This window comes from Longimonas halophila (genome assembly GCF_002554705.1).
GTDB lineage: Bacteria > Bacteroidota > Rhodothermia > Rhodothermales > Salinibacteraceae > Longimonas > Longimonas halophila.
The window spans coordinates 114662-332882 of record NZ_PDEP01000003.1; the positions used below are offsets into that span (position 1 = coordinate 114662).

General features: G+C 60.3%; 172 protein-coding genes, 4 pseudogenes and 1 riboswitch (1 of these 177 only partly in view). Of the genes and pseudogenes, 65 read left to right on the forward strand and 111 right to left on the reverse strand.

All coding sequences use genetic code 11. From position 1 onward, the window contains the following. From CRI93_RS04420 to CRI93_RS04450, 7 genes are all read left to right on the forward strand, one after another. Window positions 1–2868 carry the 3' portion of an efflux RND transporter permease subunit gene (locus tag CRI93_RS04420; protein WP_098061404.1) on the forward strand. It extends 378 nt beyond the left edge of the window, so 2868 of the gene's 3246 nt are visible here — the last part of the coding sequence; its start codon lies beyond the left edge, outside the window; the stop codon is at window positions 2866–2868. A gap of 54 nt (window positions 2869–2922) precedes the next feature. Then, the gene (locus tag CRI93_RS04425) at window positions 2923–3261 is read left to right on the forward strand and encodes a P-II family nitrogen regulator (protein WP_098061405.1); all 339 of its coding nucleotides are present in this window, start codon (window positions 2923–2925) and stop codon (window positions 3259–3261) included. Window positions 3262–3323: 62 nt separating this feature from the next. Beyond that, on the forward strand, window positions 3324–3872 hold the full coding sequence (locus CRI93_RS04430) for a hypothetical protein (protein WP_176521684.1): 549 nt from the start codon (window positions 3324–3326) through the stop codon (window positions 3870–3872). 13 nt (window positions 3873–3885) lie between these two features. Beyond that, entirely contained in the window at window positions 3886–5265 is a 1380-nt protein-coding gene (locus CRI93_RS04435) for an AAA family ATPase (protein ID WP_098061406.1), read from the forward strand. An 81-nt stretch (window positions 5266–5346) separates the two neighbouring features. Beyond that, window positions 5347–5646 carry a hypothetical protein gene (locus tag CRI93_RS15080; protein WP_141491564.1) on the forward strand — a complete coding sequence of 100 codons (300 nt, stop codon included), beginning with the start codon at window positions 5347–5349 and terminating at the stop codon, window positions 5644–5646. Further along, complete coding sequence (locus CRI93_RS15665; protein ID WP_098061408.1) at window positions 5643–6008, forward strand: HEPN domain-containing protein; 366 nt, start codon at window positions 5643–5645, stop codon at window positions 6006–6008. The genes CRI93_RS15080 and CRI93_RS15665 overlap by 4 nt, the downstream gene beginning before the upstream one ends. A gap of 92 nt (window positions 6009–6100) precedes the next feature. Further along, window positions 6101–6706 carry a Uma2 family endonuclease gene (locus CRI93_RS04450; RefSeq protein WP_098061409.1) on the forward strand — a complete coding sequence of 202 codons (606 nt, stop codon included), beginning with the start codon at window positions 6101–6103 and terminating at the stop codon, window positions 6704–6706. Between the two features lie 15 nt (window positions 6707–6721). On the opposite strand, the gene CRI93_RS15430 is transcribed toward CRI93_RS04450, so the two are convergent. Further along, a complete protein-coding gene (locus CRI93_RS15430; protein WP_217992497.1) occupies window positions 6722–7795 on the reverse strand; it encodes an RDD family protein in 1074 nt (357 codons plus the stop codon). 171 nt (window positions 7796–7966) lie between these two features. On the opposite strand from CRI93_RS15430, the gene CRI93_RS04460 reads away from it, so the two are divergent. Then, the gene (locus CRI93_RS04460; protein WP_245850314.1) at window positions 7967–8590 is read left to right on the forward strand and encodes a Uma2 family endonuclease; all 624 of its coding nucleotides are present in this window, start codon (window positions 7967–7969) and stop codon (window positions 8588–8590) included. Between the two features lie 303 nt (window positions 8591–8893). Next, entirely contained in the window at window positions 8894–9043 is a 150-nt protein-coding gene (locus CRI93_RS04465; protein ID WP_098061410.1) for a DUF4385 family protein, read from the forward strand. Window positions 9044–9079: 36 nt separating this feature from the next. On the opposite strand, the gene CRI93_RS04470 is transcribed toward CRI93_RS04465, so the two are convergent. The 10 genes from CRI93_RS04470 to CRI93_RS04515 all read right to left on the reverse strand — a co-directional run bounded on the left by CRI93_RS04470 (window position 9080) and on the right by CRI93_RS04515 (window position 22358). Further along, window positions 9080–9331 (reverse strand): hypothetical protein, encoded by a 252-nt coding sequence (locus CRI93_RS04470; protein ID WP_141491565.1) that lies wholly within the window; start codon window positions 9329–9331, stop codon window positions 9080–9082. 49 nt (window positions 9332–9380) lie between these two features. Beyond that, the gene (locus CRI93_RS04475; protein ID WP_098061412.1) at window positions 9381–10181 is read right to left on the reverse strand and encodes a 6-bladed beta-propeller; all 801 of its coding nucleotides are present in this window, start codon (window positions 10179–10181) and stop codon (window positions 9381–9383) included. Between the two features lie 865 nt (window positions 10182–11046). Continuing rightward, the gene (gene holA, locus CRI93_RS04480; protein WP_098061413.1) at window positions 11047–12084 is read right to left on the reverse strand and encodes a DNA polymerase III subunit delta; all 1038 of its coding nucleotides are present in this window, start codon (window positions 12082–12084) and stop codon (window positions 11047–11049) included. 32 nt (window positions 12085–12116) lie between these two features. Further along, window positions 12117–12644 carry a hypothetical protein gene (locus CRI93_RS04485; RefSeq protein WP_098061414.1) on the reverse strand — a complete coding sequence of 176 codons (528 nt, stop codon included), beginning with the start codon at window positions 12642–12644 and terminating at the stop codon, window positions 12117–12119. Between the two features lie 273 nt (window positions 12645–12917). Next, a complete protein-coding gene (locus tag CRI93_RS04490) occupies window positions 12918–13637 on the reverse strand; it encodes a NuoI/complex I 23 kDa subunit family protein (RefSeq protein ID WP_098061415.1) in 720 nt (239 codons plus the stop codon). Between the two features lie 172 nt (window positions 13638–13809). Next, on the reverse strand, window positions 13810–14373 hold the full coding sequence (locus CRI93_RS04495) for a YqgE/AlgH family protein (protein WP_098061416.1): 564 nt from the start codon (window positions 14371–14373) through the stop codon (window positions 13810–13812). Window positions 14374–14669: 296 nt separating this feature from the next. Further along, window positions 14670–15767, reverse strand: coding sequence for a fasciclin domain-containing protein (locus CRI93_RS04500; protein ID WP_176521685.1), 1098 nt, complete (start codon window positions 15765–15767; stop codon window positions 14670–14672). A gap of 55 nt (window positions 15768–15822) precedes the next feature. Then, window positions 15823–17322, reverse strand: a complete 1500-nt coding sequence (locus tag CRI93_RS04505; RefSeq protein ID WP_098061418.1) for a SusD/RagB family nutrient-binding outer membrane lipoprotein — start codon at window positions 17320–17322, stop codon at window positions 15823–15825. 101 nt (window positions 17323–17423) lie between these two features. Then, window positions 17424–20627 carry a SusC/RagA family TonB-linked outer membrane protein gene (locus CRI93_RS04510; RefSeq protein ID WP_098061419.1) on the reverse strand — a complete coding sequence of 1068 codons (3204 nt, stop codon included), beginning with the start codon at window positions 20625–20627 and terminating at the stop codon, window positions 17424–17426. A gap of 852 nt (window positions 20628–21479) precedes the next feature. Next, the gene (locus tag CRI93_RS04515; protein WP_098061420.1) at window positions 21480–22358 is read right to left on the reverse strand and encodes a bacteriorhodopsin; all 879 of its coding nucleotides are present in this window, start codon (window positions 22356–22358) and stop codon (window positions 21480–21482) included. A 489-nt stretch (window positions 22359–22847) separates the two neighbouring features. On the opposite strand from CRI93_RS04515, the gene CRI93_RS04520 reads away from it, so the two are divergent. Then, the gene (locus CRI93_RS04520) at window positions 22848–24011 is read left to right on the forward strand and encodes a carboxypeptidase-like regulatory domain-containing protein (protein ID WP_176521686.1); all 1164 of its coding nucleotides are present in this window, start codon (window positions 22848–22850) and stop codon (window positions 24009–24011) included. A gap of 22 nt (window positions 24012–24033) precedes the next feature. Here the strand turns inward: CRI93_RS04520 and CRI93_RS04525 are convergent, their stop codons facing one another. From CRI93_RS04525 to CRI93_RS04635, 24 genes are all read right to left on the reverse strand, one after another. Further along, window positions 24034–25236, reverse strand: a complete 1203-nt coding sequence (locus tag CRI93_RS04525; protein ID WP_141491566.1) for a class II D-tagatose-bisphosphate aldolase non-catalytic subunit — start codon at window positions 25234–25236, stop codon at window positions 24034–24036. Between the two features lie 52 nt (window positions 25237–25288). Further along, the gene (locus tag CRI93_RS15320) at window positions 25289–25444 is read right to left on the reverse strand and encodes a hypothetical protein (protein ID WP_176521687.1); all 156 of its coding nucleotides are present in this window, start codon (window positions 25442–25444) and stop codon (window positions 25289–25291) included. A 115-nt stretch (window positions 25445–25559) separates the two neighbouring features. Next, window positions 25560–26966, reverse strand: a complete 1407-nt coding sequence (locus CRI93_RS04530; RefSeq protein ID WP_098061423.1) for a nucleotide sugar dehydrogenase — start codon at window positions 26964–26966, stop codon at window positions 25560–25562. A gap of 134 nt (window positions 26967–27100) precedes the next feature. After that, complete coding sequence (locus tag CRI93_RS04535; RefSeq protein WP_176521688.1) at window positions 27101–28999, reverse strand: hypothetical protein; 1899 nt, start codon at window positions 28997–28999, stop codon at window positions 27101–27103. Between the two features lie 152 nt (window positions 29000–29151). Next, window positions 29152–30192 (reverse strand): GDP-mannose 4,6-dehydratase, encoded by a 1041-nt coding sequence (locus tag CRI93_RS04540; RefSeq protein WP_098061425.1) that lies wholly within the window; start codon window positions 30190–30192, stop codon window positions 29152–29154. 141 nt (window positions 30193–30333) lie between these two features. After that, complete coding sequence (locus tag CRI93_RS04545) at window positions 30334–31806, reverse strand: capsule assembly Wzi family protein (RefSeq protein WP_425436961.1); 1473 nt, start codon at window positions 31804–31806, stop codon at window positions 30334–30336. An 84-nt stretch (window positions 31807–31890) separates the two neighbouring features. Next, window positions 31891–33504, reverse strand: a complete 1614-nt coding sequence (locus tag CRI93_RS15670; protein ID WP_098061427.1) for a glycosyl hydrolase family 28-related protein — start codon at window positions 33502–33504, stop codon at window positions 31891–31893. A gap of 141 nt (window positions 33505–33645) precedes the next feature. Continuing rightward, a complete protein-coding gene (wecB, locus tag CRI93_RS04555) occupies window positions 33646–34734 on the reverse strand; it encodes a non-hydrolyzing UDP-N-acetylglucosamine 2-epimerase (protein ID WP_098061428.1) in 1089 nt (362 codons plus the stop codon). Between the two features lie 111 nt (window positions 34735–34845). Further along, entirely contained in the window at window positions 34846–36090 is a 1245-nt protein-coding gene (locus tag CRI93_RS04560; protein ID WP_176521691.1) for a glycosyltransferase family 4 protein, read from the reverse strand. Window positions 36091–36141: 51 nt separating this feature from the next. Beyond that, entirely contained in the window at window positions 36142–37269 is a 1128-nt protein-coding gene (locus tag CRI93_RS04565; protein WP_098061430.1) for a glycosyltransferase, read from the reverse strand. Between the two features lie 284 nt (window positions 37270–37553). After that, the gene (locus CRI93_RS04570; protein WP_098061431.1) at window positions 37554–38786 is read right to left on the reverse strand and encodes an O-antigen ligase family protein; all 1233 of its coding nucleotides are present in this window, start codon (window positions 38784–38786) and stop codon (window positions 37554–37556) included. A gap of 48 nt (window positions 38787–38834) precedes the next feature. After that, window positions 38835–39548 (reverse strand): hypothetical protein, encoded by a 714-nt coding sequence (locus tag CRI93_RS04575; RefSeq protein WP_098061432.1) that lies wholly within the window; start codon window positions 39546–39548, stop codon window positions 38835–38837. Continuing rightward, window positions 39545–40321 carry a glycosyltransferase gene (locus tag CRI93_RS15325; RefSeq protein WP_176521692.1) on the reverse strand — a complete coding sequence of 259 codons (777 nt, stop codon included), beginning with the start codon at window positions 40319–40321 and terminating at the stop codon, window positions 39545–39547. The genes CRI93_RS04575 and CRI93_RS15325 overlap by 4 nt, the downstream gene beginning before the upstream one ends. A gap of 454 nt (window positions 40322–40775) precedes the next feature. Further along, window positions 40776–41741: a sulfotransferase family protein gene (locus CRI93_RS04585; RefSeq protein WP_098061434.1), complete on the reverse strand. Its 966-nt coding sequence runs from the start codon at window positions 41739–41741 to the stop codon at window positions 40776–40778. Between the two features lie 84 nt (window positions 41742–41825). Further along, window positions 41826–43193, reverse strand: coding sequence for an oligosaccharide flippase family protein (locus CRI93_RS04590; RefSeq protein ID WP_098061435.1), 1368 nt, complete (start codon window positions 43191–43193; stop codon window positions 41826–41828). A 52-nt stretch (window positions 43194–43245) separates the two neighbouring features. After that, complete coding sequence (gene gmd / locus CRI93_RS04595; protein ID WP_098061436.1) at window positions 43246–44370, reverse strand: GDP-mannose 4,6-dehydratase; 1125 nt, start codon at window positions 44368–44370, stop codon at window positions 43246–43248. A 203-nt stretch (window positions 44371–44573) separates the two neighbouring features. Further along, window positions 44574–46367 carry an ABC transporter ATP-binding protein gene (locus tag CRI93_RS04600; RefSeq protein WP_245850316.1) on the reverse strand — a complete coding sequence of 598 codons (1794 nt, stop codon included), beginning with the start codon at window positions 46365–46367 and terminating at the stop codon, window positions 44574–44576. Between the two features lie 237 nt (window positions 46368–46604). Next, window positions 46605–46964: a nucleotidyltransferase family protein gene (locus CRI93_RS04605; protein WP_098061437.1), complete on the reverse strand. Its 360-nt coding sequence runs from the start codon at window positions 46962–46964 to the stop codon at window positions 46605–46607. A 98-nt stretch (window positions 46965–47062) separates the two neighbouring features. Then, on the reverse strand, window positions 47063–47326 hold the full coding sequence (locus CRI93_RS04610) for a nucleotidyltransferase family protein (protein WP_098061438.1): 264 nt from the start codon (window positions 47324–47326) through the stop codon (window positions 47063–47065). Further along, window positions 47323–48591, reverse strand: coding sequence for a beta-ketoacyl-ACP synthase II (fabF, locus tag CRI93_RS04615; RefSeq protein ID WP_098061439.1), 1269 nt, complete (start codon window positions 48589–48591; stop codon window positions 47323–47325). The genes CRI93_RS04610 and fabF overlap by 4 nt, the downstream gene beginning before the upstream one ends. A 156-nt stretch (window positions 48592–48747) precedes the next feature. Beyond that, window positions 48748–49284 (reverse strand): DUF1648 domain-containing protein, encoded by a 537-nt coding sequence (locus CRI93_RS04620; RefSeq protein ID WP_098061440.1) that lies wholly within the window; start codon window positions 49282–49284, stop codon window positions 48748–48750. A gap of 57 nt (window positions 49285–49341) precedes the next feature. After that, window positions 49342–50271 carry an ATP-grasp domain-containing protein gene (locus CRI93_RS04625; RefSeq protein ID WP_098061441.1) on the reverse strand — a complete coding sequence of 310 codons (930 nt, stop codon included), beginning with the start codon at window positions 50269–50271 and terminating at the stop codon, window positions 49342–49344. 610 nt (window positions 50272–50881) lie between these two features. After that, the gene (locus tag CRI93_RS04630) at window positions 50882–52888 is read right to left on the reverse strand and encodes an alpha-ketoacid dehydrogenase subunit alpha/beta (protein ID WP_098061442.1); all 2007 of its coding nucleotides are present in this window, start codon (window positions 52886–52888) and stop codon (window positions 50882–50884) included. 27 nt (window positions 52889–52915) lie between these two features. Further along, window positions 52916–53668 carry an energy transducer TonB family protein gene (locus CRI93_RS04635; RefSeq protein WP_098061443.1) on the reverse strand — a complete coding sequence of 251 codons (753 nt, stop codon included), beginning with the start codon at window positions 53666–53668 and terminating at the stop codon, window positions 52916–52918. A gap of 160 nt (window positions 53669–53828) precedes the next feature. Between CRI93_RS04635 and serC the strand changes: the two genes are divergently transcribed. Both serC and CRI93_RS04645 read left to right on the forward strand, forming a co-directional pair. Continuing rightward, window positions 53829–54938 (forward strand): 3-phosphoserine/phosphohydroxythreonine transaminase, encoded by a 1110-nt coding sequence (serC, locus tag CRI93_RS04640; protein ID WP_098061444.1) that lies wholly within the window; start codon window positions 53829–53831, stop codon window positions 54936–54938. After that, window positions 54931–55563, forward strand: a complete 633-nt coding sequence (locus tag CRI93_RS04645) for a DJ-1/PfpI family protein (RefSeq protein ID WP_176521693.1) — start codon at window positions 54931–54933, stop codon at window positions 55561–55563. The genes serC and CRI93_RS04645 overlap by 8 nt, the downstream gene beginning before the upstream one ends. An 11-nt stretch (window positions 55564–55574) precedes the next feature. Here CRI93_RS04645 and CRI93_RS04650 read toward each other — a convergent pair whose 3' ends face one another. Beyond that, a complete protein-coding gene (locus tag CRI93_RS04650; protein ID WP_176521694.1) occupies window positions 55575–57086 on the reverse strand; it encodes a hypothetical protein in 1512 nt (503 codons plus the stop codon). Between the two features lie 501 nt (window positions 57087–57587). On the opposite strand from CRI93_RS04650, the gene CRI93_RS04655 reads away from it, so the two are divergent. From CRI93_RS04655 to CRI93_RS04675, 5 genes are all read left to right on the forward strand, one after another. Beyond that, entirely contained in the window at window positions 57588–58277 is a 690-nt protein-coding gene (locus tag CRI93_RS04655) for a TetR/AcrR family transcriptional regulator (RefSeq protein WP_098061447.1), read from the forward strand. Window positions 58278–58396: 119 nt separating this feature from the next. Further along, entirely contained in the window at window positions 58397–59959 is a 1563-nt protein-coding gene (locus CRI93_RS04660) for a TolC family protein (RefSeq protein WP_176521695.1), read from the forward strand. 93 nt (window positions 59960–60052) lie between these two features. After that, on the forward strand, window positions 60053–61219 hold the full coding sequence (locus CRI93_RS04665) for an efflux RND transporter periplasmic adaptor subunit (protein ID WP_098061449.1): 1167 nt from the start codon (window positions 60053–60055) through the stop codon (window positions 61217–61219). A gap of 91 nt (window positions 61220–61310) precedes the next feature. Beyond that, on the forward strand, window positions 61311–65093 hold the full coding sequence (locus CRI93_RS04670) for an efflux RND transporter permease subunit (RefSeq protein WP_098061450.1): 3783 nt from the start codon (window positions 61311–61313) through the stop codon (window positions 65091–65093). A 131-nt stretch (window positions 65094–65224) separates the two neighbouring features. Beyond that, window positions 65225–66592 (forward strand): YfcC family protein, encoded by a 1368-nt coding sequence (locus CRI93_RS04675; RefSeq protein WP_217992500.1) that lies wholly within the window; start codon window positions 65225–65227, stop codon window positions 66590–66592. A gap of 27 nt (window positions 66593–66619) precedes the next feature. On the opposite strand, the gene CRI93_RS04680 is transcribed toward CRI93_RS04675, so the two are convergent. The 10 genes from CRI93_RS04680 to CRI93_RS15330 all read right to left on the reverse strand — a co-directional run bounded on the left by CRI93_RS04680 (window position 66620) and on the right by CRI93_RS15330 (window position 78117). Then, window positions 66620–69382 (reverse strand): TonB-dependent receptor, encoded by a 2763-nt coding sequence (locus CRI93_RS04680; RefSeq protein ID WP_176521696.1) that lies wholly within the window; start codon window positions 69380–69382, stop codon window positions 66620–66622. A 110-nt stretch (window positions 69383–69492) separates the two neighbouring features. After that, entirely contained in the window at window positions 69493–70530 is a 1038-nt protein-coding gene (locus CRI93_RS04685) for a FecR family protein (protein ID WP_098061453.1), read from the reverse strand. Between the two features lie 85 nt (window positions 70531–70615). Beyond that, window positions 70616–71224 (reverse strand): RNA polymerase sigma factor, encoded by a 609-nt coding sequence (locus tag CRI93_RS04690; protein WP_098061454.1) that lies wholly within the window; start codon window positions 71222–71224, stop codon window positions 70616–70618. 177 nt (window positions 71225–71401) lie between these two features. Next, entirely contained in the window at window positions 71402–73207 is a 1806-nt protein-coding gene (locus CRI93_RS04695) for a fasciclin domain-containing protein (RefSeq protein WP_176521697.1), read from the reverse strand. Between the two features lie 146 nt (window positions 73208–73353). Further along, the gene (locus CRI93_RS04700) at window positions 73354–74058 is read right to left on the reverse strand and encodes a type 1 glutamine amidotransferase (RefSeq protein WP_176521698.1); all 705 of its coding nucleotides are present in this window, start codon (window positions 74056–74058) and stop codon (window positions 73354–73356) included. Window positions 74059–74221: 163 nt separating this feature from the next. After that, a complete protein-coding gene (gene thiD, locus CRI93_RS04705) occupies window positions 74222–75067 on the reverse strand; it encodes a bifunctional hydroxymethylpyrimidine kinase/phosphomethylpyrimidine kinase (protein WP_176521699.1) in 846 nt (281 codons plus the stop codon). A 29-nt stretch (window positions 75068–75096) separates the two neighbouring features. After that, window positions 75097–76551, reverse strand: coding sequence for a pyridoxal phosphate-dependent decarboxylase family protein (locus CRI93_RS04710; protein ID WP_098061458.1), 1455 nt, complete (start codon window positions 76549–76551; stop codon window positions 75097–75099). Window positions 76552–76690: 139 nt separating this feature from the next. Further along, window positions 76691–77227 (reverse strand): DinB family protein, encoded by a 537-nt coding sequence (locus CRI93_RS04715; protein ID WP_098061459.1) that lies wholly within the window; start codon window positions 77225–77227, stop codon window positions 76691–76693. Between the two features lie 77 nt (window positions 77228–77304). Next, window positions 77305–77868: an acyl-CoA thioesterase gene (locus CRI93_RS04720; protein ID WP_098061460.1), complete on the reverse strand. Its 564-nt coding sequence runs from the start codon at window positions 77866–77868 to the stop codon at window positions 77305–77307. A gap of 75 nt (window positions 77869–77943) precedes the next feature. Beyond that, window positions 77944–78117 carry a hypothetical protein gene (locus CRI93_RS15330; protein WP_176521700.1) on the reverse strand — a complete coding sequence of 58 codons (174 nt, stop codon included), beginning with the start codon at window positions 78115–78117 and terminating at the stop codon, window positions 77944–77946. A gap of 152 nt (window positions 78118–78269) precedes the next feature. Here CRI93_RS15330 and CRI93_RS04725 point away from each other — a divergent pair, with 152 nt between their 5' ends. After that, the gene (locus CRI93_RS04725) at window positions 78270–78893 is read left to right on the forward strand and encodes a TetR/AcrR family transcriptional regulator (RefSeq protein ID WP_176521701.1); all 624 of its coding nucleotides are present in this window, start codon (window positions 78270–78272) and stop codon (window positions 78891–78893) included. Window positions 78894–79028: 135 nt separating this feature from the next. Here CRI93_RS04725 and CRI93_RS04730 read toward each other — a convergent pair whose 3' ends face one another. Then, a complete protein-coding gene (locus CRI93_RS04730) occupies window positions 79029–79898 on the reverse strand; it encodes an SWIM zinc finger family protein (protein ID WP_098061462.1) in 870 nt (289 codons plus the stop codon). 65 nt (window positions 79899–79963) lie between these two features. Next, entirely contained in the window at window positions 79964–83098 is a 3135-nt protein-coding gene (locus CRI93_RS04735) for a DEAD/DEAH box helicase (RefSeq protein WP_217992501.1), read from the reverse strand. A 355-nt stretch (window positions 83099–83453) separates the two neighbouring features. Here CRI93_RS04735 and dut point away from each other — a divergent pair, with 355 nt between their 5' ends. Together dut and CRI93_RS04745 are read left to right on the forward strand one after the other, a co-directional pair. Further along, window positions 83454–83909 (forward strand): dUTP diphosphatase, encoded by a 456-nt coding sequence (dut, locus tag CRI93_RS04740; protein WP_098061463.1) that lies wholly within the window; start codon window positions 83454–83456, stop codon window positions 83907–83909. Between the two features lie 16 nt (window positions 83910–83925). Further along, window positions 83926–85362, forward strand: a complete 1437-nt coding sequence (locus tag CRI93_RS04745; RefSeq protein ID WP_098061464.1) for a carotenoid oxygenase family protein — start codon at window positions 83926–83928, stop codon at window positions 85360–85362. Between the two features lie 9 nt (window positions 85363–85371). Here CRI93_RS04745 and CRI93_RS04750 read toward each other — a convergent pair whose 3' ends face one another. From CRI93_RS04750 to CRI93_RS04765, 4 genes are all read right to left on the reverse strand, one after another. Then, on the reverse strand, window positions 85372–86472 hold the full coding sequence (locus tag CRI93_RS04750) for a glycosyltransferase family 4 protein (protein ID WP_098061465.1): 1101 nt from the start codon (window positions 86470–86472) through the stop codon (window positions 85372–85374). Between the two features lie 159 nt (window positions 86473–86631). After that, on the reverse strand, window positions 86632–87177 hold the full coding sequence (locus tag CRI93_RS04755) for a hypothetical protein (protein ID WP_098061466.1): 546 nt from the start codon (window positions 87175–87177) through the stop codon (window positions 86632–86634). Window positions 87178–87528: 351 nt separating this feature from the next. Next, window positions 87529–89994: a penicillin-binding protein 1A gene (locus CRI93_RS04760; protein ID WP_098061467.1), complete on the reverse strand. Its 2466-nt coding sequence runs from the start codon at window positions 89992–89994 to the stop codon at window positions 87529–87531. A gap of 109 nt (window positions 89995–90103) precedes the next feature. Continuing rightward, window positions 90104–90871 (reverse strand): UDP-2,3-diacylglucosamine diphosphatase, encoded by a 768-nt coding sequence (locus CRI93_RS04765; RefSeq protein ID WP_098061468.1) that lies wholly within the window; start codon window positions 90869–90871, stop codon window positions 90104–90106. A 147-nt stretch (window positions 90872–91018) separates the two neighbouring features. Between CRI93_RS04765 and CRI93_RS04770 the strand changes: the two genes are divergently transcribed. The 4 genes from CRI93_RS04770 (at window position 91019) to CRI93_RS04785 (ending at window position 95617) form a co-directional block, all read left to right on the forward strand. Next, on the forward strand, window positions 91019–91720 hold the full coding sequence (locus tag CRI93_RS04770; protein WP_098061469.1) for a rhomboid family intramembrane serine protease: 702 nt from the start codon (window positions 91019–91021) through the stop codon (window positions 91718–91720). Between the two features lie 115 nt (window positions 91721–91835). Then, window positions 91836–92855, forward strand: a complete 1020-nt coding sequence (locus CRI93_RS04775) for a rhomboid family intramembrane serine protease (RefSeq protein ID WP_245850318.1) — start codon at window positions 91836–91838, stop codon at window positions 92853–92855. A 417-nt stretch (window positions 92856–93272) separates the two neighbouring features. Further along, window positions 93273–94952, forward strand: coding sequence for a hypothetical protein (locus CRI93_RS04780; RefSeq protein WP_098061471.1), 1680 nt, complete (start codon window positions 93273–93275; stop codon window positions 94950–94952). A gap of 29 nt (window positions 94953–94981) precedes the next feature. Beyond that, window positions 94982–95617 (forward strand): hypothetical protein, encoded by a 636-nt coding sequence (locus CRI93_RS04785; RefSeq protein ID WP_098061472.1) that lies wholly within the window; start codon window positions 94982–94984, stop codon window positions 95615–95617. 163 nt (window positions 95618–95780) lie between these two features. Here the strand turns inward: CRI93_RS04785 and CRI93_RS04790 are convergent, their stop codons facing one another. From CRI93_RS04790 to CRI93_RS04840, 11 genes and pseudogenes are all read right to left on the reverse strand, one after another. Continuing rightward, window positions 95781–96725, reverse strand: a complete 945-nt coding sequence (locus tag CRI93_RS04790; RefSeq protein ID WP_098061473.1) for an L-lactate dehydrogenase — start codon at window positions 96723–96725, stop codon at window positions 95781–95783. A 93-nt stretch (window positions 96726–96818) separates the two neighbouring features. Further along, window positions 96819–97355, reverse strand: coding sequence for a hypothetical protein (locus CRI93_RS04795; protein ID WP_098061474.1), 537 nt, complete (start codon window positions 97353–97355; stop codon window positions 96819–96821). Between the two features lie 60 nt (window positions 97356–97415). Then, complete coding sequence (ccoS, locus tag CRI93_RS04800; protein WP_098061475.1) at window positions 97416–97616, reverse strand: cbb3-type cytochrome oxidase assembly protein CcoS; 201 nt, start codon at window positions 97614–97616, stop codon at window positions 97416–97418. 312 nt (window positions 97617–97928) lie between these two features. After that, complete coding sequence (locus CRI93_RS04805) at window positions 97929–100529, reverse strand: heavy metal translocating P-type ATPase (protein ID WP_098061476.1); 2601 nt, start codon at window positions 100527–100529, stop codon at window positions 97929–97931. A gap of 8 nt (window positions 100530–100537) precedes the next feature. Then, entirely contained in the window at window positions 100538–101008 is a 471-nt protein-coding gene (locus CRI93_RS04810; RefSeq protein ID WP_098061477.1) for a FixH family protein, read from the reverse strand. Between the two features lie 59 nt (window positions 101009–101067). Next, window positions 101068–102519, reverse strand: a complete 1452-nt coding sequence (ccoG, locus tag CRI93_RS04815) for a cytochrome c oxidase accessory protein CcoG (RefSeq protein WP_098061478.1) — start codon at window positions 102517–102519, stop codon at window positions 101068–101070. Window positions 102520–102588: 69 nt separating this feature from the next. Then, window positions 102589–103236, reverse strand: coding sequence for a cbb3-type cytochrome c oxidase N-terminal domain-containing protein (locus tag CRI93_RS04820; protein ID WP_098061479.1), 648 nt, complete (start codon window positions 103234–103236; stop codon window positions 102589–102591). Continuing rightward, window positions 103233–103418, reverse strand: coding sequence for a cbb3-type cytochrome c oxidase subunit 3 (locus CRI93_RS04825; protein ID WP_098061480.1), 186 nt, complete (start codon window positions 103416–103418; stop codon window positions 103233–103235). The genes CRI93_RS04820 and CRI93_RS04825 overlap by 4 nt, the downstream gene beginning before the upstream one ends. A gap of 41 nt (window positions 103419–103459) precedes the next feature. Next, window positions 103460–104200 carry a cytochrome-c oxidase, cbb3-type subunit II gene (gene ccoO / locus CRI93_RS04830; RefSeq protein WP_098061481.1) on the reverse strand — a complete coding sequence of 247 codons (741 nt, stop codon included), beginning with the start codon at window positions 104198–104200 and terminating at the stop codon, window positions 103460–103462. A gap of 228 nt (window positions 104201–104428) precedes the next feature. Then, window positions 104429–105901, reverse strand: a pseudogene (gene ccoN / locus CRI93_RS04835) (cytochrome-c oxidase, cbb3-type subunit I); the annotation flags it as partial. Between the two features lie 312 nt (window positions 105902–106213). Beyond that, the gene (locus CRI93_RS04840) at window positions 106214–107140 is read right to left on the reverse strand and encodes a universal stress protein (RefSeq protein WP_098061483.1); all 927 of its coding nucleotides are present in this window, start codon (window positions 107138–107140) and stop codon (window positions 106214–106216) included. Between the two features lie 411 nt (window positions 107141–107551). On the opposite strand from CRI93_RS04840, the gene CRI93_RS15485 reads away from it, so the two are divergent. The 4 genes from CRI93_RS15485 (at window position 107552) to mscL (ending at window position 111984) form a co-directional block, all read left to right on the forward strand. Further along, a complete protein-coding gene (locus CRI93_RS15485; RefSeq protein WP_098061484.1) occupies window positions 107552–109525 on the forward strand; it encodes a PAS domain S-box protein in 1974 nt (657 codons plus the stop codon). A gap of 45 nt (window positions 109526–109570) precedes the next feature. After that, entirely contained in the window at window positions 109571–110224 is a 654-nt protein-coding gene (locus CRI93_RS04850; RefSeq protein ID WP_098061485.1) for a response regulator transcription factor, read from the forward strand. Window positions 110225–110283: 59 nt separating this feature from the next. Further along, window positions 110284–111225, forward strand: a complete 942-nt coding sequence (locus CRI93_RS04855) for a universal stress protein (RefSeq protein ID WP_098061573.1) — start codon at window positions 110284–110286, stop codon at window positions 111223–111225. Between the two features lie 294 nt (window positions 111226–111519). Further along, window positions 111520–111984 carry a large-conductance mechanosensitive channel protein MscL gene (gene mscL, locus CRI93_RS04860; protein ID WP_098061486.1) on the forward strand — a complete coding sequence of 155 codons (465 nt, stop codon included), beginning with the start codon at window positions 111520–111522 and terminating at the stop codon, window positions 111982–111984. 152 nt (window positions 111985–112136) lie between these two features. Here mscL and CRI93_RS04865 read toward each other — a convergent pair whose 3' ends face one another. Further along, window positions 112137–115916 (reverse strand): multifunctional oxoglutarate decarboxylase/oxoglutarate dehydrogenase thiamine pyrophosphate-binding subunit/dihydrolipoyllysine-residue succinyltransferase subunit, encoded by a 3780-nt coding sequence (locus CRI93_RS04865; RefSeq protein WP_098061487.1) that lies wholly within the window; start codon window positions 115914–115916, stop codon window positions 112137–112139. Between the two features lie 459 nt (window positions 115917–116375). Beyond that, the gene (locus CRI93_RS04870; protein ID WP_098061488.1) at window positions 116376–117428 is read right to left on the reverse strand and encodes a DUF6588 family protein; all 1053 of its coding nucleotides are present in this window, start codon (window positions 117426–117428) and stop codon (window positions 116376–116378) included. A 693-nt stretch (window positions 117429–118121) separates the two neighbouring features. On the opposite strand from CRI93_RS04870, the pseudogene CRI93_RS15590 reads away from it, so the two are divergent. The 4 genes and pseudogenes from CRI93_RS15590 to CRI93_RS04885 all read left to right on the forward strand — a co-directional run. Then, window positions 118122–118220: pseudogene (locus CRI93_RS15590) on the forward strand (phage tail protein); the annotation flags it as partial. Window positions 118221–118280: 60 nt separating this feature from the next. Then, window positions 118281–118637, forward strand: a complete 357-nt coding sequence (locus CRI93_RS04875) for a phage tail protein (protein ID WP_245850320.1) — start codon at window positions 118281–118283, stop codon at window positions 118635–118637. Between the two features lie 37 nt (window positions 118638–118674). Beyond that, window positions 118675–119004, forward strand: coding sequence for a DUF6916 family protein (locus tag CRI93_RS04880; protein ID WP_098061490.1), 330 nt, complete (start codon window positions 118675–118677; stop codon window positions 119002–119004). A gap of 345 nt (window positions 119005–119349) precedes the next feature. After that, window positions 119350–123024, forward strand: coding sequence for a T9SS type A sorting domain-containing protein (locus CRI93_RS04885; protein ID WP_098061491.1), 3675 nt, complete (start codon window positions 119350–119352; stop codon window positions 123022–123024). Window positions 123025–123507: 483 nt separating this feature from the next. On the opposite strand, the gene hemN is transcribed toward CRI93_RS04885, so the two are convergent. The 3 genes and pseudogenes from hemN to CRI93_RS04900 all read right to left on the reverse strand — a co-directional run bounded on the left by hemN (window position 123508) and on the right by CRI93_RS04900 (window position 125763). Then, complete coding sequence (gene hemN / locus CRI93_RS04890; RefSeq protein WP_245850322.1) at window positions 123508–124890, reverse strand: oxygen-independent coproporphyrinogen III oxidase; 1383 nt, start codon at window positions 124888–124890, stop codon at window positions 123508–123510. A gap of 173 nt (window positions 124891–125063) precedes the next feature. Next, window positions 125064–125330, reverse strand: a pseudogene (locus CRI93_RS04895) (HEPN domain-containing protein); the annotation flags it as partial. Window positions 125331–125433: 103 nt separating this feature from the next. After that, complete coding sequence (locus CRI93_RS04900; protein ID WP_098061494.1) at window positions 125434–125763, reverse strand: nucleotidyltransferase domain-containing protein; 330 nt, start codon at window positions 125761–125763, stop codon at window positions 125434–125436. Window positions 125764–126618: 855 nt separating this feature from the next. Here CRI93_RS04900 and CRI93_RS04905 point away from each other — a divergent pair. The 3 genes from CRI93_RS04905 (at window position 126619) to CRI93_RS04915 (ending at window position 132804) form a co-directional block, all read left to right on the forward strand. Next, on the forward strand, window positions 126619–127692 hold the full coding sequence (locus CRI93_RS04905) for an IS110 family RNA-guided transposase (protein ID WP_098061495.1): 1074 nt from the start codon (window positions 126619–126621) through the stop codon (window positions 127690–127692). A 677-nt stretch (window positions 127693–128369) separates the two neighbouring features. Further along, window positions 128370–131381, forward strand: coding sequence for a SusC/RagA family TonB-linked outer membrane protein (locus CRI93_RS04910; protein ID WP_098061496.1), 3012 nt, complete (start codon window positions 128370–128372; stop codon window positions 131379–131381). 52 nt (window positions 131382–131433) lie between these two features. Further along, window positions 131434–132804: a RagB/SusD family nutrient uptake outer membrane protein gene (locus CRI93_RS04915; protein WP_217992502.1), complete on the forward strand. Its 1371-nt coding sequence runs from the start codon at window positions 131434–131436 to the stop codon at window positions 132802–132804. A 334-nt stretch (window positions 132805–133138) separates the two neighbouring features. On the opposite strand, the gene CRI93_RS04920 is transcribed toward CRI93_RS04915, so the two are convergent. The 12 genes from CRI93_RS04920 to CRI93_RS04975 form a co-directional block, all read right to left on the reverse strand. Further along, on the reverse strand, window positions 133139–133807 hold the full coding sequence (locus tag CRI93_RS04920) for a hypothetical protein (protein ID WP_141491568.1): 669 nt from the start codon (window positions 133805–133807) through the stop codon (window positions 133139–133141). Window positions 133808–133837: 30 nt separating this feature from the next. Then, entirely contained in the window at window positions 133838–134506 is a 669-nt protein-coding gene (locus CRI93_RS04925) for a tetratricopeptide repeat protein (RefSeq protein ID WP_141491569.1), read from the reverse strand. Continuing rightward, window positions 134503–135537, reverse strand: coding sequence for a VWA domain-containing protein (locus tag CRI93_RS04930; RefSeq protein ID WP_098061500.1), 1035 nt, complete (start codon window positions 135535–135537; stop codon window positions 134503–134505). The genes CRI93_RS04925 and CRI93_RS04930 overlap by 4 nt, the downstream gene beginning before the upstream one ends. A gap of 102 nt (window positions 135538–135639) precedes the next feature. Then, window positions 135640–135990 carry a hypothetical protein gene (locus CRI93_RS04935; RefSeq protein ID WP_098061501.1) on the reverse strand — a complete coding sequence of 117 codons (351 nt, stop codon included), beginning with the start codon at window positions 135988–135990 and terminating at the stop codon, window positions 135640–135642. Between the two features lie 198 nt (window positions 135991–136188). Beyond that, the gene (locus CRI93_RS04940) at window positions 136189–137034 is read right to left on the reverse strand and encodes a nitrilase-related carbon-nitrogen hydrolase (RefSeq protein ID WP_098061574.1); all 846 of its coding nucleotides are present in this window, start codon (window positions 137032–137034) and stop codon (window positions 136189–136191) included. 115 nt (window positions 137035–137149) lie between these two features. Beyond that, window positions 137150–137515 carry a SpoIIAA family protein gene (locus CRI93_RS04945; protein WP_098061502.1) on the reverse strand — a complete coding sequence of 122 codons (366 nt, stop codon included), beginning with the start codon at window positions 137513–137515 and terminating at the stop codon, window positions 137150–137152. Between the two features lie 110 nt (window positions 137516–137625). After that, window positions 137626–138120 carry a hypothetical protein gene (locus tag CRI93_RS04950; protein ID WP_098061503.1) on the reverse strand — a complete coding sequence of 165 codons (495 nt, stop codon included), beginning with the start codon at window positions 138118–138120 and terminating at the stop codon, window positions 137626–137628. Continuing rightward, window positions 138101–138541 (reverse strand): hypothetical protein, encoded by a 441-nt coding sequence (locus CRI93_RS04955; protein ID WP_098061504.1) that lies wholly within the window; start codon window positions 138539–138541, stop codon window positions 138101–138103. Before CRI93_RS04955 ends, CRI93_RS04950 begins: the two co-directional genes overlap by 20 nt. Window positions 138542–138660: 119 nt before the next feature. Further along, complete coding sequence (locus tag CRI93_RS04960; protein ID WP_098061505.1) at window positions 138661–139623, reverse strand: vWA domain-containing protein; 963 nt, start codon at window positions 139621–139623, stop codon at window positions 138661–138663. Beyond that, window positions 139620–140387 (reverse strand): SIR2 family NAD-dependent protein deacylase, encoded by a 768-nt coding sequence (locus CRI93_RS04965; RefSeq protein ID WP_098061506.1) that lies wholly within the window; start codon window positions 140385–140387, stop codon window positions 139620–139622. The genes CRI93_RS04960 and CRI93_RS04965 overlap by 4 nt, the downstream gene beginning before the upstream one ends. Before the next feature lie 213 nt (window positions 140388–140600). After that, a complete protein-coding gene (locus CRI93_RS04970; RefSeq protein WP_098061507.1) occupies window positions 140601–141626 on the reverse strand; it encodes a hypothetical protein in 1026 nt (341 codons plus the stop codon). 24 nt (window positions 141627–141650) lie between these two features. Then, on the reverse strand, window positions 141651–142535 hold the full coding sequence (locus tag CRI93_RS04975) for a DUF58 domain-containing protein (RefSeq protein WP_098061508.1): 885 nt from the start codon (window positions 142533–142535) through the stop codon (window positions 141651–141653). A 323-nt stretch (window positions 142536–142858) separates the two neighbouring features. Then, a riboswitch (adenosylcobalamin-variant (AdoCbl-variant) riboswitch) is annotated at window positions 142859–142937 on the forward strand. Window positions 142938–143255: 318 nt separating this feature from the next. Here CRI93_RS04975 and CRI93_RS04980 point away from each other — a divergent pair. The 3 genes from CRI93_RS04980 to CRI93_RS04990 all read left to right on the forward strand — a co-directional run bounded on the left by CRI93_RS04980 (window position 143256) and on the right by CRI93_RS04990 (window position 147748). After that, the gene (locus CRI93_RS04980; RefSeq protein WP_098061509.1) at window positions 143256–144230 is read left to right on the forward strand and encodes a ribonucleotide-diphosphate reductase subunit beta; all 975 of its coding nucleotides are present in this window, start codon (window positions 143256–143258) and stop codon (window positions 144228–144230) included. A 136-nt stretch (window positions 144231–144366) separates the two neighbouring features. After that, the gene (locus tag CRI93_RS04985; RefSeq protein WP_098061510.1) at window positions 144367–146043 is read left to right on the forward strand and encodes a ribonucleoside-diphosphate reductase subunit alpha; all 1677 of its coding nucleotides are present in this window, start codon (window positions 144367–144369) and stop codon (window positions 146041–146043) included. A gap of 187 nt (window positions 146044–146230) precedes the next feature. After that, window positions 146231–147748, forward strand: coding sequence for a calcineurin-like phosphoesterase C-terminal domain-containing protein (locus CRI93_RS04990; protein WP_098061511.1), 1518 nt, complete (start codon window positions 146231–146233; stop codon window positions 147746–147748). A 243-nt stretch (window positions 147749–147991) separates the two neighbouring features. On the opposite strand, the gene CRI93_RS04995 is transcribed toward CRI93_RS04990, so the two are convergent. From CRI93_RS04995 to CRI93_RS05030, 8 genes are all read right to left on the reverse strand, one after another. After that, a complete protein-coding gene (locus CRI93_RS04995; RefSeq protein ID WP_098061575.1) occupies window positions 147992–148258 on the reverse strand; it encodes a hypothetical protein in 267 nt (88 codons plus the stop codon). Between the two features lie 101 nt (window positions 148259–148359). Continuing rightward, window positions 148360–148764, reverse strand: coding sequence for a HEPN domain-containing protein (locus tag CRI93_RS05000; RefSeq protein ID WP_176521702.1), 405 nt, complete (start codon window positions 148762–148764; stop codon window positions 148360–148362). Window positions 148765–148774: 10 nt separating this feature from the next. Next, window positions 148775–150202 carry an alpha/beta hydrolase family protein gene (locus CRI93_RS05005; RefSeq protein WP_098061513.1) on the reverse strand — a complete coding sequence of 476 codons (1428 nt, stop codon included), beginning with the start codon at window positions 150200–150202 and terminating at the stop codon, window positions 148775–148777. Between the two features lie 66 nt (window positions 150203–150268). Continuing rightward, window positions 150269–151351: an ABC transporter ATP-binding protein gene (locus CRI93_RS05010; RefSeq protein ID WP_098061514.1), complete on the reverse strand. Its 1083-nt coding sequence runs from the start codon at window positions 151349–151351 to the stop codon at window positions 150269–150271. A 61-nt stretch (window positions 151352–151412) separates the two neighbouring features. Next, window positions 151413–153032, reverse strand: coding sequence for an ABC transporter permease (locus CRI93_RS05015; protein WP_245850326.1), 1620 nt, complete (start codon window positions 153030–153032; stop codon window positions 151413–151415). A gap of 36 nt (window positions 153033–153068) precedes the next feature. After that, entirely contained in the window at window positions 153069–154145 is a 1077-nt protein-coding gene (locus tag CRI93_RS05020; RefSeq protein ID WP_245850328.1) for an extracellular solute-binding protein, read from the reverse strand. A gap of 129 nt (window positions 154146–154274) precedes the next feature. Beyond that, the gene (locus CRI93_RS05025; protein WP_098061515.1) at window positions 154275–154709 is read right to left on the reverse strand and encodes a hypothetical protein; all 435 of its coding nucleotides are present in this window, start codon (window positions 154707–154709) and stop codon (window positions 154275–154277) included. Window positions 154710–154911: 202 nt separating this feature from the next. Further along, window positions 154912–157383 (reverse strand): zinc-dependent metalloprotease, encoded by a 2472-nt coding sequence (locus CRI93_RS05030; RefSeq protein ID WP_176521703.1) that lies wholly within the window; start codon window positions 157381–157383, stop codon window positions 154912–154914. Between the two features lie 204 nt (window positions 157384–157587). On the opposite strand from CRI93_RS05030, the gene CRI93_RS05035 reads away from it, so the two are divergent. From CRI93_RS05035 to CRI93_RS05045, 3 genes are all read left to right on the forward strand, one after another. Then, on the forward strand, window positions 157588–158715 hold the full coding sequence (locus tag CRI93_RS05035) for a PorV/PorQ family protein (protein WP_245850329.1): 1128 nt from the start codon (window positions 157588–157590) through the stop codon (window positions 158713–158715). 434 nt (window positions 158716–159149) lie between these two features. Continuing rightward, window positions 159150–161249: an ATP-dependent DNA helicase RecG gene (recG, locus tag CRI93_RS05040; protein WP_098061517.1), complete on the forward strand. Its 2100-nt coding sequence runs from the start codon at window positions 159150–159152 to the stop codon at window positions 161247–161249. 135 nt (window positions 161250–161384) lie between these two features. Then, window positions 161385–161672, forward strand: a complete 288-nt coding sequence (locus CRI93_RS05045) for an amphi-Trp domain-containing protein (RefSeq protein WP_098061518.1) — start codon at window positions 161385–161387, stop codon at window positions 161670–161672. A 956-nt stretch (window positions 161673–162628) separates the two neighbouring features. Here CRI93_RS05045 and ptsP read toward each other — a convergent pair. From ptsP to glpK, 7 genes and pseudogenes are all read right to left on the reverse strand, one after another. Next, the gene (ptsP, locus tag CRI93_RS05050; RefSeq protein ID WP_098061519.1) at window positions 162629–165193 is read right to left on the reverse strand and encodes a phosphoenolpyruvate--protein phosphotransferase; all 2565 of its coding nucleotides are present in this window, start codon (window positions 165191–165193) and stop codon (window positions 162629–162631) included. Between the two features lie 270 nt (window positions 165194–165463). After that, entirely contained in the window at window positions 165464–166096 is a 633-nt protein-coding gene (dhaL, locus tag CRI93_RS05055; protein WP_098061520.1) for a dihydroxyacetone kinase subunit DhaL, read from the reverse strand. A gap of 91 nt (window positions 166097–166187) precedes the next feature. Further along, window positions 166188–167189, reverse strand: a complete 1002-nt coding sequence (dhaK, locus tag CRI93_RS05060) for a dihydroxyacetone kinase subunit DhaK (protein WP_098061521.1) — start codon at window positions 167187–167189, stop codon at window positions 166188–166190. Between the two features lie 148 nt (window positions 167190–167337). Beyond that, window positions 167338–168345 carry a DUF7973 family transport facilitator gene (locus CRI93_RS05065; protein ID WP_176521704.1) on the reverse strand — a complete coding sequence of 336 codons (1008 nt, stop codon included), beginning with the start codon at window positions 168343–168345 and terminating at the stop codon, window positions 167338–167340. A 223-nt stretch (window positions 168346–168568) separates the two neighbouring features. Then, window positions 168569–169750 carry a porin gene (locus CRI93_RS05070; RefSeq protein WP_098061523.1) on the reverse strand — a complete coding sequence of 394 codons (1182 nt, stop codon included), beginning with the start codon at window positions 169748–169750 and terminating at the stop codon, window positions 168569–168571. 106 nt (window positions 169751–169856) lie between these two features. Continuing rightward, window positions 169857–171431: a glycerol-3-phosphate dehydrogenase/oxidase gene (locus CRI93_RS05075; RefSeq protein WP_098061524.1), complete on the reverse strand. Its 1575-nt coding sequence runs from the start codon at window positions 171429–171431 to the stop codon at window positions 169857–169859. Window positions 171432–171535: 104 nt separating this feature from the next. Continuing rightward, window positions 171536–173053 (reverse strand): annotated as a pseudogene (gene glpK / locus CRI93_RS05080) (glycerol kinase GlpK). A 238-nt stretch (window positions 173054–173291) separates the two neighbouring features. On the opposite strand from glpK, the gene CRI93_RS05085 reads away from it, so the two are divergent. Then, on the forward strand, window positions 173292–174068 hold the full coding sequence (locus CRI93_RS05085) for a DeoR/GlpR family DNA-binding transcription regulator (protein ID WP_098061525.1): 777 nt from the start codon (window positions 173292–173294) through the stop codon (window positions 174066–174068). A gap of 537 nt (window positions 174069–174605) precedes the next feature. Continuing rightward, window positions 174606–175469 (forward strand): site-specific integrase, encoded by an 864-nt coding sequence (locus CRI93_RS05090; RefSeq protein WP_098061526.1) that lies wholly within the window; start codon window positions 174606–174608, stop codon window positions 175467–175469. A gap of 90 nt (window positions 175470–175559) precedes the next feature. Here the strand turns inward: CRI93_RS05090 and CRI93_RS05095 are convergent, their stop codons facing one another. Continuing rightward, the gene (locus CRI93_RS05095) at window positions 175560–176285 is read right to left on the reverse strand and encodes an SDR family oxidoreductase (protein ID WP_098061527.1); all 726 of its coding nucleotides are present in this window, start codon (window positions 176283–176285) and stop codon (window positions 175560–175562) included. A 213-nt stretch (window positions 176286–176498) separates the two neighbouring features. Further along, entirely contained in the window at window positions 176499–177335 is an 837-nt protein-coding gene (locus CRI93_RS05100; protein WP_141491570.1) for a hypothetical protein, read from the reverse strand. Between the two features lie 307 nt (window positions 177336–177642). Between CRI93_RS05100 and CRI93_RS05105 the strand changes: the two genes are divergently transcribed. From CRI93_RS05105 to CRI93_RS05120, 4 genes are all read left to right on the forward strand, one after another. Further along, entirely contained in the window at window positions 177643–178440 is a 798-nt protein-coding gene (locus CRI93_RS05105) for a TrmH family RNA methyltransferase (protein WP_245850332.1), read from the forward strand. Window positions 178441–178554: 114 nt separating this feature from the next. After that, window positions 178555–179097 carry a Uma2 family endonuclease gene (locus tag CRI93_RS05110; RefSeq protein WP_098061530.1) on the forward strand — a complete coding sequence of 181 codons (543 nt, stop codon included), beginning with the start codon at window positions 178555–178557 and terminating at the stop codon, window positions 179095–179097. Between the two features lie 38 nt (window positions 179098–179135). Next, on the forward strand, window positions 179136–179753 hold the full coding sequence (locus CRI93_RS05115; protein ID WP_098061531.1) for an SAM-dependent methyltransferase: 618 nt from the start codon (window positions 179136–179138) through the stop codon (window positions 179751–179753). 85 nt (window positions 179754–179838) lie between these two features. Then, entirely contained in the window at window positions 179839–180720 is an 882-nt protein-coding gene (locus tag CRI93_RS05120; RefSeq protein ID WP_245850334.1) for a hypothetical protein, read from the forward strand. A 120-nt stretch (window positions 180721–180840) separates the two neighbouring features. On the opposite strand, the gene CRI93_RS05125 is transcribed toward CRI93_RS05120, so the two are convergent. Further along, complete coding sequence (locus CRI93_RS05125; RefSeq protein WP_176521705.1) at window positions 180841–183648, reverse strand: T9SS type A sorting domain-containing protein; 2808 nt, start codon at window positions 183646–183648, stop codon at window positions 180841–180843. 431 nt (window positions 183649–184079) lie between these two features. On the opposite strand from CRI93_RS05125, the gene CRI93_RS05130 reads away from it, so the two are divergent. Beyond that, window positions 184080–185117, forward strand: coding sequence for a DUF3179 domain-containing protein (locus tag CRI93_RS05130; protein WP_098061533.1), 1038 nt, complete (start codon window positions 184080–184082; stop codon window positions 185115–185117). Window positions 185118–185377: 260 nt separating this feature from the next. Continuing rightward, window positions 185378–185938, forward strand: coding sequence for a hypothetical protein (locus tag CRI93_RS05135; RefSeq protein ID WP_098061534.1), 561 nt, complete (start codon window positions 185378–185380; stop codon window positions 185936–185938). An 8-nt stretch (window positions 185939–185946) separates the two neighbouring features. On the opposite strand, the gene CRI93_RS05140 is transcribed toward CRI93_RS05135, so the two are convergent. Further along, window positions 185947–187275, reverse strand: a complete 1329-nt coding sequence (locus CRI93_RS05140; RefSeq protein ID WP_098061535.1) for a dihydroorotase — start codon at window positions 187273–187275, stop codon at window positions 185947–185949. Between the two features lie 258 nt (window positions 187276–187533). On the opposite strand from CRI93_RS05140, the gene CRI93_RS05145 reads away from it, so the two are divergent. Beyond that, window positions 187534–188046 (forward strand): carboxymuconolactone decarboxylase family protein, encoded by a 513-nt coding sequence (locus tag CRI93_RS05145; protein ID WP_098061536.1) that lies wholly within the window; start codon window positions 187534–187536, stop codon window positions 188044–188046. Between the two features lie 355 nt (window positions 188047–188401). Further along, window positions 188402–189058, forward strand: a complete 657-nt coding sequence (locus CRI93_RS05150; RefSeq protein WP_098061537.1) for a hypothetical protein — start codon at window positions 188402–188404, stop codon at window positions 189056–189058. 158 nt (window positions 189059–189216) lie between these two features. Here the strand turns inward: CRI93_RS05150 and CRI93_RS05155 are convergent, their stop codons facing one another. From CRI93_RS05155 to CRI93_RS05180, 6 genes are all read right to left on the reverse strand, one after another. Next, window positions 189217–189564, reverse strand: a complete 348-nt coding sequence (locus CRI93_RS05155) for a hypothetical protein (protein ID WP_098061538.1) — start codon at window positions 189562–189564, stop codon at window positions 189217–189219. A 312-nt stretch (window positions 189565–189876) separates the two neighbouring features. Next, entirely contained in the window at window positions 189877–190449 is a 573-nt protein-coding gene (locus CRI93_RS05160) for a hypothetical protein (RefSeq protein ID WP_098061539.1), read from the reverse strand. 34 nt (window positions 190450–190483) lie between these two features. Further along, the gene (locus CRI93_RS05165; protein ID WP_176521706.1) at window positions 190484–192751 is read right to left on the reverse strand and encodes a TonB-dependent receptor; all 2268 of its coding nucleotides are present in this window, start codon (window positions 192749–192751) and stop codon (window positions 190484–190486) included. Between the two features lie 228 nt (window positions 192752–192979). After that, a complete protein-coding gene (locus CRI93_RS05170) occupies window positions 192980–193297 on the reverse strand; it encodes a hypothetical protein (protein WP_098061541.1) in 318 nt (105 codons plus the stop codon). Between the two features lie 113 nt (window positions 193298–193410). Then, window positions 193411–195843, reverse strand: coding sequence for a TonB-dependent receptor (locus CRI93_RS05175; RefSeq protein WP_245850336.1), 2433 nt, complete (start codon window positions 195841–195843; stop codon window positions 193411–193413). Between the two features lie 160 nt (window positions 195844–196003). Then, entirely contained in the window at window positions 196004–196363 is a 360-nt protein-coding gene (locus CRI93_RS05180) for a hypothetical protein (protein WP_098061543.1), read from the reverse strand. A 125-nt stretch (window positions 196364–196488) separates the two neighbouring features. On the opposite strand from CRI93_RS05180, the gene CRI93_RS05185 reads away from it, so the two are divergent. After that, window positions 196489–197013 (forward strand): NUDIX hydrolase, encoded by a 525-nt coding sequence (locus CRI93_RS05185; RefSeq protein ID WP_098061544.1) that lies wholly within the window; start codon window positions 196489–196491, stop codon window positions 197011–197013. A 140-nt stretch (window positions 197014–197153) separates the two neighbouring features. On the opposite strand, the gene CRI93_RS05190 is transcribed toward CRI93_RS05185, so the two are convergent. Beyond that, window positions 197154–197516, reverse strand: coding sequence for a hypothetical protein (locus CRI93_RS05190; protein WP_098061545.1), 363 nt, complete (start codon window positions 197514–197516; stop codon window positions 197154–197156). Window positions 197517–198017: 501 nt separating this feature from the next. Between CRI93_RS05190 and CRI93_RS05195 the strand changes: the two genes are divergently transcribed. The 8 genes from CRI93_RS05195 to CRI93_RS05230 all read left to right on the forward strand — a co-directional run bounded on the left by CRI93_RS05195 (window position 198018) and on the right by CRI93_RS05230 (window position 204884). Continuing rightward, entirely contained in the window at window positions 198018–198683 is a 666-nt protein-coding gene (locus CRI93_RS05195; RefSeq protein WP_098061546.1) for a metal-dependent transcriptional regulator, read from the forward strand. A gap of 176 nt (window positions 198684–198859) precedes the next feature. Continuing rightward, window positions 198860–199849, forward strand: a complete 990-nt coding sequence (locus tag CRI93_RS05200; protein ID WP_245850338.1) for a metal ABC transporter solute-binding protein, Zn/Mn family — start codon at window positions 198860–198862, stop codon at window positions 199847–199849. A gap of 32 nt (window positions 199850–199881) precedes the next feature. Continuing rightward, a complete protein-coding gene (locus CRI93_RS05205) occupies window positions 199882–200619 on the forward strand; it encodes a metal ABC transporter ATP-binding protein (protein ID WP_098061547.1) in 738 nt (245 codons plus the stop codon). A gap of 219 nt (window positions 200620–200838) precedes the next feature. Beyond that, window positions 200839–201765, forward strand: coding sequence for a metal ABC transporter permease (locus CRI93_RS05210; protein WP_098061548.1), 927 nt, complete (start codon window positions 200839–200841; stop codon window positions 201763–201765). Continuing rightward, window positions 201762–202871, forward strand: coding sequence for a metal ABC transporter permease (locus CRI93_RS05215; RefSeq protein WP_098061549.1), 1110 nt, complete (start codon window positions 201762–201764; stop codon window positions 202869–202871). The genes CRI93_RS05210 and CRI93_RS05215 overlap by 4 nt, the downstream gene beginning before the upstream one ends. Window positions 202872–202983: 112 nt before the next feature. After that, entirely contained in the window at window positions 202984–203601 is a 618-nt protein-coding gene (locus CRI93_RS05220) for a protein tyrosine phosphatase family protein (protein WP_098061550.1), read from the forward strand. Between the two features lie 50 nt (window positions 203602–203651). Next, window positions 203652–204224: an LOG family protein gene (locus tag CRI93_RS05225; protein ID WP_098061551.1), complete on the forward strand. Its 573-nt coding sequence runs from the start codon at window positions 203652–203654 to the stop codon at window positions 204222–204224. Window positions 204225–204236: 12 nt separating this feature from the next. Then, window positions 204237–204884, forward strand: coding sequence for an alpha/beta hydrolase (locus CRI93_RS05230; RefSeq protein ID WP_098061552.1), 648 nt, complete (start codon window positions 204237–204239; stop codon window positions 204882–204884). 13 nt (window positions 204885–204897) lie between these two features. Here CRI93_RS05230 and CRI93_RS05235 read toward each other — a convergent pair whose 3' ends face one another. Together CRI93_RS05235 and CRI93_RS05240 are read right to left on the reverse strand one after the other, a co-directional pair. After that, window positions 204898–206004, reverse strand: coding sequence for a mechanosensitive ion channel family protein (locus CRI93_RS05235; RefSeq protein WP_245850339.1), 1107 nt, complete (start codon window positions 206002–206004; stop codon window positions 204898–204900). 105 nt (window positions 206005–206109) lie between these two features. Further along, window positions 206110–206997 (reverse strand): alpha/beta fold hydrolase, encoded by an 888-nt coding sequence (locus CRI93_RS05240; RefSeq protein ID WP_098061553.1) that lies wholly within the window; start codon window positions 206995–206997, stop codon window positions 206110–206112. Between the two features lie 193 nt (window positions 206998–207190). On the opposite strand from CRI93_RS05240, the gene CRI93_RS05245 reads away from it, so the two are divergent. The 3 genes from CRI93_RS05245 to CRI93_RS05255 all read left to right on the forward strand — a co-directional run bounded on the left by CRI93_RS05245 (window position 207191) and on the right by CRI93_RS05255 (window position 209709). Next, window positions 207191–207940: an anthranilate synthase component II gene (locus tag CRI93_RS05245; RefSeq protein ID WP_176521707.1), complete on the forward strand. Its 750-nt coding sequence runs from the start codon at window positions 207191–207193 to the stop codon at window positions 207938–207940. A 120-nt stretch (window positions 207941–208060) separates the two neighbouring features. Beyond that, on the forward strand, window positions 208061–208240 hold the full coding sequence (locus tag CRI93_RS05250) for a DUF2256 domain-containing protein (RefSeq protein WP_098061555.1): 180 nt from the start codon (window positions 208061–208063) through the stop codon (window positions 208238–208240). A 23-nt stretch (window positions 208241–208263) separates the two neighbouring features. Continuing rightward, window positions 208264–209709, forward strand: coding sequence for a DASH family cryptochrome (locus CRI93_RS05255; RefSeq protein ID WP_098061556.1), 1446 nt, complete (start codon window positions 208264–208266; stop codon window positions 209707–209709). Window positions 209710–209729: 20 nt separating this feature from the next. Here the strand turns inward: CRI93_RS05255 and CRI93_RS05260 are convergent, their stop codons facing one another. Next, window positions 209730–210686 carry a 6-bladed beta-propeller gene (locus CRI93_RS05260; protein WP_176521708.1) on the reverse strand — a complete coding sequence of 319 codons (957 nt, stop codon included), beginning with the start codon at window positions 210684–210686 and terminating at the stop codon, window positions 209730–209732. A 488-nt stretch (window positions 210687–211174) separates the two neighbouring features. On the opposite strand from CRI93_RS05260, the gene CRI93_RS05265 reads away from it, so the two are divergent. Together CRI93_RS05265 and CRI93_RS05270 are read left to right on the forward strand one after the other, a co-directional pair. Further along, the gene (locus CRI93_RS05265) at window positions 211175–212536 is read left to right on the forward strand and encodes an NAD(P)/FAD-dependent oxidoreductase (protein WP_245850341.1); all 1362 of its coding nucleotides are present in this window, start codon (window positions 211175–211177) and stop codon (window positions 212534–212536) included. Between the two features lie 92 nt (window positions 212537–212628). Continuing rightward, a complete protein-coding gene (locus tag CRI93_RS05270; protein WP_245850344.1) occupies window positions 212629–213447 on the forward strand; it encodes an EcsC family protein in 819 nt (272 codons plus the stop codon). Here the strand turns inward: CRI93_RS05270 and CRI93_RS05275 are convergent. Together CRI93_RS05275 and CRI93_RS05280 are read right to left on the reverse strand one after the other, a co-directional pair. Then, window positions 213441–215072 carry a GAF domain-containing sensor histidine kinase gene (locus CRI93_RS05275; protein ID WP_176521709.1) on the reverse strand — a complete coding sequence of 544 codons (1632 nt, stop codon included), beginning with the start codon at window positions 215070–215072 and terminating at the stop codon, window positions 213441–213443. The two genes, CRI93_RS05270 and CRI93_RS05275, sit on opposite strands and share 7 nt — an antisense overlap. A gap of 389 nt (window positions 215073–215461) precedes the next feature. Then, the gene (locus CRI93_RS05280; protein ID WP_098061560.1) at window positions 215462–217798 is read right to left on the reverse strand and encodes a PAS domain S-box protein; all 2337 of its coding nucleotides are present in this window, start codon (window positions 217796–217798) and stop codon (window positions 215462–215464) included. Between the last annotated feature and the right edge of the window lie 423 nt (window positions 217799–218221).

Consider the following 218221-nt stretch of genomic DNA (forward strand, 5'->3'; position numbering starts at 1 on the left):
CCCGCCATGGCCCCCGTGACCACCGCTCTGGGCGAGATCTACCAGTACGCCCTCCGCGATGCCCCGGGCGACGCGCACACGTACTCTCCTCGTGAGCTACGTACCATGCAGGACTGGATCCTGCGGCCCGAGCTGCGCACCGTTCCTGGCGTGGTAGAGGCCAACTCGCTGGGCGGGTTTGTGAAGCAGTATCACGTGCTGTTCGATCCGGAAGCACTTGTCAACCAGCGCATTACGCTCGACCAGGCCTACGAGGCCCTGCGCCAGAGCAACCGAAATGCCGGCGGCCAATACATCGAGCGGCGCGATCAGCAGTTTGTCGTGCGCGGCATCGGGCGGCTGGGGGCGGAGTCGGGCAACGTGATAACCGACATTCGCAACACGGTCATCACGAGCCGAAACGGCACCCCGATCCTCGTCAGCGATGTGGCCGATGTGGAGATCGGCTCGCCGATGCGAAGCGGTGGCGCTTCGATGAACGGCGAAGGCGAAGTCGTTACCGGCATCGTGCTGATGCAGCGCGGTGCCAATGCACAGGAGGTCGTGGACAACGTCGAATCCAAGATGGAGGAGCTGAAGCAGGCGCTCCCCCCCGGCGTGCAGGTCGACGTCTTCTACAACCGCAACACCCTCGTTCTGGAGGCCATCGGCACAATCACCGGCAGCCTGATGATTGGCGTTCTGCTCGTCGTTCTCGTGCTCCTGACGTTCCTGGGCGACTGGCGCTCGGCGCTCATTGTAAGCCTCATTCTGCCGCTGACGGCGCTCATCACGTTCATCCTGATGTACTACTTCGGCTTCAAGGCCAACCTGATGAGCCTTGGCGGACTGGCCATCGGGCTCGGCATGTTCGTGGATGGGGCGATCGTGATGGTGGAGAACATCTACCGGATGCGCGAGGAGAACCCGACCGAGTCCATTGGGCTCATTGTGGTGCGCGCCGGGCGCGAGGTGGCGCGGCCTATCGCTTTTGCTGTGGGAGTTGTCATCGCCGTGTTCTTGCCGCTTTTTACCCTGCAGCAGATGGAAGGCCGCATGTTCAGCCCGCTGGCCTTCACGGTTTCGTTTGCGCTGCTGGCCTCCCTCTTCTTGGCGCTCACCATGGCTCCCGCGCTTAGCTCGTACCTGCTAAAGAACGTAGGCTCAGGTACAACGGGCTTCTTTGGCTCAAATGGAAAGCAGAAGGCTGCAGCGGGTGATGCTGCAAGAGCCGACATTACAGAAGACGACGCTGCCGAGCGCAATCCGGTTGTGCGTTTCGCCAAACGGATCTACCTCCCACTGCTCGATGGCGCGCTCCAGCGGAAGGGGCTGACGCTTGCCCTGGCTGGAGCGACCCTCGCTGTGGGCATCGGCGTCTACACGATCACCGGCTCCGAGTTTGCCCCGCAAATGGAAGAAGGCGCCATCGCTATCCAGGCCGCCATGAAGCCCTCTGCGGCGCTAAGCACCACCCAGCGCGTGCAGTCGCAGGTGGAGGCGGCGCTGCTGGAGTTTCCCGAAGTAGCGGATGCGGTGAGTAAAACCGGACGCCCCGAGGTGGCCACCGACCCCATGGGCCAAGAACTCTCAGATATGATTGTGAACCTGACTCCGCGTGACACGTGGCGCTACGACTCGAAAGAGGCGCTCGTGAATGCGCTCCGCGAACGGCTCGACCAGATGCCGGGCGCCCGGTTCTCGTTTACCCAGCCCATCGCGCTGCGCCTCGACGAGATGGTCAGCGGCGTAAAGAGCCAGGTCGCTGTCAAGATCTATGGCGAGGACCTCGGCGAGTTGGAGCGGCTGGGCGACGAGGTCGCCGACGTGCTGCGCTCCGTTCCCGGCCATGCCGATGTGGCCCCCGAACAGGTGGCGGGCTTCGGCTATCTGGAAGTTGACATCCGCCGCGCCGATGCCGCCCGCTACGGACTCTCGGTGGATGCGGTGCAGCGCACCCTTGCACTGGCCGTCGGCGGTGAGCGGGTCACCGAAGTGCTGGAAGGCGACCGCCGCTTCGATCTCATTGGCCGGTTTGCCGACACCGACCGCAACTCGGCTGAAGCCGTCCGAGATGTGCCGCTGTTTACGCCAGACGGGACGCAGATCCGTTTGCAAGACGTAGCCACCGTGCGTCTCACGCAGGGGCCGGCGCAGGTAAGCCGCGAGCAGGGGAAGCGCAAGCTGACCGTCGAATCCAACGTTACTGGGCGTGACATTGGCAGCTTTGTGGAAGAGGCGCAGTCCGCCGTACAGGCACAAGTTAGCCTGCCCCCCGGCTACCTGATCGATTGGGGCGGGCAGTTTGAGAATCAGGAGCGCGCGAACGACCGCCTCTTGCTGATTATGCCGATTACGCTGGCTATTGTGTTCATGCTGCTGTACATGACGTTCAACTCCGCCAAGCAAGCGATGCTCGTGTTCCTCAACATCCCGGTCTCGGTGGTGGGCGGCATTGTGGTGCTCTGGGCGATGGGCCTGTACATGAGCGTACCGGCTTCGGTCGGATTCATCGCCCTGCTGGGCATCGCCGTGCAGAACGGCATCGTGATGATCTCTTTCATCGATGAGCTTCGGATGCAAGGCCGGTCGTTCTACGACGCGGTGCGCGAGGGCGCGATGCTACGCCTCCGCCCCATTCTGATGACAGGCATGACCACGCTATTGGGGCTACTGCCCCTGCTGTTTGCCACCGGCATCGGCTCCGACGTGCAACGTCCGCTTGCGGCGGTGGTGGTGGGCGGGCTCTTCACGCTGCTGGTCTCCACGCTGCTTCTGCTTCCTACGCTCTACGTGCTGTTCAACCCGTCGGCACAGCCTACCTCTGAGATCGACCAGGCCATTGAATCTGCCGAACCCGCCTCTGCTTCCAGCCAGACAAATGGTTGACCCCGCCGACTCCGCACCCCTCCCGTATGCTTCCCACCAACACCCGATACGCTTATGCAGATGATTGTTGCCTACATCCGCCCTCGCATGCGCGACGCCGTCGTCAACCAGCTTCGCAAGATGAAGGTGCCGGGGGCCAGCTTGAGCACCGTCGAGGGCTTTGGCCACGAGGCCGACCCGGAGGGGAAGCGCACGTATGACGAGGCGGTCACGCCCTACGTCAAAAAACTCAAGCTGGAGATCGTCTGCCACGACGACCGCATCGACGAAATTACAGCGGCCATTGCCGATCACGCACGTACAGGCCGCCGGGGCGATGGAAAGATTTTCGTGCTGCCCGTCCGCCACGCGCTCGACATTCGCACGCCTCGCACAGGCCCCGATGTCATTTGACTGACATCTTCCCGGCAGATGGTGCATTCCGTCTTCTCTTAGCCATTTAACGCACAATCGCCATGAACGCTGCTCACGCTCATCTCGTCCTAAATCACATTCCACTGTTGGGACTGCTCTTCGGTACAGTGCTGCTGGCCTACGGACAGTGGCGCACAAAAGAAGAGGTCCAAAAAGTCAGCCTTGCTCTCATTGCTTTTGCTGGTGTATCTACATTGGCGGTATACCTGACCGGCGAGCCTGCTGAGGAGATTGTTGAAGACCTTGCGCATGTCTCCTACGATGCACTGGAGGCCCACGAAGACATGGGCATCTATGCGCTCTGGGCCGGACTGCTCACGGGCGGCTCGTCAATTATTGCACTCGTGATTGGTGCCCTGCGCGGTCGACTGGCCCGCTGGTCGGTAGTATTCACGCTTGTGCTGGCTCTGGGTGCCGTCGGACTCATTGGCTACACGGCGAACCTGGGCGGCAAGATCAGCCACCCGGAGCTGCGGGAGGAGCAAACCTCTCATGTTGAGTATGGAGCGGTGTGGCAAGAGCATGCGTCGGCGCAACGCACAACCGCATCCTCTGCGCAGCGTACCTGCTTATCCGCACGCTGCTCATAACCCGCCCCGCTCCATGTCCGACCTCTTCGACGCGCAGGCCGATGCCGCCCGCGAAGCCAACGCCCCGCTCGCCGACCGCATGCGTCCGCGTACGCTGGATGAGTTCGTGGGCCAAGATCACATCCTGGGCGAAGGCAAGCTGCTGCACCGCGCTATTGAGGCCGATCGCGTGACGTCGGTGCTGTTTTATGGGCCGCCGGGCACAGGCAAAACGACGCTGGCGCGCATCATCGCGAACACGACCAAGGCGCACTTTACGTCGATGAATGCGGTCCTCTCGGGCGTGAAAGACATCCGCGAGGCGATCCAGAAGGCCGAAAACCGGCTGCGACACCATCAGCAGCGCACGATTCTGTTTATCGATGAGGTGCACCGCTTCAACAAATCGCAGCAGGATGCGCTGCTTCCGCATGTCGAAAACGGAACCGTCGTGTTCATTGGGGCCACAACCGAGAACCCGTACTTCGAGGTGAACAACGCGCTCGTGAGCCGCTCGCGGGTGTTTGAGCTGCATCCGCTGGATGAAGAAGCCCTCGCCCGCATCGCCGATATGGCCCTGTCGGATGCCGAACGGGGCTACGGCGACCGCGATGTGCATCTCACCCAAGAGGCCCGTGCACATCTCGTTGATACGGCGAACGGCGACGCCCGGTCGGTGCTCAACGCGCTGGAATTAGCAGTCGAGACCACCCCGCCCGATGACAACGGCGTGATTCGCATCACGCTGAACGTGGCCGAGGAGAGCATCCAGCAGCGCGCTGTGCTCTACGACAAGGAGGGCGATGCGCATTTTGACACGATCAGCGCGTTCATCAAGAGCCTGCGCGGCTCCGACCCCGACGCTGCGCTCTACTGGCTGGCGCGCATGGTGTACGCCGGCGAGGATCCGCGCTTCATCTTGCGGCGCATGCTCATCTTTGCCGCCGAAGACATCGGTCTGGCGGATCCCCAGGCACTCACGTTGGCCGAGAGTGCGTCGCGGGCGTTTGGCTACGTGGGCATGCCCGAGGGCCAGTTCCTCCTGGCCGAGTGCTGCCTCTACCTGGCCACCGCCCCCAAGAGCAACACCTCGTTTGCGTACTTCGATGCGCTCTCGTTTGTGCGCGACGAGCAGACTGGCGACGTACCTACGCATCTCAAGGACCCGAGCCGCGACAAGGAGGGACTCGGCCACGGCGAGGGCTACAAGTATCCGCACGCCTACCGCCAGCACTACACCCCGCAGCAGTACCTGCCCGACACCATGCAGGGCACCTACTTCTACGCGCCCAGCGAGCAGGGCTACGAGGAAACGGTGGCGCAGCGCCTGCAGGCGTTCCGCGAACGCGACTTCGACGAGGATGTGGTCAAGCGCGCCGAGCGCTATGCGGAGGCGGCGCGGGATGACTTGTAGGTCGAGACCACCCTGAACCCGATTCCGCCCCGGCTCGTTAGCCTCACACATCTTTCATGGTACTTACATCCCCCTTCTGGTATGGATATAACAACGCGTTCTGACGCGCTTGACACCTTAGTAAACCGTGTGCAGCAGATCCTTCCTGCCGAGGTTTACCTGCTCGATGCGCATCCGTACGAGAGTGACGATGGCAACTTGCATATCGCGGTCATCGCAGATGCAGATGATGACATGCTCAATGGGGCCCAGCCCGCAATTGCTTCGGCGGTTGAAGAAGCAAACATTGCTCTCGGGTTCAATCCGCTTCTGGTATATCATATCGGTCAGCGCCATAATCAACTTGCCTCGATAGCAGAGAAAGAAGGAATACGGTTGTGAGTCAAATCTCGACATATGAATGGCTTGATAGTGCCAGCCGACGTCTGGGAGATGCTCGTCTCCTCGTTGCGCATGACCGTCCGGAAACAGCACTCTCAAATGTGTACTTCGCTCTGTTTTATGCTTGCAAGGCTCTTCTTCTGCATAAGGACCACGATTACAAGACCCACAGTTCGGTTATAGGAAATATAGGGCGTTTTTCCAGCTACCGGACACGCCTTGATACTGGGCTTCCTGCACAACTGCAGACCGAGCGTGCACGCTGTGATTACGAACTGGTATCTTATCCACGGGCTTATGTCGAACGGAGGGTACGAGAAGCCCAATCTTTTATCGAAGCCTCTCAGGCGATTGTACAGTAGCATGCTTCGCCCCAGCGCTCCGACTGAACCCGAGTCCGCCACCGCTCGTTAGCCTCACATATCCTTCATGAGCACACGCCTACGCATCTGCTATGATTACTTCAGTCGATCCACCGCGCATCACGGTGCATCCGTATCGCTTCACCTACGAGAAGGTGCTTGCCATGGCTGAAGCAGGCATGCTGCCGGAGCACGAACATGTAGAACTCATCGACGGACAGCTTATCCCTATGACCCCCGTTAACCGTCCGCACTACAAATGCGTAAATCGCATGACGCGTCGCTTCGTCGTGGCCACAGAAGCAATAGATACAGCCGTCACGGTTAGCGTGCAAAACCCGCTGCACCTCGATGCGCACAACGTGCCGGAGCCAGACCTGACGCTTCTACGCGGACCCGATGCGGATGCGACCGCTGATGCGGCCCTGCTCGTCGTCGAAGTCTCGGACACGACCCTGGCCTACGACCGCGATACGAAGCTCCCGCTCTATGCCGAAGCCGAGCTCCCCGAGGTGTGGATCGTGAACCTGCAGGCGCGTCAGGTGGCGGTCTACCGCGAGCCGAAAGGCCCCGCATACGGGCTGCGGCGGCTGGTGGATGCAGAAGACATGCTCTCCATCAAGACCCTTCCGGATGCGGAGCCGATTGCTGTATCCGACATCTTGCCTCCTCCCGATGCCTCGGATGCGGATTCGTGAGCGCCTGCCGCTCTCTTATGTCGCGGCTTCATCCCGCGTGCGAATGACGACGGTATTTGCAATGCGATCGTGGATACCCTGGCGGTTGGGATCCCAGTAGACCTGCGCAAAGCCCAGTAGTCCGGTCGCCAGCCCCGCCGCGTATCCCGCAAACCGGTTAAACGAGTTCCACAGCGTCATCGGATCGCCATCAAGGCGCACCACGCGCAGCCCGAGGAGCCACTTGCCCGGCGTTTGGCCGCTCCACCACGTCAGGAAGATCGTGAAGTAGACGCCAATCCACCCAATCGAGAGTCCAAAGTCGCGGGCGGTCGCTTTGATGTAGCTCCATATGCTTGGGTTCTGAACCCGCTCACTCAGCGCTTCGTTGCGGTCTTCGAGGTCGTCGATGCGGTCGTCGGCATGGTCCAGTCGGCGTTCCAGCGCCTCAATCTGCGGTCCGGCGACGAACTCGGTCATGGCCGGGCGCAGGCTGTCGCGCACGGTGGTGTCGGATTCGGCGATGGCCTGCGCGTAGCGATTGACCAGCGCCGCCGCGTCGGCGCGGGCATCCGCCTGCATCGTGTCGGTGGGGGGTGGCATGGTGAGCAGTTCGCGCACCTCGGCAGGCATGAACGGGAGCTGCGCAAGCGCCTCTGGATCCACCCCGCTGGCTTGCAGTTCGGCGCGCATTTCGTTCATATGAGCCTGCTGCACCGAATCTGACACCGCAGAGGAGGGCTCCGGGATAGCTGCGCCTTCATTATCATCGTCGCCTTCGATAAGGGCGAGGACGGTGCCAAACAGAATCAGCGCGCCCACGAACGCGAGTGTCGCGCGCGCCCAGCGCTTCAACGGACGGTCGATGCGCTGCCGCGTGGCCAGCCGAAAAAACAGAAACGCTACCACAATGCCGACCAGGAGGCCCGCCGCGTTGGCAATGATCGCAGCCAACAGCAGATCAATAAGCAGCGCCACCAGCCGACGCGACGGTGTTGCGAGTTCTATGCCCAAGAGCGCCTCGTCCAACTCAAACGCATACGGGGTGATGCGGTCGCGCGGGTCGCGCGCCGGATCAGTGCCCTGCACATGGCGCGTAGCATCCGACATAGGCGGTTTACATTGGGGGTTGTACAGAATTGAGTGGATGCGCGTAACGTACAACACGCCGTGCGAGAACGCAAGCTCTGCACGCTGGCTCCGCCCCTTCACCTGAACCCAACGTTATCCCAGTTCGTTATCCTTGCACATCCTTTACGGACCCAACATCATGCATCCGCTATGACCACCCGAGTCGATTCGCCGCGTACCACCATGCGCCCGTATCGCTTTACGTACGAGGAGGTGCTTCGCATCGCTGAAGCCGATATGCTGCGCAAACACGAGAATGTAGAACTGATCGACGGGCAGCTTATCCCCATGAGTCCAGTTGGAGATCCACACGTCAGTTGTGTAAATCATCTCACGCGCCTGCTCGTCGAACGCACAACATCCAACGTGATGGTCAGCGTGCAGAATCCGCTCCGAATCGACGCTCACAACGCTCCCGAGCCCGATGTCGTCGTAACTACACAGCACGATGGGGCTCCAACACCTGCCACCACGCTTCTCGTCGTTGAAGTTTCAGACACCACGCTCACCTACGACCGCGATGTCAAACTCCCCCTCTATGCCGAGGCCGAGATTCCGGAGGTGTGGATCGTAAACCTGGAGGCGCGCCAGGTGGAGGTCTATCGCGACCCCTCGGGCCCGGATTATACCGTGCGCCTGCTGCGCGATGCCCCCGCGACGGTAGACGTTGCCGCGCTGCCCGACATCGCGCCGATGGCGGTCAGCAGTATGCTCCCACCTGAAGACGCCGCCAACGCCTCCCCCGAGCGCACTATCGACTCTGATTCTACATGAGCACGTACGACATCAACCGTGCCTTGTATCCCAGGGCCACGCCTGCGTCACAGGTCGATGTTTGAGTTAGCAGCGCCCCTTGTCAGACGCTATCCTCTTGAGCGCCATCCGACGAATATCGCTCCGACTCCTTTCGGAGGAAAGATCTCCTGCATGCCCAGCAGCGGCCTTCATTTGATAGGCTTCCGCCATCTGTGCAGGAGATGGTTCCGTCGAATGTCATTCGACGGCTAAGCCTCCTACGTCGCCGTCCGCTCACCATGACAGGCTTCGTTGAGGGATGATGCCAGAGCAACTATCAAAATGAGGATTGACAGAGCTTTACCGACTCCGGTCCCGCATGAGCACATCGACATTGACTTTTCGGCGCATCCCGAAGCATACCGCATCCAGCCGAATGAGAAGGGCGTGTTCAAGGTGGAGCCGTACAAAAGCGCGCTGCTCGAGCACTGAGGCTTAGCTGTAAACTGCAGAAGCTATATGAGACCATCAAAATAGATTAGTGACGTTGTAAATATCTACTTTTTGTGCGCCCGAGGAGTTGGTGCGTATGCCGTATGCTTTTCCGTCTTTGACAACTTGCAGGAAGACAATTCCTTCTAACGTAAACTCCGACAACTGCTGGCCACTTTCATCAAACACGCGATATGTGGTATTTCCTTCGTCGAACGCATCGGGATCATTCACGGCAATCCAGATTCGATTTTCTGTATCCACAACCATGTGCTCAAATGCAGGCATGGCATCAGGGGCCTCACGCCGCAGTTGCTCCACCTGGTCTGAAGATAACTCAGATCCCCATCCGCTGTATCTCGGTCTCCAACAACTCCTCTGTAACGGGTATAGAAGTGTGATTGTCTTCTACTACAGTCGCTGTATTTCCATTAACAGGACTGACGCTCTGAATCTCGATCCGTTCATTCATCCCATATAGGATGTCCCCGTCTTGACCAACTGTAACGACGGGACGTTTGCCAAATGGCATGAGACGTACGGAAAAGCCTCCGTTTTCGAACACAATAAACTCTCGATCAGGAAGCGTGGCTACGGGATTTTCTTCTCCAAGAAAATGAATATGGATGGCCCGATCTTCATTTCGATTGCTCGGACTAAAGCCGCGTCCTGATACAACCACTTTTTCCCCGTCAGGCAACACCCAGATTCCGTGTAGCCCGACCAACGGGCCTCCAATCATGCTGGAGCTGAGTCCGTCGTCGCGCGATGGAATGGACGTGGTGGTACTCCGACTCATGTTGTCCGTGGGAAATGCGACAATCCGGCGGGCCGCACGGTCGTGTACAAACAGCGAATCGTTCGGCCCCATGTCCATACCAGAGATCGACTGAAACTCTCCTGGTCCTTGCCCACGCCCTCCGAACGAGTCGTCGTATGATCCTTCTGAAGTGTATCTGTGCACCTGCATGTTGATGTAGTCGCCTACATAGACCCTGCTTTCTTCGTCTACAGCAATGCCTTGAATCAGGCCAATGCGCTCGTCCCCGATCTGAGCCTCGGGTTGATGCGGATCATCTGGAAGCCCCAGTCCAAATAAGCCCACAAGCAGAGCGATGACGGATATGGAGGTGCTCATAACTGAACTTGTCTCTGTAGTTAACATGGATTCCTACATGCAAGTATCGCTTCTGGGCACTCACATTCTTGTGGACCAGCACTGCAACCAGAGCATGTACAGCAAGCTCCTGACCCTGCGCAGCATTCAGGGGTATCGTCATTGATAAACGTACCCGCCAAAGTTCCACCGGTATCATTTGAGCCACACATATCTGCAACCTTCGCAGAAACAGCAGAGCGCGCAACCAGAAGGTCAGGTCCTTCTACAACTTCCACCTCTGGATTGTAACGAATCTCTTCGCCTTCAAAGGACGCGTTACTGTCCATGACAAAGCCAGAGAAGATGAGTGTTATAGCAACTATGAAGATGGGAACTACACTATGTCGAAGCCTATCTCTTTGGTGTTGGTGAACTTTTGATTATGACACACCACACCTTAATGGGGGGGCAGAAACTCAATGATTTAGACTCGTGAAATGTGAAATTACAGGCAGTGCAAAAGACGTATGCACCACACCGAGCATGTCTACGATGCGGACGTCAGTCCTATGGCGTAGCACATCCCAGTGCACTGTCACACGTGATTGTTTAGGTCGTTTGAGCGCACGGTCTCCCTCTCCAGGGGAGCGATTCGGAGCTTGCTTCTTTACCCTACACGTCAAGGTCATCCTGCCCCCCGACGACTGGCCGGGGGAAGGATCTCAATGCTCCCCTTGCACATGGGGCACCGGCTTCAGGAGCGGGCACGCTATAGCCCAGGAACTTGGCCTGAACACCGCCCGGGACGTGCGCTGCGCTTCCAGTCCCGGGCTACAGATCCCTAAACACGTACTCTTCTCCTGGGAGAAGAGACTCAATACGTGAGGCAATAGCCGGGGCCCTCCTACCGCGCCGCCTGACGGTTCGGCATCAACTGGCGCAAGAGCAGCGTCAGGATTAGCATCGGGCCGCGCTGGCTGCCGCCTTTGAGCTCGTAGTCCGCCGCCACCAGGGCCTGATACGCCTGGGCCAGGCGTCCGCGGGTGTAGCGCTTGGCGCTCTGCACGTACTCGGACACGAAGTAGGACGACACCCCGATTACGCCCGCCAGCTGACGGTTCGACTTGCGCTGCACGTCGGCAGGCTGTAGCTTCCAGAGCTTGTCGACGTAGGAATTCAGAATCGCCACAATCATGATGGCCTCACCCCGCGGATTGTTGGCCTGCTGCAAGAGGCGGTCGGCAATGCGCATCGCATCTGCGTGGCGGCCCTCGCCGATGGCGCTCTGCAGCTCAAACACGTTGAACTCGCGCGTCTGCCCGCTGGCGCGCAGCACATCATCGGTGGTAATCTCATCGCGCTCCCCAATGAACGTCTCCAGCTTGTCGATCTCGCTGACCGCCGTCTGCAGGTCCGTGCCCACGTACTCAGCCAGCATCTGCACCGCGCGCCCGTCAATGCGCAGCCCGCGGCCCTCCACATGGCTCTTGATCCAGCCCGGAATCTGGTTGTCGTAGAGCGCCTTGAAGTGTGACCACGTGGCATTCTGCTTCAGCGCCCGGTACGGATGCGCACTCAGATTCGGCTTCGTGGTGCACAAGAGCAGCACCACCGCCTGCGGATTCGGCTGCGTGGCGTAGCTCTTGAACATGCGGTTGTTCTCCAGCTGCTCAAACTCGCGCACCACCACCACGCGGCGCTCCGCCATCACCGGGTAGCCCTGGCAGATATTAACGACCTGCGAGGCCTCCGCCTCCGAGCCATAGATCAGATCGAAGTTGAAATCACGCTGCTCCGGCGGCAAGGCATGCTCGATCAAGAGCTCCTGCAGCTCATCCATCAAAAACCCCTCCTCCCCAAAGAAGAAGTAGAGCGGATCGAAGTTCTCGTGCCGAAACTGCGTCGCCAGTTCGTTAAACGACGGACCCGTGTTCTTCGCCATAAGACATGCAGCAACAGATGAAAGGCAGGTTCTTACTTCGGCAGATCCTCGTCCCGATCCGACAGGTGCGCATGATGCAGACGTTGCGCCACCGTGCGCAGGCGTTCTGTATCGTTTTGGAGGATGCGATGGGCCCAGTCAAAGACCGTCATTTCGGTGCGATCTACCTCCACATCGCGCCCCCATGCGTCGAGGTCGCACGCGTGCAGGCTCTCAACGAGTGCCTGGCGGGTCTGCGTCAGGCGATCGAGGGTCACGCCGAACCCGTTCTCGCTCCAGCTGTGCTCGTTGGCCACGTCCAGCGCCTCCCGCGAGCGGATGCGCGGTGTCGTGCTGTCCTTCACCATCTCGACCGCCGGACGCCGCACGCGCTCATCAAGATGGGCGATGAACGCATACACTTCGATGATGGCCAGCGTATCAGGCGTCGGGCGCTCAATGAGCAACTGCGTCGGAATCCGGTCCACAAACGTGCGCATCCCGTCGACTTCCTCCACCAGCATGCCCAACTGGTTCAAAAACGACTGGCGAAGCGATTGCGCTTGGTCGGTATCAGCCATGGAAAGTCAGGCAGGCCCAGAAAAACATGCGTTCGAAAAGACGACTGTTGTATCTTGGAGTGGCAACGTCCCCCTCTCAGATGCTGTCATCTTGAGCGGAGCGAAGCGGAGTCGAAAGATCTCCCCCAAAGTAGGCAGGCTCCTCTGTCCCGCCGTATCTGCCAAGCGCCGAGGAGATGGTTCGACTCTCGGCTCCTCCGTCGCCTTCCGCTCACCATGACAGGCTTCGTTCGGAGGGGTAGGACAACCATCAGAATGAGGGTTGACAGAGCACTACGCCGGAGCGTGCTCCGACGCGGGCGGTCCTTTGCGGTCGCGTGGCGACCAGTCTTTGTCGTCGTCGGTCACGCGGGCGTCTTCACGCAAGTGCGTGGTATCCAGGCCATCCATGCCCTCATCGGCCAGCCAGTCCAGGAAGTGCTGATCCTTCACGCTGTGCAGGTTATTGTCCGCCTGAAACGACCACTGCTGCCCAAACTGCGGATCTTTGTACTGATCCAGGTACTCCAGGCGGTCTTCCATCTGCTCCTTGGGCTTGAGCAGGCGCGTCAAGTCGAAGATGGCCTCGTCGCGGCTCTGAAACGTCATGTCGTATTCTTTCGACATGATAATGGCCTCTTCGGGGCACACCTCCTCGCAGAAGCCGCAGTAGATGCACCGGAGCATGTTGATCTCGAACCACTCGGGCTCGCGCTCCTTCACATTGTCCACCTCTTTCGACTGCATCGAGATGGCCATGGGCGGGCAGGCCCGTGCACACAGGTTGCACGACACGCAGCGCGGACGGCCATTTTCCTCCACAAGCACCGGGCGTCCACGGTAGCTATCCGGTGGATACCACTGCTCCTCAGGATACTCAATGGTGTAGGTATCCTCATTTACGATTTTGTTGAGCGAGAACCCGAGGCCCTTAAACAGTTCGGGCAGATACAAATTCTCCCAGAAGTTAAGGGTGCGCTCGTCGCGCGGCTCGTTCGAAGAGGGGCCAGGCATGGCAGCGAAGCAAGCTAATCGATGAAATAAACGGGGCGGCTACAGCACCGCCGTTGGGCATATGTATACGACGGCATGGCGGGAGGCGGGTTTCCGTATGCAGGGGACGGGTTGACGTGGTTTTCCCCAAAACGCAGGTGCTTTCCAGGCATCTGCCTCCCCGTTCCGGATTTCAGTTCATGCGCGGGTCGTCAGGAAAGGTAGAGAGCAGCGCATACTCCCCACCCATGGCTCGCATCACCCGCGGCCAGAGCATACTGGCTTTCGTCTCAAAGACCCACTCGGGCTCGGCCTCCGTCACGATCCAACCATCCTGGTTCACCTCTTGCTGCAATTGCCCCGGCGCCCAGCCGGTGTATCCCAAAAAGAACCGAATGGACTGCGGCGACGGCGCTTCGCTTTGCACAAGCGTTTCGATGGTATCGTACGTGCCGCCCCACCGTACCCCTGGCAGCACCGCAATGCTTTCGGGCACAGCTTCGGCATAGCGATGCAAGAAGTGAAGCGTTTCTTGCTGCACAGGCCCGCCGAAAGCAAGGGGCGGGTCGTTTACGAAGTAGGCGTCCATCACGTCGCCCAAATGCAAGTCGGTCGGACGATTCAGCACAAGCCCAAAACTGCCTTCCGACGTGTGATCGCAGAGTAGAATCACAGTCCGTCGAAAGTTCGGGTCTTCCATGATAGGAGCCGCTATCAAAAGCGATCCCGGGGCTAAATCGGATGCAGAGTGAGCCATACTGCAGTAGTAAGCACAAAGGCATAGAGGAATGCACGCGCATGTGCCGTACGCACAGCACCGATCACGTTTCCATCGGGAAGCGGCTGTTGTTAACGTCGGCCAACATTGTCTCAGGAGACGCAGAAACACCTTTGGTGTGGATGCAGGAGTTGGTTTTCTGAGGTAACTGTCCGTCTAATCGTATAGCGACCACAAAAAAAGCAGGCCCCTCGCGCTCGAAAGCACAAGGAGCCTGCGTTCAAATTGTGCACGTATTGACTCAGGACGGTACCGTCCTGTGCCGTGCAGCGGTGCTACTCAGCGGGCGTGAGCGTCGCATCGTCCGACACCGATTCGCCATCGCGCTCATAGGGCGCGTCTACGCTGGCGTCGAAGGCCTCGTCGCCATCGTCGCTGTACATGACAACCGATACGTCGGTGTCTTCCTCAATGGCAGCATCAAGCTCCACGGACACGCCGTTCACAATGCCGCTTGCGATGTAGTCGGATGCGCCAAGCACATTGCCGTCGGCATCTTCGATCGCCGCAAAGCCACCGTCGCCAGGCACGTACACGCCCGCAACGGTTGCGGTCGTCACGTCGTCTTCCACAACAACAGCCTGGTCGGTAATGTCAACCGAGGCGGTGGGGGGAAGCAGCACCGTGTCGATTTCGTGCAGGGCCACATCGCCCGATACCGGGACGTCAGCCGCCGTCACGGTGGCGCTGTTGGCCACACCGTTCACAGATACCGTGCCGCCACTTACACCCAGCGAGAGCGGGTAGTTATCGCCGTAGAGCGTAGCCACTTCGTCGCCGTCGCTGATGGCGCTTGCAGGGACTTCGGCCCCAGCTACGTGATACGTCAGGATGTCGGCAAGCACGCCCGGAGCGGGTAGTTCGTCATCAAGCGATTCGAGCACCGGTTCAAACGCACCTTCGTTTGGTGCAAAAACCGTAATGTCAGAGGCTTCTCCGAGCGTCTCCTCCAGCCCGGCTTCTCCAACGGCTGCCGCAAGGCTCGGGTAGAGACGCCCGGCCTGCGTGAGCACATCAACGAGCACCGCATTTACTTCGAGCGAACCGTCGTACTCTACGCCATCGTCAATGTTAATGGTGTAGGTTCCGGGCTCCTCGTAGGTTACGTCTACGAATTCGCCTTCGCGGCGCACTTCGTAGGCAGGCTCTACGGGTCCGTTCACGCTCCACGTGTAGTTCTTGTCGATGGTGAAGGCCTGCACGTAGTACTCGTACGTGCCGGGCACAGCCACCTCTTCAGCGGGACCAATAATTGCGAGCGAGTCGCCCGGCTCCCACCCGATGTTCTGGGAAGAGTCGTCGCACGCGCTAAGCGTGCCTGCTACGGCAAGCAGCAGGGCGAGTCGTAAAATGGTACGAAAGGTCATGTTCATGGGTAATCGTGCTAAAATGAGCAGAGGGGAAAAGGCAGGGTTGCACCAGAAACAGTTAGTTGACGTCCCACCACAGCTTCGTGGCTTGGGAGTCGCCTCCGCTTCCGGTAAGCAGGCCAATGCCCTCTTCAAGGTTGGCACCGTTGAGGTTGGCCTCATCGGTCGGATACGTCATCCGAACGGCTACGGCAGGATCCAGGTCAGCAACAGCATCCACAGCAGCTCCGCCTTCAGGAGCGCGTACGATGCCTTCAAAGTCAAGGCGGCGCCACTCGGCCCATCCCTGGATGCCCTGCATGTAGAGCGCAATCCATTTCTGTTCACCAATGGACTGGCGCCAGTTTCCACCGTCGTATGGCACTTCATCGATGTAGGCATCGATCGCAGCCTCATCCGACACCTCCCAGAACGCCATGGAGGAACGGATGCCGTCTTCGTAGAAGGTAGCTGCATTGCCACTTACAAAGCCACGCTCGGCTGCTTCGGCCAAGGCGAAGTACACTTCGTCTTGCAGAAGCAGGTAGGCGGGCGAGTCCGCCGCAGTCACATCATCCCCAGGACGCGAGAAACCGCCCTGCGAGTAGAGCGCCTGTGCAGGCCCTTCTTCCAGTCCGTACGGATAGCCCACAAATTCGCCATCAACCGACTCTGCGTATGCTGAACGACGCGGATCATCGTTGTCATTCATGTAGCCGAGCAGGTTCTCGGTTACGGCCCAGTCATCGCGCCCGTTGATCTCGTAGTTTTCATGGACGGGATTCTGATAGGGCGGTGAGCTATCAAAGGCAATGTAAGCCCCTTCGTACTCTTCCGGACCTCCCAACGCTTCCATCGCGCTGTAGGCTTCTGAGATGGCCGTTTCAGCCGTCCCACTATCGACATCGGACATGCGTGTGGCGACTCGCAGCTTCAGTGCATTCCCGAAGAGCGCCCACTGTGTCATATCGCCGCCGAACACAACATCGCCTCGCAGGGCATCGGCATCTGTATTGATACGCCCAAGCGCATCGTCGATAAGAGCAAGAATGCCATTGTATACTTCCTCTTGCGAGTCATACGCCGGAATCGGATTCTCATCGCCGCCGATGGCTTCATCAAAAGGGATTGGCCCCCAGATGTCGGTCATAACGTGGTAGGTCCACGCCTGCATGATCTTCGACATCGCAATTTGGTTGGCGGGCTCCCCGAAGAGGTTGGTATCCTCAGGGCTACTCTCGTTCAGGTCAACAACTTCTTGGAAGTCCTGAATCGCAAGGTAATAATCGCCCCACATGCCATTCAGCACGCCAGAACGCTCCTGTGGAAAGAGGTAGCGATCTTCAGCGGTGTACTGATTCTGTGTCCAGTACTGTGCGTAAATGTTACCAAAGCGCCCGAGGGTGAATTCCCCCCAGTAGGTTTCGGCAACATCTTTGGTGGCATTTGTGAAGATGTAATCAGGCCGAGCGTCAGAAGACGTATTCGGGGTGTCGTTAATCTCGGTCAGGTCACAGCCGGCGAAGAGCACAGCCACGCATAACAGCCCGAGAGCTACAGTTCGTTTGAGTGTGTACATTGCAGAGTGTAGATCTTTAGCAGTAGGAGAGCGGATAAAGCGCGCAGCTGGGGCTTCTACACCTGCATGGGCAGAAGCCCCCTGCTACGCTGCGCCGTGCGTTACAGCTGCATGTTCAGCGAGATGCCGTAGGTACGCTGTGGCGGAATCTGGCCGGCCTCAACCCCTTGCAGGTTGGTCGCGCTGAGCGCGGTTGCAGGGTCAAAGTGCGGCGTCTTCTTGTAGAGCGTAGCCAGGTTGGTTCCTTGCACCGCAACGGACAGCGTCCGGATTGGGGTGCGGTTAAACCACATCTCAGGGAGCGTGTAGCGCACGCTTACCGACTGCAGCTTAATGTGGGTGGCATCGAAGGTATTCGCTTCGTTGTTGCCGAAGAATCCGCTGATGGAGAACGCGTTCGGATCTACCCGACCGGTCCATTCGACAAGCTCACCAGCGTCGTTTTCGTAGACGCCATCGGGCACGAAGCCAACTTCGCGAACATCGCCCTCAACCGTTTCCTCAACGAGGCCACTGTACATACCGAACATGTTCGTGACGGAGTAGATGTTACCGCCTTTCTGGCCGTTCAGCGATGCGCTCACGTCGATCGACTTGTACGAGAACGACGTTTGCAGACCCGCTGTCCAGTCCGGCGTATAGCTACCCAGCGATTTCGGGGCACTTGTTTCCGGGATGCCGCTCGAGTTGAGGATGATATTACCTTCATCATCGTACTGATATCCCACTCCGAAGAGCGTGCCGTACGGCTCCCCAACACGGGCTACCACATCGGGTCCGAAGGGCGTGCCACCAATCGTGTAGCTTTCGAGGCCAAGGCTCTCATCAAGCTCAATCACCTCGTTGCTGTTGGTGGCCCAGTTCACGGTTACATCCCAGCGCATGTCATCGTTTACGATGGGCGATCCACTAAGCGCCAGCTCAACACCCTGGTTTTCGATTTCACCAGCGTTCACAAGCAGCGACTGGTAGCCACTGGCTCGTGAGACCTCTACACCCAGAATCTGGTCACGCGAGACATCGCGATACACAGCCAAGTCGAGCGCGAGGCGATCTTCGAACAGCCCCAGTTCCAGTCCGGCCTCAACCGAAGTCGTAATCTCGGGCTTCAGGTCGGGGTTGTTTAGCTGACCCGGAACAGACTGTACCGGATTGCCCCGGAACGGAACGTCAAGGTCATACGCCGGGCGCAGCTGGTAGGGATCCGTATCGTTACCGACCTGGGCCCATCCAAGACGCACTTTACCATTCGAGAGGAAGTTAACATTATCGAATGTGCTGAGGTCACTGAAGATAAAGCTTCCCTTCACTGACGGGTAGAGGTACGAGTTTTCGCCTTCAGGAAGCGTGGAGCTCCAGTCGTTCCGGAGCGAGCCATCAACGTACACCAGGTCGTTGTATCCGAATGTGACATTTCCGTAGGCGCCGATCAGCTTCCGCTCTTCAAAGAAATCGGTGATCGCTGGGCGACTAATGGAGTTTTCCAGCGTGTATACCCCTGGCAGGCTGAGTCCGCCCTGCGTGTTACCGATGCTCAGGTCATAACTGTTGTATCGGTAGTCTGACCCGGCATAGGCATCAAGGCTGAACTGATCCGTCAGTTGCGTGCTGTAGTCCGCCTGTACACGCGCGTTTATCTCGCGCACCTGGCGAATTTCTTCGCGGTACTGATCCTGAATGGTGGATCCCACGGCAACACGCTCTTGGCGACGGTCGGTGTAGAGGTCTGTCCGTGCGCTGGTAGACAGTTGCAGGTCGTCATTTACATCGTACGACAGTCCCACTCCTCCGAAGATGCGGTCGTTCTCATCTTCCTGGAAGTTGTTGAACTGCGTCCAGTACGGATTGTCGAAGTAGATCAGGTCACCCGCTCGGGCACCTTCTTCGCCTCCGGTCCAGTTCCATCCGCGCTGCGAGCCATCGGGGCGCTCGTAGTCGCGCATGTAGCTGTTCTCGCCCAGGTCGAGTTGACGCTGGCCAAAGTGGTTGAACTGCTGGAAGACGTTGCGTCCGTCGTATCCGGTACCCGGACGCCCTTGTCCTTGCGTGTTCGTGTAGGTCGCCTGCAAGTTTGTGGACAACTTCTCAGACAGATCGAGCGAGCCATTGAAGCTCACCGAGCTGCGGTCGAGCGAGCTGTTCGGGTAGACGCCTTCTTCCATCACGTTCTTGACCGACGCGCGATAATTGAAGTTTTCGCCGCCCTGCGAGAACGCCACCGACGTGTTAAACACGGTACCCGTGTTGAAGTAGTCCTCTACGTTATTCGGATTGGCTTCCCACGGCGTGGTTTCGCCGAGCAGGCCATTCACGTCATCGTAGCTGTACCACTGGCGCACCGGGCGCCCATCAAGGCGCGGGCCCCACGACTGGTCCGTACCAAAGTCGACAATGTACTGGCCCTGGTCGTTCATGCTGAACGGGCGCCATGAGCCCCCGCCGTACGTGTTCTGGTAATCGGGCAAGCCGTACACCTGCTTGGTACTGGCGCTGGTGCGGATGTCGACCCCAATGACGCCATCGGCAATGCTTTCACCACTCTTTGTGGTGATCTCAATGACACCGTTGGCGGCGCGTGACCCGTACAGCGCGGCGGCGTTCGGTCCTTTCAAGATCGAGACCGACTCCACGTTGTCTGGATTAATCATCTGGGCAGCATTTCCGTAGTCGTATCCACCGCCTCCACCAGCCTGACCGGCTGATGTAAAGCTGGAGTTGTCAAGCGGCGTACCATCGATTACGATCAACGGCTGGTTATTACCTGATACCGAGCGTGCGCCACGCAGCACAATGCGTGCTGAGCCTCCCATCGAGTTTGATGTAGAGATATCAGCGCCTGCAATGCGTCCCTGCAGGTTGCTTACGAAATTGGTTTCGGCGGTGCCTGCGAGCTCTTCGCCGCTGACTTCTTGCACGGCGTATCCCAAAGAACGCTCGTCACGCTCAATGCCAAGGGCCGTCACCACTACGTCGCCGAGTTCGACAGCGCCGGGGCTGATCATGATCTCAACTTCGGTCGTTTCGCCAGCTTCCACCGTGACAGGTGTAGACGTGGTTTCGTAGCCCAGATACGACACCGTGAGCGTGTAATCGCCCGGTGCAATACCGCTAAGCTCAAACGCGCCCTGTGCATCGGTCGCCGTTCCCTGCTGTAGCTCGTCAATGACTACGTTGGCGCCGGGTACCGTCTCCTCCGTTTCGGAGTCGAGCACTGTTCCGGTTATGTTGCCATCTTGTGCCCAGGCTGCGTTTCCGGCGCCCAATAAGGCGAAGATAAAGACAGTGAAAAAAGCGGTTCGTAACATGATAGCATAGGTACCAGTGAGTAAAGATGATCAGGAAGCACTGCAGAAGTGGATGCGGAAGGCTCCCGTCTGGCACGCTTACGACATTGCTAATGAAACAGCGCCGTAATACAGAGTGCCTGAACAGTTGCAGGCGCGGTAGTCGCGAACACATCGTTCGGACTGTGCTCATTCATAACCACGGTACGCTTTAAACCAAGATGCGCTTTTCTGCATCAGCATACAGCACATCTACGCGAAGCACTTCGTGCGGCATGTTCCTTTCAATCTGCAAGATACGACTATGAACGTAGACGGCATGTGAACACATAAGCAACGCGTAACACAGCATTAACGCTTATTTCATGTAGCGGCGTGCTGACTTTGTGACACATATTGTCTTGAGCAGCGCTCAACCCAGATGTGGAAAAAATATAGGAAAGGTAACGGTCAGACGCTACGTGATAAAGCTACGAGACATCGTACCCTTGTTTCGTTCGAGTCCCTTCTCTCTTTATTCCGCTTCGCTCCATCCGTCGTCCTGCGGACTTGGATAGGTTTCTCTCCTTTTTTCGAGGGGGAGATGTCCAGAGGATCACACCTTCGGCGAAGCTCGACAGACCAGGGAGGTTGGGCGTCCTACAATGGTGTAGACCACATGACAATCACTTACCATTGAACCGCTACCAGAAAAGCAAGGGGGATCCCAACAAAAAGCGCTTTCCTGGCATGGGACCCAGGAAAGCGCTTTGTAGTGTCCTCGAACTTGCTCCTTGCTCATCTTGAACTTGATTGCAAAACCAACTCAGTCACGAGTCAGCGAGCAAGTGGAGGGTTTTTCACGTTCGGATAGGAGTGGAGCATGCACACCCGTTATGCTGTTGCTCCTTCCTCCATCTGTTCCCAGTCATATCCTTCCGCCTTGCTGATTTCCTGAGCAACGAGCGTCAGATAGATACCGTAGATGACCTTCGACCCAACGTCGGCAACGGTGTAGGTCATATGGCGGCCAACGACAGCAACCTCACTGAGAGCAGGCTCGGTGAATCCACCAAAGAGGTACGGCATCAGGTAGGCACCAGGGTAGAGCATCCACGTGATGAGAAACAGCGTCCAGATGGTACCCAGGTACTGCTGAGCCTTCGCCGGAATACCTTCTTTTCCTTGGTCAATCACCTGCTTCATCAGGTACAGAATGTGGAAAAAGAAGACCGTCGAAATCGTACCCCAAACAAAGAACAGTGTCGGGTCCGTAACTTCGTAGTATTGCCCGACGTATCCGGTGAGGATCATGCCTGTGCCCGAGAACCAGAATTGGTTTCGCACCGACGTGAAGCTGCTCGTCGTGAGCGTTACCACAAACAGGATTTGGAACAGCAGCATTGGTACGTCAATGAGCCAGTTCAAGTACCGGTAGCCATTGTTGAACAGGTCTCCCGGGTTGGTTGAGCTCAGCATGTACATGCCCGCCTCCGTGTCGTACTGGAAGGCACTGATCCAATTTTGCTGTTGTACATACAGAAGCAGGAAGGCCGACACCATAACGACGACCGACAGCACGCTCGATATCCGAAACTTGCGCTTTACCGTTTTGATGGTGAGCACAAAGTACAGCAGCGCTGCCAGCATCACAGCGTAGCCCAGCGTCAGCACGTGGGCCGACAACTGGTAGGCCATCTCCGAATAGCCTGACTCTAATCCCACGTAATTCTCGAAGGTTGCATTCCCAAGTTGTGCTATGAGTTCTTCCATTATATTAGGCCTCTCGTTTGTTCGATGGGTGATGACGGGTGCAGCACCGGATTGCTACACCCTCATGATAGGTTTCCGCCCCCAGACTGATCAACTCCAGAAAGTAACTTTGTCGTTTTACTATACGTAATATGTATCGAGGTAGATACGTGACATCTCATTGTTAAAGGGATAGTCGAATCTATCACATCTCTGTTAACAGGTCTGTTACGATGTGCAAGGTAGATGCACCTGTTTTGTGCGCAGAACTCCGTGCTGTAACCTCCCTCTACGTACTGCGTCTTACAGAAAGGATCGTCGTTTTCTTTGGTAGTGGGTAGGCCTTACCTCCTGATGCAACCTGTTCCTGGGGCAACAGTCCTCCGTTCACTCACGCCAGCCCGCGCCAGAGACATGCGCACCGGGCGGCGCTCTCCGGCTCCGGCTCCTTGCATCTTTCCTCCATCACGTAGTATTGAACCGCTACTTTCTCTTTTTGCTGTAGATGCCATGCTCTTTCATCGCGCTCTTGTCTCGGGCTTACTCTTCGTTGGGCTCTTTGCCCTGTTTATTCTACCCACCTCCAGCGGCCAACTGCGCGGTACGGCTACGCTCGTCGGTATTGTAACAGATGCAGAGACCGGCGAGCCACTTGCGGGGGCCAACGTTATTATCGCCGGCTCGACGCGTGGGGCCGCCGCCGATGCAAACGGACGCTACGAAATCCGAAACGTACCGATCGGCGCGCAGCGGCTGTACGTCTCGGTCGTGGGCTACGAGGCGGGCACGCGCAACCTGAACCTGCGCGAACCCGGTATCGTCGTCACCGATTTTGCACTCACGCCGGCTCCTATCGAGATTGGCGAGGTCGTTGTGGAGGCCGAGCGCGATGAACAGTGGATGCGTCGCTTTGAACGCTTCAAAGAGGCCTTTATCGGCGAAACGCCCAACGCAGAACAGGTTGAGATCCTGAATCCAGAAGTGCTTAGCTTTTCGGGCCGCCTGTCGAACCTCACGGCCTACGCCGCTGAAACGCTTGAAATCGAAAACCAGGCGCTGGGCTATCGCCTCACCTACTTCCTGAAGGAGTTTCAGACCACCCGGTCGCGCACGCGGTGGGACGGCGAGCCCCTCTTTGAGGCGTTAGACGGCTCTATACAGGAGCAGGCTGCATGGGACCGCCAGCGCCGCCAAGCCTATCTGGGGTCGTTTCATCATCTTATGCTGGCTCTCCTTGCCGATCAACTTGAGGAACAGCAGTTCCGGCTCTACATGCGCCCCATGACGTCTACCCCTGCTGTCTCGGATGGCCCCTTTGCTCCTGCTCCGCAACTCAGCGGGCAGCGCTTTCCCCTCAACGACGTGTCGGAAATTCTGGAGCCCGGCGCCACCGACAATGAGCGCGTGCTCGACTTTGAGGGTGCTGTGGAGATCGTGTACACCGGCGCCACCGAGTCGGAAGCCTATCGTGCCTGGCTACAGTCACGCGGGCAGCAAGGCGGTGTACGTCTTGGCGAGCGGTTTCAAACGTCGCAGATATGGCTGGAGCGCGGTCCGGCCACAATTGACTACAAGGGCGACATTGTAGATCCGTACGGCGTGACGCGCTCAGGCTACTTTGCGTTTAAGCGCATCGCCGATCAGCTTCCCAAAGAATACCGGCCGTGGCGGTGATGTATGCCCACGTAGGCCCTTCCTATGCTATCGCGGCTTCCATATCAGCCCGACCTACCAGATTCAGCAGGTGTAACATCTGCTCGACCGCGCTACGCAGGCGCCATACGACGTACGCGTCGGCATCGCGGTAGCGCGCTACCTGGTCGTAGAGCTCCGTGCGTGCTGCTTCAACCTCGGGATCGGCCCACACGTACCGGCTTCCTGTTTCCAGCAATCTGTTCTGGGTCTCGTCGTCCAGCGCATCGAAGGCCCCGTCGTGATCGACCCACTTGCGCCAGCGCCCACTGCGTACAAGCGCGTTGCGCAGGGCGTTGTGCCAGGTCGGCGTGGCATCAATGGCTTTGGCCAGGGCCTCCAGTTCGCGCAGTGCCTGATATTCGACTGCCGAAAGCCCCGGTCCAATGTTTGCGCCGCCCATCCCACATCGCGGGTACGCATCCAGCGCATCCACAAAGTCGCTGTAGTGCGCCTTTACAAGAGCCCCATGCGCCCGCACCTGCTCAACCACCTGTTGCGCATGGGCGGCCTCGAACTGCCCGGTGCCAAATGACGTGCCCACGTCGCTCACAACAAAGGTGGGGGCCATGTCGGAGGGCAACGTTGCATCGAGTTGCGTAAGAAATGCCTCCAGCCGCTTGCTTGGATCTGTAACGTCGGGCGGCGCCACCTCTTCGATTCCAACCTCGTAGGTGATGTGTGGCATGCCGTTCTCACGGCGGTACGCCTCGGTCCACCGAAGCAACGCGTCCGTACGGTCGACCATATCGGATACCGGGGGCGGACCGTGGCGGTGCGGGTCTATTGTTGCATCAATGTGTACGTAGCGGTATCCGGCATCAAGTGCCGCGCGAAGGGTGGCCTGCGTTCCGGCTTTGGCCTCGTGCCACGACGCCCCTGCATTCCGCTCTGCATCTTTGCACCACGGCCCACCATGATCCACACAGGTTATGACTGGAGGCGCTTCCGAAAGCGATGCACAGATGATCTCCGTGCGATCCATAAGAGCCTGGGGCGTCCAGCCCGTGTATCCCCCATCGATGTCGACCTGATTGCGGGTGGCAGCAATGAGCAAGGGGGCCTGGGCCTGGCTGGCGGCCTGCAGTGCCGCACGTAGCACAGCGTCGGACGTCGGGCACACGGCCAGCAGCGTGTATGCCGCGGTGCCGTCTTGTAGCGGGGCCACCCAATTCGATAGCTGCGCCTGAGTCACGTCATTTCCCATTGCTGTGCCTCTCTTTTTCCACGAGTGCCACGAACCGCTGTGGATGCGCGGCTTAGTATGCGCCGTTCTGGGATCCGGCGTAGATGATGGCGACCAGTAACACGGCCGGCACCAAAATGCTGGCAATGGGCATCCACTCCAAGCCGAGTGGAATAGAGGTCGCGTTTTCGGGCTGTGCGGCGAGGGCTGAGAACAGTACAGTAGCCATAGCAAAGCAGAGGGAATGGGCCAAATACATACGGGCTGCTGTGTACCCCACAGAGCAGCCCGTTGTTGCAGGCACATGCTATACAGCAGCATGCCTGGCCATATGTATGGTTTGCCTATGCCGTTGAAGAGGGCACCGCCTCCACTTCAGCGAGGGTACCATTTTCATGGCCTCCGCCCAGCAAACAGATCTTACTGCGCCGTTCGTCGGTAATATCGCTTAGCGCATTGCGCGTATCCACAATGGCGTTGGCGTGCGTTGCAATCAGTTCGGTATCGAATGCCTCGTGATCGGTTACAAGCACTGCCACGTCGTACGCTTGCAGCGTTTCGGCCGTAAGCGACTGCTTCTGAACTGGACGCGTGTCGCTGTTGGCCGTATGAACAGCAAACGACTCGACATGCGGATCCGCAAAGGCGACCTTGTCAATTCCTTTCTCGCGCAGCAGGCGAATGATGGTCTCGGCTGGCGAGTGGCGCGTGTCGTCGACATTGCCCTTGAACGCAACGCCAAGCACGAGCACCTTCGCATCCTGAAGCCGAACGGGCTGACGTGCAATCTGCTCAACGACGGCTTCGGCCACGTAATACGGCATGCCTTCGTTCACGCGTGCCGCCAGCGTGATGAAGCTGGTCTCGAAGTCATAGCGGCGGGCCAGCCACGACAGATAATATGGATCAATAGGGATGCAGTGACCGCCCAGTCCCGGTCCAGGGTAGAACGGCATGAACCCAAACGGCTTCGTTTTCGCCGCGTCAATGACGTCCCACATCGACAGGTCATCGATGCGATCGCACAGCTTGGCGAGCTCATTTACGAGGGCGATGTTCACCGAGCGGAAGATGTTTTCGAGCAGCTTCTCCATCTCGGCCACCTTCGGCGAGGGGGCCACGTGCACCTGTGCAATAATGGCGCGCAGGGCAGCTTCGGCCACTTCGGTACAGGCATCTGTTACACCGCCAACGACCACGGGCGTATTGGCTGTGGTGAACTCTTTGTTGCCCGGGTCAATGCGCTCGGGACTAAACGCCAGGAAGTAGTCTTCGCCCAGCGCAAGTCCTTTTTCAGCGGCGGCTTCCTCCAGAATGGGCTGCACAACCCCTTCGGTCGTGTCGGGATAGGTTGTGCTCTTCAGGATGATGAGCTGTCCGGGACGCAGATGCTTGGCAATGGAGCGTGTAGCAGCCTCGATGTACTTGGTATCGGGCTCTTTGTGTTCGGTAACCGGGGTGGGCACGCACAGAAAAAATACGTCTACGTCTCCAGCAGCGCTATAGTCGGTTGACGCGCGCAGCCGTCCCTGCTCGACGAGTGAGGCCACGTGCGCATCGTCCAGATCATCAATGTAGTTGGTGCCCGCGTTAAGCTGGGCCGTGCGGGTTTCGTTCGGTTCAATACCAATGACCTCGAACCCCGCCGCCGCATATTCTACGGCCAGCGGCAGTCCTACGTATCCCAACCCAGCAACTCCAATGGTTGCACTGTGGTCGTTGAACGCTTTAACAAGCGAGGTAGCGGGCATACTAAGTTGGCCGTTTGTGTTCATGGAAGGCAAAGATCAGGAAGGGTCAGCGTAAATGGTTCAAGCTACAACGTGCATCTTCCAATGACGGGCACGCGCTCTACGATAAGGATGTACAGGACACACTTTCATGTCTACGGCGTGGGAGCAAGTACGTCACTCGAAGCCCGGGTTGTCTGCGGAGCGTCCATTAGTGTCATTTCGAACTCGTGACAGGGTACCTCCACGTTTTCAACAGCGCTGCGGGCAAGCGAGCGTTCATCGTCATCCATTGCCCGGCGCGCCAGCAGCACCACATCTACATGATACAGCCTACAAACAGCCGCCAACTGCTGCCCTGTTCCCAGCACAGGAAGTCCCTGCACACGCTGCGCTTTTTTAAGCGGATCGTCATCCACAAACCCAACTGGGTCGTATGGAAGCTCTGGGTTTTGCCGGATTTCGCGCAGAAGCAGCGCCCCCGAGTCGTTGGCTCCGTAGATCACAGCGCGCGGACCGGATGTAGTGCGCGCCAGGAAATACTGTCGCAGCCCACGAAAGCCGAAGCGCACACCGATCACGGCTAAGGTGACGACCATCCAGTCGATAATCCAAACGGAAACGGAGAAGGCATCCCATGCAAAGACAAGTCCAAGCCCCACAATGCTGGCGCCCGAGGCCAGGAATGAAGCTCCAATGGTACGCACAATTTCGGGGGTACCTGCATGCCGCCAGATTGCCCGGTACAGGCCCATCGCGGCAAATACCGTAATTTTGATAGAGATAAGCAACGGAAGCGCACCGAGCATCTGTTCTTCCTGGGATACAGTGAGCCCCTGCTCAAACCGCAGATAGTGAGCCACCACAAAGGCTGCAGCCAGCAACGCACTGTCGGCCAGCACGCCGAAGACCGCCTTCCATCGGTGACCAAAGAGGCGGAAGAGCAGATGGGCATCATTGGTCTCGGTTGGCGACCGATGCACCGGCGCGCCGTCGCCCCCAGCCGGGGACGGGTCGTCGGTCGCAGCATATACGTTGGCCCGTGCCAGGTAGACCCCAAACATGGTGAGCGACACGCCTACCAGTGCCGCAAGGGCGTAGAACAGCAGCGTATCTACCACGAGCACCGCCAGCGCAAGTGCCCCTCCGGCTGCGCTCAGCGCATAGAGCGTGAGCACCGCGTGTGCTTCCGACAGCCCCAAAAATACCAGTCGATGCGACGTGTGGTCGCGTCCGCCCTGCGATACCGGGCGGCCCATCCATCGCCGCACAATCATGACAAGTGTGGTATCCAAAATAGGCACCGCCAGCACCGCAAACGGCAAGATCATGACCGCAAACGATGCATTCACCGGCACCTCCGTCTGCACCACCAGGGCCCCTGCGCCCAGCATATACCCCAAAAAGAGGCTTCCGCAGTCGCCCATGAAGATCTTGGCAGGCTTGAAGTTAAAGACCAAGAAGCCTGCTGCAGCCCCAGCCACGGCAGCCATAATCCCGACGACCGCCGAAAGCTCGACTGGAACGCCCACCATCAACATCACCAGAGCTGCAATACATGCAACTCCCGCTGCCAGCCCATCCATGTTATCGAGCAGGTTGATGGCATTCGTGATTCCGGCCACCCAGAGAAAGGTGAGTGGCCCCGAGATGGCCCAGTGCCAGTCGCCCATAAAGAGGTAGCCCTCCATCATGAGGAGAGCTGTTGCCACAATCTGCGCGATCAGCTTTCCGGCAGGTGGCATGCCTTTCAAATCGTCGTATATGCCCGTCACAAAGAGCACAGCGCCGCCGACCCAGACTGGCCAGAGCAGATCGATTGTACCACTGGCTGCGCCCCCAACAAATGCCGCGCCGACCAAACCAATGCCGCCCATGAGCGCAGTAGGAGTAGCATGCCACCGGTCTTCGCGTGGGTACGCCACCCATCCCATGCGCTTTGCCCATCGGATAATGAGCGGCGTCGCCACAAGCCCGGTAAGCAGTGCACTTCCAAAGGCCAGTGCAGCCAGCCCATAAGAACTTGCAAGAAGTGCCTGTACCATATCGGTCATAGTGCTGTGTGTCATTCATTTACAGCCAGAGACATGAAAGGCAAGCACGCAGAAATGGGGGACAGCGTACTTGTTCTGATGCTGTAGCATTCTCGTGTACCCATCGTCATTTTGTGCTTTTGTTGCATAGGACACATGCGCTTTAAGAGATGCTATGCCCCATTAAAGGCGTCAGCAGTCAAAGACGCAACACCATTTTCAGAGTGCATGTCTTGCTGCTTTGCACGTTCGTGATCAATCACATCGCGCAGAATGGTATCAAGATCACGCTCCGGACGCGTTCCAATAGCTGCTTGCAGTTTGCTCATGTCGGGCGTGCGGCGGCGCATATCTTCGAAGCCATCGCCGTAGGCCTCGTCGTACGGTATGTGATTGATCGGCACGTCAGCCCCTGAAAGCTCGCGTACGCGCTCTGCTAACGTGTTAATGGATATCGGATCAGGCCGTCCGATATTGAACACCTCTCCATGTGCAGATTCGGTGTTCATAAGCGAATCCACGACCTCCACGGCATCCTGCACATGCGTAAAGCAACGCGTCTGGCGGCCATCGCCGTAGACCGTAATCGGCTCACCAGCCAGCGCTTGCTTGACAAACGAAGGCACCACCATGCCATACTGCCCGGTCTGGCGCGGCCCCACCGTGTTGAAGAAGCGCGCAGCGATTACCGGGGTGCCGTACTCAGAGGCATAAGCAAGTGCCAAAAACTCATCCATGGCCTTGGTACAAGCGTACGCCCAGCGGCGCTTTGAGGTGGCCCCCAGCACCCACGGACCGTCTTCAGCGAGCGTGTCGAGGTTGTCAACGGTTTCAAGCGCCTTGCCGTACACTTCGGACGTAGAGGCAATAAGCGTAAGGCTATCCTGTGCCTCGGCGATCTCCAGCACGTGCTCGGTGCCGCGCACATTGGTGGTAATGGTTTCGACCGGATGCTCCAAGATGTGCTTCACCCCAACAGCAGCGGCCAGGTGCACAATGCGGTCACATCCTGAGGCAGCCGTTTCCAGTGCCGACTTGTTGCACACGTCGCCTATGGTAAGCGCAAACCGTTCGTGGTTGGCCAGATGCGCAATGGTATCGAGCGAGCCCGTCGACAAGTTGTCAAACGCGTGGACGTGATGACCCTGCGCCAACAAATGATCCGCCAGGTGGCTTCCGATGAACCCGGCACCGCCTGTGATGAGGTAACGCATGAATAGATGCTATCGCTTTCGAGTGGATAAAGTCATCCACAGCATACAAGGACGCGGCTTGCCTGTCGTTCGATGTGCATCAATATTGCAGGAAGTTTGTAATGAAAGCGCTTTATCTGTCTTCTTGTTATGCTCTTTCTGCTACAGTGCGACCGTTCCATCCCACTGCAGACCCAGCATGAGCCCAACCTGCGTGCCGTCAAATGCGCCCCAATCCACCGCCACGGAACTACGAAGGCGTAGCCCGTGCACTTCAGACAAGAGATAGCGCACGTCCAGGTGCGTGGCATACTGGTCTTGACGGAGCTGGCTACGAGGGATGGTTTCGAGATCAGGCGGAACTGTATCGCCTGATCCGATTCTGCACGCCCCTTCTCCCGATATGACTTGGTCTTGGCAGATGCCGTAATTACGGCTATATGTGAAACGGGCTTCGTACTCGGTGCGTGGCGTAGGCTGTCCGCGTAATCCGAGGTGATGTGCAATGACCATGGTGTTGGGCGTTGGTGCAATGTTTTGCACCTCGTCCCTGACCTGTGGATTGCTTTCGATCGCCCGGAATCCGGGGTTACGAATGAGGGGATTCCCAAGCACGTTACCTTGATAGGTCCACCCGCTTCGATATCCAGAGTGCGTATAGTAACCCGCACGTCCTTCCGGCAAACCTGGCAAGGCATCCTGCTGAATGGTATTCATGAACTCGTACACGACATCACTCACCCAGTGGCGTCCGTTACGCTTAATGTCTATCCCCCAGAGTCCGTCCCACGGACTTCGGAAGAGTAGCCCCACCCAGTCTTCCAGATAAAACTGACGATATGCTTGAAGCTGCCACGTATCCAAATCAATAGAAGCGGCAACATCGTACGCGGCGACGGTATTTTCGCCTGTCCCTCCTGTAACGCTGAAGAGAACGTCACGGTACTTTTCCAATGAATTAGGACGGTCTCGACCCGCCCACTGTAAATTCTGCGTGACGCCGGCGGTGAGGCTAAACTGGTCGCCAACAGCGCGCACATGCAAACTCTTCTGGTGCAGACGCGCTCGTGAAATATGGCGCTCTGCTCCGAGTTGTCCTTCGGCCCAGTATGCCTGTATGCGTAATCGACCTTCAGAGAGTGGAATTGTGACAAACCCAGGTGTTGAAAGCTCGATTTTGGGAATCGGTGTGGCATTGCGGCTAATTAGCATCGAACCTAATGAGAGCGCATCCTCATTGCCTCCCACAATGTGTCGAAACCGCCCGATGCGAAGCCGCAATGCACGATATCGCATCGCACCGTAGAGTTCTGAAAAATGCGCTGTATTTGGTGTGTCCGAAAAACGCGTCGTCAGCGCAGCTCCGGCCTGCATATCTACAGGCCCCCATGACCAGTACGGCATGAGCGCCCGTATCTCTGTTGTCCCGTTGAACCGGCTACCCGCTTCACGTCGTCCATAGGTGTTGGCATACTGCCAAAACGGAGTAGTGCCGTGCAGGGCAGTCTGTGAACTCGTGCTGAGATGGTAGCGCAACGGAGGCATTTCTGTATCTTGTGCATGGGAGAGCAGAGGCAGAAGACTGGATAAAAGGCCAATTAAGAGACTAACCCCAATGTGCTTACCTCCCTGCATCACCTCTCCCCCATCCAGCGTTTCCCAGGCCAGGAATTCTCTATGCCGACACGCTTTGTAACTTCGCTCCACAATACATCAGTATCAATTTGGGGGATTACTGTCTTCTGTGAGGCCGTGCCCTCCTTCCCCTAACACCCTGCGAATACGTTCCATCTGGGCCGTCAGTGTAGCAAAGTTATCGTTGATTGCTTCAAGTGCATCGGCGGAACGTATGCGCTGAACTGTTCGCGCTGCGGTTCCATCGGTATTGTCCTCAACAGCGCCAATTGCCGCTACGCGACGTCCTACAACTGCTTCTCCCTGCACAGATATTCCGTTAGGGGTCAACCGTACGTTGGTTGAGTCCTCCTCAGCATCGCTTTCCGGGCTTCCTATACAGAATACCGCAGCCTCTTCGCCAACATGAGCCCCTCGCCCACCAGAAGGTCGTTCGCTACTGGTGTATGTGATGAGACTGCCTTCTTCATGAATTTCGTTTCGCGTGTTGCCTGGCCTCTGTAGTGGCGGGAACCGACAGCCCGTAAACTGCACGGTTGCATTTCGCGTCATGACATAAGCCTGAGAAGCGCTCGCACCGGAAGCCTCGCTCCCTCTGATCGCATGAGCCTTCACCCCGCTTGCCACCAACTCAGTATGTTGAATGCGAAGCATGGGAGCAGGCGTAGCCTCGCACCCACACCCAACAAGGGATATGCCATGGCACACCCCTAAGAAGTACCCACCAGCTGATTGACTTGTGTTGACGTTATCACAGGCACACCCTATCAGCACAGAGTAGCTGAGTCCGCGGAGCCGATATCCCCACTCTTCCATCTGTGCCGCGTAACAGTTAATGAGACTTAGGCTTGTCCCGCCTCCTGTTTGCAAATCGGGAACGTGAAATCCGATACGGCCTTGCGATGCCCTACATCCGCTCAAACGCGACACAATAATTTCGCTGAAGTGAAATCCCACGTCAACGCCAACCACGCTTACATTTTCGATGCGAGCACGCATAAGCCGAGGAGCGTATACCCCGAATGCATTGCGTTCTTCCAGATTCCAATCTGGATGCCCCTTCCCCTGAATGCGAAGGTCTGCAATATGCACATCTGGGCTAAACTTTAAATCTGTATTGGGGCGATCCACCGCAATGACGCAGTCTACATTGTAGTCATCTTGCACATCTCGATTGGGCACCGAACGTTGAAGGGACGGCCCCTTTACATTCGAGGTTTTCCGAATGACCGACTGCATACCTTCGCCCCGGAGCGTCATGTAGGGCTGCACAACCAGGGGACGCGCAATACGATACACACCAGCAGATACATATGCACATCCTCCTGCTTTAGATGCTGCATCTATACAGGCCTGTATCGCTTCGCTATTGTCTTCCTGTTGAGGATGTGCTCCGTACAGACGAATGTCGTACGTATTTGTATGCTGCCATCGGATCCATCGCCCCGGCGCATGGTCTGGCTCAGCCTGACCGGCCCCATCTTGGGCAGGCGCGATGGCATCTCCCCTGTTATGTCGCGTTGCGTCTGGATCCCAAAGGAAAATTCCCCCGCCTCCGTCTCCCTCGCCGTAGTACCCTTCTACGAACACAACGCCTGTCTTCTTTCGCAGCGCACGTAGCGCTTCGATATTTGGCACTTGCTGAAAGCCCTCGTCTTCGGCCACTTGTGCCCAGCGTTGTACAGCTGAGCCTGTCATTCCTGCGAGGGCCCCTTCAATAAAAGCTCGCCTATTCACAATAACATTGGCTCTTTCCTTCGTTCTGTGAGATGACGTTCACGCAAAAGAACGTCCGCGCAGCTAACTTTGAGGAGGCTCGCGCTCGTATGCTTCAGGGCTCTACATGTGCTGCGTAAGATACTGAATGATACGCTTGGACGCATTTCCATCCCAAAGGGGCGGGATATGTCCATCTTTAAGGGAGCCCCCCATGAGTTCATCCACGCGTGCTGCCACAGCTTCTGGATCTAACGGCATGAGTTCGTTCGTCCCTTGTTCAATTGTAATGGGACGCTCCGTGTTTTCGCGCAATGTCAGACATGGTACTTGCAAGAACGTGGTTTCCTCCTGGATACCTCCTGAGTCGGTAACAACGGTACCAGCGTGCTCCATAAGACGCAGAAACTCCAGATATCCCAGCGGTTCGAGCACCGTCAGATTAGCAATTTTCTTCACGTCATCGGCGAGTCCAAACTGCTTAAACCGGTTTGCCGTTCGTGGGTGCATGGGAAACACAACCGGATGCGATGCGGCAACACGTTCAATGGTAGATAGCAGTGCGCCAAGCCCTTCTCGGTTATCAACATTGGAGGGCCGATGCATCGTCATGGCTACGTACGTTCCTGGATCCAAACCGAGTTCTTCCAGGATGTGCGTTTTCGCAGCTTTCTTTCGGAAGGAGACGAGCGCATCAATCATCACATTTCCGACGAAAGCGACTTTTTCATCGGGGACCCCTTCTTGTTTCAAATTTTCGACGCCGCTCTCTTCGGTAACGAACAGGAAATCAGCGATACTGTCAGTGACAATCCGATTGATCTCTTCGGGCATACGCCGATCCCCACTGCGCAATCCGGCTTCAACGTGAGCCACAGGAAGGTTCATCTTGGTTGCCACAAGGCTACACGCCACAGTCGAGTTCACATCTCCAACCACAAGCACCAAGTCGGGCGTTTCATCTTCGATCACGGTCTCAAACGCCGTCATGATGCGCGCAGTCTGCTCGGCATGCGAGGCGCTCCCGACTCCTAAGTACACGTCAGGCTCGGGCATTTCCAACTGCGTAAAGAAGATGTCGCTCATCTTCTCGTCATAGTGTTGGCCCGTATGTACGATAAGCGACTCGATTCCTACTTCCTGAAAGGCGCGATGTAGAGGCGCCACTTTCATAAAGTTTGGACGAGCACCAACAACGTTAATAACCTTCATGGTGTCTACCTATGTGTCTTGGTCTTTGAACGATTTCGACTGTTGTGGCAGGGGTATTATATTAAGAGAAGGCTCCGTACTTTTTGCACTGCATGCCTCCTGATCAGCGGTCTATCTTTTTTGGGATGTCGCAGCCCCTGATTCCCTGGAAGATGGATATGTTCTTGTAATGCGCTCTATATCCTCAACAAATCCAGAAAGTACGGCCTCCCACTTATGATGTTCTTCAACAAATGTGCGTGCCTTTCGAGCGAGTGTATTGCGCAGCTCTTGGTCTCGGTACAACGTTAGGAAACAGTCCGCAACCTCCCGAGCAGTTTCTGCTTTCAGAAAATGCGTTCGTTCCGTTGCTTCGATTCCTTCAATACCTGTCTGGTTCGCAATAACTGGAAGCCCAAGCGCCATATACTCCAGCACTTTGTTCTGAACACCCGCCCCAACCTGCATGACCCCCATACCTGCAATCGCACCCCGGCTTGCTTCCGGAATGCTATCGACCCACCCCGTTACGTCAACACCATCTATTGATCCGAAAGATCGTATGGTTTTATCCGTTGCGTGGCCGATAATGCGAAACCGGGCTTCAGGAATCTGGTCCCGAATTAGAGGAAGCACCTCATTGGCAAAGCTAAGACACGATTCTCGGTTGTGAACCGTCCTCATGTTGCCAATGAATATGATGGTGGGAGCTACACCCGGATCACGGTAGGGGCGCGCGTCGAGGTCAATGCCATTGGTATACACCTCAATGTTACTTGCATCTATTGCCGTACTCCCTTGGAGCAGGTAGTCTCGGTCGACTTCTGAAACCAGCGTTACAAGATCAAACTTTTTAACGGCAGCACGTTCGTACGGTGCGATTCGGCCTTTCTCGATTCGGTAGAGTAGTGGTTTGATCCCCCACGTATTGAGCTTTGAGACGCGCTCGTAGTTTAGCGAGAGGGCGTCCGTCATCTCAAGAACGGTGGGGCAATCAGCGTCTTCTACAAACTGACCTGCCCGTAAAAGATGAGCGAGCACCAGGTCATGCTCAGGCAGCAACTTGCGAACGAGATTGTGAAACGGATCTGACTTGTAATACGCAACCTGGAGCGGCTGCGAAGATAGAAGCGCCCTGATAACGTTTAGCCCACCACGCCACGCTGGGTGATGTACATAATGAATCTCATCAAACACGTCCTGGGCAACGTCTGGCTTTTCTGCTTCTTTGCGACTTCCCAGCGAAGCCAGCGTGATCGTATGCCTCTTGGACAAAGCTCTGCACATATTCACGATTCGGAGCGTATCCCCTGCAACGATGGGAAATGGGAAGCGCGGTGTGAGAACCAGGATCCGACTCGATGAGCCAGAATTCATAAGAGGTCTGCTTCTAAAGAAAGGTCTGCTTATGTCTCGCATGCGGCTGTTCTACAACTGCGCGTACGCCTGGGTCAGTCGCCGCTCCGACTTCGGCCACGCATATTCTTGATAGGTCTCTTCGGCGTGCTTCCCCCGAATTGCGATATCTTCATCATCGATCGACTGAACGAGGTGCGTCAAGGCTTTCGCGTCGTAGTCGATCGCCCAGCCCATCTTTCGATATTCGACAAGTTCGTCGATTGAGGTGTTACGTGCCACAACAACGGGTTTACCGAGGGCCATAGCCTCAAACAGTTTATTCGGGGAGGCCATCTGATTGACACCGTACGCGGGGTCGTACATAATAACGATGAGGTCCATTTCAGCGACCTGTTGCATGACTTCGGTATGAGACAGGCTCCCTAAGAAGTGAACATTTTCTGTCTGATTAGCCGCCTCCTCGATCCGATCGGACAGATTTCCCCATCCTGCAAACCAAATGTTGGTATCAGGCAACTGTCGCGCAGCATCCAGCAGCACATCGACGCCTCGATCTTCCGCAAATGAGCCGTAGTAGAAGAGGTCGAGTTTCGATGTTTTGGAGTTGGCATCTCGCAACTCCTCGATACCCCCTTCGTCGAGGTCGGGAGCATTCGTTACGATCGTTGTGCGAGACCAATCTGTTTTTGGCACCCCCTGCTTACGATTCTCATCGGGGAGCACAATGAGATCAGCGTTTTTCAGGACCCATTGATTTACAACGGCTACCGCTCGCCCCACAGACGCTGGGATCGTATAATAGAGCTCAATGTAGTCTGCAATATCGAAGACGAACTCACCTGTGTGCCATCCCAACCAACGGGCTGCAGCAACCGGAAAAGCCGAATCGATGTCAATGGCGTGAACAACGTCGAAGTCGTGGTCACGTACATACTTCATCACGCTCCATACATAACGAAGTCGCTTGGGTATACCACGAACCCCTTGGGCATAGGGAGCCTCACCAATCCATATCTCATAAATAGGAAAACCGGCTTCATCAAGTTGAGACCGCAATGGTGGGGCATCCCGGTTCTCTTTTCGCCTCCAAGACAAAATGGAAACCTCGTACCCGGCTTCACGAAGAGCAAAAGCTGTTTTGGCAAGACGAGATGTCTGAAAAGCGCTGGAACGAACCAGCAAGACTGTTTGGCTCATTTTCTAAGACGTTGAGTGCAATGCCAGTTTATGTGACTGTACAGTTGTACCGGTGTGGAAGTCTGCAAGGAGGCAACGCATTTCTGTTATTCCACCCTTATTGTCTGTCAGCCCGGTAGCGTCTGAAAAATTTTAGCGAACTGCGCGCCGTCAGATAGCACGCCTCGGCAGTGTTGGTCTCCGCCACTGTAACTCTGCCACAACTGCTTCGACTGCCTTGCTGGAAACGGCTCCCGCCTGGCCCGCTTACTTTTCAGGCACTGCCTAATAGATGAAAGCTGTGACTATGTTCGATGGCAGTATTGATCTCGTTCTGAAGGAGAATACAGGAAAAGCCCCACCATAGCAAATAGCACCCGGTTGTCCGATAAGTCCCCTGTCAGCATTGCATTTACGAATGTGTTTGCAAATATTGCAAATATTATTATCTTAAGTATGCTTTTATTGACGGGCTTACCTGCAAACATTTTCCGAAATGCGTAGAAGGCAAAGGTGGAAACGAGGATAAAACCTATTATCCCGTACTCGGATAATACTTCAAGAAATAGATTATGGGGATACATCTTTTGGTCTCCCCAGCCTGCCAGTACGGGCCATCCTCCTATGCCTGCCCCCCCAAGTGGGTGAGCTGCCCATATCTCTACCGCCTGCTCATACATCTGGATTCGCATACCCGCTGATGCCCCCACATCATTCGAGAACAACACCTGGAGGCGCAAGACCGTGGTGAGTGCTCCCGAAGGCAAAAACAAGATGACACCTACAACAGATACCAAGAGACTTGCTATGATTGGCTTTACGTACCTTTGAACCGAAACCTTGGCCCTCATCATATCCCAGTCCGTACCAAAATACACGGGAACGAGGAGCCCGGCTACAGTTGCTAAGAGCGGTCCCCTGCCTCCAATAACCAGAAGGGTGGCAACATGCGCAAAGAAGAGGGCAAGGAACAGAAGCCGACGTATTCTGCTCCTCGTTGCTGATATAGCATATATGAACAGCACAATGGATCCGAGTCCTATAACGCGCCCAAGCCCCAGATAGCGCGTCCCCAATGCATACACCTGCTGACCGGTCAGGTCGGCACGTAAAAATGCACCTAGCGCCTCGAATACAAACCAAGACGAAAAGACCATTAGCACTACAAAAAACCGGCGCAAGCGCGCTTGGTCTCGGCTAATGATAAATGCACACCCAAGAAAAGACCAAAATGTTAAAACCCAAAGATACCCAATTTTTTCAACTGCGTATGCAGTCGAGGGACTCCAGAAATAACTGAATCCACAGAATGTAAAAAACAGACCCAGCAATCCTGTTAATAGAAGTGCGCTACGGCGCATCTTACCCTTACGTTTGTAGAACACCCATCCTCCTGCAGCAAGGCTCCCAAGCAAAAGCAAAACCGTCGTATCAACAGGGACCCAGTCAAATCGGGGGTCTTCTTTGAAACGTCCTGCAAAGAGGAATAGGACAAAGACAACTTCGAACGAGAATACGGCGGACGCAGCACGCTTCATTTTCAATACGGGAGCTATCGAAACAGATCGTCCGCTTTCGTGGGTCAGTTACGCATTTCCATGGATGCGTTGCTGTTGCGTCTCATATGCTGCACAAACTTGCTGGTACATGTTGGCGGCCTGGTTATACTCAGGAAGCCTGTGCATCTTCTCGCGAACGTGGCCTTTCTTCTTCTCACGCTCTGCTGTCGGCAGCGGTGTTGTGGAAGGGTCTTGGCTCTTTGCTTTCCATTCTTTGATATGCTGCTTGACTGCCTGGTCTACTTCTTGTATAGACTCGTAGTCGTTGAATTTGACCGCCGTAAGGTCTTTAACCTTTTTAATCATTTCCTCGGTTCTGCTCGTCGCCTCATCAAAACTGACAAGGATGATATCGTCAACAAGGTTCATCACAGTTTTGTAGAAGCTCGTGTAAGCGACGGTAGCTTCATACACACCCGGCCGAAACCGCGATACCACGGAGGGAATTGCATCTTCAGGATCGCGGAAAAGCACAACGGTCGGTACGCCGTGTTCTACAGCAATCTTTACGCTTGCCGCCGTGTGGCAGTGGTGGGCAATGGAAAGATCATCCCCCACGTAACGTATGACGTTCAGCGTGTACGAATTAGCACTTGATTCAAATCCTTCAACACAGATGTCTGTCTGTCTCCCTGCAATAGCACCATGCGAACTTATCCCGCAGCTTCTGGCAAGCCTCCACGCGAGGGGACTCTCTTTCATCTTGGTAACCAACGTGCTCTTTACTTTTTTTAACATCATTCCAGTGTTACTATTTTGCTCGCGAATTTATAAGGAGACCGCTCCGAAACATACTGATTAGCCAGATGGGGAGCTATAGAGACCTTACCTTCAATCGCTTCGGCAATAGCCTGAGAGAGTAAGGCAGGTTGTGTTACCTCTGCTGTAGCTCCAAGTTGGTACGAACGAATGAGTGTCCCTATAAGACCATCCTTCGGCCCGATAACAGGACAATGAGCCCGAGCAGCATGCCCAATTACACCGCTTGATCCTTCAGTACGCTGGTACGGTGCCAAAATCACATCTGCACTATGGAGCGCATCAGACAATTCTTCGGGGGCTACGAAACGGAAGTCTGTGCGTACTTCTAAGTTGCTCTTAGCTTGCAGCTTACGAAGATGTTCGCCGATTGGAGATTCCTGTCCCTCTTTCAAACGTCCAAGCAAAAGTAGGGCCCCTCGGCGTTGCTCTTGTTCGGAAAGCATCTGCATCGCCTTCAAGGTCTCTATAATTCCTTTCCGTTTGCTGATCGTCCCAAAGAACAGAAAAAGTGTTCGATTCGGTGAAATCGAATACGTATCATACACACTTGTCGGCTTTTCACTTTTCGGAAGTGATGGGACAGGATCTGGAAGAGATGTAAACCGCCCATGTGGATCAACAGCACGGTTGAGATGCTCGGCAGCTTCTGGATCGTTTAGGATGTGCACACTCGCAATGTTTGGATTCCGCATCATCAGCCAAAGGAGCCCTTTCTTGCGCAGCCGCTTGATCCAATTGCGCAGACGATCCATGCCTCCGTTTGCCGCTGGCCTCCACCGTGGATACGGCGAAAATAAAATACCAGATACCGTGAATCCCGCCTGAAATGCCCTGGGCGACACAAGCCCAAGTTGGAACCAGTTCAGCGTAAGAAGCACCAGATGTTGGGCATTGCTCTGTTCTGCCCAGCGGCGTGCCACCGCCCACTCATAGAGTGACCGCCTCCACAAACTACTGGAAGTCTCTATTCGGCTTATAATTTTCGGAGCGATTCCTTGTATCGAGAGGGACGGTGAACTGAAATGCTGCCTCACCGATGCAGCCACTTCTGGATGCACCACAAGCGTGACATCATATGGAAGGCTGTTTTCACAAACGTACTGTGCGATGTGCTGAACATACTCTAAATGATGCCCCGTTGACTCGGAGTCAAATATAGTAATCTTTTTTTTCATTTTATAATTTATTTTATGCAATTAGTTATAATTATGTATTTACGTATATTTTGTTTTCTTTTTTTACGTCTTCAATTTTTCTTTTTATTATATACGGCTCTAACCAAATACGCATTCCCCCTCGAATCAATCCGACAATGTCAGAAAATGTATGATGCATACTTAGAGGAATCGCGTCAAGCATCTCCACGATATGCTCATAATCGTACCCCATGATCTCAAGCCTTCGAGTTCCAATCCACTTGAGGTACCGCTTCATCCATACCTTTCGGATGGGTGTGTTGAGGACCTGCTTCCATTTGTTCATCGGTCCCTCGCTGATGGAGGTGTATTTTTTTGTGCCTGTAGGATCTCCCAGACGTCCCGAGAGCTGCACATCCCCAAAGTCCGACAGCATGTCTTCACTGTACTGTATGCCCAGATATGAGCACATGTCTTTTACTGCCGATCCCGGATCGGTAATTAACTGCGCGTATTGCACTCGGTGTGCAGATGCCGCTTCTTCCTGTGCCTGCACAAGGCGCTCCAGTCCCTTGTACAGGTCGATCTTGTAGTGGGGCAGGTTCCACCGTACGCTTTCATGCATCGTAAGCAAAGAGGCAACTACGGAAAGCGGGTTTCGCCAGAGAAATATGAACTTCCCATCGGGGAACAGCTCCATAATTTTGTTGGCGATCAGGTGGTAACGGGGGGTCTTGTCCAAGAAGTATATTTTATTTCCAGAAGACGCCTTTCGATATAGAGTATCAACAAAACAGCTTAGGGCCTCGTCGTAGTCTGCTTTTCCGTGCGGAAGCACATCGTAGAAGTCGTTTATGGCCCGCACGTAGCCGCGATGGTTATACTCCGCGTAGACTCCTTCCGATTCCTGCATGTAGCACAGCGGGAGCAATAACCACGGCTCGGAGGCTGTAGCCACCTCAGGGTGTGACCCAATGATGCGCTGCAACAACGTAGACCCTGAACGCGGAAGCGAAAAGATAAAAACAGGTTTCATGCGGATCCTTTCCAATCAGGTCTAATCAAGGTACAGAGCAAATGCGGAATGCAAAGCAAATGTCTTGTAGATACACAGCCACGGCTATCTTTCTACGTTAATGCCCACAAAGGAGGCATCGATGCGCAGATAATGGTACACCGCTACGAGTGCCAGTGCATTCCAGGTGATCATAGTAATCGCCGTTGCCGCGGCTGCTCCCTCCGTACCAAAAAGCCAGATCAGTAGGGCGTTGAGTCCGATATTGAGGACTGCACACCCCCCCTGAATCCAGGCCGACACCGACTCGTATTCTGTCATATTTAGCAGCAGTAGTGCCGGTCCCGCGGCAGCATTGGCGAGTTGACCAAGCAACAAGATGCGCAGTATCGGTACACTGGCTACATACTCAGGCCCGAAGAGCGAAAGCAGAAACGCCGCAAAAGCAAACAGAAATATCGTAGCACTGGCCACTCCTATCAGGATGAGTCGCGCTCCAAACGTTACGACCGACTGCAGTTCGTCTCTATCATCTTTCGCATACAGATCTGCAAACATCGGGGCTACGCTGGCATTAACTGCAACAATTACAAACGCAACCAACCCTGCGCCTTTGCTCGCCACGGCGTAAAGCCCAGCCGCCTCGGTCCCTATCAAACTTCCCACCATGATGGTGTCGGCGCGAAATAGGATCAAATTGAACCCTGCAATAAGCGCCATGTCGCGAGCAGTCCGAAACCAAGTGGCCCGAGCTACATCGCGGGCTGTGTGGGTATTGCTTCTGGACTCACTCTGCGCTTCGCTGGGCAACACACGGCGCGTTGCCCAAATAGCCGTGCCTGCAGCCAATGTGGTTCCCGTTACGTACAACACCATCGCCTCGTACGAAAGAACGGCCCAGCCTACCCAGGCGGCTGCTCCCATGCATACAATCACGAACACCGGGCGAACAACCTGCTCGATGGTATAGCCAGCTACGACGTACTGGGCCCCACGCATCTCGGCTATACGAACAGCCAGCGTGGACTGCACGACGGGAAGCAGTGCGGCGATGAGAAAGGTTGTCTGCGTCTCGGCTTCTGCGTATACCAATCCAGCTATCACGGCAAACAGAGCGCCCATACCGAGCGAGATGCCGGTTTTCGTGCGCCGACTAAACGCAAGGTAGTCGTGGAGCCGACTCATCTCGTTCTGCCCAAGGTACTTCGACACAAACCGTACCGACGCTGTCGAGAACCCGAAAGCGCTAATTAACGCCACAAGTTGGGCCCACGTAAGAGCGTACACGTAAATACCGTATTGCGCTGCGCCCAGCGTGCGGGTCAGCACGATCTGCATCAGGAAGGCAAGACCTGCCCCAACGATTTTCACCCCAAGGGTGCCCGACGACGCTCGCAGGATAAGCTTCTGCAAGCTCGTACCCGCCGCGCCTGAGACGAACCGGCGGATGCGGTCTTGTACGTCACTGAGCATGCACGCTGTATCCTTTACTCGTGGAGGGGCTTCCCGCTGTCTATGCCAGCAGTCACGCGTCACTCTGGGTCATAGAGGTTCGCTTTGCGGCCTTTAGGTCGCGAGCCACCATCTCCTCCGCCATCTCCTCCAGCGAGTGCTGCGGCGTCCAGCCCAGCTGCTCACGCGCTTTCTCGGCGTCGCCCAGGAGCAGGTCGACTTCGGTCGGGCGATAGTAGCGGGGATCGATGTCAACGACACACTGTCCGGTGTCGGCGTCGTAGCCTTTTTCGTCTTCGCCCTCGCCCTTCCACACGATGTCGATGTCGGCGGCTTTGAAGGCGAGCGTCGCAAAGTCGCGCACGGTTGTGGTCTGGCCCGTGGCCAGCACGTAGTCGTCGGGCGTGTCTTGCTGGAGCATCAGGTACATGCCCTGCACGTAGTCGCGGGCGTGACCCCAATCACGCTTGGCGTCGAGGTTGCCCAGGTAGGTCGTCTCTTGCAGTCCGAGTTTGATGCGCGCGGCGGCACGGGTAATCTTGCGCGTCACGAAGGTCTCGCCACGGCGCGGACTCTCGTGGTTAAAGAGAATCCCGTTGGAGGCGTGGATGTCGTACGCTTCCCGGTAGTTGATCGTGATCCAGTAGGCGTAGAGCTTGGCGGCAGCGTACGGACTCCGCGGATAAAACGGCGTCGTTTCGCTCTGGGGCGTTTCTTGCACCTTGCCGTACAGCTCTGAGGTCGACGCCTGGTAGAACCGCGTCTTGTCGGTCAGGTCCAGGATGCGGATGGCTTCCAACAGCCGCAGCGTGCCCAGCGCGTCTACGTCGGCGGTGTACTCGGGACTGTCGAAGCTCACCTGCACGTGACTCTGCGCAGCCAGGTTGTAGATCTCATCCGGCTGCGTCTCCTGCACGATGCGAATCAGGTTCGACGAGTCGGTCATGTCGCCGTAGTGGAGGAAAAAGCGCACCTCTTCCTCGTGCGGATCGGTGTACAGGTGGTCGATGCGATCCGTGTTGAACTGCGACGCACGCCGCTTGATGCCGTGCACTTCGTATCCCTTATTGAGCAGCAGTTCGGCCAGGTACGATCCGTCTTGGCCGGTTACGCCGGTGACGAGTGCCACGGGACGCTCGCCGCTGGCTCCGGGACGGTCGCTGGGTACTTTGCTCGTGATTTGCTTGTCGGTTGACATACGCTGCGGTTGGTGTCTTATCAGATGCATGTAAAGGTAGATGCGGCGCTGCCGGATTGCAACACGGGGGCTGCTGTTTACGCGGGGTATCCCGCAAAGAATGTGTGCACGCGGGCGTTTCGTTTGGTTAGACGTGTTGGTGCAGCAACGGGACGTGTATCTTGCGGCTTCGGCTACGTTCCGGCTTGTGTTGGGCCTGTGGTTTAGGGGGATGCGGAGGCAAACGCTCCGGTGCCTGCTTGCAGCGCATCGTAGGAGCCCTGCGCCACCACGCGGCCCGCTTCGATCTGAATGATGTGGTCGGCCTGCTTGAGCGTGTGGATGCGGTGCGCAATGCAGACGATCAGGCGGTGTGCGTCGCGCTTGTGCAGGGCCTGCATGACGTGCGCTTCGGTGGCGTGGTCCAGTGCACTGGTGGCTTCGTCGAGGACAAGCACGGATGGCTGCCGGTACAGCGCCCGCGCCAGCCCGATGCGCTGCTGCTGTCCGCCTGAAAGGGCCACGCCACGCTCGCCAACCGGCGTCTGCCACTGCTCGGGGAGCTCGTGCTCCACAAAGTCGGCGATGCACGCCATGCGCGCGGCCTCCTGCACGGCCTCCATGTCAATGGATCCTGGGGGCACGCCAAAGGCAATGTTTTGCGCAATGGTGGTGTCTTCGAGGTAGATGTGCTGCGGCACATAGCCGATCGCCTGCTGCCACCGCTGAAGCACCTTGCCACGGAGCGGCTCGCCGTCAATGCGAATCGTGCCTTGCTGCGGCGCCAGCAGCCCCAGCATCAGGTCGACGGCCGTGGTCTTTCCGGATCCGGTGGCGCCCACAATGCCGACGGTCTGCCCGGTGTCCATTCGTATTGATACGTTCTGAAGTGCGGTACGCTGCGCACCGGGGTAGCGAAACGTGACCGTGTCGAACGTCACGGCTTCGTGCAGCGGGAGCGGCTTGGGGGCTGGTGCAGATGTTGGGGAGGCCGAGGCCTTCGCATCCCCCTGAAGACCTTCGCGCAGATCACGCAGCGCCGCGGTGTTGAACTGCACGCTGGCTGCGCCCTTGAACGCCCCTTGCAGTGCAGGCAAGAGGCGGTATCCGGCAAAGGCGTACACGCCCAGCGTAGGGATGACGCTCGACAGGGTGTCTTGCACGGCAATCAGATAGACGGCAATCAGGATGATGCCGCCAAAGGCGACGATCTCAAGCGCGTAGCGCGGCATGTGCTGCAATGCGCTGTAGCGGGCCTGGTAGCGTGCGTATTGCGCCGAGGGTTTCGTGTATCGGCGCAGGCGCTCGGCAGCATGGGCGCTGTGCAGCTTGCTCTCTTTGATGCTGCCAAAGGCTTCCGCTACATGCTGATAGCGCGCGCTGTTGGCCTGCACGCGCTCCTCGCCATAGCGGCGGATGCGGTGGCGGATGCCCATGTACATGACGACATAGGCGCTCCCCAGCACACATGCTGCGATGAGTGCGATCCACGGATCGTAGGCGACCACGAATCCGGCAATGAACAGCGCCACAACGGCTTTGGCCCCGCCCTTGAGCGCAGGCACGAGCATGCCGTTGACGACCTCGCGGATCTCTTCGAGCACGTTTTTGCCGAGTTCGGCGCTGTTGCGCGTCAGGAAGTAGGCGTAGGGGCGTTCCATGTAGCGCTGCAACAGCCGCCGCGACAGGTTATGGTTCCACATCCAGGCGTAGTGGTACATTGCCCAGGTGGTGCCTACGATGACCGTGTTACTTACGAGCATGGCCCCAAGCGCAGCGAATCCCAGCGCAATGAGGAAGGCATTCGTATCTGCAAACCCGAGTGACTCGTAGGCCCACTGCAGGTATGGCGTTGTGTGGATGCGGGCGGGGTCGGCGGCCACCGACAGAAAGGGCATGATGGAGGCGACGCTCACCACCTCCAGCAGCGCCATTGCCACAACGGCCGCAAACAGCCCGTAGAGCCGACGCCGCTCGGCCGGCGTGAGCAGTTGGAAGAACAGGCGCAGGGCGTGCATGACGCAGGGGCGTTACGGGGCGGGCGGTTTGGTATTGGAGGCGAGGCGTTGGAGCATATCCGCGAATGATTGCAGGTCTGCCAATGTCTGACGGATGCGCTCTTGACAGCAGCTATGTGATGGAAGAAATATGCCAGTAGCCAGAGACTGAGAGCGCTGTCCAGCGCGGCCATCTCCGGGAGGGCTGGCGAGGGCGAACGGGGGACCGTTCGCCCCAGGAAGCAATGTACATTTATCTCATAGCACCATTCCGTCGCGGGCAATGACCGCTTGCAGCGAATCAGCGCATCGTTCGGCTTGCACGAGATCTACCGAAAACGGAGCTGCTTTATCTTGCGCTCGGGCTACCGCCTCGAAATACAGTTTGGGATCAAGACCCCAGACCGCAAGATCAATGTCGGAGCGCGGACCAAGCGATGTATTTTCACCTGCTATGGATCCAAAAAGAACGACCCGCTTCACGCCGTATGTTGTACGCAACCACTGTGCGACTTGACGGGCCGTGTCCTGTGCCTGCGCGCGTTGCTGCTCTTGCGCACGTGCGTCCCGACGCATGCGCTTACGCAATGTGGCCCGGTAGGCATCGAATGCAGGCATCGCTCCAAGGCTTTAATGGGTGCGTAGCAGGTATTCTCTATCTTACGCGGCTCATTCGGTTTCCTTGTTTCTCTCCACCGACGTCGACTGGTCTTCGATCAGGACTCGATCCATTGCTTCAGGCGGGTTTGTACGATACGGTGACGCAGGGGCATCCAGTCCGCTTGATCGGTGACCCAGCGGGAGATGAGCACTTGCATGATGGATGCAGCAAGCGGCGCAGGACCCAGCACGGCACAATCCAAGTCGCTTTGGGGCGTTGCCGTATCGTTGGCTATCGACCCGAACACCCAGGCTGCCTGTATCGACGGATAGGCTCGCACCACATCGCCCACCCGGTCAAGCAGCGCCTGATTGCTCATCCCTCCACCTTCCGGAACGCGAGCGTGGTGTTGTGTCCGCCAAAGCCAAAGGCATTCGCCAGTGCCACGTTCACCGGGCGCTGCTTGGATTCATGCAGCGTGTAGTCCAGGTCGCAGCCGTCGTCGAGGGTTTCGGTGTTGATGGTAGGCGGCACTTCGTCGTTCACGACCGCGAGCACGGTAGCTACCGCTTCAATGGCACCGGCTGCGCCCAGCAGGTGGCCCGTCATGCTCTTGGTAGCCGAGCAGTTGATGGCGTAGGCATGCTCGCCGAAGACACGCTTCACGGCGCTGGTTTCCACCGGATCGCCCGCTGGGGTCGAGGTGGCGTGCAGGTTGATGTGGTCAACGGATTCGGGGGCGACGTCGGCGTCGTCGAGGGCCTGACGCATCGCGCGGGCCGCGCCTTTGCCTTCGGGATCGGGGGCGGCGTAGTGATGGGCGTCGTTCGACTTGCCGAATCCGCACAGCTCCGCGTAGATACGCGCCCCACGCGCCTCTGCCGCCTCGCGACGCTCCAGGATGAGCGCCCCAGCGCCTTCCCCAGCCACAAAGCCATCGCGATCTACGTCGAACGGGCGGCTGGCGGTTTGGGGATCATCGTTGCGGGTGGAGAGCGCGCGCATAGCGCCGAATCCGCCCAAGCAGAGTTCATTGATCGAGGCCTCGGTACCGCCCACGAGCATCCGGTCGGCCTGGCCCTGCTTCAAGAGCATGAGCCCATCGGCAATGGCGTCGTTGCCGCTGGCGCAGGCCGACACGGTGCAGTGGTTGGGACCGCCCAGGCCGTACTCCATGGCAATGAGCCCAGCGGCCATGTTGCTGATCATCATGGGCACGAAGAAGGGCGAGATGCGCCGGGGGCCCCGCTCGTAGTTCACCTCGGCCTGCTCCATAAACATGGTGCCGCCGCCGATGCCCGTGCCAAACACAACCCCAAACTGGTTGCGCTCCTCCTCGGGCAGATCGTCGGGGGCCAGGTCGGCATCGCGCAGGGCCTCGCGGGCCACCGCCAGTGCGTACTGGCTGAACAGATCTTGCCGACGTGCCGACTTAAAGTCGATGCCGTGGTCTTCGGGATCAAAGTCGCGCACCTCGCACGCAATTTCGGTGCGAAAGTCGGTGGTATCGAACTTGGTGATGCGTCTGGCCCCACTCGTTCCAGCAAGCAGATGCGTCCAAAATGCATCCACCGAATGGCCAATGGGGGTCAGAGCGCCAAGGCCCGTCACGACAATTGCGTCCGAGGCGGAAGGGGTAGCCATTAATGCGTGCAGAAGTTCGTGAGCAATCCAGTAAACGCTGTGGGCGGCTATCGTGTAGTGTAGCCACTGTCCGGCTTAGGCGCAAGGCACACCTGGAGTCCTGCGTGCACATCCTACGAAAAGGCGATCCTGTGCATCCTCCTACTGGCTCTGTTCTCACCGCTTCTGCTCGCGATAAAGCCGCTGCGTGATGCGGTGCACGCCCCATACCATAACCGGGCCCAGTACTGCAAGCAAGGGAATGCTGCTCCACAGTACGGTGCGCGTGTGTACAGGTAGCACGCTGGACTTGTATACAGCCACGCTGTAAATGCCAACCTGCAGCACGGTGAGCACGAGCAGGACCAACGCCGCAATGCCGTACACGACGTCTTGCACCAGATGGATGACCACCGCACGGCGATCGGGCGTAAGCTGCTGAAAGGTCGCGGGGTCGGGCACATTCATGATGCTCGGAAAGCGCCGCATCAGGTGGGCTATGCCATAGAGCGTGGCGGTGAGAAGCAGTCCCAGAATGGGCATCAGAAGCCACCGTGCCAGGGTGGTGTCGGTGCGATACGACACCTGACCCAGCAGGTCAAAGTGCCCGGGCATGGCATCGGGCAGTTGCGGGTATGCCCACAGACTACCGGCCCACAGCAGCACCAGCAGCGCCGCGTTCTTGGCATGAAAGAGGGCGGTCGAAAACCGCATGCGGAGTTCAGCCGTGCGTGTAGGAAATGTTCAGGGGGATGCGCAGGGAGGGCGTGGTTAGGCCACTGCAGTCTCAGCCTCCAGGCAGCGCTGCACTAAGTCGGCCACGGCTGCCATACCGCTCAGGTTGTGCGCTTCCTCCACATCGGGCGAGTAATTCGAAGTGCCGTTGACGTCGTAGGTCCAGCAGCAGCCCTCCGCATCCTCAATAAACTCGATGCCCGCTACGTCGATCTGTTCACGTTGCAGGAACGTCTTGTATTTGTCGACGAGCGCAGAAGGCACGTCAGTGCGCAAGGCAAAGAGCGAGTCAGGCTCGTCGTTGGTTGCTACGTCGGTGCGGCAGGCCTCGGCAGGGCAGAGCTGGAAGCCTTCCGAGGTATCAGAGGTAATAGCGTAGACCAGTTCGCCATCCACAAACTCACAGCGCGTGATGAACGGCTCAGCAGAATCAATGTACTGCTGCAAAAGCATTACGCCGTCAGGCGAGGGTTCAACGGCGCTCTGTTCAACGGCTGTTTCGAGTTCAGCATAGCTATTGAAAAGTTGCACGCCCAGTCCCTTGCCACCACGGTTGTGCTTGGTAATGAACGGCGTATCCATGTCGCGTGCTGCATCGAGCCATGCCTCCGGCCCACCGATTACGGCACGCGTAGCGGGCGTGCGGATGCCGGCCTGCTCCAGCGCGGCATGCTGCTTCACCTTGCTGATCTCCAGCTCAAACGCATGCCCACCGTTGATGACGCGCCGCCCATGCCGCTCCAGCCATGCCAGTAGCTGACGCGTGTGCGCTACGCCCGACGTGTGACCGCGCGTGTGCGAGGAGGCGCTCATCCGGTTGATAAAGACCCCCTCGGGCGGCGTGCCGGTCACGTCGAAGTGGCCTTCGTTGATGAACCATTCGTCGTAGGGGATACCGGCATTGTCGAGCGCGGTGCGCAGCGGCGGCATCCAGTCTTCGTTCTCGTAGATGATATGGGCTTGCATGGCGGGGAACGCTGATGGACAATAGTTAAATGTACGTAGTCGGGTACGCTGTGCCGGGGTCAGAAGTTGGTAGTGGGGGGCTCTGTTCTATCAGATCTACAAAAGGGTTACTCTTTTCACGCAGCGTATTGCCCAACTCGATCAGAGAGACGAGGCAGAGCCCCTGAAAGGAGGCGTCGCACGGCAGAGGGGCCGTAGGTGCCATGCGACGAGGAGGGAGCAGGGTAAGGGAACGGGCTGCAAGCCTTCTTCTACCTGCTGTCATCCCGAGCGCAGCCGAGGGATCTCCCGCACTACTGCCTCCCTCCAACTCTATAATCTCAAGATCCAGTCAAACACACAAGGCTCTTAGTATGCGTTATGGTATACATCTGATCGCTGTTGAACATGCAGAAATGCTTGTTTATGCCCCCACACCGTCATCCCAGACGGATGCGTTAGCGGAGTGAGTTCGCCCTCAAACGGCGAATGGATTACCTCGTGCGTCGCTTCGCTCGGCTCCAGATCAGCGGCGCCAGAGGCGCCTTGCCTGTCCTGAACTCGATTCAGGATCTGGATGACGGACGTTGGGAGGGCTGTGCGACTTCTGAACCTATAGCACAACGCGTTCTCAGTACGCCATCAGTCGCTCAATAGCATCACGCAGGTCGCGCTTGGCCGAGAAGGTTGTTTCTTCGAGTTCTTTGGTTGCGGGAATCGGCGTGTCGGCCCCGGCGACGCGAATCGGCGGCGCATCCAGCAGCTCAAAGTGGTCTTCGGTGATCTCGGCGGCCAGTTCAGCGCCAAATCCGGCAGTGCGCGTGGCTTCGTGCAGGACCAGCACGCGGCTGGTTTCACTCAGGGAGGCGCGGACCGTCTCTTTGTCCCACGGCACGAGCGTACGCAGGTCAATCACGGCAACCGAGCGGTCGTGCGCCTCGGCCCAGTGAGCGGCCTCGTCGAGCGCCCAGTGCACGCCCAGTCCGTACGTTACGATGGTGGCATCGACCCCATCGCGCACCGTGCGCGCCTGACCCAGCGGAATCCGGTAGGGCGTGGAGGGCACCTCGCCCCGAATGGAGCGGTACAGCTTTTTCTGCTCGAAGAACAGGGTCGGGTTCGGATCATGCAGCGCGCTGTGCAACAGGCCCTTGGCATCGCGCGGCGTGGACGGCATCACAACTTTTAGACCGGGCACATGACAGAACCAGGCTTCGGGCGACTGCGAGTGGAACGGCCCGGCACCAATGCCGCCGCCGTAGGGCGCACGGATCGTCACGTTCACGGGCTGCCCCCAGCGGTAGTGCGTCTTCGCCAGGTTGTTCACGATCTGGTTGAATCCGCACGCAATGAAGTCGGCGTACTGCATCTCCACAACCGGACGCAGCCCTTCGATGGCCAGGCCCAGCCCGGCTCCAATCGCGCCGCTTTCGATGATGGGCGTGTTGCGGATGCGCTCAGGCCCGTAGTGGTCCACAAAGCCATCGGTGACTTTGAACACGCCGCCATATTCGGCAATGTCTTGGCCCATCATAAGCACATCGCTGTCGGCGGCAAGGGCTTCGTCGAGCGCGTCGGTGAGGGCGTCGATGTAGCGGCGCTCGGCGGTGGCGGTGTCGTCGTCAAGGTCTGCTTCGAGGGGCGGAGCCTCATCGTGCGGCTCATGCGGCGCATACACCGCTGCGGACTCCTCCTCGGGCGTGCTCTCAATCGGCGGCTGGTCGAGTGCCCATTCTACGGCGTCGTTGACGGTGGTGGCGATGTCGGATTGCAGCGCTTTGAGGTCGTCGTCGGCCCATCCCCCGGCTATGCGCAGATATTCTTCGAGGCGCTCCACCGGATCGCGCTCAGCCCAGGTGTCCATCTTTTCGTCGGGTACGTATGCGGTGCCCGAGGCTTCTTCATGACCGCGCATCCGAAACGTGCGCATCTCCAGAAGCACCGGACCGCGCCGCAGCGCGGTTTCGCGGGCGTTTTTTACAGCTTCGATGACGCCAAAGATGTCGTTGCCATCGACCGAGCGTCCGGGCATGTTGTAGCCGGAGGCCATCGACACGATTTCGGTTTCAGCGAGCGCCTCATAGGTCGGCGTCGATAGACCGTATCCGTTGTTCTCGACCAGGAAGACGACGGGCAGATTCCACACCGCAGCCAGGTTCATCGCTTCGTGGAAGTCGCCCTCGCGGGTGCCGCCGTCGCCGCAGAAGGCGAGCGCCACCGCATCCTCCTGCTTGTACTGAAACGCCTGCCCAATGCCACAGGCCACCGGCAGCATTGCGGCCATGTGCGAGATCATGCCGATGATGCGCTGTTCGGGCAGCCCGAAGTGAAACGTGCGGTCGCGCCCCTCGGTGAAGGCGCCTTCACGCCCGAAAAGCTGGCAGAGCAGCGGACGCAGCGGCACGTCGCGGGTGGTCCACACGCCCAGGTTGCGGTGCATCGGCAAAATGTAGTCCTGCTCGTGCAGTGCCCACGCCGTACCCACCGCAATGGCCTCCTGTCCATATCCGCTAAACCACTTGCTGATACGCCCTTGCCGGATGAGATGCAGCATTTTTTCTTCGATGGCGCGCGGCGTCGCCAACGCGCGGTAGAGCGCATCGACATCAATGTTTGTGGATACCGTGGGGGCAATCATAGGCACAGGGATTTGCGACGTAAGCGGTTATTCGAGGCGGAAGGTGAAAGTGATGATCCCGGTCTGGTTCTCTTGCGGAGCGCCCTCGGGCAGCGCGTTGAATTGCCAGCGCGACAATGCGTTCATAACGGCCTCGTCGAGCGCAGGGTCGCCCTTGATAAGCGGAATGCGGCGCACAATGTTGCCCTGCGGGTCGACCGTGATGCGAACGCGGACGCGGGCGTTCACCTGCTCGTTGTAGGTGGGAAGCGGAGCGAACTGCGGATCGCGGTTGAGGCCCTCAATATCGTAGGGCGCGCTGCGGTCTTCATCGGTCGAGGTGCCATCGTCGGCCTCCGTTTCACCTTCATCGGTTGGGGCGTCGTCGGTCTGCGCACCGTCATCGGCTTCGGGATCGGGCTCCGCGTCCGCGCTGTCGTCGCCCTCGGCGGGCTCCGTTTCGGGCTCAGGCGATTCCTCTTCGGGCTCTTCTTCGGTAGGCGGCACTGCCTCCTCCGAGTCCTCCGACTCAGGCAGCTCCACCGGCTCTTCCGGCGCTTCTTCTGCCGGTTCGGTGTCGGGCTGCTCCTCGGTCTGGGGGGATTCGGGAGCCGGCTCGGGCGGTGTGGGCTCTTCGGCCGCTTCTACAGGCTGTCCCTGCGCCAGCGGACCAAACTCAACCTCCATGTATCCGATCTGGGGCGCATCAGGACGGCCCGCCGAAAGCACGGCAAAAATCAGAAGCAGCAGCAGGTGCAGCCCCGCAGTCGTTCCCAGGCTGATCCAGTCGTGCCGAGTCATAGCAGACGAGCAGTTGCGATACAGAGAAACAGGCAGGCTCTATTTGTTGCGCGTACGCCAGCCCCAACACGAAGATTCGGGGCCCCCGTGCGGCACAACTGCCCCGCCGCCTGGGTACAGTCTGATGCGCGCATTTTTCCTCCACCTAATTCCGGTTTGCATGCCTGCCTCGCCTTCCCTGTCGCCGGTTGACGGCACCCAACGCCTCCATAACTTCTCTGCGGGCCCCGGTACGCTGCCCACGAGCGTACTGCAGGAAGTCCGCGACGAACTACCGGTGTACGGCACCGCGGGTGCCTCCATTATGGAAATCAGCCACCGCTCCGCCGACTACGATGCGGTTGAGCAGAGCGCCCGCCGCCACCTGCGCCGCCTGCTGGGGCTGGGCGACGACTGGCACATCTTGTTTCTGCAGGGCGGGGCCTCCATGCAGTTTCATCAGGTGCCCCTCAACTTCCTGCCGCCCGACGGCCACGCCGACTACGTACTCACTGGGCGCTGGTCGGTTAAAGCGCTGCGGGAAGCGAAGCTCTTGGGCACCGCCCACACGGCCGCGACCGCTGAAGATACCGACTTCACCACGATTCCTGATCGCGACACGTGGGATCTCTCGCCCGAGGCCGCGTACCTGCACATCACCTCCAATAACACCGTGCACGGCACCCAGTTTTCGGGAGATCCGGAGGCCGAGGTGCCGATCGTGACGGATGCCTCCAGCGAGATCTTGAGCCGCCCGATGAACCTGGACCCGTACGGACTCATCTACGCGGGAGCGCAGAAGAATATGGGTCCAGCCGGCGTTACGGTCGTGCTCATTCGCGATTCGTTTCTGGCGCGGCGCAACGACGACCTGCCTACCATGCTCGATTACGGCACCCACGCCGAGCGCCGCTTCAACACTCCGCCGGTTTTTCCCATCTACGTGGTCGAGAAGGTGCTACGCTGGCTCCGCGATCAGGGCGGCGTCGAGGCGATGCATACGCTGAATCAGCAGAAAGCCGCGCTGCTCTACAACCGCATCGACCGCACCGATTTCTACGAAGGCATTGTGGCCCGCAACGCGCGCTCCACCATGAACCCGGTCTTCCGCCTGCACGACGACGCGCTGCAGCCGCGCTTCCTACAGGAGGCGAAGGCCGAGGGCCTCGTTAACCTGAAAGGCCACCGCTCCGTGGGCGGACTCCGCGCCTCCCTCTACAATGCGCTCCCTATGGAGGCCGTGGAGGCACTCGTCGACTTTATGGATGCGTTTGAGCAGCGGCATGGCTAAATCCATTCAGGGGGATACAGAGGCCGCCGTGCATGTGCTGGGTTTTCCCGGCGCAGAAGAGCTCGACCTGGTGGGGCCGTACGAGTGCTTTCAGACGTGGCACACCCAGGCCGCAGGCTGGCCCTGCCGTGTGGTGGCGCTGTCTGACGAGCCGTTTACCGGGGCCAAGGGCCTCACCATTACGCCGCACAGTCGGCTGGATGCGACATCGATCCCAAACATCCTGGTGATTCCAGGCGGCGAAGGCAGCCGCTCTGTTGCACGGAGCGAGGCCGTGTTGAACCGCATTTGCATGTGCCTGGACCGCGGCGGCACGGTGGCTTCGGTGTGTACCGGCGTGCGGGTGCTGCATGCCGCCGGGGTGTTGCAAGGCCGCACCGTCTCCACGCATCACAGCGCGCATGACGAGGTGCGCGGCTGGCCGAATGTACAGCTCGCCCAAAAACGCGTCACCCGCGACGGTCCGGTGTGGACAGCCGCGGGTGTGTCATCGGGCCTTGATCTGGCCCTGGCGCTTGTGGAGGCGAGGGGCGGCCCTTCGGACCGGCAGATCGTATCGCGCTACGTCGAGTATCCGCCCGACAGCGACACTGCTTCGCCTCCCCCCGAACGCACTCATGGTTGAGCGTGCCTGCGTTACAGTCCGCTGAAGAGGCGTACGTTGGTTTTCAACTCAATGCCGCCCAGCACACTCCACTCCGAAATGCCATCGACCCCATCGAAGCGGCTCCGATGATGCTGGGTCATGAGCACCGGGCCCAGCTCCATTGTGGAGATGCCCAGGTCGAAGCGGTAGCGCAACGCCAGGCGAGCCGTGCCTTGCGTGTTCGCACTGCCGGCATCGGTGATGAACCCCCAGCTCTGATCGGCTTGTCCCCACGCATCAAGAACAAGTGGAGCCGCGCCCAGCTGAAACGGGCGTACCCACTGAGCCAGCAGGCTCACGCCCGCTTGGCGCGCGTCGGGACGCGTCTCGAAGATGGAGGGCCGGTCGCGGAAGTACGTGGGGCCGAGCACGACGCGGTACGCATAGCCGGGACGCTGCACATCGACCCCCATGAGCATGCGCAGGCGCTGGTCGCTCTTGCCGAAGTTCTGCTGCTGAAAAGGCGTGTCTTCGAGTGCGGCATCGCCAATGAACATGAAGGCGCGCTGCTGCCCGATGCGTGTGGCGAACTGTGCTCCGTAGGGGACGTCGTGGTGATCGCCATCGGAGCTTATCGTGGGCTGCGAGATAGCGAATACGCCGGCCTGAAACCACAGGTCTTCGCTGGTATGCCAGCGCAGCGCAGTGGTGATGTCGCCCCGCCCACGGGTGGCACTGTACTCCCGATTCGGATTGCGCGGCAGCGTGGCACGGTTTGCCCCGGCCATGAAACCAACGCGGGTAATCCACTCCAGCTTCGCCTGACTGGGGCGGTCGCGGTATACAATCTCGCGGCGCGTAACCTGCGGAGCGGGCCGCTCTACAGAAATCGGCTGAAACAGCGCCAGCTCGCGCGGCTCGGTCCGCTCCAGTGGCAGATCTTGGCGCACCGTCAGGTAGAACGACACGCGTTCGCCGCCAGGGGCAGTGCTCTGCAGCTTGCCGTGCAGTTCGCGCGTGAGCGGTAGGTCGTTGAGGCGACGCGTGGTGGCGCGTACCGGGGCCAGCGACAGCGCACGGCTGTTGGCGCCGGTGTACCACTCATATACGTCAATGACCGTCTGCTCGCCTGGAACGGTCTCCAGCGCCTCAATGCCTGCCGGATAGGCGACGTCGTAAAAGTCGTCGGCAGGCGGGCGGATGATGAAGCGCGCAGTCCGTTCGCCCCGGAGCACTTCGGGCGAAATTCGTACTTCGGTGACGTCGCCATTGCGCATGAGGGTGGCGTGCTGCAGGTTCACATCGAAGCCGTAGCGTGCATCGCGGAAAGTGACAGCGTGGCGGTCGTGCGGGCCCCGCGGAATGCCAATGAGCCCGAGGCTATCGGGCGGGGCATTGCCCTCCTGATACCACAGGCTGGGCGCCTGCACCACGTCTTCCCCGCGCTCAATGCGCACCTGTACGTCTTGCACCGAGGGCGCTACCGGCGTTGGGATGAGGCGGGATTCGGAGGAGGGCGATTGGGCAGAGGCGGGGAGCACGCTTGCAACCAGCAGAACCACAGGAAGCAACACAGAGAGCACAAGCGCGCTACGTCTGCGCAATGCACGAATACGAGAGATCATCGAGGACAGCGAGCGAGGTATGTTCGTCATGATAAACACCTTGGGGGGTGAGCAGCCAGCGAATCGGCACCGTGCCGGTCGCATCCGCAGTGGTGCGGCGCATTCACACGATACGCAGTCTCTTGCGCATAGCAGTAAGGCCTTGGCTGATGCCACCCCTATTACCTGCGCATTTGAGGACCATTTTTGGCGCTCCGGCTATGCGCCAAACACGACACCCCTGTGCGCCGCATCCGTACGCGCTGCTTCCATCCGTACTGTCTCCGGATTTTGCCGGGCCGGATGTTATGGCCGCCTCCTTTGGCAGGCTACAAGCCGTCCTTCCTGTTCATTCACGGTAGATTCCCGACTCTTTCACCCAAATAGACGAACTCTCTGCCCATAAATGACTTGACGTTCACCGAATGACTGACCAGTCACCTTCCTTCTGATTTCTGCATGGCCACTGATTCTGATACTCCGTTGTCGCGCCGCGAGCGCGAGCGCCGTACCCGGCGCCAGGCCATGCTACGTGCTGCCGAGTCGGTATTTGCCGAAAAGGGATACCCCCACGCTACGCTCGAAGAGATTGCCGAGCGCGCCGAGTTTGGCAAGGGGACGCTCTACAACTACTTTGAAGGAGGCAAAGAGGAGATTTTCTTTGCCGTGCTCGACACCATCTACGACGAGCTCTGCGACCTCATTGCCAGGAGCGTGGCCGACGCGGCCAACGGCACAGATCCACGCGCTCGTTATCACGCTCTGGTCGTTCGGGCGCTGGCCTTCTACCACGATCGTGAAGACCTCTTTGTGATTCTCATCAAAGAGGCCTACCGCATGTGCTTTAGCCACGACGCCAGCAAGGTGGCGTACTTTCAGCGTCAGCAAGAGCGCATGGTAAATGCGCTCTTGCCCATGCTTCAGCAAGCAGACGAGAACGGCGCGCTGCGCGACCTGCCGCTGGAAGCGATAGCCCACCTGCTCATCGAAAACATTGATGGGCTGATCGTGCACCGTGCCATTATGGCCAACCATCCCGACCGCCCCACATCGTGCCAGCACCAGTCGATTCTCGACGACCCCGAGAAGGCGGCTACGTTCCTTACTACGATGCTCTTCGACGGCGTAGCGGCACCTCCTTCTGCATAGCATGGAGGAGGCGGCCTGCGTTGTGTTTCCTTGGACTTGCCTTTTGATTCATGACTCGTTTTTCGCTTGCCTGCGCTGCGCTTTGTGTTTGTGTAGGCTTGGTGACGGCACCGGGGCCCGTGGCCTCCGCCCAAGACCGCCCCGACCGCAATGCGCTGATCAACGAAGCCAGCAGTGAGGCTCCGGCCGTGCTCTCGCTCGACGAGGCCGTGCAGATTGCGCTGGTCCACAACTATGCGCTGCGCCAGACACGCCTCGACGAGGAAACCGCCGATGTGCAGGTGCGTGAAGCCTGGGGCGCGCTCATCCCCAGCGTGACCTTCAACAGCAGCTACACGCGCAGCGTGCGCTCGCCCAACCCGTTTGCCGGAAGCGAAGCCGGCGGACTGTTCGAGTCGCTCGGCTTCGTCGACTGGCTTTCATTTAACGAAGAGGCCCGCACCGACGACAACCCCGATACGCAGCCAATTTCGTTTCCGGAGTTTCAGGAGCAGCAGCAGCAGGGGCTGCGCGAGGCGGGCATCTCGCCCAGCGGGAGCGGCAATCCCTTTGCCGTGCCCAACCAGTTCGAGGCGGGAATTACGGTGTCTCAGGTGCTGTTTAATGCCTCGGCCTTTGCTGCGGTGCGCGGGGCCGACCGGCTGCGCGAGATCCGCGATCGCGGCACCGACCGCGAAGAGCAGCTCCTCATCGATGAGGTGCGGGCTACGTACTACCAGGCGGTGCTGGCGCGCGAGCGGGCTCGCGTTACCCAGCAGAGCGTAGACCGCGTGCAGCGGACCGTACGCGAGATCTCGCAGTCGGTAGAGCAGGGCACCGCGCCCAAGTTCGACCGCCTGAGCGCTGAGGTCGAGCTTTCAAACCTGCGCGCCAATCTCACTGATGCCTCCAACCAAGCCGAGCTCGCAGTAAACGCCCTCAAAAACGTGCTGGGCATCCCGATAGATACACCGATTGTACTGGACGACGATCTGGACGCCCCGGCAGCGCCTGAGGCTATCGGCGAGTTTACTATTGAAAGCGCCACCGATATGGCCCTGCGCCATCGCCCCGACCTGCGGCAGGCACAGCTTGCGGTGGAGCTCAACGAGATCGACCGCTCCATCACACGCGGCGGGCTCTTTCCTACGGTCAGCGCCTTCGCCAATGCCAACTACGTGGGCTCCGTGCCCGACAGTCGCACCGTTACGCTTTCCGATCCCGACGACCCGTTCGCCTTCGACCAGGAAACACGCGGCTTCTTTGACACCGCCTACTGGGATCAGTCGGTGAACGTAGGGCTGAGCCTGACCTGGAATATCTTCGACGGCAACCAGACGCGCCGCCAGGTGCAGCAGCGCACCATTGCGGTGGAGCAAGCCCGCATTGACCGGGAGCGCGCTCGTGAGGGTGTCAAGCTGGAGGTGGAGCAGGCGCTGCGTAACCTGCGCGCCGCCCAGCAGCGTCTGGATAGCCAAACGGAAAACGTGGAGCGCGCTGAGCTCAACTACGAGTATGCGCAGCAGCGCCTACAAGAGGGCGTGGCCCGCCCTATCGAGGAGCGCGAGGCTTCGCAGCAGCTCGACCAGGCCCGCCTGAACCGCCTGCAAGCCGCCTTCGACTACGTGTCGGCGCTGAGCGCGCTCGAAACTGCCGTGGGGCGCCCGCTGCGCTCCGATCCTGATGCGACCTTCCAGTTTTAAAGCCGCCCTCCGGTTTTAGCTGATACGCAGGGGCCCTCTGGCCCCCCTGTGCTGTACCATACCTTTTGCTTTCTGCCTTTTTGCTCTGTATCCATGCGTACCGCTCTTATGCCGCTGCGTTTTCCGCTTGCTTTTGCCGTTGCCGCCCTGATGGCGTGGACGGGGTGTACCTCCGAAGAGGTCACCGAATCTGCCGACGAGGGCGTGCCGGTGGCTGTGCTACAGGCCAGCGCCCAGTCGTTCCAAGACCGCCTCGACCTGACCGGCACCCTCGAAACCGACGACGATGCAACCCTCTCCGCCGAGGTGGGCGGGCGCCTGCAGTCGCGCGCCGCGTTGGGCACACAAGTACAGGCCGGAGCTACCGTTGCTCGCATCGACCCCACACAGGCCCGCGCCGCACAGCGCCAGGCCGAAGCGCAACTGCGCGCCGCTCGCGCTGCCGAGGCCCAGGCGCAAGACAGCTTCGATCGCCAGGAGCCTCTATACCGCGACTCCGTGATCAGTGCCATTGAGTTTGAAAACGTACGGGCCCAACTCAACCAGGCCGAGGCCCAGGTTGAGCAGGCCGAAGCCGCATTGGAACAGGCGCAAGACCGCCTTAACAATACCACGATTAGCGCCCCATTTGCAGGATCGATCCAGGAGCACTTTGTGCAGGTGGGCGAACAGGTGGGGGCAGGCACCCCTGTGCTGCGCATGGTAAGCACCGAGCGCATGTACCTGACCGTGGGCGTGCCCGAACGCTATATCAACGACATCAACCCCGACGCTGCGGTCGACGTGGGCTTTCGGTCGCTTGCTGGCGAATCCCTACAGGGCCAGATTGCCTTTGTCGGCGGCACCGTGAATCCGCGTAACCGCACGTTTCGGGTGGAAGTAGAGCTCGAAAATGGCAACGGACGCCTGCACCCGGACATGGTAGGCCGTGTGCTGCTTCCGCGTCAGCAGTTGGAAAACGTGGTGGTCGTGCCCCGCCGCGCCATTGAACGCGACGAAGACGGCTACCGCCTCTACGTGGTCGCCAATCCCGACGGCGATACGCCACGCGTAGCAAGCCGCCTGGTTACGCTGGGCCCCACCGCGCAAGGTCGCACCGCCATCCTCGACGGCCTGGAGCCGGGCGCAGCGGTTATCGTCACAGGCCAGAACAACGCGGCCGAGGGCGACCGCGCCAACATTGTGGAACGCTATGCGACGCTCGACGAAGCCATGATCGACCCGGCGTCGACGCAGCGTCCCGTATCCACCTCACGCTAACGGTTTCGCGCAAACTCGTCGGTTCGTGCCGCGGGCCTTCCACGGCACGTGCCTCCTGTGCGCTCTTTCTATTGCTTTTTTCCGTGCCTCCATGCGTATCAGCGATTTTTCCGTCTCTTTCCGCACCGCGGTGATGGTGCTCGCCGTTATCATTACGGCAGGCGGCCTTACCAGCTACCTCACGATCCCGAAAGAGGCCAACCCCGACATCGAGATCCCCACGATTATCGTGCAGACCATCTACCCGGGCGCCAGTCCGGCGGATGTGGAGCCGCTCGTCACGCAGACCATCGAGCAGGAGCTGCAAGGCATCGAGGGCGTCGACGAAATCCGGTCAATCTCTGCCGAGGGCGTCTCTGTCATCATCATTGAGTTTCTGGCCGGTACGCCCACGAACCAGGCGTATCAACGCGTAACCGACGACGTCGACCGCGCGATCCCGGACCTGCCCACCGATGTGGAGGAGCCCGTTGTCAACGAGGTCGACCTCTCCGACTTCCCCATTCTAACGGTGAACCTCTCGGCCGACTACCCGATTGCGCGCCTGCAACGGGTGGCTGAGGATCTGCAAGATGTAATCGAGGGCGTGCCGGGTGTGCTCGAAGCTACCCTCAACGGCGATGTGGAGCGCGAGGTGCGCGTAAATGTCGACCTGAACGCCCTGCACGGCTACGGCCTCACCTACAACAGCATCGTCAGTGCCATTCAGCGCGAAAATGTGAACGTCCCCGGCGGCTCCATCGACGTAGACCGCCAGAATTACCTCATTCGCGTGGATGGCGAGGTCGATGAACCGCGTGCCATCGAAGACTTCGTGATCGCCAGTCCCGACGGGACGCCCGTCTACATCCGCGACGTGGCCGACGTGGAGTTTAGCTTCACCGACCGCACCTCGTTTGCACGGCTGCGCCAGCTACAGACGGAACAGCCCGATGAAACCTTCGATCCGGTCGATGACTGGCAGGACAGCGAGCAGGTCATCAGCCTCGAAATCACCAAGCAGTCGGGCGACAACATTCTGGAGACGGTCGACGCGGTGTTCTCGGAGCTGGAGGCCTTCCCGTTTCCCAATGGCACCAGCTGGATCATCACCGGCGACGAGAGCGAGAACGTGCGCAACCTCGTTTCCGACCTCGAAAACAACATCATCAGCGGGCTCATCTTCGTGGTGCTGGTGCTGCTCTTCTTCCTGGGCGTGCGCAACGCCACGCTCGTAGCCATCGCCGTGCCCCTGTCGATGTTCGTGTCGTTCATGGTGCTGCAAGCCATGGGCATCACCCTGAACTTTATTGTGCTGTTTACGCTGATTGTGGCGCTCGGCATTCTGGTGGATAACGCCATTGTGATTGTCGAGAACATCTACCGACTCATGGACGAAGAGGGCCTGGGACCCGTCGAGGCCGCCAAAGAGGGCGCCAGTGCCTTTGCAGGCTCCATTACCGTGGCCACGCTTACCACCTCGCTCACCTTTGCGCCCATGCTGCTGTGGCCTGGCCTCATTGGGGAGTTTATGAGCTTCCTGCCCCTTACGCTGATCATTGCGCTGTTGGCCTCGCTCTTCGTGGCGGTGTTCATTAGCCCGGCTACCATGGCCATCTTTGGCCGCACCGACGACATGGACGACAGCGGCGGCCTCTCGCGCACGGGCTGGTACCTGGTGCTGGGCGGGCTCGCTCTGTCGGCGCTTACGCTGGGGCTGGCCAACTGGCAAACGCTGCTGGTGCTGGCCGTTGCTACGCCCGTGGCGTATCTGCTCTTTATTTACGCGTTTCAGCCCGTCTCTGAGCGCTTCATCCACGACGTACTGCCGCGCGTGCTGGCGTACCACCGCATGCTGCTAAGCTGGGCCTTGCAGCGCGATTACAGCGACAACCGTGCGCATCTCAAAAACATGTGGGCGCTGGGCAGCCTTACAAGCGGTTTACTTCTGGGGATACTGGGCGGCGTCATCACGCTCGTAAGTCCGGTAGCGGGATACGTATTCTTAGCGCCTGCGGGGCTCTTGTTGGCAGCGGGCGTGCTGGGCGCGGCGCTGCACTCGGTGCTCGGCCTGATGCGCGGCGGCTGGTTCACCGTGCAGTCCGGCGCAGTGCTTGCCGTGGGACTGGTCGCGGTGCTGGGCCTGACCACGCTCGTGCTGCGGTCTATCGACCCGGTCGTCTATCTCATCATCATGGCACTGCCAATAGCTATTATGGCGCTGGGCGCGCTGGGCATGGTGCTGCCGGCCCCCCGCCTGCTCACCGACAACCGCTCGGTGCTGCTGAACGGACTGCTGGGCAGCGCGCTGGCCATCTTTGCACTCTTCTACGTCGCTAACCCCGGCGTCGAGTTCTTCCCTGAGACCGACCCTAACCAGGTGCGCGTTACGATGGAGGCGCCGCTCGGCACCAATATCTACGCCAACAATGCCTCTGCGCAGCGCGCTGAGGAGCAGCTCGTGGATCTGCTGAGCGAGGACGAGCGCGTCTTTGCCAACACCGAAAACATGCTCACCAACGTCGGCGTGGCCAGCTCGGGCGACTTCGGCGGCGGCCAGCCCCGGTCCGAACTCGCACGCATCACGTTTAACCTGCGCGACTATGCCGACCGCGCCGAGCCCAGCACCACCACACTGGCCCGCATCCGCGAAGCCATCTCGGGCACTCTCCCCGACATCCTGCTCGACATTCAGCGCGACCAGGTAGGGCCGCCCACCGGGCCGCCGGTGAACATCGAGATTACCGGGCCTGAGTTCGACGTGATTGCGGACCTCTCCGAACAGGTGCAGCAGCGCCTGGCTGAGGGCGTAAGCGAGGGCACGCTCGACGGACTCGTCGATGTGCAGGACAACCTGGAGCTGGCTCGCCCCGAGCACCGCATCAATGTTGACCGGCAGGAAGCGGCGCGCTACGGGCTGAGTACCGGACAGATCGGGCAGGCCGTGCGTACCGCCGTCAACGGCATCGAGGCCAGCACCTACCGCGAGAACGAAGAGGACTACGACATCACCGTGCGCCTGGCTCCCGAAGATCGCGCCAGCCTCGAAAGTCTGGAGAGCCTGCGTATCGCCAATGCCGAAGGCGCGCTTATTCCGCTTTCTAACGTGGCCGAGTTTGAGGATGGCGCCGGGCTGGGATCCATCACCCGGCTCGACCTGAACCGCGTGGCGGTTATCGAGGGGCAGAACGCCCCCGGCTACTCGGGCCCCGAGGTCCTGAGCCGCGTGCAGACGTATCTGGCCGACTTCCGCCAGAACGAGATTCCCGACGGATACACGATGCAGTACACGGGGGAGCAAGAAGATCAGGAACAGGCGTTTAGCTTCCTGCTCTTTGCACTTGGCGCCGGCATTATGTTCATCTTTCTGGTGACGGTGGCCAAGTTTAACTCACTGGCGGCCCCGCTCATTGTGCTGCTGGCCGTGGGCCTCAGCCAAATTGGGGTTGTGTTCACGCTGGCCGTCAGCCAAACACCGTTTGGGCTGATGGTCTTCATCGGTATCATCAGCCTGTTCGGCATCCTGGTGAACAACAACATTGTGCTGCTCGACTACATTCAGCAGCTGCGCGATCAGGGCGCCAGCGACCGCGCCTCCATCATCAACGGCAGCGTCGACCGGCTGCGTCCGGTGCTGCTTACCGCACTTACGACCATTCTGGCGCTCATCCCGCTCACCTTCGGGCTGAATGTGGACTTCATTGGGCTGCTGGCTGAGCTCGATCCGGCATTCCAGTTCGGCTCCGAAAACACGCAGTTCTGGAGCCCAATGGGCACCTCCATCATTGGCGGGTTGCTTTTTGCGCTGTTCCTGACGCTGGTTGTGGTGCCGGTTATCTACTCCGCGTTTGAATCGTTCGGGCGCTGGTCGCTGCGCACGCTGCGGCGCGCCTAACGCGCTGTTGACATATCGGCGAATGGATCTCAGCGCGGATACGGGGCGGTTTCGCTTCTCGTGTCCGCGCTGTATCTTGCGGGATGTCGTGCTCTGTTTCGTGCCGTACGCTACCGCCTATGAACTTCAAGATGCCCCACACGCTTGCGCTGCTCTTCTTCCTGATGGTCGGCGCACTCGCGCTAACCTGGGTGGTCCCCTCCGGCGCGTTCGACACCGAGATGGTAAACGGACGCGAGGCCGTGGTGCCGGGTACCTTCGAACTGGGCACCGATGCCGATACGCTCACCCCCGTTGACCTATTCACGGCAATCCCCCAGGCGTTTGCGGATTCGCAGAACATCATCTTCTTCCTGTTTATCATCGGCGGCGTGCTCGCGGTGATTCGCGAAACCAGCACCATCGATGCGCTCCTGGGGCGCTTGTTGGATGCGCTGGGCGGGCAGCCGGGCCTGCTCATCTTCATTACGATCTTTGTGTTTGCGCTCACCTCCAGCATTATGGGCGCGTCAGCGGAGTACATCCCCTTCGTGCTGATTCTGGCCGCGCTCTGCCGCACTATGAAGATGGATACGATGACTGCCGTCGGCATTATTGTAGCCGGATACGGCATTGGGTATGGCGCAGCGGCGTTTAATCAATACACGGTGGTTGTAGCCCAGGGCATTGCCGGACTTGAGACGTACTCGGGCTGGCCCGTACGCATGGCGCTGCTGCTTCCGTTCGTAGGGGTGGGCACGCATCATGTGTACCACTACGCACGTCAGGTGCAGGCGAACCCAGCCGCCAGCCTCGTATCCGACCTTGCGATGCCGGTTGAGGAAGAGGACACCGACACTGCCAGCTATCCGGCGTTGCAGTGGACCCACATTGCGATCATGGTGTCCTTTCTTGTGGCACTGGGCACGGCGGTGTGGGGCATTGCCACGCAGGGCTGGTACCTCACCGAACTGGGCGCTGCCTTCCTGATTCTGGGGGTCGTGACCGCCGCCATTGGTCGCCTGGGGCCCAGCCTGATGGCCAAGGAGTTTGTTGTGGGGGCAAAGGAGCTCACCGAAACCGCCCTGCTCGTAGGCATTGCGCGCGGCATTGCGCTCATCATGGAAGAGGGCGAGATTCTGCACACCATCGTGTACGCCCTCTCCGTTCCGCTCGACGCCGTCGGTCCCGAAGTTGCAGGCGTGGGCATGATGGGCATGCAGGCCGTCATCAACCTGTTCGTCCCCTCAGGCAGCGGCCAGGCCTTTGTGACGATGCCGCTCCTGGCCCCCTTGAGTGACCTGCTGGGCATGTCGCGCCAGATTGCGGTGCAGGCCTTTCTGTATGGCGACGGCTTCGCCAACATGATCGTGCCTACCAACGCGGTGCTTATGGGCATTCTGGGCATGGCGGGCATCCCCTACGACCGCTGGTTTCGGTTCTGCATGCCGCTGGTGCTCAAGCTCCTGGCCCTGGCTGCCGTCTGCATGGTCGGCATGGTGATGCTGGGGTTTGCATAAACTCAGGATCTATTCAATAGGGTCTATTCAATACCGGATGCCCACCAGCACGAAGGCGCGGCGTCCGGGCAGATTACGGGGCGCGGGCTCGGGCACGGCTCCGCTGGTATCCAAACTCCAGTCGAATGGGTTTTTACGATCAAGAGCGTTCACAAGACCAATCTGCATACGCAGGCCCATGCCCCGGAGCGTCCACGTGCCGCGTAGCGCAAGATCGAGACGCAGCATGGGGGCAAGCTGCTGATCGCCGGGGCGGTTTAAGTCGAACCCCTCGAAGGTATCACTGCCCTCGATATTTGCAATATAGTCGTAGTAGGCCCGGCGCAGTGCCCATGAGCGGCCCCAGACGCCCTGTCCGCTCACGCGCGCTTCCATGCCCCTGCCAAGTGCGACTCCGAGGTCTGCATCGAGGCGAACGGGCTGCTCCCACGAAGCAGGGACCAACCGATCATTGAACCGTCCCGGGTACTGACGTCGGGACCGGCCCATCTCGGCTACGACCTCTGCATCCACCCGTGTCCCGTTACGCTGCACCCGCAGGGATGCGCCGTAGGCTCGTGCACGCCCCGCCGCCAGCATACGATCCTGGCGATTCGTCTGCGTTGTAGCAACCGCCTGCATATCCGAAAGAGGCATAGCGTGCACCAAGCGGGCGTAGTCCACCTCCAGCGTGCGGGGCTGTGCTTTGTAGTAGGTTTCCAGGCGGAAGGACCAGGCATCGGTAGGCATAACGAGCGCGTCGGCGGTAGCGTGGTAGGCCCGTGGCGGGGCCACTGATGCTCCAATAGGGAGCCAGAACCGCACCGAGGGTACCACCGCCATGGGGCCATCGTTGCTGATCTCGGCTTGGGTGACGTACTGCCGGTAGAGCCCTCCTGCTACGCGCAGCGCTACATCGCCGAGCGGGGTCGTCGACCGGTCGTAGCGCAGCGCCACTCGTGGTTCAGCATATACCATCTGTCGATTCGACAGATACGTGAGCCGCGTTCCTGCTGTTAACGTGGTGCCGAGCCCAAGACTTGCTTCCCCCTCTGCGTGTCCCTCCAGGTGCCAGGCGCGTGTGTGATGCTCAAACGCACCCAGAAATCGGTTGCGTATGTGCACCGTGCTTTGCATGTAACGAGGCGCCACCGAGGCGTTGAGGCGGTACCGGGGCGAAAGGCTCACATCGACAGAAGCTTTACCGCCCCACTCATTCAATTCATTCTCTTCAAGCGCATGATCTGCTGCATCAAGCCGCACCCGTGTGGGGGTGTTGGGCTGAGGCGGCATGTCGGTCTGTTGGATGAGCGAGTCGCGCATTTCAAACAGCGAATGGGATTCGTGGTGCGATGTATGAACACGAACCCGGCTCGCCACCCGATCGGTCACGCTCCAGTCATGGCGAATCTGAGCCATGGTGTTCGTCCACCCCGTGCGGCCATGCGTCGCAAGAAGCCGTGTTTGGTTGGCAGAGGCCAAAGGCGTGGCCGCATCGAGAGATGCCCCTGTGTTGTTCACATCGGTTTGCATGCGCGTATGGCCCCGGTAGACCGATGCGTAGATCTGATGGAACGGGGTCAGTTCTTGCTGGGCAGCCAGGTGGATATCAGAGAACTGCGCGTCGGCCGAAGACCGTTGTGCAAGCCCCGTTGTATTTTCCACAGATGCAGGGTCCCACTGCATCGTCAGGGTTGGATCAGGACGCGTCCACGTAGCCAGCCGGTGGTGCAGTGCAGGAGAACGGTATATGTCCCACACACTGGTGCGTACGGCTCCCATCACGCGGCCTGAAGCCGTATCCCCGGCAGACCAACTGGCCTCAGCCCGTGCGTTTATACTAACGGGGTCGGCACTTACCTGTGCGTAGTTCGTGCGGGGACGTGCCAGATCGTGCTCGGCGGCGATTACCCCCGCGGTGTAGCTGCCATGCTGAGCGCCAAATCCGGCTTTGTGTACCTGCACACGGCGCAGCGCATCCGGGCTAAAGGCGGACACCAGCCCCCCTAATGTGACGGGTTCGCGTATCGGTACGCCATCGAGCAAGGTGGCGTGCTCGCCGATATCTCCACCTTGCACATGCAGATCGGCCCGCGGATGCCCCAGCGCAACGCCCGGCTGCCGGCGCACCGCGTGGGCCACATCGGGGGTGCCGGGGCCTTCGACGCGCTCCAATGCTTCGCGGTCGGTCGTATTCGTACCCAGACGAAACGAGGGAAGACGACGCTCCAATCCGTTAATCACCAGCGGCGGCGCCGTTAGTGGAGCAGGGTTCAGCGCAATGCGCACACGCTCCTGTCCGTCTTGCGGCACCCACACGCGCTTCACCTCGGACTCGTACCCCACATACGTAACCACAACCTGATGCTCACCTGCCAGGATGGGACTAAAGTGGAAGCGTCCGGCCTCGTTCGTAGCGCGCCCGGCAGACGCATCTGCCAGCAGCACGTTGGCATCGGGAAGCGGCATGCCGGTTTCCGCATCCACGACCGTTCCGGTTAGCCGACCTTCGGCATCGGGTGCCTGAAAAGCAGCGACCAGTACGTACGACCCGTCGGAGGTACGCACGTAGTCGACATCGGCGGACTCAAGGATGCACTGGAGTAGCTGCTCGGTGGTGGCATCGCGGATGCGGCAGTACGTGTAGCGGTCTTCAACGAGCGCATTGGCGTAGCCAAGATCGGCCTCGGTGATTTCGACAAAGCGCTGAAGGGCCTCGTCGAGTGGTACGTTGCGCAGAACGGTTGTGTAGCGATCGGTGGCGTCGGTTGTGTCGGGCTCCGTTTGGGCAGATGCGCAGAGAGCGCCCAAGCCGGCCCACAGTGCGGCAACGACCGTAAGTACCAGGAACAGACGAGGGCAGTGCGCTGCTGCTCTGCATCCCCCCAGAACACACCGATGCGGTACAGCCAATGGAGCAGTCATGGGGATTCGGAGGCGGAGTCGTCCAGCGGAATGAGTTCGTAGCCGTCGCCCAGCTTGCGGTACTGCATGTCTTGCACGAGCGCGATATCGCGTAGGACCGCTTCAAGACGCTCTACGCGGCGGTAGTGCAGGGTCATTGAGTCCGTACGCGCAGCCGGTACGCCGAGACGGATAGGAACGCCGAACTGGGCTTCGAGATCGCGGAGTACATCGGGCAGCGGCGCATTGCGCACGGAAAACCCGCCTTGGCGCCATGCTGCAACCTGGTCTACCTCAACCGGCTCGGGCGGCGTCGGCGGGCGGCGTCCGATAACGCGGCTCTGCAATCCGGCTTCGTCGAGATGGACGCTGCTGCTTTCGGGGAGGCCATGCACCTGCACCTGCCCAGATGCCAGCGTCACCTCGGTGACCAGGCGCTCCCCTGGGTCGCGCATGCGCACATTGAAGGCGGTGCCGTACACGCCGATGCGCGCATTATCTGTGTCTACCTGAAAGGAGCGCGCCGCAGGCTCTACCGCAAAGAAGGCTTCGCCCTGCAAGGTTACCTGCCGGGCTTCGTGTCCAATCCACGGGAGCGAGGTAAATCCGCGCGGGTAGGTAATCGTAGTGGCTCCGTTCAATTCGGCCACCGACCCGTCGGGCAGCGTGACGGTGCGCTGCTCGCCACGGGCGGTTTCCACAGCTACGGGGCGAGCCGCCCACAGCCCAATGCCTACGGCAAACGCAATGAGCACTGCCACGCTCGCCACGGCACGCCAGCGGCGCATTCGGCGCGGGGCAGCGTCGGCGGCGCGCTGCCTGGCCGACCGATCGGACGCACGCCGGTCAGACGCAGGCGCTGGGTCGATGCGTTCGCTTAAGTCGCTCCACGCATCATCGGGCGAGAAGGCAGCGTCGGTGGCGTTGTCGGATTGACGAAGCCTCTGCCAGAGCGCCGCATACTCCTCACGCGTTCCATCGGCATGTTCGAGACCGGTAATATCCTCTGGAAGACCGTTGTCGTCATTCCGGGGAGGCGGAGCGTCCGTATCCATTGGACAAGCGGTAAGGCCGTGTGCTGTGAAAAAGGTCGTGGGTTGCGTGCTACATCCAGGCGCGTCGAATCGTCGGGGGAAACGGTCAGGAGAGCAAATCGGGACGCTGTTCGCGGAGCCGGTTACGCAAGTGTTCAAGCGCTCGCACAATGTGGTTGTTCACCGTGCTCGGCGCGATGTCCATCACCTCGGCAATCGCTGCATGGCTCATGTTCTGCATACGTTGCAGCGTGAGCGCCTCGCGCTGGCGCGAAGGAAGCTCGTCAATCCACTCGTCGAACAGGGCACGGAGCTGTTTAGCATCCAGTTCAGATTCGGGGGAGGTTGACGACTTCGGGTGGATAGCATCGGCAAGCAGTGCTTCGTTGTCGCGCCGTGTGCGCTCGTCGCGCTTTCGGTTGTATACGCGATGACGCGCCATCTGGAAGACGTATGGAATCACCGCGTCGACCTCATCAAGGGTCGTGCGGATGTCCCACAGCTTTGCAAACGTGTCTTGGGTGATGTCGTAGGCCGCCGCATCTGACGGAAGCATACCGCGCACGAACCGAAAGATGCGCGGCGAGAGCTGCCGGAACAGCTTTTCAAACGCAGCCCGGTCCGACGTGCTAACGCGGTGCTTTAGCGTGTCGATATCGGGTACATCGTTGTTGCCGGAAGGCTTAGCCGGAGCTTCCGAAGGGGAGGCTGCCATCGACAAGAGTGAGCATTACTTAACAGCGGAGTGGGGACGCAATAAACCTCACCGCCCTGCCCACCAGGTGCACGTGTCTGATGCGCAGGGATCCGTGCGGTGACGTTCCAATTTGCAGCTTTCGCACAACACAAGCAGATGCGTCATCTGCAAGATGGAACAACGCTGCTACGCTTCCTACTGGAAGCTGGGCGGAAGCAGCAGTCCGTCGATCACATGCAGGATGCCGTTGCTGCCTGTGTAGTCGAGGTTCGCCGTGTCGAGGGTCGCCTGTGGGCCATCATCACCGTCGTTGAAGACAATCTGATCGCCGTCTTGCGTGATCGTCAGGTCTTCGCCTTGCAGCGTCTCGATGGTAACCTCGCCATTGTTGTCGTCGAGCAAGGCCAGCAAGCTGCCCGAATCCACCGCGTCATCGGCGAACACGTGGTACTGAAGGACTTCTTGAACTTCTTCTTCCGAGAATCCACTCAGGTCGGTTTCCTCGAACGTGGCGTTATTCGGCCCAAAGACCGTCCAGTTGTTCGCATTCACAAACGCATCCGCCAGGCCGAAGTCAACGACCGCGTTGTAGAGCTCATTGGTTTCGCTTACGAACCAGGCGGTGCTGGCCAGGTTCTGATTGCCGAGCAGCGTGCGGTCGAGCACGTGGATGATGCCGTTGTCGGCTTCGATGTCGGTCTGAATGACTTCGGCCCCTTCGATGAACACGCCGTCGTCGTTGACTACTACAGTGAGTTCTTCACCGGCAAGCGTAGTGACGGTGTTCTCACCTTCGTTCAGATCCGCCGCCGCAATTTCGGCATCGGGAATTACGTGATAGCCGAGCACCGCTTCGAGCGCATCCGGCTGCCCGAGCAGCACATCGGTATTGATCGGCGCGAAGCCGTCATTGTTGGGTGCGAAGACGGTAAACGTAGCCTCTTCATCCGCGAGCGCATCGACAAGATTGGCTTCTTGCAGCGCAGCAAGCAGGGTCGAAAAGTCATCGCTATCGGCAACGACATCGGCGATCGTTGTTGCTTCTTGCAAGCTCGGCGGAAGCAGCAGGCCGTCAATTACATGCAGAATGCCGTTGGAGGCGGTGTAATCGAGATTGGCCGTGTCGAGCGTGGCCTGACCGTCGTTGAACACGATCTGGTCGCCGTCTTGCGCAACCGTCAGACCCTCGCCTTGCAGCGTCTCGATGGTAACCGTGCCGTCGTTCTCGTCGAGCAGGGAAAGCAGGCTGCCTGAATCGACGACGTCTTCCGCAAACACGTGGTATTGCAGAATCTCCTGGATCTCCTCATCCGAGAACCCGCTCAGGTCGGCATTTTCGAACGTGGCGTTATTCGGACCGAAAACCGTCCAGCCCTCGGCGTTCGTGAACGCCTCAGCCAGCCCGGCATCGACAACCGCGTTGTACAGGTTGCCGGTCTCGCCCACGAACCAGGCGGTGTTGGCCAGGTTTTGATTGCCGAGCAGCGTACGGTCAATCACGTGAATAATACCATTCTCGGCTTCGATGTCGGTTTCGACGACCTCGGAGCCTTCAATGAACACGCCGTCGTCGTTGACCACCACGGTGAGTTCATCGCCCGAGAGCGTTTCCACCGTGTTCTCGCCTTCTTCGAGGTCTGAAGCGGCGATTTCCGTATCCGGAATCACGTGGTAGCCCAGTACCTCGGTAAGCGCTTCCTCTTGGTCAAGCAGCACATCAACAGCAATGGGGCTGAAGGCAGCTTCGTTCGGGGCAAAGACCGTGAATGTAGCCTCTTCATCGGCGAACGTTTCAGCGAGGCCGGCGTCTTGCAACGCCGTCAGCAAGGTGGCAAAGTCGTCGCTATCGCTAACAATTTCAGCAATGGTTGCCGGGTCTTCGGGCGGCTCAGGAGGCGGCCCCGGGCCATCGTCATCGTCGCAGGCCACGAGTCCGAGCGATAGCACAACAACGAGAACCAGCGACAGAAGTCGCGAACTAAGTGTGCGTTGGGGTAGCATGGATCGCTGTGTCATTTGTGAAGGGAAACAGGTGTCGTAGCACAGGTCAGGCGACATTGTACCGTTGGCTCGCCTGAACATGCACCCGATAGACACCGCGCTCCCATGCAACACCCAGTCGGAAATGAAACGAAAATGTTATGTCATTAAATACGCTGTGCCCATTTCCCAAAAACCGTATCGGCGATTTCGGCAAGCGTATCGACATGGGCGGAGGCCGCATCTCGAATCGCGGCGCCGTCCAGGCCCGTGGCGGTAAGCTCATCGGCGAAGGCGCGCGTCATGCCCTCGACAAGAGACGGCGTCACTTCCAGATGAAAGAGCAAGCCGTACGCGTGCTCGCCATAGCGGAATGCCTGATGTCCCGTCTGTGCGCTACGAGCCAGCGATACGGCTCCTTCGGGCACATCGAACACGTCACCATGCCAATGGAAAGCCGTGAACGACGGCGCTACATCCTGAAAGAGCGGGTCCGTTGCCGCTGCGTCGGTAAGGGTGATTTCATGCCAGCCAATTTCTTTGTGGGATCCGGGGTGCACCTCCGCCCCAAGGGCGTGCGCCAGCAACTGACTGCCCAGGCAGATCCCGAGCACAGGGATCTCCGCTTCCAGCGCCTGTTCGATGAGCGCGATTTTCTGCTTCAGATGCGGACGCTTGTCGATGTCGCCCACGCCCATGGGTCCGCCCATCACGACGAGCCCATCGGCGTTGAGGGTCTTTGGCACCGGTTCATCGCGAAATATGCGTACGGTGTGATGCGAGCAGCCGTGGGCCTCAAGCGCGTGTCGGATGCGGCCCGGCGGCTCCGGAGCTACGTGTTGCAGGATGAGTACGTCGGCAGTGTCAGGCATTGCGGGTGTCATTCAGAGTCTGTTTGGGTTTTGGTTTGCAGGCGAGAGCGAGCAGCAATGCGGCGAAAATTGGACCGCGATGGAGGCTCGTAGCCGGGGCTACGGGCCGATATCGGGGACAATTTGCAGCCCATTGAAGCCGCTCGCAGCCCAAAGTAAAAAATCAAAACAGGCTCTCATTGGGGGATGCGAGAGCGTGGGTGCGGCCATTGAGGGCCAGCGGTCGATGACCGGCCCCGCGCGGCGGCGCCTGGCGAATGGCCCGTGTGACAAATCGTTTGGCACGTTGGAGTGCTGCATCAACCTTTAGGTTCTGTGCCAGTCCCGCCGTGAGCGCCGCCGAGAACGCGTCGCCGCCGCCATGCACCGCGTATGGCTGCCGCTCAGCTTCCAACCAATGGATCGTATCGCCATTGTACCAGCAGTCGGCGGCTGTCTCGTCCGAGGCATGTCCGCCCGTAATGACGACATGTGCCGGATGCAGGCGATCGTGTATGGCGCGGGCAGCGGCCTCCGTATCCGCCCGAGATTGGATGGCGATGTCCACCAGTCGCTCGGCTTCCGGCAGACTCGGAGTGGTCACCGTGGCGTGCCCGATGAGTGTGCGAAGCGCCGCCTCGGCATCCTCGGAGAGCAACGGCTCGCCACGCCGCGTCGTCATCACCGGGTCGATGACGAGCGGCATCAGATCGAGGTCCGCCGCAGCCTCCGCCACGGTTTCAATGATCGCCATGTTGAAGAGCATGCCCGTCTTTACGGCAGCGGGCGGGATGTCATCCACCACGCGTTCGAGCTGACGGCGGACGAACGCCGGGGGGAGTGCGTGCACATCGGTCACGCCCTCGGTCGTGCAGTCGGTGGCCACGGTGAGAACGCTCATGCCGTATGTGCCGTGCGCGGCGAACGTTTTGAGGTCGGCTGCCAGTCCGGCCCCGCCGCTCGGATCGATGCCCGCAATGGTGAGAACGGGCCGGGCGTCATGGTCTGTGGACTCGTGTGGTGTGCTCATTGCCGATTGGATTTGTTGCGAGTGGTTGTTCATGCTGCCTCACGTTGCGACTGCGCGAGAAAGTGATCCACGTGCTCGAACAGCCGGTCCACATGCTCGGGCTCCGTAAATGGATTGAGGAGGACAGCTCGGAGCCAGTTGCGCCCGTTGAGACGCGGAAGCGAGAGAAACACGTTGGCCTCGCGTAAGAGATACTGCTGTAAGTCGGCGTTCCACTGATCGCGAGCCTCGCATCCGAGTGCATCCGGCACACCCCGGAAGCAGACGAGATTCATTTCAGGCTCGGCGGCCAGCTCCAACTCCGGACGTTCTTCAACGCACTCCACGAAGTACTCAGTCAAGCGGTAGCTCTCGTCGATAAGCTGCTCCAGTCCCTCGCGACCAAGATGGCGCAGGGTCAACCAGAGCTTGAGCACATCGGCGTGGCGGGTGCCCTGCACGCTCATCTCGCCGAGGTTCTGTACACCGGTGCCCTCGCGCATGTAGGGCGCTTCAACGTGGAATACATTCGTCATGGCTGGTAGGTCGCGGAAGAGCGCCATCGCGCACGTCTTAGCCACATACGCCCACTTCTGCGGGTTGAATGTGATCGAGTCGGCCCGTTCAATGCCGAGCAGACGCTCGCGGTGTGTGTCAGAAAACGTGAGGGCGCCGCCATAAGCCGCATCCACATGCAGCCAGAGCCCATGCTCATCCGCGACATCCGCAATGAAATCAAGCGGATCGATGCTGCCGGTTGTGGTGGTCCCTGCTGTAGCAACCACGCAGAACGGCTCCTTCCCTTCGTGGTCGGCCGCCTGAATGCGCGTTCGAAGCGCAGCGGGATCCATCCGTCGCTGTGCATCTGTCGGGATTGGAACGACCGCGTCCGTCCCCAGCCCGAGCAGCATCGCCGCCTTCTGAATGGAGGTGTGCGCGGCTTCCGACGCAAAGAGAACGGGAGAGCAATTGCCCACACCGGCGCGACGGGCGTCGTCGAACGCCGTGTTTCGGGCCACCGCCAGGGCGTGCAGATTCGCCAGGGAGCCGCCACTCGTCATCACGCCGCCGCCCTCCGACCCAAGTCCAAACCGCCGGGCCAGTGCACCGGTCACCTGCCGCTCCAGCCGGGTGAAGGTAGGGGCCATCTCCTGGCTGAGCATGTTGTTGTTCGCTGCAGCAGCCAGTAGGTCGCCCAGCACAGATGCCGTGGCAGGCATCGGATCCATGTGTCCCATAAAGCCGGGATGCGCCGGGTTCATCGCACCCTGGATTAGCGCCTCAGCCTCATCGAGCAGTGCGCTTTCGGGCACCGATTGCTCGGGTACGATGGGCGCTTCCTCAACCCCGAAATTGTCGTCGCGGTCGGGGAGCGGAGATCGCGCGGCTGCACTCGACAGGTGAGTAAGCATCCGGTCGAGCGCATCATCGGCCCAGGCATCCAGCGCTTGCTTACGGATGTCGGGGGACGCGAAGGCAGTGCGAGGGAGTTGAGAGCGATTCATTGCGAAAGCGGATGATTGTCATGCAATACCACAAACGATCCCGGCTCTGCAGCGCCAGGGTGCCTTGGCCGGGATGACTCTAAAATGAGAGGCCATGCTTTACCTCATGAGTCATCTCTGACACAGCAGTAACATAGGCTCATTCCGGTGCGGACCAGTCCGCTTCTTCAAGATTGGAAGGGGGCCAAATGCCAAGTAGACGGCGCACCGTAACCACCTGGCCGAGGTGATAGGCATTGTGATCCGCAATGCTTGCGATCTCTTCAGCGTACCGGGTGCTGTGGTAGCCTACCCCGCTGGCGTGCGGAATCTCGCCTGCAATGTCGATAGATGAATCGTTCACGAGCGTCTGTACGTCCTGCAGGTCAGCTTGAAACCGGTCAAGGCTCTCGGTCCAAGCCGCGTCGCTGGGCGGTCCGAGCGTGTCGGGCCAGTAATCGTCTGGCCACGTCGAAAAGGTATAGTCGGGATCCGTGCAGTACTGGAGGTAGTCGGCCTGTGAACGTCGCATGTGCTCCAGAATCTGCCAGAGCGAATACGCCTCAGGCAGCCCATCGGGCAACACGCCCCGGGCGGAGGCGGGAATCTCCCGGAGAATCTCCGTGTGCGACCGGCGAGCCACGGTAGCGTCGAGTTGTGTGGTGAGGAGAGCGCGGAGGGCATCGGATGCAGCCATAAAAAACGGTACGATGAGAAGAGTAAAATCAGGCAAGGAACGATGCCCCAACAGGATGAAAAGAGAAATTGTTTGGGTTAGGCGGAGCGCGTGCGCCGGTGCGGCTTCGTCGCGTCCTGGGCGTCGACCCACTCGGCGACCCACGCCGGAAGAGGCGGAGGATCGTCGGTATGTCCAACAAGGCGTAACACTTCGGCAGATTCGGCACGGCCCGACGGTTTGAGAATCATTCCACGCACGATTGCATCCGTGATGACCTGCTCGTCGCCTTCTTCGATAGGGCGGAGAACTGTTTGCCGCACGATGAACGAGCGCTTGTCCCAGCCCAAAATCTTCGTCTCGATCACGAAGGGCTGTAGCCATCGGAGCGGCCGGTAAAACTGCATCGTTTCAGCTGTAACGACTGGATACCAGCCCCGCTGGCGCAACTCCGTCAGCAGTCCCGACCGCGCGAGAAGGTCGATACGCCCGAGGTCGAGCAGCGAAAAGTACTTCCCGTTGTTCACGTGGCCGAAGAGATCGAGATCGGTCGGCCCCACGCGAAAGTGGGTCCGGCAAGGGCCGAGCACAGGACACGGCTCCGGCCCACCGGGCCAGCGGTGTATGACGAGGAGCCGGAGCAAGCGAAACCAGAGATTCATCGGATGGAGCGTTGTTTGGGTCGGATAAAGCGTCTATGAGGCGGACAAGCCCCGGCGGAATGAGCAGACCTGGTATCAGAATCCGTTTCGTTGCTGTGCGTTGAAGAGTTCTCGTTCAAGCTCGTCGTACGTCATATCCAACTCATGAAGCGAGTAGTCTGCAATAGAGGCTGTAGCCAGCGAGGCCGCGCCGACCACAATCACCAATCCGACAGTTGCAAGGGTGCATAGAGGACAGTAGAATGACATGGGGCTGTGGGGGCGAGTGCGGAGAGAAAATCATGTACACACCAATAAAATACCGATCGGTCGGAATTGCAAGAAATTGGACCAATAAACCGACTGATCGTTTTGTGTGTCAAATCGCCGTTATCAAAGTTACCCTAACACATCACACGCTCATGGCTGCTACCAAAGGAGAGCGCACGCGCGCTGACATCATTCGACAATCGGCAGCGCTGTTCAATCGGCGGGGATACGCGCGCGCTTCGATGAGCGACATCACCGAGGTCACTGGCATTAAGCGTGGGGGCATTTACAATCACTTCGGAAGCAAAGATGAGCTGGCTGTGGAAAGCTTCCAATTTGCCGCCGAGAAGCTAATCGACGGGCTGGAGCAGACCATCGATGCTCACGACGACGTTCGTATGGGCCTGCGATCCATCGCGACCGCATTTGCACAGGTCTATGACGAGGGTTGGACGTTTGCAGGCGGCTGTCCCATCCTCAACACCGCCGTCGAGACGCGCGGTCAGGATGGCGCCCTCCGTTCCGCCGTGCAGGAAGCGATGGCCGCGCTCCATGAACTCGTCCGCACGACGGTTGCCGACGGGGTCGCCCGGGGCACGATCGCTGACGATGTGCAGCCCGCCGAGGGAGCAACCGTATTTATCTCCACTATAGAGGGGGCGCTCCTGCTCAGTGCCCTTTCCGAGGATCGGAGCCACCTTGAGCACGCGGTCGCACACCTGCACCGTCTCATCGATCAATGGGCGGTCCCCTCAGAGTCCGAACCTACGTCGTGACGTATCGCGACGGATACGTTGGCAGCCATGAAAGGCTGCATCGGTCGTAAAAAATCATGACCGTTGCTCACAACTCAGCATCCTGCTGCATGCTCTCCTTTTGCTCGTTCATCCGCTTGCTCTTTGCGTGGTGCATCAGGGCGACTCCGCCGGTGCCGCTTCCGCCTCGAATGCCTTCATGCCTGCCTCCGAGGCCGCCTCGTACACGGGTTCGAGTGTGTTGAGAAGATCCACGTCGGATCGCCAGAACGGAAACTTGCCCAACTGCTTGGGTAGGGCTGCGTGGGTGGAGGGCGTTTCGACGGATCCGTACATGGTGCTCGGCAGGTCAGGAGCGTCCCAAAATCCATCGGTCTGCAGCGGTGCGGGGGCGGGCGTCGAGTCATTGGGAGATGCGGCTTCGGGATCGGTGGAGGTATCGCTGCTGCCAATGCGATCCATGAGCGCGCCCTGTCGCATCCCTCGCAGACGGAAGAGCAAGAACGGATCGCGATCAAACTCCTCGGCAAGCAGGAGATACACCGCCGCAATGTGCTTGCAGGGATTCGACCAATCCGGGCAGGAGCAGTTTGTTTTTAGGTCGGCCTCGCGCTCAGGAAACAGTGTAAGACCGGCACGCTCGACGATGGCCTCCACGCCAGACGGCATGTCTCCCGCCAGCAGCGCGGCGGCAAAGTACGGCTGGCGCCGAAACGCCTCAACGATCTCGCCCCACTCGGTCTCGTCGTAGGGACGCAGGCGGATGGTGACCTCATACGGGTCGGAGCGCGATCCCTGCACCTCTGAGGTCACCTGTCCCGCCTCCACTTCGATAGCGAGCACCTGGCCTTTTCGCGCATATCGTTTCGCCCGTTGCAGGCGGCTGTCGATGCCAAAGCCGTGCAGGGTTTCCTCCCAGCGCTCGCCCCACCAAGTCGTGCCAAACGCGCCCCGCTTCGACTTGGCTTTGATTCCACCCTTCACCGTGCGCGGCTCCGTACGTTCGTAGTGTTGGTACCAGTTCATGGGCTTCGTTTATCTGTGACTGTGTATCTCTGCGTATAGCGACTGTGATGTGTGAGAAGCACGAATCACATGGCCTCCTCGCGCAGCCGAAAGAGGTCTTTCAGCTCGTCGGTCGAGAGCTCCGTGACCCAGCCTTCGCCTGCATCGACGACCTGATCGGCGAGGCTTTTTTTGCGTTCGATCATCTCGGCGATCCGCTCCTCCAGCGTGCCCGCACAGACGAATTTGTGCACCTGCACGCGTCGTGTCTGCCCAATCCGGAAGGCGCGGTCGGTGGCCTGGTTCTCTACAGCGGGGTTCCACCAGCGGTCATAGTGAAAGACGTGGTTGGCCCGCGTGAGGTTGAGCCCGGTGCCGCCTGCTTTGAGCGAGAGCAGAAAAAACGGTGGCGCGTCGTCGGCCTCCTGAAAGCGCTCGACCATCTGGTCGCGCTTCTCCTGCTTGACTCCGCCGTGCAGAAAGAGCGCCTCACGCCCGAAGGTTTCTTGCAGATGTCGCTTCAACATAGTGCCCATTTCGGTGAACTGCGTAAAGATGAGCGCCCGTTCGTTGGCCGCAAGCACTTCCTCCAGCATCTCTACCAGCCGCAACAGCTTGCCCGACCGGTCCGCGATCTGCGAATCGTCGTGCAGATACTGGGCCGGATGGTTGCAGATCTGCTTCAGTTGCATGAGTGTCGAGAGCACAAGACCGCGCCGCTCCATGTCCAGTTCCGACTGTTCGCCCTCCAGTGCCGCCGTCGTTTTCTTCACTACCGCCCGGTAGAGCGAGGCCTGCTCCTCGGTGAGCGTGGTGTAGACGGTCATTTCTTGCTTTTCTGGCAGGTCGTCGATCACCGTGGGGTCGGTCTTCTCGCGACGCAGGATGAACGGACCGGTGATGCGCTTCAGGCGGCGCATGGCCTCTTCGTCGCGCTCGTTCTGAATGGGCCGGAAGAACTTCTTTTTGAAGGAAGCCTGGCTGCCCAGCAGCCCTGGATTCAAAATCTCCATGATCGACCACAGGTCGCCCACATTGTTCTCCACCGGCGTGCCCGTCATGGCAATGCAATGCTGGGCGGTAAGCGACCGGGCGGCCTGCGTGCGTTGGGCGCTGGGATTTTTGACGTACTGCGCCTCATCGAGGACCACGGTGTCCCACGAAATAGCCCGAAACAGCTCCACGTCGCGGCGGAGAAGCGCGTAGTTGGTGACCACCAGCGTGCGATTGGCCATCTGCTCGGTGAAAGCCTCTTCGTCCGACGCGCGGTCACCGCCGTGGTGGACGAGCACAGACAGGTCGGGCGTAAACCGGTTGGCTTCCTTCTTCCAGTTGGTGACCACCGAGGTGGGACACACGATAAGGCTTGGCAGGAGGGATGCGTTTGCGGAGCCGTTTTCAGGAGCGTTGCTTTCGGGGGACCCGTTGTAGGTGCGTTGTAGGAGAGCGAGGGCTTGCACAGTTTTGCCGAGGCCCATGTCGTCGGCGAGGCACGCTCCCAGTCCCCACCGCTTTAGGAAGGCGAGCCAGGCGTAGCCGCGCTGCTGGTAGGGACGCAGCGTACCCTCAAAGCCGTCGGGCTCGGGAAGCGGCTCGACGGTGTCGCCCCGATTGAGCCGGTCCAACAGATCGCCCAGTTGTCCGCTTGTCGAGATGGCCTCGACAGGCAGCCCGGCGGGGCCTTCCTCGGCGCCGAGGGCCATCTGCATCACGTCGCGAACCGTAAAGCGGTCGGCGTCTTTCTGGTCGATACGATCGACCATCGCCCGGATGGCATCGAGATCCACCTCGACCCACTCGCCTCGCAGGTTCACCAGGGGCGTTTTCATTTCGGCCAGTTCGTCAAGCTCCTCGCGCGAGAGCACATGATCGCCGAGGGCCACCTCCCAGTCGAACTGAACGATGGTCTTGAGGGAGAGTCCGGCCTTCGCTTTCATGTCCGGAGCGGCTGCGTTGGCCTTTGCAGAAAGGCGCTCCTTCGTCCGTCCTCGCTTCCACCACGCGGGGAGTTGCACCCCAAAGCCGGCCTGCCGCAGCAGCGGGGCATACTCACGCAGAAAGGCATGCGCCTGCGCTGTGTCCAGCTCCAGCCCCGCCGGGTTAGGTTGCTTGAGACTGTCTTCGATGGCGGGCCACACGCCCATGGCCTGCCCCAGAGCCGCAAGCAGGTATGGTTCGGGGTGGAAGTTGACACGCTCAAGGACGCGCCGCGCCGACGCATCCGGATCCCAGGCCGTTTCCACGTCAATCTGTAGGCTGGGGTCGGCTGTGGATTGCAGCAGGTAGCGAACGTGCCAGGAGTCGGCATCCTGCGTTATGTCATCTGTTCCCGTTCCATTTGGTTCTTCGAGACGAAACGTGAGGCGAAAGGGAGCACCAGCCGTTACCTCAATGCGTCGCCGCCACGCCCGTAACTGACCAGCCAGGTGCGTCAGTTCATTTGTATTGCCCTTCATCCGTCCGTCGGGCGTACGCAGGGCGTGGAGCCACTGGTCGTGCAGGCTGTCGAAGGAAGCCGGGGCACGATGGGATGCAGCCGCCCGCCCGTTCTCTCCCATGCGAACGATGCAGTCAACGAGGTCGCCAAGCACACCCATAAGTGCCGTCCGAGGGGACGTTTCCGGCGCCTTCGTGTCCGATGTAGAGAGCGCGCGGCAGGCGGGCGGCATCGCGTTAGCGAGCGCCGCTACCCGTTCCGCCTCCTCGCCCCGTACAACAGGCTCCCAGCGGGCGTGGTAAGTGCCGTCCCGTTCTTGCATGCCGGGCAGGAACTGTTCGCGGGCCACCAGGGCCCCTGCAAAGCGGACGACGTGAGCCCAGTAGACCAGGTCGCTCCCAAACAATTGGCCGGGCGCAAACATGCGACGTTCAGGATCGCCCGCACACAGGTCGACAACCGCCGCCCGGTTAAGCGGAAGCGTCGGCACGCGCCATGGGGCGAGGGAGACCGCCTCCGCATGGCTGGGGGAGTCGTCGCCCGTCTCCAGTACCGGCGATGATGGCACAGCGGCATCGCGTACGGTAGGCAGCCACGCAACGAGCGTCTCGGGCGTCTCGTCTACCGACAGCCCCCGCTCGTTGAGCAGATCCATTAGCACATCAGGCTGGCAGGCTCGGGACAGGTGGTTGGGCCCCGCATCACCAATCTGATATTTCGGTTCCGACGTTTCGCCCCACAGATGTAGCTGGTTGCTCCACCAACCAAGATGAAAAATATGCATGCGAGCCACTGGGTAAACTGGAGAACCACACGAAAGAGATCAGAGCTGGGCTTCTTTGATGCCAGAAAGAACGGCCATCGCACCAACGCGCCACACTGACCGATGACAGACCGCATTGTTCTTATTGGCCTTTGCTCACGCCTATAGCCTCCTTGGTTTACCCTCCTGAGAATTGATAAACGCTAAACGGTAAAGCCGCTCGGACTTTCCTACGTTGCTCATCCCTTGCAGTCTTATCCTCATGGGCCCAACATAGCGTGTGTCGTACTCGCGGTATAGCACTGACTAATATGGATTTATGGGTTCATTGTCCTGAGGAAAGCTATCGTTCGCATTCTGATTATCCGGTTGTACTATGTCCACCCGCATCCCCCTAACGCGTCTTTCGCATGCTGCTGACCTATCGCTGCCCGAACATGCTACGCCGCACAGCGCAGGCGTGGATCTGCGCGCTGCCCTGCCCGAAGACGCTCCACACACGCTGGAGCCCGGAGCGCGTACGCTCGTGCCAACCGGACTCAAAATTGCGCTTCCTGCAGGATGCGAAGGGCAGGTGCGCCCCCGGAGCGGACTTGCCGTGCGCACGGGCGTTACCGTCCTGAACGCGCCCGGCACCATCGACGCAGACTATCGGGGCGAAGTGAAGGTCGCGCTCATCAACTTGGGGCAGGAGCCGGTGACTATCGAGCGCGGCATGCGCATCGCCCAACTCGTAGTGGCGCGCTACGAATCCGTCGATTGGAACGAGGTCGACACGCTGGAACCCACCACCCGCGGCACAGGTGGATTTGGATCCACCGGTACGTCCTAACACATCTACCTGAGCGATGCCTTCTGCCCCCTACGCCCTTGGCCTCACCACGGCAAACGAGCACCCCGAGTCCCGTGCGCTTCCGGTACGAGGCACGCTGCCGCCCTGGCTGCGCGGTACGCTCGTGCGGAATGGACCCGGACGCTTCGAGGTCGAGGACGAGGCCTACAACCACTGGTTCGATGGACTCGCGCTGCTGCACGCCTTCACGATCACCGAGGCCGGCGTATCCTACCGAAGTCGCTTTCTGCAAAGCAGCGCCTACACCGAGGCCGAAGCGGAAGGTCGCATCACGCAGTCGGCGTTTGCGACAGACCCGTGCCGTTCGCTGTTTGAGCGCGTGATGACCGTCTTTCGTCCGCAGCTCACCGACAACGCCAACGTAAGCATCCATCGGCTGGCCGGGGACTGGGTCGCGCTGACGGAGACGCCGCTGCCGGTGCGCTTCGATCCGCATACGCTCGACACACTCGGTGTGGTGGACTATGACGACACGCTCAGTGGACCGCTCACGACCGCGCATCCCCACCGCCTGCCCGATGGCACGCTGTACAGCTACGTCGTCGACTTCTCGAAGCCCACGAGCACCTACCGTCTGTACCGCCTCGACGCGGCCACCGCTACGCGAAAAGAGCTGGGCACGCATGCGGTGCGGCGTCCCTCGTACATGCACAGCTTTGCGATGACCGGGCGCTACCTGGCGCTGGTGGCGTTTCCGCTGGTGCTCGACCCGCTGGATGTGCTGCTCAGTGGCAAACCGTTTATCGAGAACTTTGAGTGGCAGCCCGAACGTGGCACGCAAATTCATGTGTTTGAGCGCGATACCGGCACGCACGTTACGACCGTGCCCACCGACCCGATGTTCGCATTTCACCACATCAACGCGTTCGACGACGGCGATGCACTCTGCATCGACCTGGCGTCCTACCCCGATGCCACGATCGTAGACCGCATGTACCTGGATGCGCTGCGCAGTGGCTGGGACGATGTGGAGATGGCCCGTCCCGAACGCCTGCGTGTCAACCTGAAGCAGCACACGGCCACCCACGAGCGCCTCAGTGACACGGGCATCGAGGTGCCACGCATCCACTACGCCGCGTGCAACGGACAGCCGTATCGCTACGTGTATGGCACCGGCAACCGCACGCCCGGGAACTTCACCGACGAGCTCGTCAAAATCGACATGACCACGGGCAACGCCCAGCACTGGCATGCGGACGGCTGCTTTCCCAGCGAGCCGATTTTCGCGGCAGCCCCCCGTTCCACTGCCGAAGATGAAGGCGTCGTGCTCTCGGTGGTGCTGGATACCGAGGCGGAACGCTCGTTCTTACTGGTGTTGGATGCGGAGTCGTTCACCGAGATCGCCCGTGCCCCCGCCCCTCAGGCCATTCCGCTGAGCTTTCATGGGCAGTTTTTGGATGCGGACGCGCCCCTTCAGGACCTTCATCGATAGCCAGCTCAATCAGTTGACAGCAGGCACCGGATGCGATGCCTGCTCGGGCCAGAGCGAGGTGGTCGTAGCCAGCGGATGAGTCGCAACCGCATCGAGCTGCTCGATGAGCGCATCCGCGTCGCCGGTCGGCACCACGTATCCGTTCACGCCGTCGGTGATGTACTCGGCCATGCCGGTGTCTTCAGTGGCAATGACAGGCACGCCGCAAGCCAGCGCTTCAACGGGCGCGTAACCGAATCCGTCTTCAAAGCTCGGATGCACAAACACATCGGCGGTGTGCAGGGTGGGCAACGGATCGCCGGGCGCTACGGTGATGCGCGGGTCGGCCCGGAGCGCAGCCTGCATGTAGCGTCGCATAACCGGGGTGGCCCAGCCGCCTACCAGCGTCAGTCGTGCATTGGAATGCGGCCACTGTGCAAACGCGTCGATCAGGAGCGGGAGGCCCTTCGTGGCGTCGAGGCGGCCCACATACACGACATGAAAAGACCCACCAGCGGGGCGCGTCTCGGGCGGTTGGAAGCGCGGGGCCGGCTGCAGATGAGTGCGGATGAGCTTGGATGCAGGAAACCCGGCATCCAGAAAAGACTGGCGTACGTAGTCGGAGTGCACGTAGATCGCATCGGCAGCTTCGTACTCGGCGCGAGTTTTGCGCTGCTGGGCCGCGTTCAGCCAGGTGTCGCGGATTCCGGTTTGGGCTGCGGCGCGATCGTGCTGGACAGCCACGTTGTCGATATGGCTATTGGCTGCAACGAGCTCAAGGCGGTCGTATCCCTTGGCCTCTGCTGCACGAAATGCCCGCAGCGACTTGCCTACGAATCCCATATACGCCGTCCCGTCTTCGGGCAGCGCTGCGGCGAGCGCCCGGTCGTACGCCTCGTTGCTTAGGTGATTGCGCCACGTGGGCGACCACCGAATGGGCGGGCAGGCATGCACGTAGCGCATCCACCACGGAGACGGTACGCGTTGAGCATGCGCATCGTCCGGTTTGCCTTTGGGCACCAGGTAGCGCCAGAGTGCACCGGCCGTGCGGCTTTCTTCGACCATGTGGGCCAGATGTTGCCCAATGCCGCCTGCTCCATAGGCGGAGTTGCATCCAATAACGCGTTTCATGTAAGCCGAGTACAGACCAAGGAAAAGCAGTGGACTGCAAGTATCGGCAAAAACGCGCCAGCCGGATTCAGGATTGCGCGCAACAAGCGGACAAGTTCTGGTGCATGCCGGATGCGCCCTTGGCGCACCCAGACAAGCACACAGCGTCGAATGCAGTGTTTAGATGCGGCTGAAGTGCTCGGTTTCGTCGTCATCGTCGCTATCGTCGACCATGTACTGGTCGGTCGGCACTTCGAGGTAGTCCATGAGCCAGTCGAGGGCCCACACCTGGTTGTCTACGCCAATCCATTCGTAGCCGGGTTCGACGTAATCGGCCACTTCTTCCCAGTCAACCGTCCAGTCTTTATAGACGTGAAACGAGAACTGGTGGTCGTCGGTCTCGAAGTAGATAGCTCCCTCTTCGGGATCGTAGATGGTTTCGGAGCCATCGTCTTCGCGGGCCAGCTCGGCCCCAAGGACCAGAAGCGGCACCTTGAACCGATAGTCCATCTTATGAACGCGCTTGGCCTGGCTATTCAGGTAGTTAGCCAGTACGGCGCAGCCATCGCTGTAGGCAATAGCCGCTTCGGCCGCTTCGCGCGTGGGCGGGTCGGCCTCGATCTTATCAAGCGCCGCCTTGATGAGCGGCCATACGGCCACAGGATCGTCGCTTTTCGTCGTGCGCTCCTTGCGAGGAATATCTACGGTGCGCGATTGGATGTCCACGGGTTCTTATATTCAGTAAATGAGTGACAGGGAAAACATCGCTACGGCTCAGCTACAGTCCAGCTACGCCTGTTCGGGCCGCAGCATGCACAACGCGGTAGCGTAACAGGGCACAAAATGTAACAGGAAGCAATGGTTGGCTGCATGCCCAGTTGCTGTATGGCACTGTGCATATGGTATGTGCCAACGAGTTGGCACCGGCGCCGTTCGCAGGCTTTCGACGCGTGGTCTGAATATTACGATACAACCAACAGAGGTGCAACTTTGCTGAGGCATCAAAAAACGAGTTGCAAGGGCCTCGACGCCTCTTTCAAGAGCCTCTGCAGCCTGCGCGCTCTTGGCTGCATACTTTTACCAGCCCACACCGCCTCCATCGCGGTCATCTTCAGGCGCCTCAATCATGAACTCCTCTAACGGAAACTCCGCCTCTCTGCGAAGCGGACTCTCTTCCGCATTGGTACCCATGTTAGCAATGCGCTGGGTGTAATCACCCACCAAAAAGAGCGCATTGCGTCCGCCCTGCCCCCAAGCATTAGTGCGAAAGGTGATGCGCTGGTCGTTAAATCCTACCCAGGAACCGGTCACCAAATCGGGATGCATCATGATGAACCAGCCATCGGCTCCATCTTGGGTGGTTCCGGTTTTGGCCGCCAGGTCGTAATCGCCCAAGCCAAACTGCGTACGGATGCGCTGGCCTGTGCCAAAGTCAATCACACCACGCATCATGTCAGCCACCGTGTAGGCGGTACGCTCCGACAGCACTTCTTGGGGAGCCGAGCGCGGAGCCCAAAGCAGATTGCCAAACCGATCTTCAATGCGCGTAATAACCTGGGGCTCGTTGCGCAGCCCTCCGTTAGCCAGCGTACTGTAGGCCGTGACCATCTCCAAGAGCGTTACGTTGCTGGTGCCCAGTGAAATGGACGGCACCGCTTGCAGTTCACTTTGGATGCCCATGCGACGCGCATATTGCGCAATAGTGCTCGGCCCAATTTCAAGCGCTACCCGTGCGGTAATAGTGTTGATAGAGCGCGCAAGAGCCTGTGTCATGGTCAACTCTTGGCCACTGTATCCGCTAAAGTTGTTCGGACTCCAGGTGGTATCCGCGTTCACATCTTCATACACGAATGTGCTGTCTAAGAATGTATCGTAGGGCGAGTAGCCATTATCAATGGCCGCGGTGTAGGTAAAGGGCTTGAACGTAGACCCCGGCTGACGCTGGGCAATGCTCACCTTGTCATATTTATCGTCCCGAAAGTCGCGTCCGCCAACCCATGCTTTCACCTGGCCGGTTCGCGGGTCCATCGACACAAGACCGGCTTCGAGCCTCGTGCGCAGGGTGCGCAGCGAGTCGACGAACGTTTCATTGGTACGCAGCGACTGCAGCGCCTCTTCATCGGTCTGTCCAGCTTCATCAACAAGGCGCTGGTAGTGGGGCGTGTCGCGGATGTACTCGTTGACGATTCCGGTATTAGAGGACCAGAAGTGCGAGAAGGGCTCGTAGTCCTCGCCGCGAACGAGCTCCATGTACGGCTCAAACTCACGGCTAAGGAGGCGCGTGCGCTCGCTGCTCCACTCATAATCCACCACCGCCTGCAAGCGCGTCATCTGCGAGTCAACCGCCGCCTTTGCGTGCTGCTGCATCCGACTGTCGACCGTGGTGTATACGCGCAGCCCGTCGCCATACATGTCATATTCGTTGAGCGGATGCTCTGGGTCACGTGTCATGCGCTGCAGCTCAGTGCGTACATGCTCAGCAAAGTAAGGCGCCAGGCTCGTATAGAGTTCGGCTGAATGGTAGCTGGCTGCAACCTCTTCCTCACGATACACTGCCAACTCCTCATCTTCGATCATGCCGTACCGAGCCATCTGCCCCATCACCACATTGCGGCGCATTTTGGCGTTTTCTGGATTCCGAACCGGGTTGTAGTAGGTCGTTGCTTTCAGCAACCCAATGAGCGTGGCTGCTTCGGGCACGGCAAGCTCCTGCGGCGCCTTGCCATAGTACGTGCGCGAGGCCGCCTCAATCCCGAACGCGTTCGAGCCAAAGGCTACCGTATTCAGGTACATCTCAACGATCTCCGTCTTCGTATAGCGGCGCTCCAGCTCCACCGCCGTAATCATCTCACGGATCTTACGCATGATGGTGACCTCCCGCCCCACCTCTTCATCATACAGGTTGCGGGCCAGTTGCTGCGAGATCGTAGACGCGCCGCGCAGGTCGCCCGTAAGCGTGCTGAACGCCGCCGCCGCAATGCCTTGAATGTCTACGCCCCAGTGCCGCCGGAACCGGTGATCCTCCGTTGCAATGAGCGCGTTGACGACGTTCGTCCCGATGCTGTCGTACGGCACCCACGACCGGTTCTGTCGTGCGTAGCGGGCCAGCTCTTCCCCATCGGCGGTATAGGCGATGGTAGCCAGTTCAACCGTCGGGTTCTCAAGGCGCTGCGTAGACGGAATGTCGGACCCCAGGGCGGCAAACAGCCCGATTAGCACGAGCAGTCCGAGCCCCCCAAGCCCCGCAACAACGCCAAGCACAGAGGCAGCCTGGGCCACCTGCGGGTGGTCAATCCACTGCCCAGCCCAGCCGGTCCACATCACCGAACTGCCTGCTGCAGCATCGCGGTCGGAGGGGGCTTCATCGGGCGTGTTGAACGAAGCCTCTTCATCAGAAGCTTCGGGAATGGACTCTGAAGGAAGATCAGAGGGAGATGCGGAGGCTGCGCTGCCTTCGTTCGTGTCTTGCTGGGGTTTGCGTGCCTCGGGATCGTCGAAGTACTCTTCGAGTTCGCCGTCGGAAAAAGACCACTGGTCTGACATGAAGCGTCAGCGTTCGGGAAGGTACATATGCTGTGAGCGTGCAGCGGTGGACTGCCAGGCAGCACGCGGGACGGTACTGCACCCGCAGCATGCGTGTGGGTTTCCCGCCTCAGGGCTGCCCCTGCGACACCGGAGCCGTTTTAATCGGGCGGGCGGCGGCTCCGTTCCACTGCATCAGCGCCCACCGGTCAGGAGTCAAACGCACGAAGGTTCGTTTTTCGTACCAGTTGCCCGTATTCAGGTAGACCCCGGCCCGGTCTTCGTGCAACTCAGCGGCGTGACTGTGGCCCATTAACACGGCGTGGGCTGCAGTGGTGTGCAGCACCTGTACGGCATGGCTGCGCAGCGCGCGAATCACAGCAGGGTCAGGGTCGCCATGCAGGCGGCGGCTTACCCATTGCGCCGCCGCCAGTCCCCAGTCTGCAGGCAACAGCGTGCGGTATGCCGCCACGGCCCCACGGTGGTGCATAACCTGACGCATCCACTGGCCCCACCGCCCATGCGTAGAGGCCACGCGGTCGCCGTGCGCCAGATGAATGTGTTGCCCGTAGTGATGTGCCGTCCACGGCCCCTCAACCACGCGCACCCCCAGCTCCCGGTCCATAAAGTCGAGATGCCACGGGTCGTGGTTCCCGTGCAAGTAGCACACCGGCTTCCGGCGAGCGGTCCACTGCGCCAGTTCACCCATCAGGCGGATGCCCTGCTTCGGAATGTAGGACCGGTGCTCAATGTACGCATCGAACACGTCGCCGAGCAGATACAAGTGCGTGGCTTGGTCGGCGTGCGCGCGCAAGCAGTCGATAAGGGCCCGCTCGTGCTCGCGACTGGCACGCGCCGAACTGCGCCCCAAATGCATGTCGGATACAAAGAGGACCACGCCGTTACCGGAATGCGAATAGCAGGATGCGAACAATTGGAGTGGAAAGCGGCCTGAACCTTGCGCGGACCGTGGCGGTACAGCCAGAATGATGTATCTCTTGCATCGCTGCGCGTTCGCTGACCGTCCGCTTGGCCCTGGCCCTTGATGAATCGACGACAAGACTACTACCGTCCGCCCCAGCAGTTCTCGGTGTTTCCGCCCGTCATTAAGAACCTGCTGGTGCTGAACGGACTGCTGTTTATGGCCCAACTGGTGGCCGAAGCCACGCTTACAACGGATGCTGCTCTTACAACCGTACTGAACTACATGGCGCTGTACCCGCCCGGCGCGCCCGACCAGGGCATAACGCTTTTCTTTCAAGGCGAGGTGCCCGGTTTCTGGCCGTGGCAGCTGATTACGTACAGCTTTCTACACGGTAACTTTCCGCACATCCTGTTCAATATGTTCATTCTTTGGATGTTCGGGGTACAGATCGAAAACAAGTGGGGCTCGGAACGCTTCCTCACGTTCTACTTCGTGTGTGTGGTGGGTGCTGCACTTACACATCTGCTCTTCATAAGCAGCCCAGTCCCCACCATTGGCGCTTCGGGCGGCGTGTACGGCGTACTTTTGGCGTTCGGCATGATGTTTCCCAATCAGCCCATATACCTCTACTTTCTCTTCCCGATCAAGGCCAAGTGGCTGGTGGTTGGACTCGGCGTGTTTGAACTGTACACGGGCATTTCGGGTACGCAGGCCGGTGTTGCCAACTTTGCCCACCTGGGCGGTATGATCTTCGGCTTTGTCCTAATTCAATACTGGCGCGGCAAACTGCCTACGCAGCCCGAGCGCGTGATGCGGTGGTAACATCCGCCGTGCTGCTGTATCTTGATAAGGGACCACTGCCCCAACCGTAAAACCTTGATCTTGGTGCGGGGTATAGACACCATGCAGCGGCAGGCCTTGGTGGCGTGCTGCTGCCTTGCATCTATTCTGGCATCCCAATGGCCACCTTGCTGCCGTGAACCAGTTTCAATCGTGGTACAGTCGTCAACCCGTTGCGCTGCGCACGCTCATTGCCATTAACGTGGTCGTGTATATCGCGTGGCAGTTCTTGCGATGGGTCGAGCCGATCAACGGGTTTGTGTACAACGTGCTGGCGCTCAACACTGAGTGGCCCGGCGCGGTACTCATGCCGTGGCAACTCCTGACCTACAACTTCTTGCATCTGGGAGCGGGCTTTGGCGGCCTCTTGCACATCGCCTTCAATATGCTCTGGCTGTACTGGATCGGCAAAGAGTTTGAGCGGATGCACGGCTCGCACGAGCTTTTGGCGCTGTATATCCTGGGCGGTGTCGGGGGCGGACTCCTCTCGCTGCTCTTTGGTCTGCTAATGCCCGGCTTCTTTGGCAGCATCATTCACGGCGCCAGCGGCTCTGTGCTGGGCGTGCTCATGGCCGTGGCCATTCTCTACCCCTACAAGAAGGTCGCGCTCATCTTCCTGGGCACCGTAAAGCTGCTCTACCTGGTGCTGGGCTTTCTGGCCATTGATGCGCTGCTTGCACTGTCATCCTCGGGCGTCGCTGTTACCGCTCACTGGGGCGGGGCGCTGGCGGGATTCCTGTGTGCCCGTGCCGGACAACGCGGCGTTGATGTGACCTCGTGGGCGCGTTTCTTCTTCGAGGGCCGGTCGCGCGGGAGCCGAAGCCGCCGCTCCGGACGCGGCAGCCGTACCGCCACGGAACCGAAGATGGGCTTCTTGGATCGCCTGGAGCAGTGGCTTGGCGGCGACCCGAAGGTCGGCTCGTCTTCGGGCTCGTCGACCGATGTGAAAGAAGCCTCGGGCCGGCGCTCCTCGCAGCGCAGCGACCAATCCTCGTCGGGCCGTTCCTCGGGCAACACCGACGAGGTCGACCGCATCCTCGATAAGATCAGCGAGAAGGGCTACGACTCCCTCAGCGAAGAGGAAAAACGCATTCTGTACGAAGCGAGCCAGTCGTAGGTAGGCTGCCCAGGGCCGCACCTCCTGCACAGCATTCTCGCTGGCTGTCTCCCATTTTCAATCGCCCTGCACGTAGTCTGCGCGTCAGGCGATTTCTTTGTGGATACAACTCTCTATGCGTTCCCCTACTACCGATGCATTTCTGTAGGGCATTCCGTGGTCGCGTACGCTCTATGCTCCTCTGTTCAGGCATGAGAGTGACCCCCACCAACCTTCACGCAAAAAAAACATGGATCGGTTGAAAGTCTTCGGGGGGGGTATATCCTGTGTATGCGCAGATGCACGCATCTCTTCTGTTGCGTCCGTAGTGCTGCCTCTCTCTTATCGTTGTTCTGGCGCTTGTATCGTCTCCCCCTTATGCCTGTTGGCTCGTCTTCTTCCTCTTCGGAAGAACCCCCTTCTCCCTCTTGTTCTCGTTTGCATCACCGCCTGAAGCGCTCCGGGTGGAGTCATGCTGGATGGGGCGTGCTTGTGCTGGCGCTTTTCATTGGACTGACCGGCTGCGACCCGTCTGTCAGCCCAATGGAGGACACCAACCCGCCATCAGAGCGCCCCGATGCGTCGTCATCAGCGTTATCTGTAGCGCTACTTCCCGGGGGCATGCAACAGGCGTCGTCGGAGACCGGCCCTGCGTATCGCTGCACCGCCAACGTGTTTGACCCCGAGGCCGAAGCAGGCTACCGCACCTACGACCTGGCGCTGGCCTTTCCGGATAGCGTTCAGGCCGATAGTTCGTCCGAGGTCGAATCGGAGTTTACCGAGTTCAACTTCACGCTTTCGCTGGAGCCCACCGCTGACAGCACGGCAGCCGACAGCACCGCGCGCCAGACCGCCTCGCGCGTGCGGTGTAACGTGCCCCCAACGGAAGAGGCGCTGGCTCTCATGGCCGACCGCATTGAAGCGGATCTACAGGCCCAGTTTGGCGAAGACGGCTATCGCTTTGTCGATTCAGACAGCAGTGCGGCGGGCCAAGCGCAGAGCAGTGCACAACGCGCTGCACAAAACGGCGGCTACGACGGCGCTGCATTTCGGTCGAACTACGTGCAGGATGTGCCGGACTACCTGACCTGCTTTGATGGCGGAGGCGGCGCGATGGTGTGCTTTTTCAATGAGGTCACTGTCACTGCAGACGGTGGTGGCGGGTATACGCCGACCATTCCCACGCCTCCAGATCCCGGCGCACCCAGTGGCCCCGGCGACGATGGAACTCCTTCAGGCGGGGGCAGCCCATCCGATCCCGCGGACTGCAGCGGCAGCCTACAAGGCCCAACGCCCGAAAGCACCGCGGCCTACCCTGCGTCTGGCGACGTGCCCACCTGGCTGATCCCGCAGCCCGATGCGGACCCGGCCTCTGGGTCTGACTTACTCGACCCGGACTATCCTGACAATCCCACTCCAGCTGATCCGGGAGGGGCCGGCGATCCTGGAGGGACGGAGTGTGACGACGAGGAGACGTCTGAAGATGAGCCCGAGGAAGAACCTGGCTGGGGCAAAGCCATCAAAATCGGGCGCAAGATCAAAGATGCGATCGACCGCGGCGATGACCTCCTCGACGTGCAGACGTGGAAGCGGATTGGCCAGGAAGAGTGGGATGATCTCCTCGAATGTGGCTTGAACACAATGGATGCGACCACGGGCGACCCGGTTGCCATCGTAAGTGCCTTGGACTGCGCGGCGGATCAACTGCTCGGCGTCAGCTTTTTCGAACTTCTTAGCGGACTCAAGATCGCCGACCGCCTTGGACTCGGTTGGTATGACGATGTGATGGGGGCGATGGCTGACTCTGGTTACGTCAACCAACTCATTAACAATACCAGCGACCTAAATCTGCTTGAGGACATAGCAACACAAGGGGATAAACTGTTTGGCAAATGGGTGATGCCCGAAGGAACAAGTACGATGGATATCTTGCACAGCTTTGAGAGTAAATGGGGGACGACTGTTAGCCAACTTGACGATGCGGGGCGTCTCCAATTGAGAAACTCAGACGGAAGCATCGTAATGACGAGATATCCTTCCACGAATACAGACTACTTCGGTATTGATATCAATTATGTCAATGAGGATAGAATACTTAAGATAAGGGCAGGGCACTGATAGCAGTACCGCAAAAGCTAAAACTATTTATGAAACAGGAACACGTGATACAAGACCACACTCAAGACCCGTACTATCGTCCTGATTCGAAGCATGTCTTGTCAAAAGAAACTTTTGACAGGGAGTGGCGAAAGTCGTTCGAAAGCATCTTCAAATCAAAAGGGGGCCCATCTAATCCTCGATGGCTCCCCGACAGGGTGTTCGAGTCCGGTTTTCGATATTGCTTTATCATCAACGATTACTACTTGCTCCGCCGGGACTACCAAAAAACACAACGGGCCCTACACGAACTCGGAGAATCCGAATTTGTAATCATAGGAGCAGAAAAGCAATTTGGAACACGCAACGAAGATAGAAGACTAATCTATAAAGTAAATCTCCCCTGGAAGGACTACATACAAGGCAAGAAAAAAGATGTATCTTCTTTCTTCTTGGTCGTGCAGCCCACCGAATTCTACCTGCACGGCCAAAGAGACGATTGGGGAATCGTTGCTTCAGAAGATTTGGGGATTGCTGTTGTCGGATGCCGAGGTAAAAAAGCCTCACGTGTGTTCAGAGAACGGTTTATCACGGATCCACAAATCATCCGGCAAGAGCACCTCTTATCAACACCTGATAACTACCGTACTGCGTTTGAGCGCAATTATTTAAGTTCGGTACTGTAGACTACTTCCTTCTGCATTGGAGCAGGACATTATTTACGAAGCGAGCCAGTCGTAAGCAGGCCCCAACGCAGGCGGCCCTAAAAGCAAATCGGGCTCCAGCACTACGCCTGGAGCCCAAGCCTATCCGCTTACCACTTCTATGAGGTGCTATTCAGAAGCCTCCCTACACCGTCACCCCTTCCCGACTCTCTTTGAGCACGGTTGCAGAAGCCTGCAGGCCCTCGTGCTCGGTGGTGGAGAGCGTGGGCGTAACGCGCCCGGCAATGCCGTGGCGGCCCACCACCGCGGGTAGACTCAAGCACACATCGCGGATGCCGTACGCCCCGTTGGCGCGCACGCTCACCGGGAGCACGCTGCGCTGGTCCTCAATCACCGCCCGCACAATGCGCGCAATCACCACGCCAATGGCGGTGTCGGTGTGGCCCTTGCGCTCAATGATCTGATACGCTGCGTCGCGGGCATTCTCGAAGAGCTGCTGCATCGCGTGCTCGTCGAAGGCAATGTCATTGATGGGCCCCTCCTTGATGCGCTGGTTGCCGATCGACGCATTGCTCCAGATGGGCACCTCCGAATCCCCATGCTCGCCCAGAATGTAGGCGTGCACCGACCGCGGATCTACGCCGTAGTGGCGGCCCAACAGCGCCCGAAACCGCGCCGTATCCAGCAGGGTGCCCGTCCCGATGATGCGCTCAGCCGGACGCTCCGATAGCTCTTGCGTCACGTACGTGAGCACGTCCACCGGATTCGTAGCTACCACGAGCATCGCACCGGGAGCGTGTTCGTCAAGCTGGGCTACGATCTGCTCGAAGATGCGCACGTTGCGCTCCAGCAGCTCCAGCCGCGTCTCATCCGGACTCTTCTGGCTGGCTCCTGCCGAAATCACGATAAGCTGCGCGTCGGCCATGTCGGCGTAGTGGCCTGCGCGGGCGGTTACGTTGCCCACCAGCATCTGGCCGTGCATCAGGTCCATCGCTTCGCCCTCGGCACGCTTGTGGTCCAGGTCATTCAGAATGATTTCGCTGGCCAGGCGCTGGTTGAACAGGGCGTACGCCGCGGCTTTGCCTACATTGCCAATACCGACGATTCCAATGGTGCGCCGTTGAATCATAGCGGGATACGAGGTTGAGTGCGAAAAACCAGCATCTATGTACACGCAGCACGCCCCCTGCGTATCCCTACAGCGCTGTTTCCTGAAGCGCTTCTATACCGCCGAGGCAATGAAGAACAAGGTAATCACAAACGTGACAACCATTACCAGGCCCACGGTAAACGCCCATGCGCCCGAAGTGCGGGCCGTGTGAAAGGGCACTTCGGCTTCGGCAGACGACTCGGTCTGCGCGATCTCTTTCTTCGCAGATACATCAGTCCCCTCCGATCGGTCTTCAGATGGAGGCGTAGCGTCTTCCGCCGAGCGGCCCGCAACGAACGTGGCCGGATCGCTCCAGTCGCTTCCGGCTTCTTCGGCCCGCACGCGCCAGTGCCACGTCGACCCGTCGATGGGCAACAGCCCCGACAGCTCCGTGACCGTGGTGTCATCCACGGTAAAGTCAACATGCAGCGTGTCAAACCCTTCACTGCGGCTGATCTGCAGGCGATACGTGCCGGCCCCCGGATCACTGCTCCAGTGGAACTCCGCCATGCGCCCGTCAACGGTCTGTCCGTCAATCGGCGCTTGCGGACGCGGGGCCTGCGGCGATTTGGTGCGCGGGGCGGGACTGCTGGCTTCTATTTCGGGCATAATCAGGATGTAAGATCAAGTTAGGGGGATGCGAAGGTCGGGCGCTCAGGCCACCACCGTTCACGAGCGTGGAGGCGGCGTCTCGTCGGTGTCGGGTTCATTCTCGGAGGTAGGGCCGGGTACATCATCCTCCATAAGGATGCGCATCGCGGGCGTTTCCACATCGTCGTACTGCCCGTTGCGCACCGACCACACAAACGCGGCCACCCCGGATCCGGCCAAAAGCAGTGCCAGCGGAACTAAGAGATACAATACGTTCATAGCTATCTGTTCGATTGGGGGCGAAACACATGAGAAGGACTTACGCAGTTACGGCTCACGAATGTCATTTCGTCGCGAGGCTTGTACCTGTTTAGCGGTCCTCAGGCCGAAAACCCTGCGCATCCACCCCTCAGTCGCTGGCGCGACAGCTCCCCTCTCCAGGGGAGCGATCGGGGGCGGTCCCTTCCGTTTCTCTCCCCCTTCGGTTGAGGGGGGATTAAGGGGGATGTGTGGCACTTCTAACCGGCTTTGCTCCGTCCTTATGCAAGAAAACACGACCATCGGGACCAAAGTGCGTAACTCCTAATGCGGTTAGCGCACCTGTGCAGGACGCGGGCAGGCCGCCCCTGCATCAGGCGACGGGGGCGCGTTGTCGGGACGCCGCGTCTCTAACTGATCGTCTGATGGAAAGCTTCGCTGCAGGATAGCCGCCGTCACGACTACAAGCGAGCTTACCGGCATGGCTACCGCCGCCACGAGCGGACCCACCCAGCCTGCCATGGCAATCGCACCGCCCGCCAGGTTGTACGCCAGCGAAAACAGCAGCGTGCCCTTTATGACGCGCATCACGTGGGCAGATCCGGCAAACAGCGCATCCAGCGGGGCCAGGCCCTGCTGCGTCAGAAACACATCGGCGGCCACCAGGCTGGGCGTAGCGCCGCCATCCACTGCGATGCCGATGTCGGCCTGTTGCAGCGCGCCCGCGTCGTTTACGCCGTCGCCCACCATGGCTACGGTATGGCCTTCATTGCGAAGCGATTCAACCGCAGCGCGCTTGTCAGCAGGCGACACGTGGCCGCGGGCATCGTCTTCGGGCAGGTTGAGTCGGTCGGCCACGTGCTGCACCACGCTCGGATGATCGCCCGAGAGGATGAGCACGCGGTGTCCGGCATCGCGCCAGGACTGCACGAGCGCGGGCACTTCGGGGCGCAGACGATCGCCCAAGGTGCACACCGCTCGCACTGTGCCATCTACGGCTACGGCGACCGGCGTATGCCCCTCGGTGGCCGCGCGGTGGACGGCATCGCGGAGCCTGTCGGAGCAGGTGGCAGTGCTCTGTATCCAGTCGGGACGCCCTACGGTGACGCGGTGCGGCCCCACGCACCCGGTAATGCCGCGCCCGGCGGTTTCGTGGACCTCCGTCGTTGCGAGATTTGGGCGGTGCGCAGCCGAGTATGCTGCGGAGAGGGCCTGCGCTATTGGATGCGTGCTTTCGGCCTCCAAGATTGCTGCCAACCGAACGGCCCCGGCATCGCCTTCCGTATCCAACAAAGACATGGTGCCTTCGGTGAGCGTACCCGTTTTGTCGAGCACGATGGTATCGACCGTGGTGCACTGCTCCAGCGTGTGCTCGCTCTTGATGAAGATGCCGCGCTGGGCGGCCTGTCCGGTGGCTACGGCGAGCGCGAGGGGTGTGGCCATGCCGAGCGCGCACGGGCAGGTGATGACCAGCAGTGCTACGACGTGACGCGAGGCCTCTTCCGGCGCCCACATCAGCCAGAGCGCAGCCGTAATGACCGCCAGCGTAGCCACGCCGGCCACAAAGTAGCCCGTGAGGCGGTCGGCGATGTGAGCTACGCGAGCGGTGGTCGGGGCCTCCTCGCGCACCCACGCCAGGAGTTGCCCCATGGACGATGCCTCGCCCGTGGCGGTTACGCGCACGGTGAGCGGCGTGCTCAGGTTGGTCGCGCCGCCCGTCACCTCGTTGCCGGGGGATACGGGGGTCGGTTCGTGCTCGCCGGTGAGCACGGCGTTGTTGACGGAGGAGCGCCCCTCCACCACCACGCCATCGACGGGAAAGGCATCGCCGGGTCGCACGCGCACGTGGTCGCCGGGGTCGAGCGTATCCACGCGTACGGCTTCGACTGTGCCGTCATCGCGCACCTGATGTGCCATGGTGGGCAGGAGCGAAAGCAGGCGGTCGCTGGCATCGCCCGCGAGGCGGCGGCTGCGCAGCTGGAGCCATCGGGCGGTGAGCACGGCGGCAATGAGCACGGTAATGGAGTCGAACCACACCTCGCCGCGTCCGCTCACGGTGCCCCACACGCTATCCAGAAAGCCGACCCAGATGCCGAGCGCGATGGGCACGTCCATATGCAGGTGGTGGGCGGTGCCTTGCTGCCACGCCCACCGGATGCTCGACCACGCGCGCCGCACGAACTCGCTACCGCCGTACAGCACCGAGGGCACGGCCAGCGCCATGCTCACCCAGTGGGCCGCGGTGTTCATCGTGGAGTCGACCGCGTCGAGTCCGGCGTAGAGGGCAAAGGCCAGGAGCATCACATTGCCTGCGAGCGCCCAGCAGATGCCTACTTTGAGCAGCAGGCGCCGCTCCTCGCTGGTGCGGTCGTTCTGCTGATCGCCCCGCAGCGGATGCACGCGGTACCCGAACTGCGCAAGCCAGTCGGCCACATCGGGCAGGGCCACGGTGCCATCGCGCCACGCAAGATGCAGGCGGGCCCGGGGCAGGTCGAGGCGGGCATCGGTAATGCCCTCGAACGCTTCGGTCAGGCGCTCTACGAGCCACACGCAGGCGGCGCAGTGCACGCCATCCACAAAGAGCGTGAGGCGGCGTGTGCCGTCATCGCGGACGGGCGCGTGCTCTTCCAGGAAGTCATCGGTGCCCAACTCGGCGTAGACGAGGTCGTCGGCGGGTTGCTGGGCGGGCTGCGGCTTGCGCTCTTGACCGATGCCTGCGAGGCGATAGTAGGTGTCGTCCATGCCGGCGCTGTGCAGGGTATGATACACCGCCTGGCAGCCGGTGCAGCAGAAGGCAGGCGCATCGGGGGCCGCTTCGGGGTCGTACACCGGCGCTGTGCCCACAGGCAGTCCGCAATGCGCACAGGCGGTATCAGGCGCCGGGGGTGCGGCCTGTGTATCTGGAACTGATGCAGGAGAGGTCGGAGCCGTCATATCCGCACTTATTGGCCGCGTTCGAAGCGTAGCGTATGCTCAATGCGCGTCCCTGCCACCGTGCCACGGACGGTCGCATCCCACAGCCCGTCGTTGAGTGTAGGCACGACCTGTTCGTAGGTGCCCGAGTCTGCTTCGGTGAGCGGGGCCTCGAAGAACGGGTCTTCGTGGTGCGGCTGCCGCAGCGTGAGCGTGCCTTCGTTGATGGACACAGGCTCGTTGCGAGCGTTGTGAAGGGTGAGGTGGAGGCGCGGCGGCGTATCGGCGCTCCAGCGCACGTTGCTCTCCCAGTCGTCGGTTGTGTGGCGGGCGGCCGATCGGGCCTCCCATTGCGCCGTGGTTTCGCTGGCCACGCGGGCCACCCCGCCGTCTTTGTTGGCCTGGTAAAACGTGTAGGAGGCGGAGCTTACGCCAATGCCCAGAATGAAAATGATGAAAGCAGGCCAGGCGATGTGCGGGGGCAGCGTAAAGCGTTGCATGGGGGACACCAGGTAAGTACAGCAAAAGGACGCACAAGGGAGGCAGAGACGCACGTGCCTTATGGGGCAGGGGCCGACTCCGCAGGAGCCGCTTGATTACTTGGGCTCAAAAGCGGAAATGGAATGCGTTTTTCCGTTCCATCATCGAACTGGAGCACAATGGTGATCTCACGTTCGTCGCGGAGCGCGTCGGGCGGGACGATGATCCAGGCTTCGGTGCGCTTCATTTCTTGGGGTGCCAGCACCGTCTCGCCGGTGCCTACCGGGTTGACTTGCACGTCGGGGATGCCCGTGGCCCCAATGCTGAAGCGGGCTTCGGTGGCGGTCTGGTTGCGCACCCGCACCCGCACACGGTTGGCAATACGGTCATCAGGCAACTCCATAAAAGGCTGACCTCCGGCCCGCGTCACATTGATGTCGTAAGCCGGTCGAGTCCACAGCAAGCCCACGAAGAACACCGTGAGTGCCAGCAACACACCGCTGTAAAGCAGCGTGCGGGGACGTGCAATCTTGGTCGGTTCGTCGTTGAGGGCTTTCTCGGAGGTGTACTTGATGAGCCCCGGCTCCCAGCCCATCTTATCCATAATGTCATCGCAGGCGTCGATGCACTGCGTGCAGGCCACACATTCCATCTGCAATCCGTCGCGGATGTCAATGCCGGTCGGGCAGGTGCGCACACACGCCCCACAATCGATGCAGTCGCCAAGCTCCGAGCGGTCTTTGCCACGTCCGCGTGGCTCGCCCCGGTCTTCATCGTACGACACGATGAGCGAATCCGGATCAAGCAAAACCGACTGGAAGCGCGCATACGGGCACGCAATGGTGCACATCTGCTCGCGGAAGAACCCGAAGTCGTACAAGATGAGCCCGGTTGTGCCCGCCATCATGAGGAAGTAGCCCCAGTTCTCACGCGGGTCGCTCTGCATCCAGGTCAACAGGCGCTCCCACCCGACGAAGTAGGACACGAACGTGTGGGCCAGCACCAATGAGATGACAGCATAGACGCCCCACTTCGCGGTCTTGCGCCAGGCCTTGTCGTATGTGAGCGGGCCTTCGTCGCGGCGCTTGCGCACATGTTCGCTGCCCTCAATCCACCGCTCGATAGGCCGATACACGAACTCCAGGTAGACGGTCTGCGGACACCCCCACCCGCACCAGATGCGCCCCAGCACTGCAGAGATAAGAATGATGCTTACGAGCGTGCCCAGCAAGAAGCCAAGCAAGAGCAGCGTATCAGTCGGGTAGAAGGTGGTGCCAAAGAGCGTGAACTCACGCTCCATCAGATCCAGAAGCACGGCAGGCTTGCCGTTGATTTGGATCCACGGCAAGCTTACAAAGAACGCAATGAGTGCCCAGCCAATGGCCAGGCGCCACCAGTAGTAAAAGCCCTTGCTGGGCGTAGGGTACAGCCAGCGGCGGTCGCCCTCTTCGTCCATTGTAGAGAGCACCGCTTCGGGCGAGTCGAGAATACCTACGTCCTCGGCATCAATAAATTGATCGTTACGGGCCATGATCTTAGGGGGTACTGCATAGCGCGGCGAATACACGCGCTGAAACCAATGGGAACCGAAGGCTGCGTGTCATCCACCTTCGTAGGGGTCGCCTTCCGGCGCCTTAGCATCGGGCGGGTCAGTGCCTTCAATAGAGCGGATAAACGCGACCACCTGCGCGCGCTCTTCGGGCGAGAGCGTGCCTTCCCATGCCGGCATGCCCGCGGAGGCGACGCCGTCGGTGAGCACGTTGAAGAGATCCACGTTGCTGCCGCCGTGCAGGTAGTACTCATCAGTCAGGTTTGGGCCGATAATGCCCTGTCCCTGCTCACCATGACACGAGGCACACAGGCGCTGGTAGTTTTCCTCGCCTGCTGTGATGTGCTCATCTACGCCCACGTATTCAGAGATCGATGCTTCGGTCACCTCAAACGAGCCGCCTTGCTCCTCGGCGTATGCCTCGCGGATCATCTGGATCTCCTCTATGCCTGCGGCCAGGTCGTCTTCGTAGGTGTTGATCCAGTCGAAATAGGTGATGCCTACAACGTATACGACCGAAAACGCGACGGTCGCCCACAGCATCCAGATCCACCAGCCGGGCATCGGGTTATCGTATTCCTGGATGCCATCGTAGTGATGGCCCTGAATGAGTTCATCGGAGGTACCGCCGTAGAGCACCGAGCCGTCGTCGGCGCCGGTGTTGGAGGAATCTGTACTGGAGGGGTCAGTGCGACTCATGAGGAGGATCCGTTTTGGTGAGGCGGGGCATCGTCGAGCGGTATGTGCTTGGCGTGTTCACGAAACTCCTTTGGCATCCAGAAGGCGTACAGCACAATCATGCAAAAGGCGAACACGAAAGCCACCAGACCAATTTCGGCAAGGGGGCCGGTTTCAAGGGTGCGCAGGGCGTCTTTCCACATGGCGGCAGGGGGTCAGGAACACAGGATGCGAAGGTCACAGATCAGTTGGAGCCCGACGCGTTCGACGAGGCATCGCTTAGCTCGTTCTCGACATCGGGGGCGGCGTCGATGTCGGTACCCAGGCGTTGCAGGTAGGCCACGAGCGCTACGATCTGCTTCGACTCAAGATCTGCCGGACCGCCCTGCTGCTCAATTTCGCTTGCGATCTCGGCGGCCTGCTCTTCAGCCAGCTCGGTGGCTTGGGCAATCTCTTCGTCGGAGTAGGGCGTGCCCAGGGCTCGGAGCGCGCGCAGCTTGCGCGGCAGCACGTCGAGGTCGGCGTCTTTTTCGAGCATCCACGGGTAGGGCGGCATGATCGAGCCGGGACTGGTCGAGCGCGGGTCTTCCATGTGGCGCACGTGCCACAGGTGCGGGTATTTGCCCCCTACACGGGCCAAGTCGGGGCCGGTGCGCTTCGAGCCCCACAGGAACGGGCGCTCGTAGACCGTTTCACCAGCACGCTGGTACTCGCCATAGCGCTCCAGTTCATGTCGGAAGGGACGCACGGCCTGCGAGTGGCAGCCCACGCATCCTTCCGAGATGTAGATGTCGCGTCCGGCCAGCTCAAGGGGCGTAAACGGCTCCACGGTTTCAATGCGCTCGGCGGCGTCATCGGCCAGCATGAGCGGCACAATCTCCACGAGCCCACCCACCAGGATCGCGATGGTCGTTAGCACAGTGAACACGAGTGGCCACCCTTCGAGCGAGCGGTGCATCCCGTCTTTATCAATGAAGCGGCTCATAAAACAACCAGGGAAACGTCAGGGGGAGGAAGCAGGGCAGGGTCGTAGGGCCAGTTAGTCGTCGCCGGGCGTGGGCAGTTGCACACGCTTCGTGCCCGGGCGCGGGGCGTCGTCCTCGTCATCGTCGGCATCGCCCTGGTCACTGGCCTCGGCAGCCGACGTTTGGGAGGCCGGAGCAGCAGCGCCGTCACCTTCAGTCCCTGGCGCGCCGTCGCCGCTCATACCGGCCGTAACCGGCTTACGGGCAGCGATCTGGGCGGCGTCGGGGAGCGTATCAGGCGCATTGCGAATGGTCATCATAACGTTGACCACAAGCATCACCATGCCCGCCAGATAAAGGCTGCCGCCAATGAAGCGCGCCCAGTACATGGGGATGACCTGCACCACGGTTTCCATGAAGTCGGGATACATGAGGCGCCCGGCATCGTCGAAGGCGCGCCACATCAGACCCTGCGTAATGCCGGATACGTACATCGCGATGACATAGACCAGGATGCCGAGTGTGCCCACCCAGAAGTGCGCGTTGGCGAGCTTATCGCTCCAGAGCGGCGTGCGCCACAGGCGCGGCAAAAGCCAGTAGATCATGCCAAAGGTCATAAAGCCGTTCCACCCAAGCGCCCCCGAGTGCACATGCCCGATCGTCCAGTCCGTATAGTGCGTAAGGGCATTTACGCTTTTCACCGAGAGCATGGGCCCCTCGAAGGTCGACATGCCATAGAAGGTGATACCCACCACGAACATCTTCAGCACCACGCTGTCGCGCAGCTTATGCCAGGCCCCGCGCAGCGTAAACAGCCCGTTGATCATACCGCCCCAGCTGGGCATCCACAGCATTACGCTAAAGACCATACCGACCGTAGCGGCCCATTCGGGCACGGCGGTGTAGATGAGGTGGTGCGGCCCGGCCCAGATGTAGATGAACACCAGGCTCCAGAAGTGCACAATGGAAAGTCGATACGAAAAGACCGGACGCTCAGCCGCCTTGGGCAAGAAATAGTACATCAGCCCCAGGAACGGCGTCGTCAGGAAGAAGGCCACCGCGTTGTGCCCATACCACCACTGCACCAGCGCGTCTTGCACGCCCGCATAGACGGGATAACTCTCAAACGCACCCACCGGAATCGCCAGGTTGTTGCCCACATGCAGCACCGCAATGGTGACGATGGTGGCGATGTAGAACCAGAGCGCCACGTACATGTGCTTTACGCGCCGGTTCTTGAGCGTCGCGAAGAAGTTGATGGCGAAGACGATCCACACCACTGCAATGGCAATGCTAATGGGCCACTCCAGCTCCGCGTACTCCTTGCTGGTCGTGTATCCCAGCGGAAGCGTAATTGCAGCGGATACGATGATGCCTTGCCATCCCCAGAAATGAAAGCGGCTCATCCAGTCGCTGTACATGCGCGTTTTACAGAGACGCTGCGTGGAGTAGTACACCGCAGCGAAAATGGCATTGCCTGCAAAGGCAAAGATCACCGCATTGGTATGCAGCGGACGCAAGCGCCCAAACGACAGATATTCGCCCAAATTGGCTTCGGGAAACGGAAGCTGCAAGGCCAAGAGCAGCCCCACCAGCATCCCAACGAGTCCCCATATAACCGTGGCCAGCACAAACAGCCGCGTGATCTGCTCGTCATACGAGAAGACCTCCACATCGTCTTGGTGGACCCGGGGGGCCTGGGTGGTGGAAGAAGAAGGCATAAGACAAACCGAACAGGCTGATGATCGAGCGGCGGATGAGCGTCGGTACAAGGTGCATGGGCGCTGTCGCACTTAATGACAGACGAGCCGATGCGCCCGGTGTAATGCATCTGCACATGGCCGTGTGGGGGATCTCCCGACGGGCCAGGTGCTCTCGCTGTGGCGCTATATGCATATACAGAGTCGGTAACTTGTATTTCCCAATTTCGAACATAGAGGGTAGACTGTCAAGCGCGCTGGCTTTACTTTGTAGCATGGAGGCTGACCTCGGCATCTCCCGGCGCTGTGCGACAAACGTGTAGCAAGATTCCGTTACGACGGTATGTTCTGCGCAGCCGCCTCGTGCGGCACGGTCTCTACAAGGCTGTGATCACGAGGACGCGTAAGAAGCATGGCACACGTTGTGCGGCGCAGCACGTTTTCAGTAAGCGTGCTCAACGTATTGCTCCGCGTTGGATGGTGGGTGGCCGCCAGCACAATCAAGGGGACTGGGTATGAGCGGGCTACGCGGGTAATGGTACCCACCGGATCGCCCTGTTTAACATGCAGTTCGGTCGCCTCCTCTGCGTTGTACATCGGGTGCGTATAGCGATGATACCACGTACGTAGGCGGCGTGCTGCCACGCGCGGCGTAGCGGCGGCATCGTCAAGAGCCAGCATGTCGGCAGGTGTTAAAGCCACGTACTGGCGACGCGTGAGCACGTGCAGCACATCGAGGCGCGCCTTGGTGAAGCAGGCCATTGCTTCGGCATGGTGCAGCGTAGGCACCGCCTCCTCGCTTAAATCGGTCGGGGCCAGCACATGGGTAAACGACTCGCTCGCCGTCCGCCGGGGCAGCGTAAGCACAGCAGACGCAACACCTGCGATCATTGATTCGGCCCCCGGCACCGACAGAAGCGGACTCGGCGCGCCGCCGGTGGGCGGTGTAAGCACAACCAGATCAATGTCGTGATGCGCAACGTAGGCCTGCCACTCTGCAATGGTCAACCTGCTCTGTGACCACGCCTGCGTACGTAGGTCGAGCGCCGCCTCGGGAAGCACCGCCTGCACCTGTTCCTGCAGCAGGGCCTCTGGTGCCGCTTCGTTCGGAATCAAACGGTCTGCAGGTTCAGCCTGTGGCCACGGCGTAACATGCAGGGGGATGTCCAGGCGCTGCGCCCACCGCACAATCGGATGCAGCGCAGCAGGCACTGCCTGAACTGACGGAAGCGGGCACAAAATGGAACGAGGAGACCACATAGCCGATCAGGAATAACCAACGAGCAACGAAACCAGCGGGCATCGCCCGCGGCGCTGTCTAACAGCGCCCTGCCGTACCTAACCATGCACGGTAGTCTTTAATTACGATATCAGCCCGCTTCATTGCTGTCAGCAGGTCTTGCACCTGACGTGTGGGGAAACTGTGAAGCCCCATGTCAGGAGCCCCCCCACAGCGGGATCGGGGCTGGTCGTACGTGCATGTCGGTCTCTACGCGACAGCACATAGGGCGCACGTTTCGTTTCTTGATTGCCGTACTGGGGCGCCTCGTATTAAGCATCTGTACCTGCTCCCCTGTAAACAAAATCCCTACGGGGCCCCGGTAAGTGCACGATGGCGCATGGTCGGCACATGAGCCTCGCCTCCATCTTGATGTTGTTTGCTTCTGCCTTATGAAGACCCTCCTGGTTGGTCCAGACTCGCCTTCACGCCGTGCGCTGGCCGATGCGCTGGAGCGCCGCCAGTATGCCACCACCCTGATGCCCAGCGTACATACCCTTACGCGGTCTGATGCCGAATCCGCTGACCTGGTGGTCCTCTGCACTCCGGGAGCCCCAGCTACGGCCTGGATCGAGGACATGCGCACCGCCGGATGCACCACGCTGGTGCTGGCAGTGGCGCCCGGGGCCTCACGCAAGCGCATCCACGCCCTCTTTAGCGCCGGTGTGGACGACTGCATCGTAACCATGGGCGATCGCAGCCGCCTCGATGTCCGATTGAATGCAGTGGAGCAGTACCATGCCGCCCCGGTGCACCGCACGCTGTCCTCGGACGTAAGCACCGCAACACGGGCACAGGCGGTGGTGGCCGACGTGAGCCGACGGGCGCTGTCCGAAACCAATCTGGATGTGCTTATGGCTTACGTGGCTCATGTGGTGCCGCCCTTGCTCGGCGTCGACGCCTGCAAGATTCTGGAGCATGAGCCCACACGCCATGCGTTTTCGCTTCGCGCTGGCGCGGGGTGGACGGGCGGCTACCTGGGTACGGTGTGCATCCCTGAACGCTGCAATGGCACGCTTTCGCAGGCCGGATACACACTGGCCACCGACAGCCCCGTAGTCGTGTCGCACCCAGAGGATACATCCGGCTTTGTGTTTCCGTCCCTGTTGACCGAGCACGGGATGCAAAGTGGCATCAGCGTTGCCATTGCCAGCTCGCCCGAGCCGTTCGGCGTGCTTGGGGCGCATGCCCGCACCCCGCGCTCGTACGACGACCAGGCTGTTTTCTTCCTGCAGTCCATTGCTAACGTGCTGGCTGGCGCGGTGGACCAGGCCCGTACCAAGCGCGCATTGCAGGTGAGCGAGGCCAACGCCCGCGCCATCCTCGAAACCACCGTCGACGGCATCATCACGATCGACGCCGATGGGGGGATCGAGTCGTTCAACGAGGCCGCCGAGGACATTTTTGGATACGATGCCCACGAGGTCATGGGCAAAAACGTCCGCATCCTTATGCCTGAACCCTATCGCGAGGAGCACGACAACTACCTCCACCGCTACCACGAAACCGGCGAGCAGCGCATCATTGGCATCGGGCGCGAGGTCACGGGTCGGCGCAAAGACGGCTCGACCTTTCCGATGGACCTGGCGGTGAGCGAGGTCCAACGCCACGACCGGATTACGTTTACCGGCATCGTGCGCGATATCTCGGAGCGCCGCCGGCTGGAGCAGGAGATCTTGAGCATTAGCGAGCAGGAGCGCCGCCGCATTGGCCAAGACCTGCACGACGGCCTCGGGCAGATGCTTACCGGCACGGGCTTGCTGCACAAGAACCTGGCCGACCGCCTCCAGCGCGAGGACCATCCCATGGCCGAGGACGCTGCCGAGATTACCGATCTGATTCGCGATGCCGATCGGTATGCCCGTGACCTGGCTCGTGGCCTTACGCCCATTGACCTGGAGGCCAGCGGGCTGTCGGAGGCCCTCCGTCGCCTTTCGGATAACGCGCAGCGCCTTTTCGATGTCGACTGCGTCTTCGAGGAAACCGGCACCACGCTCGTGCACAACAGCCAGGCAGCTACGCATCTGTATCGCATCACGCAAGAGGCGGTGAGCAACGCGGTGCGCCATGGCGAGGCCGCACGCATCCGCATTATCCTGGCGGGTGGGCCCCAGCAGGTGCGGCTGCGTGTGCATGATAATGGCACCGGATTCGACCAGGATCGCGCCCAGAACGGCGGCATGGGCCTCCGTATTATGCAGTACCGCGCCCGCATTATCGGCGGCTCGTTCGACGTGAGCAGCACCGTTGGCAAAGGTACCACCGTTACGTGCACGCTGCCCCGCACCGCCGACACCGAACGCACCGCGCCCCCCAAAAGCACTCCCGTCGGCCCCGCGTCTCCCCCGTCCGGGTGCCCCATCTAACCGCGCCTTCCGCATCCACGCTCTCCCAGACCCTGTTTTGCTCTCATGACGCACTCAATTATCATTGTAGACGACCATCCGCTGATGCGCAAAGGGCTCGCGCTCTCGCTGAACAGCGAACCCGACCTCGATGTGGTCGGACAGATGCCCAGCGCCGAGGATGCACTTGAGCAGATGGAGGCGCTTGCCCCCGACCTTGCGATCGTGGATATTTCGCTCCCCGGCATGAGCGGCATGGAGCTGCTGAAGCACATGCAGGCGCGCTACGAATCCATCAAAACGCTGGTGGTGTCGCGCCACGACGAGGTGCTCTATGCCGAGCGCGCCATTCGGGCCGGGGCGCGGGGCTACGTCATGAAGCTCGAAGCCGCCGACGTCATTGTGCAGGCGGCCCGCCAGGTGCTGGGCGGAGGCATCTACGTAAGCCAGGAGATTAACGAGCGCCTGCTCTTGAGCATGGCCGAAGGCGGACGCGAACGCCTCATGCAGTCGCCCCTCGAAATCTTGTCCGATCGCGAGCTCGAAGTGTTTGAGCTTACCGGCAACGGCGTAAGCACCCGCGAAATTGCCGAGCGCCTGCACCTCTCCGTCAAAACAATCGAGTCGTACCGCGCCCGCATCAAGAACAAGCTGAACCTGGAATCGGCCACCGAGTTGATGCAACGCGCTGTGCAGTGGGTCGAGAGCGAAGCCGGATGACGGCAGCTCGCCTCGCGCCTCCCCCCGATCCCGTTTTTTTCACCGATCCCCGCACGCCCATGCTTACCGTTGATCACATTCTCTTTCCGACCGACTTTTCGCCCTGTGCCGAGGAGGCCTTCGAGCATGCCATCCACATGGCCAAGCACACCGGAGCCACCGTGCATGTGCTTACCGTAGTGGGCGAAGGCTCTGACGATCGCCCAATGGAGTACCTGCCGCTTGAGGAAGCTGAGGATGGCTCCAGCCTCTACTATGCGCCGGGCCCCGACGACGAGCAGGATACGCCGGTACCGGTCGTGTATCACCAGATTAACGACCGCTCGCCTGCCGATGCTATCGTGCAACGCGTAGAGGAAAGCAGCATTGACGTGGTCGTGATGGGCACGCACGGACGCCGTGGAGCCGAGCGCCTGTTAAGCGGCAGCGTGGCCGAAGAGGTCGTGCGCCGCTCCGCCTGCCCGGTCTTCACCGTGCTCTGCCAGGCCGCTGATGCCGATGCCCCCGAACTGCCCGAAGCACAGCCCATCGACCGCATTCTTGTGCCCGTCGACTTGTCGGAGCACACTCCCGATGTCATCGCCCATGCACAGGGCCTGGCCCTGCTCTACGATGCCCACATCTACCTGCTGCACGTCGTCGAAGACGTAGCGTACCCAACCGTGTACGGCATCGACCCGATTACGCCGGTGCTCCCCGATGTGCTGAAACGGGCTCGCAAATCCCTGCAGACCTACGCAGCTAAGCTTCGCGATAGCGGCTGTGCGGTGGAAACCCACGTCATGCCCGGATATGCGGCCCAGGACATCGTAGACCAGGCGTCGGAGCTCGACTGCGGCCTCATTTTGATGGGCACGCATGGACGCACGGGCCTGAAACGCTTCCTGATTGGCAGCGTCGCCGAAAAGGTAGTGCGCCGCACGCCCTGCCCGGTCTTTATCGTAAAGAGCTTTGGCACCCCCATTGTGGATAATGAGTCCGCGTTCGAGATCGAGGCCTAAGAACCTGTTTGGGTTTTGGTTTGACAGGTCGTGGATAGACGTTAAGTGATCGCTCTCCCAATAATAATCTTTCCTGGGGCGAACGGTCCCCCGTTCGCTCCCGTCGTCCGCGCCGGGCGGGGCGCTCCCGGTCTCCGGCTACTGGTATATTTGGGCCATCACTTAGCGTTGAACCGCTACCGTTTGACGGCGCGGTGCTCAACCGTTCGCACCGCTTCATTGAGCAGTCGGGTTGTTTTCCAGGGATGCAATGCCTTTCATGGACTACGCATTCTCCCCACAACCCCTGAATCCATGCTTGATGAGTTCAAAAAATTTGCGATGCGCGGCAATGTCATTGATATGGCTGTCGGCATCATTATCGGGGCCGCCTTTGGCACCATCGTGCAGTCTCTTGTCAAAGATGTCATTACCCCACCGCTGGGCCTGCTCACCGGCAATGTGGACTTCACGAACCTCTTCGTTGTGCTGAAGGAGGGCACCACCGAAGCGCCCTACGCCACGCTGCAGGCAGCGCAAGAAGCCGGGGCGGTGACAATCAACTACGGGCTGTTCATCAACACAGTGATTAGCTTTACGATTGTCGCCTTTGCCATTTTCCTGCTGATCCGGTACATCAACAAGCTGCAGGAGCCCGACACTGGTCCGGCCCCGCCGCCCACCATGAAGAAGTGCCCGCATTGCGTGTCAGACATCTCGGTCAAAGCTACGCGCTGCCCAAACTGCACCTCTGACCTCGGGGCCGCCCCCACGGCGTAGCCCGCATCGTGCATGAGCAGCGGATAGGCCGTAGGTCATACGGAATCGCCGCCGCTCAGACGACATTGGTTCCCCTATCAGCAAAAAAACGCCGAGCCCTGCCCGCAGGCACGACTCGGCGTGTTCGTTTTGCCCAATGTGTCGACGCATGCTTACACGTCGAGCACGTCAGCAATGAAGTTTTCTTGCTCGCGCTTGTGCACCTTCGCAGAGCCGGTGGCCGGGCTTGCGCTGGCGGGGCGCCCGATGTACTGTGCGCGCTCTTCGCAGGTCCCGTGCAGGGCCTCCAACAGCGCGTTGAGGCGCGGCTGCAGGAACGACCACGCGCCCATGTTGGCAGGCTCCTCTTGCAGCCAGATCACATCTTGCGCCGACTGGTAGCGCTTGAGCTCTTCGCGCACATCTTCTTTCGGGAACGGATAGAACTGCTCGATCCGCGAAATCGCAATCTGATCGCGCAGGTCCTCGTGGTCCTCCAGCGCGCGTACCAGGTCGTAGTAGACCTTGCCACTGCAGAAGACGTGCCGCTTCACACCAAGGGGATCGGCGGTGGCGGGAATCACTTCTTGCACGCCACCGCTCGTCAGGTCATCCGGGGTGGAGACGCAGAGCGGATGCCGTAACAGGCTCTTCGGCGTCATGATCAGGAGCGGCTTGTTCGCGTCGCGCTTCACCTGACGGCGCAGCGCGTGGAAGTAGTTTGCGGGCGTCGAGAAGTTCGCCACGATCATGTTCTGCTCAGCGCACATCTGCAGGTAGCGCTCCAGGCGCGCGGAGGAGTGCTCTGGACCCTGGCCTTCGTAGCCGTGTGGCAAAAGCGCCACCAGGCTGGAGGTCTGCCCCCACTTCTGCTCGGCGCTGGACACAAACTGATCCCACACGATCTGGGCCCCATTCGCGAAGTCGCCAAACTGCGCCTCCCACACGACCAGCGCGCTGGGCTCTTCGACCGAGTAGCCATATTCAAAGCCGCAGGCCGCGTATTCGGAGAGTAGGCTGTCGTAAATCAGTAGCTTGGCCTGCTCATCCGACAGGTTGTTGAGCGGCGTGTATTCGCTGCCGTCTTCCTGGTCGATGAGCACGGCGTGCCGCTGACTGAACGTGGCGCGGCGCGTATCTTGTCCGCTCATGCGGATGGGCGTGCCCTCTTGCAGGAGCGACCCCATCGCGAGCGATTCGGCAAAGGCCCAGTCGATGCGCTCTTTGTCGTGGAAGAGGTCACGACGCTTCCCAAACTGACGGCGCAGCTTGCGGTGCACGTCGAAGTCCTCGGGCAAGTCAGTTAGCGCCTCCACCACGCGCTCCAGGTGGTCGTAGTTGGCCGGTGTATCGACGGCGGGCAGCTCCGCATCAGCGGTGCGCTGGGCCCGATCTTCGACGATCTTCTCCGCATCCTTCTCTTCGAGATCTTTGGTCCGCTCGAAGGCCTCCTGCAGACGTCCACGGTAGTCGTCGAGCATCTGCTCGGCCTCGTCGGGCTCGACCTCGCCGCGGCGCAGGAGCTGCTCGGTGTAGAGCTTACGCGGGGAGCGCTTCTCTTCGATCTTCTCGTAGAGCAGCGGCTGCGTGAAGGTCGGCTCGTCGCCTTCGTTGTGGCCATGCACGCGGTAGCACATCATGTCGATGACCACGTCCTTGTTGAAGCGCTGCCGGTACTCCAGCGCCAGCCGCGCAATGCGCACGCAGGCTTCGGGGTCGTCGCCGTTGACGTGGAAGATGGGCGCTTCGATGGCACGAGCGATGTCGGTGGCATACGTCGAGCTGCGCGCATCCTCGGGCACCGTGGTAAACCCGATCTGGTTGTTGATGACGAGGTGCACCGTGCCGCCCGTTTTGTATCCGAGCAGCTGACTCAGATTAAGCGTTTCGGCCACAACGCCCTGTCCAGCAAACGCCGCGTCGCCGTGGATGAGCAGCGGGAAGGCCGTGTCGAGGGCATCGTCTTCGGCAGCGGGGTCGTGGTTGCGCAGGCGGTCTTGCTTGGCGCGCACCATGCCCTGCACCACCGGGTTCACCGCTTCGAGGTGACTCGGGTTGGAGGCAAGGGTCACGCGGATATCGTCGTCGGTAAAGCCGGTGAACGAGCCCTCGGCGCCGAGGTGATATTTGACGTCCCCAGAGCCCTGGGTCGTACTCGGGTCGATGTTGCCCTCAAACTCGGAGAAAATCTGCTCGTACGGCTTGCCAATGATGTTGGCCAGCACGTTCAGGCGTCCACGGTGGGCCATGCCAATCACGACCTCCTCCATGCCGTTGGCCGCCGCATCCGACAGGAGCGTGTCGATGATTGGAATCATCGTTTCGCTGCCTTCGAGCGAAAACCGCTTGTGGCCAATGTACTTCGTGTGCAGAAAGCGCTCAAACGCTTCCGCTGCGTTCAGCCTCTTCATGATGTGCCGCCGCTCCTCGTTCGACAGCGGATCGGCGTTGCGCATCGGCTCCACGCGATCTTGCAGCCACGTCTTTTCGTCGGGGTCCGACAGGTGCATGAACGCGGAGCCGATTTTGCGGGTGTAGGCTTCGCGCAGAATCGACAGGATCTCGCGCAGCGGCAGCATCTCTTCGCCGCCCAGGCCGCCCGTAATGAACTCGCGGTCGAGGTCCCACACCGTGAGGCCGTACGTGGCGGGGTCGAGCTCGGGGTGGTAGCGCCACTCGTAGCCGAGCGGGTTGACGTCGGCTTGCAGGTGACCGCGCACGCGGTAGGCGCGGATCAACTGGAGCACCGCCGCCTGCTTCTCGGTCATGTCCAGGTCGTCGCCCGGCTCGCGCACGCCCAGTTGCGGCGTGGTATCGGCCGACATCTCGAACGGCTGGTACGGCACGCCCAGATCGGCGAATACCGTGCGGTAGAAATCGTCCTCGCCCGCGAGCAGGTGCTCAATATGGTTCAGGAACTTGCCGCTCGTGGCCCCCTGGATGACGCGGTGGTCGTACGTGGAGGTAAGCGTCATAACGGGCGAGACACCGGATTTGCTCACCACCTCGCTCGGGTAGCCCCGATATTCGGGCGGGTAGCCAATGGCCCCCGCGCCCACGATCACGCCCTGCCCCGGCATCAGGCGGGCCACGCTCATCGAGGTACCAATCATACCTGGATTGGTGAGCGTCGCAGTCGTGTTCTGGAAATCGGACAGCTGCAGGTCGCCGTTGCGAGCCCGGTTGATGAGGTCGTTGTACGTGCCCAGAAACTCGGCAAACGTCATGCTGCCCGCATCTTTCACGTTGGGCACGAGCAGCGTGCGCTTTCCACGGCGCTCAATGTCGATGGCCAATCCCAGATTAATCTGGTTCGGCTGAATGTGCTGTGGCGTGCCTTCCTCGTCGCGCTGGAAGGTGCTGTACATGTCGGGATACTTCTTCATCGACTGCACCAGCGCGTACGCAATGATGTGCGTAAACGACACCTTTTCGCCGCCCACGCGCCGCTGGTAGTCGTTCAGCAGCTTGCGGTTTTCGAGGAGCAGCTTCACCGGCATGGTGCGCGCCGAGGTGGCAGTGGGCACGCCCAGGCTGTCCTCCATATTCTCCACGATCTTGGCGGAGGCCCCGCGCATGGCCTGCACCTCCACGTTGTCGGCTACGCTGGGGGCCGAGGCCGGAGTGACAGGCGCTACAGCGCCATCGCCCGCCGGACGCGCCGGTTGCTTGGGCACATCGACCGTAGCGGCGTCGGGAGCAGGCACAGATGTCGTGTCGGATGCCGCTTCCGAGGCGGAATCGCTTTCAGGCGTCTTCGCCGATGCATCAGAGGAGGCAGAAACGGTGTCTGGCGTCGCGTCTGAGGCTGGCGTTGATGCAGCCACAAACGAAGCATCCGGCTCATAGTCCGCAAAAAAATCGCGCCAGCTCTCGCTCACGCTCTGCGGATCGTCCAGATACTGCTTGTATATTTCTTCAATGTAGCCCGTATTGAAACCAAGAGAACTCACAGGCGGCCCGTAGATTTGTGGTGAAGGTTGTGCGGCGGCAGTGCTGTCTACGGCCTACGATAGCGGCCCCCCAAGGGTTCGTGCCGCACCGTGCGCCCACGCATGTTCATCTGGTGTTGAAAGCAGGACGTTCCTTTTTTACTGAGGAAGGATTAAGAACCTGTTTTGATTTCTTATTTTGGGCTCCGAGCGGCTCCGCTGGGCTGCAAATTGCCCCTAATGTCGGCCCGTAGCCCCGGCTACGAACCTCGATTGGGGTCCAATTTTCGCCTCAGCGTCTCTCGCTCTCGCCGTCAAACCAAAACCCAAACAAGTTCTTAGAAGGGCAGAACGCTGCTCTCGTGCACGCCACAAAGGATGACAAAAAACCGTAGGGACACGGCACGCCGTGTCCCTGCCTCTTTGTAGGAATGCCTGTTTTTCACCTCGGCACTTGCCTGCACATCCCCCTTTCAGACGCTACAGCCGCAGCCCCACAGCCGTTGTGAGCACGTTGTTGGCACTGCCGATAGCGTAGTCGGCGTTGAGGCGGAAGATAGCGACGGTAAACGAGAGTCCCGCCAGGGCCCGCGTCTTGTTGGCCGCCGTCTGGCTGATGTCGATGCCCACGGGTTCGTCTGTACCGGGCGGGTTGAACGTATAGCTATAGTCCATCTCGAAGCGCTCGTACTGCAGGCCGCCGTAGACGGTGAGTGGGAGCAGCGGGATGCCGCGGCTGGCGTGCAGGTTTACGGCCCACCCCGACGCGCTGACCACCTCCTGACTCTCCACACGGTTATCGACTTCGAAGTCGTTCTCCAGTGCAAACTGGGTGTACGACCCCTGCACGGCCAGCTTTAACGGCAGCGGCACCGGAATCCACTGGTTCAGGTCGTGGCGCAGTGCCAGCCCAAACAGGCTGACCTCGCCATAGCTACCGCCTCCCGCCGACAGATTCGACTTCGGAAAGTAGCGGATCTGCGCATCGGTACCGAACACGGTGCCAATGCCCAGTTGGGGCATCACCAAGGGCGCAATGGGCGTGTCGAGCAAGCCCGGCGGCACATTGTACGTCTCTTCACTACCATCGTCGGGGTCGGTCACGGTAAAAGAGGCTTCATCGCGAGAGGGCGTATCGGTATCGCCAAAGACGGTGGGCGCGCGATCGCCATCGAAGGTGATTTCCGTGCCGTCGGAGAGCGTTTCTTGGGAGGGTGGGACAAAGGTTTTGTCGAGCGAGCCGGTGGGTACCCCGGACACGTTGATCCCTACGTAGATGTTAATTGGGAAGAGCGGCAGAAAGCCGTCATCGGTATCGGCGGTGCGAAAGAGGCCGCCGTGCATATCCGCCCCGAACGCATCGGTAAGCGGCTGTACGTAGCCGCTGGCATAGCCTTCACCCATGAACTCTAACGTACGGCGCAGGTCGCTCAGGTCCGAGAGATCGCTGTAGTCCTGCGCCTGTGCTGCGGGCACGAGTGCGGCCACGCTGATCCAGCAGGCTACAAAAAATGGGGCAATCCATCTACGCATAATAGAAAACGGGCAGGGAAAATTAGAGGATTATGTGATACGGTGGGGATAAGCAGCACCCAACCTAACACATAGTCCCTACATCCGCAACGAATGGCCAACGTTGTGATGCCCTCCTGCCGCGCTGTTCTATCCGTGCACCCACCCACTTCATTTTGTGGATGCGAGGGGAGAAGACGACCTAACCGTGCCCCATTGTGCATTCATCATCATGAAACTGCGTGCTTCCTGCAACCAGCGTTCTGCTGCAGTTAGAAAGGCGCTATTACCGGTTGACACACAGATTGGCACATATACGAAAACATTTGAGACATATACGAAAGCAAGACTGCGCCACATGGTGTATACTGATTGCGCATCAGGCACACACGAGAGTCGGGAGAGACCCAGTACAGCGTATTTTTCGGTGCGTGTTTGATGCGTTCCATTTTGATTGCGTCTGTAATCTTGTGCAATCTTACAACGACATCGTCTTGACGCCAGAAAGGGAATGCTCCTTGATTTTCATGCTTACGTGAGACTTATTGAAGGCAGGGTTCCGTAAAACTTCATTATTCCCCTTTCTGCAAATCGGTCTTTGCGACCGGGGTCATCGGATGCCGCTGTTATTTGATTTGCATATGGCATCCTTTTTCTTCTTTTGAACAGACACATACAACTGCTATGGTAGATCCTTATATCGGTCAAATTTCGATGGTTGGGTTTAACTTTGCACCCCAAGGCTGGGCACTCTGCGATGGACAAATCCTCCCAGTCTCTCAAAATACAGCCCTCTTTTCTCTTCTCGGTACGAGGTTCGGCGGCAATGGCCGAACCACGTTTGGACTGCCGGATCTGCGTAGCCGCGTTCCCATGCACCAAGGGCAGGGGCCAGGCCTCAGTCTTCGTCGGCTGGGCGAGAAAGGCGGCGTTGAGGACGTTACGCTGAACCAGCTTCAGATGCCGACGCACGACCATACCGCCACGGTCAAGCCGCGAGCGTCGTCCCAGGTTGCCGATGAGAGCAGCCCTGCCAACCACTTTCCAGCTGTTGAGACCACCGGACGCAACCAGATAGATGGATATCGGGCCGACGCAGACGTCGAAATGGGGAGCGCCGAGGTTTTTACGACCAACGCTGGGGGCAGTCAGGCTCATATGAATGTGCAGCCCTACCAGGTTGTCAATTTTGTGATTGCACTGGTAGGCGTCTATCCTCCACGTAGCTAATTCTCACCCCCTGCCTCACTTAACCTACGATTCAGTTATGTCTACGCTCTCTAAGCGCGAACACTTTGAAGGGAAGGAAGGAATGACCCTCAAGGTGCACCTTGACGAACAAACGACTGCGGAGCTCACCCAGATCGACTACAACGACAAAAGCAATGAGCAGGTCGACGGGTTCTCGGCGGTCTTTGAAGGGCCTGTCGATCAGGCCTTCGACCAGGACCTGCACCGCGTCGAGCACCCCGACGCAGGCCCCGGCGAGCTCTTTCTCGTTCCCGTTGTTGGAGGCGATCCCCAGAAGCGTCATTACGAGCTTACGGTCGCAAACCTGAAGGATAAGCCGCCCGGTGGCGACACGAAAGGCGAATAGGCCTCAACGGGCTGTGTCGTGAACGTGAAAGACGCACTGGCAGCGCTGTATGTCCTGCTCTCTTACGAGCAGCCCACGTGAGTGGGCAGGACACCGTTGCTAAATCGAATGCCCCAACAGCATGCCGGTTAAGAACCTGTTTTGATTTCTTACTTTGGGCTGCAAGCGGCTCCGCTGGGCTGCAAAGGATCCCTCGGTTTCGGCCCGTAGCCCCGGCTACGAACCTCTATCGTAGTGTCCTTTTCGCGCCATCGGCGCTCGCTTTCGCCATCAAACCAAAACCCAAACAGGTTCTAAGTAGCATAAACAATCGCTTCACTTTTCTACTGATTTGACTATTTAATTATGCCTTATCTGTTACGCTCTCGGATCACCAAACTCGTTGGCGGCTTAGCTGCCCTGTTTTTTCTGTTCAGCGGACTCACTACGCCCGTAGCTGCACAGAATCTCGTAAGCAATGGGGCCTGTTCTGCAACCGGTCCTGCAGACTGGTCGTCAACCAATGTGGACTGCCAAAACCTTTCGGGCACCTTTCCGAATTCGCCAACCAGTGGACAGACGGGAAGTGACTACTTCGCAACAATAAACGCAGGCACGGGAAGTGCAACCCAAACCATCACGAATTCAATTGCGGGCGGCGCAACGTACGACTTTGAGGTCTACATTGCAACGTTTGATGAGGCCGACGCTGCGCAAGACGGCGTAATCGTTGAACTGCAGTTTCAGGATGGATCGGGCACGGATGTAGGCACTCCTATCACGCTTGTGGATACGGATGCCAACAGTTCATACCCCACCAGTAGCAGTTGGGAACTGCGATCCCAGAGCGGAATTACCGCCCCAACTGGTGCAAGCCAGGCTGTTCTAACGGCTAATTTTGCCCGGGCAGACGGTAGCGGATTCATCGATACGTTTCTTGACGCGTTTTCGCTGGTCCAAACCTCAGCACCACCCACCAACACGCCTCCCACCGCAAGTGGCACCATCAGCCCCACCTCGTTGAATGACAATGCCGGGCCTACCGCGTTATTTGACGGCATTGATGTGAGCGATCCGGATCCCGGCGAAAATGACCTCGCGCTGCGCGTGACTCTTGCCAATGCCTCCGCGGGCGTCATCAACGGCGTCAATGGTACGACTGTGACCAACGAAGGCGGCGGTGTCTTCCGTGTGGACGGATCGTTCGATCCCAGTACGATTGACACAGCGCTCGACAATCTGCGCTTTAGCCCCAGCGACAATACGAGCAGCAGTGGCACCTTCAACACGGACCTTACGGTTCAGGTGGATGATCAGGACAGCGGCTTTACGGATGTCAGTGGGCCGACGACCGTAACCATCACCCGTGTTAACGATGCCCCGACCATCACAGGGCTCTCCGACCAGACGGTTGCAGAGGACGCCACGCTCGGTCCTCTCAGCTTTACCGTGAGCGATGTGGACGACGCAGCCAGTACGCTTACCGTGACGGCGTCTTCGGACAATCAGACGCTCGTGCCCGACGGCAACATCACCCTCGGCGGCTCCGGCTCTAATCGCACCATTGAGGTCACCCCGGCGGCAAATGAAAACGGCACCGCCACCATCACCGTGGAGGTCACCGACGGTGGGTCACTATCTGCTACAGATGTGTTCACCCTCACGGTCACTGCTGTCAACGATCCGCCCGCGCTCGCCTTGAGTACCACAACGCCGAGTCTGGCCGAAAACAACAGTCCGCCAACCTCGGTCGCCACGATCACCATCACCGACGACAACGAAGCCGGCAGCAATAACACCCTCTCGCTCAGTGGCACCGATGCCGGGTCCTTCCAGATCAACGGCTCGGACCTGGAGTTTACAGAGGTCGCTGACTTCGAGACGAAGACCACCTACGACGTCACTGTTGAAGTGGACGACCCGAACGTTGGCGTCGACCCAGATGACAGCGAAAGCCTCACGCTCACCATCACGAATGTGAACGAGGCCCCCACCGCGACAACCGATGCCGCATCCGGTGTAACCACAACAGCAGCCACGCTGAACGGCACCGCAAGCACCGACGGCGGCCCCGATGCCACCGTCACGTTCACCTACTTCCCAACGGCCAACTCGGCGAATACGACGACCGTCACAGCTGACCAGAGTCCGGTGACGAGCGACTCGCCGGTCAACGTCAGCGCCAATATTTCGGGACTGACGCCGAATACCGAGTACGGCTTCCGCGTGGAGGCGAACAACACCGAGGGCAACGCGATTGGCAGCGACGCCACCTTCACGACGTCTGGCGCCCCCGCTATCACCGTAACCGATGGCACGAATACGCTGCCCAACGGCTCGGGCACCTTCGACTTCGGCACCGTCGACGGCGTGGCCAGCTCTCCGGAGCAGACCTTTACCATCGAGAACAACGGGTCTACCGACCTGGCCGTAACGAACACTGCCCTCAGCAATACGACGGACTTCACCCTCACGCAGGTGCCGTCATCCACCGTCGCTGCCGGAGCATCGACCGACTTCGCGGTGCAGTTTACGACGGCCACGCCCGGCACCTACACCACGACCGTCACAATCGACAACAGCGACAGCAACGAGAACCCCTACACGTTTGAGATCACGGCGGCTGCCGGGGCGCCAGAAGCCGACGTCTTCGTCGAAACGTCGCCGCGCACCGCCCTTGCCGACGGCGGCACGTTCGACTTTGGCACAGTCACCGCGGGCGCCTCCTCGACCGAAACGTTCACTATCGAAAACAACGGCGACGCCACGCTCAACATCAGCCCGCCGTCCTCGATTCCGGGCGCGTTCAATGTGACCGCGATCGGCGGTAGCACCCCGCCGCTGGCCCCCGGCGAAGCATTCACCTTCGACGTCACATTCACACCGTCGAGCGCCACCTCCTTCTCCGAATCCTTCAGCGTGACCAATAACGATCCAGACGAAAATCCCTACGACGTGACGCTGGAGGGGACTGGCGAGGCCCGCGAGCTTACAATCACCGATGGTTCGATCGATGGGCTGGACTTCGACGCCTCGGTCGCGCCCGGCACGGCCAACAATGCGGTGGGGATCGTTGCGCTATCGGCCAACGCCCCCGGTGCCTCGCTTGAGGCGCTGACCATCACCAGCAATGCACCTGGCATCGAAGGCATCTCGGCCGTTCGGCTCTTCGGGTCGGCAGATGCCACGCTCAACACCGGAAGCGATACCGAGCTCGCCACGGTTGCCACCGACAACACAAGCGCGCCAGAGACGATTGCATTCACCGGATTCAGCGATCCGATTCCGACCTCAGCACGGTACCTGATTCTGACGATCGATGTGGATGCCGGAGCTCCAGCCAGCGACGTGCAGTTTTTCCTCGACCAGCCCTCGGATCTCACGATAAACGGAGACGCAGCGATTGCAGAGGTGAACGGCGAACCCGAAACGACGTTTGCCAGTCTGCCTCTGTCGAACGGTGCCACCGCGCTTCCGGTGGAAATGACCAACTTTGGAGGGACCACCGCCGAGCAAAGCATAGAGTTGCAGTGGGAAACCGCCTCCGAAATCAACAACGCCGGCTTCGAGGTGCAGCGCCGCGCCGATAGCACCGCTGCGTGGACCCCGCTTGGGTTCGTGGAGGGTGCGGGTACAACCGACGAGGTTCAAACCTACCGCTTCCGCGACCAAGACGTGCCCTTTGATGTCGAACAGCTCACGTACCGCCTGCGTCAGACGGATACCGACGGCACGGAGAGCTTCAGCGAGCCGTTTGTGATGGATGTGCCTGCGCCCCAGTCGGCCACGCTGCGCACGCCGTTCCCGAACCCCGCCCGCGATGTCGTCACGCTGCGCTACACGCTGGCCGAACCGACCGACGTTGAGCTCCAGGTGTACGACCTGTTAGGACGGCGGGTCACGACGCTCACCAGCCAGCGCGTGGAGGCGGGCCGCCATGAGATGCAAGTGCCCACCCACGAACTTGCAGCGGGCACCTACTTTGTTCGGATGCTTGCGAACGGCACCGTGGCAACCAAGCGCCTCACGATCGTCCGGTAACGGATGCTCGCTCCACAGTGGCATACAACGAAACGGCCTGCCCCGCCAAGAGCGAGGCAGGCCGTTTTGCTGTGCCGCCTGTGTATTGAAAAAAAATGGGCAGCGGTTCAATGCTAAGTGATTGTCGTATGGCCGACATCATCGAATTCTGCTCAACCCCCTCTGTCTACCGAACTTCGCCAAAGGCGTGATCCTGTGGACATCTCCCCCTTAAAAAAGGGGGAGAACCCCAAACGAGTCCGCAGGACGACTCATGGGGCGCAGCGGGATAAAGGGAGAGAGGGGGTTCGAACAAGACAAATCACACTGTCCCATAGCTTCATCACTTAACGTCTACCCACTACCAAAAAAAATGGATACCGACCAAAAGTGTGGAGGGGCATGCCGGATCTCATGAGGTGCTTCGTTCCGTCCTCGTCGTGCTGGACGAGGTGAAGCATCTCAGGATGTACCGGCGGGGAGCGTAGCGTGCCACGCATGCGCCTACACCGTCTGCGCATGCACCGGATGGTCGGCGTGGTCGCAGTAGGCATCGAAGGCGCGGGCAATGTTGCGGATGAGCAGGCGGCCCGGCGGCTGCACGTGTAGCGCGTTTTCAGTGCGGATGAGAAGGCCATCGGCTTCGAGCAGAGATAGACGCGCCCACGCATCGGCAAATACATCGTCGAAGTCAATCTCGAAGCGCTCGGCCACCGCGGCCTTGTCGAGATGAAAGTTGCACATCAACTGCATGATGACGTGGCGACGGAGCTGGTCCTCCGGCGAGAGGCGCACACCCCGAAATACGGTGGGCGCGTTCTCGTTGGCGACCTGCTCATAGTAGGCTGGTAGCGCCTTTACGTTCTGCGCGTAGGCCCCGCGAAGCTGGCTAATGCCCGACACCCCAAAGGCCACAACCTCTGCATCCGCCCGCGTGGAATAGCCCTGAAAGTTGCGATGCAGATCGCCGGTGTCTTGCGCCCGGGCCAGCGCATCGGTCGGACGCGCAAAGTGGTCCATCCCAATGAAGCGGTAGCCGCTGCGTGCGGTCAGGTGCTCCAGCCCCTGCTTGAAGAGGCGCAGTTTCGTCTCGGGGACAGGCAGCGCATCCTCGTCGATCACACGCTGGTGTTTTTTGATGGAGGGCACGTGCGCGTAGCTGTACAGCGCAATGCGATCGGGCTGCAAGCGGTCGACCACATCGAGCGTATGCTGAAACCGCTCAGGCGTCTGGTGCGGCAGCCCGTACACCAGATCCACGTTCAGGCCCTCGAATCCGTACTCTCGCGCCCAGCGTAGCGCCTGCGCCACGGTTTCAGTCGGTTGGATGCGATTGATGGCTTCCTGCACTACGCGGTTCACATCCTGCACACCCACGCTCATCCGGTTGAACCCGACCTCAGCCGCAGCAGCCACGCGGTCCTCGGTAAGCCCACGCGGATCGGCCTCGATGCTGATTTCGGCATCATCGGCCACACGAAAGCGGCGCCGGATGTGCGTGCCCAGATCGCGAATCTGCTCGGCTGTTAAATACGTGGGCGTGCCGCCGCCCCAGTGCATCTGCACCACAGGACGCTCAGCGGACACAAGCGCCGCCATCTGGTCGATTTCTTGCTTGAGCGCATCCACGTAGCGCTGGATGGAATCCGCGCGCTGCGTTACCTTCATGTGGCATCCGCAGTAGTAGCAGAGCGAGCGGCAGAACGGCAGGTGCACGTACAGCGAGAGCGGCGTATCCGTGTCAGCGGCCGCCAGGTCGCGGGCAAAGTCGGTCGCGTCGTAGTCGTGCGAGAAGTGCGGTGCCGTCGGGTAGCTCGTATACCGCGGACCCGGCTGGTTGTAGCGGCGAATGAGATCCAGATCGACGGCAGGGGTAGAATCCATCATAGCAGGCAGAAGCAGGCGGATACGAGGCGGCAGGCGCATCCCTTACAAACCAGTACAGGGGGATGCGTAGGTAAGAAGCCCAGTGCCCCACCCCGATGCTGCCATGCGAACACCGATGCGCGGTGTGGGGCATTCATCCACACGCACGCTGCTGCCTGGCCAATAGCGAGCACCTACTCCACCAGCAGCGGACGAAGACGGTCGACAAAGGCCCGGGCATCACGCAGGGCAGTTTCGGCATCTGCCTCCGACATCACGCGGGATTCGGCGTAGTCGGCAAACGACCGAAGCTCCTCCATTTCTCGCAAGGCACGGCCATATTTGTCTGAAATCGGCCCCTGCTTCACGAGATGCAGCCCAAACTGGTTAACCACGCCCTTATGCGTTTTGGGCATGATACCTTCTCGTTTCAGCAGTGCACGGGCCAGGAAGAACATTGCGTAGTAGGAACGCGGACCGCTGTTTCGAGGTCGACATCTTCCAGGATGAAGGCAGCGGTCTCCAAGTAGCGTTCAGCGCGTTGTAGTGCATCATTTCCATTGCTCATACAGGTACCCCTTCGTTTTTTGCATTCATCAGCCAGGCGGACGACATGGATGTATAGGCTTTGCTTGACACCGGGAGCGCAGAAAGATACATTTCGTGCTCTATGGAAAGCTCAAAGCACACATCACTCATCCGCCGGATCTCCCGCCCCGGCTCCACTGGTCCGTCGAGCACAACGAGGAGGTCTACGTCCGATTCGGCGTGGGTATCGCCCCGCGCCTGCGAGCCGTAGAGCACAAGTTCCACAAGCCGATCGCCGTAGAGGGCCTCCAACGAAGCGCGTACGTCGCGCAAAAGCGGCTGCAGATGGGCAGGAAGGGTAGCCATAATCGAATGCGCGTTATGTGGCAACTGAGATCCTGTATTTGAACCCACGTTCGATGTTTTAACATGTTGGGAGCACACAGGTCCCTATTTGGCCATGCGACCACCGATGCACGGTGGGGAGCTTTCATCTACACGCTGACTGCTCTCTCGGCGTGGGTGCCCTACGGTAAGGTACACACACGGATTTTTGCGGGACTGCTATTCGGATCTGATGCCAACTCCGCATGCTTCATTCGTGTACGTAAGTGAACTCAATCGCAGGTTTGGGGGGTGACCGGAGTTTTCATCCTACACCTTCGACCGGGTGCCCCAATCATTCCCCAACGAAGCGTGTCGTGGTGAGCGGAAGGCGACGAAGGAGCCGAGAGTCGAACCATCTCCTTGGCGTTCAGAAGATACGGCGGGACAGAGGGTCCTGCCTACTTTGGGGGAGATCTTTATTCACTGCGTTCATCAGTCGCTTCGCTCGTGTCAGGACTTCGCACCTGCTAAGTAGACCCATAGAAGTACCTTAGCGGAGATGTTATTGCGAGGACGAAGGACGAAGCGCTGTGATACCGACAGCTGGTATGTTGATTTTCCCTCGCAAGAGGGGCACCTTCCCAACACGTATCGGGACGATATTACCGGGAACGATGTTATCGGGAACGATACGTGTTGGGACTGATCCGAGGACGCTCGGAACGGGAGACAGGGCCCCCTGCCCGACAGCTTTGACCCCGACAGGGTGCTTTGCGACCGTGTCGGTGAGCCCGATCGACAGATGAGTCTCTGTCTCCCTGTTCGGTGCGCTTCACTCCGAACAGCATCTTTAGGACACAGATTCTTTAGGACATAGATCCTGCATTTACCAGCATGAGAGAAGCACCGACGACTTCGAGGAACGCAGCGCTTACCCTGGGCATCGATGTCGGGAAGAGCAACTTAGAGGTAAGCCTGTTTGGCGCACATGGTGGCGCGAATGGGATCCTCGCAAAAACGAGCGTTTCCAACGATCCCGGCGGGTGGGACCGCCTGCTGAGTTGGCTTCACGACCCGGACATGATGCCGGAGGCCACTCCGGAGGCCACTCCGGAGACAACCCCGGAGACAACCCCGGAGACAACCCGCGTGTGCATGGAGGCCAGCGGCGGCTACGAAGAAGGCGTGGCTCGTTTTCTACACGCGGAAGACTACGAGGTAAGCGTAGTCAACCCCAGACGAATCAAAGGCTACGCCGACAGCCAGCTCCAGCGAAGCAAGACCGACTCGGCTGACGCGAATCTGATTGCTCGATTCGGCCACCGGGAGGCCCCAAGGCGTTGGACGCCGCCGGCTGCCGCTGCGAGCCGACTGCGCGAGCTCACACGGGCCCGGCAGGCACTCAAGAAGGAGAAAACCCGGACGAACAATCGCCTTGCTGACACCGAAGATGAAGCAATCCGAGACGCATACGAAGACCTCCTGGATACGATTGAGGAGAAAATCGACGCCCTCGAAGAAGAGATCGCCGAGCAGGTTAACGAATCTCTTGACCTGAGCACACGGTGTTCGCTTTTAACCTCGATTCCGGGCGTGGCCCTGCAGACCGCCGCGATCGTCATAAGCGAGCTTAAATCACCGGACCGATTCGAGAGTGCGCGTCAGGTGGCTGCGTATGCAGGCCTGGTTCCGAGCCACTACCAGTCGGGCTCCTCCGTGCGGGGCCAGCCTCGAATGTCAAAAGTTGGAAACGCCCGGCTGCGAAGCGCGATGTATTATCCGGCGATGACAGCGCTCCGATGTAATGAGGCAGTCAAAGCGTTTGGGAACCGGCTCAAGGAGCGCGGCAAGGACCAGATGGTCATCATCGGAGCCGCCATGCGAAAGCTCTTGCATATTTGCTACGGCGTACTGAAATCCGGCCGCCCCTTTGACCCATCGCTACATCCGGGCACCCCAAACACTTGACATTCAACACAGCATCTGTCGGTAGAGGGAGTGCCCTTGGGGTACAATCTATACGTTTCAAATCGGCGTTGCGCCCTGCTCGGCAGCATGAGATCGCCGCGTTCGCTCCGCTCACTCGCGATGACGTCCTTGCTTATTTTTGTGGACCTACATAGCTCCCAACCCGGAGCGCTGTAGAGAGACGATACCGTTTGGTGATACGCGCTCCATCACGTCATCTGCTATCCCCTGTGTGGAAGAACGGGACAGAGCCCCTGAACGGCCTCGTCGCGAGGCGAAGCCCCGCGACGGGGTGACGTGTGAGTTGTAACTGCGCACGTTCTCACCGTAATGCCGCAACCGGATTTGGCATGACAGGTTTTTACAACGAGTGCACGTATTAACGAGTAGACGCAGCTCCCAAACCGATAAAAGCGCTTACATAGATTCACAATTTCATTGCAATTGCTTGACATTATGTTTACATATTACTACACTTCGTTTCACAGAAAGCATCTTCTGGGTCGCTTAGTAGCGATACGCTGTTGCACGAGGTAGAGGTCGTGGGCAGTTGGCCAGACGTGTCTTTTCCAACAGCCTCATCGTGTCTTCCTGCGAACGTCCCCCGTTCCTGTACGACTCGTTTCTATGGGCTGTGCCTGCTCATATGTTCTGCACAGACTGCTTGTCATTTCGTTATGCATGACCGATACCTGATGCGCCATGCCTGGGCATGGTTGATTTTGTTTGCTTTGCTGGGCGCGCCCATGTTGGCAACCGCCCAAACCACAGTAGAGGGCACCGTTATCGACGCGGAGGATGAATCTCCACTTCCCGGCGTGAACGTAACCGTGCAAAACACCCAGATTGGAGCACTCACCAACGCTGATGGGCAGTTCACGATTGAGTTGCCGGAAGGACGCCGCACGCTCGTGTTTTCGTTTGTCGGCTTCGCTACGCAAGAGATAGATGTGACTGAAGGCGAGACGAGCATTGAGGTGTCGATGGAGCCCGATGTGATGGGGCTTGACGAGGTCGTGGTTACCGGACTGGCCTCCAGTATCAAACGCGAGAACCTCGCCAATGCCGTCACAAAGATTGATGCGGAGGATATCGCGGGAAACGTTGATCCGTCAACGCTCGACGGTGCGATGCAGGGCAAGCTGGCAGGCGTCAACATTACGTCGCAGAGTGGGGCACCTGGCGGAGGCATTAACGTGCAGATGCGCGGTATTAGCACGCTGGGAGCGGGCTCCTCGCAGCCACTCTACATCATCGACGGGGTCTACGTCAATAACAGCCAGATCTCAACAGGTCGATCGTCAGCCGACGGAGCCGGAGAGGGCAATCAGGATAACTCGGCCAATCGCCTCGCCGACCTGAATCCCGATGAGATCCAGAGCATCGAGGTGCTGAAGGGCCCCTCTGCAGCAGCGATCTATGGTCAGCGCGCCAATGCAGGTGTGGTGATTATCACCACCAAACGCGGCGAAGCAGGCGACACGCGCGTGAACTTCTCTCAGGAGTTGGGCGCTGTATCGGCCCTGAACCTCCTTGGCGTGGCCTCATGGAGCGAGGATAAGATCGACCTGATCTATGGCGAAGGCACCGACGCCGCTGCGCGTGAGAGAGCGCGCTTCAATCAAGCCCAGCAAAATGGCAATCTCTTCGACTATGAGGAGGAGCTTTATGGCAACGTTGGGCTGGCCCGAAACACCCAGCTTGAGATTTCTGGAGGTGATGAGCAAACGCAGTTCTTCGTCGCTGGTGGCCTTAAAGAAGAAGACGGCATTATCGAGAATACCGGCTTCGCCCGCAAGACCGTCCGGGCCAATATTGATCACCGCTTGAGCGACCGTGTGCGCCTCACCTCAAGCTCAAACTATATCTACAGCGACTCGGACCGCGGATTCACGGGCAACCAGAACTCGACGGGCGGCTCGGTGGGCTATACCCTGGCCTACACGCCCACCTATGCGCAACTGCAGCCGGATGAGGATGGCAACTTCCCCGACAACCCCTATTTTGCAGAGAACCCCCTCCGGCTGGTCAACGAAGCAACTAACAACCAGGAGGTCAGCCGCTTTCTGCAGTCGTTCTCACTAAACGCAGATCTGCTGCAAAGCGAGAATGCTTCCCTTTCGTTGGATCTGAAGGGAGGCCTGGACTATCTGAACAGCAACAGCACGGTGTATTTCCCCCCGTTCTTCCAGTTTCAACAGGCCCAGTCCGACCCCGGTGATGTGATTCAGGGGAAAGAGGACAACTTCAACACAAATATGCAGGGCTTCCTGGTCTACAACCAAACGTTGGAGTCGGGAGCCGGACCATTTAGCCTAACGACACAAGGCGGCTTCACCCGTTTCACGCAGGATGAGAATCGACAGCTCGTACGCGGTCGCGGACTGGCTCCGGGCCAGCTCAACCCGCTCAATGGGCAAACCCAGGAGATCTTCTCCCAGCAGTTCGTGAAGATCGTTGACATCGGCTATGTTGGCCAGCAGGAAGTCAACTGGGATGACAGGCTCATTGGGACGGTCGGCGCGCGCTTCGACCGCTCGACGCTGAACGCAAACCAGGAAGAATTTTACTTTTACCCGAAAGGATCGCTTGCCATCAACCTGCATAATTTCGACTTCTGGGGCTTCGACTCGATCAACCAGATGAAACTGCGTACGGCCTACGGCGAGACGGGTGGCCTGCCCCAGTTCGGGGCCACCTTCTCGGCTCTCAATAGTGTCAATATTGGAGGGGGGCTGGGCTCTACGATATCCACGCGAGGCATCGATCCCGATCTCGACCCCGAGCGGTCGCGTGAGCTGGAGCTCGGTGCCGATATAAGTGCTCTCGACGGGCGCCTCGCGCTCGAAGCAACCTATTATCGCAAGACCGTGGACGACATCATCCTTGACCGAGAGAACCCGGTCTCGACAGGCATCACTACGATCGCTACGAACGCTGGGACGCTCAGAAATACGGGTATCGAGCTGGGGCTCAGCGTTCTGCCCGTAGACCGCGAGAACTTCTCCTGGTTCTCGCGGACGCTCTTCTGGCAGAACGACTCGGAGATGACCGATCTGACGATCCCCGCCTTCACAACAGGTGGCTTTGGCGCTGCGCTGGGCACCTACTACATCGGCGAAGGCTTCTCGCCAACGACCATCGTGGGGACACCTGCCACGCCCGATTCGGAAGTCCCGTTCACGGTTTATGGCGACGCACAGCCCGACTTTCAGATGTCGTTTTCGAATTCGTTTACCCTGTTTCAAGATCTGGAGCTGAGCTTTCTCTTTCACTGGAGCCGCGGCGGCGAGAACATCAACCTGTCGCGCTTCCTCTCTGACATCGGTGGAACGACGGATGATTGGAATGAAGACCACGATGGCGACGGCGTACCCAACGGCCTTGATCGTACTGACATGTTTGGGCCGGGCGCGGCACAGTTCGTTGAAGAGGCCAGCTACGTTAAGCTCCGCGAAGCGTCGATCTATTACACGCTTCCGAGCAGCGTCCTCGACACAGCCTTCAATGGGGCGCTCCGTAACGTCAAGCTGGGCCTGTCCGGGTCTAACCTCTTGCTATTCAGCGACTACGACAGCTACGATCCGGAAGTCTCGGTCTTTGGGACGCAGGCGGTAGCGCAGTCGGTAGAGGTAACGCCGTACCCCAGCTCACGACGGCTCACATTCCACCTGCGGCTGGAATACTAATGCGCCGCCCGCCCCGCCCCACTTTTTCAGCTTCCGATTGAGACTCCGTCCTATGACTATGCAACGTTTCGCCTACAACGCGTGCTTCGTCCTGCTACTGGCCGCAACCCTCGCGGCCTGCGATTTCTTCGACCCTGGCACCGTCACCAACCCCAACAGCCCCTCTACCGAGGCCGTGCTGAGTGGGGCCAGCCAGAGCGAGCTTCAGAACCTGGTGACAGGCCTTGAAGATCGGCACCGCAACGCCCCACCCGCTGTTACCGAACTCTATGGATCGTTCGGACGCGAGGTGTATGCGGCCTTTGCCTCAGATCCACGCTTCGTTACGAATTGGCTGGGCCAGGAAGGCGTAACCCCCGATGCCGAGTTCTTTGCTGACGGAAGTGCCTTCGACACGCCCTACGCCGCCATCAAACAGGGCAACTTTTTAATCGAGGCCGTCAACAACACCGATGCCGTCGACGATCAGGAACGCAACGGCTATATCGGCTTTGCCAAGACAATTCAGGCCTATCAGTATCTGATCGCGCTGAACGGCCAGTGGCGCGGCCCCGACCGCAACCCGCCTGGCTCAATCCGTATTGATGTGGCCGACCCGCTCAATCCGGGCCCGTTTCTTGGCTACGACGAGGCCCTCGCGGAAATCCGCGGACTCCTGGACGAAGCCTACGCTGAGATTGGTAACGCAGGTGACTCTTTTGCATTCACGCTCTCGGAAGGCTTTGCCGGCTTCGATACGCCCACCACGATGCGCGAGCTGAACCGAGCCATCGCGGCACGGGCAGCCATCTATGCCGAAGACTGGCCCGGCGCCCTCGATGCGTTAGACAACTCGTTCCTATCACTAACACCGGGCGAGGCCAGCATGAATGAAGGTGCCTATCACGTCTTCGGTTCGCCCCCCGATCAGTTTAACCCGCTCTTTTATCCGCGCAATGCGAATACGAACCAGATCCTGATGGTACATCCCTCAATGATTGACGATGCATTGCCGGGCGATCTGCGCGTAGAGCGTAAGTTCTTTGAACGCAACGAACCAATCACGAACGGCGACCTGCCAGGCGTTGAGCTGTTTTACCAGGATAATCGATACGAATCGAACGAGTCTCCGATTCCGTTCATGCGCAATGAGGAACTCATCCTAATCCATGCAGAGGCCCAGGCACAAACGGGCAACCTCGGCGAGGCGGTCGATGCCATTGACATCATCCGGGAGACGTGGGAGCTGAATACGTACGACGGCCCCGTTAACGAAGAGGCGCTGATTGACGAGATCCTGTTTCAGCGCCGCTATTCGCTCTGGGCCGAAGGCGGTCACCGCTGGATCGACGCACGGCGCTATGATCGCCTTGACGCGATCCCAACCGAACTGGATGGAGGCCAGGTCTTTGAGAAGCTCGCGCGCCCGCTTAGCGAACGGTAGCTCATACCAGCGCGAATCTGTAGCCGCTTGCTGCACTGGATCCCGCTACCCAACAAACGCCGCCCCACGCGCGCCGAAGCGCTTGCGTGGGGCGGTTGCTATGTGGGGGGGGGGGGGGGGGGGCGTCCGCCGCTTCATGCGTAGTGCGTGCTACGTATTCTCGTTCTGGTAGCGGTTCAATGGTAAGTGATTGTCATATGGCCGACATCATCAGAGCCAGACAACCCCCTCTGTCTATCGACATCTCCCCCTTGGAAAAGGGGGAGAAACCCGAAGGGAGAAGGGGTTCGAACAAGACAAACCTACATTCTACGATAGCCTTATCACTTAGCGTCTACCCACTACCCTCGTTCTCATGCGTGGGAGCGGCGTCTTCGTAGCCCCATGGCGCGGGCGGCGGATCGACGGGCTCGGTAAGGTCGAATGCAATTTCATAGCGAGCGCCTGTGTTCTCGCGAACCAGAATATACGTGTACGCCTCGTTGGTCGCCTCCACCGTCCACACGTTCGAGGCCGCAGCAGGCAACAGGTCGGCAGTAAACGCGTCGGCGGGAAAGGACTGGCGCGTGGCGGTGCCCTCGTCTTCGGTGTCGCCGCCGTACTGCGTGGTCTCGTCCTCGATGCCGTCGTCGTGGCGATGATCGTGCTTCAGGCGCAGCCCGTCGTCGGTCTGGCTGATGATCCAGGTGCGGGAGCGATCCTCGCCCACATGAAAGGGGATGCGAATTTCGTCGTCGAAGCACTGACGCACATGCATCACGAGAGTCGTATCTGCAAAGGTGTCGTCGCCCTCAGGCGCATCGAGCGCGGTGCCCGCAAATGCCTGTCCGCAAAGCGATTCTAACGATGCCCAGAAGGCGTCCTGAGGCGACGCGGCAGCGGCAGACTCCGTAGCTGTAGTGTCGGAGATGGCATCGCTGTTCGGGAACGGTGTATCGCTGGCGCATCCGGCCCAACACAGCGCAGTAACGAGAACGATATAGCGGAGGTATGACATCAGCATGGGGGAATGTGAGGTAGAGCCGCCTTCAGATTACGGGCGGCGGACGGTGGATACGCTGTCCTGGTCAATGGCGACAATGGCACCCAGCCGTCCCATGAAGTCCTGATACGCCGCTACGGTTGAGTCTTCGGCCAGGCCGTCTTGCAGCAACTCGAATGCAGTGGCATACTCGCGCTGAGCAGCCAGCGCCTCGGCCCGGCGTTTCAGGCGCTGGGCATAGTCCGACGGGTCGATGTCGGGGGCGGGGCGCGGTGCCGGAGCCGCTGCCTGCTGGCGTGCCAGCACTTCGTAGTTGTGGCGGGCGTCATCGTGGGCCGGGTCCAGGAGCAGCGCAGCGCGGTAGTGCGCAAGGGCGGTTTCGGTATCGCCGGTGCGGGCGGCGTTGGTGGCCCGGTTGTAGCGGATGCGCACGCGCTCGACCGTGTCGCGGGCGTATTCCTGTGCCACTGCAAACACCGAATCGGCCTGGGCATACGCTTCTTGTTGATACAGGGCCGCCGCCCAGTTGTGGTGCAGCGCCGCATAGCGGGTACTATCGCGCGGGTCCGTCTGTGCAATGCCGGCCTGAAATGCGGCCTCGGCCTCCGCAAACGCACCGCGTTCGTATAGCGTGTTGCCGCGCCGCCCCTCCGAGTCTCCACTCGACGTCCAGAGCGCGCTCATCAATACCGGAAGGATTAGCCAGCGGAGGAGCGTCATGCGATTGCGGAGTTGGTAGCAAATACGGGGCGCGCCGGGTCCCACGCGGCGTCCACCAGAAGCAGCCCAAGCGCCAGTGCCAGCGGAATCCAAAAGCCTTCGTAGTACGTGTCAAAGCGCTCCACGCCAATGAGCGAGCGTTCCAGTCCGCGCAGATCGTCCACGAACGCGCTGAGGGAGCCGGTGGTGGGGCCCAGTTCGTAGTAACGTCCGGGCCCCGTGGGCAAGGCGCGCAGGGCTTCGTCGTTCAGGCGGGTCGTCACGATGGACCCGTTGTCTTCGCGCAGCCACTCGGTGCGGGTGCCGTTCTCGTTGTAGATGGGAACGCGGGCGCCGTCTTCGGTGCCAATACCCGCCGTGTACAGCGCAATCTCGTTGGATTGGGCCTGGACGCGAGCGGCCTCGACCTCGCTACCGTGAAACTCGCCATCGGAGAGGAGCAGCACGGCCTGTGCACGTGGGGGTGCATTAGGGTCGGTGGGCGTATCGCGGGCATCGAGCGCGTTTGTAGCAGCCTGCAGGGCCCCTTCTACGTTTGAACCCGGCGCAGGCATGGAGGCGGGGTCGGCGGCATCCAGCAAGCTCCGCAGTGCGGCATAGTCGGTGGTGAGAGGCGCTTGCAGCAGACCGGTGCCTGCAAATACGACGAGCGCCACGCGATCGCCTGCCAGCTGGTTGAGCACATCGTGGAGTTCGCTGCGCGCGCGGTCCAGGCGAGTGGGGGCGATGTCTTCAGCCTGCATCGAACGCGACAGATCAAGCGCGACGACCAGGTCAAGGCCCCGCTGCTCCACCTCGCGCTCGGCCCCGCCCATCCGTGGACGCGCCAGCCCCAGCACAAGCAGCGCTACCGCAACGGTGACAACGGCGGCTTGCACGTGCCGCCGCCACCGCACCGTGGGACGAATATCTTCAGGGAGCCACCCGTGGGCATACGCAGCACGTCGCTGCCGCTGCGCCCAGGCAAACAGCCCTACGACCACCGGCAGTCCCCCCAGCATCCAGATGTATTCGGGTGCGGCCCATTCCATAGCGCAGTTGGCATTGAGGCAGTAGCAGATGCATCCTACGCCTGGTGCGGCGGCGGGTTTGGGGCGTCGAGGCTTTGCAGATGAACGGAATTGGCATTCGTCTTATGCAGGATCCACAGTACTGAGCTTCCACCACACGGCGGGCAGAGCCAGTGGTGCGGCCAGGATGCATCCCAGCATCCAAAGCACTTTCTGGCGACGCGCCATTGCCTTCGTGTGTCCGATGCGCCATATGAAGTAAATCCACAGCGCAATGCTAACTCCTACACCGAGGCTGGCGACCCAGAATCCCCAGATAGGTCCAGCGTACAGCACGGGCGATATATCTCCCGCTGAAGTAACAGCGTGCAGGGCATCGGGATACCAAACCACAAACACCGCAGTAGCGACACTGCTGATCAACGGCACAACGGAGAAGAGGCCAACCAGTAGTTGCGTACGAGACCTACTCATCACTCGGACAGATTGTATTTGGGTCGATAGGTGCGCTTTTATCCTCCAGCACACGACGCGACGCCCCACTGCCAGCCCAACTGGATTATCATCAATGAGAGCGAGCCCGAAAAGCAATCGCACACCTGCACACTGCGTTGCGGGGCCGTCTATATCACAAGCGGACGAGCACCCAAACGAGGAAACCCAGGATTATGCCTACGTCTCGGTTTGCTTTGATTTTGGCGCCACAGCACCATGCGCGTACTGATCGGGACGCCGGTCCTTTAGAAATAGACGACGAGCCGGGGCTTTTGTGCATCGGTCCAGGTCAATGTGCGCATGAAGGATCGCGTCTTCACCACGCGGAGCCTGGTCTATGAGCTGCCCGAACGGGTCGGTAACGAACGAGCCGCCGTCGAAGGTGAGCACGTCTTCTTCGCCCACGCGATTGGCCAGTGCCATGAAGTAGCCGTTCTGGAAAGCGCCCACGCGCAGCTCCGCCTCGAACAGTCCGTCGGGCCACTCGCCTTCAGCTCCGGCCTGGGGCACAACGACCAGATCGGCTCCACCAAGGGCGAGCGCACGCAGGTACTCGGGGTAATGGCGGTCGTAACAGATGGCCACGCCGATCTGCCCGGCAGCGGTGTCGTAGACAAGGGCCCCCGTATCGCCAGGCGCGTAGTAGCCTTGCTCATAGAACCCGTCGTAGTCAGTGATGTGCATCATGCGGGTCATGCCGAGCAGCGTGCCATCAGCATCGATGACGGGCGAGGTGTCGAAGGCCCGGTTGCCGTCGCGTTCGTACAGGTTGAGCACCACGACCACGCCCCGGCGCGCGGCAGCGTCCTGGAACGCTTCGGTGGTGGGCCCAGGGATCGGCTCGGCCTTGTCGTGAGCATCGGACCCGGCCCGGTGTTGCGGGTAGAACGGTGTGAACGCCAGTTCGGGATACACCACACAGTCGGCTCCTGCATCGGCGGCGGCGTCGAGCGCACGCAGCCCCCGCTTCAGGTTGTCGTCCAGATCGGTGGTGGCGTGCTGCTGAACAAGGGCAAGATGCATGGCAATGGGGTGTGTGGGATGGGGTGCGCGAATCTCCGACGCACGAAATGACGCCAACTGTCAAGGTAGCGTCCGCACCGCAAACGGGCAACCATCCACACGGGGGAGCGCACAGCTACGCCTCCCGCAGAAACGCAATCGCCGCTTCGCGCTCGCTTATGGGGAAGCACTTCATCTCAATGCTTTTAAACACCTTGTCTTCAAGGGCCACCACCTTCGTGACCCACTTCTTGTCCGTCAGCACCGCGGCTTTGCGAATGTTGGAGATACCGACCTCGAACAGATACTTAAACTCTTCCACCAGCGCCCCCATCTCTACGCTTCCAAACGAGTCGATCTGTTCAAAGAGCACAATGGTGTCGTGTGCTTCTATCTTTTCGCGAGCATGATTGAGCACCGTCGTCATCTCATCTTTCGTAATCGAACCCTCTACGCGAAACGCGAGCGCATCATCAATTCCAATGTCTATGAGGTCAATCATGGCAAGCTGGGGGCTATGGGTGTGTCTGAAACGGTCATCAGGTAAGCGCTGGTCGTTCAAGGAAACAGCGCCGAATACTTTGAGTCAACGGGCAGAAGACCCGTGTCTTGCTACGCACTGCGGTGGCCAACGCCCCACCCGCCCAGAAAACCACTCACAAGTCCACCCAGTCCTGTCAATGCAGGAATCAGGACATCGGGTTGGTCTTGAAATAAAAACAGCAGGAGACCAAACAGAACTGCGATTACCAAAAACGCGAGGAAGTAGTACCGGCGATCGGCAGCCCGATCGGAAGACGCATTGTCTTGAGCCTGCTTCTGAAGTTCGTATTCACGCTCGTCATGATCAGCAGCCAAGTCCAGCAACTGCGTGATGTGTCCGCCTTCCATTTTCCGGTGGAGCGGGTTCGTCACAGGTCCCGTTCCCATCATAGCCATAAACTCGGATACAGCTTCCGGCTTGTGCTGCGATAGCTTTTCAATCGCCCCCTGAAGCTGTTCGGGATTTGCGTCCGGAGCACCTGGGTCGGTACTGGATTCAGATGTGCTGTCTGCCTGTGCTGACATGTCCGTGTTCTCGGACGTTTTATCTGCGTTCTCGCTCATAACGATGATGGGAAGCCGCTAAAAACCATTTTGAATGGGACTCGCTAAAGAGGGTATTTACTATCTCCTCCATTCTTTTCTCTACGAAGTTAGACAGCGCATGCTGCAACACGCTTTCTGCCTCTTCTTCAGAAAGAATGCCTTGCTCGACCGCCTCAGCTACTGCCGACGTGAGACGGTTCAAGGCAGACAGTTCTCTCGCGGGCGATGCCTCTCCTGCACGTTGAGCTGGGGCCAGCATGCGAATGAGCTGCCCAGCCAGGTCCTGCTGATTCGTCTGTTCTTGCGACGATAATGTCTTTTGCCGCAACTCAGACGTCGTTTGCGCACGCTCGAATTGTTCACGACGCTCTTCAAGACCATCAGAGGCCGCTTCTTTTTCTGCTATGTTTTCCGAATGAGCCAACATTTCTGTATCCATTTTATTTTGAGATCAGCTTGGCTCTTTTTTTTGGAACTATGAAATCAAGCTGCATGACTCATAACAATCTATGCGTCGGGAAGTTTTCGCTCCGATCCTTGCCCACCTGTGTGCCCTGCTCACGGCACGCGGCGCGCGGCGGTGGTGCGCAGCAGCGTATGCACCAGCACAAGAAACAGCGCGGCTCCGGCAAACCCGGCGAAGCGTTCGCTCACATCGGTGTAGGTGGTCGTCTCAATCTCGCCCTGCTCCATGCCTGCAATCTCGTTATAGATAGTGCGCAGCGCCTCAGTATCCGACGCGCGGAAGTACTGCCCGCCGGTGCGCTCGGCCATCGCCGTCAGGGTGGATTCGTCCACTTCGTCGTCAGATTCCGGGTCGGCCTCGGGCTCGAAAGGGGCATCCTCAAAAGCCCCCACGCCAATCGTATACACGCGGATGCCCAGCACACGCGCAATCTCGGCAGCGGTTAGCGGATCGATCGAGCCGCGGTTGTTGCGTCCATCGGTGAGTAAGACTACGACGCGGCTGGGCGCCTCCGACTCGCGCAGCCGGTTGACGGAGGTGGCCAGCGCCGCCCCGATGGCTGTGCCCCGCTCAAACTGCCCCAGCCGCAGCGCCTCAATGGCATCGGTCAGGAATGCCCGGTCGGTGGTAAGCGGCGCTTGCGTAAAGGCGCGCCCGGCAAAGACCACCAGTCCCATGCGATCGTTGGGCCGCCCCTGTACAAAGTCGATGGCCACGGAGCGGGCCGCCTCGAATCGGTTTGGGGGGAAGTCGGCAGTGCGCATTGAGGTGGAGGCATCCAGCGCAAGCACCAGGTCGATGCCTTCGGTAGTGTCGACCTGCACGACGTCGTGCTGCTGCGGACGCGCCAGGGCCACGATGATAAGCGCCAGAGCGACGCCTCGCACCAGCGGAAGCGCCCGGCGCACCCACACGCGCCACGAGACACGCTCCGGCACGCCTGCCAGCGTGGGGACAGCCACCCCGTCTTCGTGTGGCCCTTGCCACCAGCGCCACACGGCCCACAACAGCAGCGCCACCAGTCCCCACAGCACCCACGGATATGCGAACGTCATGCGGCGTCGGAGTTGATGCGAGCGGCTACGGCCTCAACGAGTGCCGGGAGGGCCTCCCCCGCAGGCGCCTGCAGGTGCACATGCGCCTTGCCCGAGACCGCACTTGTGTCCGGGTTTATATCGGCCACGTACGCGCCATGGTCGAGTGCCTCCAGCGGCAGGTCGGCAGCAGGAAAGACCACCGCGCTGGTGCCTACGCACAGAAACACATCGGCATCGCGGGCCCAGGAACTGGCAGAAGCAATGGCATCGGGCGGCAGGCGCTCGCCGAACCAGACCACGTCGGGCCGGATGAGCTCGCCACATTCGTCGCACCGCACCGGATCGGGATCATCGTCGTTGGCCACCGACGCGTCGAGCGTGTGCGATTCGCCGCAGTCGATGCAGTAGCTGCGGATGATGTTGCCGTGTAGCTCAATTACGCGTTCGGTGCCGGCTTCCTGATGCAGGTTGTCTACGTTCTGCGTGATGCATGCAAACCGGGGTACAAGCTGCTCCAGCCGCGTTAGGGCGCGGTGCCCCGCGTTCGGTGCGGCCTCTTCGATGGCTGCCTGCCGGTAGCGATACCAGCCCTGCACGAGCGTCGGGTTGTCAAGAAACGCCTCCACGTTGGCGAGCTCCTCGGGACTAAACTGCTCCCACAGCCCATCCGGATCGCGGAAGGTGGCAATGCCGCTTTCGGCACTTGCCCCGGCCCCGGTAAGCACCGCAACCGTTTTAGCAGCAGCCAGCGCATCGACCAGTTCGTCAGGTACAGACGTCATAAATGCATCGGGGTCAGTTTAAGAACCTGTTTTGATTTCTTATTTTGGGCTGCGAGCGGCGTCGCTGGGCTACAACGAGCCCCCGATCTCGGCCCGTAGCCCCGGCTACGAACCTCGATCGTGGTTCTCGTTTCGCTCCACCGGCGCTCGCTCTCGCCGTCAAACCAAAACCCAAACAGGTTCTTAGGGATGCGGAGCGCAGCGAGAGCCCGCCTATTCGGAGGCAGCATCAGGGGTTCTGTGGTCGGCACGGGGCGCGTTGGCGTCGTGGAGCGTCGCGCTGGCACGTGATTTGGCAGGTGGACTCAGGGCATGTTCTATCGCATCAACCGCCTGTTTCGTTTCTTGGAGCGCGGTACGGTTTGCAGCAGTGTCGGGGGAGGTATCGGCAAACTTGGCCAGATCAGCCAGCTCCAGCACCGCCTGGATACGTCCGGCTGCCTTCTGTGGCACCTGCGGATGCTGCTCCAATGCATGTACAACTTCAGCCGAGGTGCGCTCACGTGCCGGTATGCCCAGCCGCTTGGCCAGGTAGGCCCGAAGCGCCTGCGTAAGCGCGGTGTAGAATATTTTGGCTTCGGCATTGGCCTCAGGCGGTGCAAGCGTGCTGAGCGTGGTGCAGGTTGCTTCGTAGATGGTGGCGGCTTCGTCGTTGGCAGCCTCTGCCTCCCCCCGACGCCGGTACCGCATGTAGCCCCACAGCGCCAGCGCCAGTAATGCCAGCACGAGTGCGCTTGCCGCCAGCCACTGGCTCCCCGTGTACGGAAACGGTGCCAGCGGCATCAGCGGCTGCATGGCGGTCGTGGTGTCGGCAGGTAACACGCTGGGCACGGGTATCGTGAAGGCATCGGACCCGGCGATGGTCGTGTCCTCGCCCGTCACAACCCATGCAGGCAGCGCGGGGACCTCGGCTTCGTCAAGGGCAAACGTGGTTACGGTGTAGCCCACGCTGTCGATGCGTCCACCGGTGCGGGCGGCGCCCATGTACCGATAGCCGGGCGTGCCGCGCTCCAGCACCTCCAGATCGCCAAAGAGCGTAGGCCCGGTGTCGGCCTCCGGAAACGCGACCTCCGACCGAAACGAATGCTCCACCACCATCCACAGCGTGGTTTGCTCGCCGATACGCAGGCTGTCGGCCTCCACATACGCATCCACCTGAACCGGCTGGGCCTGACTTGCAGGCGGAAGTAAGGCCAGCCATCCAATCAGCACCAGAAGCCAGCAGCGCGTGCGAGTCATACCAGGGGAGACGAAGGCAAACGGTTACGAGCGAGCATGGATGCGGCGCTGAAAGAAGCTGATGAGCGCCTCGGCAGTATCGCCCGCCGTGGAAAGCGGCAAGTAGCCCGCCTGCGCCTGACGAAGCGTGTTGGCTATGCGCGCATGCCGCTCCTGGGCTGCCTGCGCTACAGCGCGACGCGTAGCCGCATCGCGCGCATCGACCAGGCGGGTGGTTCCAGTTTCGGCGTCGGTAAGCGGGATCAGTCCGCCCCTTGGAAGCTCCGCCTCGCCGGGGTCGTGCACATGCATGCCGACCAGGTCGTGGCGGCGGCCCACCGCACGCAGCAGCGACGCATAGCCATCGTCCATGAAGTCGCTCACGAGCAGCACGGTCGCCGGACGCCGCATGCGAGCCAGCAGGTAGCGCAGCGGCACACGCAGGTCGGTGCCGCGCGATTGTGGCGTATGGCCAAGCAGCGTGCGCAGGCTGTGCAGCACGTGGCGCCGTGTGTTACGCGGCGGGCGCTGCACCTCGATCCGGTCGGTAAACAGCAGTAGGCCAACCGCATCCTGATGGTGCAGCGCGCTAAATGCCACCAGGGCTGCGGCCTCGGTGGCCACTATGCGCTTCGTGGCCGCCCCGGTGCCAAAGGCTTGCGAGGCCGACACATCCACCGCTACGATAACGGTCTGCTCGCGCTCCTCCTCGAATACCTTCACATACGTGTCGTCCATGCGTGCCGACACGTTCCAATCGATCGCACGCACGTCATCGCCCCGTTGGTACGGACGCACCTCGGCAAACTCCAGGCCGCGCCCCTTGAAAGCCGAGCGGTAGGCCCCGCCAAACAGCGCCTCGACGCGGTGCCGCGCCCGAATCTCCAAGCGCTGCACGGCCTGCATCACCGCATCATCTATGCTGTTCATTGAGAAACTGGTTGCGCGAAATAAGCACGTGACTGATGTTCAGCAAATTGAATAGCGGGAACGAGGTTGGGTTCGCATCAATCCCGAACACCCATCCCAGATTTCTTGCAACACATACTGTGCGGTCTGCCTATCAAAGAGATCCAAACACACGATAGCCCCAGAGAGCTGAATCCTTACCGGGATTCGCAGACGTTACATTGCGGCCTTGAAAATATCTGCCATGCCTCGTACATAACATGCCACGTGTACAACACGTTGTGCAATGCAGGGCCCGCTGTGATGGCGTGGCCACTACGGCCTCTCTGCTTCCGTTGGCATCTGAAGCCGTAGCCTGGGGGGAAGACCGGTGCAACTCCGGCGCTGGCGCGCAGCGGTGATAGTCCGAATGCCCCCTGCATCGCCAATAGCATCCCATAGCCCCTGGCTGTGTGGCTTTTGTGCCCCAGCCTGCTCCACGCGTCCTGGAGACCGGTGGCACACCCTGTTGTTTTTCGTATCTATGCGTCTGTTTGTGGTGCCCAGCCTGGGCGCTAACCCGTGCTTACTGCGGGCATACAGATGCGTGGTATGTGGTGGGAGACCGTCCCCCGCGCTACGAATACGGCGGCTGTACACGTCTTGCAGTCGCTCATACGAACCGGGTGCTGCACTGACCCCTCTTCATGATGCGTGGCGTTCCCGAACCTCTTCGCTCACTTGTCGCTCGCTCCTGCCTGTATGCCCCTGTTCGAGAAGCGCGTTAACCTGAAGCCCTATCAGTATCCCCATCTACTCAAGTTCAAAACGGCCATCCGACAGTCGTACTGGGTGCACGACGAGTTTAACTTTGAAGGCGACGTCCAGGACTTCCACGTCAACTGTACCGATGCCGAGCGCAGCGTCATCACCAGAACGATGCTCGCCATTGCGCAGATCGAGGTGTCGGTCAAGACGTTCTGGGCCGACATCTACAAGCGGCTGCCGGTGCCCGAAGTGGGCGCGGTGGGCATGACGTTTGCGGAGTCGGAGGTGCGCCACCTCGACGCGTACTCGCACCTGCTGGAGCTGCTTGGGCTCAACGACGCCTTCGAACAGGTGGAGGAGATTCCGGCCCTGCGCGACCGCATTGCGTATCTCGAAGACACCTTGCAGGCCGCCGACAGCGCCGACAAGCGCGACTTTGCGCTCTCTATCTTGCTCTTCAGCATCTTTATTGAGCATGTGAGCCTGTTCAGCCAGTTCCTCATCATGCTCTCGTTCGACAAGTACGAGAAGCGGTTTAAGGGCGTGGCCAACGCGGTTGAAGCTACCTCGAAAGAGGAGCAGATCCACGGCCTCTTTGGTGTGGAGCTCATCAGCGTGATGCGTGAGGAGTACCCCGAGTGGTTCGGCACCGAGTTCGAAACCCGCGTGGTCGACGCCTGCCAAAAGGCCTACAGCGCCGAACAGAAGGTGCTCGACTGGATCTTCGAAGAAGGCGAACTCGACTTCCTTCCGCGCCCGGTCGTGGATGCGTTCCTGCGCGACAAGTTCAACGCGTCGCTCGACTACGTGGATGTCGACCCGCTCTTTGAGGTCGACGACGACCGGCTCTCTGAAACGCGCTGGTTCTACGAGGAGATCTTGCTCACGAAGGGCAATGACTTCTTCTCGAAGCGCGGCACCAGCTACTCCAAAATGACCCAGAGCGTCAGCGGCGACGATCTCTTTTAGCGCCCGGCTCCGTCTGCACGCGTCTTTTTTCGCATCCCCCGGCGGGCTCGCTTAGGGGGATGCGCAGGTATGATGCCTCTCCGGCTGCATCGTACCATCCTCATGTGCCCCTATCTCTCTACACGACCTTGTGCTTATGCCTACAACCAAAACGCGCCCGAAGCGCGCCCCCTTCGACTGGCTCAATGACGAAGCGCGCACGTTCCTGCGCCGCGGCTACCTGCTCGATGATACCGGCCCCGAAGAGCGCGTGCGCGCCATTGCCGACCGCGCCGAGGAGCTGCTCGGTATGCCCGGATTCGGCGATCGCTTCTTCGACTACATGAGCCGCGGCTACTACTCGCTCGCCTCGCCCGTGTGGGCCAACTTTGGCCTGGGACGCGGCCTGCCCATTAGCTGCTTCGGCTCCTACATTGACGACTCGATGGAGGCCATCCTCGACACCCATGCCGAGGTCGGCATGATGACGAAAGTCGGCGGCGGCACCAGCGGCTATTTTGGCGACATCCGCCCACGGGGCTCCGAGATCACCAACAACGGCACGTCGAACGGTACCTATCCGTTTGCACAACTCTTCGACAAGATCATCAACGTGGTCAGTCAGGGCGAAACGCGACGGGGCCACTTTGCCGGCTACATCGACATCGAACATCCCGATGTGGAGGAGTGGCTCAACATCCAAACCGAGGGCGACACCATCCAGACCATGTACTACGGCGTGGTGGTGGGCGACGACTGGATGCAACAGATGATCGATGGCGACGCCGAGAAGCGCGCGCTCTGGGCTAAGGTCATCGAGGCGCGCATGAACCTGGGCATCCCGTACATTCTGTTTCGGGACAATGTCAATGAAAACAAGCCGCAGGTCTACAAAGACAAGGGCTATGAGATAAAGGCGAGTAACCTCTGCAGCGAAATCGCCCTGCCCTCCAACGCGAAGGAGAGCTTCGTCTGCTGCCTTTCGTCGATGAATGTGCTGCACTACGACGAGTGGAAAGACACCGATGCGGTGGAGACGCTCACCTTCTTTCTGGATGCGGTGATGCAGGAGTTCATCGACCGCGCGTCGGGCATTAAGCACATGGAGCGGGCCGTGCGGTTTGCCAAACGCCACCGGGCTGTTGGCATCGGCATGCTGGGCTGGCACTCGTACCTGCAAGACAACATGATTCCCTTCGAATCTACCGAGGCCAACATGACCGGGGCCGAGGTGGCCAAGACCATCAAGGAACGCTCGTATGCCGCCTCGGGCGAGCTGGCCGATCGCTTTGGCGAGCCGGAGGTGCTCGAAGGCTATGGACGCCGCAACACCACCACCATGGCGGTGGCGCCCACGAAATCGAGCAGCTTCATTCTGGGGCAGGTGAGTCCCTCCATTGAGCCGATTAAGAGCAATTATTTTGTGCAAGATCGGGCCAAGATGAAGGTGACATACAAGAATCCGCACCTGAAGGAGTTGCTGGCCGAGAAGGGCGCTGATACCGACGATATGTGGGAGAAGATTGCCCTGCGCGATGGCTCGGTGCAGCACCTCGACATCCTGTCGCAGCACGAGAAAGACGTGTTCAAGACGTTCAGCGAGATCGGACAGATGACGATCATCAACCAGGCGGCCAGTCGGCAGCAGCACATCGACCAGTCGCAGTCGCTGAACCTGGCGATTGATCCGGGCTCGGTGCCGGTGAAGGACATCAACACGCTGTACATTGAGGCGTGGCGCAAGGGCATCAAGTCGCTCTACTACCAGAACGGCGTCAACGCCGCGCAGAGCTTCTCGCGCGAGCTGCTCGAATGCCGCGCCTGCGAAGCGTAACCGGTTGAGCGCGCCCCTTCGCCTCCAGATCACCACACACGGCCCCGCGGTCTCCTGTTGGAGATGCGCGGGGTTTGGTGTACAGAGGGGGGCTCCGAATCCAAAAAAACACACGCCACGTGCAAATCAGCGTGCGCTGCTGCATATTGAGACCTCCTCTGTTTCTGTTGGATACGTACGCTGTGCCATGCCCCTATCGGATCTCAACCGCCGTTCGTTTCTGAAGCGTGCTGGGCTGCTCGGTGGAGCCGCCGGGTGGGCTGCCTTCACGCCAGGGTGTGCCAACGCAAGCGCCCCATCCGCTGGAGCGCGCACCGTTACCGGGCGCGTTACCGGTCCCGACGGCGGCGTGGCAGGCGTGCGCATCACCGACGGCCTCTCCGTGGTGCAGACCGATGCCGACGGCGCGTTCACCCTTCCTGCAGATGCGCGGCAGCCGTTCGTGTACATGGCGGTGCCTGCCGGATACCGCATCCCCCAGCACGACACCGGCACGGCGCGCTTCTTCCAGCCGCTCACCGACGCCCCCGAGCAGACGGCCACGTTCGAGCTGGAGCGCTTACCGACCGACGACACACGCCATGCCTTCATCGTACTGGCCGATCCGCAGACGCTGGATGCCCACGACATGAGCCGCTTTCATGCGGAAACCGTCCCGGCGGTGCAGTCCACCGTAGAAGCGCTGGGGGATACGCCGGTCTTTGGCGTCGGCAACGGCGACCTCATGTTCGACGACCTCACGCTCTTTCCTGAGTATGAACGTGCCGTAGAGCGCATGGGCATGCCATTCTTTCAGGTGGTCGGTAACCACGACCTCAACTTCGAGAGCCCGGCGCACCGAGGATCGTACCAGACGTTCCGCGACCACTTTGGCCCCGGCTATTATGCCTTTGACCGCGGCGATGTGCATTACGTAGTGCTGAATAACGTGTACTGGCCCGGCCAAGACGGCTTTGGGCGCGCTACCGACTCGTATCTGGGCCATGTGCCCGACCGGCAGCTATTCTGGCTCGCGAACGACCTGGCCACCGTCTCGCCCGACCAGCCCGTTGTGGTGTTCACTCACATCCCAATGCTGAGCACGCTCTACGAACGGCGCGGCACCGACCGCCCGTCCCCGCGCAACATGACCGTGAACCGGGCGGCGCTCCATCGGATGCTGGAACCGTTTGCAGAAGCCCACATCATCACCGGGCATACCCACGAAACCGAGCATCGCTATCCCGCAAATGTGCACGAACATGTGATGGGCGCGGCCTCGGGCGCGTGGTGGACCGGTCCCATTGGCCGCGATGGCACCCCGCCCGGCTACGGCGTCTACGAAGTCGATGGCACCGCCCTTTCGTGGCGCTACCAGTCGACTGACTACGACGCCACCCACCAGATGCATCTGTACGCACCGGGCACCGACCCCGAGCGTCCCGACGCGCTCATCGCCAACGTGTGGGATGCCGACGACGCATGGCGCATCATCTGGTACGAGGACGGCGTCGAGCAAGGCCCGATGGAGGCATACGTGGGCACCGATCCGCAGGCGGAGGCGCTGTACCGCGGCGACGATCAGCCCGAGCGCCATCCGTGGGTGTCGCCGGTGCCTACGGCGCATCTGTATGCCGCCACGCCCTCGCCCACAGCCTCCGAAGTCACCGTAGAGGCCACCGACCGCTTTGGACGCACCTATACCGAGACGCTTGCGCTTAGGTAAAGCAAAAAAGTTAGACCTGCTCCTTGAGGACCTACGCAGTTGCAACGCTCACATGGGTATCTCGTCGCGAGGCTCTGCCTCGTGACGCAGTCGTTTAGGGGCACAACCGGCATGACCCTTCGGGCCCCTCTGCACGCGTAACCACCGATATGAACGCGTCTCCGTGTACAGATTGGAGATACGCTGTGGCATCGCCTTGGTCGTTGAAATGATCTATCAGGATTACCGAGTCAAGTAGCACGCTCATTTGTCTTCCCCCTCATCTGCCCCCCACTCCTCCCACGGATCAAGCCACTCGGCGCGAATGCGCCGCTGATATTCGAGTCCGTCGCCCCCTTTCCAAATGCCGCGGGAATCTTTTAGAAGACGTTTGAGCTCAGCACAACGCGGACTCGGCGTAGTATCTTCCACCTTCAACTGCTCCTCGATAGCAAGCCAGTCATCGTAATCGATCTGGACGGCCACCGGATTCATGTTTTCGTCGGTTACAATGCGCTTTGAGATCGTCATGGCAGCACGGGCTTTTTGCATGCATTGCGGGATACGAATACGCCCCGCATCCACCGAAAGTTTACACAGCGTGTGGTGAGCACGTCTCAGAATCGGCGGTGCTATGCAAGCGCGGGGGCCAGTGCCTGTATGAGCATGTGGGCATCCGCCAGGCGGGCGCGGGCGGTGGCGTCATTGGGGACGCCCGGTCCAAATGCCTGGTCGGTGTACAGTGCCACCACGCCGTGGTCACCGAGCGCGTCGAGCATGCGGGCGCGGTCGTGTGGGGCGTTCTTCTCGGGCCAGTCGATCTGCCCCGCCAGATAGGCTACGTCGTGGCTGGCGGGCGGCGGCGCTTCGTGCTGATGGCGATACACTGCTTTGAGTGCTTTCTCAACGGCGAGGTGCGCCAGTACCGCCGCATGCCGCGCGAAGCCGCCCTGAAGCAGATGCTCGGCCGCCCGCAAGTCGCACTGCGCCTGCCTCCACCAGGTGTCGGCTGAGGCATCCAGATGAATGGTAGACATGGGGGCTGTGCTACTCGTCAGAAGAACGCTCCAGAATCCACGTAGCGATGCGGTTGAGCACATCGGGGGCGATGGTCTCCTCAATCTGGGCATATTCGCTGGGCGCCCCCGTGTCGGCAGTCTGAAAGAGGTGATTCAGTTCGTTGAGGACCACTACGTCGTAGGTGGAGGTAGGGGCCGTGCGCAAAGCGGATTCGAGCGGCTCAGCATTCAGCGCTGGACGTACCTGCTGGTCGCGCTCACCAAGGAGCGCGAGGACCGGCTGGGTAAGCTGCTGCAGGTCGGAGGCCGGGTCGTACCGCACAAAGAAACGGAACCACGGATCTGTCAGGTTACGGATTTCGCGGTCGACCATATCGCCTTGACTCATGCCGCTCGTTTCGGCGATGAGCGCACGCAGATCGCGAGCAATGGCCGTTGAGTCGTCCTCTTGCTTCACGATGTCGAAGACGCGCTGCTGCGTGTCCAGTTGCGCCTCTACGCGAGGGCCCTGTGCACCGGCGCGCTCGGCGCTGGCAGCAAGCTGATCGCTCAGAACAGCATCGCCAGGTACGCCCGGACTGCCCACGAGCACAAGCACATCGACCAGGTCGGGGTAGCGTGCGCCCAGGTATCCCGCAATAAGCCCGCCCTCGCTGTGCCCTACAATGCCAACGCGCTCGGCATCGACTTCGGAGCGGTCTTCCAGGTAGGTAAGTGCGCCACGCACGTCGTCGGCGAGCATGGGCGTGGTGGCGCCTTGCAACGTGCTCTCGGATTCGCCCTGCCCGCGCTCGTCGTAGCGCAAGACCGCGATGCCTTGCCGCGTGAGGTAGTCGGCGAGCACGGTGAGCGTCTCATGACCTGCGGTTTCGCCGGTGCGCGTGTGTGGACCGGAGCCTGACACCAGCACCACGGCGGGCACGGGCGCCTCGGCCTCGGGATGCGAAAACGTACCGGCCAGCGTGTGCCCCTCGGTCGCGGTGGAAAAGGTCACGTCTTCGGTCGCGTACGGGAACGGGGCCTCGGGCTGCTGCGGACGATTCACCTGCGAGGGCGTGTCGGTGCGCGCCAGTGTAAGCTCAGGTTCAATCCCGCCCTGAATCCAGGTGCCCTGCACGGTGTCGGGGGCGGTGCGCACGCCTTCGTAGCGCCCGGCAATGGACGGTACGGCGAGCGTGAGGCTATCGCCCGTCGCGGTGATGTCGTCCAGCGAAATGCCCGACGCGCCCTGGTCGGGGCTATCCATGGTGCCGGTGAAGCCGCTGTCGGTGCGGTCGAGGTGCAGCACCACGCGCAGCTCGGTGCCGGACACACGCAACGTACCCTCCCAGCTTCCGACCCACGCCGTGTCGGACGGCGACGTGTCGGGGCCCGACTGGGCATGCAGGGGGAAGCTCAGGCCTCCGCCTCCAAGAAGGGCAGCGAACAAGGTAGCAACCAGCAAACGCGTTGACATAACGATGGGGGACAAGCAAAGCAAAACGCATCCACCTGTAACGGACCGGCGTAGCGCAAGTGCCGGTTAGGCCGACGTGTTGAGCTCAGCGGGGCTGCTTTCGAGCACCACCCCCGGCTCCAGCGGGCGGATGTACACGTCGTCGCCGGGCTGGAAGGAGAAGCGGTTGGAGGTGTGCACGAGGTATTCGCTGCTGTCGCAGGCCACGCGGTAGGTGATGTCGTGCCCCTTGAACGCGCGGTCGATGACGGTGCCCGGCGTGCAGCCGTCGGGGTCGGGCACGTTCTGCGGCGCGGCCAGCGTGAGGTGCTCTGGGCGCAGCGATACGAGCACGCGCCCCGAGGCCGGACGGTTCAGCGGCAGGCGTCCGATGGGCGTGTCGGCTTCGGTGCCGTCGGCATCAGACATAAGCAGGTTGGTGCGGCCCAGGAACTGCGCCACGAAGAGCGTGCGGGGCTGGTAGTAGACCTCCTCGGGCGTGCCCACCTGCTCGATGCGTCCGCGCCGCATGACGGCCACGCGGTCGGCAAAGGAGAGCGCCTCTTCCTGATCATGCGTGACGAGGACGGCGCTTAGTCCGTTATCTTTAAGGAGCGTGCGCACCTCCTGGCGCGTGGTTTGGCGCAGCAGAGCATCGAGATTGGAGAAGGGTTCGTCGAGCAGTAGCAGCTCGGGCTTGGGCGCGAGGGCGCGGGCCAGCGCCACGCGCTGTTGCTGTCCGCCCGACAGGTGATGCGGCGTGCGATCGGCATATCCCTGCAGGCCGACCATCTGGAGCGCTTTGCGGGCACGGCCTTCCTTGTCGGGCAGGTCGGTGTGATAGCGGAGGCCGAACATCACGTTTTTGAGCACGCTCAGATGCGGAAAGAGCGCGTAGTCCTGAAAGACGAGGCCGATGCCGCGGCGCTCGGCAGGCACGTGGGTGTGGCGGTTAGCCAGGATGCGATCGCGCATTTCGACGGATCCGGCAGAGAGGCGCTCGAATCCGGCAATGCAGCGCAGCATCGTGGTTTTTCCGCATCCGCTGGGCCCGAGCACAGCGAGGATTTCGCCATCGGCCACCTGAAACGAGACCTGGTCCACCGCGGGCGGTCCCTCGGCGGTGTACGACTTTGTGATGCCGTCAACGGTAAGAATGGGATCAGTCATAACCAGCGCGCGGCCTGTACGGCTTAGCGGCTACACAAAAGAAAGCGGCCAGTAGATGTTGTTACGACATGGGAGCAGCGTGCGTTTGACGGCTCGTTGTTTTTTCGCGAACGAGCAACAGGCCCACAAACAGGGCCGAAAAGCCCATGATGGCCAGTGCGTACGGTGCAGCATCCGCGAACATAGCTTCATTGGCATAGCTCCACACGTTCAGTGCAAGCGGGTCGAACCCCAGCGGAGAGAGCAGAAAGGTGAGCGGCAGTTCTTTCATCGCCGAAAGGAAGACGAACGCCACACTTACAATGAGACCCGGACGCAAGAGTGGAAGCGTCACGCTCGCGAAGGCGTGCAGCGGCGTGCGTCCGAGCGAGCGGGCCGCTTCTTCGATGTTGGGCGGGGCCTGGTAGAGCGCGCTACGGATGGGCCCAACGGCCTCGGCCATAAAGTGCAGCGCGTAGGCCACCACGAGCAATCCGAGCGTCTGGTACGCGAAGGGCAGGACCTGCAGCGTAAACACGATGAGCGCCAGCGCAAAGGCGAGCGGCGGCGTGGCGTAGCCCAGATACGCGATGCGCTCCAGCCCTGCCGTAAGTTGCGAGGGCATGCGCACGCTCAGATATGCCACCGGCAGCGCCAGACTGGCCGCCAGGAAAGCAGCAGGCGCTGAGGCCGAGAACGAATCCCAGAGCGCCGTGCCAAGTCCGCCCCACGGCACGCCGGTTTGTGCAGCCGAGGCCATCCAGTACACGACAGTGCCTGCTGGAATGACCACCGACGTCAGCGCAATAAACCCGACCCCCCCGTAGGCGGGCCCGGTCCATGCCCCGAGGGAAACAGGCGTGGCCGGACGTCCGGTGCCTGTGCCGGTGCGGTGGTAGAGCAGGCCCTTGAGCAGACGGGCTTCCAGCACGAGCACCGCGATGGTAAGCGCCAGCAGCATCAGCGCCAGGCAGGCGGCGTAGATGCGGTCGTACGAGGCGGTGTACTGGAGATAGAGCGCATAGCTGAACGTCTCAAAGCGCATCAGCGACACAACGCCGAAATCGCCCAACACGTGCAGCCCCACGAGCAGTCCGCCCGCCAGGAGCGCGGGGCGCAGCTGCGGCAGCACCACGCGCCAGAACACTTGGTGGCGCGGATAGCCCAGCGCCTGGGCCGACTCCTCGATCGCCGGATCGAGCCCCAGGAGCGCGGTACGCAGGTTTAGGAAGAGATACGGAAATGTGCCCAGGCTAAGCGCCGCCCAGGCGCCCCAGTAGCCGTGCAGCCGGTCGATGGGCAGCCCCACAACCTGGTTAAGCACGCCCTGACTGCCCGTAGCCCCAAGGAGTGCGTAGGCCATCACGTATCCAGGAATGGCCAGGGGCAGCACGCCCAGCCACGTCATGATGCGCGTGCCCGGCAGGGTGGTACGTGCTGTGAGCCACGCCAGGGGAAACGCCAGCAGCATGGTGCCCACGAGTACGCCCCCGGTAAGCGCAACCGTATTCCAGAGCAGTTCCAGCGTCCGCATCCGCACAACAAGGCGGTACAGTACGTCGGGGTCGGCCTGGGCGGCTCGCACCAAGAGGTAGGCCAGCGGGATGAGCACCCCAACGACCACAAGCGCGACCGGCACCAGAAGGTACCACCGGTCGCGCAAGTGATCGCGCCAGAACGTTATCCAGCGAGTGGGGAGCACAGTGTGTTTGGTTCACCAACAGAAAGAGCCCCTTGGCTACAGCAGTCCCTGGTTGCGCAGCAGGTCGAGCGTGCCATCGATGTTGCGGAGCTGCTCCAGATCGAATTCGGGACTGGTTTGCAGGGCTTCGTCAACAGGCAGCATGTACGAGGGCACGTCAATGCCGTTCACAACCGGGTACTCATTCACCGTTTCTGCGGCAAAGGTTTGCGCATCGGTATTTAGCAGGAAGCGGAGGAAGTCGTGTCCGGCTTCGGGTGCAGTGCTGGTTTGAAGCACACCGGCTCCAGTCACGAGCGCCAGGTTGCCCACGTCGCCATCGGCAAACCGGTGAATCGCGATGGGGGCCTCGGGATCAATGGTCGATTCATCGTCGACTTTGGCGTCGCCATACCGCTTACGCAGCACGTAGTAGTGGTTGGTCAGCCCGGCGTCAATCTCTTCAGCGGCAAGGGCCTCAACAAGCGGCGTATTCGAGGTATAGCTGTTGGGATCGAGATTGGCCTCCACATCTGCCAGCCACGTTGCAGCAGACGCCGAGTCCTCTACCACGCGCAGGGCGGTTACGAAGTCTTGGAAGCTGGAGTAGGCAGGCGTCCACCCAAAGCGGCCCTCAAGATTGGACTGCGCAGGCAGGTCAAGCACCGAACTCGGCAGGTCTTCCGGGTCTACGCGGTCGGTGTTGTAGGCCAGAACGCGAAACCGAGCCGTGACGGGCGTCCACTGGGCATTGCTGGGCACAAAATAGTCGGCCATGCCGAGCAGGTCGTCGGGCAGGTCGGTCAGGCGGCCCTCTTCGGCCGCGTTGCCCAGTGCGCCGGTGGTGTTGGCCCAAAACACATCGGCGGGACTCTGGTCGCCCTCTTCGGCCAGCGCGGCCAGCAGTTGGGCGTCGGAGCCGTAGCGCACGCGCACTTCGCGGTCGGTTTGCTCGCGGTACATCTCCACGAGCGGCTCCACAAGCGCCTGGCTGCGTCCGGTATAGATGACGAGTTCGTCGCTCTCTGCATCGGTGGTGTCGGCGTCGTCACCGGTGCCACAGCCCATGAGCGCCATGCTGCTCAGCAGCACGGCACCCAATACACTCCACACCGTCCATGTCTTATTGATCATTGGTAGGGTTGGATTATCGAAAAGATCAGTTGTTTAGATCTATTCTAAAGAGACAGAACGGCATAAGACAGCCGCGCTCTTCCCTCGGGCCCAATTTGGGCGAATTTCCATACGGGCGCCGGGCTGGCTTTAGGGGCTTTCATCGCTTTCGTAGAGCCGGATGCCGAGCACTGCGCCCAGCCCCGCAGCTACGCAGCCCCCGAACACGTCGAAGAGAATTTGCACCGTGTAGTAGTTGTATCCCCATGCCTCCTGAAATTCGTAGATAAGCGCATCGCTGGGGGGCTGCATGAACGATGGCGCCGGGTCGAAAAACACGCCCATGATAACGAGTACGAGCAGCACAAACTGCCGCGTAACGCCCACAATGAGCCCGGTAATGATGCCCATCCGAGCGCCTTCGGTGCGCGGGATGGCGCGTCCTGAGGCGGGCTTCCAAAGGCGGATGAGCAATACACCTGCCGCGAAGGATCCGACGAAGCGGAGAACCATCGCATCCACAAAAATAAGGAGAAGGCCAAGGGAGGCACCGGAGACAAATGCGGCGCGACGTTCACTGGTCATGTGGGGTGGGGCTTGTGCAGAAGATGGAGCATCGATAACAAACAAGATGCATTCTTCAAATGCGAATGCACAGCGCATCAGATCGTAACCGATGTGCGATGGATGGAGTAGAATGGACGTGTGGGCGTGTCGAAGGATGGCTGGAAAGAAGAAGGTGTGGGTACTCTTTTGCACCTCCACACGTCCGCACCTCCTCACCTAACTACAATGCCTGGTCAATGCGCTCCAGGATGCCCTCAAGATGAATGCGAGTCATGCGGTCGGATACGTCGGCATCCAGCGCCTCGGTGATCTCGTCGCGCAGGAGCCGGAGCTGATCGCGCACCAGCGGGCGGATGTCGGACTGGCTGATGTGCAGGTCGGCATTGAGCGGTGGATTGTCATTGCTGCCTACACGCAGATTGCCGGAGGCGGGCGGCTCCCAGTGGTCGGCCTCGGCATCGTGCAGCAGGTGGTGGGCCTGCTCCAGGTACGCGCGCTGCATGTTGCGCCGATACGTGTCGATGGCTGCGCCCTGCTGCACCTCGCGCCAGACCATTGCCCGCGCGTCGTCGAGCATGTCGGCGGGGAGGTAGGTGTCCTCCCCAAGGAATGCCTCGTGCTCAATCATGCGAGCCAGGCGGGCGTGGTTGAGCAGGCGTTGCACGGCCAGCTCCTGGTAGGCGCGGATGCGCTCCACCGCACCTGCGTGCTCGATACGACGCAGCAGATCCATATCGAGCGCCCACTCAGGCGTCTGCAAAACATGCTCATCGATGAAGTCCATCGCCTTCTGCTGATACTCGGCCTCAATGGGCGTGTAGACCCAGCCCTCTTCGCCGTAGCGCTTATGATGCGTCCACGACCCGCCTACAGCCGAGGCCGCATGCTGCGCGTAGCGATTCCACTGCGTCAGGTTCTGCAGGTAGTGCGTCTCCAGCTCGTAGTAGTCGTCGCCCTCATCGAGCACCCAGTCCATCAGGTTTGTGGTCGCGGTGCGCAGGTTGCGCATGCCGTACTCGGCGGCTTCGATGGGATCATCCGAGATGCCCTCTGTCATCCGGTACGGGTCCCATTCTTCATCCATGCCAAACTGGGCGGTGGCCGACCGGAACCACGGGTCGTCGGCCCGCTCCACGATCCATTCGTTCAGGGTGTCAAACTCGTCTTCGGGCGTGGTGGCCTCGGGAATCGGGCGGTAGCCCCACATGATGGCAAACTCATCCCACACGCCGGCGCGCCGCTCCGGCGAGACGCCATCGCCCGGCTGGGCCACGTAGTTGTAGCGCGTGCGTCCAACCGACGAGGCCGAGTGCCCGCGTTCCTCCACAAAAGTGGGACTGCGAAGCGAATCAACCGGATACACGAAGTTGGCGCGCTGGTTGTGCGGCAGGCCCAGTGCGTGGGCCATCTCGTGCGAGACGACATAGCGCAGCGCCTCGCCCAGGTCTTCTTCGGCCAGCTCGTCGGTCTGGAACTCCGGGTTTGCGGTGGCCACCTGCGAGATGAGCCACCAGCGCAGCCGCTCGTCGAGGCCCTCGTATATGTTCATGTGGGCGCGGATGACCTCGCCGGAGCGCGGGTCGACTACATCGCCCCCGGCGTTGGCCGAGCGCACAGGCGTGGCCACATGGCGAATGACGTTATAGCGCGCATCCAACAGACTAAACTCGGGGTCCTCCGCTTCGGTGGGGGCCACTTTTACATCGAGTGCGTTCTTGAATCCGGCTTTTTCGAAGGCATCGTCCCACTCCATGATGCCCGCTTTGTAGTAAGGAATCCACCGTTCGGGTGTGGCCGGATCGATGTACCACACGATGGGCTCCTTGGGCTCCACAAGCTCGCCTCGCTCAAACGCCTCCATGTCGCTGGGCTCCAGCCGAAAGCGCCGCAGGTATTGCACGGGACGCACGCCCTGGAAGTCGCGTGAGTAGTCGGTCTGGGTGACGGTGATGTACGTGACGCGCTCGTCGGCCAGGCGCGGCATCATCGGCTCCTCGGGCAGCAGAATCATCGAGTGGTTGATGGCGAAGGAGACGGTGCCGCCGCGCTCGTTCGACGGGGGATTCGCAGCGTCGTACGAGCGCACCGCACGGATCTCGATGTTCTCGGGGAAGCTGCGCGTCCATTCGAGCCAGCTGCGGTCGCGGGCATAGCTGCGCACTTCCATTTCGGAGCGCTGCCACTCGGGTAGCGAAAACGATGGATGGTCGCCCATGTACAGATCCGTCACGTCGATGACCGACGCCCCGTTGCGCGTCAGTTCAACCGGGAAGCTGGCAATGACGGGCGCAAAGTTCGAGTTCTGCACGGCCTGATGCACGTTGTCGCTTTCGTTGGCAGTGGTGCTGTGCGACTGGGTGCGCAGGTAGATGTGATTGCCCCGCGCTTCCCACTGCACCACCATGTTCTGGTTGAGGCGTCCGCCCCCGTTGGCGAGTCCGTCTTGGGCCTGGGCGTAGCGGCTCATCACAGCCATGTCGCGCCCCAGCAGGGAATCGGGAATCTCGAACAGGATGCGGTCGTCCAGTTCGTACACCGTGAAGAGCCCCTCCTCGGCCTCGGCCCCGCGCAGGTCGGCGTTGGTCAGGGCTTGCGCGTTGACGCTGTGCGGATGCAGCCCCCCCCCCGGCAAGTCCGAGCATGAGTAGCAGGAACGCTGTAGCGTGTCGTATCCAGTAGACCATGATGCCAAAACGATGAGAGGCGGGGATGACAAAACACATTGTTCACAATCACGCGATTGCATCCGCCAAACGCAATGGATTGATGCCGAGGAGCGCCCATTCGTGACACGGAACTGTGTAACGCGTGCAGGGCGGGTTCCTACTGTAACAAAACAGTGAACCGCGCATTTGACGGACATGCATATACCCTATCGTTTTCCGAACCGAGCACCGTGAAGCATTTTCTTGCCCTTCTCTGTTGTCTGTGTCTGAGCGGCAGTCTGGTTTCAACGGCGGATGCACAGCGCATCGCCAAGTACGGCGCTGATTTCCTGGCGGGCGGCGTGGATGCCCGTGCCCTGGGTATGGGCGGCGCGTACGTGGCACACGCCGAGGAGGTGAGCGCCGGCTACTGGAATCCAGCCGGACTGAGCCACCTTACGCATCCCGAACTGTCGTACATGCATGTGGAGCGCTTTGCCGGGGCGGTGTCGTTCGACTATGCCGCCGGCGCACTGCCCATTAGCGACCGCTCGGCGCTGGGCCTATCTGTCTTTCGAAGCGGTGTGAACGACATTGTGAACACGCTGAATGCGTGGGATCCGAACCCAGTGGTAGGCCCGCCCCGCCCACGACCGAACTACGAGAGCCTCATCACCACGTTTTCGGCAGCCGACTGGGCGCTGTTCGTCAGCTACAGCCGCACGCTGAGCGACGACTGGTCGGTGGGCGTCAACTTTAAGGGCATCCGCCGCACTATTGGCGATTTTGCGGATGCGTGGGGTTACAGCATGGATGTGGGCGCGCAGTGGCGCTCGGAGCGCTACCGCCTGGGCGTCACGGTGCAAGACCTCTCGACCATGCTGCAGAGCTGGAGCATCAACGAATCCGCCTTTGCGATTGACGACGTAGATCCGGATACGGGCGATCCGTTTACTTTTGAGAAGGTGTTCGGCCAGGACCTGCCTACCGGCGGCACTGCGCTGGTCCTCCCGGTGGTGCGGCTCGGCTCGGGCGCCGTCTGGCCGGTGGGTCGGCACTCGGTCACGCTCGGGCTGGATACGGACATCGCGTTCGACGGCCAGCAGGCATTTGCGCCGAACATTGGCGATGTGTCGTTTCATCCGCGGGTGGGCGGGGCGTTCTCGTATGCGGGCGTGGCGGAACTGCGCGCGGGCATCAGCCGCGTGCAAACGGGCGACGACATCGGCCTCGACATCACGCCCTCCATTGGCGCCGGACTCACGCTGAATCAGGTGGCGCTGGACGTCAGTTTTGGCGACTTTGCCGGGCTCACCGCGCAGGACCTGGGCTATTCGTATCGCATCTCGGCCCGCGTACGGTTTGAGCCGCCGGAGTGAGATGGGGGTGGAGGGATGGACGGATGGATGATAGAAACGCTGGGGACGTCCGCTCAACCGAGGGCTTGGCGCAGTTGTGGACCACACACGTCACCTCGTCGCAAGGCTCTGTGATACTGTGAGATTACCCATAGGACCTGGCACCGACGGTCCCCCGTCGGTGTGCAATGGCAGCGGACGCTCCTGCGTCCGACCCGCAGCGTCGCATCTATTCTGTTATGTCTTTGTTGGGGACGCAAGCGATGCCGATAGCGTTCAGTAAAAGTTACCCGGTTATAGGCGCTCTGCACACCGCCATGCAGCACACAACCATTGCCTGCTGCATCCATTCGCGTGTGGCCGCTTTCTACGCGGCATCCACGAACCTGTAGGGGATGCATCCGGTTTGCGCGGGTGACCGTTTGTCTGTCGCATCCCCCTGAACACACCAGCCCATGAACACCGACATTCTGGAGCGCGAGGTGCAGTATCTGAAGGGCGTGGGGCCGAAGCGCGCCGATGCCTGGGCGGAAGCCCACGGCGTGCGCACCGTGCACGACATGCTGCATTTCTACCCGCGTCGTTACCTCGACCGCTCCACCACCACCGGCGTGCGCGATCTGCGCGAGGGCGACGCCGCCACTGTGATGGGCACCGTGCAGTCGGGCAACGTGGTGCCGGGCAAAAGCAATAAGCGCTTCGAGTTGATCCTTGAGGATGCCGAGGGCCAGCGCATGAAGGGCGTCTGGTTTCAGGGGCTCTGGTGGATTCGCAACACGTTCGAGGTCGGCGAGCGCGTGGCCCTGCACGGCACGGTGCAGAAGTACGGACGCTGGTTCTCGATGACGCATCCCGACTTCGACCGCCTGAGCGACGAGGCCGCCGCCCTCGACACCGGGCGCATTGTGGGGCTGTATCCGGGCGGACAGGCTATGGAGGCGGTGGGCCTCACCAGCCGCTCCATTCGGCGCATCATCTACCGCTTCTTTAAGGAGCACGGCCTGAAGCTGGGCGAGCCGCTCCCCGACTGGATGACCGAGCAGTACGGCCTGATGGAGGGCCGCGTGGCGTTGCGCGCCATTCACTTCCCCAAAAGTCAGGAGGAGCGCGCGCAGGCGGTGCAGCGCCTCAAGTTCGAGGAGCTGTTCTACATCCAGCTGCTACTGGCCATCACGCGGCACGAGCGGCAGGAGATCGCGGGCCCCACGTTCGATCCTCCGGGTTCGCTCACCACGCAGTTTGCAACAGACGTGCTGCCGTTTGAGCTTACGGAGGCCCAGAAGCGCGCCGTGCGCGAGATCGTAGCCGACACGCAGACCGGCATCCAGATGAACCGCCTCGTGCAGGGCGATGTGGGCAGCGGCAAAACCGTCGTCGCGGTGCTCGCTATCTTGCAGGCGTACGACAGCGGCTACCAGAGCGCCTTCATGGCACCAACCGAGATTCTGGCCGAGCAGCACGCCAACAGCCTCGCCGAGTATCTGGCGCCGCTCGACCTGCAGCCCACGCTCCTCACCGGCAGTCAGTCTAAGACCGAACGCGAGGCGGCCCTCGCATCCGTGGCGGAGGGCGCAACGCCCGTGGCCGTGGGCACGCACGCGCTCATCCAGGACAACGTAGCGTTCGACCGCCTGGGGCTGGCCGTGGTCGATGAGCAGCACCGTTTTGGCGTGATGCAGCGCGCGGAGATGTTCGAGAAGGGCGATCGTCCGCACATGCTGCTCATGACCGCCACGCCCATCCCGCGCTCCCTGGCCATGACGCTCTACGGCGATCTCGACGTCTCCAAAATCGATGAGATGCCTGCCGGGCGCAAGCCCGTAACCACGGTCATGCGTCGCGAGAAGCAACGCGATGATGTGTACGCGTTCATCCGCGAGCGCCTGCAGGCGGGCGAGCAGGCCTACGTGGTGTATCCGCTTGTGGAAGAGAGCGAAAAGCTCGACCTCAAAGATGCCGAAAGCGGCTATGCCACGCTGCAAGCCCAGTTTCCAGACTTCAATGTTGGACTCGTACACGGACGCATGGCCTCCGACGAAAAAGACCGTACCATGCGCGCCTTTAAAGCGGGCGAGCTCGACATTCTCGTGTCCACCACCGTCATCGAGGTGGGCGTGGATGTACCGGGCGCAACCATTATGCTCATTGAGCACGCCGAGCGGTTTGGACTCAGCCAGTTGCATCAGCTGCGCGGACGCGTGGGCCGCAGCGATCAGCAGAGCTACTGCATCCTCATGGCCGGCTATAAGCAATCGGCCGAGGCCAAGCAGCGCCTGGCGGCCATGACGCGCACCACCGACGGCTTCGAGATTAGCGAAGAGGACCTGCGCATCCGCGGGGCCGGCGACTTCTTCGGCACGCGCCAGAGCGGCATGCCCGAACTGAAGCTGGCCGACATCACCGAAGACACCGACGCCCTCGAAACCGCCCGCAACGCCGCCACCGCCCTCATCACCCGCGACCCCGAGCTTTCCGACGAGGCCCACGCGGCGCTCCGCACCTACTTCGACCGCTACTACGCCGACCAGTCCATGGGCTTCTTGCGCGTCGGGTAGACCACACTTCGTGTAAGCACATCCCTGATTCTTGCGTCCGGAATGCCCCGATTTTGGAAGTGCTTCGGGATCCCCATTGCTGCATCGAGGGTTTTGTTTGTTCACCTACGTTCGCATCAACCTACGGTGACGACCATGCCCGAAGAAACCCTGTTCGAAACAGAGCACACGTCCACGCGCGCCGAAGCCGCCGCCTACCTGCGCGCCCTCGCCGACAAGCTCGATGCCGATGGCACCGTGCACCTGTCCGGCGGCCCCAACACGCTTGACCTGACGATCCCCGAGCGCTTCGAGTTCGAGGTGAAGGCTGAGCGCGAAACGTCGCGCTCCGGCGGTACTCCCGAGCTGAGCCTGGAACTGGAGTTTGAGTGGAAGGAAGGGGCCGAAACCGAAGCTGGGGGCGGCACCCTCGAAATTACGTAGAAGGAAAAACAGAGGACCCGTGCTCGCCCGTCTATGCATCCGCGCCTCGCACGTGCGGATGCGATGCCACGGGCGAGCCGGGCGTCTTGGGATAGTAGGTCTTGCGTTCCAACGAACACACCGTCCGCATCCCCACTTCTTCGCCTCGGCTGTCCGTCTTGTCTGCTTGCCCGTTTCTCTGCGTGCATCTCCGTCGTGGCATCCTGCCAATCATCGTTCGGTAGGTCCGCAGGCCAGTCGGGCGGGGCAGAGCCCCTAAAAAGTGCGTCGCAAGGCAATATAAGGTTCTGAGATTAGCCGCCGCACGCTGCGACGCTCGCCCACAGAGATTTCCCATAGCCGGGTAACTTGTGCCGAAGGCTATCTGCACCGCTTGTGTCCCCAACGGAACAATATGCCCGAATAGGTTCGAGGCTGCTGGTCGGACGCAGGAGCGTCCTCTGCCCCATCGCACCGACGGGGGAGCGTCGGTGCCAGGTCTTTTGATGAATCTTACAATCGTACAAGGCCTTGCGACGAGCGTATGCAAAGAATCCTGTGCCGGGGCCCGCTTGCATCCTCAGCGGTCACCCTCGGCGGTCTGTGCGTATCCACCCCTCAGCCGCTGGCGCGACAGCTCCCCTCTCCAGGGGAGCGGGGTGGGGCTTGTCTTTTGCTCCTCGCACTTCAAGATCATCCTGACGACTGTGGAGGACAGATCTCAACGCCTACCTCGCAACGTTGGGCACGACCTTCGGTGGAGAGCGCTGGATCCCGGATCAAGTCCGGGATGACGTGACCTGAAAGACGCTCCCTTCGCTGGGGCCGGCTTGCCTCCCCAACAAAAGGACGGGGCAGAATCCCACGGGGCAGAGCCCCTGAAGAGTGCGTTGCAAGGCAGAGGGGCCGCAGGTCATGCTGGTTGTGCCTTGCGACGAGCGGGCATTCAGGGGTTGACAGAGCACTACGGTAAGCACTTACCCCGTCGCGATGCCGTGGGCGAACGCCTCGGGCAGTGCCTTGCGCACCAGTGCGCGCACTTCGCTCACGCGGGCGCATCCGACCGCCTCTTTGGCCAGCGTCTTCATCTCGTCATGGCGCAGCGCGCGGACGAGTGCTTTGGTGCCCGGCACCGCCCCTGGATTCACGCTCAGGCTCGACACGCCCAGTCCCAGCAGCAGCGGAATCGCCATAGGCTGCGCAGCGGCCTCGCCGCACACGCTCACGGGCACATCGCCCGCTTGCTGCACGGTGCGCTGAATGAGGCGCAGCACCGGCGGATGCAGCACATCCGCGAGCGCCGACAGGTCGGCATGGCCTCGGTCGGCCGCCATCACGTACTGCACCAGGTCGTTCGTGCCAATGCTGAAGAAGTCCACCTGCGGCGCCAGGTCCTCAGCCGCCAGCGCACTGGCCGGCGTCTCAATCATGATGCCCACGGGCAGCCGCTCGGCGTGGGGCGTACCCGCGTTGGCCAGCGCCGTCCGGGCAGTTTCGAGATGCTGCAGGGCCTCTTCGACTTCGTCCGGCGTAGCCACCATCGGCAGCAGCAAGCGCACCGGATGCGCCGCGCCCGCACGGAGCAGCGCGCGCAGTTGGGTTTGGAAGAGCTCGGGGTGGCGCAGCAGCACGCGAATCCCCCGAACGCCCAAGAACGGGTTCGCCTCGTCTGGAAACGACAGATACGGCAGCGGCTTGTCGCCCCCGGCGTCGAGGACGCGGATGGTAACAGGCTTGGTGAAGGGCTTGACGGCAGCCTTCAACGCCGTGACCTGGTCGTTTTCGGAGGGCGGCTCCTCCGCATCCCCAAACAGAAACTCGGTGCGCAAGAGGCCCACGCCCTCGGCCCCGCGTGCGGCAGCTTCGCGGGCATCGCCGGGCTGACTCACATTGGCTTGTACCGTAATGGCAATGCCGTCGGCAGTGATAGCAGGCTCTTGCGCGGCCTCGCGATGCGCCTGGGCCTGCTCGGCAGCGGCTCTGCGCGCGGCCTGAAGCTGCTCCACCTGCTCAGGCACCGGTTCGATCCATACGCGTCCGGCAGCGCCATCCAGGCCCAGCGGAGTGCCGTCGTCAACCGACTGAAGCGCCGTGCCCACGCCGAACACAGTGGGAATGCCCTGCCCGCGCAGCAAGATAGCGTTGTGCGCGGTGGGGCTGCCACCGGTGCACACGACGCCCTGCACATGGTCGGGGTTGAGATGCGGCACGACCGAGGGCGGCAGCGTATCGGCTACGAGGATGCAGGGATCGTCGGGCAGCGAAAGCGCATCGGCGGGTTCGTCGAGCAGCTCCAGGATAACGCGGCGTCCCACATCGCGCACATCGGCGGCGCGGGCTTGCAGGTAGTCGTCGTCGAGAGCGGCGTAGCGCTCGGCCAGTGCTTCGGTGGCGCCGTGCCAGGCGCGGGCGGCGGGCTCCCCCTCGTTGGTGATGCGGCGGCGGGCTTCGCTGAGCAGCTCGTCATCGTCTAAGAGCAGCGCCTGCGCATCCAGGATACCGGCAGCCGACGCGTTGCCCGAGGCATCGGATTCCAGTTCGCCCTGTACGGAGGCCAGCACCACGCGCAGGCCATCCCAGATCTCTTCGGGCGGGGCGGTCTGCGCAGTGGGTAGCTCGGGCAGCGCCGCGCTGAAGCGAGCCGCCGGGGCCACCGCCGTGCCCGCCTGCACGGGAATGCCCTGCACTGCGCCCTCGGGCAGTTTGGCGGACTGTGGTGGTTCGGGTGTTGCGGATGCGGCGGGGTCAGGTGTTGCAGGTTCAGGGGCAGCCTCGGTCTCCCCAAACCCATCGCGGATGAGGGTGGTGAGCGCCTCCAGGGCGTCAGCAGCGTCGGGGCCGTGGGCCGAAAGCTGGATACGATCGCCCTGCCGCGCCCCCAGCGTAGACACCGACGAGATGCTCGTAGCCGACACCGGCGCGTGGTCATCGCCCTCACGCGAAAGGGTAATCGCGGCATCGTATTGCCCAGCGGTGCGCACCAGTTGGGCCGCCGGACGTGCATGCAGTCCGTGCGGATTCACCAGTTCGGCAACCGCGGTTTGAGCCGCTCCAGATGATTCGGCACCAGGCTCGTCATCGGCGGGCGTGTGTACGTCGGGGGTGCCGGTGGGCGAGGGCGCGTCGGCGTCGGTATCGCCCACGTGGCGCTGCTTTTGGGCGAGGGCGTTCATGGCTTCGCGCACCACGTCGTCAACCGGGCTGCCCATGCTGGCCTGGATGGCCGCTGCCATAGCGCCCTCTACAAAGGGCGCGGACAGCAGGCGCGTGCGGGCGCGCGTTTCTTCGGGCAGCAGGTCGAGTGCGGTGTCGGTGCTTAGGAGGGCGCTGCCCATATCGCCCAGCACGAGCACGCCGTCGGGGCTGTCGACGGATTCGATGGCCTGCATGATGGCTACGGCGTCGGTGCCAAAGGCGGTGCCGTCGTCGCCCGACCCGGCAGCAACGGAAATTTGCACGTCGTCGTCGGCCATTTCACGAATGAGGGGGAGGAGCGCATCCGCCAGGGCCTGGCTGTGCGATACGAGAACGAGGCTTACCATAATGGTGCAGTGCGATTACCCAGCAGGATGGATGTGGCCCCTGCGTGTGGGCAGGGCACCGGGGCGGTGATAGCGCGGCTTCTGCGCTGTGTTCGTATATGGTGGATGCGAACTTGTTACCACGCACAACGCCCCGTTTGCGTACCCGGCTTGTTTCCTACAAGTTCGGGAGGGGTGTTTGTGGAGGCCAAGCTTTTGCTTTCCCCTTTATACTTGTCTTCATACTATTTATGCGCGGGCTCTGAGCGAGAACATGACCTGAAACAGGTTCTATGCGCGATCGCTCCAGGCCGTAGCGGCGGCGTCGAGGAGGTAGTATGTGGAGGTGGCTCCGGGGTCTTGGTGGCCTTTACTACGCTCGCCCAGGTAGCTGGCGCGTCCCTTGCGCGCTTCGAGCGGCGTGGTGGCTTCCATGCCCTTTTTTGCGGCGTTGGCTGCTTGCTGAATGGCTTCGGAAAGCGGCGTTCCGTTTTCAGCGGCGTCTTCGAGGGCTTCTACGGCCGGCAAGAGCGCGTCGACCATTGTTTTGTCGTTGGGCTCGGCTTTGCCGCGGCGCTGCACGCCGTTGAGTCCGGCGCGGAAGAGCGCAGCCACTTCGGGCGTGCCCAGTTCCTCATGCTCGGCGGTGGTTTTGCCTGCATCCATGAAGAGCGTGCCGTAGAGCGGGCCGCTGGCCCCGCCGGTTTTGGAGATGAGTGCCATGGCCACGGTGCGCATGGTATCACTCATGCTGGCGTCGTCATCGATCTGGTCGACGGCGTGCGAAAGACCACGGTTCATGTTTTGGCCGTGATCACCGTCGCCAATCGCGGAGTCGAGCTTGGTGAGGTAGGCGCGCTCTTCGGCTACGCGGTCGGCAAAGGCGCGAATCCAGGCGTGCAGGTCGGGGGCAGTCAAGGGCATAAGCAGGGGTATCGATTGGAAGAACAGACGCCGCAGCGCGCGGGGCGCTGCGGCATGAGGACATACTGGTATGGGACGGCAGGCTGCCGGGTTACGCGCCCCAGCGCATGCCGGGGGTGTGGACGGGCGCATCCCACAGCTCCACGATATCGTCGTCGGCGCGCATCATGGTGATGGAGAGGCCCGCCATTTCGAGACTGGTGATGTACGGCCCTACCAGATTGCGCACCACGCGCAGTCCGTGCTGCTCGGCGAGTTCGGCGGCCTTGCGGTACGCCAGGTAGACCTCAATGAGCGGTGTGCCACCCATGCTGTTGACAAACAGGATGACATCGTCGCCGTCTTTAAACGGCAGATCTTCAACGATGGGCGTCATGAGGCGCTCTACGATTTGATCGGCAGGCTCGACCTCCATGCGCTTGCGTCCGGGCTCGCCGTGGATGCCAATGCCGATCTCCATCTCGTCCTCGCCCAGATCAAACGTAGGCTCGCCTGCGGTGGGCACGGTACACGAGGTCAGCGCCATGCCCATGCTGCGCACATTGTCGTTGCAGCGTGTGCAAAGCGCTTCCAAATCGTCGAGCGAATAGCCCTTGTCAGCAGCCGCGCCACAGATCTTCTCGATGAGCACCGTACCGCCCACGCCGCGGCGTCCGGCGGTGTAGGTGCTGTCCTCAACGGCCACGTCGTCGTCGATGACCACGCTGCGCACATCGATGCCTCCGGATTCGGCCATTTCCTCGGCCATCTCGAAGTTCATCACATCGCCGGTGTAATTCTTGACGATGTGGAGCACGCCTGCGCCCGCATCAATGGCTTCGGTGGCGGCTTGCATCTGGTCGGGCGTTGGACTGGTGAAGACCTCGCCCGGACAGGCGGCATCGAGCATGCCGCGACCTACGAATCCGTTATGCATAGGCTCGTGGCCGCTTCCGCCGCCTGAGAGCAGGCCGACCTTGCCGTCGGGCACGCCATCGGCGCGGACGACGTAGGTCGGGTCGAAGTGGACGGTGAGCAGGTCGGGGTGAGCCGCCGCCATCCCTTCGAGGGCTTCGCGGACTACATCATCGGGGTTGTTGATGAGCTTTTTCATAGCGTTCGTGTAGATTATAGAGGGAAAGCAACAGCGGGAATGTAACCACCAAACCGCCACCCGCCTGTTACAACGGGGGCGATTCGGGGTGGCAGGGCATATGCTGGACAAAATATGCCGCGCCAAGTGGGTGAACCGGATCCAGGCGTTAAACGACCCAGCTGGCCGATCCAAAGATACCAGCGAAGTAGAGCAGCGCAATGAGCAGCGTGCCAAACGTAATGGCGGCTGCGGGTGGATCCACGTGCGTGTCGCCGTGGGCGTAGAAGATGCGCTGGAAGAACTCGCCGAAGAGTGCACAGATTACGCCGAATGCGCCTCCAATAATGAGCGCTGTGGTAGGCCCCACCCCGGCGAAGACGGCATCGCCGGATGCCATAACGGCAAGGGCCGCGGTGCTTGCGGGGAGCGTAATGTGGTGCGTAACTGGGATTTTTTCAACACCCAGGTTCAGGAAGAGAAGTGTAGCGGCACTAATACCGAAGGCAAGAAACGGGCTTTCGGTCTGGATAGCGGTGAACGCTCCCAAGAGTCCAGCAACAAGCCCGATGAAGGCGACGCCGCTCCACTTGTACTGGTGGGGAAGCCAGGGCTCGGTGGCTGGGCGGTCGGTCACGTCTTTCACTTGATCGGAGACAGCGCCTGCGCCATCGGGCTTGTTCTCATCGCGCTCGAAGGGTCCCATGTCGAGCACGCCACTGCCGCGCACTTTACCAATAATGCTGTATCCCATGAACGCACGGTGCAAGAGTGCAGACACCACGACGGTAATAGCAATGGTATCGAGCGGAAGCGAAGCGGCTACGGCCCCTTGCTGGATAAGCAGGCCCAGAATCCCGAAGAGCCCACCAACGGCCAATACATCGACCTTTGTGCCAAAGGCATAGGTGATATTTTTGGCTTCATGGTAGCCGTTGCCCGTATCCATGTAGCCTTTCTTTGCAGCGTAGGCCGCCGCCGCAGCACCTCCAGCAAACGAAATATGCGGGCCGAAGAACGCACCGAATCCAACCTGTCCAGTCACGCCAGAGAGCCCTCCGGCCTCTCCAGCAATAACCATAAATCCTGTAAATATAAATGCAGGCAGTGCACCGATAGCCGCCCCGAAGGCGCCCCCGGCGAAGGCTGCAATGATGAGGAAGACGTCGATATCCATAATAGTGTGGGGATAGATAGGTGAGTGTAGCGCAACGAGGCGCTGCGACGCGTGCCAGCCGCAGCGAAATAGCGTGGGGACGGTCTTACAGCAAACAGCCGGTCTTTCTTATGCGCGGTGGCCGTGGAACGCCGGTTCAGTAGTCTCGCACGAGAGGCTCCCGAAACTACTGCGCCCCACGGCTCCCCGCGCACGGGAAAAGAATCGGTACCCCAAGGGGGGTTTAGAAGGTAATCTGCGCGCCCAAGATGAACGCGTTGTAGTCAGCCTGTGCGTCGGACTGGAAGTCCTGGAACTCAGCCATGAGCGTGAGCTGGTCGGTGGCCATGTAGCGGGCAAAACCCATGAGCAGCTGGTTGGTGTTCTCGGGTACGCCGCCCACATCGGTCGACGTTTCGTCGTGCGACCCTTCGCCATAGCTGCCGCCGAGTACGAAGCCGCCAAAGTCGTAGGTGGCTTCGCCGTACCACTGCGTGCCATCGGCCTCGGCCTGATCAAGTCCACTTCCGCTGTCGAGCCCGAGCCCGATGAGTCCGTCGGAGCCGATGCTCTGCGTCTGCGAGAATGCGCCGCGCAGCCCAAAGCCACCAGCGCTCAGGCTGGCGCCAACGTCCCAGCCGTTGATGCTGTAGCTGAAGTCTTGGGGGATCACATCGACGTTCTGATAGAGCCCGCCGACCCACAGGTCGAGCGTGCCGCCTTCAAACTCGGCCAGGTAGTTGGCTTGTCCTTCAAAGCGGGGTGTGGTGGTTTCAATTGCCTGATTAGGTGCGCCACCTGGCTTTTCCGGGTTGATCAGACCCAGCTTCAGCGAGAAGCCGTCCAGGTTGGGCGTGGTGTAGGTGATGCGCGGGTTGAAGTTGGCATAGGTGTAGCCGGTGCCAATGCGCCCGAGCGTGGCATCGGCGGCATCGGGGCCACCAAAGCGACCGACCCCCATGGCACTGCCCTGATCGGCAATAGCACTGCCGCCAAAAATACCGAAGCCCTTGCCGATGTTGAATGTGCCAAAGTCGCCCGACACCGCGATGTCAGCGACACGTCCTTCAAACAAACCGTCATTCTGCACGCTTGCCCCTTGCAGGTGATGGTTAATCTGAAAGGTGGCCGACACGTTGACGCCGTTTTGTTCGGGGGCGTTAACGGAAAAGGTAATGTTGCCCGGGTTGAAGCCCGACTGGATGCGCGTAGCGAATTGATTTTCGCCATCTGACCGGGCGCCCTCATGGCCTGAGGCGTTCAAAAACACAGGGATAGCGCCCGCAACGCCGAAGTTCCACCCGTCGTCGGTGTCCATGGAAATAGACTGTGCCTGCGCATCCGACACGGCGAGCGTTCCGAAGAGCAGGACCACGCCAAATAGCGCAGCAGTTGCATAGTGCGAGATCTTTCGTATCGGTTTCATCGCGTATTGGGTTGGATTAGGGTACAAAAGCGGGGTTCAAAATCAGGCAGTTCAGCAGCGCTTGCCTTCTTTCCAGCAAACACTGCTGACGACCTGAGACTCGAGATTAGGTAGGCATCTTGTAACCGTTCGCCACTTCGGTGAAGGCTTCGACCTGCTCATCCTGCCAGGCCTGGTCCTGCCCCATCTCGTTGGCCATGAGTTCAGCTACCTTCGGCGCAATGTCGATGCTGGCTTGTGCGTCGAGCAAGAGCGAGCGCGTGCGACGTGACAGAATGTCCTCGACCGAGCGCGCCATTTCGTGGCGTACGCCCCACACAACTTGCACTGCCCGCACGGGCAGACGCTCATCGAGCTGCTCGTTGAGCTCGGGGTTTTCGCGGACCAGCCCCTTCAATGCAGGAGCATCGGATCCATACTTGCTGAAGTCGCCAAACTGCTCGGCATGCTCATGCCACCCGTGGATGTGCAGGTCGGCAGTGACCGACGGGCGCTCTTCGACGTTTGCGAGCGTGGCTGCCTGGTCAATCGTGTCTTCGGCCATCTGGCGGTAGGTGGTCCACTTCCCGCCCGAGATGGTGACGAGCCCGTTGTTCGAGATGTGCAGCACATGGTCGCGCGAAATCTCGGAGGTGTCGCCCGAGCCCGGATTCGTAGGATCAGTAACAAGCGGACGAATGCCAGCAAACACGGAGAGTACGTCGTCCGGTGTCGGGTCTTTGGTCAGGTAGCGACCGGCGTGCTCGACCAGAAAGTCGAGTTCTTTCTGCATGGGCACTGGCTCCATTTCGGGGCCGTCGACCTCCTCGTCGGTTGTGCCTACCACCACGCGATCGTTCCACGGAATGGCAAAGAGCACGCGCCCATCATCGGTCTTGGGGATCATGATGGCGGCTTCGCCCGGCAAGAAGGAGCGATCGAGCACAATGTGTGTGCCCTGGGCCGGGCGCAGCGTGTTGCTCACCGTAGGATCGTCCATCTTGCGGATGCTATCCGTAAAGATACCGGTGGCGTTGATGACAGCGCGCGCTTCGATGTTCATGGTGGTGCCGGTTTCCTGGCACTCAGCCACTACGCCATTTACGTAGCCGTCGTCAGCCTTCAGCAGGTCGGTCACCTTCATGTAGTTGAGGGCGGTACCGCCTTGCTCTACGAAGGTCTGCGCCATGTTGACGGCCAGGCGCGCATCGTCGAACTGTCCATCGTAGTAGATCACGCCACCTCGCAAGCCTTTCGGCTCAATGGTCGGCAGATGTTCGAGGGTTTCGTCGAGACTAAGGTGCTTTGAGCGCCCAAAGTTTTGGCGCCCGGCCAGCATGTCGTATACCTTCATGCCGATGCCGTAGAACGGGCCCTCCCACCAGTCATAGTTTGGCACGACAAACGCCAGGTTGTGCACCAGGTGAGGTGCATTTTTCTGGAGACGTCCGCGTTCTTTGAGGGCTTCGAGCACCAGGGAAATGTTGCCCTGTTGCAGATACCGCACGCCGCCGTGCACCAGCTTGGTAGAACGGCTGGAAGTGGCTTTGGCAAAGTCGTGCTGCTCCAGCAACAGGGTGTCGTATCCACGGGCAGCAGCCTCGATGGCTGTACCCAGCCCGGTGGCTCCTCCACCAATCACGATAAAGTCCCACGGACCGTCGTGCGCATTCAGCGCTTGTTGTCCAGCGTCACGTTGCATAGGTCAGTGTCGTTAAGCGAAAAAACGTAGTGTTGACGTGGCAGGCAAGGAGCCCGGCCGCAGGCTAAAGATGCCGGGCCCCCGCGCCACGTTGTCTGTGCGCGTTAAGCGTCAACTTTGGCCGGGCGAGCTGCCGGACCGGTCCATGCTTTGGCACGGTCAAGCGCTTTGCGCCAGCCTTCGCGCAGCTCTCCGACGAGCTCTGGCTCCATCGAGGGCGTGAAGCGACGGTCTTCTTTCCACTGCTTCGCGATGTCTTCCTGGCTATTCCAGTAGCCCACGGCGAGTCCGGCCAGGTAGGCCGCGCCGAGTGCAGTCGTCTCCGTCACTTCGGGGCGGATGACCGGCACTTGCATGATATCGGACTGGAACTGTAGCAGCAGGTCGTTGGCGGCGGCACCGCCATCCACGCGCAGTTCTTTCGTTTCGATGCCCGAGTCGGCCTCCATCGCCTCGATGACATCGACGACCTGGTAGGCAATGCCCTCCAGCGCTGCACGAGCGATATGCCCGTCGGTTACGCCGCGTGTGATGCCGGCAATCGTGCCACGGGCATACTGGTCCCAATGCGGAGCACCGAGTCCTGAGAATGCGGGTACCACGTACACACCGCCGTTGTCTTCGACGCTACGCGCAAGCGCTTCCACCTCGGCCGAAGAGTCAATGATGCCGAGTCCGTCGCGTAGCCACTGCACGACCGCGCCCGCAATGAAGATGCTCCCTTCAAGCGCGTAGGTCACCTCGCCGTCAATCTCCGCAGCGATGGTTGTGAGCAGGCGGTTTTCGGAATGAACCGCTTCGGTACCGGTGTGCTGCAGCATGAAGGCGCCGGTGCCATACGTGTTTTTACTCATGCCGCTCTTGGTACACATCTGCCCAAAGAGCGCAGCCTGCTGATCGCCCGCAATACCTGCAATGGGAATGTCGCCAGTAAGCACGCCGTTGTGGACGTGGCCGTAGACTTCGCTGCAAGAGCGCACCTCGGGGAGCATGCTGTGCGGCACGTCGAGAATATCGAGCAGTTCGTCGTCCCACTCGCTCTCTCGGATATTGTAGAGAAGGGTACGACTGGCATTGGTGGCATCAGTGATGTGCTGACCGCCGCGCGTGAGCTTCCACACGAGCCAACTGTCGATCGTACCGAACGCGAGGTGCCCTGCCTCTGCTTTTTGGCGAGCCCCTTCTACGTTGTCGAGGATCTACTTGACTTTCGTGCCTGAGAAATAGGCATCGATGATAAGCCCCGTCTTTTCCTGGAAGAGATCAATACCGACCTCGTCTTTCAACGTGTCGCACATCTCGGACGTGCGGCGGTCCTGCCAGACAATGGCGTTGTAGACCGGCTCGCCGGTGCGACGATCCCACACTACGGTGGTTTCGCGCTGGTTGGTAATGCCAATCGCTTCAATGTCATCTGAAGAAATACCGGTGCGGCTAAGCACCTCGGCGGCTACGCCCACCTGCGACGACCAGATCTCGCTGGGGTCGTGCTCTACCCATCCGGGTTTCGGAAAGATCTGCTCGAACTCTTTCTGGGCTGTGCCTTCAATCTGCCCATTTCGATTGAAAATGATGGCACGCGAGCTCGTCGTGCCCTGGTCAAATGCGAGAATGTATCCCATTACGATCACCTGCTGTTCGTATCAAAACGTTTCGTTTCCTTTCGGATCGACAATCACACAATAGGGCGTGGAAGCGCTTTTGTCAACATTTGCTTAACCCTTAATTGTTACGTTATCGCAACGCGAGGGGTATTGGATCACAGACTCCTTCCATTTGTAGGCGCACGAGGTGCTTTTTATAGCCGGAAGCGCTTTCTTTCTACGGATCTGTTTTCTCGGACTACAGCCTTATCCCCTCATGCCCGACAAAAATCATGGCCCTGCTGAACGCGAGGTGATCATCCTACAGCGTCTCAAAGAGCATGGATACGTAACGGTATCGGACCTGAGCGAGCGTCTGGACGTCTCGGAGGTTACAGTTCGTAAGGATCTCCAAAAACTCGAAAGTCGCAACTTACTCCATCGCACGTATGGCGGTGCAAATGTGCGCGACCCGTACGTGCGCGATCGTCCGCTCGATGAAAAAGTTACCCAGTTCACCGAGGAAAAACGTCGTATTGGTAAGGCCGCTGCCAACTTGGTGGCCGCCCGCGACTCGATCATCCTTGCATCGGGTACGACCATGACGCAGGTGGCGCGCCATCTGCGCGACAAGTCGGAACTCACAGTGATTACCAGCGCAATGAACGTTGCGCTTGAAGTCGCTCATCTTCAGGATGTGGAGGTACTTATGCTTGGCGGCATGGTGCGCCGCACCTCAAAATCGGTGGTGGGTCCCTACGCTCAGGAGATGATGAAGGAATACGCATGCGACAAGCTCTTCCTTGGTGTCGACGGGTTTGACCTTGACCACGGCTTAACGACAGCCAATGCCCCCGAGGCTCATCTCAACCAGTATATGATTCGTGCAGCACAGCGCGTGATCATCGTAACAGACTCCAGCAAATTCGGGCGCCGTAGCCTCCGTCGCATCTGCGGGCTTGATGCCGTGCACCGCGTCATTACTGATGCTTCTGTCGATGACCACATTGTCAGTCATCTTAAGGAGCAAGGCCTCTATGTGGATGTGGTGTAAGGCAGAGGTCGTGTAGATCTGCTGTATGTCGTTTCATCTGCTCGCATTGAGAGCAGTACGTCACGCTTTTTCATTTTCACAGCCCCTCTACCTCACCCTATTTGTTTAATTTAAGTGAATATGCATCATATAAACTGGTGGGACACCTACACAATGGCATCACATGATGATTATGTGCATACTCATTACATGGATTAGAGATTACGTAACACATAGGGTAATATTCACCACTTTGTGATCCGCATTCGTATCCATTCAGATGTATACCTTGGTGAATCGGGTGCGCAGATAGAGCACACCCGGTATAGCCTCCCTAACAAGGCTGCTCCGCCCCGATAGTCCTACGGCTGAGCTATTGCCACAGAGATTTTCAAAATAGTATGCACCATGAGCAGCGTTGGACAACGATAGCCATTGGGGCTTGGAAGCTTTGAAGGCGCGCCGTCTCGGTATTTAACCAGTACACTCCCTGCCTGCTCTTCACGACTTTCCGCTGCTCGAACGCGTTCTGCCATGAACTTGTCAACATCTACTGTAATGCCAGAAGCTCTTGCAGACCCTTCTCCCCACGCTCAGACATCACGCAACGAATCTTCTGAAGCACTCGCTGTACCTGCACCAGACACCGATGCGCTCTCTACGCCTGCCATCGCGCTCGCCCAACTTAACCGCGCACCTGGACTCAGCGAGCGGAAGCGCATGTTGTATGGCACCTGGATTCAAGGCTATCTTGACTATTTGAAACGCCAGTGCTTGGGAGCACCGCGCCCAGCATATGTAAAACGCTTCCTCACCCAGATTCGCGACAGTCCCCACTCCGACGAATCCACCTATCAGGGCGCGGCAGAGGCGCTGGTTTTTTATCACGAGCGTCTACTACGCCAAACCGTCTGCGGCGATGGCTATCGCCTGGCCACGCTTACCGACAAAGAAAAGCGCAAGATTGTATCGCAACTGAACGGGCCTGAGCGTGTGCTGGCCCTTGTTGTATGTTACACCGATCTGAATCTGAAAGAAGCGCTGCGCTTGCGGGTGGGGGATGTCGAAATCTCGAAGCGCACCATTCTCGTGTCGAGTTCGACGGGCTGCGCGGATCGTAGTGTCTCGTTTCCAGAGTCGCTGCAAGAGCCTCTTCGCAAGCAGCGCTCCTACGTACGCGATCTGCATGACCATGATCTTGCAGATGGATACGGCACCGTCGACGTGCCCGACGAGGTTGTGCGCCAGTTTCCGTGGGCCTCGAAGCAGTTTGTATGGCAGTATCTCTTTCCGGCTGACAAGCGCACGCTCGATATCCGCGCAGGCACCGAGCGGCGCTACCCGATGACCCCCGATGCCCTCCTTGATGCCATCGGGTCTTCCGATGCCCCCCTCACGCGCGCCTTCCGCCCTTTACAGTGAAGCGCCTGCGATAATGTATAAAGTACGAGCACCACAGGGGACTTCGTCCGGTGCTTGCTCTCGCGTGCAAATCAACACCCAACCAGATTCTTACATGTCGTTGCGCGGACGCAATGGGCGCACGACCACTTCGGAGATAAGATGGTTTTCAGGCGCCTTCAGCACATGCATAGCTGTGGCAGCCACATCTTCGGCCCGCAGGGGGTTATCAGTCATGTCAGCGCCTGCGCGCTCAAAAAAGTCTGTTTCTATAGATCCGGGATAGAGGCACGATACACGAATCCCTGCGCCTCGCACTTCCTTCATCAGCGCCTGGCTGAATCCGCGCACACCAAACTTACTGGCGTTGTACGCAGAGATGTTGGGATTGCCAATCAGCCCGGCAATCGATGCGATGTTGACGATGTGTCCGCCAAATCCCTTATCCTCGTTCTGAGCCCGCATCATGGGTACCGCCGCCCGCGTGCACAGGTACAGTCCACGCAAATTGGTATCGTGCTGCACATCCCAGTCTTCCACAGCCATCTCATCGATCGGGCCAAAGCGGCCCAGGCCTGCATTGTTTATGAGGATGTCAAGGCGTCCGGCTTCCTCCTGAATCGTCTCGAACACTGCGTCAATGGCGTCCTGGTCGCGCACATCGGCAGTACACGGAATGAAGGCATCGCCATACGTATCGTGCAGCGCTTGCAGGCGCTCGGTGCTACGTGCAAGTCCGAAGACCTGCACCCCCGCCTCAATAAGCTGCACACTAATTTCTTGCCCCAGTCCGGAGCTGGCTCCGGTAACAAGGGCCACTGCATTGGTAAGAGTCATAGGCGTTGTCGCTCTGTGTTTGCGAATTACGAATACAAGGGCATGCATCTAACCTGCAGCACCCTGTTTGGCATGGCGTCTGTACCCTGCGCTTCTGCGTAGATGCCATATAAGCAAATGCCATACAAAATGCGCAGCCCCAACGACAGCACTACTGCCGTTGATCGCTGCGCATGCAAAGCGTGACGCAACAGTCACAGATTCCCGAGTTTGCTACTCATTCACCGTGACATTGGTTACCGTCCTACGCACCGGCTCCCCACTCATCATCGCCTGCATCTGTGCAAACTGATCGCCCATACGCTCTTCCATCATCTGGCGCTGCTCAGGCGGCATCTGTTCCATCTGCGCCTCCATCTGCGCACGCATCTGCTGCATACGCTGGCGCTGCTCTTCGGGCATCTGCTCCATCATGTCGTTGCTCATCTCAGTGACAAACGGATACACCAGCCCGTCGATGGTACGGTAGTCGCGAAAGTCAACTTGAAACGTAATGGGACCGTCAATCTGAAACGGCGCGCCTTCCATTGCGTCTTCAGGCAGTACGGCATTGAACAGGAAGCGTGCAGGCATCAGGTTGTCGGTACGCAAGTAGAAGCGCATCGACTCCAGTCCTTGAAACTCCTGTCCTTCCATGCTGGCATACGATTCCAGACGGCGCGGGTCCTCTACAAAGAGCACATGCGTCTCCACGCCATCAATCGACTCGGTGCCCTCATACACGGCCTCTTCCTTCAGGCCTTCGAGATACGACTCATCCAGAAAGCCCATCACAGGCATGTCATCAGCGCTGGCCGGGCCGCTGGCGTTGCTTATGCGGTAGATGTAGCGTCCATTCTCCTCTTCCCGCTCGTAGCGGTTGGTCTCGCCCTCGGTTTCTACCGTAAATGAGCGGATGTCTTGTGCCATCTCCTGGTGTGCAGCATCGGCCTCGTCAATAATGCTGGATGCTGATTGCGCCCATGTTGGTGCTCCTATCTGAGCAGTAGCCAAACACAAAAGCAGGCTAACCCCAATCGTGCGGAGTGCCATGCGAACTGAATAGGTCATCGTATTTCGTGGGTTGAGTCAAAAGGGAGGCGAACAACATTCACTACGTCATGCGGAATATACGGGCAAGCGTGGACATATCGTATCCACAGTGCATTACAGAGGCGCATGTATCGATTGTTTTTTCGGTAGCGGCAACGCTAAGTGATGGAGGCAATAGGCCAGTAGCCGGAGACGGGGAGCGCCGCCCGGCGCGGACGTCTCCGGCATGGTTGACAGGAGCGAACGGGGGACCGTTCGCCCCAGGAAAGATTTTTATCAGGGGAGTTATCATTTAACGTTTATCCACTACTTTTTTCTACCGCCTATGCCTGAGTCTACCCCACCGGAAGCGCGTAATGCAATGCATCGGCTCATTGGGCCCGATGCAGCGCCCGATCATCTGCCGCGCCCCGACGCGCCCAACGCACCGCTGCAGGTGGGCGACTATACGCTGGCACCAAGCCGCGTCATCGACCTGTTGCGCCCCTTTATGCGGGACCGCCGCCTGAACGGCATCCGCGAGATCGTAGCCAAACGCACGCGCACCGTGGTGCCTGTTATCGAGGGCGTGGTCAATACCGGCAACGTAAGCGCCGTTATGCGCTCGACCGAGGCCATGGGCTATCAGGATCTACACGTCATTGCCACCGGCGGGCGCTACAAGCATTCCGAGCGCACCGCCAAAGGCGCACAGCGCTGGCTGGATGTGCATCAGTGGGACGCTCCCGTGCCGTGTGTCGAGCATCTTCAGGAGCGTGGCTACCGCGTGGCAGCTATGTATCTGGATGACGAGGCGGTGCCCATTGCCTCCCTCGACTTTACCACGCCCACCGCACTCGTCTTCGGCAACGAACGCGACGGCGTGTCCGAGGCGCTCCGCGATGCCGCCGACATCTCCTGCATCATCCCCATGGATGGCTTTACCGAGAGCTTTAACATCTCGGTAGCGGCGGCGGTGGGGCTCTACCACGCGCGCCACGACCGCATGCAGCGTCAAGGCACGCATGCTGACCTCTCGGAGGCCGAGCAGATCCGCCTCACCGCACGTCTCTGCATGCGCAGCGTTACGAAAGCCGATTCGGTGCTGCAGCGCGTGCTGCGTGAGCAGGGCGAAATGCCCTAACCAGGGGCCAGCTATCGGAATCGGTATTTCCTGCACCGTGCCCACGGAATCTTCACGACGCTGCTGCGTACATGTAGCCCTACGGAGTCCTTTTTTGATTGCCGAACGCGCCCCATGCCTGCTCCCGATGTTGACGCGCCACGTGCGCCCGCAGAATCGCTGTCTGAAGCAGCGTCCGCTGAAGACGCACGCTCTGAATCCACCAGCACCTACGAACAAGAACGCGGCAAGCCCTTGCCCAGCTTAAATCACGGTCATCTTCAGTTTCTCCTTTCTCTCGCTTTTGGCCCACATCGCGACGAGTACACCGTTGCCAGCGAACTGACACTCCAGCTGGGCGATGTCCGCCTGACACCCGACCTGTGCGTGTTTCGGAAGCGCAAGATCACATTTGCGCACGACACCACCCGGGTTAGCGAGCCGCCGCTTTTAGCTGTGGAGATCGTAAGCCCGTCGCAGAGCACACAAGACGTAGCCGACAAAATTCACGACATGCTGGACGCTGGCGTAGAATCGTGCTGGCTCGTGCAACCGGCCATGCAAACCATCACCGTGTACACCGACAGCGCCAAGCCGCGCACGCTGGACCGCGGGACGCTTACCGACCCGGCCACCGACATTGAGGTGGATGTGGACGAACTCTTCTCAGGTGAGTGATACCAACCGCATCCCTCTACCTTACCTACTTCCTTTACATGGATCCCTCGTTCTGGAACAGCCGCTTCGACCGCGATCATTTTGTGTATGGCACTGCGCCTAATCATTTTATAGCTACGCAGCAAGACCGCCTGGCGCCGGGCACCACGGTGCTCGACCTGGCCGGAGGCGAAGGGCGCAACGCAGTGTATCTGGCGGCCCACGGGTGCGAGGTTACGCTGCTCGACTATTCGGCCACCGCCCTCCAGAAGGCCGAGCGGCTGGCCGCCGAACAGAACACCTCGCTTGACACCATCCACGCCGACCTAACGACCTGGACACCCAACCGCACCTGGCAGGCCCTCGTAGCCACGTATGTGCATCTGCCGGTGCAGTGGCAGCCACGGTTGTACGAGATGATGCAAGCCAGCCTGGCCCCCGGCGGTACCCTCATCGCCGAGTGGTTCCGGCCCGAACAACGCACCGACGGCTACACCAGCGGCGGCCCGCCCGACGTCGAAATGATGGTCACCGCCCAGGAACTGCGCGACGCCTTTCCCGAATCCGGTATCGAGCTGCTCACCGAGCTCGTCGTATCGCTCAACGAAGGCCCCGGCCATAGCGGCCAAGCAGCGGTGGTGCGCCTCATCTGGACGAAGCCCGAGAGTACCACGTAACGTGTGCGCCCCCCGCTGTACGGTCCAATTTCCCGATTCCGCAGTGCGCGGAACTGTCTTCTCTGTACGTGTTGTAACGCGGTGTATGCCCAATGCCTCGTCATCCTACGTGCCTAACTTTATCGATTACCTTATGATTACCTTCACGCGCCGCTTGAGCGCTCTTGCGCTCGTACTTGCTGGACTTCTGATATTCGCCGGATGCGGAGGCGATGCCCCCGAGTCTGATAACGGCGACGATGCCAACACCGTCACCCTCGAAGCGGGCGAGCGAGCCCCTGCCATCGACGGGGCTATGGCCCGCTTCGAAGTGCCTGAATCAGAAGCTGTGCTTGAGCCTGGTGAGGTGAACGTCGAGGTCGCGGTTGAAAACTTCACGCCCGGCGAGCAGACCGAGGTACCGCGCCGCGAGCAGCTGGCCAACTCAGGTAACGGGCAGCACACGCACATTATCCTAAACAATGACCCGTACTTTGCCAACTACAATGCCGAGGACGAACCTTTTAGCCTGGGTGAACTGGAGCCCGGCGCCTACTCCGCATTCGTCTTCCCGAGCCGCTCGTTCCACGAAAGCGTGAAAAGCGAAGACGCGTTCGACGTTGTGAACTTCTACGTGGGCGAAGACGCCGAGGGCGCGGACTTCCCGCTTGAAGAGGGCGAACCCAGCATCATCTACAGCCGCCCGAAAGGCACGTACAGCGGTGCCGATGCCGAACGCATTATGCTCGACTTCTACCTCTACAATGTGGAGCTGAGCGAAGATGGATACCGCGCGCACTACACCATCGAAGAAGAGGGATCTGATGAGCCAGTCGCCGAGCTCACGATGGATGAGTGGACGCCCGCCTTCGTAGAGGGCCTCGACAGCGGCACGTACACGTTCACACTCGAACTGCTCGACGAAAACGACGAGCGCGTGCCAGGTACCTTCAACTACACCGAACGCGAAGTCGAAGTGGAGCGGTAACCGCTGCCTCTTTCCATCACAATAGACAAGCCCCTCGCATCCTCCTGCTAATTCAGAGGGATGCGAGGGGCTGTTCATTTTTACGCCTGGATGTGGCACACGTGATGCAGCACCAAAGCGTTAGCGCACCACCGTGATACGCTGCGTCTCGACCATCTCATCGCTCTCCACGCGCAAGAAGTAGGTTCCACTCGACAGACGGCTGACGTCCACCTGCATCGTGCTCCGTCCAGCTGCCATCTCGCGGGGCGCCGACCGCACCTGCCGTCCCAGGATGTCATATACGGACACCGTGACTTGCTGGGCGTTGGGCGAAGCGTATGGCACAGTCACGCGGTCGTGCGCCGGATTCGGGTATCCCTCTCGGATATGCAGTGCGTCGACAGTGCGAACGATGGTTTCTGCCTCCGAAAGCGTTACGTGTCCATTGGTGTCTACCTGGCGCAATCGATAGCGGAGCGTGTCGGCGGTGGATGGTACGTCTGCATCCACAAAATGATAGGACTGGGGCGTTTCGGTCGTACCCGCACCCTCTATGCGTCCGGTGGTTGTCCACGAGCGTGCGCCGTCTGCCCCTGTCGTACGCCGCTGCACATCGAAGCGTGCGTTGTTCGTCTCGGATGCGGTAGCCCAGGAAAGCTGTACCTCATTTTGGTTGAGCTGTGCGTCGAAGCGGGTGAGCTCCACCGGAAGCACGCCCTCGGTGTTTTCAAACCAGGCGATTTCTTCGCGCCCGGTTGAGACCGACAACACATCGGTCTGGCTGTCCCCATTGATGTCCGCTGCAAACACGTCCTGCGCACCTTGCACGAAGCGACCCTTGTCAGAGGTGGTAATGACTTGTTGTGCGGTGAACGCTCCACCTGTATTTTCAAACCAGGCCACCGTGTCATCGCCGCGCGATGCGGAAAGCAGATCGGGCTGGCTATCGCCATTCACATCTGCAGTGTGCACCGCCTGGGGGCTTTCAATCGCTGTGGTGATTTCGGACTGCGCCCCAAAGCCGCTGCCCGCACCAATCTGGTTCTCGTACCAGGCAAGTCCGTCGAAATTAAATCCGCGAGAGGCCAGCACAAGATCCTGATCGGCGTCTCCATCAACAGGTGAGGCGTTAATGTCGCTAAGTTCGCCGCCAACATCGCTGTCGATCTCGTTCTCGCTGGAGAAGCTCCCGGCACCGTCGGTGTTTTCGAACCAGGCGAGGGTAAACGGATCAGTGCCGTATCCAATCACCACGTCAGGGGCTCCGCCATTCAGGTCGGCCACTTCCAGGGCGGTAAGGTTAGACACGTTGCTGGCAATGGTCTGCGCGGCTCCAAATCCACTGCCGTCGCTAATCTGATTTTCGTACCAGACGAGCGTGAACGAGAAACTCCCATATGCAGCAACAAGATCGAGATCGCCGTCTCCATCCAGATCGACTGCTTCGAGCAGGCTTACCTCGTTGGGAGCGTCAATGACCTGCACCGCGCCAAAGCCGTCGGCATCGGCCCCGCTCTCGCCCACCTGATTCTCGTACCAGGTGATTCGTCCCGTAGCCGATCTCCCTCCAGATGCTACGACCGCGTCTGGCTTATCGTCATTGTTGAGGTCTGCGGCAAGGGCTACTTCCGGACTCCGCGCGTTGTTGGCGATCACATTTTGTGAGGAAAAGGCCCCGCTTCCGTCCGTGTTTTCGTACCAGCTCACCTTGTTGTCATCGCGCGATGCCACGAGCACATCGGTTGCCATATCGGCATTGAGATCCGTGGCGACAACAGATTGGGGGAGCAGGACATCGGGCCAGATGTTGACCGGCTGGGGCGGTCCGTATCCGCTTCCGGTGTTCTCGTACCATGCAATTCTATCGTCGGATTCGGTGGCCGAAAGCAACTCCAAGTCCGAGCCGCCGTCTACGTTGGCCGTTGCCAGGTCGCGTGGCGTGAGCAGGGACGTTGTAATTACCTGCTCGCTGCCGAACCCGTCGCTATCGGCGCCCGCCTCGCCCACCTGACTTTCGTGCCAAACGATGCGATCATCTCCGGCAGACGTATTCTGAATCCCGGCAAACACATCTTCTTTGCCATCGCCGTCGGCATCAGCCACGGCAACAGTTTGGGCTGCTGCTCCGAATCCAAATGACTGGATAGCCGTCTGGCTCCCAAAAGCGCCTCCTGAGTTTTCATACCAGACGACGTCTCCATCTGCGGAAGCCGCCACGTCCAGATCGCCGTCGTCATCCACATCGCCCGCTGCTATTCCGCCTACCTCAAGCGGGGTGGCAATGCTTGTCTGGCTGCCAAAGCTGCCCCCCGTGTTTTCGTGCCAGGCAATCTGGCCAAGCGCTGCATAGATGACATCGGGGTTGGCATTCCCACTCACGTCGGCCATTACGATAGCGGTGGGATCTGTCGCCTCGGAGAGGGATGCGATGGTCGTAGCCGTCCCAAAATCATTGCCGCCTTCGCCAATCTGACTTTCAAACCAGATGATACCGCTGTCGCTTGTGCCGAGCACAACATCGGCTTTGCCATCCCCACTGAGCTCTGCTGCGGCAACAGCATAGACTTTTCCATGCGCTGTAGTAATTGTCTGGGCCGGACCGAACCCATCGGCATCGGACCCGCTTTCGCCGATCTGATTTTCGTACCACACGGCACGTTCTTCGGCGCTGGGCGCGGCTACGACATCCAGGTCGCCGTCGCCATCAACATCGGCCGCGTACATGGGCTGGCTGTTGAAGTCCGCATCCAGCGGCAGCGCATCGTCAATGACCTGCTGCTCACCGTATCCGCTGCCCGTGTTTTCGTACCAAGCCAGCTTCTCGTCAAACTTGGAGGCCGATAACACGTCGGGGGCACCATCGCCGTCCAGGTCGGCTTCGTGCATGGCTGTAGGCTCACAGGTGGTGCACGGCTGATTGATGGGCTGTGCAGGAATCTGGGCCATGGCAGGCATACCGCCCAACAGAAGCGCTGTTAGCCCCAGTAAGGCCCCCTGCCACCGTGCGGAATGCGCTGTACACATGCAAACGAGAGATCGTAGAAATGTACACATCATAGCAGGCTATCCTCTAATGAATAGAGCGCGTTGTGAAGCATGCAGGAACAGCCTATCAATCCCTATCATCGGTTTTGCGACATTCTTTGTTGTAGATGCGTCATGTCGGATTCACAACACAGCCTGTCGAACTTGAGACAGGACTGCTGTGGATGCATCATGATCGGTTTGCGTGTTGGCGTTCAGCCCCTGGCATCCCCCAACGGCATCCCCTAACGCCAACACAGCCAACGCGCTGTAACGGTAGCTTGCGTAAGCGCCACTACCTAAGTGCCACTATACGACGCGTGCTGCCCCGTTCACCATCGCGCTGTGTTGCCATGTTGTCTTCTCGTGCCGTCTTTGTATCCGCTGCCGGACTTCTGTCAAGCCTCGGCCTCTATCTGCTCACCACCGAGGCTCCCTCTCCAGCGCCCGACCCCGCACTCCCGCTGGCCGATACGCCGTACGTACTGCATCACGACCTGTCGGCGTACACCGACTTCATGATGTCGGGCGGGCCGCCGCCCGACGGCATTCCCGCTATCGACGACCCGCAGTTCGTGGATGCCGATGGTGCCAATCTCGACGACGGCGATATGATCATCGGGTTTATGCATAACGGCGAGGCGCGCGCCTATCCCCAGAACATTCTGGTACACCACGAAATCGTCAACGACGCCGTGGGTGGGCTCAACGTGGCTGTCACCTACTGCCCACTAACCGCTACCGCACAAGGGTTTAAGCGCGGGGATACGACACTGGGCGTCTCCGGGCAGCTGCTGAATAGCAACCTTGTGATGTTTGACCGCGACACCGAGAGCTACTTCTCGCAGATCGCAGCCACCGGCCTCACCGGCACCCATTCCGGCGCCACCCTCGACGAGGTCAACCTGATCTGGACCACCTGGGGCCAGTGGCGTGCCGAGCATCCCGATACGCGCGTCCTGAGCGACAACACCGGCCACCTGCGCAACTACAGCAACGACCCATACGGACGCTACAATCCGCGCGGTGGCTACTACGATGCACGCGAGGTCATCTTTCCGCTCATGCACGAGTCCGACGCTCACCATCCCAAAGACATGGTCGTGGGGGCTCGCACCGACGAAGAGAGCGTGCATTTCGTGCTCGACGACTTGCAATCGGACCGTGTGCAGCAGACCGGGCGCTTCGTAGCCGTGTACGACGATCGCTTCAACACCGGGCACATCTACGAGGCCGATGCGCTGCCCGACATAACGCCCACGGAAAACAATCGCTACGAGATCGACGGCAAAACCTATGCGCCCGACGCCCTACCGCTCGACGCGCTCGTATCGGTGGAGGCTTTCTTCTTCGCCTGGAATGCGTTCTACCCCAACAGCAATACAGTATAGCGCTCTATCGTCGGGATACGAAAGTTGCTTCTGCATGCAACGGTCGTACCTATTTAGCGCAGGGGAAGACAGATGGAAGCACGTCGCCCGAAGTTGCTCCCCTGGAGAGGGGAGCTGTCGCGTAGCGACTGAGGGGTGGATACGGAGCATCCTTGACGCTCGTGCCGAATGGCTCACGTCCCGGACAGCAGATCGCCGGGGATGCGGATATCCCGAGCAGTGCGTTCCCGCTACCCAGTCATCTAACTGACGCGAATACCATGAGAAACGCCTGGCGCACGCTCATCACCCTGCTTCGCGTGGCCCGCTACCGGCGCATTGCGCTGGGCATTGGGACCGTGTACCTGGTGCTGTTTCTGGTTGCACTGCGCGACATCACGCTTGGGGGCAGCGGCGTGCGGTTTGCCACGGTGGAATGGACACGCATGTTCAGCCCTACGAGCCCCTTTACCTTCGAGGCCATTGCTCGGCTTACGCTGCCCGGCGTTACCGTGCTCATTGCGCCGCTGAACATCCTGGTGGGCGGTGTGCTCTCGCTCCTCGCCGCCCTCAACCTGATGGTGACGTACGTAGCCTACAATCAGCCAAGCGCGTGCAGCTTCAACCGCTCGACCGGCGTGCTGGCCAGTCTGCCGGCGCTCCTGGCCGGTGGCGCCTGTTGCGCTCCCGCCATCGTGCTCATTCTTGGACTGCAAGTGTCGTCGCTCTTCATCACCGCGTTTCAGGTGCTCATTCCGGTTGCAGCGGTGCTGCTGCTCATCACCCTCAAGCTGATCCTGGACCGCACCCACCCCGAACGGCTTTCTTTGATGGATGCGTAGCGCGGTCGCTATCGAGCGGGCACCGCATCGCACGCCACCCACTGGCCGTTGCGATAGATGCCGTGGGCTTTGCCAACAAGCTCGGTATCCACAAACGGCGTATTCTGGCTCTTCGAGCGGATGTGTCCCTCGGTGAACGTCCACCGTGTGTCGGGATCGAACACCGTGAGGTTGGCGGGGGCGCCCGGTTCAAACGTGGGCGCGGGCAGGCGTAGGATGCGACGCGGCGCCACCGTGAGCGCCTGCACCGCCTGCATCAGTGAGCATACCCCGGGCGCCAACAGGTGGCGGCCCACGAGTCCCCAGGCGGTTTCCAGGCCCAGAATGCCGTTAGGCGCTTCGGGGAACGGCACATCCTTTTCGTGGGGCGCATGCGGCGCGTGGTCGGTGCAGATCGCATCGATGGTGCCGTCAGCCAGGCCCGCTTTCAGGGCCGATACGTCTGCGGCGCTGCGGAGCGGCGGGTGCATCTTCGTATGCGTGGAGAGCCCCGATGCCTCCACCGCGTCGTCGGTCAGCGCCAAATGGTGCGTGCAGACCTCGGCGGTGACCTCGATGCCGTCGGATTTGGCGCGCCGCACCAGCTCCACCCCGCGAGCGGTGGCGATGTGCGCTACGTGGACGTGTCCGCCTGTAAGGCGCGCCAGCTCAATGTCGCGCGCAATCATCACGTCTTCGGAGCAGGCCGGAATGCCGGGCATCCCCAGCCGCGTAGCCACCGCGCCCTCGTGCATGTGACCATCGGGATTCAGCGACGGCTCCTCCATGTGGTTGATGATGGGCACGTCGAGCATGGTGCTGTATTCGAGCGCCCGGCGCATGAGTCCGGCGTTGTGCACGGGCGCGCCGTCATCGCTGAACGCTACGGCGCCTTCCTCGGCCATGCTTGCCATCTCGGCCAGGGTTTTGCCGGCGCGCTCCTTCGAGACGCATCCAATGGGGTGGACTGCAACCGGCCCCTCTTCAGCGCGGTGCTTTACGAATCCGACTGACGCCCGCGTGTCGAGCGGCGGATTCGTGTTGGGCATGCAAGCCACCTCTGTGAATCCGCCAAACGCCGCAGCGCGCGTGCCCGAAGCAATAGTTTCCTTGTGCTCAAAGCCCGGTTCGCGCAGATGCACATGCATATCCATCCAGCCCGGCGAAATGTGCTGTCCCGAGCAGTCGATGCGTGGCACCGCGTCGCTCACGTCGGCATCGAGGTCGGCAGCTACCGTGTCGATGTGCCCGTTGCGGATGAGCACATCGGCGCGGGTGGCGGTTTCGGCGTACGGGTCGATGACCGTGCCGCCGTGAAGCAGCACGTTGGGGCGCGATTCAGCGTAGTCGGCAGGCATGGCAGAACGGGGGCAGATCAGAGGATGCGAAGGACGTACGCAAGATAGAAGGCACTTCGGTAGAATGCGACGTGCAGGCCACAGTACCCCAATGATCCGTCGATGAAGATCGCCAGCTTTCGTGTTCTCACACGCACATAACAGGCTCGTTGCACGCTTCGGCGTAACGCAACGGGGGGGCGGCGTACAAAGAAAGTGCGCATGCGAGAGACCTCGCGGCGTGCTTCGTATTCTACACACCGATACGACCTTCCTGATATGGCAACCTCCACTGTAGACCGTGCCGACGCCGTTCGCGACGCGGCTAAAGACGCGTTTGGCTTCGTTCCGAATCTCATCGACGAACTGGCATCAGAGAACCCCGCCGTTGCCGAGACCTACCTGAAAGCCAACGGCCACCTGAGCAACGGCGTGCTCAGTCCCGCCGAGCAGCAGCTTGTCATCCTTACGATTTCGGGATACAACGACTGCCACTACTGCACCAAAGCCCACGGTGCTGCCGGTGCACAAGCCGGACTCGACGCCGATGTGATCGAAGAACTGGTGGACGGCGGCCTGCCCAGCGAAGGGCGACAGCGCCTGCTGGCCCGGGCTACCAAGCGCCTCTTGGGCAAGCGCGGCTGGCTCAGCGACGAAGACCGCGCCGAGTTCGAAGAGGCCGGCCTCACCACAGCGGAACTGTACGAAATCGTGGGCCTGATCGGCGTAAAAACAATCAGCAACTACGTGAACCACCTGGCCGGAACGCCGGTTGACCCGCAGTTTCAGTAAAGAGCTATCTGCAACGCAGGATCAAGTAGAAACAACGTCCTGAATCCTCGTCGTCTCTATCCTGCCCACCATCGCAGAGACGACGACAGCGCCCCATGCAGCGCGCCCGTACGCGTCGCTGTGTGGGGCGTTTTTTTGTTAGACGACGTGTCGTGCTGTAATGTAGGGAAGCCGGTTTGAACCTCGATTAGGTGGTTACCATACCTTCTCGGGTGCTAACATCACGACATATCTGGAAAACAGCGGACAATTAGAAACAGCGCAGCATATCGCCAAGCATGATTCAGCCACCACAACGAAACTGTACGACTGGCATAACTAACGCACGTAGCAAGAAAAAAGAGCACATTCAGATATGAGTGATGATCCTTCAGCAGTCAATGAGCAGAGTATCATCCTTTACAATCAAGAGGTGCCTCAAGATGTACGCTCTAAACTTGAAGATGAATTAAGAGACACGATACACGTAGATCGTTCTCAAACGATCTACATGATGTCGCAAACTGTGCCCGAGTTGGTTCAAATTGTCTTGGATGCAGTAACTTGGAAGAATGGACTCGGGACGGCTGCAGCCATTTTCTTTAAGTCATATTTAGAAAAGATAGGCAGTATAGCAGCTGAATCGAGTTGGAAACAAAGCAGCGCTATTGCAAAAGTTCTGAAAGAAAACTCTGTCGAAGCAATAGAAAGCTTTGTTGATGCAATTATAGGAGCCAAGAAATCTCTTTCCCCTAACTGTCGGTTCATGATCGGTTTACCGTATCCCGAAGGCTATCGTGGGACATTACTGCGAATAGAAGCTGACAACAGAGAAGAAATCGCAATAGTTTTGGCTCTGTTCGTTGCACAAGTACAAAGGATTCAAGACCGGCTCTCAGAAGAGGTTGACGAAGAGAATGTCGCAGTTGGTATTAGCCTCAAATTAAACGAAGATGGAGATTTCGTCGCTACTTGGTATGATCGTGAACAGCAGTATCACGAGATAATGATATCAAACTCGTTGATGAAATAGCGAGCCAAATCTCGTAGGAGAGTCCATCTACTCGTATGTCGGCTCAGCCAGGCAGAGACGACGACTGCGCCCCATGCAGCGCGCCCGTACGCGGCGCTGTGTGGGGCGCTTTTTTGATTTGAAGAGATGCTGCACCGTGCAGTTGGTCCACCGTGCTGCTATGCCCAATCGATAGCGGCCTCGTTCAGGATGCCATCCAGCTCAATCATGGTGGCGGCCCCGCCAATGAGTGTGGCCAGGGCGCGCATCTCGTCGGTGTTGAGGACGAGGACGGGCTGCTTGGTGCATGGCACGCGCAGTTGCCAGCGACAGCCGCTGGAGCATTCGCATCCGGCCACCGACCCCGACAACGCATGCAGCTTCTGGTGCACCTGCTGCAGGCCCTCGGTGCTCATGGCCAGCTGCACATCATCGAACGTGACGTGCACGTGACCCTCGTCGGCGTAGGCCACATGGCCGCGCTCGGTTTCGAAAAGCGTAGACGTGTCAAACGAAGCGGACTGCATAACGCGCTAAAGGTACGTTGGAGCGGACAAAGACGCACCTATTTAGATCGAGTCCAAACTTGCAAGGTTTCATGACCTTCGCTTCCCCCTTAACAATGTTTTGTGAACCCGCTATCAACAACAGCGCGCCCGCAGCTATTCCGCTACGAGCGCGTGTCTATTCTACGCAACGACGCAGGAGCGTCCTTGTCTACACGTCCGACGGGGGACCGTCGGACGCAGATGATGTTTGTGGTTGTCTGTCAATCAGGCACAATTGCGTAGCAGCGAACCCACTACCCGTTTCTGTACGGATACAACGCACGGAGGCATCTATTCTTGCACCGTCAAGTCGATGAGGGCAGTGTCGTCGTCGGAGTGATTGTCGTGCCAGAGCAGGAAGCGCACCTGCGTGGTCCCGGCGCTCTGCGGATACACATGCACGTGGTCGCCGTGGAAGAGCTCGCCTTCCTCGCCATACAGCGCCGCGGCCTCGCCCTCAAATTCGATTTCGCCGGAGCTGTCGAAAAAGATCACATCTTGGGGGGCAGCATTGTCGACGGCGTATTGCGCTTCAAACTCGCCGCCTTCTTCGAGCGTGATTTCATCGCCGTCCTCATCGAACATGCGGATGGTCCACACGGGGTGGTCGCCACCGTCATCGAGCGGAACAGTGAGTTCGTCGACGTTCCAGCCGTCTTCGTCGGTCCAGGTGGCTATAGGCGTGCCCGTACCATCGCGGGTTTCGAGTTCGACACGGTCGATTCGGAGCAACTCGCCATCGTGATCGTCGTGGTCATCATCGTCGTCGCTGCCGACAATAGAGTCGCAAGCGCTGCCTACAATAAGAAGTAGGGCCAGCGCCAGCAGCGATCCGAGTTTTGCTAACGGTGTGTTCGTTTTCATAACTGATTGGGTTGGGTTGTGAACAGATGCCGCGTCAAAACTGGACGCGATACGTGAGGCTGATATTGCGGCCCGGTTGCGGGGCCACGTCTTTGATGCGCGACGTGTGGTCGCGCCAGGTGCTGTCGGTCAGGTTCTGGCTTTGCAGGGTGATGCGATGCTGCGTGCCGTGCGTCGCGAAGGCGGCGCCAACCCCGCCGCGCCACAGCACGTAGCCGTCGGTCGGCGGCTGCGGACGCTCGGCAGTGCCGCCGCGCTGTACGGGATCGGGCACGCGGGTTTGGTCGGCGGTCCACCTCATGCCAAGGTGCCCAAAGAAGCGCGCGCCGTCGTAGCGCAGTTCGGCATCGGTGGTGAGCGGGGGGATGAAGGGCAGCGGATTATCATCGGCGCGCCGCGTGGCCCGCACGTAGCTGGCGGTGACATCGGCAATGAGATTGGGGACAGCCTCGTACTGCACGCGCCCTTCGCCGCCCCAGAAGGTGGCGTCGGCGTTTTCGGCTTCGAAGACCGGCGTGATGCGTCCCAGATCGCCCTCGCGATCCACAAACACGGTGAGTCCGGTGGGCGCGTAGAAAATGTAGTCGTTGACGCGGTTGACATAGGCGGCGGCCTCAACCTCCAGACGCGGGGTGTTGCCCCGCACAAACAGGTCGAGTCCATGCCCGATTTCAGATTTGAGGTCGGGTGTGCCAATGTCGAACGAGAAGTCGGCCAGGTGCGGGCCGTCGGAGTACATCTCCTCGATGGAGGGGCTGCGGAAGGAGCGTGACAGGCTGGTGCCGACGGTCCACGCGTCGGACACGTTGTAGAGCGCGGCCAGCGAGCCGGAGGCGTTGGCAAAGGTGCGGTTCGATACTGACTTGATGATGCGCTCCCCCTCCCGCGTGCGAACCCGGATGTCGCGTTGGTCGGGCGTGGATGTTTCGGTGTAGTCGAAGCGCGCGCCCAGTTGCAGGCGCACGGCACGGTATCCCACCTCCTCGTAGGCAAAGGCCGCCACCGTGCCGCTTCGGCCTGAGCGCGTGCCCGGCGATACGCCGCCCGATTCGAGGTCGCGCCCGTACCACGACAGGCCCATCGCGCCTTCCAGGCGGAGTCCGTGGGGCGCGTGGGTGTGGCGCACGGTCAGGTTCATTTCGCCAGAGGTCTGCTCGAAGCGCGTGCCAATGATGTCGGACGCATCGGTGCGGCGGCGCTCGATCTCGGTGTGGTCGTAGCGGATCAGATTCGCATCCCACTCGACACGGTCGAAGACGCCCAGGAGCGGGCGGTCGTAGACGATGCGCAGGCGGCCCGTTTCGCGCGTGGCCTCGATGTCGACGCCGCCGGGGTGCGCGCCCGGAATCAGTTCGCCGTTGAACGTGCCGGGCACGCCATACGCGGTATCGTAGTAGCGATACGACGCCCCCACCAGGCCCCAGGCGGGCAGCCAGCTACCGCCGAAACTGCCGTTGAGCACGGTTTGGTCGGTAGACGGCAGATCGCCCTGCGGGGTGCGCGTGTCTTGGGCGTTGCGCAGGCTGAGTTCGCCACGCAGCGCCAGCGGTCCGACCGGTGCCTCCACCGTTGCTCCGCCTGCAAGCCCGTCGTTGACGGAGGTCGCCTGCGTGGTGACCATGCCGGTGATTTCGTTGGGCCGGGTGCGTGGGATGTCGTTCCGAATGACGTTCACCACCCCGCCCAGCGCCTGCGAGCCGTAGAGGAGTCCGGCGGGGCCACGAATGACCTCGATCTGCTCGGCGGTCAGCGGCTCCATCATCACGCCGTGGTCGGCGGTGGTCTGGTAGAGATCGCCGGTGCGCTGGCCGTCTTCGAGCATGAGCACGCGGTCGCCGCCCATGCCACGAATGGAGGGGCGCGCCGCACCGGGACCGTTGTACTGCATGGCGAAGCCCGGCACGCGCTGCAGCGTTTCGGGGATGCTGCTGCCCAGTTGCTGATGAAGCTCCTCGCCCGCCAGTGCGGTGATGGGGCGGTACACCTCGGCGGTCGTGCGCTCGCGCAGAGCGCCGGTGACCACGACATCAGGAAGGCCCACGCGCTGCGGACGCAGGTCGATGGCCAGCGTGATTGTTTCGTCTGAGGCCATCTCGACGGACTGGCGATGCGGGGCGTACCCCACAAAACGCACCTCGATCTCGTACGCGCCGGGCGCCACATTGCGAAACGTGAACCGACCCTCGGCATCGGTGGCCTGCCCACGGCCGGTGGGGCTGAGTTGCACCGTAGCGCCGGGTAGGGGACTGTCGGTTGTGCGATCCACCACCACACCCGAGAGCGTGCCTCTCGTCTCCTGCATCGTTATATGGGAGGATGCAAGGCATTCTGCATTTCCCCCAACCCATACCGCGCTCCATAGCAGCCCGACAAGGGCCACATGTTGCATCATTCGTTGCATACATCACCGCTTTAGCAACCCGCGCTGCGCGCTATTCGCAGAGCCGCGGGTTCGTTGTTGCACGTCTGTTGAGTCCGGAAGGCTCAGAGCGCTCCCAGAGTAGACCATTCCTGACGGGAATGGCTGCGATCAGGCATGCGGTGGACCACGAATGACGTGATGCCCGGCGAGATGCAGGTGCGGCGATGCAGGCGCGATGCCTTCCCATGCCCGAATGTGAAGCGTGGGCGTGGGCGCGGCGAGGCTTGCGGCGTGGGCCGAGTGAAATACCGCCTCGCACAGCGTACAGTCGATGCTGCTATCGGCATCGCTCTGCGTGACGTGCGTGTGCGTGGCGGTGGCGGCCCCGCGAGCATGATGCACGGCGTGTACGGCGGGCACCAGTACGCCGCCGACTACGAAGGTAGCCAGAAGCACCACTGCCGCAATGTGCCGCCACGTGTGCATGGGTGTGCGTATTTGTGTGTGTTCTAACATCCGGCAGAATGATGCCGGGGCGCCTCGGTTCCACCTGCGCTGGGGCTTTCTTGGGTAGTCCAGCGCAGGCCAAGCGGACGCCCCTAAAACGACGTAGACACGCCAAACCGGACATTACGCCCCGCCGAGAGCGCATAGCCTTTGTAGGTGTCGAGGAAGTCGCGGTAGGTGGTGTCGAACACGTTGTCGACGCCAACCGAGAGTGTGAGCGGCACGCCGATGCCGGTGCGCAGCGTGCCCTGCGCTTCCGCGTTGACTACGGTATAGGCTTGCGTAGACGCTGTGCCGAAGGGTGGCCCGAAGTCGCCGTCAAACTGCGAGAACGGCTCAAAGCGCCCGGCGGCGTCTTTGTCGAGGGCGTGCTTCACGGTGATCTCTACGCTCGGGTTGCGGAATCGGTCGGTGCCGCGGGGCACCCAGCGCGCAAAACCCGAAACGGTGTTGGATGGAAGCAGCGGCAGGTCGCCATCGCCGCCGTTGGTGCCTAAGCCGGTGCCGGTGCCTCCGAGAATGGCCGTGCTGCCGCCCACCTGCAGCCACGGCTGTACACTCGTTTCAATGGTCGCCTCGATGCCCGGAATGACGGCATCGGTCTGCGCCGCAGCGTATATGGGCAGCCCGCTCCCAGCGTTGGTATCGCCGGTGTTTTGCAGGTAGATGTAGTTCGAGATGGCGTTGACGTATCCGGTAAGCTCGGCCGTTATGCGGTCGCGGCGCACACGGAACGACAGATCGGCGCTGTAGGAGCGCTCGGGGTCCAGGTCGGGGTTACCCACCTGAAACGCGGCAACGCCTCCGTGCACACCGCTGGCATATAGCTCAAAGACGCTGGGCGCGCGGAACCCGGCCCCCAGGTTTGTGGCCAGCGCCATGCCGTTGCCCAGTGCGTAGTTGGCGCCCGCCGAGCCCGAGAGCGTGGTGTACGTATTTTCGAGCTGGTCTGGGTCCTGGGTACGCTGGTTCGGAACGGCCTCAATAGTGCGCAGGTCAACGCGTCCGCCCAGCGACAGGGTGAGCGCATCGAACTCGGCGTCCTCGAAGACAAAGAGTCCGGCATTCCAGGTACGGGCTGAGGGTTGCAGTTCGGCGGGGCCACGCGTGTCGGCGTCCTGGTGCTGCACCTCGACGCCGATGGTGCCGCTCAGTGGACCCACAGGCGGATGCACAAGCTCCAGGCGTCCGGTGTAGATGTCGGTTTTCAGGTCCAGAGGGTAGTCGAATCCACCCAGTCCGCCGTTGTCGCGAATCGTGGCAAGCGTCACATCGCCGCTGCCGGGTGCGGACTGCCGGATGGAGCGCTGCCAGCTTAAGCGTGGTTTGAGCACCAGATCCCCTGCGGTGAGCGTGCCCTTCAGCAGCACGTTGCTGTGCTCCAGGTTCTGCCCGACGCCGTCGGGGGGATTGTTGACATTCCCCTGGGGCCCGCCGGTGGGCAGCGCAAAGTTGTGGGCATTTTGCCAGTAGTCACCGTGCAGCTGCAGGCTCCCAAAGTCGCCCTGCACGCCGACCTGTCCGTAAGCGCTCCACTGCTCAAAGTTGGTGAAGGGCACCTCGCCGGTGTACTTCGGATCGCCAAACGTGCCGCCATTGCCCGTTTCAAAGAAGGTCGGCGCATCCGGTGCGTGGTAGTTGCCCGCCACGCGCCGCTCGGCCCCTACACGCCAGCCGACATTGCCTTGGGCCACCTGCAGGTCGATGGATCCGGCACGCTCGTTGTTGTTGGTGTAGTACTGGGTGGATGCGGAGCCCTCGGCCTCCACCTGGCCTGAACTGGACGTGGGGGCGGGCTTGCTGATGACATTGATGGCGCCGCCCAGCGCATCCGAGCCATACAGGATGCTGCTTACGCCGCGCACCACCTCCACGCGCTCGGCTTCGCTGGCGTTGGTGGTGGGAAAGTGACGTACGCCGAACTGGTAGAACTCTTGGGCCACCCCGTCTTTGAGCAGCTTCACACGGTTGCCACTCAGTCCGCGCAGCACCGGCTTGCCTGCTTGCGAGCCCGTCTTGATGGAGGAGACCCCGCGCACGTTGTCTTGCAGCAGGTCGCCGAGGGCGGCCCCGCGCTGCGACTCCAACTCTTGCAGCCCCATCACATCAACGCTCTGGGGCGCGCGAAGCGTGCTGCGCGCCCGGGCCGTGCCAGTCACGGTTACACCGTCTACCTCCAGTACGCGCGTCTGCAAGGTGGCGTCTACCGTCGTGGTTTCGCCTGCGGTGACCTGCACCTCGCGGACTACAGTGCGATAGCCCACAAACCGAAACTCCAGCAGGTGCTCGCCGGTCGGCAGGCCGTCAATTTCGTAGGTGCCGTCAGCGTCGGTCGTGGTGCCGCGCTGCAGCGTGAGGTCAACGATTTGGACGTCGGGGAGCGGCTCCCCTTCATCGTCAACCACCGTACCAGCTACGGTGCCGCGGTTGGTCTGCGGAGCGTTGGCCTGGCTCCATGCCGTTAGCGGCGTGCCCGCCATGAAAAGAAGCAATACACATGCGTGTCGTACAATAGAGCGAATCATACCCATACCAATCAGAATACCCAGACAAGCGACCCATGATCATAGACAGTGGGGCGCGCCGTCTTAACAGCACAGGCAAGCGTGGGGGGATGCAACATGGCTTTCGCCAAGCTACAGGTACATCACAGAATGCGATGCATGCAGCATGCGTGCCCGATCGTTAAGCATGCGCGCGGGCATGGGGCGGGCCGCGGGTAGGAGGAGGCAGAACCGCGCTGTGCGATCCAGATGTGGGTTGCACAGGCACCGTGACGAGGCGAACCCCGTAGGCATGCACAACCGGGCTGCGCAACGGCGGTACGGCATGAACAACCGCGCTGCACAGTGTACAGTCGACATCGGCATGGGATGTGTCCGTGGTCCACCGTGCCGGAACGGCCTCGCACTGTGGTACCCCATGATGGCCTTGGTGCGACCCCGCACTGGCATGATGCGCCGCATGTACGCTGGGCGCAATGATGCCTCCCATCACAAACAGCGCCAGAAGCGCGGCGGCTGCTATGTGACGCGAAGTGACCATGGGTGTGCAGTGCGTGTGTATTGGCTTGAGACACTCCACTGAATGAACCCTTGGCCATCCTGTTCCGCTGTGTTTTTGGATGCGGGAGCGCTATCTACGTATTGCAACCACACGTTCCAGACGACATGAATCCCCCGGACGAGCTTCCTGAAGGTCGCAAACCGCACTCCGCCACCACACGATCGGTCTCAGTGCGCGTGGTGGATGTGTATCCGTACCGGATACAGCGTGATACGCCTGAACTTTTGGTGCTCCGCCGATCGGACCAGGCATCGTACGCGGGCACCTGGCGGATGGTGGGCGGCACAATGGAAGCGGACGAAACGGCCTGGCAGGCTGCGCTGCGCGAGCTTCGGGAAGAGACGGGCCTTGTGCCTGAGCAGTTCTGGGCGCTGCCCTCGCTCAACCACTTCTATGAGTGGCAGCACGACCGCATCAATTTGATTCCGGCGTTTGCCGCAGCGGTCAGCGGCCCACCTACGCTTAACCACGAGCACGATGGCTGGGCCTGGGTATCGGTGGGCGAGGCCGAGCAGCGACTGCAGTGGCCCGAACAGCAGCGCCTGGCCCGGCTGGTCGCGTCGATGTGCGCGCAGGGCGTGCCTAAAGCGCTGCAGATTCCTGTGGATGCAGCATCCCACACGACATAGCTCCATGCAGCAGCGGCTCGCCAGCGTAATGCCAGCGAGCCGCTGATTATGGGCGCCGGTACCAACCAAGCGCGCCCGTTCATTATGTGATTTTGCCGTGATACGCCTTCCATCTCCCTGCTGTGCGGCATCCTCATGGCCTACTGAAACAGCGCGGGAATGGGCGTCGTGGTGGACACGCTCGACGCCGAGGGGGTCACCTGTTGGGTTGAGGCCGGCGTCTGGGCCGTCTGTGTGCTGGTATCGGTGGTCGTCAGGCTGGCATACAGTCCCAGCGCCATGATCGCGAAGATAACCAGCGATCCGGCCAGGCGGAACCGGTTGTACTCTTTGCTACGCTGCACGCGGCGATCGGTACGCGCTTGCAGACGTTTCTGCAATTGCTCCGACGGCAACGCAATGCTTTTCAGGTCGTGCGCGGGCGGTTTGGCGAGCGGCATGTAGCTGCTCATGAAGTTTCCAACGAGAAATTTCTTGTCGCGGGGCTTGGGGGCGTTTTTCATAACGTTTGCCTATTTAAGTTTGCGGACAATAAAGAGATAGAATGTCCGCTACAGCTTCCTACGCATACGTACAGGCAGGCAACTGTAGCGCCGCTCGCAGCTCTCCGGAGCAGCTGCGGCGCATCGGGGATGGGACGCGCGTCCCGTGTTCACCCCTACCACGAAGCATCCCTGAACAATGTTACCGAGCAAAAGCGCTTCCTTACGGTTTCGGGGCAGCTTCACCGCTGAATCGCGATGGGTTCACCGTACCTCTGTGTCATCTTCATGGCTGTAACGGGCTGGTTCACCCCTCTGTAACGGCCTGGATACGGCGCGTTCTGGTGCATATCGCGTTGCTTATCTGTTTGAGATTTACAGGTGGACTTCGTGTTACACTGTGTTCACGATACCCGCATTGGCGAAGGCCCTGCCTGCGTGGAGCCTACCGCTCGTAACTTATGAAGACGCATTGCGTACGGTCGCTTGCACGCCGATCTGCTCCACCGCCCGTGTACGTCCATGCGCACGCCCTCGATTGAGGACTACTTGAAGACGATTTACAAGCTGGAAGCGGAGGGCAGCGGCCCGCCGGTGTCATCTGGGGCCATTGCCGAGGCCATGCAAGTCGCCCCGGCCTCGGCCTCGAACATGGTGCGCCGCCTCGACGACCTCGGGTTTATCGATTACGAGGCGTATGCCGGTGCTACGCTCACCGAACCGGGGCGCACGGTAGCGCTGGAGGTCATCCGCCACCACCGCCTGCTGGAGCTCTACCTGAAAGAAGTGATGGGCTTCGACTGGGCCGCGGTACACCACGAGGCCGAGCGGCTGGAGCATCACATCTCTGAGACGTTCGAGGATCGCATCGAGGAGATGCTCGGGCACCCCACGCACGATCCGCACGGCCATCCCATCCCCACCCGCGAGGGCGCCGTCGACGCGCTCTCCACCCACACCCTGGCCGACGTTGCCGAGGGCGATACCGCTGTCATCGACCACGTTTCTGATGACGATGCGGAGGTGCTTACCCTGCTGGAGCAACGCGGCCTGCTCCCCGGCACCACGGTCGACGTGCGTGAAACGCGTCCGCTGGAGGGGCTCATGGTCGTGGCTATCGACGGCGACGAGACGATCATTGGCCATCCGGTCGCGAATAAGGTGTTCGTGCGGCCTCCTGCAGAGTGAGGCTCGTCCTGCACGCAACAATGTCGTAATCGGAGCGCGGAACGCATGTCCACGGTTACCCCCACTTCTACTTTCCCCTACCCCCAATGGAACTTTTAGGCAAGGCTAAATATTTTTAGTCATGGCTAAAATGCTTCGATGACTGTTCACCATCTGGGGTAGGTTGGATGCACAGCATGTTCTGGATACGATCGGTGATGCGCAACGCGGGGGGCTGCGCCATGCTTTTGGGCGCCCTTGTGCTCATGGCGGGCTGCTCGTCCTCAGGTGCCGACTCAACCTCGGAGGATCGCGTGCGCGTGGTGGCTACGACCAACGTGGTGGGCGACCTGGTGCGCCAGGTGGGCGGCGATGCGGTGGCGCTGACCACGCTGATGGGACCGGGCATCGATCCGCACCAGTACAACGCCAGCGAGGGCGACATCCAGCGCATGGCCGGGGCCGACATGATCGTGTACAACGGCCTGCACCTGGAGGGCAAGATGGTCGATCTCTTTCCCGAAATGGATCGGCGCGGCATTGCAACGACGGCCCTGGCCGAGGAGGCCGTGCCCGACAGCCTGCGCATTGGCTCGACCGAGTACGCAAGCGCGTACGACCCGCACGTCTGGTTCGACGTGTCGCTCTGGCGCCGCGCTGCGCTGCATCTGGGCGATGCGCTGGCTGACCTCGATCCCGATCATGCCTCTGCCTACCGCGAGCGGGCTACCGCTTATGCGGCCCGCCTCGACTCGCTCGACACGTACGCCCACGAGCGCATCGCAACCATCCCCGAGGCACAGCGCGTGCTCGTGACCTCGCACGACGCCTTTCGCTACCTGGGCGCGGCCTACGACATAGAGGTGCGCGGCCTGCAGGGCATCTCGACGGATTCAGAGGCCGGTACCGCCGATGTGCAGGCGCTGGCCGACTTCATTGCGGAACGCCGCCTTCCCACCATTTTTGCGGAGACCTCGGTGTCCGAGCGCGGCCTGCGGGCCGTGCAAGAAGCCGTGCGCAGCCAGGGCTTCGCGGTGCAACTGGGCGATGCCCTCTACGGCGACGCCCTGGGCGGTACTGACACGCCTGAGGGCACGTACGTTGGGGCCGTACGGCATAACATCGACACGATCGTGAACGGATTAGCTGATTCGGATTCTTCGGGCACCACAACGGCCCGCCGCTAACACTTTTTTGCTGGATTCAACAGCGCACTCTTATGACTGATGTCGCGCTCGACATTCAAGGCTGTACGGTCGCGTATCACGACACGCCTGTGCTGTGGGATGCGTCGCTGACGGTGCCCCGTGGCACGATAACGGGCGTGCTGGGGCCCAACGGCGCAGGCAAAACCACCCTGCTCAAAGCGGTGCTGGGACTGGTGCCCGTCGCCTCGGGGCGCATTCAGGTCTTTGGGGATACATATGCCGCCCAGCAAGACCGCGTGGGCTACGTGCCGCAACGAGGAAGCGTGGACTGGGACTTTCCCACCAACGCGCTCGACGTGGTGCTGATGGGCCTGTACGGCCAGCTCGGCTGGTTTCGGCGTCCAGGTGCTCACGAGAACGAACAGGCCCGCCAGGCCCTCCGCGACGTAGGTATGCTCGACTACACCGACCGCCAGATCAGTCAGCTTTCGGGGGGACAGCAGCAGCGCGTGTTTCTGGCGCGGGCGCTGGTGCAAGACGCCGACCTGTACCTGATGGATGAGCCCCTGCAGGGCGTTGATGCCACCACCGAGCGCACCATCATGCAGCTGTTGCACAACCTGCGCGATGCCGGGAAAGCTGTGGTGGTCGTGCATCACGACCTGCACACCGTAGCCGATTACTTCGATCGCGTGCTGCTCTTAAACAAGCGCGCTGTGGCCAGCGGACCCGTTGCATCGGTTTTTACGGATGCCAATGTGAGTGCCACGTACGGCACAGAGATGCGCGCTTCCACAGAAGCGCATTAGGCGTTGTAGCATGTGAAGTAGAGACGTTCCACTGGCGCGTCTCTACGGGTCCGGTCTACCGACAGCTGCCAGCATCCTCGCACATCGCATAGCATAAAAAGCATGACCTTCGCCCCTCCGCCGTGCAACGGACGCTATTCAGAGGTTCTGCTCTGTCTTGTCTTATGCACACGTCCTCATTTATCTGCGTTGTGCATCACACAACCCCAACCGCTCCATATGGATCTGCTCTACGAACTCGTTACCGACTACACGCTGCGCACCGTAGCGCTGGGCGCTGCGCTGCTGGGCATGGTGGGCGGCAGCCTGGGCAGCTACGCGGTGCTGCGCGGACGCAGCCTCATTGGTGATGCCGTGGCTCACGCGGCCCTGCCGGGCATTGCGGGCGCGTTCCTCCTGACGGGCAGCATGAACCCGCTCGTGCTGATGCTGGGCGCGGCCACCACCGGGTTGGCCGCCGCACTGCTGGTGGAAACCACCGCCCACACCACGCGGGTGCCCTACGACAGCGCCCTGGCCCTCATGCTGTCGGCTTTCTTCGGGCTCGGCCTGGTGCTCATGACGTATCTGCAGCGCCACGCAGGGGCCTCGCAAGCCGGACTCGACGCGTTCCTGTTCGGCCAAGCCGCCGCCCTCGTCACGCGCGATGTGTATGTGATGGCCGCGCTCGGTGGCATTGCACTGGTCATGATGCTGCTCCTGTGGAAAGAGCTTAAGCTCCTCAGCTTCAACCCCGACTTTGGACACAGCCTGGGCCTGCCCATGCAGTTGCTGAACGGCCTGCTTACCACGCTGATTGTCGTCGCCATTGTTATTGGTTTGCAAACCGTGGGCGTGGTGCTCATGAGCGCGGTGCTCATTGCGCCGACTGTGGCCGCGCGGCAATGGACGAACCGGCTGGGCCGCATGGTCGCGCTCGCAGCAGGCATTGGGGCGGCTACAGGCGTTGCAGGGGCGGTCGTCAGTGCGTCGATGCGTAACCTGCCCACCGGGCCGACCATTGTGTTGTGCATGGGTGCCGTGGTGGCCATGTCGATGCTGCTGGCTCCAGAGCGCGGCCTCCTCTGGCGCATGGGAGGCCCCCGCACTGCCGCACCTTCTTCATCGAATTCGTCCTTTTCTACCTCGTCTCCTGCTGACTCATGAGCCCGCAAGCCGAAGTCCAGTTGGTCGCCGCCGTCACGGCGGTGGCGTGTGCGCTGCCGGGAGCGTTCCTGGTGCTGCGCCGCCTGTCGATGATGAGCGATGCCATCAGCCACGCCATTCTGCCGGGCATTGTAGTGGGGTTTATGCTCACGGAGTCGCTCGCCTCGCCCCTGCTCATTGCGGGCGCCGCCGCCACCGGCGTGCTCACGGTCGTGCTGGTGGAGCGCATTGAGGGCACCGGACTGGTCCGCGAGGATGCGGCCATCGGGCTCGTCTTTCCGGTGCTGTTCAGCATCGGGGTCGTGCTGCTGGCGCGCTATGCGAGCGATGTGCATCTGGATGTGGATGCGGTGCTCCTGGGTGAACTCGCATTCGTGCCGTTCGACCGCCTCGAATGGGGCGGCATCGACCTGGGCCCCCGCGCCCTCTGGGTGATGGGCACCGTGCTGCTCCTCAACGCGGCATTCCTGACGGCCTTCTACAAAGAGCTGAAGCTGTCTACGTTCGATGCGCAACTCGCCGCCACCCTCGGGTTCATCCCGGGCGTGCTGCACTACGTGCTCATGAGCCTCGTATCTGTAACCGCTGTGAGCGCCTTCGATGCCGTCGGATCTATCCTGGTGGTTGCTCTCATGGTGGCACCTCCGGCTACCGCCTACCTGCTCACCGATCGCCTGGATCGCATGATCGTGCTAAGTGCGGGACTGGGCGTGGGGTATGCGCTGGTGGGATACGCCGGCGCCGCTGCGCTCGACGCCTCTATTGCCGGATCCATGGCGACTGTGGCGGGCCTGCTCTTTGGCGTGACCCTGGTTGCAGCGCCCGAGCGCGGCCTCGTTGCCACCTGGCGCCGCCAACATCGGCACACCGCCCGCTTCTCGGCACAGCTCCTGGCCGCCTATCTCGCCAATCCCAGCACGCCGCCCGTGCCGCTCTCCGAAGCCTCCAATCGGCTGCACGACCGGTTCGGGTGGCTCCCCTCGCATACGCAGGCCCTGATCAGCGACCTCCGCGACCAGGACCTTATTACTGTACGCAGCGGACACCTGGCCTGTACCGAGGCCGGGCAGCAACTGGCGGATGAGGCCGCCCAGCACGCCGCGTAGCGCCTGCGCGCCGGAACGCTCCACTTTCGGATAGCATATCACGTCCGCGTGTCAACGGACGGTCTCGCCCGTGCACGCCCCTTTGCATCCCCCTGACAAACGAATTGAGTACATGCGACGCTCTGCATCACGCCTCGTGCTACTTCCTGGGCTCGCCATCGGCGCACTGCTCGTGCTGTTGATTAGCGGATGCGGAAGCGAATCGTCCGAGCCGAAATCTGATGCGGCCCCCGACGCATCGACCGATTCCGCACACGCCTTCACCCCTGAAGCCAACCCTGCGTCTCCGCCCGAAGGACTCGACCTACCCAACGGACGCCAGCTGTTTGAGGATGTGATTACGGGCGGGCAACCCACCGAAGCACAGCTGCGCGCCGCGCACGAGCAGGGTATTCGCACCGTCGTGAACCTGCGTCCCGATGGCGAATTCGACGGCTTCGACGAACGGGCGCTTGTCGAAGAACTCGGCATGCAGTACATCCACATCCCCATATCGGACCCCGATGACGTAACCGAAGAGGCCGCCATCGCACTCAACGATGCGCTGGCCGACTCCACCAACCGTCCGCTGCTCATGCACTGCAGCAGCGGAAACCGGGTAGGCAGCCTCTTTGCTGCGCGTGCCTACTTTTTGCACGACATAGCACCAGAGCGCGCCCTCGACATCGGCATGCGGGCCGGGCTGACCCAACTCGAAGCGCCCCTCCGCACTCGCTGGACGAGCGAATAAGTCGGCTGCCGTCCATCCTTTTGTTTTTGTTTCAGATATAGCATCTCTGCATGGCTAACGTGTGTGTCTACTGCTCTTCCAGTCCGCAAATCGACGATGGGTTCACGCCCGTGGCCCGCACGCTCGGTGAGGGGCTGGCCGCCCGCGAGCACACGCTCATCTACGGCGGCGGCACATCTGGACTCATGGGCACGGTAGCGCGTGCGGTGCGCCAGGGCGGCAGTTCGGTGGTGGGCGTTATTCCCAACAAGCTGAAATCCATCGAAGGCGTAGCCCGCGACACCGCCGACGAGCTCATCGTTACCGACACCATGAGCGAGCGCAAGCGCATCATGTACCTGCGCTCGGACGCGTTCGTGGTGCTGCCCGGCGGCTTTGGCACACTTGAGGAGTTTCTGGAGGTACTTACCCTACGCCAACTCGCCTACCATGAGCGGCCTGTCGTTATCGTCAATCACGACGGCTTTTTCGATCCACTGCTCGGCTTCTTTGAGCAGCTTTATGCCCAGCACTTCTCGCGCATCCCCCACGAAGAGCTGATATTCGTGGCCAGCACGCCGAGCGAGGCGCTGCATCACCTCGACGCCACCCTTCAGATCCCCACTGCCGCGCCCCAGGAATAGCACCTGCCGCCCATGGCCTCCTCTCGCACGCTTCAAACGCCGCGCACCGCGCACTACGTGCAGCACGGCACCCCGGCTACCGCCCCAACGCTCTGGGTGGTATTGCACGGCTACGGCCAGCGCGCTGCCGACTTCATCCAGCCCTTTGAAAAGGTTGTTCGAGAGGATACAGCATGTGTTGTTGCCCCCGAGGCACTATCGCGGTTCTACAGGGACGGCACCCATGGCGATATTGGGGCCTCTTGGATGACAAGCGCTCATCGCACCGATGAGATTCGCGATTACATCGCCTACCTCAATCGCCTGCATGCCGCCCTGCTTCGCGAAGGCGGCCCCGAATCCACACACGTGCTTGGCTTCTCGCAGGGCGCCGCCACCGCCTGCCGCTGGGTCGCGCGCACCCCCGCAACCATCGATCGGCTCACCCTCTGGGCAGGACGCGTGCCGCCCGACCTTGACCTGGAGGTCCACGCGCCCACGTTCCGCACACTCCACCTGACGCTGGTCCGCGGCACCAACGACCCGTACATCAGCGCTGACGCGTGGGCGCAGATGCACGACCGGCTGCGTGCTCACGACATCGACTTCGACACGCACACGTTCGAGGGCGGCCACCGCTTGCATACTGATATGCTACGCACGCTGGATGCGCCGGAGTGAGCACAATCCGAACTTATGAAGTGCTGGAGCGCGCAGGCACAGAAAACGCGTCCTGAGCAGAACGGGCAAGATGCAGGGTCCGCTGCGGAAATGGAATGTCGATCCCCACCTCCGCAAAGCGGGCGAGCGTGCTGCGATAGACCGCGTTGCGCACCGAGCGTTTGCCCCGTGGACGGTCGATCCAGGCCAGAATCTGCAGAACGACGGCATTGTCTCCAAGAGCCGCTACATTCACTTCAGGCTCTGGGTCGTTGTGGATACGATCGGAGTGGCGGAGAATCTCCTGGAGGATCGCTGTGGCCCGGTCCAAGTCAGCATCGTAGGCAATCCCGATGGTCATTTCGATGCGCGTGATCTGCTCGGGCAGCATGTGGTTGATGATCACCTCCTTGCCAAGCACATCGTTGGGAATCAGCACGATTTCGTTGTCGCGCGTGCGGATGACCGTCTTATGCAGGTTGATCTCCAGCACGTCGCCGATGTAATCCCCGACCTGGATGCGGTCGCCCACGCGAAAGTTGCGATCGGCCGTAAGCGTAATGCCCGCAAGTACGTTCGAAAGCACCGTACGAGCCGCCAGCGCCACCGCCAGCCCCACGATACCAAGCGAGGCAATAAATGCAGTCACCTCAATATCCACCTCGCGGAGTGCGATAAGGATACCGGCGGTCCAGATCAGGTAGACAGCAGTGAGGTCAAGCAAGCCCACGATCCGTTCGTCGACATCGGTGTCGGTTCGCGCGGCCAGCGGCTGGCCGTACTCACGTACCACAGCCTTAACGAGACTGGCGAAGATCCAGGTGCCCGTGAGGACCAGAACGGCATTCTGAGCTCCGTCCCACTTGTCGAACTGGATCTGCACCTGCGGGATGCGGTATAGCGCATAGTTGACCGAGGCCAGCCCCAGCAGCACGCTAAGCGGGCGCCCGATGATGCGGAGCACAAGTCCGTCAATTTGGTAGCGGCTCCGGTCGGCCCGCAGGGCCAGCCACCGAACGAGCCGGTAGAGCAGAAACGCCCCCGTAATGCCCGCGGCCACCAGTCCGAGCGACGTAAGCAGGGTGTTGATCGCGATGCTATTCATCGAAGTCTCGGACCAGTTGGTGTAGAACAAGAGCATGCAAGACAATGGACAACATCCGGCAGCCATACCGGTTCGCTGCGCTCATGTCGCTTCTGGGCCGTTAGGGCGTTCAACATGAAAGTCCTCAACTCACGCCGTGAGTTACGCATCCAAAAACGCGAGCAGTTCGCGGTTTACGCGATCGGGCATGTCATGCTGCACCCAGTGGGTCGCGTCGTGCAGCATCACGAGGCGTCCGTGTGCGCAGCGGGCCACGCTTTTGGAGGCCATGTGCGCCCGGAGCGCCACATCTTGCTTGCCCCAGAGCACCAGCGTAGGCGGCTGGATCGGCTCGGTCGGGACGGCGCGCAGTCCGTTGGTTTGCACAGCCGCGCGGTACCAGTTGAGCATGCCGCGTACCGCCCTCGGCTGGCGCCAGGCCACACGGTAGCGCCGTAACTCGGCCTCCGAAAACGTATCGGCATGGGCGCTCAGGCGCATTAGCAACGCCAGCGCCTCGCCGTTGCACTGGCGCAGCAGCCATTCGGGCACACGCGGAAGCTGGAAAAAGGCCGCATACAGACTGCGGATGCGCTGCACCGGATCGGTCCGCAAGGTATTCAGCATCACATGCGGATGGGGCACGTTAAGGATGCCCAGGCGGCGCACACTATCCGGCGCACAGGCCGCGAGCGTCCACGCCACAATGGCGCCCCAGTCGTGGCCCACGACATCGGCCTGGGCGCGCCCCGTGTCGTCAATGAGCACGCGCACATCGTCGATCAGGTGGCGAATCCCATAGGCGGCTACGTCGGACGGCTTGTCGCTCCAATGGTAGCCCCGCTGATCGGGCACGATGACGCGACGGCCCGCCTGTGCCAGCGCCACGATCTGATGCCGCCAGCCGTACCAGAACTCCGGAAAGCCATGCAGCAGAATCACCGGGTCGCCCGTAGGCGGTCCGGCTTCAACCACATGCAGCCGCACCGACGGCGCAGTGCGCACGAAGCGATGACGGCATCGCATTGAAGTATATTCAAGGATCGACATGATCGATATGCAAGGTTTATTTTTTATAAAGCGAACGTAAAACGCATGAACGAATGCTCCAATGATCCATGTTTCTGACGCACTCGTAAACACTGGCTCTCATGGAAAGTACACACTACAGTTGAACACGTCTTGCTATCCTATTCGCGGCTCACTGCGCCGCTTGATTTTTCACCGGCTTGCCCGCCCCGCTATGATTCTCATCATTGACAACGAGGACCCTGCCATCAACGTGCTGGCAAATGCGCTGCGCATCAGTGGGGAGACCGTGCGCGTAGTCGATAACACCGCCATCACACTGGAGGAGGTCCGCGACTTGCGCCCGAACGGGCTGGTCTTTTCGGAAGGTACAGGAGCGCCCGAAGATGCCGGCATTACCGTGCCTGCCATTGAAACGTTTGCTCCGCTCGTGCCCATCTTAGGCGTGGGGCTGGGGCATCGGGCCGTAGGAGTGGCTTTTGGCGGATCCGTATCGGAGTCGGCCCGCGACGACGCCACCGGCGCGGTTACGCACGACCATCGTGCCCTGTTTGAAGGGCTCGACGACCCGTTTGAGGTGACGAGCGATTCGGCTCCTGTGCTCCTTGACGACGAGTTTCCGGTGGCCCTGCAGGTGTCTGCGCGCGCCGAAAACGGAACCGTCATGGCGGTGCGGCATCGCGGATTTAAAACCAGCGGGATCCAGTTTCGGCTCGAAAACATGAACCCCGCTCAGGCCGAACGCCTTGTCTCCAACTGGATCGACACGCTGTACGACATCCGCGACGGTGCGTTTGATCAGCTGCAGTTACCGTCTTCTACCGCTCCTTCGAGCCCCGACAGTTCCTCCAACTCGGGCAGCGCAGAAGAGACGGCTGTGTACGAAAGCGACGGCAAGAGCATGTTCGACCGGGTAAAGGAGCAGGAAGAACAGCGCAGTGCGCAGGAGCAAAACGCCAAGTAATCGACCGCCGATCGTGATACGCTCGTAAGATGTGGGACCGTGCGGGCACGGAGGCGGCGCGCACACGTGCACAGGGCGTGCTTTTCGTGCACATCTACCTAACCGCCCTGCATCGCGCTTATGGGACGCCGCAGCTCATCTGACCTCCCCACCAAGATCTGCCCCGTATGCAACCGCCCGTTCGAGTGGCGGAAGAAGTGGGAAGACGATTGGGAGAACGTGAAGTACTGCAGCGAACGCTGCCGGCGCAACAAGCACCGCGACGATGTGCCGTGGGCGGCCCCGCCTGATGACCAATAGCTTCTGCGCCAACCCCTTGTCTTATGGCCCGCCCGCTTCTCGTCTGGTTTCGCAACGACCTGCGCCTGCACGACCACGAACCGCTCTCCTACGCGCTGTCTGAAGAGCGCCCCATCATCCCGCTCTACTGCGTGGATCCACGTCACTTCGATACGGTGTGGTGGGATCTCCCGAAAACCGGTCCGTTCCGCGCCCGCTTTCTGCTGGAAAGCCTGAACGACCTGCGCAGTTCGCTGGAGGCGAAGGGCAGCCGCCTGGTCGTGCGTGAGGGCCACCCCGAGGATGTGATTCCCCAGCTGGTCGAGCAGCACGATGTTGCCGAGGTGACGTGCTACGAGCAGTTGGGCACTGAGGAGCGCGACGTGGAGGACGCCGTCATTGACGCGCTGGAGCCCACCGATGCCGACATGGCCTTCTTCTGGGGCCAGACGCTCTATCACATCGACGACCTGCCGTTTCCCGATCCCGAGGCGCTGCCGGATGTCTTCACCCCCACGCGCAAGAAGCTCGAAAAGCAGAGCTCCATTCGCGAGCAGTACCCCACGCCCGACGCCGTGCCTCCGCTGCCCGACGGACTCGACGCCGGACGCATTCCCTCGCTCAGCGATCTCGGCTTCGACCACGACGGCGTCCCCGATGAGCGCAGCGTGCTCCCGTTCAAAGGCGGCGAAACGCGTGCCCTCGACCGTGTCGACGAATACATCTGGCGCGGCGACCACCTGAAGCGCTACAAGAAGACCCGCAACGGCCTGCTGGGCGCCGACTATTCGTCGAAGTTCTCCGCCTGGCTGGCGCACGGCTGCGTCTCGCCCCGCTACATCTTCGACGAGGTAAAGCGCTACGAGCGCGAGCGTACCAGCAACAAATCGACGTACTGGATGATCTTCGAGCTCATCTGGCGCGACTTCTTTGCGTTTATCGGATGGAAGTACGGTGACCGCCTCTTCCACCAATCCGGTCCCATGAACGTGCAGGTAGACTGGACCGAGCATGAGCCCTCGTTTGAGGCATGGGCAAGCGGCACCACCGGCATTCCCTTCGTGGATGCGAACATGCGCGAGCTCAACCAGACCGGTTTCATGTCCAACCGAGGCCGCCAAAACGTGGCCAGCATGCTCGCCAAGAGCCTGAACATCGACTGGCGGCGGGGCGCAGCGTACTTCGAGGCGAAGCTGGTCGATTATGACGTAACGAGCAACTGGGGCAACTGGGCCTACAACAGCGGCGTGGGCAACGACCCGCGCAACCGCTACTTCAACATCGTAAAGCAGGCCAAGCGCTACGACTCCGACGGCAACTACGTGCGCCACTGGCTGCCCGAACTGGCCGACGTGCCCGACCACTACGTCCACGAGCCGCACACGATGTCGCACGAAGAGCAGAAAGAGTACAACTGCGTCATCGGCGCCGACTACCCCGAGCCCATTGTCAACCTGGAGAAAACGTATGAGCGGCTGCGGAATGGGTGAGGTCAGTCTGGAAGTTCGTCTTATTTATCTGGATGTGCAAACACGAGCACCTTCGGGATGTCGTCCTCTAATCCGAGATAGATGCCCTCGTCGTCTACGTCCATGGCCCGGACGACCAGATCATCGGGACGTTGGATGCCATCGTAGACGTAGTTGCCGTACGGCTCGCCGTCGATCGTATACGCCAAAATGCGAATCTGCTCTGGCTCTTGGAAGGCCGCGTACACAATGTCGTCATGGACAGCAGCGGCCCGAATATAGGGTTGGAAGGGAAACCGTTGATCAACAGCCGGACGGAATTGGCTCAGGTCTTTGTTATTAGCCAGCGCGTCGTCGAGCACCTCATTGTAGATGTCGAAGCGGTGCGTTTCGGTCGTATCCTCAAAGACTCTCACAGTCTCGTAGTGCTCGGAGACATACACAAATTGGCCGTGCTCTTCATGAATCCACCCGTTACTCGCCAGGAAGATGATCTCCTCATCCTCAAAGTACATATCTCCAAAGCGCTCTCGTAGCTCACCATCCCGGCCCATTCTGGAAATAAGTCGGTTTGATCCACTGCGTTTGAATGCGGAGCCGTATATAGATCCATCTTCGGTCAACGTAAAATCGCTTGCGTAGACGTACTTTTGCGCATAGGTCTCAATGAACTGCCCTTCTCGGTGAAAGAGGTCGAACCGGCGGTTGCCATTGTTCGAAACGAGCATTGAGTCTCCACTCACGTCGATGTGCCCAATGTAGCGGAACTCGCCGGGCCCCTCGCCCTCCCCTTCTCCAATCTGCCTAAGCAGGGTGCCGTCGCGTGTGTAGACAAGCACCTCATTGCGCTGGTAGTCGGCAACAAACACCGCATCATCGCTGACTTTCACATCGCGAACCTGCCCAATGAACGAGTCATCACTCGGAATCGTGTGCCGCACCTCAAGGGGTTGCTCCTGGGGCTGGCCTGCGGCTTCGTAGGCAGAGCCAAGTAGCAAGACGGCTGCGATCAATGTGAAGAGCGTTCTATGCATGGTAGCGGTTCAATGGTAAGTGATTGTCATATGGCCGACATCATCGGAGCCAGACAACCCCCTCTGTCTATCGACATCTCCCCCTTGGAAAAGGGGGAGAAACCCGAAGGGAGAGGGGGTTCGAACAAGACAAACCTACATTCTACGATAGCTTTATCACTTAGCGTCTACCCACTACCCTATGCATGTTTGACCGTGGCTCTGTTGACAGAGACGTGCAGGCAATCGCCCCATTTCTTTTTGAATGGACGATGGTATACAACAAAACCGACAAAGCAAAACGCAAGAACATCTGCACAACACAATGTTATGTTTTCTTGAAGCCCATCTCTTTAATGCCGTAACGTTGCTGTCTCTCTGCCGCTTCCGCCCCGCAAACTCCGCACATTCCACCCGTGCAGGCGTTATACGCCGCACGTGCAGTATTGCATGTAACCCAATCCCCTTTTGCTATGAATATGCCTGTCAACGGATCGTCTTCGAACGGATCTGCCCCACCCGAGTCGCCTGCTGGCGCGCCGCCGCATGTCGTTATCATTGGCGCGGGATTCGGCGGGCTGCAGGCGGCGAAGGCCCTGCGTCGCTCCCCCGTCGAGGTCACGCTCGTGGATCGCAACAACTACCATAAGTTTCAGCCGCTCCTCTACGAGGTGGCTATGGCCGGGCTGGAGCCGGATGACATTGCCCACAACGTGCGCGACATCTTCCGCAACGACGACAACATCCGCTTCCGAATGGGCACCGTCACCGGTATCGACACGCAAAACCAGCGCATCGAGCTCGATAACGGCTTCATCGCCTACGACTACCTGATCGTGGCGGGCGGGGCCGAGGTCAACTACTTTGGCGTAGCAGGCGCGCAGGAGCACGCCTTCCCGCTGAAGAACGTGACCGATGCCGTCAACCTGCGCCATCACACACTGCGCCAGTTTGAGCGCTACGACCGCCTGCGCCAGGAATCGCCCGACACCATCCCCGACGGAATGCTCAACTTCGTGCTCGTAGGCGGCGGGCCCACCGGCGTCGAAATGTCGGGCGCGCTCGTGGAGCTCTTCGACACACTCGATCGCGACTATCCCGACTTCGACGTGCGCGACCACGCCCGCGTCATTCTGTTGGAGATGCAAGATGCCTTGCTGCAGGGGTACGACGACTCGCTGCAAGACTACACGCGCCGCACCCTCGAAGATCGCGGCGTAGAGATCGAAACCGGCACTACCGTCGAACGGGTCGGTGCCGACGCTGTCACCCTGGCCGATGGTTCGCGCATCCCCACACACACCCTGATCTGGGCCGCCGGCGTGCAGGCGAGTCCATTGGCCGACCTGCTTGGGGCCGAGCAAACGCGCAGCGGGCAGGTCGTCGTCTCCGATACGCTCGCGCTGCCTACTCACGACAATGTGTTCGTGGTGGGCGACATGGCCGCTATGGAGCGCGATGAAACCAGCGACTGGCTGCCGCAGGTCGCACAGGTCGCCATTCAGTCGGGCGAGCATGCCGCCGAGCAGATTCGTAACAATGTGCAGGGGCGCACGCGCACCGCGTTCTCGTACAGCGACTACGGGCAGATGGCTACCATCGGACGCAATGCCGCCGTGGCCGAACTCGCGGGCGGACTCAAGTTCAAGGGCATCATCGCCTGGCTCATGTGGGTCGTCATCCACATCGCCAAGCTGGTCGGCTTCCGCAATCGCGCCAGCGTGTTCATGGACTGGATCTACAACTACTTCACGTACAAGCGCCACGCCCGCCTCATTCTGGATTCGGAGCATGCTCCCAAAGAAGCCGAATCGCCTGCCGCGCCGGTGGCATAGCCGCGCGTCGTAACTTTGCGTTTGGGGGATGCGTACAATAGACGGCTTCGAGCCTACCTTTCGCATCCCCATAGCCAACCTGCCTTGTGCCCATGCGTCTTACCGCCGACGAACGTGCTGCCCGCCGCGATATTGATACCTGGGCGCAGAGCCTAAGCTCGCCTGTGTCGCAGCTCATCAACTGGGCCATGCAGCCGGTAGACTGGGTGGTGGAGCGCAGCGTGTCGGGCGAGATGCTCGATCGCGCCGAAGACGTGACCGCCGAAGCGCTCTCGCAGCTCAGCGACATGTCCGCGCGCACCGGCGTGCTCGACACCGTCCGCTCCGATGCCCGCGCACAAGGGATTGAGATCGACGCCGTAGAAGATCTGCGCCACGAACCGCTGGAGGTGCTCGACGAACTGGCCCGCACGCGCATGCAACAGAACGCGCTCATTGCGGCGCTGGAGGGCGGCGGCACCGGGCTGGGCGGCGCGGCGCTCCTGGTGGCCGATATTCCGCTGCTGTTTACGATCAACTTCCGCGTGATCCAGACGATCAGCGCGTGTTACGGCTTCCCGATGCACGACGCCGCGTACCGTCCGCTTGTGCTGGCCATCTTTACCGCCGCAGCCTCAGGCAGCCGCGCCACTCGCGCCGATGCGCTTCGTGAGTCCAGCGTGGCCGCGGCGGCTCTGGTGCACGACCACCCGTACAGCGGACGCCGCACCGGGTCGTTTCATGAACAGAACCGCCACGTACCGCGCGAAATTGCCAAGGCGCTCATCCGCCGCAAGCTGGGGCAGCTCATTCCGCTGGCCGGAGCCGCCGTGGGCGCAGGCGTGAACTACTGGTTCACCAAGTCGACCGCAAAGACGTCATTCATGTGCAGCCGCGCGCTGTACTTGGACTGGAAAGAGCGGCATCAGTAGTGGAGCCGTGCGGGGTCCGTTGGCGCAGGTGCCGGGCGACGGGGCAAGCACACACGCACCGTGGTGCCGGTATCCGGCGCGGTATCCACCTGAATGGAGCCTTGCATCAGCTCCACCAGATGCTTGGTAATGGTGAGGCCCAGGCCGCTGCCTTCGTGCGAGCGCGTATCGCCAGTGGAGACCTGCTGAAATGCCGTAAAGATCTGTGGTACCATATCGGGCCGCATGCCCACCCCCGTATCCGCCACAGTCAACGTAAGGTCTGCTTCGGTGGCGCGGATGCCCACCGTAACCGTCCCGCCCGCAGGCGTAAACTTAACGGCGTTGTCGATGACGTGCGTAAGGATGCGCGTGAGCGCCTCGCGGTCGATGACGGCTTCCACCTCCGAAGGCGGGCGCTTTACCGTTAGCGTTACGCCCTGATCCTCAGCCTGTGCGCGGAACGACACCGCCACATCGTAGAGTACCGCCGCCGCGCTGAGCTTCGTGGGCTGCACGCTGACCGCTGCGGCTTCGAGCTGCGAGAGCTCCAGCACCGCGTTGAGCGTATCGAGCAGGCGCTGGCTCGACCGCCGCATGAGCGCGCTGAACTTGTTGGCAGGGCCCTTTAGGTCCAGGTCGTTGAGCACATCCGCAAACCCCATGATTGCAGCCAGCGGCGTGCGGATTTCGTGGCTCATATTGGTAAGAAAGGCCGACTTGAGGCGGCTCATCTCTTCGGCTTTCTCTTTCGCATCGCGCAGCGCCTCCTCGGCTTTTTTCTCGGCAGTGCTATCTAAGAGCACACCGTTCAGCGTGCGTCCGTTTGGGCCTTGTTCGGGCACTGCCACTCCACGAATCCAGCGCACAGCGCCTGTATCCGTCTGAAACGGGACGTCATGTCGCCAGGGCGTGCCGGAACGCACCGCTTCTGCCACAGACGCCAGGAACGCCTCGCGGTAATCGGGGAGCACACGGGCGGCAAACCATGCAAACGCCTCGTGCGTGCCTCGCGTGTCGAGCGGGTAGTCGAGCAGTTCGCGAGCGTACTCGCTGATGAACTGCACATCGTAGCGCGGCGCGTCGTTAGGCTCCATGTGCGTATCCATGCGAAAGACCACGCCCGGAATGCTGTTGGCCAGGTTGCGCAGCCGCTGCTCGCGGTCATAGAGTTCGCGATAGGCACGCTGGCTCTCGGTAGCGCGCATTTCCAGTTCGTTCATGACCACCTGCGCCAGCTTTTTGAGCGTCTGCCGGTCTTGTTCGGTGGGCGAGCGCGGCCTCGTATCCATTACGCAGAGCGTGCCTACGCGGTAGCCATCGGGCGAGGTGAGCGGCATCCCCATGTAAAAGCGCAGGTGCGGCGGTCCGGCCACAAACGGGTTGCCCTTGAACCGTGAATCGTGGCGTGCGTCTTCAACCACCATCAGCCCCGGCGTGCGGATGGTGGTGTTACAGAGCGCCTGGTCGAGAGGCGTTTCGTTGACATCGGTGCCCACGCACGACTTAAACCACTGCCGCTCCGCATCAATGAAGTTTACCACAGCAATCGGCACATCGAGCGTGTGCGCGGCCAAATCGGTAATGTGGTCGAACGCCTCCTCGGGCGGCGTATCCATGATCTGGTAGCGCTGGAGAGCGGCCAAGCGCGCGGGAGCATGGGGCTCACCGTAGCGATCGTGCTCTGTAGAAAGGTCTATCGTATCTGCCTTCATAGGTGAACATCCATTTGTGTGCGCAACTATGTTTCGGCACGCACAAGTATGCGTGTTGCCACACACGCATCGCTATCGGAGAAAGAGGGCATGTAAATTACAAAATCACAACTCCGGCATCTATCTGATAGATTCGGACCAAGATGCAACGAAGTCGACGCGCGGGCAAACGTTACTTTTGACGCCGCCAGACTTGCTTGGGCAAAGATCAGCCTCACTTGAGATGGCGCTGGGACCAGGAGAACGGCCCCGAGCGTGCAAGTTCGATGTTGAGATCCTTCCGCTTCGGGGACCCAAAGCGCCCCCCTCTCCCCCGACTACTACTCGCCAGGCTCCGTTTTCCACCGCGGCCATTCCACATAGAACGTAGTGCCTTCGCCTTTGATAGACTCCACGCGAATGGATCCGCCCATCAGGTCGACAAGACGCTTTGTGATCGCCAACCCCAGCCCGTTGCCCTCGTAGGCGCGCGCATCGCCGGTTGACTCTTGCTTGAAGGCATCGAACAGATGGGGCAGGAAGTCCGCATCGATTCCAATCCCTGTGTCTTGTACGTCAAGCTGAAGCTGCTGGTCGCTGGCCTGCAACTGCACCGTGACGGTTTCTCCTTCGGACGAAAACTTGACGGCGTTATCCACCAGGTGCGTAACGACCCGTTCAAACGCAGTCTGGTCAAGGACAACAGGCACCGGCTCCTCGGGCGCGTGCACATCAAGACACACGACGCCCTCGTCGGCCTGACGGCGTTGCATCCGAACGGTGCTGCGCAGTACAGAGGCCGCATCGAACTCAGCCGGATGCAACGTCATGGCGTCCGCCTGAAGCTGCGACAGGTCGAGCACGGAGTTCAGCGTGTTCAGAAGCCGCCGTCCCGCCTTATGGATGAGCGTGGTGCACTTGCGGGCACGCTCCGGCAGATCGAGCGACATTAGCACGTCCGAGAATCCAATAACCGATGTGAGGGGCGTGCGGATTTCATGGCTCATGTTTGCCAGGAAGGCGGTCTTCAGGCGGCTCATCTCTTCGGCTTTCTCTTTGGCCGTTACCAATGCCTCAATCGCCTCTTTACGTTCTGTAATGTCTTGAAGCGCTCCGCCGACCCGAATGACCGTGCCTTCGTCGTCTCGGTCAATTACGCCGCCTACCGTGCGTACCCAGCAGGCATTGCCCTTCGCTGTCGTAAGCTGCAGCTCCAAATCGTAGGTTTCCCCGGTGCGGATACAGCGGTCCAGGGCCTCTTGGAGGCGCGTGCGTGCATCATCAGAGTAAAAGCTCAGCGCCTTGTGTACGGTGACCGGCGTATCGGGATCCACCTCATGGATGCGATAGACTTTCTCTGTCCACGACAGCGAATTGGCCTGCACGTCCAGTTCCCATGCTCCAGCAATACGCTGCGTCTGCGACAGCAGGTTGCGCTGCTGGCGAAGCGCTGTTTCGCGGCGGTTGCGCTCGGTCACATCTTGCTGCACCGACACCCAGTGCGTGCAGGTGTCCTCTTCATTGCGAACAGGTGCTATGTTCCACTGCACCGTGTACGGAGTGCCATCTTTGCGGTAGTTGACGGTCTCGCCCTCCCACGGCTGCCCACGCTCCAAGTGCGCACGCAGGACCTCCAGCACCGCCCGGTCGGTTTCTGGGCCCTGTAGGATGCGCGGGGTCTTTCCTTTGGCCTCATTAAACGTATACCCCGTCATCTCCTCGAATGCAGGGTTCACATAAACAATGGGTGGTCCCGGCGGATCGAGTGGTTCGGCTTCGGTGATGAGGACGGCTTCGTTAAGTTGCTCAACAGCTTTTGCGAGCAGGTTTCGTTCATGGGCAACGGCCTGCTGCTCGGTGATGTCGTGTACATACACCGACAGCCCCTGCTCAAACGGATGCACATGAACGCGGTACCAGCAGTCTGCCTCTGGATCCTCATATACCGTTTGCAGCGACGTTTGCTCGCGCTGCGCGCTGCGCAGGGTAGGCTCCAGAGCCACTCGCTCTGTATCTGACAGAAGCTCCCATACGACCCGGCCCCGTAGCGCTTTAGGGGATTCGCCCCAGTGCTCCGCTGCTTTGTCATTCACATACGTGATGCCCCACTGCGTATCTACCGTGTAAAACGCCTCCCCAATCGCCTCCAGCACCGCGTGTTTTTTGCGCTCGGCAGCCCGCTGCTCCAGTTCATCGATCACGACCTGGGCCAGGCGAGCCAGCGTCTCTTCGTCGTGGGAGGTGGGGTGCCGGGGCGTGTGATCCATCACACAAAGCGCCCCCAGGCGGTGTCCATCGTGCGTGATGAGCGGTGCCCCCATGTAAAACTGCACCTTGGGCTCGTCCTGCACAAACGATTTGTCAGCGAACCGGTCGTCGGCACGCAGATCGGGGATGGTGAGCACCTCCGGCGTTTCAATGGTGGTGTTGCAAATGGCGTTGTCGAGACTCATGCTCTCTGCTTCCAACCCAACGCATGACTTGGGCCACTGCCGATCGGCCCCGATGAGGTTGATGGCCGCGATGGGCATGTCTAACACGTGCGATGCCAGCTCGGTGATGTGATCAAAAGACGCTTCTGACGCTGTATCCCACACATGGTAATGACGTAACGCCATGAGCCGCTCCGCGTCGGGCGGACCGTCGGGCGCTATATTTGATGGAATAGAATCAGTCATGCAAGAGGATGAGCAAGTCAAGGGAAACAGCAGTCTGCAACAGTGAAGATGGGGAATCTTGGCTACAGAACCAAGAAGCACAACTGCAGCGCAAAGGATACACGCGTTCGATCCTTACCAATCAGATACAGATATGAGTCTTCATGTTTATATTCTACATTTTAAAGTGCAGGATGTTTGCGTAACATGACTGTCACGTACGCGGACCCCATGGTACATGACAAAAGTTGAGTGTCTCTTCAAACGCGAATGATTGCCTACCCATAGGATATTATCCATAGGGCAGATGAGCCGTCGGTCGTTGAAGCAGGCTCAAACAGCGGAAGAGGGCGGCGTCTTGCCGCTCGGGGGTCGTCAGTATCTGTTGCAACCCATCTAACCCGTACCGGAACAGGCTCTTCGCGCGGCGCTCGTGCGCCTTTT

What these genes read in the sequence shown, in the direction of transcription:
- CRI93_RS04425 (WP_098061405.1), top strand. Translation starts at nt 2,923, where the DNA reads ATGCAGATGATTGTTGCCTACATCCGCCCTCGCATGCGCGACGCCGTC.
- CRI93_RS04430 (WP_176521684.1), top strand. Translation starts at nt 3,324, where the DNA reads ATGAACGCTGCTCACGCTCATCTCGTCCTAAATCACATTCCACTGTTG.
- CRI93_RS04435 (WP_098061406.1), top strand. Translation starts at nt 3,886, where the DNA reads ATGTCCGACCTCTTCGACGCGCAGGCCGATGCCGCCCGCGAAGCCAAC.
- CRI93_RS15080 (WP_141491564.1), top strand. Translation starts at nt 5,347, where the DNA reads ATGGATATAACAACGCGTTCTGACGCGCTTGACACCTTAGTAAACCGT.
- CRI93_RS04450 (WP_098061409.1), top strand. Translation starts at nt 6,101, where the DNA reads ATGATTACTTCAGTCGATCCACCGCGCATCACGGTGCATCCGTATCGC.
- CRI93_RS15430 (WP_217992497.1), bottom strand. Translation starts at nt 7,795, where the DNA reads ATGTCGGATGCTACGCGCCATGTGCAGGGCACTGATCCGGCGCGCGAC.
- CRI93_RS04460 (WP_245850314.1), top strand. Translation starts at nt 7,967, where the DNA reads ATGACCACCCGAGTCGATTCGCCGCGTACCACCATGCGCCCGTATCGC.
- CRI93_RS04465 (WP_098061410.1), top strand. Translation starts at nt 8,894, where the DNA reads ATGAGGATTGACAGAGCTTTACCGACTCCGGTCCCGCATGAGCACATC.
- CRI93_RS04470 (WP_141491565.1), bottom strand. Translation starts at nt 9,331, where the DNA reads ATGCCTGCATTTGAGCACATGGTTGTGGATACAGAAAATCGAATCTGG.
- CRI93_RS04475 (WP_098061412.1), bottom strand. Translation starts at nt 10,181, where the DNA reads ATGAGCACCTCCATATCCGTCATCGCTCTGCTTGTGGGCTTATTTGGA.
- holA (WP_098061413.1), bottom strand. Translation starts at nt 12,084, where the DNA reads ATGGCGAAGAACACGGGTCCGTCGTTTAACGAACTGGCGACGCAGTTT.
- CRI93_RS04485 (WP_098061414.1), bottom strand. Translation starts at nt 12,644, where the DNA reads ATGGCTGATACCGACCAAGCGCAATCGCTTCGCCAGTCGTTTTTGAAC.
- CRI93_RS04490 (WP_098061415.1), bottom strand. Translation starts at nt 13,637, where the DNA reads ATGCCTGGCCCCTCTTCGAACGAGCCGCGCGACGAGCGCACCCTTAAC.
- CRI93_RS04495 (WP_098061416.1), bottom strand. Translation starts at nt 14,373, where the DNA reads ATGGCTCACTCTGCATCCGATTTAGCCCCGGGATCGCTTTTGATAGCG.
- CRI93_RS04500 (WP_176521685.1), bottom strand. Translation starts at nt 15,767, where the DNA reads ATGAACATGACCTTTCGTACCATTTTACGACTCGCCCTGCTGCTTGCC.
- CRI93_RS04505 (WP_098061418.1), bottom strand. Translation starts at nt 17,322, where the DNA reads ATGTACACACTCAAACGAACTGTAGCTCTCGGGCTGTTATGCGTGGCT.
- CRI93_RS04510 (WP_098061419.1), bottom strand. Translation starts at nt 20,627, where the DNA reads ATGTTACGAACCGCTTTTTTCACTGTCTTTATCTTCGCCTTATTGGGC.
- CRI93_RS04515 (WP_098061420.1), bottom strand. Translation starts at nt 22,358, where the DNA reads ATGGAAGAACTCATAGCACAACTTGGGAATGCAACCTTCGAGAATTAC.
- CRI93_RS04520 (WP_176521686.1), top strand. Translation starts at nt 22,848, where the DNA reads ATGCTCTTTCATCGCGCTCTTGTCTCGGGCTTACTCTTCGTTGGGCTC.
- CRI93_RS04525 (WP_141491566.1), bottom strand. Translation starts at nt 25,236, where the DNA reads ATGGGAAATGACGTGACTCAGGCGCAGCTATCGAATTGGGTGGCCCCG.
- CRI93_RS15320 (WP_176521687.1), bottom strand. Translation starts at nt 25,444, where the DNA reads ATGGCTACTGTACTGTTCTCAGCCCTCGCCGCACAGCCCGAAAACGCG.
- CRI93_RS04530 (WP_098061423.1), bottom strand. Translation starts at nt 26,966, where the DNA reads ATGCCCGCTACCTCGCTTGTTAAAGCGTTCAACGACCACAGTGCAACC.
- CRI93_RS04535 (WP_176521688.1), bottom strand. Translation starts at nt 28,999, where the DNA reads ATGACCGATATGGTACAGGCACTTCTTGCAAGTTCTTATGGGCTGGCT.
- CRI93_RS04540 (WP_098061425.1), bottom strand. Translation starts at nt 30,192, where the DNA reads ATGCGTTACCTCATCACAGGCGGTGCCGGGTTCATCGGAAGCCACCTG.
- CRI93_RS04545 (WP_425436961.1), bottom strand. Translation starts at nt 31,806, where the DNA reads ATGCAGGGAGGTAAGCACATTGGGGTTAGTCTCTTAATTGGCCTTTTA.
- CRI93_RS15670 (WP_098061427.1), bottom strand. Translation starts at nt 33,504, where the DNA reads ATGACAGGCTCAGCTGTACAACGCTGGGCACAAGTGGCCGAAGACGAG.
- wecB (WP_098061428.1), bottom strand. Translation starts at nt 34,734, where the DNA reads ATGAAGGTTATTAACGTTGTTGGTGCTCGTCCAAACTTTATGAAAGTG.
- CRI93_RS04560 (WP_176521691.1), bottom strand. Translation starts at nt 36,090, where the DNA reads ATGAATTCTGGCTCATCGAGTCGGATCCTGGTTCTCACACCGCGCTTC.
- CRI93_RS04565 (WP_098061430.1), bottom strand. Translation starts at nt 37,269, where the DNA reads ATGAGCCAAACAGTCTTGCTGGTTCGTTCCAGCGCTTTTCAGACATCT.
- CRI93_RS04570 (WP_098061431.1), bottom strand. Translation starts at nt 38,786, where the DNA reads ATGAAGCGTGCTGCGTCCGCCGTATTCTCGTTCGAAGTTGTCTTTGTC.
- CRI93_RS04575 (WP_098061432.1), bottom strand. Translation starts at nt 39,548, where the DNA reads ATGATGTTAAAAAAAGTAAAGAGCACGTTGGTTACCAAGATGAAAGAG.
- CRI93_RS15325 (WP_176521692.1), bottom strand. Translation starts at nt 40,321, where the DNA reads ATGGATCGTCTGCGCAATTGGATCAAGCGGCTGCGCAAGAAAGGGCTC.
- CRI93_RS04585 (WP_098061434.1), bottom strand. Translation starts at nt 41,741, where the DNA reads ATGAAACCTGTTTTTATCTTTTCGCTTCCGCGTTCAGGGTCTACGTTG.
- CRI93_RS04590 (WP_098061435.1), bottom strand. Translation starts at nt 43,193, where the DNA reads ATGCTCAGTGACGTACAAGACCGCATCCGCCGGTTCGTCTCAGGCGCG.
- gmd (WP_098061436.1), bottom strand. Translation starts at nt 44,370, where the DNA reads ATGTCAACCGACAAGCAAATCACGAGCAAAGTACCCAGCGACCGTCCC.
- CRI93_RS04600 (WP_245850316.1), bottom strand. Translation starts at nt 46,367, where the DNA reads ATGCACGCCCTGCGCCTGTTCTTCCAACTGCTCACGCCGGCCGAGCGG.
- CRI93_RS04605 (WP_098061437.1), bottom strand. Translation starts at nt 46,964, where the DNA reads ATGCCTGCATTCGATGCCTACCGGGCCACATTGCGTAAGCGCATGCGT.
- CRI93_RS04610 (WP_098061438.1), bottom strand. Translation starts at nt 47,326, where the DNA reads ATGAGCAATCAGGCGCTGCTTGACCGGGTGGGCGATGTGGTGCGAGCC.
- fabF (WP_098061439.1), bottom strand. Translation starts at nt 48,591, where the DNA reads ATGGCTACCCCTTCCGCCTCGGACGCAATTGTCGTGACGGGCCTTGGC.
- CRI93_RS04620 (WP_098061440.1), bottom strand. Translation starts at nt 49,284, where the DNA reads ATGCGGTTTTCGACCGCCCTCTTTCATGCCAAGAACGCGGCGCTGCTG.
- CRI93_RS04625 (WP_098061441.1), bottom strand. Translation starts at nt 50,271, where the DNA reads ATGCAAGCCCATATCATCTACGAGAACGAAGACTGGATGCCGCCGCTG.
- CRI93_RS04630 (WP_098061442.1), bottom strand. Translation starts at nt 52,888, where the DNA reads ATGATTGCCCCCACGGTATCCACAAACATTGATGTCGATGCGCTCTAC.
- CRI93_RS04635 (WP_098061443.1), bottom strand. Translation starts at nt 53,668, where the DNA reads ATGACTCGGCACGACTGGATCAGCCTGGGAACGACTGCGGGGCTGCAC.
- serC (WP_098061444.1), top strand. Translation starts at nt 53,829, where the DNA reads ATGCCTGCCTCGCCTTCCCTGTCGCCGGTTGACGGCACCCAACGCCTC.
- CRI93_RS04645 (WP_176521693.1), top strand. Translation starts at nt 54,931, where the DNA reads ATGGCTAAATCCATTCAGGGGGATACAGAGGCCGCCGTGCATGTGCTG.
- CRI93_RS04655 (WP_098061447.1), top strand. Translation starts at nt 57,588, where the DNA reads ATGGCCACTGATTCTGATACTCCGTTGTCGCGCCGCGAGCGCGAGCGC.
- CRI93_RS04665 (WP_098061449.1), top strand. Translation starts at nt 60,053, where the DNA reads ATGCGTACCGCTCTTATGCCGCTGCGTTTTCCGCTTGCTTTTGCCGTT.
- CRI93_RS04670 (WP_098061450.1), top strand. Translation starts at nt 61,311, where the DNA reads ATGCGTATCAGCGATTTTTCCGTCTCTTTCCGCACCGCGGTGATGGTG.
- CRI93_RS04675 (WP_217992500.1), top strand. Translation starts at nt 65,225, where the DNA reads ATGCCCCACACGCTTGCGCTGCTCTTCTTCCTGATGGTCGGCGCACTC.
- CRI93_RS04685 (WP_098061453.1), bottom strand. Translation starts at nt 70,530, where the DNA reads ATGGATACGGACGCTCCGCCTCCCCGGAATGACGACAACGGTCTTCCA.
- CRI93_RS04690 (WP_098061454.1), bottom strand. Translation starts at nt 71,224, where the DNA reads ATGGCAGCCTCCCCTTCGGAAGCTCCGGCTAAGCCTTCCGGCAACAAC.
- CRI93_RS04695 (WP_176521697.1), bottom strand. Translation starts at nt 73,207, where the DNA reads ATGCTACCCCAACGCACACTTAGTTCGCGACTTCTGTCGCTGGTTCTC.
- CRI93_RS04700 (WP_176521698.1), bottom strand. Translation starts at nt 74,058, where the DNA reads ATGCCTGACACTGCCGACGTACTCATCCTGCAACACGTAGCTCCGGAG.
- thiD (WP_176521699.1), bottom strand. Translation starts at nt 75,067, where the DNA reads ATGAGCACACCACACGAGTCCACAGACCATGACGCCCGGCCCGTTCTC.
- CRI93_RS04710 (WP_098061458.1), bottom strand. Translation starts at nt 76,551, where the DNA reads ATGAATCGCTCTCAACTCCCTCGCACTGCCTTCGCGTCCCCCGACATC.
- CRI93_RS04715 (WP_098061459.1), bottom strand. Translation starts at nt 77,227, where the DNA reads ATGGCTGCATCCGATGCCCTCCGCGCTCTCCTCACCACACAACTCGAC.
- CRI93_RS04720 (WP_098061460.1), bottom strand. Translation starts at nt 77,868, where the DNA reads ATGAATCTCTGGTTTCGCTTGCTCCGGCTCCTCGTCATACACCGCTGG.
- CRI93_RS15330 (WP_176521700.1), bottom strand. Translation starts at nt 78,117, where the DNA reads ATGTCATTCTACTGTCCTCTATGCACCCTTGCAACTGTCGGATTGGTG.
- CRI93_RS04725 (WP_176521701.1), top strand. Translation starts at nt 78,270, where the DNA reads ATGGCTGCTACCAAAGGAGAGCGCACGCGCGCTGACATCATTCGACAA.
- CRI93_RS04730 (WP_098061462.1), bottom strand. Translation starts at nt 79,898, where the DNA reads ATGAACTGGTACCAACACTACGAACGTACGGAGCCGCGCACGGTGAAG.
- CRI93_RS04735 (WP_217992501.1), bottom strand. Translation starts at nt 83,098, where the DNA reads ATGCATATTTTTCATCTTGGTTGGTGGAGCAACCAGCTACATCTGTGG.
- dut (WP_098061463.1), top strand. Translation starts at nt 83,454, where the DNA reads ATGTCCACCCGCATCCCCCTAACGCGTCTTTCGCATGCTGCTGACCTA.
- CRI93_RS04745 (WP_098061464.1), top strand. Translation starts at nt 83,926, where the DNA reads ATGCCTTCTGCCCCCTACGCCCTTGGCCTCACCACGGCAAACGAGCAC.
- CRI93_RS04750 (WP_098061465.1), bottom strand. Translation starts at nt 86,472, where the DNA reads ATGAAACGCGTTATTGGATGCAACTCCGCCTATGGAGCAGGCGGCATT.
- CRI93_RS04760 (WP_098061467.1), bottom strand. Translation starts at nt 89,994, where the DNA reads ATGTCAGACCAGTGGTCTTTTTCCGACGGCGAACTCGAAGAGTACTTC.
- CRI93_RS04770 (WP_098061469.1), top strand. Translation starts at nt 91,019, where the DNA reads ATGAATCGACGACAAGACTACTACCGTCCGCCCCAGCAGTTCTCGGTG.
- CRI93_RS04785 (WP_098061472.1), top strand. Translation starts at nt 94,982, where the DNA reads ATGAAACAGGAACACGTGATACAAGACCACACTCAAGACCCGTACTAT.
- CRI93_RS04790 (WP_098061473.1), bottom strand. Translation starts at nt 96,725, where the DNA reads ATGATTCAACGGCGCACCATTGGAATCGTCGGTATTGGCAATGTAGGC.
- CRI93_RS04795 (WP_098061474.1), bottom strand. Translation starts at nt 97,355, where the DNA reads ATGCCCGAAATAGAAGCCAGCAGTCCCGCCCCGCGCACCAAATCGCCG.
- ccoS (WP_098061475.1), bottom strand. Translation starts at nt 97,616, where the DNA reads ATGAACGTATTGTATCTCTTAGTTCCGCTGGCACTGCTTTTGGCCGGA.
- CRI93_RS04805 (WP_098061476.1), bottom strand. Translation starts at nt 100,529, where the DNA reads ATGACGGCTCCGACCTCTCCTGCATCAGTTCCAGATACACAGGCCGCA.
- CRI93_RS04810 (WP_098061477.1), bottom strand. Translation starts at nt 101,008, where the DNA reads ATGCAACGCTTTACGCTGCCCCCGCACATCGCCTGGCCTGCTTTCATC.
- ccoG (WP_098061478.1), bottom strand. Translation starts at nt 102,519, where the DNA reads ATGGCCCGTAACGATCAATTTATTGATGCCGAGGACGTAGGTATTCTC.
- CRI93_RS04820 (WP_098061479.1), bottom strand. Translation starts at nt 103,236, where the DNA reads ATGAGTCGCACTGACCCCTCCAGTACAGATTCCTCCAACACCGGCGCC.
- CRI93_RS04825 (WP_098061480.1), bottom strand. Translation starts at nt 103,418, where the DNA reads ATGTGGAAAGACGCCCTGCGCACCCTTGAAACCGGCCCCCTTGCCGAA.
- ccoO (WP_098061481.1), bottom strand. Translation starts at nt 104,200, where the DNA reads ATGAGCCGCTTCATTGATAAAGACGGGATGCACCGCTCGCTCGAAGGG.
- CRI93_RS04840 (WP_098061483.1), bottom strand. Translation starts at nt 107,140, where the DNA reads ATGTGGTCTCCTCGTTCCATTTTGTGCCCGCTTCCGTCAGTTCAGGCA.
- CRI93_RS15485 (WP_098061484.1), top strand. Translation starts at nt 107,552, where the DNA reads ATGAAGACCCTCCTGGTTGGTCCAGACTCGCCTTCACGCCGTGCGCTG.
- CRI93_RS04850 (WP_098061485.1), top strand. Translation starts at nt 109,571, where the DNA reads ATGACGCACTCAATTATCATTGTAGACGACCATCCGCTGATGCGCAAA.
- CRI93_RS04855 (WP_098061573.1), top strand. Translation starts at nt 110,284, where the DNA reads ATGCTTACCGTTGATCACATTCTCTTTCCGACCGACTTTTCGCCCTGT.
- mscL (WP_098061486.1), top strand. Translation starts at nt 111,520, where the DNA reads ATGCTTGATGAGTTCAAAAAATTTGCGATGCGCGGCAATGTCATTGAT.
- CRI93_RS04870 (WP_098061488.1), bottom strand. Translation starts at nt 117,428, where the DNA reads ATGCGTAGATGGATTGCCCCATTTTTTGTAGCCTGCTGGATCAGCGTG.
- CRI93_RS04875 (WP_245850320.1), top strand. Translation starts at nt 118,281, where the DNA reads ATGCACCAAGGGCAGGGGCCAGGCCTCAGTCTTCGTCGGCTGGGCGAG.
- CRI93_RS04880 (WP_098061490.1), top strand. Translation starts at nt 118,675, where the DNA reads ATGTCTACGCTCTCTAAGCGCGAACACTTTGAAGGGAAGGAAGGAATG.
- CRI93_RS04885 (WP_098061491.1), top strand. Translation starts at nt 119,350, where the DNA reads ATGCCTTATCTGTTACGCTCTCGGATCACCAAACTCGTTGGCGGCTTA.
- hemN (WP_245850322.1), bottom strand. Translation starts at nt 124,890, where the DNA reads ATGATGGATTCTACCCCTGCCGTCGATCTGGATCTCATTCGCCGCTAC.
- CRI93_RS04900 (WP_098061494.1), bottom strand. Translation starts at nt 125,763, where the DNA reads ATGGCTACCCTTCCTGCCCATCTGCAGCCGCTTTTGCGCGACGTACGC.
- CRI93_RS04905 (WP_098061495.1), top strand. Translation starts at nt 126,619, where the DNA reads ATGAGAGAAGCACCGACGACTTCGAGGAACGCAGCGCTTACCCTGGGC.
- CRI93_RS04910 (WP_098061496.1), top strand. Translation starts at nt 128,370, where the DNA reads ATGCATGACCGATACCTGATGCGCCATGCCTGGGCATGGTTGATTTTG.
- CRI93_RS04915 (WP_217992502.1), top strand. Translation starts at nt 131,434, where the DNA reads ATGACTATGCAACGTTTCGCCTACAACGCGTGCTTCGTCCTGCTACTG.
- CRI93_RS04920 (WP_141491568.1), bottom strand. Translation starts at nt 133,807, where the DNA reads ATGCTGATGTCATACCTCCGCTATATCGTTCTCGTTACTGCGCTGTGT.
- CRI93_RS04925 (WP_141491569.1), bottom strand. Translation starts at nt 134,506, where the DNA reads ATGACGCTCCTCCGCTGGCTAATCCTTCCGGTATTGATGAGCGCGCTC.
- CRI93_RS04930 (WP_098061500.1), bottom strand. Translation starts at nt 135,537, where the DNA reads ATGGAATGGGCCGCACCCGAATACATCTGGATGCTGGGGGGACTGCCG.
- CRI93_RS04935 (WP_098061501.1), bottom strand. Translation starts at nt 135,990, where the DNA reads ATGAGTAGGTCTCGTACGCAACTACTGGTTGGCCTCTTCTCCGTTGTG.
- CRI93_RS04940 (WP_098061574.1), bottom strand. Translation starts at nt 137,034, where the DNA reads ATGCATCTTGCCCTTGTTCAGCAGCACGCCACCACCGATCTGGACGAC.
- CRI93_RS04945 (WP_098061502.1), bottom strand. Translation starts at nt 137,515, where the DNA reads ATGATTGACCTCATAGACATTGGAATTGATGATGCGCTCGCGTTTCGC.
- CRI93_RS04950 (WP_098061503.1), bottom strand. Translation starts at nt 138,120, where the DNA reads ATGAGCGAGAACGCAGATAAAACGTCCGAGAACACGGACATGTCAGCA.
- CRI93_RS04955 (WP_098061504.1), bottom strand. Translation starts at nt 138,541, where the DNA reads ATGGATACAGAAATGTTGGCTCATTCGGAAAACATAGCAGAAAAAGAA.
- CRI93_RS04960 (WP_098061505.1), bottom strand. Translation starts at nt 139,623, where the DNA reads ATGACGTTCGCATATCCGTGGGTGCTGTGGGGACTGGTGGCGCTGCTG.
- CRI93_RS04965 (WP_098061506.1), bottom strand. Translation starts at nt 140,387, where the DNA reads ATGACGTCTGTACCTGACGAACTGGTCGATGCGCTGGCTGCTGCTAAA.
- CRI93_RS04970 (WP_098061507.1), bottom strand. Translation starts at nt 141,626, where the DNA reads ATGACTCGCACGCGCTGCTGGCTTCTGGTGCTGATTGGATGGCTGGCC.
- CRI93_RS04975 (WP_098061508.1), bottom strand. Translation starts at nt 142,535, where the DNA reads ATGAACAGCATAGATGATGCGGTGATGCAGGCCGTGCAGCGCTTGGAG.
- CRI93_RS04980 (WP_098061509.1), top strand. Translation starts at nt 143,256, where the DNA reads ATGCCCCTGTTCGAGAAGCGCGTTAACCTGAAGCCCTATCAGTATCCC.
- CRI93_RS04985 (WP_098061510.1), top strand. Translation starts at nt 144,367, where the DNA reads ATGCCTACAACCAAAACGCGCCCGAAGCGCGCCCCCTTCGACTGGCTC.
- CRI93_RS04990 (WP_098061511.1), top strand. Translation starts at nt 146,231, where the DNA reads ATGCCCCTATCGGATCTCAACCGCCGTTCGTTTCTGAAGCGTGCTGGG.
- CRI93_RS04995 (WP_098061575.1), bottom strand. Translation starts at nt 148,258, where the DNA reads ATGACGATCTCAAAGCGCATTGTAACCGACGAAAACATGAATCCGGTG.
- CRI93_RS05000 (WP_176521702.1), bottom strand. Translation starts at nt 148,764, where the DNA reads ATGTCTACCATTCATCTGGATGCCTCAGCCGACACCTGGTGGAGGCAG.
- CRI93_RS05005 (WP_098061513.1), bottom strand. Translation starts at nt 150,202, where the DNA reads ATGTCAACGCGTTTGCTGGTTGCTACCTTGTTCGCTGCCCTTCTTGGA.
- CRI93_RS05010 (WP_098061514.1), bottom strand. Translation starts at nt 151,351, where the DNA reads ATGACTGATCCCATTCTTACCGTTGACGGCATCACAAAGTCGTACACC.
- CRI93_RS05020 (WP_245850328.1), bottom strand. Translation starts at nt 154,145, where the DNA reads ATGATCAATAAGACATGGACGGTGTGGAGTGTATTGGGTGCCGTGCTG.
- CRI93_RS05025 (WP_098061515.1), bottom strand. Translation starts at nt 154,709, where the DNA reads ATGACCAGTGAACGTCGCGCCGCATTTGTCTCCGGTGCCTCCCTTGGC.
- recG (WP_098061517.1), top strand. Translation starts at nt 159,150, where the DNA reads ATGAACACCGACATTCTGGAGCGCGAGGTGCAGTATCTGAAGGGCGTG.
- CRI93_RS05045 (WP_098061518.1), top strand. Translation starts at nt 161,385, where the DNA reads ATGCCCGAAGAAACCCTGTTCGAAACAGAGCACACGTCCACGCGCGCC.
- ptsP (WP_098061519.1), bottom strand. Translation starts at nt 165,193, where the DNA reads ATGGTAAGCCTCGTTCTCGTATCGCACAGCCAGGCCCTGGCGGATGCG.
- dhaL (WP_098061520.1), bottom strand. Translation starts at nt 166,096, where the DNA reads ATGCCCTTGACTGCCCCCGACCTGCACGCCTGGATTCGCGCCTTTGCC.
- dhaK (WP_098061521.1), bottom strand. Translation starts at nt 167,189, where the DNA reads ATGAAAAAGCTCATCAACAACCCCGATGATGTAGTCCGCGAAGCCCTC.
- CRI93_RS05065 (WP_176521704.1), bottom strand. Translation starts at nt 168,345, where the DNA reads ATGGATATCGACGTCTTCCTCATCATTGCAGCCTTCGCCGGGGGCGCC.
- CRI93_RS05070 (WP_098061523.1), bottom strand. Translation starts at nt 169,750, where the DNA reads ATGAAACCGATACGAAAGATCTCGCACTATGCAACTGCTGCGCTATTT.
- CRI93_RS05075 (WP_098061524.1), bottom strand. Translation starts at nt 171,431, where the DNA reads ATGCAACGTGACGCTGGACAACAAGCGCTGAATGCGCACGACGGTCCG.
- CRI93_RS05085 (WP_098061525.1), top strand. Translation starts at nt 173,292, where the DNA reads ATGCCCGACAAAAATCATGGCCCTGCTGAACGCGAGGTGATCATCCTA.
- CRI93_RS05090 (WP_098061526.1), top strand. Translation starts at nt 174,606, where the DNA reads ATGCCAGAAGCTCTTGCAGACCCTTCTCCCCACGCTCAGACATCACGC.
- CRI93_RS05095 (WP_098061527.1), bottom strand. Translation starts at nt 176,285, where the DNA reads ATGACTCTTACCAATGCAGTGGCCCTTGTTACCGGAGCCAGCTCCGGA.
- CRI93_RS05100 (WP_141491570.1), bottom strand. Translation starts at nt 177,335, where the DNA reads ATGACCTATTCAGTTCGCATGGCACTCCGCACGATTGGGGTTAGCCTG.
- CRI93_RS05105 (WP_245850332.1), top strand. Translation starts at nt 177,643, where the DNA reads ATGCCTGAGTCTACCCCACCGGAAGCGCGTAATGCAATGCATCGGCTC.
- CRI93_RS05110 (WP_098061530.1), top strand. Translation starts at nt 178,555, where the DNA reads ATGCCTGCTCCCGATGTTGACGCGCCACGTGCGCCCGCAGAATCGCTG.
- CRI93_RS05115 (WP_098061531.1), top strand. Translation starts at nt 179,136, where the DNA reads ATGGATCCCTCGTTCTGGAACAGCCGCTTCGACCGCGATCATTTTGTG.
- CRI93_RS05120 (WP_245850334.1), top strand. Translation starts at nt 179,839, where the DNA reads ATGCCCAATGCCTCGTCATCCTACGTGCCTAACTTTATCGATTACCTT.
- CRI93_RS05125 (WP_176521705.1), bottom strand. Translation starts at nt 183,648, where the DNA reads ATGGCCCAGATTCCTGCACAGCCCATCAATCAGCCGTGCACCACCTGT.
- CRI93_RS05130 (WP_098061533.1), top strand. Translation starts at nt 184,080, where the DNA reads ATGTTGTCTTCTCGTGCCGTCTTTGTATCCGCTGCCGGACTTCTGTCA.
- CRI93_RS05135 (WP_098061534.1), top strand. Translation starts at nt 185,378, where the DNA reads ATGAGAAACGCCTGGCGCACGCTCATCACCCTGCTTCGCGTGGCCCGC.
- CRI93_RS05140 (WP_098061535.1), bottom strand. Translation starts at nt 187,275, where the DNA reads ATGCCTGCCGACTACGCTGAATCGCGCCCCAACGTGCTGCTTCACGGC.
- CRI93_RS05145 (WP_098061536.1), top strand. Translation starts at nt 187,534, where the DNA reads ATGGCAACCTCCACTGTAGACCGTGCCGACGCCGTTCGCGACGCGGCT.
- CRI93_RS05150 (WP_098061537.1), top strand. Translation starts at nt 188,402, where the DNA reads ATGAGTGATGATCCTTCAGCAGTCAATGAGCAGAGTATCATCCTTTAC.
- CRI93_RS05155 (WP_098061538.1), bottom strand. Translation starts at nt 189,564, where the DNA reads ATGCAGTCCGCTTCGTTTGACACGTCTACGCTTTTCGAAACCGAGCGC.
- CRI93_RS05160 (WP_098061539.1), bottom strand. Translation starts at nt 190,449, where the DNA reads ATGAAAACGAACACACCGTTAGCAAAACTCGGATCGCTGCTGGCGCTG.
- CRI93_RS05165 (WP_176521706.1), bottom strand. Translation starts at nt 192,751, where the DNA reads ATGCAGGAGACGAGAGGCACGCTCTCGGGTGTGGTGGTGGATCGCACA.
- CRI93_RS05170 (WP_098061541.1), bottom strand. Translation starts at nt 193,297, where the DNA reads ATGCACACGTGGCGGCACATTGCGGCAGTGGTGCTTCTGGCTACCTTC.
- CRI93_RS05175 (WP_245850336.1), bottom strand. Translation starts at nt 195,843, where the DNA reads ATGATTCGCTCTATTGTACGACACGCATGTGTATTGCTTCTTTTCATG.
- CRI93_RS05180 (WP_098061543.1), bottom strand. Translation starts at nt 196,363, where the DNA reads ATGGTCACTTCGCGTCACATAGCAGCCGCCGCGCTTCTGGCGCTGTTT.
- CRI93_RS05185 (WP_098061544.1), top strand. Translation starts at nt 196,489, where the DNA reads ATGAATCCCCCGGACGAGCTTCCTGAAGGTCGCAAACCGCACTCCGCC.
- CRI93_RS05190 (WP_098061545.1), bottom strand. Translation starts at nt 197,516, where the DNA reads ATGAAAAACGCCCCCAAGCCCCGCGACAAGAAATTTCTCGTTGGAAAC.
- CRI93_RS05195 (WP_098061546.1), top strand. Translation starts at nt 198,018, where the DNA reads ATGCGCACGCCCTCGATTGAGGACTACTTGAAGACGATTTACAAGCTG.
- CRI93_RS05200 (WP_245850338.1), top strand. Translation starts at nt 198,860, where the DNA reads ATGTTCTGGATACGATCGGTGATGCGCAACGCGGGGGGCTGCGCCATG.
- CRI93_RS05205 (WP_098061547.1), top strand. Translation starts at nt 199,882, where the DNA reads ATGACTGATGTCGCGCTCGACATTCAAGGCTGTACGGTCGCGTATCAC.
- CRI93_RS05210 (WP_098061548.1), top strand. Translation starts at nt 200,839, where the DNA reads ATGGATCTGCTCTACGAACTCGTTACCGACTACACGCTGCGCACCGTA.
- CRI93_RS05215 (WP_098061549.1), top strand. Translation starts at nt 201,762, where the DNA reads ATGAGCCCGCAAGCCGAAGTCCAGTTGGTCGCCGCCGTCACGGCGGTG.
- CRI93_RS05220 (WP_098061550.1), top strand. Translation starts at nt 202,984, where the DNA reads ATGCGACGCTCTGCATCACGCCTCGTGCTACTTCCTGGGCTCGCCATC.
- CRI93_RS05225 (WP_098061551.1), top strand. Translation starts at nt 203,652, where the DNA reads ATGGCTAACGTGTGTGTCTACTGCTCTTCCAGTCCGCAAATCGACGAT.
- CRI93_RS05230 (WP_098061552.1), top strand. Translation starts at nt 204,237, where the DNA reads ATGGCCTCCTCTCGCACGCTTCAAACGCCGCGCACCGCGCACTACGTG.
- CRI93_RS05235 (WP_245850339.1), bottom strand. Translation starts at nt 206,004, where the DNA reads ATGCTCTTGTTCTACACCAACTGGTCCGAGACTTCGATGAATAGCATC.
- CRI93_RS05240 (WP_098061553.1), bottom strand. Translation starts at nt 206,997, where the DNA reads ATGTCGATCCTTGAATATACTTCAATGCGATGCCGTCATCGCTTCGTG.
- CRI93_RS05245 (WP_176521707.1), top strand. Translation starts at nt 207,191, where the DNA reads ATGATTCTCATCATTGACAACGAGGACCCTGCCATCAACGTGCTGGCA.
- CRI93_RS05250 (WP_098061555.1), top strand. Translation starts at nt 208,061, where the DNA reads ATGGGACGCCGCAGCTCATCTGACCTCCCCACCAAGATCTGCCCCGTA.
- CRI93_RS05255 (WP_098061556.1), top strand. Translation starts at nt 208,264, where the DNA reads ATGGCCCGCCCGCTTCTCGTCTGGTTTCGCAACGACCTGCGCCTGCAC.
- CRI93_RS05265 (WP_245850341.1), top strand. Translation starts at nt 211,175, where the DNA reads ATGAATATGCCTGTCAACGGATCGTCTTCGAACGGATCTGCCCCACCC.
- CRI93_RS05270 (WP_245850344.1), top strand. Translation starts at nt 212,629, where the DNA reads ATGCGTCTTACCGCCGACGAACGTGCTGCCCGCCGCGATATTGATACC.
- CRI93_RS05280 (WP_098061560.1), bottom strand. Translation starts at nt 217,798, where the DNA reads ATGACTGATTCTATTCCATCAAATATAGCGCCCGACGGTCCGCCCGAC.